The 227,369-nt window shown below is 72.5% G+C and carries 201 protein-coding genes, 4 tRNA genes, 1 other RNA gene, 1 pseudogene and 1 riboswitch (1 of these 208 only partly in view); of the genes and pseudogenes, 96 read left to right on the plus strand and 111 right to left on the minus strand.

All coding sequences use genetic code 11. The features are described 5' to 3' along the window. Positions 1-15: 15 nt before the first annotated feature. Complete coding sequence (locus CP980_RS22600) at positions 16-1,467, minus strand: MFS transporter (protein WP_189998966.1); 1,452 nt, start codon at positions 1,465-1,467, stop codon at positions 16-18. Positions 1,468-1,531: 64 nt separating this feature from the next. On the opposite strand from CP980_RS22600, the gene dusB reads away from it, so the two are divergent. From dusB to CP980_RS22625, 5 genes are all read left to right on the plus strand, one after another. Further along, positions 1,532-2,674: a tRNA dihydrouridine synthase DusB gene (dusB, locus tag CP980_RS22605; protein ID WP_132755353.1), complete on the plus strand. Its 1,143-nt coding sequence runs from the start codon at positions 1,532-1,534 to the stop codon at positions 2,672-2,674. A gap of 376 nt (positions 2,675-3,050) precedes the next feature. Next, on the plus strand, positions 3,051-5,759 hold the full coding sequence (gene ppdK / locus CP980_RS22610; RefSeq protein WP_150528945.1) for a pyruvate, phosphate dikinase: 2,709 nt from the start codon (positions 3,051-3,053) through the stop codon (positions 5,757-5,759). Positions 5,760-6,149: 390 nt separating this feature from the next. Continuing rightward, positions 6,150-7,202 (plus strand): ArsR/SmtB family transcription factor, encoded by a 1,053-nt coding sequence (locus CP980_RS22615; protein WP_150528946.1) that lies wholly within the window; start codon positions 6,150-6,152, stop codon positions 7,200-7,202. 160 nt (positions 7,203-7,362) lie between these two features. After that, positions 7,363-7,827 carry a group III truncated hemoglobin gene (locus CP980_RS22620; RefSeq protein ID WP_132755359.1) on the plus strand — a complete coding sequence of 155 codons (465 nt, stop codon included), beginning with the start codon at positions 7,363-7,365 and terminating at the stop codon, positions 7,825-7,827. A gap of 151 nt (positions 7,828-7,978) precedes the next feature. Beyond that, positions 7,979-8,383: a VOC family protein gene (locus CP980_RS22625; protein WP_132755361.1), complete on the plus strand. Its 405-nt coding sequence runs from the start codon at positions 7,979-7,981 to the stop codon at positions 8,381-8,383. A gap of 7 nt (positions 8,384-8,390) precedes the next feature. Here CP980_RS22625 and nirD read toward each other — a convergent pair whose 3' ends face one another. Genes nirD through CP980_RS22640 form a run of 3 tightly spaced genes read right to left on the minus strand, consistent with a single transcriptional unit; the run spans position 8,391 to position 11,508 of the window. Further along, entirely contained in the window at positions 8,391-8,735 is a 345-nt protein-coding gene (nirD, locus tag CP980_RS22630; protein ID WP_150528947.1) for a nitrite reductase small subunit NirD, read from the minus strand. Beyond that, positions 8,732-11,284, minus strand: coding sequence for a nitrite reductase large subunit NirB (gene nirB / locus CP980_RS22635; protein WP_150528948.1), 2,553 nt, complete (start codon positions 11,282-11,284; stop codon positions 8,732-8,734). The genes nirD and nirB overlap by 4 nt, the downstream gene beginning before the upstream one ends. Positions 11,285-11,286: 2 nt before the next feature. Beyond that, complete coding sequence (locus CP980_RS22640) at positions 11,287-11,508, minus strand: hypothetical protein (RefSeq protein WP_150528949.1); 222 nt, start codon at positions 11,506-11,508, stop codon at positions 11,287-11,289. A gap of 168 nt (positions 11,509-11,676) precedes the next feature. Here CP980_RS22640 and CP980_RS22645 point away from each other — a divergent pair, with 168 nt between their 5' ends. The 3 genes from CP980_RS22645 (at position 11,677) to CP980_RS22660 (ending at position 14,200) form a co-directional block, all read left to right on the plus strand. Next, complete coding sequence (locus CP980_RS22645) at positions 11,677-12,972, plus strand: ferredoxin reductase family protein (RefSeq protein ID WP_150528950.1); 1,296 nt, start codon at positions 11,677-11,679, stop codon at positions 12,970-12,972. 108 nt (positions 12,973-13,080) lie between these two features. Next, on the plus strand, positions 13,081-13,386 hold the full coding sequence (locus CP980_RS35235) for a hypothetical protein (protein ID WP_167535870.1): 306 nt from the start codon (positions 13,081-13,083) through the stop codon (positions 13,384-13,386). 37 nt (positions 13,387-13,423) lie between these two features. Next, entirely contained in the window at positions 13,424-14,200 is a 777-nt protein-coding gene (locus tag CP980_RS22660) for a sulfite exporter TauE/SafE family protein (RefSeq protein ID WP_132755373.1), read from the plus strand. Between the two features lie 28 nt (positions 14,201-14,228). Here CP980_RS22660 and CP980_RS22665 read toward each other — a convergent pair whose 3' ends face one another. The 4 genes from CP980_RS22665 to CP980_RS22680 form a co-directional block, all read right to left on the minus strand. Further along, positions 14,229-14,849 (minus strand): class F sortase, encoded by a 621-nt coding sequence (locus CP980_RS22665; protein WP_150528951.1) that lies wholly within the window; start codon positions 14,847-14,849, stop codon positions 14,229-14,231. Positions 14,850-15,060: 211 nt separating this feature from the next. Further along, the gene (locus tag CP980_RS22670) at positions 15,061-15,603 is read right to left on the minus strand and encodes a hypothetical protein (RefSeq protein ID WP_229907227.1); all 543 of its coding nucleotides are present in this window, start codon (positions 15,601-15,603) and stop codon (positions 15,061-15,063) included. Between the two features lie 240 nt (positions 15,604-15,843). Next, on the minus strand, positions 15,844-17,118 hold the full coding sequence (locus tag CP980_RS22675; RefSeq protein ID WP_150528952.1) for a sensor histidine kinase: 1,275 nt from the start codon (positions 17,116-17,118) through the stop codon (positions 15,844-15,846). Continuing rightward, a complete protein-coding gene (locus CP980_RS22680; protein ID WP_189998965.1) occupies positions 17,115-17,825 on the minus strand; it encodes a hypothetical protein in 711 nt (236 codons plus the stop codon). The genes CP980_RS22675 and CP980_RS22680 overlap by 4 nt, the downstream gene beginning before the upstream one ends. Positions 17,826-18,027: 202 nt before the next feature. On the opposite strand from CP980_RS22680, the gene CP980_RS22685 reads away from it, so the two are divergent. Further along, positions 18,028-18,447, plus strand: coding sequence for a gamma-glutamylcyclotransferase family protein (locus CP980_RS22685; RefSeq protein WP_150528953.1), 420 nt, complete (start codon positions 18,028-18,030; stop codon positions 18,445-18,447). A gap of 48 nt (positions 18,448-18,495) precedes the next feature. On the opposite strand, the gene dnaG is transcribed toward CP980_RS22685, so the two are convergent. From dnaG to CP980_RS22705, 4 genes are all read right to left on the minus strand, one after another. Next, positions 18,496-20,415, minus strand: coding sequence for a DNA primase (gene dnaG / locus CP980_RS22690; RefSeq protein WP_123514567.1), 1,920 nt, complete (start codon positions 20,413-20,415; stop codon positions 18,496-18,498). Positions 20,416-20,449: 34 nt separating this feature from the next. Beyond that, positions 20,450-21,724, minus strand: a complete 1,275-nt coding sequence (locus tag CP980_RS22695; protein ID WP_132755382.1) for an NAD(P)/FAD-dependent oxidoreductase — start codon at positions 21,722-21,724, stop codon at positions 20,450-20,452. A gap of 93 nt (positions 21,725-21,817) precedes the next feature. Then, a complete protein-coding gene (locus CP980_RS22700; RefSeq protein ID WP_373312943.1) occupies positions 21,818-23,167 on the minus strand; it encodes a deoxyguanosinetriphosphate triphosphohydrolase in 1,350 nt (449 codons plus the stop codon). A gap of 65 nt (positions 23,168-23,232) precedes the next feature. Next, positions 23,233-23,970, minus strand: coding sequence for a sirohydrochlorin chelatase (locus tag CP980_RS22705; RefSeq protein WP_150528954.1), 738 nt, complete (start codon positions 23,968-23,970; stop codon positions 23,233-23,235). A gap of 330 nt (positions 23,971-24,300) precedes the next feature. Here CP980_RS22705 and CP980_RS22710 point away from each other — a divergent pair, with 330 nt between their 5' ends. The 3 genes from CP980_RS22710 (at position 24,301) to CP980_RS22720 (ending at position 27,272) form a co-directional block, all read left to right on the plus strand. Further along, the gene (locus tag CP980_RS22710; RefSeq protein ID WP_150528955.1) at positions 24,301-25,002 is read left to right on the plus strand and encodes a SanA/YdcF family protein; all 702 of its coding nucleotides are present in this window, start codon (positions 24,301-24,303) and stop codon (positions 25,000-25,002) included. 32 nt (positions 25,003-25,034) lie between these two features. Further along, entirely contained in the window at positions 25,035-25,829 is a 795-nt protein-coding gene (locus CP980_RS22715) for a glucose 1-dehydrogenase (protein ID WP_132755388.1), read from the plus strand. A 297-nt stretch (positions 25,830-26,126) separates the two neighbouring features. Further along, entirely contained in the window at positions 26,127-27,272 is a 1,146-nt protein-coding gene (locus CP980_RS22720) for an RNA polymerase sigma factor (protein WP_229907226.1), read from the plus strand. 72 nt (positions 27,273-27,344) lie between these two features. Here CP980_RS22720 and CP980_RS22725 read toward each other — a convergent pair whose 3' ends face one another. From CP980_RS22725 to CP980_RS22740, 4 genes are all read right to left on the minus strand, one after another. After that, complete coding sequence (locus CP980_RS22725; RefSeq protein WP_132755390.1) at positions 27,345-29,267, minus strand: ABC transporter ATP-binding protein; 1,923 nt, start codon at positions 29,265-29,267, stop codon at positions 27,345-27,347. Then, positions 29,264-30,997 (minus strand): ABC transporter ATP-binding protein, encoded by a 1,734-nt coding sequence (locus tag CP980_RS22730; protein ID WP_099892558.1) that lies wholly within the window; start codon positions 30,995-30,997, stop codon positions 29,264-29,266. Before CP980_RS22730 ends, CP980_RS22725 begins: the two co-directional genes overlap by 4 nt. A 214-nt stretch (positions 30,998-31,211) precedes the next feature. Next, positions 31,212-32,666, minus strand: coding sequence for an FGGY family carbohydrate kinase (locus CP980_RS22735; RefSeq protein ID WP_132755392.1), 1,455 nt, complete (start codon positions 32,664-32,666; stop codon positions 31,212-31,214). A gap of 73 nt (positions 32,667-32,739) precedes the next feature. After that, entirely contained in the window at positions 32,740-33,042 is a 303-nt protein-coding gene (locus CP980_RS22740; RefSeq protein ID WP_132755394.1) for a YtxH domain-containing protein, read from the minus strand. Positions 33,043-33,188: 146 nt separating this feature from the next. On the opposite strand from CP980_RS22740, the gene CP980_RS22745 reads away from it, so the two are divergent. The 3 genes from CP980_RS22745 (at position 33,189) to CP980_RS22755 (ending at position 33,596) form a co-directional block, all read left to right on the plus strand. Then, positions 33,189-33,261, plus strand: a tRNA-Asn gene (locus CP980_RS22745). A 5-nt stretch (positions 33,262-33,266) separates the two neighbouring features. Beyond that, positions 33,267-33,339: transfer RNA gene (locus CP980_RS22750), tRNA-Asn, on the plus strand. Positions 33,340-33,522: 183 nt separating this feature from the next. Further along, positions 33,523-33,596 (plus strand) — tRNA-Ile (locus CP980_RS22755). Between the two features lie 627 nt (positions 33,597-34,223). Here CP980_RS22755 and CP980_RS22765 read toward each other — a convergent pair. After that, positions 34,224-34,496, minus strand: a complete 273-nt coding sequence (locus CP980_RS22765; RefSeq protein WP_167535871.1) for a tyrosine-type recombinase/integrase — start codon at positions 34,494-34,496, stop codon at positions 34,224-34,226. A 68-nt stretch (positions 34,497-34,564) separates the two neighbouring features. Beyond that, entirely contained in the window at positions 34,565-35,011 is a 447-nt protein-coding gene (locus tag CP980_RS22770; protein WP_150528957.1) for a tyrosine-type recombinase/integrase, read from the minus strand. Between the two features lie 8 nt (positions 35,012-35,019). Between CP980_RS22770 and CP980_RS22775 the strand changes: the two genes are divergently transcribed. Further along, positions 35,020-35,415 (plus strand): hypothetical protein, encoded by a 396-nt coding sequence (locus CP980_RS22775; RefSeq protein ID WP_229907232.1) that lies wholly within the window; start codon positions 35,020-35,022, stop codon positions 35,413-35,415. Between the two features lie 703 nt (positions 35,416-36,118). On the opposite strand, the gene CP980_RS22780 is transcribed toward CP980_RS22775, so the two are convergent. From CP980_RS22780 to CP980_RS22790, 3 genes are read right to left on the minus strand one after another with little or no spacing between them, the layout of a single operon-like run. After that, on the minus strand, positions 36,119-36,775 hold the full coding sequence (locus CP980_RS22780) for a contact-dependent growth inhibition system immunity protein (protein WP_150528958.1): 657 nt from the start codon (positions 36,773-36,775) through the stop codon (positions 36,119-36,121). A 22-nt stretch (positions 36,776-36,797) separates the two neighbouring features. Beyond that, positions 36,798-38,060 (minus strand): RNase A-like domain-containing protein, encoded by a 1,263-nt coding sequence (locus tag CP980_RS22785; RefSeq protein ID WP_150528959.1) that lies wholly within the window; start codon positions 38,058-38,060, stop codon positions 36,798-36,800. Next, positions 38,057-38,422, minus strand: coding sequence for a hypothetical protein (locus tag CP980_RS22790; protein ID WP_373312942.1), 366 nt, complete (start codon positions 38,420-38,422; stop codon positions 38,057-38,059). Before CP980_RS22790 ends, CP980_RS22785 begins: the two co-directional genes overlap by 4 nt. 1,007 nt (positions 38,423-39,429) lie before the next feature. On the opposite strand from CP980_RS22790, the gene CP980_RS22795 reads away from it, so the two are divergent. Next, positions 39,430-40,263 carry a class II glutamine amidotransferase gene (locus tag CP980_RS22795; RefSeq protein WP_150528960.1) on the plus strand — a complete coding sequence of 278 codons (834 nt, stop codon included), beginning with the start codon at positions 39,430-39,432 and terminating at the stop codon, positions 40,261-40,263. Between the two features lie 14 nt (positions 40,264-40,277). Here the strand turns inward: CP980_RS22795 and CP980_RS22800 are convergent, their stop codons facing one another. Both CP980_RS22800 and CP980_RS22805 read right to left on the minus strand, forming a co-directional pair. Then, the gene (locus tag CP980_RS22800) at positions 40,278-41,252 is read right to left on the minus strand and encodes a hypothetical protein (protein ID WP_150528961.1); all 975 of its coding nucleotides are present in this window, start codon (positions 41,250-41,252) and stop codon (positions 40,278-40,280) included. A gap of 248 nt (positions 41,253-41,500) precedes the next feature. Further along, the gene (locus tag CP980_RS22805) at positions 41,501-42,667 is read right to left on the minus strand and encodes a carboxylate-amine ligase (protein WP_132755512.1); all 1,167 of its coding nucleotides are present in this window, start codon (positions 42,665-42,667) and stop codon (positions 41,501-41,503) included. A 309-nt stretch (positions 42,668-42,976) separates the two neighbouring features. On the opposite strand from CP980_RS22805, the gene CP980_RS22810 reads away from it, so the two are divergent. Further along, a complete protein-coding gene (locus CP980_RS22810) occupies positions 42,977-44,251 on the plus strand; it encodes an MFS transporter (RefSeq protein WP_099892570.1) in 1,275 nt (424 codons plus the stop codon). Between the two features lie 292 nt (positions 44,252-44,543). On the opposite strand, the gene CP980_RS22815 is transcribed toward CP980_RS22810, so the two are convergent. After that, complete coding sequence (locus CP980_RS22815; RefSeq protein WP_229907225.1) at positions 44,544-45,887, minus strand: carboxyl transferase domain-containing protein; 1,344 nt, start codon at positions 45,885-45,887, stop codon at positions 44,544-44,546. Positions 45,888-45,981: 94 nt separating this feature from the next. Then, entirely contained in the window at positions 45,982-46,728 is a 747-nt protein-coding gene (locus CP980_RS22820) for a LysE family transporter (protein ID WP_150528962.1), read from the minus strand. A gap of 69 nt (positions 46,729-46,797) precedes the next feature. On the opposite strand from CP980_RS22820, the gene CP980_RS22825 reads away from it, so the two are divergent. Then, positions 46,798-47,241, plus strand: a complete 444-nt coding sequence (locus CP980_RS22825; RefSeq protein ID WP_150528963.1) for an Lrp/AsnC family transcriptional regulator — start codon at positions 46,798-46,800, stop codon at positions 47,239-47,241. On the opposite strand, the gene CP980_RS22830 is transcribed toward CP980_RS22825, so the two are convergent. Together CP980_RS22830 and CP980_RS22835 are read right to left on the minus strand one after the other, a co-directional pair. After that, on the minus strand, positions 47,231-48,808 hold the full coding sequence (locus CP980_RS22830; protein WP_132755520.1) for a sensor histidine kinase: 1,578 nt from the start codon (positions 48,806-48,808) through the stop codon (positions 47,231-47,233). The two genes, CP980_RS22825 and CP980_RS22830, sit on opposite strands and share 11 nt — an antisense overlap. After that, positions 48,805-49,842 carry a rod shape-determining protein gene (locus CP980_RS22835; RefSeq protein WP_053688444.1) on the minus strand — a complete coding sequence of 346 codons (1,038 nt, stop codon included), beginning with the start codon at positions 49,840-49,842 and terminating at the stop codon, positions 48,805-48,807. The genes CP980_RS22830 and CP980_RS22835 overlap by 4 nt, the downstream gene beginning before the upstream one ends. Positions 49,843-50,061: 219 nt before the next feature. Here CP980_RS22835 and CP980_RS22840 point away from each other — a divergent pair, with 219 nt between their 5' ends. After that, positions 50,062-50,748, plus strand: a complete 687-nt coding sequence (locus CP980_RS22840) for an esterase/lipase family protein (protein ID WP_150528964.1) — start codon at positions 50,062-50,064, stop codon at positions 50,746-50,748. Positions 50,749-50,769: 21 nt separating this feature from the next. Here the strand turns inward: CP980_RS22840 and CP980_RS22845 are convergent, their stop codons facing one another. Continuing rightward, positions 50,770-51,351 carry an RNA-binding protein gene (locus CP980_RS22845; protein WP_150528965.1) on the minus strand — a complete coding sequence of 194 codons (582 nt, stop codon included), beginning with the start codon at positions 51,349-51,351 and terminating at the stop codon, positions 50,770-50,772. Positions 51,352-51,429: 78 nt separating this feature from the next. Here CP980_RS22845 and CP980_RS22850 point away from each other — a divergent pair, with 78 nt between their 5' ends. Continuing rightward, positions 51,430-52,149 carry an SCO2400 family protein gene (locus CP980_RS22850; protein ID WP_150528966.1) on the plus strand — a complete coding sequence of 240 codons (720 nt, stop codon included), beginning with the start codon at positions 51,430-51,432 and terminating at the stop codon, positions 52,147-52,149. A gap of 61 nt (positions 52,150-52,210) precedes the next feature. On the opposite strand, the gene CP980_RS22855 is transcribed toward CP980_RS22850, so the two are convergent. Continuing rightward, positions 52,211-52,633, minus strand: a complete 423-nt coding sequence (locus CP980_RS22855) for a MarR family winged helix-turn-helix transcriptional regulator (protein WP_053688440.1) — start codon at positions 52,631-52,633, stop codon at positions 52,211-52,213. 99 nt (positions 52,634-52,732) lie between these two features. On the opposite strand from CP980_RS22855, the gene CP980_RS22860 reads away from it, so the two are divergent. From CP980_RS22860 to CP980_RS22870, 3 genes are all read left to right on the plus strand, one after another. Further along, positions 52,733-53,752, plus strand: coding sequence for an NADP-dependent oxidoreductase (locus tag CP980_RS22860; protein ID WP_132755528.1), 1,020 nt, complete (start codon positions 52,733-52,735; stop codon positions 53,750-53,752). 64 nt (positions 53,753-53,816) lie between these two features. Then, positions 53,817-54,239 (plus strand): organic hydroperoxide resistance protein, encoded by a 423-nt coding sequence (locus CP980_RS22865; protein ID WP_132755530.1) that lies wholly within the window; start codon positions 53,817-53,819, stop codon positions 54,237-54,239. Between the two features lie 74 nt (positions 54,240-54,313). After that, entirely contained in the window at positions 54,314-55,237 is a 924-nt protein-coding gene (locus CP980_RS22870) for an EI24 domain-containing protein (RefSeq protein WP_150528967.1), read from the plus strand. 3 nt (positions 55,238-55,240) lie between these two features. Here CP980_RS22870 and CP980_RS22875 read toward each other — a convergent pair whose 3' ends face one another. Next, positions 55,241-55,966 carry a hotdog fold domain-containing protein gene (locus tag CP980_RS22875; protein WP_150528968.1) on the minus strand — a complete coding sequence of 242 codons (726 nt, stop codon included), beginning with the start codon at positions 55,964-55,966 and terminating at the stop codon, positions 55,241-55,243. 133 nt (positions 55,967-56,099) lie between these two features. Between CP980_RS22875 and CP980_RS22880 the strand changes: the two genes are divergently transcribed. The 3 genes from CP980_RS22880 to CP980_RS22890 all read left to right on the plus strand — a co-directional run bounded on the left by CP980_RS22880 (position 56,100) and on the right by CP980_RS22890 (position 60,222). Continuing rightward, the gene (locus tag CP980_RS22880; protein ID WP_229907224.1) at positions 56,100-56,693 is read left to right on the plus strand and encodes a DUF1707 and DUF4190 domain-containing protein; all 594 of its coding nucleotides are present in this window, start codon (positions 56,100-56,102) and stop codon (positions 56,691-56,693) included. A 195-nt stretch (positions 56,694-56,888) separates the two neighbouring features. Then, positions 56,889-58,616 (plus strand): hypothetical protein, encoded by a 1,728-nt coding sequence (locus tag CP980_RS22885; RefSeq protein WP_150528969.1) that lies wholly within the window; start codon positions 56,889-56,891, stop codon positions 58,614-58,616. 13 nt (positions 58,617-58,629) lie between these two features. Continuing rightward, a complete protein-coding gene (locus CP980_RS22890; RefSeq protein ID WP_132755538.1) occupies positions 58,630-60,222 on the plus strand; it encodes a DUF2142 domain-containing protein in 1,593 nt (530 codons plus the stop codon). Here CP980_RS22890 and CP980_RS22895 read toward each other — a convergent pair. Then, positions 60,215-60,988 (minus strand): carbon-nitrogen hydrolase family protein, encoded by a 774-nt coding sequence (locus CP980_RS22895; RefSeq protein WP_150528970.1) that lies wholly within the window; start codon positions 60,986-60,988, stop codon positions 60,215-60,217. The two genes, CP980_RS22890 and CP980_RS22895, sit on opposite strands and share 8 nt — an antisense overlap. Positions 60,989-61,109: 121 nt before the next feature. On the opposite strand from CP980_RS22895, the gene CP980_RS22900 reads away from it, so the two are divergent. Continuing rightward, positions 61,110-61,760 (plus strand): hypothetical protein, encoded by a 651-nt coding sequence (locus tag CP980_RS22900; protein ID WP_132755542.1) that lies wholly within the window; start codon positions 61,110-61,112, stop codon positions 61,758-61,760. Positions 61,761-61,770: 10 nt separating this feature from the next. Here the strand turns inward: CP980_RS22900 and CP980_RS22905 are convergent, their stop codons facing one another. Further along, entirely contained in the window at positions 61,771-62,349 is a 579-nt protein-coding gene (locus tag CP980_RS22905; RefSeq protein WP_132755544.1) for a TetR/AcrR family transcriptional regulator, read from the minus strand. A 120-nt stretch (positions 62,350-62,469) separates the two neighbouring features. Between CP980_RS22905 and CP980_RS22910 the strand changes: the two genes are divergently transcribed. Continuing rightward, complete coding sequence (locus tag CP980_RS22910; protein WP_150528971.1) at positions 62,470-65,019, plus strand: beta-glucosidase family protein; 2,550 nt, start codon at positions 62,470-62,472, stop codon at positions 65,017-65,019. 78 nt (positions 65,020-65,097) lie between these two features. Here CP980_RS22910 and CP980_RS22915 read toward each other — a convergent pair whose 3' ends face one another. Next, positions 65,098-66,006, minus strand: coding sequence for an SGNH/GDSL hydrolase family protein (locus tag CP980_RS22915; protein WP_132755548.1), 909 nt, complete (start codon positions 66,004-66,006; stop codon positions 65,098-65,100). A 249-nt stretch (positions 66,007-66,255) separates the two neighbouring features. Here CP980_RS22915 and CP980_RS22920 point away from each other — a divergent pair, with 249 nt between their 5' ends. Further along, positions 66,256-66,750 (plus strand): DUF3145 domain-containing protein, encoded by a 495-nt coding sequence (locus CP980_RS22920; RefSeq protein ID WP_099892608.1) that lies wholly within the window; start codon positions 66,256-66,258, stop codon positions 66,748-66,750. Between the two features lie 73 nt (positions 66,751-66,823). Here CP980_RS22920 and CP980_RS22925 read toward each other — a convergent pair whose 3' ends face one another. The 5 genes from CP980_RS22925 to CP980_RS22945 all read right to left on the minus strand — a co-directional run bounded on the left by CP980_RS22925 (position 66,824) and on the right by CP980_RS22945 (position 71,711). Beyond that, positions 66,824-68,089, minus strand: a complete 1,266-nt coding sequence (locus tag CP980_RS22925; RefSeq protein ID WP_099892610.1) for a beta-ketoacyl-[acyl-carrier-protein] synthase family protein — start codon at positions 68,087-68,089, stop codon at positions 66,824-66,826. Between the two features lie 79 nt (positions 68,090-68,168). Continuing rightward, positions 68,169-68,417: an acyl carrier protein gene (locus CP980_RS22930; RefSeq protein ID WP_099892612.1), complete on the minus strand. Its 249-nt coding sequence runs from the start codon at positions 68,415-68,417 to the stop codon at positions 68,169-68,171. A 57-nt stretch (positions 68,418-68,474) separates the two neighbouring features. Further along, positions 68,475-69,479 (minus strand): ketoacyl-ACP synthase III, encoded by a 1,005-nt coding sequence (locus CP980_RS22935; RefSeq protein ID WP_053688426.1) that lies wholly within the window; start codon positions 69,477-69,479, stop codon positions 68,475-68,477. Positions 69,480-69,498: 19 nt separating this feature from the next. Then, positions 69,499-70,416 carry an ACP S-malonyltransferase gene (locus tag CP980_RS22940; RefSeq protein WP_150528972.1) on the minus strand — a complete coding sequence of 306 codons (918 nt, stop codon included), beginning with the start codon at positions 70,414-70,416 and terminating at the stop codon, positions 69,499-69,501. Between the two features lie 89 nt (positions 70,417-70,505). After that, positions 70,506-71,711, minus strand: a complete 1,206-nt coding sequence (locus CP980_RS22945) for a PucR family transcriptional regulator (protein WP_132755552.1) — start codon at positions 71,709-71,711, stop codon at positions 70,506-70,508. A gap of 81 nt (positions 71,712-71,792) precedes the next feature. Here CP980_RS22945 and CP980_RS22950 point away from each other — a divergent pair, with 81 nt between their 5' ends. Continuing rightward, entirely contained in the window at positions 71,793-72,446 is a 654-nt protein-coding gene (locus CP980_RS22950) for a pirin family protein (protein WP_132755554.1), read from the plus strand. 21 nt (positions 72,447-72,467) lie between these two features. On the opposite strand, the gene CP980_RS22955 is transcribed toward CP980_RS22950, so the two are convergent. After that, the gene (locus tag CP980_RS22955) at positions 72,468-73,286 is read right to left on the minus strand and encodes a serine hydrolase domain-containing protein (protein ID WP_150530323.1); all 819 of its coding nucleotides are present in this window, start codon (positions 73,284-73,286) and stop codon (positions 72,468-72,470) included. A 70-nt stretch (positions 73,287-73,356) separates the two neighbouring features. On the opposite strand from CP980_RS22955, the gene CP980_RS22960 reads away from it, so the two are divergent. Beyond that, complete coding sequence (locus CP980_RS22960) at positions 73,357-73,752, plus strand: MerR family transcriptional regulator (protein ID WP_229907222.1); 396 nt, start codon at positions 73,357-73,359, stop codon at positions 73,750-73,752. Beyond that, positions 73,749-74,768 carry an aldo/keto reductase gene (locus CP980_RS22965; protein WP_132755556.1) on the plus strand — a complete coding sequence of 340 codons (1,020 nt, stop codon included), beginning with the start codon at positions 73,749-73,751 and terminating at the stop codon, positions 74,766-74,768. Before CP980_RS22960 ends, CP980_RS22965 begins: the two co-directional genes overlap by 4 nt. A gap of 78 nt (positions 74,769-74,846) precedes the next feature. Here the strand turns inward: CP980_RS22965 and CP980_RS22970 are convergent, their stop codons facing one another. From CP980_RS22970 to CP980_RS22980, 3 genes are all read right to left on the minus strand, one after another. Beyond that, positions 74,847-75,698, minus strand: coding sequence for a DUF4429 domain-containing protein (locus CP980_RS22970; protein ID WP_132756089.1), 852 nt, complete (start codon positions 75,696-75,698; stop codon positions 74,847-74,849). A gap of 66 nt (positions 75,699-75,764) precedes the next feature. Next, complete coding sequence (locus CP980_RS22975; protein ID WP_150530324.1) at positions 75,765-76,916, minus strand: alpha/beta hydrolase; 1,152 nt, start codon at positions 76,914-76,916, stop codon at positions 75,765-75,767. Positions 76,917-77,085: 169 nt separating this feature from the next. After that, positions 77,086-77,736 (minus strand): TetR/AcrR family transcriptional regulator, encoded by a 651-nt coding sequence (locus CP980_RS22980; protein ID WP_132755558.1) that lies wholly within the window; start codon positions 77,734-77,736, stop codon positions 77,086-77,088. A gap of 141 nt (positions 77,737-77,877) precedes the next feature. Here CP980_RS22980 and CP980_RS22985 point away from each other — a divergent pair, with 141 nt between their 5' ends. Continuing rightward, on the plus strand, positions 77,878-79,470 hold the full coding sequence (locus CP980_RS22985; protein ID WP_099892628.1) for a DHA2 family efflux MFS transporter permease subunit: 1,593 nt from the start codon (positions 77,878-77,880) through the stop codon (positions 79,468-79,470). Positions 79,471-79,680: 210 nt separating this feature from the next. Continuing rightward, complete coding sequence (locus CP980_RS22990; protein WP_132755562.1) at positions 79,681-80,082, plus strand: peptidase inhibitor family I36 protein; 402 nt, start codon at positions 79,681-79,683, stop codon at positions 80,080-80,082. On the opposite strand, the gene CP980_RS22995 is transcribed toward CP980_RS22990, so the two are convergent. Together CP980_RS22995 and aceE are read right to left on the minus strand one after the other, a co-directional pair. Continuing rightward, positions 80,063-80,869 carry a potassium channel family protein gene (locus CP980_RS22995; protein WP_132755564.1) on the minus strand — a complete coding sequence of 269 codons (807 nt, stop codon included), beginning with the start codon at positions 80,867-80,869 and terminating at the stop codon, positions 80,063-80,065. The two genes, CP980_RS22990 and CP980_RS22995, sit on opposite strands and share 20 nt — an antisense overlap. A gap of 191 nt (positions 80,870-81,060) precedes the next feature. Further along, complete coding sequence (gene aceE, locus CP980_RS23000; protein WP_132755566.1) at positions 81,061-83,793, minus strand: pyruvate dehydrogenase (acetyl-transferring), homodimeric type; 2,733 nt, start codon at positions 83,791-83,793, stop codon at positions 81,061-81,063. 445 nt (positions 83,794-84,238) lie between these two features. Here aceE and CP980_RS23005 point away from each other — a divergent pair, with 445 nt between their 5' ends. The 6 genes from CP980_RS23005 to CP980_RS23030 all read left to right on the plus strand — a co-directional run bounded on the left by CP980_RS23005 (position 84,239) and on the right by CP980_RS23030 (position 88,797). Then, entirely contained in the window at positions 84,239-84,664 is a 426-nt protein-coding gene (locus tag CP980_RS23005) for a DUF3052 domain-containing protein (protein ID WP_030009300.1), read from the plus strand. A 149-nt stretch (positions 84,665-84,813) separates the two neighbouring features. Continuing rightward, positions 84,814-85,272, plus strand: coding sequence for a peroxiredoxin (locus CP980_RS23010; protein WP_053688415.1), 459 nt, complete (start codon positions 84,814-84,816; stop codon positions 85,270-85,272). A gap of 207 nt (positions 85,273-85,479) precedes the next feature. Next, positions 85,480-86,055, plus strand: coding sequence for a TerD family protein (locus CP980_RS23015; RefSeq protein ID WP_030160471.1), 576 nt, complete (start codon positions 85,480-85,482; stop codon positions 86,053-86,055). A gap of 157 nt (positions 86,056-86,212) precedes the next feature. Further along, positions 86,213-86,788 carry a TerD family protein gene (locus CP980_RS23020; RefSeq protein WP_030160469.1) on the plus strand — a complete coding sequence of 192 codons (576 nt, stop codon included), beginning with the start codon at positions 86,213-86,215 and terminating at the stop codon, positions 86,786-86,788. Between the two features lie 25 nt (positions 86,789-86,813). Beyond that, positions 86,814-87,929, plus strand: a complete 1,116-nt coding sequence (locus CP980_RS23025) for a DUF475 domain-containing protein (RefSeq protein WP_132755568.1) — start codon at positions 86,814-86,816, stop codon at positions 87,927-87,929. 118 nt (positions 87,930-88,047) lie between these two features. Then, positions 88,048-88,797, plus strand: coding sequence for a TerD family protein (locus tag CP980_RS23030; RefSeq protein WP_132755570.1), 750 nt, complete (start codon positions 88,048-88,050; stop codon positions 88,795-88,797). A 67-nt stretch (positions 88,798-88,864) separates the two neighbouring features. Here the strand turns inward: CP980_RS23030 and CP980_RS23035 are convergent, their stop codons facing one another. Continuing rightward, positions 88,865-89,647, minus strand: a complete 783-nt coding sequence (locus tag CP980_RS23035; protein ID WP_132755572.1) for a TerD family protein — start codon at positions 89,645-89,647, stop codon at positions 88,865-88,867. Between the two features lie 193 nt (positions 89,648-89,840). On the opposite strand from CP980_RS23035, the gene CP980_RS23040 reads away from it, so the two are divergent. The 4 genes from CP980_RS23040 to CP980_RS23055 are packed head-to-tail and all read left to right on the plus strand — an operon-like array spanning position 89,841 to position 95,190. Beyond that, positions 89,841-91,007 (plus strand): HpcH/HpaI aldolase/citrate lyase family protein, encoded by a 1,167-nt coding sequence (locus CP980_RS23040; protein WP_150528973.1) that lies wholly within the window; start codon positions 89,841-89,843, stop codon positions 91,005-91,007. Positions 91,008-91,054: 47 nt separating this feature from the next. Continuing rightward, complete coding sequence (locus CP980_RS23045) at positions 91,055-93,652, plus strand: phosphoribosyltransferase (RefSeq protein WP_373312941.1); 2,598 nt, start codon at positions 91,055-91,057, stop codon at positions 93,650-93,652. Then, on the plus strand, positions 93,649-94,473 hold the full coding sequence (locus CP980_RS23050) for an HAD family hydrolase (RefSeq protein ID WP_150528974.1): 825 nt from the start codon (positions 93,649-93,651) through the stop codon (positions 94,471-94,473). The genes CP980_RS23045 and CP980_RS23050 overlap by 4 nt, the downstream gene beginning before the upstream one ends. Positions 94,474-94,530: 57 nt before the next feature. After that, positions 94,531-95,190, plus strand: a complete 660-nt coding sequence (locus CP980_RS23055; RefSeq protein WP_150528975.1) for an O-methyltransferase — start codon at positions 94,531-94,533, stop codon at positions 95,188-95,190. 29 nt (positions 95,191-95,219) lie between these two features. On the opposite strand, the gene CP980_RS23060 is transcribed toward CP980_RS23055, so the two are convergent. The 3 genes from CP980_RS23060 to CP980_RS23070 form a co-directional block, all read right to left on the minus strand. Further along, positions 95,220-95,423 (minus strand): FmdB family zinc ribbon protein, encoded by a 204-nt coding sequence (locus CP980_RS23060; RefSeq protein WP_030160452.1) that lies wholly within the window; start codon positions 95,421-95,423, stop codon positions 95,220-95,222. Between the two features lie 32 nt (positions 95,424-95,455). After that, positions 95,456-96,220: a DUF4383 domain-containing protein gene (locus CP980_RS23065; protein ID WP_373312940.1), complete on the minus strand. Its 765-nt coding sequence runs from the start codon at positions 96,218-96,220 to the stop codon at positions 95,456-95,458. A gap of 120 nt (positions 96,221-96,340) precedes the next feature. After that, entirely contained in the window at positions 96,341-97,585 is a 1,245-nt protein-coding gene (locus tag CP980_RS23070; protein ID WP_229907221.1) for a hypothetical protein, read from the minus strand. Positions 97,586-97,690: 105 nt separating this feature from the next. Between CP980_RS23070 and CP980_RS23075 the strand changes: the two genes are divergently transcribed. The 3 genes from CP980_RS23075 (at position 97,691) to CP980_RS23085 (ending at position 98,811) form a co-directional block, all read left to right on the plus strand. Continuing rightward, positions 97,691-97,765, plus strand: a tRNA-Val gene (locus CP980_RS23075). Between the two features lie 161 nt (positions 97,766-97,926). Then, positions 97,927-98,559 (plus strand): TRADD-N-associated membrane domain-containing protein, encoded by a 633-nt coding sequence (locus CP980_RS23080; RefSeq protein WP_229907220.1) that lies wholly within the window; start codon positions 97,927-97,929, stop codon positions 98,557-98,559. A 15-nt stretch (positions 98,560-98,574) separates the two neighbouring features. Continuing rightward, complete coding sequence (locus tag CP980_RS23085) at positions 98,575-98,811, plus strand: DUF2277 domain-containing protein (RefSeq protein WP_150528976.1); 237 nt, start codon at positions 98,575-98,577, stop codon at positions 98,809-98,811. A gap of 9 nt (positions 98,812-98,820) precedes the next feature. On the opposite strand, the gene CP980_RS23090 is transcribed toward CP980_RS23085, so the two are convergent. The 4 genes from CP980_RS23090 to CP980_RS23105 all read right to left on the minus strand — a co-directional run bounded on the left by CP980_RS23090 (position 98,821) and on the right by CP980_RS23105 (position 102,876). Further along, entirely contained in the window at positions 98,821-99,336 is a 516-nt protein-coding gene (locus CP980_RS23090; RefSeq protein ID WP_150528977.1) for a hypothetical protein, read from the minus strand. Positions 99,337-99,504: 168 nt separating this feature from the next. Further along, positions 99,505-100,140: a DedA family protein gene (locus CP980_RS23095; RefSeq protein WP_150528978.1), complete on the minus strand. Its 636-nt coding sequence runs from the start codon at positions 100,138-100,140 to the stop codon at positions 99,505-99,507. A gap of 154 nt (positions 100,141-100,294) precedes the next feature. Then, the gene (locus CP980_RS23100; protein ID WP_150528979.1) at positions 100,295-102,019 is read right to left on the minus strand and encodes an alkaline phosphatase D family protein; all 1,725 of its coding nucleotides are present in this window, start codon (positions 102,017-102,019) and stop codon (positions 100,295-100,297) included. A 212-nt stretch (positions 102,020-102,231) separates the two neighbouring features. Then, positions 102,232-102,876, minus strand: a complete 645-nt coding sequence (locus CP980_RS23105) for an HNH endonuclease family protein (RefSeq protein WP_150530329.1) — start codon at positions 102,874-102,876, stop codon at positions 102,232-102,234. A 606-nt stretch (positions 102,877-103,482) separates the two neighbouring features. On the opposite strand from CP980_RS23105, the gene CP980_RS23110 reads away from it, so the two are divergent. Next, positions 103,483-104,076, plus strand: coding sequence for a TMEM165/GDT1 family protein (locus CP980_RS23110; RefSeq protein WP_099892692.1), 594 nt, complete (start codon positions 103,483-103,485; stop codon positions 104,074-104,076). 1,447 nt (positions 104,077-105,523) lie between these two features. Here the strand turns inward: CP980_RS23110 and CP980_RS23115 are convergent. Both CP980_RS23115 and CP980_RS23120 read right to left on the minus strand, forming a co-directional pair. Next, positions 105,524-106,243 (minus strand): HAD-IA family hydrolase, encoded by a 720-nt coding sequence (locus tag CP980_RS23115; RefSeq protein ID WP_150528980.1) that lies wholly within the window; start codon positions 106,241-106,243, stop codon positions 105,524-105,526. 146 nt (positions 106,244-106,389) lie between these two features. Further along, a complete protein-coding gene (locus tag CP980_RS23120) occupies positions 106,390-107,154 on the minus strand; it encodes a peptidoglycan-binding domain-containing protein (RefSeq protein ID WP_150528981.1) in 765 nt (254 codons plus the stop codon). A 286-nt stretch (positions 107,155-107,440) separates the two neighbouring features. On the opposite strand from CP980_RS23120, the gene CP980_RS23125 reads away from it, so the two are divergent. Further along, positions 107,441-109,513 carry an MDR family MFS transporter gene (locus CP980_RS23125; RefSeq protein ID WP_132755594.1) on the plus strand — a complete coding sequence of 691 codons (2,073 nt, stop codon included), beginning with the start codon at positions 107,441-107,443 and terminating at the stop codon, positions 109,511-109,513. A gap of 26 nt (positions 109,514-109,539) precedes the next feature. Here CP980_RS23125 and CP980_RS23130 read toward each other — a convergent pair whose 3' ends face one another. Continuing rightward, entirely contained in the window at positions 109,540-110,052 is a 513-nt protein-coding gene (locus tag CP980_RS23130; RefSeq protein ID WP_150530330.1) for a GNAT family N-acetyltransferase, read from the minus strand. A 121-nt stretch (positions 110,053-110,173) separates the two neighbouring features. Between CP980_RS23130 and CP980_RS23135 the strand changes: the two genes are divergently transcribed. Continuing rightward, complete coding sequence (locus tag CP980_RS23135; RefSeq protein WP_132755596.1) at positions 110,174-110,569, plus strand: nuclear transport factor 2 family protein; 396 nt, start codon at positions 110,174-110,176, stop codon at positions 110,567-110,569. A gap of 99 nt (positions 110,570-110,668) precedes the next feature. Here CP980_RS23135 and CP980_RS23140 read toward each other — a convergent pair whose 3' ends face one another. Next, entirely contained in the window at positions 110,669-111,007 is a 339-nt protein-coding gene (locus CP980_RS23140) for an antibiotic biosynthesis monooxygenase family protein (RefSeq protein ID WP_099895713.1), read from the minus strand. Between the two features lie 120 nt (positions 111,008-111,127). Here CP980_RS23140 and CP980_RS23145 point away from each other — a divergent pair, with 120 nt between their 5' ends. Continuing rightward, positions 111,128-113,146: a bifunctional glycosyltransferase 87/phosphatase PAP2 family protein gene (locus CP980_RS23145; protein ID WP_150528982.1), complete on the plus strand. Its 2,019-nt coding sequence runs from the start codon at positions 111,128-111,130 to the stop codon at positions 113,144-113,146. 175 nt (positions 113,147-113,321) lie between these two features. On the opposite strand, the gene CP980_RS23150 is transcribed toward CP980_RS23145, so the two are convergent. Both CP980_RS23150 and CP980_RS23155 read right to left on the minus strand, forming a co-directional pair. Further along, complete coding sequence (locus CP980_RS23150; RefSeq protein ID WP_150528983.1) at positions 113,322-113,738, minus strand: DUF6193 family natural product biosynthesis protein; 417 nt, start codon at positions 113,736-113,738, stop codon at positions 113,322-113,324. A gap of 145 nt (positions 113,739-113,883) precedes the next feature. Next, entirely contained in the window at positions 113,884-115,128 is a 1,245-nt protein-coding gene (locus CP980_RS23155) for a cytochrome P450 (protein ID WP_150528984.1), read from the minus strand. Positions 115,129-115,369: 241 nt separating this feature from the next. On the opposite strand from CP980_RS23155, the gene CP980_RS23160 reads away from it, so the two are divergent. Further along, entirely contained in the window at positions 115,370-116,539 is a 1,170-nt protein-coding gene (locus tag CP980_RS23160; protein WP_150528985.1) for a steroid 3-ketoacyl-CoA thiolase, read from the plus strand. Between the two features lie 118 nt (positions 116,540-116,657). Here the strand turns inward: CP980_RS23160 and CP980_RS23165 are convergent, their stop codons facing one another. From CP980_RS23165 to CP980_RS23195, 7 genes are all read right to left on the minus strand, one after another. Then, positions 116,658-117,062: an aggregation-promoting factor C-terminal-like domain-containing protein gene (locus tag CP980_RS23165; RefSeq protein ID WP_099888073.1), complete on the minus strand. Its 405-nt coding sequence runs from the start codon at positions 117,060-117,062 to the stop codon at positions 116,658-116,660. A 387-nt stretch (positions 117,063-117,449) separates the two neighbouring features. Next, positions 117,450-118,253 carry an ECF transporter S component gene (locus tag CP980_RS23170; protein WP_150528986.1) on the minus strand — a complete coding sequence of 268 codons (804 nt, stop codon included), beginning with the start codon at positions 118,251-118,253 and terminating at the stop codon, positions 117,450-117,452. Continuing rightward, the gene (locus CP980_RS23175) at positions 118,250-120,154 is read right to left on the minus strand and encodes an ABC transporter ATP-binding protein (RefSeq protein WP_150528987.1); all 1,905 of its coding nucleotides are present in this window, start codon (positions 120,152-120,154) and stop codon (positions 118,250-118,252) included. The genes CP980_RS23170 and CP980_RS23175 overlap by 4 nt, the downstream gene beginning before the upstream one ends. Continuing rightward, positions 120,151-121,419: an energy-coupling factor transporter transmembrane protein EcfT gene (locus CP980_RS23180; RefSeq protein WP_229907218.1), complete on the minus strand. Its 1,269-nt coding sequence runs from the start codon at positions 121,417-121,419 to the stop codon at positions 120,151-120,153. Before CP980_RS23180 ends, CP980_RS23175 begins: the two co-directional genes overlap by 4 nt. Beyond that, complete coding sequence (locus tag CP980_RS23185) at positions 121,416-122,105, minus strand: SCO2322 family protein (RefSeq protein ID WP_150528988.1); 690 nt, start codon at positions 122,103-122,105, stop codon at positions 121,416-121,418. The genes CP980_RS23180 and CP980_RS23185 overlap by 4 nt, the downstream gene beginning before the upstream one ends. Beyond that, positions 122,105-123,364 (minus strand): SCO2321 family membrane protein, encoded by a 1,260-nt coding sequence (locus CP980_RS23190; RefSeq protein ID WP_150528989.1) that lies wholly within the window; start codon positions 123,362-123,364, stop codon positions 122,105-122,107. Before CP980_RS23190 ends, CP980_RS23185 begins: the two co-directional genes overlap by 1 nt. Positions 123,365-123,504: 140 nt before the next feature. Beyond that, positions 123,505-123,572, minus strand: a riboswitch (cobalamin riboswitch). Between the two features lie 102 nt (positions 123,573-123,674). After that, the gene (locus CP980_RS23195) at positions 123,675-124,784 is read right to left on the minus strand and encodes a Strvi_7410 family MBL fold metallo-hydrolase (RefSeq protein ID WP_229907217.1); all 1,110 of its coding nucleotides are present in this window, start codon (positions 124,782-124,784) and stop codon (positions 123,675-123,677) included. 219 nt (positions 124,785-125,003) lie between these two features. Here CP980_RS23195 and CP980_RS23200 point away from each other — a divergent pair, with 219 nt between their 5' ends. Then, a complete protein-coding gene (locus tag CP980_RS23200) occupies positions 125,004-126,467 on the plus strand; it encodes an aldehyde dehydrogenase (RefSeq protein WP_150528990.1) in 1,464 nt (487 codons plus the stop codon). After that, the gene (locus tag CP980_RS23205; protein WP_099892728.1) at positions 126,467-126,700 is read left to right on the plus strand and encodes a ferredoxin; all 234 of its coding nucleotides are present in this window, start codon (positions 126,467-126,469) and stop codon (positions 126,698-126,700) included. The genes CP980_RS23200 and CP980_RS23205 overlap by 1 nt, the downstream gene beginning before the upstream one ends. 1,420 nt (positions 126,701-128,120) lie before the next feature. Here the strand turns inward: CP980_RS23205 and CP980_RS23210 are convergent. Then, positions 128,121-128,735, minus strand: coding sequence for a TetR family transcriptional regulator (locus tag CP980_RS23210; RefSeq protein ID WP_132755626.1), 615 nt, complete (start codon positions 128,733-128,735; stop codon positions 128,121-128,123). Between the two features lie 260 nt (positions 128,736-128,995). Here CP980_RS23210 and CP980_RS23215 point away from each other — a divergent pair, with 260 nt between their 5' ends. The 3 genes from CP980_RS23215 to CP980_RS23225 all read left to right on the plus strand — a co-directional run bounded on the left by CP980_RS23215 (position 128,996) and on the right by CP980_RS23225 (position 132,199). Continuing rightward, complete coding sequence (locus CP980_RS23215) at positions 128,996-130,309, plus strand: glycosyltransferase family 4 protein (RefSeq protein WP_150528991.1); 1,314 nt, start codon at positions 128,996-128,998, stop codon at positions 130,307-130,309. Positions 130,310-130,379: 70 nt separating this feature from the next. After that, the gene (locus CP980_RS23220; protein WP_099892734.1) at positions 130,380-131,114 is read left to right on the plus strand and encodes a class I SAM-dependent methyltransferase; all 735 of its coding nucleotides are present in this window, start codon (positions 130,380-130,382) and stop codon (positions 131,112-131,114) included. Continuing rightward, entirely contained in the window at positions 131,111-132,199 is a 1,089-nt protein-coding gene (locus tag CP980_RS23225; RefSeq protein WP_132755630.1) for a prenyltransferase/squalene oxidase repeat-containing protein, read from the plus strand. The genes CP980_RS23220 and CP980_RS23225 overlap by 4 nt, the downstream gene beginning before the upstream one ends. 55 nt (positions 132,200-132,254) lie before the next feature. On the opposite strand, the gene CP980_RS23230 is transcribed toward CP980_RS23225, so the two are convergent. Continuing rightward, positions 132,255-132,557, minus strand: coding sequence for a hypothetical protein (locus CP980_RS23230; protein ID WP_099892738.1), 303 nt, complete (start codon positions 132,555-132,557; stop codon positions 132,255-132,257). A 134-nt stretch (positions 132,558-132,691) separates the two neighbouring features. Between CP980_RS23230 and CP980_RS23235 the strand changes: the two genes are divergently transcribed. Both CP980_RS23235 and CP980_RS23240 read left to right on the plus strand, forming a co-directional pair. Beyond that, positions 132,692-133,378, plus strand: coding sequence for a hypothetical protein (locus CP980_RS23235; protein WP_373312944.1), 687 nt, complete (start codon positions 132,692-132,694; stop codon positions 133,376-133,378). 75 nt (positions 133,379-133,453) lie between these two features. Then, positions 133,454-133,870: a hypothetical protein gene (locus CP980_RS23240; protein WP_150528992.1), complete on the plus strand. Its 417-nt coding sequence runs from the start codon at positions 133,454-133,456 to the stop codon at positions 133,868-133,870. A gap of 47 nt (positions 133,871-133,917) precedes the next feature. Here the strand turns inward: CP980_RS23240 and CP980_RS23245 are convergent, their stop codons facing one another. The 4 genes from CP980_RS23245 to CP980_RS23260 form a co-directional block, all read right to left on the minus strand. Next, positions 133,918-134,928: an LLM class F420-dependent oxidoreductase gene (locus CP980_RS23245; RefSeq protein ID WP_132755634.1), complete on the minus strand. Its 1,011-nt coding sequence runs from the start codon at positions 134,926-134,928 to the stop codon at positions 133,918-133,920. Between the two features lie 106 nt (positions 134,929-135,034). Continuing rightward, entirely contained in the window at positions 135,035-135,850 is an 816-nt protein-coding gene (locus CP980_RS23250) for a DUF5336 domain-containing protein (protein WP_150528993.1), read from the minus strand. A 136-nt stretch (positions 135,851-135,986) separates the two neighbouring features. Next, a complete protein-coding gene (locus tag CP980_RS23255) occupies positions 135,987-136,919 on the minus strand; it encodes an N-acetylmuramoyl-L-alanine amidase (RefSeq protein WP_229907216.1) in 933 nt (310 codons plus the stop codon). Between the two features lie 136 nt (positions 136,920-137,055). Further along, positions 137,056-137,703: a class I SAM-dependent methyltransferase gene (locus CP980_RS23260; protein ID WP_150528994.1), complete on the minus strand. Its 648-nt coding sequence runs from the start codon at positions 137,701-137,703 to the stop codon at positions 137,056-137,058. A 220-nt stretch (positions 137,704-137,923) separates the two neighbouring features. Between CP980_RS23260 and CP980_RS23265 the strand changes: the two genes are divergently transcribed. Then, the gene (locus CP980_RS23265; protein ID WP_150528995.1) at positions 137,924-138,979 is read left to right on the plus strand and encodes a right-handed parallel beta-helix repeat-containing protein; all 1,056 of its coding nucleotides are present in this window, start codon (positions 137,924-137,926) and stop codon (positions 138,977-138,979) included. A gap of 6 nt (positions 138,980-138,985) precedes the next feature. On the opposite strand, the gene CP980_RS23270 is transcribed toward CP980_RS23265, so the two are convergent. Next, complete coding sequence (locus CP980_RS23270) at positions 138,986-140,020, minus strand: polyprenyl synthetase family protein (protein WP_150528996.1); 1,035 nt, start codon at positions 140,018-140,020, stop codon at positions 138,986-138,988. Positions 140,021-140,113: 93 nt separating this feature from the next. After that, on the minus strand, positions 140,114-140,473 hold the full coding sequence (locus CP980_RS23275) for an ATP-binding protein (RefSeq protein ID WP_150528997.1): 360 nt from the start codon (positions 140,471-140,473) through the stop codon (positions 140,114-140,116). Positions 140,474-140,608: 135 nt separating this feature from the next. Between CP980_RS23275 and CP980_RS23280 the strand changes: the two genes are divergently transcribed. From CP980_RS23280 to CP980_RS23295, 4 genes are all read left to right on the plus strand, one after another. Further along, complete coding sequence (locus tag CP980_RS23280; protein ID WP_150528998.1) at positions 140,609-141,457, plus strand: helix-turn-helix domain-containing protein; 849 nt, start codon at positions 140,609-140,611, stop codon at positions 141,455-141,457. Next, complete coding sequence (locus tag CP980_RS23285) at positions 141,417-141,677, plus strand: DUF397 domain-containing protein (RefSeq protein WP_150528999.1); 261 nt, start codon at positions 141,417-141,419, stop codon at positions 141,675-141,677. The genes CP980_RS23280 and CP980_RS23285 overlap by 41 nt, the downstream gene beginning before the upstream one ends. 134 nt (positions 141,678-141,811) lie before the next feature. Continuing rightward, positions 141,812-143,944: an acyl-CoA dehydrogenase family protein gene (locus tag CP980_RS23290; RefSeq protein WP_150529000.1), complete on the plus strand. Its 2,133-nt coding sequence runs from the start codon at positions 141,812-141,814 to the stop codon at positions 143,942-143,944. Positions 143,945-143,955: 11 nt separating this feature from the next. Beyond that, a complete protein-coding gene (locus CP980_RS23295; RefSeq protein WP_132755652.1) occupies positions 143,956-145,149 on the plus strand; it encodes a lipid-transfer protein in 1,194 nt (397 codons plus the stop codon). A gap of 94 nt (positions 145,150-145,243) precedes the next feature. On the opposite strand, the gene CP980_RS23300 is transcribed toward CP980_RS23295, so the two are convergent. After that, positions 145,244-149,347, minus strand: coding sequence for a ricin-type beta-trefoil lectin domain protein (locus tag CP980_RS23300; protein WP_150529001.1), 4,104 nt, complete (start codon positions 149,345-149,347; stop codon positions 145,244-145,246). Positions 149,348-150,187: 840 nt separating this feature from the next. Between CP980_RS23300 and CP980_RS23305 the strand changes: the two genes are divergently transcribed. After that, the gene (locus tag CP980_RS23305; protein WP_150529002.1) at positions 150,188-157,051 is read left to right on the plus strand and encodes an RHS repeat-associated core domain-containing protein; all 6,864 of its coding nucleotides are present in this window, start codon (positions 150,188-150,190) and stop codon (positions 157,049-157,051) included. Position 157,052: 1 nt separating this feature from the next. After that, positions 157,053-157,568, plus strand: coding sequence for a hypothetical protein (locus CP980_RS23310; RefSeq protein ID WP_150529003.1), 516 nt, complete (start codon positions 157,053-157,055; stop codon positions 157,566-157,568). 412 nt (positions 157,569-157,980) lie between these two features. Here the strand turns inward: CP980_RS23310 and CP980_RS23315 are convergent, their stop codons facing one another. After that, entirely contained in the window at positions 157,981-158,340 is a 360-nt protein-coding gene (locus CP980_RS23315; RefSeq protein ID WP_229907230.1) for a response regulator, read from the minus strand. 261 nt (positions 158,341-158,601) lie between these two features. On the opposite strand from CP980_RS23315, the gene CP980_RS23320 reads away from it, so the two are divergent. The 3 genes from CP980_RS23320 to CP980_RS23330 are packed head-to-tail and all read left to right on the plus strand — an operon-like array spanning position 158,602 to position 161,526. Further along, positions 158,602-159,456 (plus strand): MaoC/PaaZ C-terminal domain-containing protein, encoded by an 855-nt coding sequence (locus tag CP980_RS23320; RefSeq protein WP_132755656.1) that lies wholly within the window; start codon positions 158,602-158,604, stop codon positions 159,454-159,456. A 34-nt stretch (positions 159,457-159,490) separates the two neighbouring features. Next, entirely contained in the window at positions 159,491-160,570 is a 1,080-nt protein-coding gene (locus CP980_RS23325) for a Zn-dependent alcohol dehydrogenase (protein ID WP_123514709.1), read from the plus strand. A 14-nt stretch (positions 160,571-160,584) separates the two neighbouring features. Continuing rightward, positions 160,585-161,526: a 3-oxoacyl-ACP reductase gene (locus CP980_RS23330; protein WP_150529005.1), complete on the plus strand. Its 942-nt coding sequence runs from the start codon at positions 160,585-160,587 to the stop codon at positions 161,524-161,526. Positions 161,527-161,596: 70 nt separating this feature from the next. Here the strand turns inward: CP980_RS23330 and CP980_RS23335 are convergent, their stop codons facing one another. Both CP980_RS23335 and CP980_RS23340 read right to left on the minus strand, forming a co-directional pair. Further along, entirely contained in the window at positions 161,597-162,661 is a 1,065-nt protein-coding gene (locus CP980_RS23335; RefSeq protein WP_132755660.1) for a hypothetical protein, read from the minus strand. A 68-nt stretch (positions 162,662-162,729) separates the two neighbouring features. Then, positions 162,730-163,098 carry a hypothetical protein gene (locus tag CP980_RS23340; RefSeq protein ID WP_150529006.1) on the minus strand — a complete coding sequence of 123 codons (369 nt, stop codon included), beginning with the start codon at positions 163,096-163,098 and terminating at the stop codon, positions 162,730-162,732. Between the two features lie 109 nt (positions 163,099-163,207). Between CP980_RS23340 and CP980_RS23345 the strand changes: the two genes are divergently transcribed. From CP980_RS23345 to CP980_RS23355, 3 genes are read left to right on the plus strand one after another with little or no spacing between them, the layout of a single operon-like run. After that, positions 163,208-164,074 (plus strand): Nif3-like dinuclear metal center hexameric protein, encoded by an 867-nt coding sequence (locus CP980_RS23345; protein ID WP_123514716.1) that lies wholly within the window; start codon positions 163,208-163,210, stop codon positions 164,072-164,074. Beyond that, positions 164,071-164,814 (plus strand): zinc ribbon domain-containing protein, encoded by a 744-nt coding sequence (locus tag CP980_RS23350; protein ID WP_180291338.1) that lies wholly within the window; start codon positions 164,071-164,073, stop codon positions 164,812-164,814. Before CP980_RS23345 ends, CP980_RS23350 begins: the two co-directional genes overlap by 4 nt. Continuing rightward, a complete protein-coding gene (locus CP980_RS23355; RefSeq protein ID WP_150529007.1) occupies positions 164,814-166,145 on the plus strand; it encodes a bifunctional RNase H/acid phosphatase in 1,332 nt (443 codons plus the stop codon). Before CP980_RS23350 ends, CP980_RS23355 begins: the two co-directional genes overlap by 1 nt. A gap of 70 nt (positions 166,146-166,215) precedes the next feature. On the opposite strand, the gene rnpB is transcribed toward CP980_RS23355, so the two are convergent. Beyond that, positions 166,216-166,616: RNase P RNA component class A (gene rnpB / locus CP980_RS23360), an RNA gene on the minus strand. Positions 166,617-166,693: 77 nt separating this feature from the next. Between rnpB and CP980_RS23365 the strand changes: the two genes are divergently transcribed. Further along, a complete protein-coding gene (locus CP980_RS23365) occupies positions 166,694-167,443 on the plus strand; it encodes a MerR family transcriptional regulator (protein WP_167535873.1) in 750 nt (249 codons plus the stop codon). After that, complete coding sequence (locus CP980_RS23370; protein ID WP_150529009.1) at positions 167,440-168,069, plus strand: hypothetical protein; 630 nt, start codon at positions 167,440-167,442, stop codon at positions 168,067-168,069. The genes CP980_RS23365 and CP980_RS23370 overlap by 4 nt, the downstream gene beginning before the upstream one ends. Before the next feature lie 99 nt (positions 168,070-168,168). Here the strand turns inward: CP980_RS23370 and CP980_RS35960 are convergent. Both CP980_RS35960 and CP980_RS23380 read right to left on the minus strand, forming a co-directional pair. Then, positions 168,169-168,477, minus strand: a pseudogene (locus tag CP980_RS35960) (helix-turn-helix domain-containing protein); the annotation flags it as partial. A 207-nt stretch (positions 168,478-168,684) separates the two neighbouring features. Further along, positions 168,685-170,151, minus strand: coding sequence for an RNB domain-containing ribonuclease (locus CP980_RS23380; RefSeq protein WP_150529010.1), 1,467 nt, complete (start codon positions 170,149-170,151; stop codon positions 168,685-168,687). A 102-nt stretch (positions 170,152-170,253) separates the two neighbouring features. Here CP980_RS23380 and yaaA point away from each other — a divergent pair, with 102 nt between their 5' ends. Then, positions 170,254-171,054 (plus strand): peroxide stress protein YaaA, encoded by an 801-nt coding sequence (gene yaaA, locus CP980_RS23385; protein WP_150529011.1) that lies wholly within the window; start codon positions 170,254-170,256, stop codon positions 171,052-171,054. Between the two features lie 49 nt (positions 171,055-171,103). Here the strand turns inward: yaaA and CP980_RS23390 are convergent, their stop codons facing one another. Together CP980_RS23390 and CP980_RS23395 are read right to left on the minus strand one after the other, a co-directional pair. Beyond that, positions 171,104-171,850: a bifunctional DNA primase/polymerase gene (locus CP980_RS23390; RefSeq protein WP_132755674.1), complete on the minus strand. Its 747-nt coding sequence runs from the start codon at positions 171,848-171,850 to the stop codon at positions 171,104-171,106. A 185-nt stretch (positions 171,851-172,035) separates the two neighbouring features. Further along, positions 172,036-172,680, minus strand: coding sequence for a TetR/AcrR family transcriptional regulator (locus tag CP980_RS23395; RefSeq protein ID WP_132755676.1), 645 nt, complete (start codon positions 172,678-172,680; stop codon positions 172,036-172,038). 111 nt (positions 172,681-172,791) lie between these two features. Here CP980_RS23395 and ddaH point away from each other — a divergent pair, with 111 nt between their 5' ends. After that, positions 172,792-173,622: a dimethylargininase gene (gene ddaH, locus CP980_RS23400; RefSeq protein WP_341874197.1), complete on the plus strand. Its 831-nt coding sequence runs from the start codon at positions 172,792-172,794 to the stop codon at positions 173,620-173,622. A gap of 14 nt (positions 173,623-173,636) precedes the next feature. Here ddaH and CP980_RS23405 read toward each other — a convergent pair whose 3' ends face one another. Further along, entirely contained in the window at positions 173,637-174,662 is a 1,026-nt protein-coding gene (locus CP980_RS23405; protein WP_132755678.1) for a small ribosomal subunit Rsm22 family protein, read from the minus strand. Positions 174,663-174,724: 62 nt separating this feature from the next. After that, positions 174,725-176,026, minus strand: coding sequence for a Bcr/CflA family multidrug efflux MFS transporter (locus CP980_RS23410; protein ID WP_132755680.1), 1,302 nt, complete (start codon positions 176,024-176,026; stop codon positions 174,725-174,727). Positions 176,027-176,134: 108 nt separating this feature from the next. Between CP980_RS23410 and CP980_RS23415 the strand changes: the two genes are divergently transcribed. The 3 genes from CP980_RS23415 to CP980_RS23425 all read left to right on the plus strand — a co-directional run bounded on the left by CP980_RS23415 (position 176,135) and on the right by CP980_RS23425 (position 178,409). Next, complete coding sequence (locus CP980_RS23415; RefSeq protein ID WP_099892798.1) at positions 176,135-176,896, plus strand: SDR family oxidoreductase; 762 nt, start codon at positions 176,135-176,137, stop codon at positions 176,894-176,896. Between the two features lie 66 nt (positions 176,897-176,962). Further along, positions 176,963-177,820, plus strand: coding sequence for a PhzF family phenazine biosynthesis protein (locus CP980_RS23420; RefSeq protein ID WP_150529012.1), 858 nt, complete (start codon positions 176,963-176,965; stop codon positions 177,818-177,820). A 28-nt stretch (positions 177,821-177,848) separates the two neighbouring features. After that, positions 177,849-178,409 (plus strand): GNAT family N-acetyltransferase, encoded by a 561-nt coding sequence (locus tag CP980_RS23425; protein ID WP_229907215.1) that lies wholly within the window; start codon positions 177,849-177,851, stop codon positions 178,407-178,409. Positions 178,410-178,505: 96 nt separating this feature from the next. Here the strand turns inward: CP980_RS23425 and efeU are convergent, their stop codons facing one another. From efeU to efeO, 3 genes are read right to left on the minus strand one after another with little or no spacing between them, the layout of a single operon-like run. Next, positions 178,506-179,372, minus strand: coding sequence for an iron uptake transporter permease EfeU (gene efeU, locus CP980_RS23430; RefSeq protein ID WP_132755684.1), 867 nt, complete (start codon positions 179,370-179,372; stop codon positions 178,506-178,508). Between the two features lie 24 nt (positions 179,373-179,396). Then, the gene (gene efeB / locus CP980_RS23435) at positions 179,397-180,725 is read right to left on the minus strand and encodes an iron uptake transporter deferrochelatase/peroxidase subunit (protein ID WP_132755686.1); all 1,329 of its coding nucleotides are present in this window, start codon (positions 180,723-180,725) and stop codon (positions 179,397-179,399) included. Between the two features lie 22 nt (positions 180,726-180,747). Further along, on the minus strand, positions 180,748-181,896 hold the full coding sequence (gene efeO, locus CP980_RS23440) for an iron uptake system protein EfeO (protein WP_132755688.1): 1,149 nt from the start codon (positions 181,894-181,896) through the stop codon (positions 180,748-180,750). A gap of 342 nt (positions 181,897-182,238) precedes the next feature. Here efeO and CP980_RS23445 point away from each other — a divergent pair, with 342 nt between their 5' ends. Continuing rightward, on the plus strand, positions 182,239-182,910 hold the full coding sequence (locus tag CP980_RS23445; protein ID WP_132755690.1) for a PhzF family phenazine biosynthesis protein: 672 nt from the start codon (positions 182,239-182,241) through the stop codon (positions 182,908-182,910). A 136-nt stretch (positions 182,911-183,046) separates the two neighbouring features. Here CP980_RS23445 and CP980_RS23450 read toward each other — a convergent pair whose 3' ends face one another. Next, a complete protein-coding gene (locus CP980_RS23450) occupies positions 183,047-183,694 on the minus strand; it encodes a biliverdin-producing heme oxygenase (RefSeq protein WP_150529013.1) in 648 nt (215 codons plus the stop codon). 173 nt (positions 183,695-183,867) lie between these two features. Next, on the minus strand, positions 183,868-184,725 hold the full coding sequence (gene map, locus CP980_RS23455; protein WP_099892814.1) for a type I methionyl aminopeptidase: 858 nt from the start codon (positions 184,723-184,725) through the stop codon (positions 183,868-183,870). Between the two features lie 72 nt (positions 184,726-184,797). Between map and CP980_RS23460 the strand changes: the two genes are divergently transcribed. Further along, positions 184,798-185,037, plus strand: a complete 240-nt coding sequence (locus CP980_RS23460; RefSeq protein WP_132755694.1) for a hypothetical protein — start codon at positions 184,798-184,800, stop codon at positions 185,035-185,037. 79 nt (positions 185,038-185,116) lie between these two features. On the opposite strand, the gene CP980_RS23465 is transcribed toward CP980_RS23460, so the two are convergent. Further along, positions 185,117-185,722: a hypothetical protein gene (locus tag CP980_RS23465; RefSeq protein ID WP_132755696.1), complete on the minus strand. Its 606-nt coding sequence runs from the start codon at positions 185,720-185,722 to the stop codon at positions 185,117-185,119. 113 nt (positions 185,723-185,835) lie between these two features. Between CP980_RS23465 and npdG the strand changes: the two genes are divergently transcribed. Together npdG and CP980_RS23475 are read left to right on the plus strand one after the other, a co-directional pair. Further along, a complete protein-coding gene (gene npdG / locus CP980_RS23470) occupies positions 185,836-186,582 on the plus strand; it encodes an NADPH-dependent F420 reductase (protein ID WP_132755698.1) in 747 nt (248 codons plus the stop codon). A gap of 204 nt (positions 186,583-186,786) precedes the next feature. Next, a complete protein-coding gene (locus CP980_RS23475) occupies positions 186,787-186,975 on the plus strand; it encodes a hypothetical protein (RefSeq protein ID WP_132755700.1) in 189 nt (62 codons plus the stop codon). A gap of 81 nt (positions 186,976-187,056) precedes the next feature. Here CP980_RS23475 and CP980_RS23480 read toward each other — a convergent pair whose 3' ends face one another. Further along, complete coding sequence (locus CP980_RS23480) at positions 187,057-187,857, minus strand: site-2 protease family protein (protein ID WP_132755702.1); 801 nt, start codon at positions 187,855-187,857, stop codon at positions 187,057-187,059. Between the two features lie 73 nt (positions 187,858-187,930). Here CP980_RS23480 and CP980_RS23485 point away from each other — a divergent pair, with 73 nt between their 5' ends. Continuing rightward, positions 187,931-191,326 carry an AfsR/SARP family transcriptional regulator gene (locus tag CP980_RS23485; protein WP_150529014.1) on the plus strand — a complete coding sequence of 1,132 codons (3,396 nt, stop codon included), beginning with the start codon at positions 187,931-187,933 and terminating at the stop codon, positions 191,324-191,326. A 60-nt stretch (positions 191,327-191,386) separates the two neighbouring features. On the opposite strand, the gene CP980_RS23490 is transcribed toward CP980_RS23485, so the two are convergent. The 3 genes from CP980_RS23490 to panB form a co-directional block, all read right to left on the minus strand. Continuing rightward, entirely contained in the window at positions 191,387-192,238 is an 852-nt protein-coding gene (locus tag CP980_RS23490) for an ABC transporter permease (RefSeq protein WP_150529015.1), read from the minus strand. Continuing rightward, on the minus strand, positions 192,235-193,269 hold the full coding sequence (locus CP980_RS23495) for an ATP-binding cassette domain-containing protein (RefSeq protein WP_099892830.1): 1,035 nt from the start codon (positions 193,267-193,269) through the stop codon (positions 192,235-192,237). The genes CP980_RS23490 and CP980_RS23495 overlap by 4 nt, the downstream gene beginning before the upstream one ends. Before the next feature lie 157 nt (positions 193,270-193,426). Next, on the minus strand, positions 193,427-194,287 hold the full coding sequence (panB, locus tag CP980_RS23500; protein WP_099892832.1) for a 3-methyl-2-oxobutanoate hydroxymethyltransferase: 861 nt from the start codon (positions 194,285-194,287) through the stop codon (positions 193,427-193,429). A 362-nt stretch (positions 194,288-194,649) separates the two neighbouring features. Here panB and CP980_RS23505 point away from each other — a divergent pair, with 362 nt between their 5' ends. Further along, positions 194,650-195,678 (plus strand): endonuclease/exonuclease/phosphatase family protein, encoded by a 1,029-nt coding sequence (locus CP980_RS23505; protein WP_132755708.1) that lies wholly within the window; start codon positions 194,650-194,652, stop codon positions 195,676-195,678. A 54-nt stretch (positions 195,679-195,732) separates the two neighbouring features. Here CP980_RS23505 and CP980_RS23510 read toward each other — a convergent pair whose 3' ends face one another. From CP980_RS23510 to CP980_RS23525, 4 genes are all read right to left on the minus strand, one after another. After that, positions 195,733-197,487 (minus strand): NAD+ synthase, encoded by a 1,755-nt coding sequence (locus tag CP980_RS23510; RefSeq protein WP_132755710.1) that lies wholly within the window; start codon positions 197,485-197,487, stop codon positions 195,733-195,735. Between the two features lie 102 nt (positions 197,488-197,589). Beyond that, positions 197,590-198,792: a DUF4190 domain-containing protein gene (locus CP980_RS23515; RefSeq protein WP_150529016.1), complete on the minus strand. Its 1,203-nt coding sequence runs from the start codon at positions 198,790-198,792 to the stop codon at positions 197,590-197,592. Between the two features lie 154 nt (positions 198,793-198,946). After that, positions 198,947-200,638 (minus strand): multicopper oxidase family protein, encoded by a 1,692-nt coding sequence (locus CP980_RS23520; protein ID WP_150529017.1) that lies wholly within the window; start codon positions 200,636-200,638, stop codon positions 198,947-198,949. A gap of 100 nt (positions 200,639-200,738) precedes the next feature. After that, positions 200,739-201,257: a hypothetical protein gene (locus tag CP980_RS23525; protein WP_132755716.1), complete on the minus strand. Its 519-nt coding sequence runs from the start codon at positions 201,255-201,257 to the stop codon at positions 200,739-200,741. 71 nt (positions 201,258-201,328) lie between these two features. On the opposite strand from CP980_RS23525, the gene CP980_RS23530 reads away from it, so the two are divergent. Continuing rightward, positions 201,329-202,039: a DUF998 domain-containing protein gene (locus CP980_RS23530; RefSeq protein ID WP_150529018.1), complete on the plus strand. Its 711-nt coding sequence runs from the start codon at positions 201,329-201,331 to the stop codon at positions 202,037-202,039. Next, positions 202,036-202,908 carry an alpha/beta fold hydrolase gene (locus tag CP980_RS23535; RefSeq protein WP_150529019.1) on the plus strand — a complete coding sequence of 291 codons (873 nt, stop codon included), beginning with the start codon at positions 202,036-202,038 and terminating at the stop codon, positions 202,906-202,908. Before CP980_RS23530 ends, CP980_RS23535 begins: the two co-directional genes overlap by 4 nt. On the opposite strand, the gene CP980_RS23540 is transcribed toward CP980_RS23535, so the two are convergent. From CP980_RS23540 to CP980_RS23555, 4 genes are all read right to left on the minus strand, one after another. Beyond that, positions 202,893-203,312 (minus strand): CBS domain-containing protein, encoded by a 420-nt coding sequence (locus CP980_RS23540; RefSeq protein ID WP_099892846.1) that lies wholly within the window; start codon positions 203,310-203,312, stop codon positions 202,893-202,895. The genes CP980_RS23535 and CP980_RS23540 overlap by 16 nt on opposite strands. A gap of 132 nt (positions 203,313-203,444) precedes the next feature. Further along, on the minus strand, positions 203,445-204,185 hold the full coding sequence (locus CP980_RS23545) for a DUF305 domain-containing protein (protein ID WP_150529020.1): 741 nt from the start codon (positions 204,183-204,185) through the stop codon (positions 203,445-203,447). Then, positions 204,182-204,835, minus strand: a complete 654-nt coding sequence (locus CP980_RS23550; protein ID WP_150529021.1) for a DUF3105 domain-containing protein — start codon at positions 204,833-204,835, stop codon at positions 204,182-204,184. Before CP980_RS23550 ends, CP980_RS23545 begins: the two co-directional genes overlap by 4 nt. 73 nt (positions 204,836-204,908) lie before the next feature. Beyond that, positions 204,909-205,325, minus strand: coding sequence for a hypothetical protein (locus tag CP980_RS23555; RefSeq protein WP_150529022.1), 417 nt, complete (start codon positions 205,323-205,325; stop codon positions 204,909-204,911). A 173-nt stretch (positions 205,326-205,498) separates the two neighbouring features. Between CP980_RS23555 and CP980_RS23560 the strand changes: the two genes are divergently transcribed. Then, complete coding sequence (locus CP980_RS23560) at positions 205,499-206,860, plus strand: glutamine synthetase family protein (protein WP_030156261.1); 1,362 nt, start codon at positions 205,499-205,501, stop codon at positions 206,858-206,860. A gap of 70 nt (positions 206,861-206,930) precedes the next feature. On the opposite strand, the gene CP980_RS23565 is transcribed toward CP980_RS23560, so the two are convergent. The 3 genes from CP980_RS23565 to CP980_RS23575 all read right to left on the minus strand — a co-directional run bounded on the left by CP980_RS23565 (position 206,931) and on the right by CP980_RS23575 (position 211,888). Beyond that, on the minus strand, positions 206,931-207,158 hold the full coding sequence (locus CP980_RS23565; RefSeq protein WP_132755730.1) for a hypothetical protein: 228 nt from the start codon (positions 207,156-207,158) through the stop codon (positions 206,931-206,933). Between the two features lie 114 nt (positions 207,159-207,272). Beyond that, positions 207,273-209,369, minus strand: coding sequence for a PIG-L family deacetylase (locus tag CP980_RS23570; protein ID WP_150529023.1), 2,097 nt, complete (start codon positions 209,367-209,369; stop codon positions 207,273-207,275). 236 nt (positions 209,370-209,605) lie between these two features. Next, positions 209,606-211,888 (minus strand): PIG-L family deacetylase, encoded by a 2,283-nt coding sequence (locus CP980_RS23575; RefSeq protein ID WP_229907214.1) that lies wholly within the window; start codon positions 211,886-211,888, stop codon positions 209,606-209,608. Between the two features lie 193 nt (positions 211,889-212,081). Between CP980_RS23575 and CP980_RS23580 the strand changes: the two genes are divergently transcribed. From CP980_RS23580 to CP980_RS23590, 3 genes are all read left to right on the plus strand, one after another. Beyond that, positions 212,082-215,069, plus strand: a complete 2,988-nt coding sequence (locus CP980_RS23580) for a bifunctional [glutamine synthetase] adenylyltransferase/[glutamine synthetase]-adenylyl-L-tyrosine phosphorylase (protein WP_150529024.1) — start codon at positions 212,082-212,084, stop codon at positions 215,067-215,069. Positions 215,070-215,544: 475 nt separating this feature from the next. Next, positions 215,545-215,967 (plus strand): hypothetical protein, encoded by a 423-nt coding sequence (locus tag CP980_RS23585; protein WP_132755736.1) that lies wholly within the window; start codon positions 215,545-215,547, stop codon positions 215,965-215,967. 186 nt (positions 215,968-216,153) lie between these two features. After that, entirely contained in the window at positions 216,154-216,366 is a 213-nt protein-coding gene (locus tag CP980_RS23590) for a hypothetical protein (RefSeq protein ID WP_099892894.1), read from the plus strand. 387 nt (positions 216,367-216,753) lie between these two features. Here CP980_RS23590 and CP980_RS23595 read toward each other — a convergent pair whose 3' ends face one another. Then, on the minus strand, positions 216,754-217,170 hold the full coding sequence (locus CP980_RS23595) for a hypothetical protein (protein ID WP_150529025.1): 417 nt from the start codon (positions 217,168-217,170) through the stop codon (positions 216,754-216,756). Between the two features lie 199 nt (positions 217,171-217,369). On the opposite strand from CP980_RS23595, the gene CP980_RS36400 reads away from it, so the two are divergent. After that, positions 217,370-218,557 (plus strand): hypothetical protein, encoded by a 1,188-nt coding sequence (locus CP980_RS36400; protein WP_150529026.1) that lies wholly within the window; start codon positions 217,370-217,372, stop codon positions 218,555-218,557. Between the two features lie 81 nt (positions 218,558-218,638). Here CP980_RS36400 and CP980_RS23605 read toward each other — a convergent pair whose 3' ends face one another. Beyond that, positions 218,639-219,244 (minus strand): TetR/AcrR family transcriptional regulator, encoded by a 606-nt coding sequence (locus tag CP980_RS23605; RefSeq protein ID WP_132755742.1) that lies wholly within the window; start codon positions 219,242-219,244, stop codon positions 218,639-218,641. Between the two features lie 105 nt (positions 219,245-219,349). Here CP980_RS23605 and CP980_RS23610 point away from each other — a divergent pair, with 105 nt between their 5' ends. Together CP980_RS23610 and CP980_RS23615 are read left to right on the plus strand one after the other, a co-directional pair. Then, positions 219,350-220,897 carry an APC family permease gene (locus CP980_RS23610; RefSeq protein WP_150529027.1) on the plus strand — a complete coding sequence of 516 codons (1,548 nt, stop codon included), beginning with the start codon at positions 219,350-219,352 and terminating at the stop codon, positions 220,895-220,897. Then, positions 220,819-222,402, plus strand: a complete 1,584-nt coding sequence (locus tag CP980_RS23615; protein WP_150529028.1) for an amidohydrolase — start codon at positions 220,819-220,821, stop codon at positions 222,400-222,402. The genes CP980_RS23610 and CP980_RS23615 overlap by 79 nt, the downstream gene beginning before the upstream one ends. A 6-nt stretch (positions 222,403-222,408) precedes the next feature. Here CP980_RS23615 and CP980_RS23620 read toward each other — a convergent pair whose 3' ends face one another. From CP980_RS23620 to CP980_RS23635, 4 genes are all read right to left on the minus strand, one after another. Next, positions 222,409-223,308 (minus strand): immunity 49 family protein, encoded by a 900-nt coding sequence (locus CP980_RS23620; RefSeq protein WP_150529029.1) that lies wholly within the window; start codon positions 223,306-223,308, stop codon positions 222,409-222,411. 74 nt (positions 223,309-223,382) lie between these two features. Next, the gene (locus CP980_RS23625; RefSeq protein WP_132755748.1) at positions 223,383-224,273 is read right to left on the minus strand and encodes a phosphatase PAP2 family protein; all 891 of its coding nucleotides are present in this window, start codon (positions 224,271-224,273) and stop codon (positions 223,383-223,385) included. 94 nt (positions 224,274-224,367) lie between these two features. After that, a complete protein-coding gene (locus CP980_RS23630) occupies positions 224,368-225,417 on the minus strand; it encodes a LacI family DNA-binding transcriptional regulator (RefSeq protein WP_132755749.1) in 1,050 nt (349 codons plus the stop codon). A gap of 26 nt (positions 225,418-225,443) precedes the next feature. After that, a complete protein-coding gene (locus tag CP980_RS23635) occupies positions 225,444-227,069 on the minus strand; it encodes a glycoside hydrolase family 13 protein (protein ID WP_132755750.1) in 1,626 nt (541 codons plus the stop codon). 233 nt (positions 227,070-227,302) lie between these two features. Between CP980_RS23635 and CP980_RS23640 the strand changes: the two genes are divergently transcribed. Continuing rightward, positions 227,303-227,369 carry the 5' portion of an extracellular solute-binding protein gene (locus CP980_RS23640; RefSeq protein WP_150529030.1) on the plus strand. 1,205 nt of this gene lie beyond the right edge of the window, so 67 of the gene's 1,272 nt are visible here — the first part of the coding sequence; its start codon is at positions 227,303-227,305; its stop codon lies beyond the right edge, outside the window.

A 227,369-nucleotide genomic window follows, 5' to 3' on the forward strand; every position in this document is an offset into this window, starting at 1 on the left:
CCGCCCGCCCGGGCCTCAGCCCCGCGGCGGAGCCGCCGTTCGCGAGGGCGCCGCCGCCGTGCGCTCCAGGGCGCGCGCCGTCCGCTCCGCCGTCCCCATGGCCCATCGGCCGCTGGTCGCGGCGCCCACCACGAGCGCGAGCAGTCCGCAGCCCGTGATGATCCACCAGGCCGGCCGCGTCGCCTCGATGAAACCGGCCCCGCCCGCCGTCCCCGCCGCCAGCACCGCGCCGATCACGGCCACGCCCAGCGTGCCGCCGGTCTGCCTGCTGGTCGAGGCGACCGCGGCCGCCACCCCCGCCTGGGCCCGGGGCATCCCGGAGACCGCCGTGTTGGTGATGGGCGCGTTCACCATGCCGAACCCGAGCCCGAACAGCACGTACGCGGTGAACAGCAGCGGCGTCGAGGTCTCCGCCGAGAACGCGGCGAACAGCACCCCGCTCGCCGCCATCGCCGTCCCCGCGATCAGCAGCGACGGCCGCGGCCCCCGGTTGCCGACCAGCCGGCCCGACAGCGGCGCGCACAGGAAGGTCATCAAGGCCATCGGCAGCATGTAGAGCCCGGCGTCGAGTGCGCTGAGCCCCCGTACGTCCTGCAGGTACAGGGTGTTCAGGAAGAGGAACCCGGACAGCGCGGCGAAGGCGCCGATCGCGATCACCGTCGCGCCGCTGAGGGGGGCGCTCCGGAAGAACCGCGGGTCGATCAAAGGCTCCGCCCGCCGCGGCTCGTAGACCAGCAGGCCCGTGAGCGAGGCCACGGCGAGGGCCGCGCAGCCGAAGATGACCGGGGAGTCCCAGCCCGCGCTCGGCGCCTCGATGATCCCGTACGTCACGGAGCCGAGCAGGGCCATGACCAGGAGCTGGCCCACCGGGTCCGGGCGGCGCGGGTGCGCGGCCCGCGACTCGGGGACGAACCGCAGGGTCAGCGCCAGCGCAAGCAGCCCGACCGGGAGGTTGATCCAGAAGATGGAGCGCCAGCCGACGGATTCCACCAGCAGCCCGCCGATCAGCGGGCCCACGGCCATGGATATGCCCACCACCGCGCCCCAGGCGCCGATGGCGCGGGCCCGCTCGCGCGGATCGGTGAAGGTGTTGGTGATGATCGACATGGCGACCGGGTTGAGCATCGAGCCGCCCACGGCCTGGACCATCCGGAAGGCGATCAGCCATTCCAGGGTCGGCGCCAGCGAGCAGAGCAGTGAGCCCGCCGTGAAGAGCACCAGGCCGGCGGTGAAGACCCTGCGGCGCCCGATCCGGTCCGCGGTGGACCCCGCCAGCATCAGCAGCGAGGCCAGGACCAGCGTGTACGCGTCGATCGTCCACTGCATGCCGGAGACGGAGGCGTGCAGCTCGCGGCGCATCGAGGGCAGGGCGACGTTCAGGACGGTCACGTCGAGGCTGACGATGAGCAGGCTCATGCAGCAGATCGCCAGCACCAGCATCCGCCGTCGGCGGCTCAACTCCGGCATGGTTCCGATAGTACGCCTAACTAAAGAGATGCGTGCTCCGGTCCGGCTGGGCGACAATGGGGGGATGACCACGCTCCCTCCGCCGCTCGCGATCGGCCCGCACACCGTGCAGCCCCCCGTGGTGCTCGCCCCCATGGCCGGCATCACCAACGCCCCGTTCCGCACCCTCTGCCGGGAGTTCAGCGGCGGCAAGGGGTTGTTCGTGAGCGAGATGATCACGACACGCGCCCTGGTCGAGCGCAACGAGAAGACCATGCAGCTGATCCACTTCGACGAGACCGAGAAGCCGCGCTCGATCCAGCTGTACGGAGTCGACCCGGGGACGGTCGGCAAGGCGGTCCGCATGATCGTCGAAGAGGACCGCGCCGACCACATCGACCTCAACTTCGGCTGCCCCGTCCCCAAGGTGACCCGCAAGGGCGGCGGCTCCGCCCTCCCGTACAAGCGGAACCTGCTGCGCGCGATCCTGCGCGAGGCCGTCGCGGGCGCGGGCGACCTGCCGGTCACGATGAAGATGCGCAAGGGCATCAACGACGAGCACCTCACCTACCTGGACGCCGGCCGGATCGCCGTCGAGGAGGGCGTCACCGCCATCGCCCTGCACGGGCGCACCACCGCCCAGCACTACGGCGGCACCGCGGACTGGGAGGCCATCGCGCGGCTCAAGGAGCACGTGCCGGAGATCCCCGTGCTCGGAAACGGCGACATCTGGTGCGCCGAGGACGCGCTGCGGATGGTGCGCGAGACCGGCTGCGACGGCGTGGTCGTGGGGCGCGGCTGCCTGGGCCGCCCGTGGCTGTTCAACGACCTGGTCGCGGCCTTCGAGGGGCGGCCCGAGGACTTCCACAAGCCGACGCTGCGCGAGGTCGCCGCCACCATGCACCGGCACGCCCAGTTGCTGGGGGAGTGGATCGGCGACGAGACGCGCGGGGTGATCGACTTCCGTAAGCACGTGGCCTGGTACCTCAAGGGCTTCTCGGTCGGTTCCGAGATGCGGAAGAAGCTCGCGGTCACCTCGTCGCTGGCCGAGCTGAACGCTCATCTGAGCGAGCTGGACCTGGACCAGCCGTGGCCCGAGAGCGCGGACGGCCCGCGTGGCCGGACGTCCGGAAACAACCGGGTTGTCCTCCCGGATGGCTGGCTGAAGGATCCGTACGACTGTGCGGGCGTGAGTGAGGACGCGGAACTGGACACGTCCGGGGGCTGAGAATCAGCTGACAAAGTATGCCGCCGACGGCGTGACATACGCCACGCATGGGTGGGGTTGCGCTCACATGAGCGCGAAAATCACGGGTAAGACTTTCAAAGGGTGGCACTGGGTGCCACCCTTTGTTCGTTCAAGACTTGAACGCAAATGTATCGATGATCGCTCATCCGAGCGGAAACAGGCCTCAGGAGACCCTTCCCCCTTCGGGAGGTGAACGCTCTTCGGAGGTTCTGGCTACTCGTTGGTTACTTTCGATCTGGTGGCGCACGGGTGGTTACAGCCGCATGACGACCAAGTGGACGTACCCAGAAGCCTTCGATCTGGGTATGTTCCTGGCCGTCAGGGCAGCCACCGAGTCCTCGAGGAGTCGAGACCCGTGTCGGAAAACAAAGATCAGAAGTTCGTCTACGACTTCACCGAGGGAAACCGCGACCTCAAGGACCTTCTCGGCGGCAAGGGGGCCAACCTCGCCGAGATGACCAACCTGGGTCTGCCGGTCCCTCCCGGCTTCACCATCACCACCGAGGCCTGCAAGGTCTACCTCGCCAGCGGGGAGGCACCGGCCGCGCTGCGCGACGAGGTCAGCGCCCACCTGGCTGCGCTTGAGGCGAAGATGGGCAAGAAGCTCGGCCAGTCGGACGACCCGCTGCTGGTCTCCGTGCGTTCCGGCGCCAAGTTCTCCATGCCGGGCATGATGGACACGGTCCTCAACATCGGCCTCTCCGACGAGTCCGTCGCCGGCCTCGCCGCCCAGGCCGGCAACGAGCGCTTCGCGTGGGACTCGTACCGCCGCCTCATCCAGATGTTCGGCAAGACCGTCCTCGGCGTCGACGGCGAGCTCTTCGAAGAGGCCCTCGACGAGGCCAAGGCCGCCAAGAAGGTCGCCGTCGACACCGACCTCGACGCCGCCGACCTCAAGAAGCTGGTCACCCGCTTCAAGAAGATCGTCGCCAAGCAGGCCGGCCGCGAGTTCCCGCAGGAGGCCCGCGAGCAGCTCGACCTCGCCGTCGAGGCGGTCTTCAACTCCTGGAACACCGACCGCGCCAAGCTCTACCGCCGCCAGGAGCGCATCCCGAGCGACCTGGGCACCGCGGTCAACATCTGCTCCATGGTCTTCGGCAACCTCGGCCCCGACTCCGGCACCGGCGTCGCCTTCACCCGCGACCCGGCCAGCGGCCACGCGGGCGTCTACGGCGACTACCTGCAGAACGCCCAGGGCGAGGACGTCGTCGCGGGCATCCGCAACACCGTCCCGCTGGCGGACCTGGAGTCGATCGACAAGGCGTCGTACGACCAGCTCATGACGATCATGACCACGCTGGAGACCCACTACAAGGATCTCTGCGACATCGAGTTCACGATCGAGCGCGGCCAGCTGTGGATGCTGCAGACCCGAGTCGGCAAGCGCACCGCCGGCGCCGCCTTCCGCATCGCCACCCAGCTCGTGGACCAGGGCCTCATCGACGAGGCCGAGGCCCTCCAGCGCGTCAACGGCGCCCAGCTCGCGCAGCTGATGTTCCCGCGCTTCGACGAGGGCGCCAGCACCGAGCTGCTCGGCCGCGGCATCGCCGCCTCCCCGGGCGCGGCCGTCGGCAAGGCCGTCTTCGACTCGTACACGGCCGTCAAGTGGTCGCGCTCCGGCGAGAAGGTCATCCTGATCCGCCGCGAGACCAACCCGGACGACCTGGACGGCATGATCGCCGCCGAGGGCATCCTGACCTCGCGCGGCGGCAAGACCTCGCACGCCGCTGTCGTCGCCCGCGGCATGGGCAAGACCTGCGTCTGCGGTGCCGAGGACCTCGAAGTCGACACCAAGCGCCGCCGCATGACGGTCGGCGGCAAGGTGATCGAGGAGGGCGACGTCGTCTCCATCGACGGCTCCACCGGCAAGGTCTACCTCGGCGAGGTACCCGTCGTACCCTCCCCGGTCGTCGAGTACTTCGAGGGCCGCATGCACGCCGGCGCCGACGACGCCGACGAGCTCGTCCAGGCCGTCCACCGGATCATGGCCTACGCGGACCGCGTCCGCCGGCTGCGGGTGCGCGCCAACGCCGACAACGCCGAGGACGCGCTGCGCGCCCGCCGCTTCGGCGCCCAGGGCATCGGCCTGTGCCGCACCGAGCACATGTTCCTCGGCGAGCGCCGCGAGCTGGTGGAGCACCTGATCCTCGCGGACACCGACAAGGAGCGCGAGGAGGCACTGAGTGCCCTCCTGCCGCTCCAGAAGAAGGACTTCGTCGAGCTGTTCGAGGCGATGGACGGGCTGCCCGTCACCGTCCGCCTCCTCGACCCGCCGCTGCACGAGTTCCTGCCCGACATCACCGAGCTGTCGGTGCGCGTCGCCCTCGCCGAGGCCCGCAAGGACGCCAACGAGAACGACCTGCGCCTGCTCCAGGCCGTGCACAAGCTGCACGAGCAGAACCCGATGCTGGGTCTGCGCGGTGTCCGCCTCGGCCTGGTCATCCCCGGCCTGTTCGCCATGCAGGTCCGGGCGATCGCCGAGGCCGCGGCCGAGCGCAAGAACGCCAAGGGCGACCCGCGCGCCGAGATCATGGTCCCGCTCGTGGGCACCGTCCAGGAGCTGGAGATCGTCCGCGAGGAGGCCGACGCGGTCATCGCCGAGGTCGAGGCCGCCACCGGCACCAGCCTCAAGCTCTCCATCGGCACCATGATCGAGCTGCCCCGCGCCGCCCTCACGGCCGGGCAGATCGCCGAGGCCGCGCAGTTCTTCTCCTTCGGTACGAACGACCTGACCCAGACGGTGTGGGGCTTCTCCCGCGACGACGTCGAGGCCAGCTTCTTCACCGCGTACCTGGAGAAGGGCATCTTCGGGGTCTCGCCGTTCGAGACCATCGACAAGGACGGCGTCGGCGCGCTGGTCCGCAGCGCGGCCCAGGCCGGCCGGGAGACCCGCCCCGACCTCAAGCTCGGCGTCTGCGGCGAGCACGGCGGCGACCCCGAGTCCGTCCACTTCTTCCACGAGGTCGGCCTCGACTACGTCTCCTGCTCGCCGTTCCGGATCCCGGTGGCGCGCCTGGAGGCCGGCCGTGCCGCCGCCGAGTCGAAGGGCAGCGACAGCCGCTGAGCACCTCCTGGCCCTGACAGGGCCCGCTGACTGCGCGTCCGCCCCCGGGTTCCCTGACCCCCGAGGGCGGACGCGCATCTTTTTTGTTGTTCAACAAATCTTTACGCCAGCAGGCGGTGGACGGATCCCCACCCGTCCACCGCCTGCCGGCAATCTGCCAGGCACGTCGGCGCTTCCCGGTGCGACCGACCGCCAGGCCCCGCAAAGCCCCCCACGGCCTTCACGGAGCGTTTCGGTCGCATCGGAGTGTGCCTGGCGGAGTACAGGATTTCGGTTGTCACGCCCCTGCCGAAAGGGGTTTCAACTGTGGCTGAAAGGGCGTGGTGACGTCGTGTGACGGCATGCATACTCATGGGGCGGGGGGATTGCGGTTGCACAGGTGGGGGTTCGGTGCTGCGTATCCATTTCACTGGAGTGGACCTGGCACGCGTACGGATGGCAGGGCGTCCCGATGCGTTGTGGGAAACGATTCTGAGTTTTCACCGCTTAAGAGACCGGCGTGATGCGCGGCTCTTCGGTGAATGGCGTACGGAAACCCGGAGCAGGTTGAATAGTGAAACACGTTTGCTCGGTGCGCTCATACCGAGTCGTGGTTATTTTCCCGATTTCCTGACCCCTGTGGAGGGGCAGTACGGGTGGGACGTGGGACTCGACGCGTTGCGCGGGATCCGCCCCGAACGGATGCGGCGCGAGCTGGCGCTGCTGGGCGCGGGCACGGGCGTCGGGGCCGCGTTCGGCATGCCCTCGGCCGTCAGCGGGGGCGCCGACGCATCCGTCCCGCGGCGGCTGCGGGACTTCATGGAAGGCGGCACCAAACACCTCCCCAGGCTGCTCGGAGAGCTGCGCGGCTACCACCGGGCGGCCGTGGAGCCGTACTGGACGCACATCCAGGCCCAGATCGAGGCCGAGCGGGCCGCACGCGGCCGCGCCCTGCTCGACGGGGGCGCGGACGAGCTGCTGGCCTCGCTGCCGCCGATGCTGCGCTGGAGGGCGCCGGTCCTGGAGTGCGACTACCCGGTGGACCGCGACGTACGGCTGCGGGGGCGCGGGCTGCTGCTCCAGCCGTCGTTCTTCTGCCGGCGCACCGCCGTGACCCTGCACGACCCGGAGCTCCCGCCGGTGCTGGTGTACCCGGCCGCCGCGCAGCTGGCCTCGGCGTCGGCGACGGGTGAATCGATTCGGCCCCTGGAGGAGCAGCGCCAGCGCACGCTCGGCAAGCTCGTCGGGCACACCCGCTCGGTGGTGCTGCGGGCCATCGGCGACGGGGCCACCACCAGCGAGCTGGCCCGCCGGGCCGGGGTCTCGCTGGCCTCCGCGAGCCAGCACGCCTGCGTGATGCGCGAGGCGGGCCTGGTCACCACCCTGCGCCGGGGCAACGCCGTCCTGCACACGGTGACCCCGCTGGGGGCCGCGCTGCTCAAGGGCGGAGCGGTGGCCTCCTAGAGGGGGCCCGCCGGCTCCTGGCCGGACCGCCGCGCGCCCCGGACCCGGGATCACGGTCCGGGGCGCGCCGCCACCGGCCGCCCCGCGAACCGCACGAAGTGACGAACGGCGGGACTTTCCACCCTGGCACGCCCCCCGCGTGCGCCAAGATGGTGAAGCCATGAACCAGTTCGCCGCGGACAACGACATCTCCGGCCGCGCCGACCTCACCGTCGTGCTGCGCCGCTTCTACACCGCCGCCTTCGCCGACCGGCGGATCGGTCCGTTCTTCACCGAGATCGCCGGCACGGACCTGGAGGTCCACCTGCCGCGCATCACGGACTTCTGGGAGCGGGCCCTGTTCCGAACGGCCGGTTACGGACGCGACGCCTTCGGCCCGCACGCCGCCCTGCACGCGGCGCGCGCGATGACCGCCGAGGACTTCGGGCGCTGGGTGCAGCTGTGGAACGCCGCCGTCGACGGCCTGCACCGCGGGCCGAACGCGGAGCGTGCCAAGGCGACGGGCGAGCGGATCGCCCTGGCCCTGCACCAGCGCCTGGCCGGCGCCGACCCGGCGCTCCTGCTGCGCCCCGGCAGCCAGGGCTTCGTCCCGTTGGCCGCCCTGGAGCTCCGTACCACGGCCTGACCTGGTCGGATGGCCCGCCGGGCGGTGCGCGGAAAAATCTCCGCGGGAGCGATGAGTTTTTCCGGAGCCCCAGGTCTACCCCTCGAAAGCGCACACGAGACGCACACGCGACGCACATGCGAGAGAAGCATGTGAGAGAAGAGGGACCGAGATGGCCACCATGATCTTCGTCAACCTGCCGGTCAAGGACATCGAGGCCGCCAAGGCGTTCTGGGTCGAGCTCGGCTACTCCTTCAACCCCCAGTTCAGCGACGACAAGACCGGCTGCCTCGTCATCAGCGACACGATCTTCGCGATGCTCATGACCGAGGCCCGCTTCAGGGACTTCGCCACCAAGGAGGTCGCGGACGCCACCAAGACCACCGAGGTCATGCTGGCCCTGAGCGCGGACAGCCGGGACCAGGTCGACCAGGTGCTCGGCGCCGCCCTCGCCGCGGGCGCCACCGAACCCCGTCCGGCCCAGGACCTCGGCTTCATGTACGGCCGGGCCTTCGAGGACCTGGACGGCCACGTCTGGGAGTACGTCTGGATGGACCCGGCGGCCGTCCAGGGCTGATGCCCCGCTACACCACCGCCGCCGACGTCACGGCGGTCCGCACCGGGTAGGTCCGGACCGCCGCCCCCTCGTCGTCCAGGCAGCGCCCCGACAGGAGGTCGAAGCGCTGCTTGAGCAGCGGCGAGGCCACGAAGGGCCGGCCCCCGGCGCACCCGACCAGCCCCCGCGAGAGCACGGCCGCCCCGGTGAACGGATCCCGGTTGTCGATGGCGTACGTGCGCCCCGACCGGTCGACGAACACCGCCGCCTGGCCCCCGTCGGGCAGCAGGACCGCCACCCCGCGCCCGGGGGTCAGTTCGGACAGCTCGCACACCGTCAGCCAGCCCTCGGGCACGTGCAGTTCCACGGTCATCGGGTACCTCCCACGGCCTCCAGCGGCCGGATGTCGAGAAGGGTCAGGTCGGGCTTGACCTGGTCGCGTTCGGGCACGAACTTCACGGTCGGGTCGGGGGCTCCGGGCGCGTTCACGAAGGACACGAACCGGCGCAGCCGCTCCGGGTCCTGGAGGGTCTCGGCCCATTCGTCCCGGTAGTGGGCCACGTGGTCGGCCATCAGCGCCTCCAGCTCCGCGCACAGGCCGAGCGAGTCGTGCACGATCACGTCCCGCAGGTGGTCCAGGCCGCCCTCCAGCCGCTCCAGCCAGGTGGAGGTGCGCTCCAGGCGGCCCGCCGTGCGGATGTAGAACATCAGGAACCGGTCGATGAGCCGTACCAGTTCGGCGTCCGACAGGTCCTGTGCCAGCAGATCGGCGTGGCGCGGAGTGGCCCCGCCGTTCCCGCCGACGTACAGGTTCCAGCCGTGCGCCGTGGCGATCACCCCGAAGTCCTTGCTCTGTGCCTCCGCGCACTCGCGCGCGCAGCCCGAGACCGCCGACTTGAGCTTGTGCGGGGCGCGCAGGCCCCGGTAGCGCAGCTCCAGGTCGATGGCCATCCGTACGGAGTCCTGGACCCCGTACCGGCACCAGGTCTGCCCCACGCAGGACTTCACCGTGCGCAGCGCCTTCCCGTACGCGTGCCCGGACTCGAATCCGGCCTCCACGAGCCGGGCCCAGATCCGCGGGAGCTGGTCCACGCCGGCTCCGAAGAGGTCGATGCGCTGACCGCCGGTGATCTTCGTGTAGAGCCCGAAGTCGCGGGCCACCTCGCCGATCACGATGAGCTTGTCGGGGGTGATCTCGCCGCCGGGGATGCGCGGGACGACCGAGTAGGAGCCGTTGCGCTGGAGGTTCGCGAGGAAGTGGTCGTTGGTGTCCTGCAGGGCGGCCTGCGCCCCGTCGAGGACGTAGCCGCTCGCGCCGAGGGTGGGGGCGAGCGAGGCGATGATCGAGCCGACGGCCGGCTTGCAGACCTCGCAGCCGTCGCCGCCGCGCGCCGTTTCCCGGCCGTGTCCGTCGAGGAGCTGCTCGTACGAGGTCAGCCGGCGGGTCCGGACGATCTCGTAGAGCTCGGCCCGGGTGAAGGGGAAGCAGCCGCACAGCCCCGTGTCCGCGGCCGCGGGCAGCAGCCGGCCGATCGTCTTGAGGCAGCTGCCGCAGCCGGTGCCCGCCCTGGTGCACCGCTTGACCTCGGGGAGGGTCGCGCAGGCGGTGATCGCCTCCTTCGTGACGTTGTGGCAGGAGCAGATCACCGCCGAGTCGGGCAGTGCCGAGGGGCCGAGCGCGACGGGCGCGCCGAGACCGGCGGGCAGGACGAGCCGGTCGGGGCCGACCGGCGGGACGCTGCCGGTGAGCGGGCGCAGCAGGCCGTACGCCTCGGCGTCGCCGACCAGGACCCCGCCGAGGAGGACCCCGTCGGGGGAGACGACCAGCTTCTTGTAGATCCCGGAGCGGGAGTCGGAGTAGACGACGTCGAGGCTGCCGGGGGCCGTGCCGTGGGCGTCGCCGAAGGAGGCCACGTCCACACCGAGCAGCTTGAGCTTCGTGGACAGGTCGGCTCCGGTGAACTCCTTGGCCCGGCCCAGGAGGTCCTCGGCGGCCGTCTCGGCCATCTCGTAGCCGGGGCCGACCAGCCCGTACACCCGGCCGTCGACGGCCAGCGCGCACTCGCCGATCGCGTAGACGCGCGGGTCGGAGGTGCGGCACCGGGCGTCGACGCCGATGCCGCCGCGCTCGCCGACGGTCAGGCCCGAGGCGCGGGCGAGCTGGTCGCGGGGGCGGACCCCGGCGGAGAAGACGACGAGGTCGGTGTCGACGGTGGAGCCGTCGGAGAGCCGCATGCCGGTGACGGAGCCGTCCGCTCCGGTCAGCACCTCCTGGGTGCCGACGCCGGTGTGGACGGTCAGCCCCATCGACTCGACGGTGCGCAGCAGGGCCGCGCCGCCGCCCTCGTCGACCTGGACGGGCATCAGGCGCGGGGCGAACTCCACGACGCGGGTGTCGAGGCCGAGCCCCTTGAGGGCGCCGGCCGCCTCCAGCCCGAGGAGCCCGCCGCCCACGACGGCGCCGCTGGTACGGGTCCGGGCGTACTCCTCGATCGCGAGCAGGTCCTCGATGGTGCGGTAGACGAAGCAGCCGGGGGCGTCCCTGCCGGGAACGGGCGGCACGAAGGGGTGGCTGCCGGTCGCGAGGACCAGCACGTCGTACGGGAACACCCGCCCGGAGCGGGAGGTGACGGTACGGGCGTCGCGGTCGACGGTCTCGGCGGGGTCCGCGAGGTGCAGCTCGATCCCGTGCTGCTCCATGAAGCCGGCCGGGGTGAGGGAGAGGTCCTCGGGGGTGCTGCCGGAGAAGTACGAGGTGAGGTGGACGCGGTCGTACGCGGGCCGGGGCTCCTCGCAGAGCACGGTGATCCGGTGCGTGGCGGTGGCGCCGCGCTCGGCGAGGGCCTCCAGGTAGCGCTGGCCGACCATGCCGTGGCCGATGAGCACGATGGCGGGGGTGGGCGTGGGCGTGGCTGCGGCCATGATCAGGAGCCTCCGTCGTCGGTGAGCAGGTGGAACAGGTCGGTCAGGGTCTCGGCGTCCTGCCAGCTGCGGGCGGGGGCGCCCACGGTGGTGAGTTCGCCGAGGACGGTCACCTCCGTCTCCGTCTCCGTCTCCGCGGTGGTGTCCGCGCCCGGCCGCGCGGCGAGCAGCAGGGCCCGCGAGGCCGCCGCCGTCACCACCACGCGCTGCCGTTCCGAGGTCATGGCACGAGCGTGCGCGTCCGCTGTTTCCCCGCCGCATCGCCGCTGTTACCCGGACGGAACGCGCACCTCAGCGCCCGGGTTAAGGGTCGGTGAGGCGTCCCTCAAGGGCGGCTTAAGGAACGGTTCGGGCAGCTCGGAGGCGGTCGCGGCGCCCTTAGCGTGACCGGTGTGCGAGATGCGGCGATGCGGGTCAAGGGCGGGATGCTCGGCGGTGCGGGGCTGGTGGCGCTCGTGTGGGCGGCCCAGGTGCGGCCCTCCGCGCGGCTCGACGCGCTCTTCGCGACCGCCGCCCACCTGAGCGGGCTGCTCGCCGGGTACGGGGTGCTCGTCGTGCTCTTCCTGATGGCCCGGGTGCCCGCCGTCGAGCACGGCGTCGGCGCCGACCGGCTCGCCCGCTGGCACGCCCGCGGCGGGCGGCACGTGCTGCTGCTCTGTTTCGGGCACGCCCTCTTCGCCCTGTTCGGGTACGCCGTCCACCAGGGCGTCGACGTGGTCTCCGCCGTCCGGGACCTGTTCGGCTACCCCGCGCTGGCGGCCGCCTTCGCCGGGACGGCCCTGCTGGCCGCCGTCGGCGTGACCTCCGCCCGAGCCGTACGCGGCCGGGTCAGCCACGAAACCTGGCGGGCGGTCCACCTCCTGGTCTACCTCGCCGCCTCCTTGGCCTTCGGCCACCAGCTCGCCGGGCCCGATCTCGCCCCGGCCGGCTGGTTCTGGGCCCTCGCCCACGCCACCGTCGCCGTCCTGCTGGTCTGGTACCGGGCCGTGGTCCCCGTACGGCAGGCCCTGCGGCATGCGCTGCGGGTGGCCGAGGTGCGCATCGAGGGGCCCGGGGTGGTCTCCGTCGTCGTGTACGGGCAGCACCTGGCGGAACTGCGCGCCGAGCCGGGCCAGTTCCTGCGCTGGCGGTTCCTCCAACGCCGCCTGTGGCACACCGCCCTGCCGTTCTCGCTGTCCGCGCCTGTCCAGGGGCACACCCTGCGGATCACCGTGAAGGCGCTCGGCGGGCACTCCCGGCGCATCCGCCGGCTGCGCCCCGGGACCAGGGTGATCGCCACCGGTCCGTTCGGGGCGCTGACCGCCGCCCGGCGGACCCGCCCCAAGGTGCTGCTGATCGCGGGCGGGGTCGGCATCACGCCGATGCGGGCGCTGTTCGAGACGCTGCCCGGGGGGCCGGGGGAGATCACCCTCCTCTACCGGGCCGGGGCCGAGGAGCAGCTGGTGCTGCGCTCCGAGCTGGAGGCCATCGCCGCCGAGCGGCGGGCGGGGCTGCACTACCTGCTCGGGTCCTCCGACGCCGCCTACGATCCGCTGGCCCCGCAGGCGCTGCTCGCGCTCGTGCCGGACCTGACCGAGCACGACGTCTACCTGTGCGGGCCGCCGGGGATGGCCGAGGCGACGCGGAGTGCGCTGCTGCGGGCCGGGGTGCCGGCCGCGCGCGTCCATTGCGAGTGCTTCAGCTTCTGACCCCGCGTTCCGGCCCCCGCGTTCCGGCCCCGCGCCCCCGCCTGATTCCGCCCCGCCCCGCCCCGCCCTGCCCCGCTCCCGCCCCGTGATCCGAGAGGCCGCCGCGTCATGCGCCATCCGCTCCACGTCCCGCTGTCCGTACCGGTCGGGGCCCCCGCCGCCCCTGTCCCCGCCGCCCCCGCCACCGCGCCCGCGGCCCGGCACCGGGGGCACCGCCGGCCCTCCGTCCTGCGGACGGGCGTGGCCGCACTGGCCGCCGTACCGCCCGCCCGGCGCCTCGCCGCCGGGCTCGGGCTGGCCAGCGTGCTGGCCGCGACGGCGCTGACGGCGATGGTGAACCCGGCCGCCCCGGCGGCCCCGGACCGGGTGCCGGCCCGGCAAAGCTCAACCTTTGCGCAAGTTTCCGGGGATTGATGGGTGCTGCACCCATCGGCTCCATAGGGTCGTGGCCGTGCCTGACATATCAACGACGATGATCATCGTGCTCTGCGTGGCCGCCGCCGCGGCCGGCTGGATCGACGCCGTGGTGGGCGGCGGCGGACTGCTCCTCCTGCCCGCCTTGCTCCTCGGCCTGCCGAACGCCCAGCCGGCCGCCGTGCTCGGCACCAACAAGGCCGTGGCCATCGTCGGCACCGCGGGCGCGGCGGTGACGTACGTACGCAAGGCACCGGTGGACGTGAAGCTCGCCGTCCGGATCGGCATCGCGGCGCTCGCCGGCTCCATGGGCGGCGCCGCGCTGGCCGGCGGGATCAGCAAGGACACCATGCGCCCGCTCATCATGGGCGTACTCGTGGTCGTCGCGGGCATCGTGATCTTCAAGCCGGGCTTCGGCACCGCCCCCTCGACCGCGCCCGTCAGCCGGCAGCGGGTGCTGCTCGCCATCGGTCTCGCGGGCCTCGGCATCGGCTTCTACGACGGTCTCATCGGTCCCGGTACGGGGACCTTCCTGGTGCTCGCCCTCACCGCGCTGCTCCACCTCGATCTGGTGACCGCGTCCGCGACCGCCAAGATCGTCAACTGCTGCACGAACGCCGGGGCGCTCGCGATGTTCGCGTACCAGGGCATGGTGCTGTGGCAGCTGGCCGCGCTGATGGCGGCGTTCAACCTGGCGGGCGGCATGGTCGGCGCCCGGATGGCGCTGAAGAAGGGCAGCGGGTTCGTGCGCGCCGTGCTGCTGACCGTCGTCGGCGCCCTGGTGGTCAAGCTCGGTCTGGAGCAGTGGGGCTGACCGGCGGGACCGACCGGCGGGACACCCCTCAGTACGTGCCGGTGAGGTGGGCGAAGACGACCACGTTGCCCTGGTAGCCGGTCCGGGGCGAGAAGCCGCCGCCGCAGGTGATCACCCGGAGCTCGGCGCGCGGCGAGGGGCCGTACACGCGGGAGTCGGGGAAACGGTCGGCTTCGTACACCTCGACCGCGTGGACGGTGAACACGGCGGTACGTCCGTCCGCGCGCGTTATCTCGATCGCCGCCCCGCGGTGCAGCGCGCCCAGGTGGTAGAAGACGGCGGGGCCGGTCGAGTGGTCCACGTGGCCCACGACGACGGCGGTGCCGACCGCGCCGGGGGTGGTGCCGTCCCGGTACCAGCCCGCCAGGTCGCGGCGGGCGGGCGGCGGCACCTCGATGCTCCCGTCGGGGCCGAGTCCGAGACCGGTCAGCGGGGCGTCCACCCGGATGGAGGGGATCCGGATCCGGTTCGGCGGGGATCCGGGGAGCGGGTCGATGCTGCCGGGGTAGTGCGCCCGCGTGCCCAGCGCCTCGGCGGGGGAGGGCAGCGGGGGCCCGGTCGGGACGTCGGAGCCGCTGCCGACGAGCCAGATGCCGACGCAGGCGGCGAGCGCGACGAGCCCGACGCGGCCGGCCTGGCCTCTGCCCATGGGTGCCCCCTGGCGGTGTGTTCCGGTCCCTGCTCCGTGTGGCGGCCCTCGCGGTTCCGCGCGGCGGCCTCGCGTACGACGGCTCTGCGCGCGGCGGCGCGCGGTGTGACGGCAGGCCGTCGCCCGGCCCCGCGAACGGGGGGGACCTCACGGGGCGGGCGACGGGGGACGGTACCGGTCGGACCGCGGCAGCAGCCGCGGTGGGCGTCCGTCAGCTCCGCGTGCCGCTCGCCCGGCGACGCAGGAGCCAGGTACCGCCGACGGCGGCCGCGGCCAGCACGACCGCTCCCGCCGTGATCTTGGTGGGGTCGACGGTGGTGGTCGTCCCGCCACCCACCCCGGTACGGACATGGCCCTTGGGGCCGCGTTCGGTGACGACGAGATCGCCGGTGGCGTATTTGCCGTCGGCGCAGGTCGCGCCAATGCTGTATGTGCCCGGGCGAATGCCGCGGGCGATTTGGAACTGCCCGATGACCACCTCTTTATGGGTGCCGGGGATCAATTTGAAGCGGCCGCCGCCGACCGTGGTGGCGTCCCCGTCGGCGTGGCCGCCGACGCCGCAGGCGGTGGTGTTCACGGTGATGCTCGCCCCGGGAGCGGCGGTTTTCGGCCAGATTTCCAGCTTCGCGAAGTCGCCGGGCGCGAAGCCCGTCGTACCGAGCTCCGCGGCGGCGACCGCCCCGGCGACCGGGCCCGTGAAGGCTACGGCGGTCAGCGCGGTGGCGGTGAGCACGTGGGCGGTGCGTCGGCGCATGGGGGCTCCTGGAGACACGGGGTCGTGGTCCCGAGCAAACCCGGCCCGGTCGCCTCGCGCCTGCTGATGATCCGTCAGGTATCCCTGGGTGGCCGCCGTTTCCGCAGGTCATGGCCCTCGGTTCGGCCATCGGGGCGTATCACGCCGTACGGGTGAGGCCGGCCCGGACGACCCGGCGGGCGAACCCCGCGACCCCTGCCCGGCCCCCGCCCGGCCCCGCTCACCCCCGCCCGGCCCCGCTCACACCGCGGGCAGCGTCACCGTCGCCGCCGCGCCCGCCGGAGCCGGGTTCGACAGCGTCACCCGCGCCCCGATCACCTGCGCCTGGCCGAACGCGATCGTCAGGCCCAGCCCCGTCCCCTGGCCCCGCTCGGCGGCGCCCGTCAGGAACCGCTGAGGCCCGTCCCGCAGCAGCTTCACCGGGAAGCCCGGGCCGTGGTCCCGTACCGTCACCGCGTTCGCGCACACCGTCACCGTGACCGGCCCCCCGCCGTGGCGACCGGCGTTGACCAGCAGGTTCATCAGGATCCGCTCCAGCCGCCGGGCATCGGTGCGGACCATCTCGGCGTTGTCCGCGCCGACCACCTGCGCCGCCACTCCCGACCGCCGCGTGATCGTCGCCACCAGCGGACCCAGGGCGTGCGCCCCCAACTGCGCCTCCTCCCGGCGCGCGTCCAGCCGCGCCACCTCCAGCAGGTCCTCGGTGAGCGTGCGCAGCGCCGCGACCCGGTCCCGCACCAACTCCGTCGGCCGCCCGGCCGGCAGCAGCTCGGCCGCGGTGTGCAGCCCCGTCAGCGGGGTCCGCAGCTCGTGCGCCACGTCCGCCGTGAACCGCTGCTCCGCCTCCAGCCGCTGCTGGAGGCTGGCCGCCATCGTGTCGACCGCCGAGGACAGCTCGGCGACCTCGTTCCGGCTCCCCGGCACGCCCGACGTCCCGATCCGCGCGTCCAGTTCGCCCTCGCTGATCCGGCGGGCCGTCTCGGCCGCCGTCCGCAGCTCCTTGCTCAGCCGGCTCGCCATCAGCGCGCCGCCGATCGCCGCGAGCGTCACGACCCCGGCCCCGGAGGCCACCAGTTGCCGGTCCAGCTCGACCAGTTCGGCCTGCTCGCCGCCGAGCGGGCGCCGTACGGACAGCACGTGGTCGCCGCCGACCGGGCGCGCCGCCCACACCGCCGGATCCGGCCCGGTCAGGTCGAGGTAGGTGGTGCGCCGGCCCGCCAGCGCCGCCCGGCGCAGCGGCTCCGGCAGCCGCGGGCAGTCGATCCACGCGTCGGCCTCGCCGACCTTGTCGTCGTCCAGCCGCCCGGTGAGCTCGTACACCTGGCGCACGCGGATCAGCTGGGCCAGCGCGCTCTCCCGGGCCGCGTCGCCCACCTGCTGGGCCCGCGCCTGGTGGATCAGTACGCCGATGGTCACGGCGACCAGCGAGCAGCCGGCCGCGAGCAGGATCGAGATCTTCCAGCGCAGGCCGAGGGCCCGCAGGAGGTGTCGGCAGCGGATCAGGGCGGGCCTCATTCGCACACCCGGCCGTACCGGTCGGTGCGCTTCGGCTGCGGGCCGGCCTGCTCGCTGTCGCAGCCCGGGAGGGACTTGCTGTAGCGCCGCTCGTCGCTGACGACCCGCATCCGCTCGCCGTCCCAGTGGTAGCGGACGGCCTGTTCGGAGCCGTCGTCGGCGGCGGTGCGCAGCAGCAGGTCGCCGCCGATGGTCTCGGCGGCCAGCCTCCGGCCGACGGTGAAGAGGACGGGGACGATCCGGGTCCCCTCGGCGGTGTACACGGTCAGCGCGGTGCGCCCGGTCTCCGCGTCGGCGGCGACGATCAGGTCCTGGGCCCCGTCGCCCGTGAGGTCGCGGTAGAGGGGCGGGCGTATGCCGACCTTGCCGGGCGCGTCGATCCAGCCCTTCGCCAGGAACGGCTTCATCGACTTGTCGGCGCGTACGACGTCCCGCACGCTCACCGCGGGCAGCCCGCCCGCCCCCACCTCGGGTGCGTCCTTCAGTGGCTGTGGCCGGGGCTCCCGGGTGCCGACCGGTTTCCCGGGGCCGGAGACGGAGTGGTCGGTCCACAGCGGCCAGAGCGATTCGGGCCGCGGCTGGGCCGACACGGGCGGCGCGGGCTCCCCGACGCCCAGCCCTCCGGGCGCGGAGCAGCCGCCGACGGCGAGCGCGCAGATCAGGGCGCACAGGAGGGCGGCGGCGAGGGGGCGGGCGGGTCGCGTCATGAGGAGCCAAATGGGTGTGAGGAGGGACGAACCGACCGTAGCGGGCGACGATCACGGGCACCGGGAGGTTGTGTAACAGCGGTGCGTACGGTGGAGGGGCGCAGGCAGAATCGGGACCAAAGTCCTGGACCGCGTGCTGTCCGCCGTACCCGAGGGAGGGCCCCGTGACATCAGCCGATCGGTTCAACGGGCCGGTGACCGGATGACCGCCGAACTCCCCTTCTTCGTGTACGGGACCCTGCGCCCGGGGGAGGTCAACCACGACCTGTTCCTGCGGGGCCGCACGGCGGCCGAGGAGCCCGCCCGGCTCCCGGACGCGCTCCTGTACGACGGCCCCGGCTACCCGTACGCCGTCCCGCACCCCGGATCGGAGGTCGTCGGCGAGCTGGTCACCGCGGCCCCCGGCGCGTACGGGAGGCTGCTGGCCGAACTGGACCGGCTGGAGGAGTACCACGGCCCCGACCGGCCGTTGAACGTCTACGACCGGGTCCGCCGGGACGCGGTCCGCCCGGACGGCACCCGGACCGCCGCCTGGGTCTACCTGGCGGCCCCGCTGCTGGCCCGCAGGCTGCGCGAGTCCGGCACCGAGATACCGGGCGGCGACTGGTTCGGGCGGAGGTAGTCCCCTGCGCGGGCAGTCCGGCGTGGCCGGGCGTCCGGCGGTACCGGGCTACAGGCCCTCGGCGCCGCGGTTGCGCAGGCGCTGCCCGTACTGCTGGAGCACCCAGAGCTCCTCCTGGACCGCCGCCAGCTGCTCCGGCGGGGCCTGGGTGCCCAGGCGCGACATCGTGCCCTGGATCTCGTGGACCCGGCGGTCGACCGCGCGCAGCCGGACCTGGACCAGCTGGACCCCCGCGTACACCTCGTCCACCGTCTTGGCGTGGATGGCCTCGACCGCGAGCTCCGTGACCAGCGCGCGGACGGTGTCGTTCGGCGCCGCGTCGCGTACCCGGGCCAGGTAGTCGTCGGTGCCCAGGGAGGCACCGCCCGCGGCCTGGATGGCCTCGCGGACCGCCGCGTAGGGCGGGGCGGTGAACTCGTCGACCCCGTACGCGTCGAAGGCCGGCGAGACCAGCGCCGGGCGCTGGAGCGCCAGTTTGAGCAGCTCGCGCTCGGTGCGGTGCGCGGGGCTGCGCAGGTTCAGCGCCGGTCCGCCGCCGGTGGGGGCGCTCGGCGCCGGGGCCGCCTCGTACGGGGACGCCTGCGACGGCCGGCCGCGGCCCTGCTGCTGCCCGCCGCCCTGGCCGCCCCGTTCCCGCGCCCAGCGCGCCAGCTGCGCGACCCGCTTGACGACGAACTGCTCGTCGCGGATGCCGAGCATCCCGGCGAGCTGGACCGCCGACTCGTGCTGGATCGCGATGTTCTTGATGTTGGCGACGACCGGGGCCGCCTCGTCGAGCGCGGCCGCCCGGCCCGCCGGGTTCTCCAGGTTGTGCCGGGCCACGATGTGCCGCAGGGCGAACTCGAACAGCGGGGTACGGGCCTCCACCAGACCGGCCACGGCCGCGTCCCCCTGTGCCAGGCGCAGGTCGCAGGGGTCCATGCCGCCGGGGGCGATGGTGATGGAGGTTTCGGCGGCGAACTTCTGGTCGTCCTCGAAGGCGCGGAGCGCGGCCTTCTGGCCGGCCGCGTCCCCGTCGAAGGTGAAGATCACCTCGGCCGTCGCGTTGTCCATCAGCAGGCGGCGCAGGATCTTGATGTGGTCGCCGCCGAAGGCGGTGCCGCAGGTCGCGATCGCGGTGGTGACCCCGGCCATGTGGCAGGCCATCACGTCCGTGTAGCCCTCGACCACCACGGCCCGAGAGGTCTTCGCGATCTCCTTCTTCGCCAGGTCGATGCCGTACAGGACCTGGGACTTCTTGTAGATCGCCGTCTCGGGGGTGTTCAGGTACTTCGGCCCGTTGTCGTCGTCGCGCAGCTTGCGCGCGCCGAAGCCGACCACCTCGCCGCTGATGTCCCGGATCGGCCACATCAGGCGGCCGCGGAAGCGGTCGATGGGCTTGCCGCTGCGGCTGTCCTGGGCCAGGCCGGAGGTGATCAGCTCCTTGTCGCTGAAGCCCTTGCCGCGCAGGAAGCGGGTCAGGTGGTCCCAGCCGGCCGGGCTGTACCCGACGCTGAAGTGCTCGGCCGCGGCCTGGTCGAAGCCGCGCTCCGCGAGGAACCTGCGGCCGATCTCGGCCTCGGCGCCGCCCAGCTGCTCCACGTAGAACTGCGCGGCGGCCTTGTGGGCCTCGACCAGGCGGATGCGCTCGCCGCGGCCGCTGGTGCCGGCGGTGTAGCCGCCCTCCTCGTACCGCAGGGTGATGCCGGCCTGGCCCGCCAGGCGCTCGACCGCCTCCGAGAAGGAGAGGTGGTCGATCTTCATGATGAAGTCGAGGGTGTCCCCGCCCGCCTGGCAGCCGAAGCAGTGGTAGAGACCCTTGCTGGGGCTGACCTGGAAGGACGGGGACTTCTCGTCGTGGAAGGGGCAGAGGCCCTTGAGGTTGCCGCCGCCCGCGTTGCGCAGCTGGAGGTAGTCGGAGACCACGGCGTCGATCGGGACCGCGTCCCGTACCGCCTTCACATCGTCGTCGTTGATCCGTCCTGCCACCCGTGAAGTCTACGGCCGGGCACCGGCAAACCCGTCAGGCCCCCTCCGCCCCCACCAGGGAGTCCAGCGGAACCGACGGGTCCGCCAGGGCCTCGCGGTTGACCGGGGTCTTCGACCGGATCAGGGCCTGGATGTGCTCGGTGACATCCCACACATTCACGTTCATCCCGGCCAGCACCCGCCCCTCCGACAGCCAGAACGCGATGAACTCCCGCTTGGCCACGTCGCCGCGGATCAGCACCTGGTCGTAGCCGCCCGCCGGGGCGTACCCCGAGTACTCCAGGCCCACGTCGTACTGGTCGGAGAAGAAGTACGGCACCCGGTCGTACGACACCTCCTGGCCCAGCATCGCCCGCGCCGCGGCCGGGCCCCCGTTGAGGGCGTTCGCCCAGTGCTCGACCCGCAGCCGGGTCCCGAGCAGCGGGTGGTGCGCCGCGGCCACGTCGCCGACGGCGAACACGTTCGGATCACTGGTGCGCAGCGAGGCGTCCACGGCGATGCCGCCGCCGTGCTGCCGGTCGACCAGGGCCAGCCCGGAGGTCTCGGCGAGCGCCGTCCGGGGCGCCGCCCCGATCGCCGCGAGCACGGCGTGCGCCGGATGCTCCTCCCCGTCGTCGGTGCGGGCCGCGAGCACCATGCCGTCGTGCCCGACGATCTCGGTGAGCCGCGCCCCGAAGTGGAAGCGGACCCCGTGCTCCGCGTGCAGGTCGCCGAACAGCCGGCCGATCTCCGGCCCCAGCACCGCGTGCAGCGGGGTGGCCAGCGGCTCGACCACCGTGACCTCGGCCCCGTACCCCCGGGCCGCGGCGGCCACCTCCAGGCCGATCCACCCGGCGCCCGCGATCAGCAGGTGGCCGTTGTCCCGGCCGAGGGTGGCCAGGACGCCCTTCAGCCGCTCGGCGTGCGCGAGCCGGCGCAGGTGGTGCACCCCGACCAGTTCCGTGCCGGGGATGTCCAGGCGGCGCGGTTCGGCCCCGGTGGCCAGCAGCAGCTTGTCGTAGTGCAGCGCCGTGCCGTCACCGAGGACGATCTTGCCGGCCTCCCGGTCCAGCTGGACCGCGGGCTGGCCGAGGTGCAGCTCGATGTCGGCCTTCGCGTACCAGGACGGCTCGTGGACGAAGACGCTGTCGCGCTCCTCCTTGCCCTGCAGGTACCCCTTGGAGAGCGGGGGCCGTTCGTAGGGGTGGTCGCGCTCGTCGCCGACCAGGATCACCCGCCCCGTGAACCCCTCGGACCTCAGCGTCTCCGCCGCCTTGGCCCCGGCGAGCCCTGCGCCGACGATGACGAATGTCCGGTGTGCGTCGACCACCTGATGCCTCCTCATAACCTCTCCGCCACATGCGACCACATGCGAGCGTCCCGCACCGAGCCTGCCGCGTGAAGGGGGAATGGCCCGATCGGCTCACCCGACCGCACGGCGCGCGCGCCGTGCGAGCCGGGCGTGCAAGGAGCGCGCGGAGGCGTCCGTGAGCGCCGCGATCTGGTCGATGACCGCCCGTTTGCGGGCCCTGTCGTCGGGCGCGGCATCGAAGATCGCCCGGAACTGCGGGTCCAGCCCCTCGGGGGCGCGGGCGCTGAGGGCCTCGGCGAGTTCGGCCAGGACGATGCGCTGGTCGGCGCGGAGCCGCTCCTGCTCGTCCCGCTGCATCACGTAGAGGTCGGCCACCGCCTTGAGGACCGCGCACTCGTTGCGCGCCTCGCGCGGGACGACCAGCTCGGCCGCGTAGCGCGTCAGCCGGCCGGAGCCGTAGGCCTCGCGGGTGGCGCCCTCGGCGGCCAGGCAGAACCGGCCGATCAGCTGGCTGGTGGCGTCCTTGAGGCGGGCCTGGGCGACGGCCGACCCGTCGTACCCGTGGGGCCACCACTCCTGCTCCATCAGCCGGTCGAGGGCGGCCCGCAGCTCCTCGGGCTCGGTGTCGGCCGGCACGTACCGGCCGATCGCGACCCGCCAGATGGCGGTGCGCTCGGGCTCGGCGAAGAGGAGGTTGGGGTCGAGGTGCCCGGCGTGCAGCCCGTCCTCGAAGTCGTGGACGGAGTAGGCGACGTCGTCCGACCAGTCCATCACCTGGGCCTCGAAGCACTTGCGGTCGGCGGGCGCGCCGCGCCGCAGCCACTCGAAGACCGGCAGGTCGTCCTCGTACGCACCGAACTTGACCGAGTCGGGATCGGTGGGGTGACCGCCGCGGGCCCAGGGGTACTTGGTGGCGGCGTCCAGGCAGGCCCGGGTGAGGTTGAGGCCGACGCTGACGAGCTCGCCGGTGGCCGGGTCGGGCACGAACCGCTTCGGCTCCAGGCGGGTCAGCAGGCGCAGCGACTGGGCGTTGCCCTCGAAGCCGCCGCAGTCCTTGGCGAACTCGTTCAGCGCCTCCTCGCCGTTGTGGCCGAAGGGCGGGTGGCCCATGTCGTGCGAGAGGCAGGCGGCCTCGACGAGGTCGGGATCGCAGCCGAGGGCGGCGCCGAGCTCGCGGCCGACCTGGGCGCACTCCAGCGAGTGCGTCAGGCGGGTGCGGGGGCTGGCGTCCCAGTCGTACGAGCGGCTGCCGGGGGTGACCACCTGGGTCTTCCCGGCGAGGCGGCGCAGCGCGGCGGAGTGCAGCACGCGGGCCCGGTCGCGCTGGAAGGCGGTCCGGCCGGGCCGTTTGTCGGGCTCGGCGGCCCAGCGCTCGGTGTCGGACGCGTCGTACGGGGCGCCGGGGGCGTCCGGGTCGGGGTGGGGGGCGGGTGCGGTGCCGGTGCGTTCCATGCCTTCCATGCTCAGACGGTAACCGGGAACACCGACAATGCGACCAATCCGAGCAATCCGCGCGGGCGGGGTCTTTACGCGGTGGCCAGTTTCAGGGGTGCCCCGGCGGGCAGGGAGGTGCGCCACCGGGCCAGGGCCTCGTCGTAGCGGTGGAGTACGAGGCGGGCCAGGGCCGGGTGGTCGCCGAGCGGGGCGGCCGCGGGGCCGGGCGCGGCGGCGGCGCACTGGGCGGCGAAGCGGCCGGGGGCGGTGAAGTACGAGGCCACCGCGATCCGGTGGTGGCCTCGGGCGGCGAGGGCGCGGACGGCGTCGGGGACGGTGGGGGCGGCGGCGGAGGCGTAGGCCGCTACGACGGGTGCGCCGCCGAGGCGTTCGCGGAGCAGGGCGGCGGTGCGGCGGGTGTCGGCCGCCGCGTCGGGGTCGCGGGAGCCGGCGGCGGCGAGGACGACGGCGGAGCCCGCGCCGGGGGCCCAGCCGGCCTCCAGGAGCCGCTCGTACAGGGCCTCGACCAGCAGCGGGTGCGGGCCGAGCGGGGCGGCGACGCGGGTGTCCAGGTGGGCGGCGTGGGCGGCGGACGCGGGGAGGTCCCGCTTGACGTGGTGGCCGCGGCCGAGGAGCAGCGGGACGAGCACGGCCGCGCCGGCCGCGTCGCGGAGTGCCTCACCGAGCAACGGCCGGCTCAGCTCGACGTGGCCGAGGCGGACGTCGAGGCGGGGGCGGAGCTCGCGGATCCGGTCGAGGAGGGCCATCGCGGCGGGGAGGGCGCGGGGGTCGCGGCTGCCGTGGGCGACGGCGACGAGGGTGGGCTGCATGCGGGGGCTCCGTCGGGCCGGCCCGCCGCCGGGCGCCAGGGACGCAATCCGCTGAGCTGCGTGCCGAGTTGGCTGGTGATCCGGGTCAGCAGCTCCGTGGCGGTGGCGGGGGGAAAGGGGAGGGACAGGGACTCGGGAGGGTGCACCAGCTCCGTCATGGACCGATCCTGCGGGCCGCAGATGTCGTGGGCGTTGCGCAGGGATGACGGGTGTTTACCGGGAGCTCACCCGCTCATTCGTACGAGTGAAAGGCGTGGGGCGGGGAACTGGGGCGCGGGCGGAGATCGTCAATGTGTGCGAACGGGGTGTGGTGCGACGGGGGGATCGACCATGAAGCGCAATCCGAAGTGGAAGCCGAAGCCGTTGCCGGGCTGGACGCGCACGGTGGCGGGGCGGCGCCGGGCCGTCCAGGCTGTGGTGGCCGGGTGCGTGCTCTTCCTGCTGCCCTCGGCCTGGACGCACGCGGCGGCCGCGGACCGGCTGCGGAGCACGGCCGACGCGCCGGCCGCCGAGGTGGCGGTGGTGTTCGGGGCGGGGCTGTGGGACGGGCGGCCGACCCCGTATCTGGCCAGACGGCTCGACGCGGCGGTGGAGCTGTACCGCACGGGCAAGGTCAAGGTCGTGCTCGTCACCGGGGACAACAGCCGCACCGAGTACGACGAGCCCGACGCCATGCGGACCTACCTGACGGCCCACGGGGTGCCGGGGGACCGGGTCGTCAGCGACTACGCCGGGTTCGACACCTGGGACTCCTGCGTCCGGGCCAAGGAGATCTTCGGGGTGAAGCGGGCGGTGCTGATCAGCCAGGGCTTCCACATACGCCGGGCCGTCGCGCTGTGCGGTGCGGCGGGTCTGGACGCGTACGGGGTCGGGGTGGACGACCAGCACGACGCGACCTGGTACTACGGCGGCACGCGCGAGGTCTTCGCGGCCGGCAAGGCGGCGCTGGACGCGGCCTTCAAGCCGGAGCCGCGGTTCCTGGGACCGAAGGAGCAGGGGGTGTCGCGGGTTCTGGCGGCTCTGGCAGACTGACGCCCCGTCGGCCGGGTATGCCGATTAGTCATATGGCTTCGTCAGGGGTGTGCACCGTGGCTGTTGTGGATCTGACCGGAAAGACCGTCGTCATCACCGGGGGAGCGCGCGGGCTGGGCGCGGCGGCCGCGAGGGCCGTCGTGGACGGAGGCGGAAGCGTGCTGATCACGGACGTGCTGGAGGCGGAGGGCGCCTCGACGGCCGAGGAGCTGGGCGGCGCGGCGCGGTTCCTGCGGCACGACGTCACGAGCGAGGCCGACTGGCAGGCCGCCCTCGACCACGCGGTGGCCGAGTTCGGACGGATCGACGGCCTGGTGAACAACGCCGGCATAGCCACCGGGCAGCTCCTGGAGCACGAGAGCGTGGAGCACTTCCGGCGGGTCGTCGAGATCAACCTGGTCGGCACCTTCATCGGCATCAAGACGGCGATACCGCTGCTGCGGGCGAACGGCGGCGGCTCCGTCGTCAACATCTCCTCGGCGGCCGGGCTCATGGGCCTGGCACTCACCGCCGGGTACGGGGCCTCCAAGTGGGGCGTGCGCGGCCTGTCGAAGATCGGTGCGGTCGAGCTCGCCGAAGCGGGGATCCGCGTCAATTCGGTGCACCCGGGCATGACGCTGACCCCGATGACCGCCCCGATCGGGATCCAGCCCGGCGAGGGCCGCTTCCCCGGCGCCCCGCTGGGCCGCGTCGGCTCCCCGGAGGAGACGGCCGCGGCCGTCGCCTTCCTCCTCTCCGACGCCGCCGCGTACATGACCGGCGCCGAACTGGCCGTGGACGGCGGCTGGACGGCGGGCCCGCCGATACCGAACCCCGCGGGGCGGTAGTACCGGTCCGCCGCGGCTCCTGCACGGTCCCCACCGGGTGACGGCGCCCGCGCCAACACCCTCGTGTGCGCGGTCCGCGTCGAGCCGGCCTGACCGCAGGCCACCCCAGGCACCTCCGGTCGCCTCCGGTCGCCGTCCACCGGCGCGAGCGCCCCCGGCCCAGGGCCCCGGGGGCGTTTGCGCGGCATCGAACTCCTCGGACATGCGTCCGGTCCGCATCGGGGTTCCCGGCGGCGGGTAACCATCCGGTCACGCACCGGACTCAGAAAGTGCTCGCACGCCCCTCGTGGCAGCGATGTGTCGTACCCCACACTGAAGTGCGGTGCCCCCGTCCTCGGAGCCCTGGAGGTCGCCCCCGTGCAGACCCGGATCCTGACCGTCAACGTGAGCCCGCCCGTCCAAGACACCGAGGCCACAGTGGCTGATGAGCCCGAGGTCGAAGCCGTGGACGAGGAGCCCGAAGAGCCGGAGGTACTGGAGCTCATCGAGCAGGCGCCCGAGCCGCGCCGGCGCCCCGACACCGGCGGAGCCGGCCCTTCCGCCGACCTGTTCCGCCAGTACCTGCGCGAGATAGGCAGGATCCCGCTGCTCTCCGCCGCCGAGGAGGTCGAACTCGCGCGACGCGTCGAAGCCGGCCTGTTCGCCGAGGAGAAGCTGGGCAACACCCCCGACCTCGACCTGCGGCTCGCCCTCGACCTCGACAAGCTGGTCGTGATGGGCCGGATGGCCAAGAGGCGCCTCATCGAGTCGAACCTGAGGCTCGTCGTCTCCGTCGCCAAGCGCTACGTGGGCCGCGGGCTCACCATGCTCGACCTCGTCCAGGAGGGGAACCTCGGACTCATCCGCGCCGTCGAGAAGTTCGACTACGCCCGCGGCTACAAGTTCTCCACCTACGCCACCTGGTGGATCCGGCAGGCGATGTCGCGGGCCCTCGCCGACCAGGCCCGCACCATCCGCGTGCCCGTCCACGTCGTCGAACTGATCAACCGCGTCGTGCGCGTCCAGCGCCGCATGCTCCAGGAGCGCGGCTACGAGCCCACCGCCGAAGAGGTCGCCGTCCACCTGGAACTGACCCCCGAGCGGGTCCTGGAGGTGCTGCGCCTCGCCCAGGAGCCGGTCTCGCTCCACGCGCCGGTCGGCGAGGAGGACGACGTGGCCCTCGGCGACCTCATCGAGGACGGGGACGCCGCATCGCCCATGGAGTCCGCCGCCTTCTTCCTCCTGCGCGAGCACCTGGAAGCCGTGCTGTCCACCCTCGGCGAGCGCGAGCGCAAGGTCGTGCAGCTGCGCTACGGCCTGGCCGACGGCAGGCCCCGCACCCTGGAGGAGATCGGGCGGATCTTCGGCGTGACCCGCGAGCGGATCCGGCAGATCGAGTCCAAGACGCTCAACAAGCTCCGCGACCACGCCTTCGCCGACCAGCTACGCGGCTACCTGGACTGACTACGCAGACTGACACGGAGGAGGGGTGCCCCCCTCCGGAGGGCACCCCCACGCCAAGCCGAGACCTCGACGCTAGTCGACCTCGGCCACCGCCTGCGCGAACTGGGCCGCGTACAGGCGTGCGTACGCGCCCTGCGACTCCAGCAGCTCCTCGTGCGTGCCCTGCTCGACGATCGAGCCGTTCTCCATCACCAGGATCACGTCGGCGTCGCGGATCGTGGACAGCCGGTGCGCGATCACGAAGGACGTACGGCCGTGCGCCAGGCGCGCCATCGCCTTCTGGATCAGCACCTCGGTACGGGTGTCCACCGAGCTCGTCGCCTCGTCGAGGACCAGGATCACCGGATCCGAGAGGAACGCCCGGGCGATGGTGATCAGCTGCTTCTCTCCGGCGCTGACGCCCGCGCCCTCGTCGTCCAGCACGGTGTCGTAGCCGTCCGGCAGGGTGCGGATGAACCGGTCCGCGTGCGCGGCCCGGGCGGCTTCCTCGACCTCGGCGCGCGTGACCTCGCGGGCCGCGCCGTACGCGATGTTCTCCGCGATGGTCCCGCCGAACAGCCACGTGTCCTGGAGCACCATGCCGATGGCGCCGCGCAGTTCCTCGCGGGTCATCTTGGCGATGTCCACCCCGTCCAGGGCGATCTCGCCGCCGGTGACCTCGTAGAAGCGCATCAGCAGGTTCACCAGCGTGGTCTTGCCGGCGCCCGTCGGGCCGACGATCGCGACCGTGTGGCCGGGCTCGACCGTCAGCGACAGGTTCTCGATCAGCGGCTTGTCCGGCTCGTAGCGGAAGGCCACCTTGTCGAGGGTGACCTGGCCGCGGACCCGCTCCGGACGCTCCGGAACCTCGGCGTCCGGCTCCTGCTCCTGCGCGTCGAGCAGCTCGTACACCCGCTCCGCCGAGGCCACGCCGGACTGCACCAGGTTCGCCATCGACGCGACCTGCGTCAGCGGCATCGAGAACTGGCGCGAGTACTGGATGAAGGCCTGCACGTCACCGATCGACAGGCTGCCCGAGGCCACCCGCAGGCCGCCGACGACCGCCACCAGCACGTAGTTGATGTTCGAGATGAAGAACATCACCGGCTGCATGATGCCGCTGACCAGCTGCGCCTTGAACGAGGCCCGGTACAGCGCCTCGTTCTGCTCGGCGAAGACCGCCGCGGACTCCTTCTGCCGGCCGAAGACCTTGACCAGCGTGTGGCCCGAGTACATCTCCTCGATGTGCGCGTTGAGCGCGCCCGTCGACTTCCACTGCGCGACGAACTGCGGCTGCGACTTCTTGCCGATCTTCGCCGCGACGACCACCGACACCGGGATCGTCACCAGCGCGACCAGCGCCAGCAGCGGGGAGATCCAGAACATCATCGCCAGCACGCCGACGATCGTCAGCAGCGAGTTGAGCAGCTGCCCCATCGTCTGCTGGAGCGTCTGCCCGATGTTGTCTATGTCGTTCGTGGCCCGGCTCAGCACCTCACCGCGCTTCTGCCGGTCGAAGTACGACAGCGGAAGCCGCGAGAGCTTGCCCTGGAGCTCCTCGCGCAGCCGGTACACGGTGCCGTTCATGATGTGGTTCGACAGCCGCGTCGCGACCAGCATCAGCAGGCCGGCGAGGGTGAAGACCACCAGCGCCCAGATCGCCACGGCGCCGACGGCGCCGAAGTCGATGCCCTCGCCCGGGGTGAAGTCGGTGCCGGACAGCATGTCCGCCATCCCGCCCTCGCCCTTGGCGCGCAGCCCGTCCAGGGCCTGCTCCTTGGTGATCCCGGCCGGCATCTGCCGTCCGATGATCCCCGCGAACACGAGGTCGGTCGCCCGCCCCAGGATCTTCGGGCCGACGACCGAGCAGCCGACGCTGCCGACGACGGCGGCGACCATGCCCCACAGCTTGACCCGGTCCTGCGCGATCTGGCCCAGCAGCCGTTTGCCCGAGCCCTTGAAATCCATGGACCGCTCGGCCGGCCCCATCATCATCCGTCCTCCGGGCCCGCTCATGCGGCCTCCGCCTCCGTCAGCTGGGAGAGCACGATCTCCCGGTAGGTCTCGTTGTCGGCCATCAGCTCGTGATGGCGTCCCTCGCCCACGACCTGGCCCTCGTCCAGCACGATGATCCGGTCGGCGTCGCGGATCGTGGAGACCCGCTGCGCCACGATGACCACCGTCGCCTCCTCCGTCTCACGGGCGAGCGCCGCGCGCAGCGCCGCGTCCGTCGCGTAGTCGAGGGCGGAGAAGGAATCGTCGAAGAGGTAGATCTCCGGGCGCTGCACCAGGGTGCGGGCGATGGCCAGACGCTGGCGCTGGCCGCCGGAGACATTGGTTCCGCCCTGGGTGATGGGCGCGTCCAGGCCGCCCTCCAGCTCGGAGACGAACCCCCGGGCCTGCGCCACCTCCAGTGCGTGCCACAGCTCCTCGTCGGTGGCGTCGGGACGCCCGTACCGCAGGTTGGAGGCGACGGTTCCGGAGAAGAGGTACGGCTTCTGCGGCACCATGCCGACCGTCTTGGCCAGCAGCTCCGGGTCGAGACGGCGTACGTCCTCGCCGTCGACCAGCACATCGCCGCCGGTCGCGTCGAACAGCCGCGGGACCAGGCCCAGCAGCGTGGACTTGCCGCTGCCCGTGGAGCCGATGACCGCGGTGGTCTCGCCGGGGCGGGCCACCAGGTCCACCCCGCGCAGGACCGGCGCCTCGGCGCCCGGGTAGCGGAAGTCGGCGCCGCGCAGCTCCAGCTGACCGCGGGCCAGCAGCTTGCGTACGGGGTCCACGGGCGGGACCACGCTGGACTCGGTGTCCAGGACCTCCTGGACGCGCTCGGCGCAGACCTCGGCGCGCGGCACCATCATGAACATGAAGGTGGCCATCATCACGGACATGACGATCTGCATGAGGTAGGCGAGGAAGGCCGTCAGCTGGCCGATCTCCATGCCGCCGCTGTCGATGCGCATCGCGCCGAACCAGATGACGGCGACGCTGGAGATGTTCACGACCACTATGACGGTGGGGAACATCAGCGCGAGCAGCTTGCCGGCCGCCAGCGAGACGCCGGTGAGGTCGGCGTTGGCCTCCCGGAACCGGTCCTTCTCGTAGTCGTCGCGGACGAAGGCGCGGATGACGCGGTTGCCGGTGATCTGCTCGCGCAGCACCCGGTTCACGGTGTCCAGGCGGACCTGCATCTTCCGGAACAGCGGCCGCGTCCTGAAGACGATCGCGCCGACCGACAGGCCGAGGACGGGCACCACGGCCAGCAGCACGCCCGACAGCTTCACGTCCAGCGAGAGGGCCATGCCGATGCCGCCGATGCACATGATCGGGGCCGAGACCATCAGCGTGAAGGTCATCAGGACCAGCATCTGGATCTGCTGCACGTCGTTCGTCGTGCGCGTGATCAGCGAGGGCGCGCCGAACTGGCCGAGCTCGCGCGCGGAGAAGCTCTGCACCCGGTCGAAGACCGAGGCGCGGATGTCGCGACCGACGGCGGCCGCGGTACGGGCGCCGAAGTAGACGGCGCCGATGTTGCACACGAGCTGGACGAGGGAGACGCCGAGCATCAGGGCGCCGAAGCGCAGGATGTAGCCGGTGTCACCGCTGACGACACCGTTGTCGATGATGTCGGCGTTGAGCGTGGGCAGGTAGAGGCTCGCACTGGTCTGCAGCAGTTGCAGCAGGACCAGCAGGGCGATCGGTTTCCGGTACGGACCCAGATGGGTCCGCAGAAGTCGTATGAGCACGCGCAGGCTCCGGTCGGCAAGATCGAGGGGGTTCACTCCATCTTCGGCCACCGCGAGGCCGATCCCCACCGGTTTTCGCAAAGGCCGGTCAAAAGGAGTAGACCGGCCGCCGCGCCTACTCCAGCGGCAGTAGGCCGGTCGACCGAGCGACGCCTGAACGGTGCCCCGGCGGTGGCCGAACGGTGCCCCGGCGGTGCCCGGGCGGACCCGGGGCTCAGCCCTGGAAGGCCCCCGGGTGGATCTGCTCCCGCGTCGCGATGTACTGCTGGCGCACCGCCTGCCACGCCGGGTACTCCTCGCCCGGCTCGAAGACCTGCGCCGCCGGACCCGGCCACACCGGCGGGGTGTGCGCGGCCAGCGTGCCCTGCTGCACCCCGAGCGCCCACGCCGCCTGGCGCGCCGCGCCCAGCGCCGCGTAGTCGGCCGGCGCCGGTACGACGACCTGCGTCCCGAACAGCCCCGGAGCCGCGGCCTGTACGGCGGGCAGCTCGGCCGCCGCGCCCAGCAGGAACACCCGGCGGATCTCCACCCCGCGCGTGCGCAGCACGTCCAGCGCGTCGACCAGCCCGCACAGCATGCCCTCGAACGCGGCCCGCGCCAGGTGCTCCGGCTTCATCGAGTCCCGCCGCAGCCCGGACAGGGTCCCGGCGGTGTGCGGCAGGTTCGGCGTCCGCTCACCCTCCAGGTACGGCAGGAGTACGAGGCCGTGCGCACCCGGCGTCGACTTCAGCGCGAGCTCCGACAGCCCCTCCAGATCGGTGCCGAGCAGCTCGGCGGTGCCGCGCAGCGCCCGTACCGCGTTGGAGGTGTTCACCACCGGCAGGTGCATGCCGCTGGCGTCGGCCAGCGAGGTGATCAGCCCGCCCGGCTCCGACAGCGCCTCGTGGTGCACGGCCATCACCGAGCCGGAAGCACCCAGCGAGACCACCGCGTCGCCGGGGCCGAGGCCCAGCCCGAGCGCGGCGGCCATGGTCTCCCCGGTGCCCGCGGAGATCAGCAGCCCCTCCGGCGTCATCCCGGCGGCCTCGGCCGGCCCGAGCACCTCGGGCAGCAGCGCCATGTGCCCGAGCGCCAGTTCCACCAGATCGGGGCGGTACGAACCGGTGGCCGGCGACCAGTACCCGGTACCCGAGGCGCCGCCCCGGTCGGTGGTCCGCCGGGCCGGCCGGCCCAGCAGCTGCCACACCAGCCAGTCGTGCGCGGACATCAGCACGGCCACCCGGCGCGCCGCCTCCGGCTCGGTGCGGGCCAGCCAGGCCAGCTTCGCCACCGGCTGCGCGGAGTGCGGGACGGACCCGACGGCCTCGGCCCAGGCCTGCCGGCCGCCGAGCGCCTCGATCAGGTCGGCGGCGGCGACCTGGCCGCGCTTGTCGTTGCCGATCAGGGCCGGACGTACGAGGGCGCCCTGCTGGTCCAGCGGCAGCAGTCCGTGCTGCTGCGCGGAGACGCCGATGGCCTGGACGCCTTCGAGGAGCCCGCCGCCGGCGGCCTCGCCGAGGGAGAGCAGCCAGGCCTGCGGGTCGGTCTCGTGGGGGTGGAGGCTCTCGGGATCACCCGCGGGCTGCGGATGGGGGGCGTACCCCTGGCGCAGCACGGCACCCGTGTCGGTGTCACAGACGACGATGCGAGTGAAGGCGGAAGAGCTGTCCAGCCCGGCGACTATCCCCATGCGGAGAATTCTGCCGCACGCGGAGGCGGGATCCGCCGCCCGGAGGCGCCGGATCCCGCCCTGTTCCCGAGGCTCAGGTGTTGCTGGTGCCCCACTCGTCCTCGGCGCCGCCGCCGGCGCGGTCGCGCATGCCCCGTACCCGCCCGGCCAGGGAGGAGGGCATCGCGTCGCCCACCTTGTCGCTCACGGCGGCGAAGGCCTTCCCGGCGTACTCGCGCCCGGTGTGCCCGGCGCTCTCGGCGGCGTTGCGCACCGCCGGGTTCTGCGCGATCCCACGCGCGGACTTCTTCAGCTGCTCGTAACGCTCGCGCCCCGCGCGGGTTCCGAGGACGTACCCGAGGGCCAGTCCGACCACGAACGTGACCTTGTACCGCATGCCTGCCACCCTTCGTCGTGTGGTGCCCGGCCTGCTGGCGATACCGATTGGCGGAGCACCCCCCTGCTTGCGCTAATCTATGACTCGCAACGGGCGCTCGCCCCTCCGGCTAGGCCGGAGGTGGGCTGTTCGGTGCACCGCAGCAATCCCCTGTAGCTCAATTGGCAGAGCAGCCGGCTGTTAACCGGCAGGTTACTGGTTCGAGTCCAGTCGGGGGAGCGCAGTCCCCTGTAGCTCAATTGGCAGAGCAGCCGGCTGTTAACCGGCAGGTTACTGGTTCGAGTCCAGTCGGGGGAGCATCGAAGAAGAGGACCTCACGCGGGTCCTCTTTCTTTTTGCCCTGGTTCTGGAACCGGGCAGCCCTCAGAACGGTCTCCCTCAGCAGCGAAGCCGATCATGCGGGGCATCCGAGGCAGGAGATCGTATGAGCGGCTATGCTGCGGCAGACGGCGCGCACACATGTACGCGCCACGCCGTGAAGGGGCGGTAGCTCAGCCGGTTAGAGCAGCGGACTCATAATCCGTCGGCCGTGGGTTCGAGTCCCACCCGCCCCACTGCGAGCCGCAGGTGAAGAAACGATCTCACCTGCGGCTTTGGCGTTTTCAGGGGCTGCCGCGCCAGCAGGCGAGCTGAGCTCACGCCTTTGGCTGGGAACGACCCGGGACGAGAGTCCCCCGGATGGACCTGCTCGCGCCGCCGGCGCGGCACGGGGGAAGCCGCCCTCTCGGCCGCGTCGCGCCCCACCCCGCCCAGCAGGTGTGGGTACAGGTCTGTGGTGATCGTCACCGTGGAGTGCCCGAGGCGCTTCGACACGCTCGCCAAGTCGACCCCGGCGGCGAGCGTCAGCGAAGCCTGCCCGTCCCGCAGGTCGTGCAGCCCCACCCGTCGCGGCCGCCGGCCCTCCCCGTCGAGCAGGTGCGCGTCGTCCTCGAAGCGGGCGGCGTCGATCAGCCCACCGAAGAGCGTGGAGACGTGATCAGGGCGCAGGGCGTCGCCGTCCTCATGGGCGAACACGAGCCCGTGGTCCCGGTACGCCAACTTCCACTTGCGGCGCTCCTCCTCCTGCCGCAGCTTGTGACTCAGGAGCGCGCCGCCGGTCAGCTCGTCGAGGTCGATGATCCGATCCTCGTCGCTCGCCGTCTTGGGCCGGGAGAACATCAGACCGATGTGCCCCCTTGGCATTACGGACCCGCCACGGGAGCCATGTCCCGCTTCTTGAGCCCGGACACCTGCACGATCTGCTGCCGCACGACGATCACCCGCCGGGCGAAGTCGACGTCGTCCCATCGGAGCCCCCACGCCTCGCCGCGGCGCAGGCCCGTTCCGGCGATCACCTCGAAGAGGGCGCCGAGGCGGTGCGTGCCGATGCGGTCGAGGAAGGCGCCGAACTCGGCTGGCTCCCACGGGATGACCTTGGGGCGCTGAGAGGTCGGCAGCTCGACGTTCTTCGCCATGTTGAAGATGATGAGCTGCTCCTTCACCGCAGTCGTCAGGGCGCTGCGCAGCGTCGCGTGAATCTGGCCTACGGTCGCCGTCTCCGCCTCCCGTCGTTGACCTCGGCGAGCAGCTTGTCGACGTGCGAGGGCCGCAGGTCGCGCAGGCGTATGCGGCCGAGGTGTGGCACGAGGTAGTCGTCGATGTGGTGCCGGTACGAGCAGAGCGTCGTCGGGCGCCGGCCCGCCCGCTCCTTGAGCTCCATCCACTTCCTGAGCCACTGCTCGACGGTCTGCCCGTCGTCGTGGGTGTAGCTGCCCTCACTGATCCGGGCGAGGACCGTGCTCAGCTCGCGCTCGGCCTCGTCGGCCGTGGCGAACCCGCCCTTCTTGAGCTGCTGCCGCTTGCTGTCCTTCTCGATCCCGGAGTCTGCGGGGTAGTACCTGGAGTCCTGGGCCTTCTTGCAGTTCTTACGCCGGCCCTTGGCGTCGTGCCCCTGCCCGGTGGGGAGCGAGCGACATGCTCGTGAGCACATCTATGAGAATGGCTGGCGTGGACTACTTCACTGAGACGGGCTGGATGGCCTTCTTTTCTGGCACGGAAACCGAGGTGGGTCGGCAGCGTGGTGTCGAGGCATGGCACCCCACCACCGGCGCTGCTCTCATCGTGGACCCAGACCGAGGCGCGCTCAGGCCCGTAACGGACTTCGAGGACTTCTCTCATCTGGAGCGCGTCCACCGGATAGCGGGAGTGGTTCCCGGTGGTGGGTGGCGGGCGCATTGGGAGGACGAAGGCGGTGCTCCGCTCACTCAGCCGGTGTTGGCGTGGCTCATCAGCTCGCAGGGCGGCGCGACGCCGGTGACCGTGGAGCCGAACGGAGACACCGACTGCTCTGGGATCGCGGATCGACTACTTGCCCCGGGGCAAGAGCTTCGCTGACGGGGAGGCGCCCCGGCCGCCCTCCGATCCGGCCCTGCCTTACCTCTCGCGTAGTGCGCTGCTGGCTGAGGTCAGCCGTTGAGCGGGGAGCGCGAAGTGGTTCTCGGGGTTGCGGACGCTGTGCGAGCCGCCGCCGTCTGACCGTTCGCCAAGGCAAGCGCCTGTTCGTGAAGTGGGACGGCTTCGACTACGAGGCGCTCGGCGAGCGCAGTTGTAGCCACTTTGGGATCGCTCTGGACGGCCCCTGCGCGAGGCGTACGCCGAAAGCGTCACCTCCATCGAAGCCGGCCCGGGTGCGGACGAAGCCAAGCGGCTCCGCGGCTTCAGGATCCGCCAGAGCCGCTCGGCAATCCTGGTCACCGACACGGCACTGCGGCCCGAGGTCGCCAAGCTCCACGCCGCGTTCGGTCACGCCCGCCGCGGGGCGCTGGGCGCGACCACGGAGGAGGAGCCCACGGGGGCGATCGGCCGTCTGCGGGCCGAGCTGCTGGGTGGCTCCGCCTACGAGCCGATCCAGCGCCTCCAGCCGGAGGCGGCTGCTGCGCCTGATCCCTGATCCACATTTCCACACTCTCAGAGCAGGCCAGGTGCGGGAATCCTTCGCGCACCTGGCATGCAGGCGATGCCGGGAAGGCAAGGCCGGGAAGATCCTCCGGCCGGGCGAACCGGAATCGAGTGCCAAGCCGTACCGACTATCCGCCACTTATCCCTGTGGCTTGTGGAGAACAATCTCCCGCACATCCGCCAGCCATTGGCGCAGCCGCACGCCCTGTGGCGGGAGAATGGAAAGGCCAAGCGTCGCCGCCGAATTCTTGAGCAATTTGTCCGATTCGTTGAGGGCCAGGAATTCGTCAATCTCGTGCGCCACCTGCCGGAGGTCACTCTCTGAAGCGTCCGAAGCGTAGTCGTCCAGAGCCTCCCTGTGCGAGGAATACTCCAGTGAGAAATCTTGATGGAAGTAAGCTCCCAGCAGGTGTGAGAGTTCGGGAAAACGCTCTTTCCATTCCCATGCGGTTTGAGGAGGTGACTGGGAGGGGGTTTCCGGCTTCGCGAGGAACTGTCGGAGGTGCCCGCCGATCACGGCAAGACAGCTCTCCACCGTCTTCCCGTGGGGAGGGTGGATGTGGGGCAAGAGGTCGACGTCATCCGCGATGTAATCGTTGAACAGCCCGGTCTTGAGGAGGTCGTCGATTTCTGCTGCCGCCTCGGCTGCGCGGGCGGGATCGAGTGCGGCTTGCCTGAGGTAGGCGCTGAGTGCGGCTCCGCGACGGTCCTCAGTGTCATCGAAGGCGTAGCCGGTCACTTCATAAGAGCGCAGCAGCTGGCGCAGTTCACGAAAGCGATCGTTCGACGGTGTCACCTGTTCATGCCTTACTCTCGAGCTAGGGAATGGGATATGAAGTGAGGACTCGGTAGCCGCTCGCAGCGGATGGATCACGCTTCAGGACCACTTGTACTCCGTTCACCCATTGTGCAGCGGTTCCGCGTTTGAAGTTCTCCCGGGTCAGACTCATGCCGGTTGCCTCGTCGAAGTGCTCAGAGAAGTCCATCTTCTTTCTCTTGGGGTTGGCGAGCCATTCGCCGATCTCCTTCTGGTGTTTCAGCATTGCGGCATCAGTGAATCTCTGGGCCGAGGCCTCGTCTATGTATCTGGATGCCGCACCCATTCCGGGGGTGCTTCGGAGGCGCGCACGCAGGTCGCGCGTCGTCATCTCCACGTGTCGCTCGATGGTATGCGAGCCGTTGCTTCCTTCGTCGCCCGCGATATCGGCACGGTACTTGGGATTGACGGGTCCCTTGCGCTTGCTCCGAGGCCAGGCGTTCGGCTCTCCGTCGCGAAGGAGCATGCCGAGATCCCCCGCCTCGACCGCGAGCCCGCTGGGCAGCGCGAATTCCGGGGTGTAGCCCGGCAGACGGACACCTCCCAAGAGGCTGGTCCAGCCGCCGCCTTCCCTCGCGAGCTGGAACGCCTTCCCGGCTCCGCCGAAGGCTCCGCCGGTAAGGCCTCCGTAGACTCCGGCATCCTGTGCCTCGTCAAGGTTGAAGCCGGTCTGGAGTCCTGCGGCTATCTTGAGCGGTTGGGCGACGGCGAGGTCGATGGTGACGGACTCGATGCCCGCGATGGCCGCAGTCGCGAAGACGGTGCCGGCGATGGTGGCGACCTCGGTAGTGAGGGCCACGCCCACGGTTGTCGCCAGCTCGACGATGGTGGCGGTGGCCGCCGCTGCGGCGACCTCGGTGGCGCCGAGGGTGAAGAACGCCAGGGCCGTGCCGCCGACGATGACGGCGCCGGCGATCTCCAGTTCGCGGTCGAGCTTCTTCTTCGCGTCAGCCACGGCATCGGCGTACTGGTCGATCCCGGCCGCCAGGGAGCGGGGGCCGTCGACGAGGTCCTGGAGCCACCCCTTCTTGTCGTGGTAATAGCGGGCCCAGAAGGGATCGGCGAAGGCGGAGATGGCTTCGCCGGAGTTGTTGTGAATCAGTGTCTGAGCGGCTTTGTTGGCGGCTGCCGCGACGTCTTCCATGTCGTCGGCGAACGTCCGCCAGGCGTTCGCGATGTCGCGCAGCTTGCCGACGTTGGCGGCCGGCCACTCGATTCCGGTGACGTCGGTGACGACCTCCCGGACCTTGTCACCGGTGCTCACTGCTGGTGGTCTGGGGCGTCGGGACCCCCGTGGGGAGCAGGGGTGACCTTGCGGAACATGGCCCCGACCAGGGCATCGTTCTCTATGTGGCCGTCTGCCATGTCGGTCATCGCCGTGTGGATGCTCGCCAAACCGTCCTTGATGATGCCTGCGGACTTCTCGATCTGGGCGACGATCGGACCGTACTTGTCGTTGAACTCCTTGCCCGGGCCGTCGTCTCCCCAGGCCGCCCCCGCCTTCGCCAGCGACGCGGCAAGCGTGCCCAGGGCCTGGCCGAGTGCCACGCTCTGATCGTGGAACACCGGCGCTGTTGCCTTCAGATCGGCCGTCTTGATGTCGAGAATCTTGCCCTCGTCCCCCACCGGCATCCCCTCCCATTGCCCTTGCGGTCATATGACCCTAACTACGACCGATCGTTCGCAACTGCGGACAATGTAAAGGGTGAGCAAAGATCAACTTGCCCTGCTCAGGCGTCGATTCACGCCTGTGCCCATCTGCCCCTGATCTCGCGCGCCTGCACCCAGGGGGTCGTTGTGTAGGAGTGGCTGACTAGCTGGTCAGGGCGGGTTGAGGCGGGTTCAGGTTCACTTGTTCGGCCGTTGGCGGGTTGGCGTAGTGCTGCTCCTCGAACTCGAACGGGCTGAGGAAGTCGGGCCGTTTCTCGATGCGGCGGGGGCTGTAGATGCCGTCGATGTACTCGAAAGAGCACGGGCGGAGCCTCTTTGCTTTGGAGGGGGATCCGCTGTGCGAAAGCCTGGGGCTTGCCTTTGGTCACGCCGCCTACAGGGGCTGTCCAACGCGGACCGTCAGGAGACGTCCAGGGGGACGCAAGGACCGCCTGGGAGCGAGGGCCCTTGGTCGGACCTGCTTGCGCCGCTGCTGCGGCGAGAGGGGGCCGCCCTCCCGGCCGTGCACCGGCCCGTGGTGATCGTCACGGCGAGGCGCCCGAGGGTCTTCGAGAGCGGTGTCGTGCCCGCTGGCCCACCGCGCCGGGTGGGTGCGGGCAGCCGCCCCCGGAGGGGGCGGTGCAGAACAGGACACCGAGGAGCTTGCGGACGTGATCCGGGCACGGCGCGTCGGCATCCCTTCCACGGGCGGGCCAGGGCGCCGGGGCGGTGCGTCCCGATGGGGTGGACAAAAGACGTGAGCTGGGCCGATCGCGCCCGCGTGGCGATCACCGGGAGATGGACCGACCATGGGACTGCCGGTAGATCAGGGGTTCGGCGCAGTGGTGGCGGGCGGAGTGCGACAGGGGGCGGTCCTCCCCGAGGCGCGGTGAAGACCCGGTTTTCGCTCTTCGAACCGCTGGAGTCCGCCCCTCGACACCGTCGTCGGACCGCGCTGGAGAACAAGGAACAGGTGGTCGCCCATGTGCCGATGGCTCGCGTACTCAGGTTCGCCCCTTCTGCTCGACACCATCCTGTACAAGCCGGCGCACTCGCTGATCGATCAGAGCCTGCACTCCAGACTGGGTGTGGAGACGACGAACGGCGACGGCTTCGGCATCGGGTGGTACACGGATCACGCCGATACTCCCGCGGTCCTGCGGGACGTGGGGCCCGCCTGGAACAACCGCAACCTGCGGGAGATCGCCGACCACGTCGAGTCCCCGCTGTTCTTCGCCCACATCCGGGCCTCGACCGGAACGGCCGTGCAGCAGACGAACTGCCACCCCTTCCGGCACGGCCGCTGGCTGTGGATGCACAACGGGTCCATCGCCGGTTTCCACCTCATGCGCCGGGAGCTCTGCCTGCTCGTCGACCCCGCGCTGTTCTTCGACATCGAGGGGACGACGGACTCCGAGGTGATGTTCTACCTCGCCGTCACCCTCGGCCTGGACCAGGACCCGCCCGGCGCCGTGGCGCGGATGGCCGGAGTCGTCGAGCGCATCGGCCGCGAGCAGGGCGTGGAGTTCCCGCTGCAGATGACGGTGGCCGTGAGCGACGGCGAGAGTGTCTGGGCCTTCCGCTACTCCAGCCAGGGCAAGTCCAGGTCGCTGTTCTACAGCAGCCGTGTGGACAGCCTGCGCAAGCTGCACCCCGACATGGCGTTCCTCCAGGAGGTCTCGGACGAGACCCGCCTCGTCGTCTCCGAGCCCCTCGGTGATCTGCCCGGTGCCTGGAACGAGGTGCCGGAGAGCAGTTACGGCGTCGTACGGCCCGGCGCGGACGCGCTGTTCCCCTTCACCCCGCAGGCGGCCTGACCGTCACCGGAGCGTCACCGGCAGGCGGCGGCCGGGTCGTCGTGGACGAGGGCGCAGACCATCTGCGCGCCGCGCCCGTGACCGGGGTACGCCGCGAGCAGCTCGGCCTTGAAGTCGTTCCACTGGCGGGTGATTTCGGCGGTGGCTCCGGCGGTCGCCCGGCCGAAGTTGTCGCCGGTCCTCGCGCGCGGGGAGGCCGCGGTGTCCTTGTTCAGGGTGCGGTTGTGGGCGACGCGGCCGTCGCAGTCGGCGGGTTTGACTCCGGTGGAATCGAAGTCGGGGTAGCAGCCGGTCGCGAGGTCCTCGGGGATGTGCTCGCGCGCCTGCCGGGTCCAGTCGGCGTCCTTCATGGCGCTGTAGCGGCGGATGTCGAGGAACGGCGGATGGTCCGTACGCCCGAGGCCGGGCGGATTGCCGAGGCCGACGGGACCCGCGGCGGGCCGGTCGCTCCAGTTGGAGTGCGCGTAGAAGTCCTCGATCTGGTGCCAGCCGCGGCCGAGCTGTTCGAGGACGGCGCACTTGGCCGGGCCGGGCTTCTCGTCCCACGCGCAGGGGGTGGAGAGGTCGCTCTGGTCGGCCCGTACCCCGCCGTCGGCGTCGACCAGGCCGTCGGCGGCCCGGACCGCGCCGCGGAAGCGGGCGACGGACGTACGGATGCAGGCGAGGAGCTCCGTGTTCGCCTCGTCCCGGGTGCGGGGGTAGCCGGCGGAGTACCGGGGGGCGAGGTAGTCGGCGTTGTCGCAGTGCAGGGGGCCGACGTCGAAGTAGGGGCGGCGGTCGTTGGCGTTGACCGCCCCGGCCTGGGCGTCGGCCATCGCGGTCAGCGTGACCGGCTCCCAGGGCAGTGCCGCCCGGGTGATGTCCTCGTGGTTGGCGCCGGTGAAGGCGTGGGCGGCGCCGCCCGGCAGCAGGGCCATGGCGGCCGCCAGCCCGGCCGCGGCGGCCGCCGACGCGGCCCGTGATCTGCCGGGGAGCGGGAGGCGGGGCATGGGGGGCTCCAGGTGTACGAAGGCACGTCCGCCCGCCCCCGGCCGGCGTCGGCCGCGGTGATCGCCTCGGCCCCACCGCGAGAGGGGCCGCACCTCCATGCTGCGCGCCCGGACCGGGCCCCGCACGCCCTCGGTGCGGCCCGGCCTCCCCGGGCCGCAGGTGCGCATGTGCCCGCACCTGCGGCTTCGGCGGTTCAGGGGCGCCGGCGGGCCAGGGGGTGTCCGCGAAGTCCCGCCTGCCCCGCGGGCTAGAAGTTCTCCGTCTCGTCCGCCAAGTGGCGCAGTACGTCGTTCAGGTCCTGGCGGCGGGCGTAGGCCGCGCGTTGGCGGTGGGCGCCCGAGCCGTCGCGCAGGAGGCCTCCCAGGGTCTTGGCCGCGTGGTCGAGCTCGCCCGACGCCGCGAGTTCCGGGGCGACCAGGTCCAGCAGGGCCTCCGCCAGGTCCGCCGCCGGGATCTCGACCCCCGTGTACGGGTCGAGGCCGAAGCCCTCCAGTCCGTCGTGGGCCGCCCGCCAGCGCGCCAGGCGCAGTACGTCGTCCCGCAGCGCCGGCTCGGGACGCAGTTCCGCGATGTCCCGCAGCGCCGTCGCCACCAGGGCGCGGACCAGTTCCGCCTGGAGGATCGCCGTGTCGATGTCCGGGGACATGTCGGGCGCCCGGATTTCGAGCGTCGGCCAGTGCCCGGACGGGCGCAGGTCCCAATAGACCATCTTCGTGTCCAGGGCCGCTCCCGAGCCGAGCAGGGTCTGCACCGAGCGCCGGAAGTGGGCCGTGGACGTGAAGTGCGGGGGCAGCCCGGCCGAGGGCCAGCCCGCCCAGGCCATCGCCCGCCAGCTGGCGTGGCCCGTGTCACGGCCGCCCCAGAACGGCGAGTTGGCGGCCAGCGCGATCAGCGTGGGCAGCCATGGTCTGACCCTGTTCGACACCGCCACCGCCGTGTCCACGTCGAGGGTGCCGATGTGGATGTGGCGGCCGCAGCTGACGAGGGTGTCGGTCAGCGCGCCGAAGCGGCGGTGCTGCTCGCGCTGGCGCGGCTCGTCGTCGGTCAGGTGCAGCGGCCCCTCCACGGCGACGACCGGCGAGGGCGCGGCCAGCAGCCGGCAGCCGTGGGCCCGGGCCGCGCGGGACAGGGTGCGCCGCAGCGCGGCGAGCTCCGCGCGCAGTACGGGCGCCGAGTCGGCGACCGGGGTGGAGATCTCCACCTGGTAGCGGGTCCCCTCGGGGTGCACTTCGTGGGGCAGGCCCGCGGCGGTGGCCAGGACGAGCGGGGCGGCCGGGACCACCCGGAAGGTACGGGCGTCGACGAGGAGGAACTCCTCCTCGACACCCACGGTCAGCGGGGCCGTGAGAGGGGTCGCGTGGACTCCGTTGTCCGCGCTGCCGGTGCTCGTGGTGCTGTTGCCAGGTTCGATCACTACGCCTCCCTGGACATACGAGTCGTTTCATCATGAGCTGAACGGCGTGGGAGGAGCGCACGTCGATTCAGTCAAATGTCGTGTGATAGTGGCGAGTTACCGGTAAGGACCGGCCGGGTATGAGGCCGCGGATCCGGGTGGGGCGACTGGTGCGGGTGCGGGGAGTGCCGGGGCGCCGACCGGCATGCGGCCGGGCAGGCGGCCCGGTACGCGACCGGGGTACGCGGCCGCGTACGCGGCCCGGCCGGCGACGGGCTCCCGGCTCGTTAATGCCTGGGGCCGCCGAACGGCCGCTGGTTATCATCCGCTGTGACCGGTACGAGCACCCCCACGCCCACGCCCGCCCGCCGCGCGACGCGCATATTCGCCGACCTGACCCCGCTGCGCACGTCCGCCGACTACCGGCGGCTGTGGGTCGGCAGCACCATCTCCTGGATGGGCCAGGCGATGACCGCCCTCGCGATCTCGCTCCAGGTGTACGACATCACCGGCTCCAGCTTCTCCGTCGGGCTCGTCGGACTCTTCTCCCTCGTCCCGCTCGTCGCCTTCGGCCTCTACGGCGGGGCCATCGCCGACACCGTCGACCGGCGCAAGCTGGGCCTCTACAGCTCCCTCGGCCTGACGGCCCTGTCGATCGCCCTGGCCGGCGCCGCGCTCCTCGGCTACCACCGGGTCTGGTTGCTGTACTCGGTCGTCGCGCTCCAGGCGGTCTGCGGCGCCCTCAACGGACCCGCCCGCTCCGCGATGATCCCGCGACTGCTGCCGACCGAGCAGCTGCCCGCCGCCAACGCGCTGAACTCGGTGACGATGACCTCCGGAACGATGATCGGCCCGGTGCTCGGCGGGCTCATCGTGGGCTGGTGGGGCTACCAGGCCGCCTACCTGATCGACGCCGTCACCTTCTGCGCCGCGCTCTACGCGGTGTGGCGGCTGCCCGCGATGCTGCCCGAGCGGGAGGGCGGCAAGCGCGGCCGGGCCTCCGTACTCGACGGGCTGCGCTTCCTCGGCACCCGGCCGAACATCCGGATGACCTTCTTCTCCGACATGGCCGCCATGGTGCTCGCCCAGCCGAAGGCGCTGTTCCCGGCCATCGCGGTGCTCTGGTACGGCGGCGACGCCAAGACCGTCGGCCTGCTGGTGGCCGCGCCCGCCGTCGGGGCGCTGCTGGGCGGGCTGTTCTCCGGCTGGCAGGGCCGGATCCGCCGGCACGGGCTGGCGATCCTGATCTCCGTGGCGGCATGGGGGCTGGCCATCGCCGTGTTCGGGCTCACCCGGAACCTGTGGCTCGGGCTGTTCTTCCTGGCCCTGGCGGGCTGGGCGGACACCATCTCCATGGTGTTCCGCTCCACGATGATGCAGGCCGCCACCCCGGACGAGATGCGGGGGCGCCTGCAGGGCGTGTTCATCGTGGTCGTCGCGGGCGGGCCCCGGCTCGGGGACTTCCTCGCCGGCACCACCGCCGACCTGACCTCCCCGGCCGTGGCGATCACGGGCGGCGGGCTGGGCTGCGTACTGGTGCTGCTCCTGCTGGCCCTGCGCTGGCGCGGGTTCGCCCGGTACGACGCGAGGTCGCCGCAGGCGTGATCCACGGCCCGGGGCCGGCGGCCCGGTTCACGATCTCCTCCCGGGGCAGCGCCGCTGCGGGCGTGGCGCAGGCCGATGTCCTCGTAGTCGACCAGCAGGGCGAGGAGTTCGGCTCCGGTGGGGTCGCCCACCGGTGCGGCCGCGTGCTCGGGTGGCTCCTGCGGGGTGAGCCCGCGGGCCATCACCGCGCTGTACCCGCCGTAGGCGATCGACCGGGGCGCCGCCCGCCAGGTTGTTCCGTCCGTCAAGACGGACATTCTGGCCGCGGCCACTGACACTGCGGGGTGCCGGGTCAGGCGGTGCCGACCACGCCGCGCGCCACGCCCAGCGAGACCAGGTCCTGGGGGCGGATGCGGAGCTGGTCGGCCGTGGAGGGGGCCTCGGAGGCGGGGCGCTTGAGGATGGCCGCCGCCAGTTCGGGGGCGATCACGGAGAAGTAGCTGTCCGGGGTGACCCAGGTGTTTCCCGGCGCGGCCAGCGCGAGGGCGCCGCCCGAACCCCCCTCGCCGATCAGCAGGGTGGTCACCGGGACCGCGGCCGCCGCGAGCGCCGCGAACGTGTCCGCGATGGCCGCGCCCGCGCCGACGTGTTCGGCGTCGGCGTCGTTGGCCGCGCCGGGGGTGTCGACCAGGGTGAGTACGGGGATCCCGAGGCGGTCCGCGAGGCGGATCACGCGGGCCGCCGTACGGTAGCCGGCCGGGCGGGTGGCGGTGCCGCACTGGGCCGCGTACGCGACGGCCCGCCCCTCCCGCAGCCCGAACCCGCACAGCATCCCGGGGTCCGTGCCGCCCGCCCGGTCCCCGGAGAGGGGCAGGCGGAGCTCGAAGTACGCGTCCAGGTACGCCCCGGCGCGCGGCCGGCCGGGGTGGCGCGCCTGCCGTACGGCGTCCCAGCCGGTCTGCGGCGGCGGTACGTCCGCCAACGCGGCCGGGGGTTCGACCGGTTCTGCGGAGCGGGGCGCGGCCAGGACGCGCAGCCAGTCGGCGAGGGCCCCGGGCAGCCCGGAGGGCGGGACGACGGCGTCCACGTGCCCGGCGGCGTACTGGCCCTCGGCGGTGTACGCCGCCGGGTCCGCGTCCGCCGGCCGCACCCGGGAGCCCGCGAAGCCGACCTGCGCACCCGGGAGGGCGAGCACGACGTCCGCCCCGGCGCCGAGCGTGGCCCAGCCGCCGCCGGTGGTGGGATCGCGGAGCACGGCGATCTGCGGGAGCCCGGCGGCCCGCGTCAGTACGGACTGGCGGGCCACGCGCTGGAGTTGGGTCAACGCGAGCATGCCCTCCTGCATCCGGGAGCCGCCGGTGGCGATCAGCGAGACGAGGGGGAGGCGGTGTTCGCGAGCGTGCCCGTACGCGGCTTCGAGCCGGTCTCCGGTGCGTTCGCCGAGGGAGCCGCCGAGGAAGCCGAACTCGAAGGAGATCACGGCGGCTCGGCGGCCGCCGATCAGGGCGGTCCCGGTGACGACGGACTCCTGCTCGCCGGTCCGCGTGGCCGCGCGGGCACGGGAGTCGTCGTACCCGGCCCACGCCAGGGGGCCGTCGGGGGCGGAATCCCGGTGGGGGGCGGGAAGTTCGGCGAAGCTGCCGGGGTCGGTCACGGAGGCGATGGCCGCACGGGCCGAGAGGCGGGTCGTCGTCACGCGGCCACCCTATGGGGCCGGACTCGTGCCGCCCTAGGGGTGCCTTGCCGATCAGGCTGGCCTCGCGGGCCGTGCAGGACTGCGCGGAGGCGCCTCAGGGCAGCGGGAAGGCGAGCTTGAGGGCGTAGGCCGCGACGAGGCCGTAGCCGAGGCGGAAGGTCCAGGCGCGCACGGCGGGGGAGATGCGGCGGCCGGCGGCGGCGCCGATCGCGACGAGGGTCTGCTGCCAGAGGAGGGACGCGGTGGCCACGCCGGCCAGGAAGGCGGCGCCGGTGGCCGGGGTGGTGAGGGTGGAGGCCTGGGCGGTGGTGAGGGCGGCGAAGTAGAGGGCGGTGGTGGGGTTCACGGCGGTGAGCGCGACGTACCGGGCATAGGACTTGGCCGGCCCGCGGCCGGGTCCGGCCCCGACTCCAACCCCGGCCCCGGGTTCCGTGTCGGCGGGGTGTCCGGAGTCGGGCCCGGCAGGCGGCGCAGGCGGCGGTTCACCCGGACCCGTCCCGCCGGACGGGATCACGCGGCTCGGCACGCGCCCCGGCTCCGGCGCCGGGAGGGTGCGGCCGCGGTACAGGGCGCGGCCGGCGATCCACAGGAGGACGGCCGCCGACAGCAGGCGGATCCAGGCCTCGACGGGGGTGACGTGGGAGGCCACCCAGGGGCCCAGGGCCGTGGCGACGGCCGCGTAGGCGAGGTCCACCGTCGCGATGCCGGCCGCCGCGGCCATCGCCGTACGGCGGTGCCGCATCGCCTCCTGGAGCAGCAGCACGCTCATGGCCCCCATCGGCATCGCCACGCCCAGGCCCGCGACCGCTCCCGACAGCGCGGGGGAGATGAATTCGCTCATGGGGGGAGGGTGCGGGCCCGGGGAGCGGGTGCAGCGGCGGATATCGGCCCCGGCTGCGAGAATCGCGGTATGGACCGCCTCGACAGGGAGATCCTCGGCATCTTGCAGCAGGATGCGCGGATCTCGTACCGCGACCTCGGCGTGCGCGTCGGGCTCAGTGCCAACGCCACCGCCGACCGGGTGCGCCGGATGCGGCGGGACGGGGTGATCCGCGGGTTCACCGTCATCGTGGATCCGGCCGCCGACACCCGCGGCGGCCTCGTCGTCTTCATCGACCTGAGCCTGCGGCAGGACACCACGAACGAGGAGTTCGAGGAGAAGGTGGTGAGGCTGCCCGGGATCACCGAGGTCGTGCACGTGACCGGGGAGTACGACTACCTCGTACGGGCCCGGGCCGCCGATCCCGCCGCGCTCGACGCGCTGCTGCGCCGGCTCAAACGGGAGGCCGGCGTGGCGCAGTCCAGTACGCGGATCGCCCTCAAGGGCGCCCACGGGCCCGCCCCTAGGGAGTGAGCTCCGACTCCCAGGCCAGCGTCGTCCCCCGCGTCCCCGAATCCGTGCGGCCGTCGTCCGTGACGGTCAGGCGGACGCGGGCCGGGGTCGCGTCCACCTCGACCTCGATCGAGGTGACCTGCGCGCGGCGGTGGGCCGCGGCCAGGGCTCCGCGCAGGGCCGACAGCAGTTCGCCCGCCACCGGCTCCGGGAGCAGGGCGTCCACCGCGCCCGCGAAGTGGACCGAGGGCTGGAAGCCCAGCAGGACCGCCGCCCCTCCCGTCTCCCGCAGGATCCGGCCGCGGACCGTCGTCGGGGCGTCGGTCGGGGGCTGCTGGAGGGCGAAGATGGCGGTGCGGACCTCCTGGATGGTGGAGTCGAGCTCGTCCACGGCCCGGCCCAGTTCGTCACCGACCGTGTCCCCGGCCGGGGCGGACGCGGAGCGCTTCTTCGTGCTCTCCAGCATCATCTCCGTCGCGAACAGCCGCTGGACCACCAGGTCGTGCAGGTCCCGTGCGATCCGGTCGCGGTCCTCGTAGACGGCCAGCTGTTCGCGGTCGTGCTGCGCGTCCGCCAGGACGAGGGCCAGCGCGGCCTGGGAGGCGAACTGCGAGGCCAGCAGCCGGTCCACGGCGTCGTACGGGCGGCCGCCGCGGGCGCGCGGGAGGGCCAGGGTGCCGATCAGCTGGCCGCCGCTCTGGAGCGGCAGCATCATGCTCGGGCCGAAACGTTCCCGCACGTGCGTGGTCATCCGGGGGTCCGTCGCCGAGTCCTCTATGAAGACCGGCTCGCCGCCGAGGAGTTGTACCAGGACCGGTGAGCCGGGGGCGATCGCCGTCCCGACCAGGTCCCCGGGGTCCCCCTGCGTGGAGGCGGCCACGATCTCCATGCCGCCCTCGGGGGTCGGCTGGAGGACCACCCCGGCCGCCGCGTCCGCGAGCAGCCGGGCCCGTTCGGCCACGCACATCAGCGCGTCGGCGGCCGGGCGGCCGGCCAGCAGGGTCGTGGTGACCGCGGCGGCGCCCTCGATCCAGCGCTCCCGGCGGCGCGCCGTCTCGTACAGCCGGGCGTTGCCGATCGCTATCCCCGCCTGCGAGGCCAGGACCCGTACCAGCGCGAGGTCCTCGTCGGTGAACGTGCCGCCGCCCCGCTTCTCCGTCAGGTACAGGTTGCCGAAGACCTCCGTGTGGACGCGGATCGGGACGCCCAGGAAGCTGCGCATGGGGGGATGGCCGGGCGGGAGGCCCGACGAGCGCGGGTCCTTCGACAGGTCCTCCAGCACCAGCGGGCGCGGATCGGTGATCAGCGCGCCGATCACACCCGTACGCCCGTCGGGCAGCCGGGGGATCGCGGCGCGCTCCGCCTCGCTCAGGCCGGCCGTGTAGAGCTCGGTCAGCCGGACGCGCTCGGGGTCGATGACCCCGAGCGCTGCGTACCGGGCCGAGCAGAGCTCGATCGCCGAGTCCACGATGTGCTGGAGGGTGGCCCGCAGCTCCAGCTCGGAGCCGACGCTGAGCACCGCCTCCAGGAGTACGGGCAGGCCGGCCCCTGCCCCGGGATCGGCCGGCCCGGGCGCCTCGTTCGTCATTCGGCCAGCGGGTTGAGGACCATCGGGGCGATCTTCCCTTCGAGCATCATGCCGAGACCGAGCACGGCGCACACGTCCGGACGTTCGGCGATGGCGACGGGCATTCCGGTGGCGTCGCGCAGCATCTGGTCCAGGCCCGGCAGCAGGGCGCTGCCTCCCACCATCATGATCCCCCGGTCCGTCAGGTCGGCGACCAGGTCCGGAGGGCAGTCCCGCAGCACCTTGCCGATGCCGTCGAGGACGGCGGTCAGCGGGGTGTGGATGGCGTCGCGTACGGCGGCGGTGTCCACGTGGACGGAACGGGCGAGACCGGTGGCCACGTCTCGGCCGTGGATGAGGGTGGAGGCGGGGCCCCCGCCGGTGATGCCGTTGCCGTGCAGGGCCACCTGGAGCGGCCGGACGGCCTGGCTCGGGAGCATCAGCTCGTGCGCGTGGCGCAGGTGCTGGACGACGGCGTGGTCGATGGCCTCGCCGCCGACCGGGATCCGCTGGGCGGTGACGATCGAGCCGAGGGAGAGGACGGCGACCTGCGTGGCGGCGGCCCCGCACACCATGATCATCGTCGCGGTCGGCTGCTCCACGGGCAGGCCGCAGCCGACGGCCGCCGCGATCAGGGTGTCGACGAGCTCGACGCGCCGGGCCCCGAGCCCGACCATCGTCTCCACGGCGGCCCGCTGCGCGAGCGGGTCGGCGTCGTGCGGGGTGCAGGCGGCGGCCCGCAGCCGGGGCTTGCGGCGCAGGGCGCGGCGCAGCTTCTCGCCGAGCAGGTGGCGCAGCATCCGCTGGGCCATCTCGATGTCGACGACGGTGCCGCCGGAGACGGGGCGTACGACGCGGATGTAGTCGGGCGTGCGGCCCGTCATCCGTTCGGCGAAGGTACCGACCGCGATGAGCGCGCCGGTGCGGGTGTTGACGGCGGCCACGCTGGGCTCGTCGACGACCAGGCCGGCGCCCTTGACGTAGACGCGGGTCCTGGCCGCTCCCAGGTCGACGGCGACGTGGCAGCGGCGCAACTGCTCAAGACTGACGGTCACGGCAGATCCTCCCGAGAGCGCTGGCGCAAGACTCCGGCGGCTGCCGGTTGCATTTCATATCTTCTCGGGCGAACGGGTCATACCGCCCGTTGGGCTGCTCCGGCCGGGTGTGCCGCACGGGGCGCGAGGTGCTGCACGGGGGTGGATTTCTGTACCGACAGGCAGCACGATGCCGCCACTGACCGCGCTACTCGTGCGTAACAAGGTAAAGGCGGCCCCATGCTGACGCCCCGCCAGAAACTGCTCGCGCTCCTGACGCTCTGCCTGGCGCTCCTCGCGCCGCTCCCGGCCCACGCCGCCACCCCTGTGCGGCCGCACAACCCGGTCGTCTTCATCCACGGCTACAACGCCGATCCGGGAGTCTGGGGCGGCCTGCGCGAGGACATGCGCGCCGCCGGGTACGCGGACTCGGAGCTCTTCTCGTGGGGATACGACACGCACCAGTCGGTCAACGAGGTCGTGGCCGGTCAGCTCGGCGCGTACGTCGACCAGGTCCGCCGGCAGACCGGCGCCGCCAAGGTCGACATCGTGGCGCACTCCCTCGGCTCGCTGGTCGGCCGCTGGTACGTGAAGTTCGGCGGCGGCACCGCGACCGTGGACCACTGGGTCTCGCTGGCCGGCCCCAACCACGGCACCTCCACCGCGTGGGCCTGCGCCCTGTGGGACCAGGCCTGCCGGGACATGACCCCCGGTTCGTACGTCGTGAAGAACCTGAACGCGGGGGACGAGACCCCGGGCGCGGTGAAGTACGCGACGTTCTGGTCGAACTGCGACGAGGTGGTCAACCCCGACGACAGCGTCCCGCTGACCGGGGCGGCCAACACGCCGGTCGGCTGCCTCAAGCACAACGACCTGCTGGGGGACGACGCCACCTCGGCGGCCGTCCGCGCCTTCCTCGCCTCCTAGGGAGTGGCCCGCGGGCTCGGCTCAGAGCTCGACCCCGTCGACCGCGACGCGCTGGAGCAGGCCGTACGTGAACTCCGCCACGCACGGCCGCCCCTGCGCACCGAACGCCAGGCGCCACCGGGTCGGCGCGGTGCCCTCCAGTGGGCGCACCGGGGCGAACGCCCGCGCCACCTCGTCCACCGTGGCCGACCAGGGCAACAGGTCCTGCGGGGTCCGCAGTACGGGTCCCGGCGCCCCCGGGGCCCGGACCAGCCATTCGTTCCACACCGCCCCGTCCGGCGCCGCGAGCACCTCGAAGCGCAGGTCCGGCCAGAGCGGCACCGGCCACAGCAGGGCCTCGCACTCCAGATCGCCGATGGTGCGGGCGACCGTGGACTCCGGCGGCCCCAGCACCGAGCGGTAGCGGGCCAGCGCCCCGCGCGAGCGGGGTGAGCGCACCATCGCCTGCCAGCGCTTGTTCGCCTCCCGCTGCTCGGCGAGCGAGGCGCCGAGGCTCCGGCGCGCCTCGTCCGCGAGGTCCGGCCGGAAGTCCGCCATCCGACGCAGCAGCACCAGTTGGAAGGCGGCCGGGCCGAAGGATCCCGAGGACGAGGACGCAGTCATGGAGGCCACGATTCCACACAGGACCTCCACGAACCCGCGATACGGATGTTGCGCGGGACCACGTAGCGTGCGGTCGTCATGGACTACTGCCACGCGTGCCGGAGACACCTCAACGGCGCCCTGGCGTGCGCCGGCTGCGGTACCCCGATCGAGTACCTGCCGCCCGCCGCACCCGGGGCGTCCGCCGCCCCGTACGGCTCCGCGCGCGCCGAGGCAGACGATCCGCTCGCCGATCCGTTCGCCGACTCGCTCGTCGTCCTGTCCGGTGCGGACCGGGGCGGCCGGGCCGGATCGCGGCGCCGCGCCACGCACCGCAGGCGCCGCCGGACCCTGCTGACCCTCGCGGTGGGCCTGGCGCTCGCGGCCGGGGGCACGGTCGCGCTGGCCCGCATCGTCACCGAGGGGCAGAAGACCGACCGGGCCGCCGAGGTGGTGCTCACCGACGGGAACGGCCCGCAGGATCCGGGCCCGCTGCCGAGCGGTAAGGGGACCCCCGCCGTGCCCACGGCGCTGAAGCCGGTGAAGGCCTCCGGGTCCGCGAAGGCCACCGCGGGCGCCACGCAGCCGGCCGGGCCCGGGGCCTCCGCCGAGGGGTCCGCGCAGCCGGGTCCGACGGTGTCCGCCTCCGCCTCGGGCGGGACGAGGCCGACCAAGGGGGCCACCGGGCCGGGGCCGTCCGTAAAGCCGAGTCAGTCGGGGAAGCCGTCGCCGAGCGCTTCCGGGTCGGCGCAGCCGCCGTCGCCGAGCCCCAGCCCGTCGCCGACCAAGACCGGCTGCTGGTTCATCTTCTTCTGCTGAGGTCTGCCGAGGTCCGCCCAGGTCCGGCGAGGTCCGCCGGGTCCGGCCGGGCGGCCGGCGCTCAGCCCAGCATCCGCTTGAGCAGGTCCCGCAGGACCGCCCGCTCCGCCGTGGACAGTCCGGCGAGCGGCTCGCGCGCGAAGTCAAGCGACTCGCGCAGCCGGTCCGCGGTCTGCAGCCCCTCCTGCGTCGGCGCGGCCAGCTTCACCCGGCGGTCCGCCGGGTCCGGCCTGCGCTCGACGAGTCCGCGCGACTCCAGCCGGTCCACGATGCCGGTGATGTTCGAGGGCTCGCACTTGAGCTGCTGGGCGATCCTGCGCATCGGCATCGGCTCCAGCGACAGCAGGTTCAGCACCCGCGCCTGGGCGCCGGTGAGCTGGTGGCTGGCTGCCGCGTCCTCGTACTCCTCGTGGTAGCGGGCCACGACGGAGCCGATGAGCTCGACGACCTCAAGGGTCAGGGGATCTGCGCGACGACTGGGCATGGATCCAGAGTACCCATTTACTTGACAACATGAAATATCCAGGCGCATGGTTGTTTCACCTACTGAAGTATTCGTCGATTCCTCGATTCGGGAGCGCACATGTCTGAGATCCCTGCCGTCAGCCGCGAGTGGCACCTCGTCCGCCGCCCGCAGGGCTGGCCCGTCGCCGAGGACTTCGCCCTGCGCGAGGTCGAGGTCGCGGCCCCGGCCCCCGGCCGGATCCTGGTGCGCAACCTGCACATGTCCGTCGACCCGTACATGCGCGGCCGGATGAACGACGTGAAGTCCTACGTCCCGCCGTTCCAGCTGGACAAGCCGATGGACGGCGGCGCGGTCGGCGAGGTCGTCGCCTCCGCCGACGAGCGCTTCGCCGTCGGCGACCACGTCCTGCACGGCCTCGGCTGGCGCGAGTACGCCGACGTGGACGCCAAGCACGCCACCAAGGTCGACGCCGCGCTCGCCCCGCTCTCCGCCTACCTCGGCGTGCTCGGCATGCCCGGCCTGACCGCCTACGCGGGCCTCTTCGAGGTGGCCTCCTTCAAGGAGGGCGACACCGTCTTCGTCTCCGGCGCGGCCGGTGCGGTCGGCAGCCTCGTCGGCCAGTTCGCGAAGATCAAGGGCGCCGCACGGGTCATCGGCTCGGCCGGATCGGACGAGAAGGTGACGCTCCTCACGCAGAAGTACGGCTTCGACGCCGCCTTCAACTACAAGAACGGCCCCGTCGGCGAGCAGCTGAAGGAGGCCGCCCCCGAGGGCATCGACGTCTACTTCGACAATGTCGGCGGGGACCACCTGGAGGCCGCGATCTCCTCCCTGAACGTGCACGGCCGCGCCACCCTGTGCGGGGCGATCGCGCAGTACAACGCCACCGAGCCGACCCCCGGGCCGCGCAACCTGGCCCTGGTCATCGGCAAGCGCCTGCGCCTGCAGGGCGTGCTCGTCGGGGACCACGCCGGCCTCCAGCCGCAGTTCGTCCAGGACGTCGCCGGCTGGCTGCGCTCCGGTGAGCTCGTGGCCGACGAGACCGTCGTCGAGGGCGTGGAGAACGCGACCGGGGCCTTCCTGGGCATGCTGCGCGGCGAGAACACCGGAAAGATGATCGTTTCCTTCACCGGTTAGGCTCAGCCCACACCGTCGTGATCGTGGGCGCGAGTCACGGCGATTACCAGGAGGATCCCTTCACATGTCCATCCAGCAGTCCGACGTCCTGTACACCGCCGTCGCCACCGCCGAGAACGGCCGTGACGGCCGCGTCGCGACCCACGACGGCCAGCTCGACGTCGTCGTGAACCCGCCGAAGGAGATGGGCGGCAGCGGCGCCGGGACCAACCCGGAGCAGCTGTTCGCCGCCGGCTACAGCGCCTGCTTCCAGGGCGCGCTCGGCGTCGTCGCCCGCAACGAGAACGCGGACATCTCCGGTTCGACCGTCACCGCCGAGGTCGGCATCGGCAAGAACGACGACGGCTTCGGCCTGATCGTCAAGATCTCCGCCTCGATCCCGAACGTGGACGCCGTCACCGCCAAGGAGCTCATCGAGAAGGCCCACCAGGTCTGCCCGTACTCCAAGGCGACCCGCGGCAACATCACGGTCGAGCTCGCCGTCTGATCCGGCTCCCGCTCGGCTAACGCGAAGGCCGCACCCCGGTCACGGGGTGCGGCCTTCGCCGTAAGCTGTGCCCCATGCGTGATCTTGCGGGGGGATTCGGTCATCTGCTGGCCGGGCAGAGATGGGTGTTCCGTAACGGCCGGTGGCTGGGGTTCGGCCTGCTGCCCGGGCTGCTCGCGCTGGTGCTGTACGCCGGCGCGCTGATCGGGCTCGGCTACGGCGCCGACGACCTGACCGCCTGGGCCACCCCCTTCGCCGACGACTGGTCCGCGCCGTGGCTCGGGCTGTTGCGGGGGTTCCTGACCGCCCTCGTCTTCTGTCTCGGCCTCTTCGTCGCGGTGATCACCTTCACCGCCGTGACCCTGCTGATCGGGCAGCCCTTCTACGAGTCCCTCTCCGAGCAGGTCGACCGCAGCGTCGGCGGCGAGGCCCCCGAATCCGGGCTGCCGCTCGCCCGGGAGCTGTGGATCTCGGCCCGGGACAGCGTCAAGGTGCTCGTCCGGGTGCTGCTGTACGGGACCCTGCTCTTCGCGCTGGGCTTCGTCCCCGTCGTCGGACAGACCGTCATCCCGGCCATCGGGTTCTGCGTGTCCGGATTCTTCCTCACGGAAGAGCTCACCGCCGTCGCGCTCCAGCGCCGGGAGGTGGAGCTGAAGGACCGGCTGGCCCTGCTGCGCGGACGCCGGGCGATGGTGCTCGGCTTCGGGGTCCCGCTGGTCCTGGCGTTCCTGGTCCCGCTGGTCGCGGTCTTCCTGATGCCGGGCGCGGTGGCCGGGGCCACGCTCATGGTCCGGGAGCTGCGCGGTGAGGACGAGGAGCGGGCCGAGGGGGACGGGGCCGACGGGGGCGGGGCCGAGGGCCCGGCCGACGGGACGGCGCGGCAGGAGCGGCCGGGACAGCACGGAGACCCGGCCCCGCAGCAGCCGTCCCCGTACACCGGGCCGTACGCGGCCGGGCCCCGGTACCCGGCGCCGCAGCAGAACCCGTACGCGCAGTAACCGCTAGGACTGCGCCCGGGGCTCCACCCACAGGGCCTCGCCGAGCGCGCACAGGTCGCCGTCGGCGGTGGCCAGGGCCGTGCCCACGCGGTACTTTCGGCCCTCGCCGCCGAGCAGCCAGGCGTACGAGACGAGGCCCGCGCCGACCGGCACCGGGCGCAGCAGCCGCGCGGTCAGGGCCGCGGTGACGGCGCCGGCCCGCCGGCCGTCGAGCAGCCGCCCGGCCGCGTTGCCCGGGCAGTCCAGCGCCCCCCACACCAGTTCGGGCGGCAGCAGTCCGTCCCCACCGGCGAGTGCGGGGCCCGGGGTCCAGGCCGCCGCGACCAGCGGGGCGTCGGAGACCCGGCCGCAGTGCAGGCGCAGTCCGGTGTCGGGGGTGCGGTGCAGACCGCAGCCGAAGCAGTCGACCATCCCGTCCGGGGGCGCCGCCCGGTAGGCCTCGGCCGCCGCGGAGGCCAGCTCCCAGGACGGCGGCCCGGGGGCGTCCACGGGCGGCTCGGCGGGGCTCGCCGTCGCCAGCAGGAGCTCGCCGTCCACCAGCTCGACGCCGCCGTCGGCGGTCGGGGCGAGGCGTACCGGTGCCTCCGTGGGCACCGGCCGGCGGAAGTCCACCCGTACGGTCTTCGCGTCCGCCCGGGCGGCCAGCACCCCGGCCACGTAGCCGCCGAAGGCCACCCCGGGATATCCGCTGAGGTGGCCCGGAACCGTGATCGTCTCGAAGTCGGTCATGGCCGCCACCCCATCACACGCGTCGTCCGCGTCACAGACCCCGGCGCGGCGGCCCCGCAACTATCGCGGGCGCCCGTTCGTCCTCCATCCTTGAGGGACGCGCGCCGCGCGCAGGGGCTTCGGAGGTGGCCGGATGGCAGAACAGCCGTGGGGGCAGCCGTATCCGGTCCGCCCGCAGCAGGCGTACGGGCAGCCGTGGCAGCCCACGCCCGCCGCGCCGACCGCGCAGTCCGCGATGCGCGCGTCGAACACCGACCGGGACCGGACGGTGGACGTGCTCAAGGCGGCGTACGCCGAGGGCCGGCTCTCCCGCGACGAGTACGGGCAGCGCTTCGACGCCGCGTACAAGGCGCAGACGTACGGCCAGCTCGCGCAGCTGGTCGCGGACCTGCCCGCCGGGCCGATGCCGGGCCCGTTCGGTGCCGCGGCGGGGCTGCCCGCCGCGTACGGACCGGCGCCCATGCCGATGCCGCCACCGATGCCGATGCCCGCCCGCCGGGTCAACGGGATGGCGATCACCTCGCTCGCGCTCGGCGTGCTGAGCCTGCCGACCCTCGGGGCCGCAGGACTGGGCGCCGTGGCCACCGGGCACGTCGCCAAGGCGCAGATCCGGGCGCGGGGCGACGAGGGCACCGGGCTCGCGACGATCGGGCTGGTGCTCGGCTGGCTGTCCGTGGGCGGCTGGGTGCTGCTCTTCCTGCTCGCCGCACTCGGGGTCCTCGACTGACGTGAGCCGCCCGGGCCCGCGGACTCCGCCGTTCCGGGACCGGTGGCCGTCACCGGCGGCCCGATAGTATGCGTGGCGGCAAGCGCCGAGGCCGTCCCACACCGTCCTTGAGTGGGTCCGGAGCCGGGCAGTGGAGCGCCGAGAACGACGACCGGCCGTCGCGCCGAGCATCGACCAGCAGTAGGGACACCGTCAGTGACAGTCAGTACCGAGGGGTCGGCGGCCGTGCGCCCCGTTCCCCCGAGCGGACCGGCCGCGCACGCCCCCGGCAGCTCGAAGTCCTCGGACGCGGACCGGGCCCGGGCGCCGCGAGGAGGCCTGCGCTCCCGTGGTGGGCTCCTGCTGCTGGAAGCGGCCGTGGCGTTCGCCGCGGCGCTGCTCCTCCCGCTGCTGGCACGCGGGTTCAAGCTCGACCCGCTCAACCGGATCGCCCAGGTCAGCGGTCTGGCCGCGATCCAGCTGCGGTTCGCGCTGGTCGGGCTCCTGTTCATCGGCGCCGTGGTGCTGGCGATGCGGCTGCGCGGCGGCCGCCACTTCGACCTCGCCACGCGCCTGGCCGCCGCCGCTCTCGCCGGCCTGGCCAGCGGCTTCGTCGCGGCGGGCGCCGTCGTCGCGCTGCTGGGCACGCCGTGGCCGATGTTCGGCCTCAACGGGGACAGCGGCCGCATCGTCGAATGGGCCCACGCCGTCGCGAACGGACAGCCGTCGGGCTCGCCGGTCTACCCGCCGATGCCGCTCTACACCCTCGGCTACTACGCCGAGTGGTTCCACGGCGGCAACACCGCCTACGCCTTCAAGGACCTCCAGATCCTGGGCGCCGCCGCCTTCGGCCCGCTGGTCTACCTCGCCTGGCGGATGCTGCTGAGCCCGGTGCGGGCGCTGGCCTTCGGTGTCGTGCCCGCCTTCGCGCTGATCGACTCGTACAAGCCGTACAGCCAGACCGTGCTCGTCCTGCTGATCCCGGTGCTGGTGGCGATGGTCGTGGCACTGCGCCGCAGTGGTACCGAGGGCTGGCGCCCGCTGCTGCTCAAGGGCGCCGGGTTCGGCGCGGTGCTGGGCGTGCTCTTCCTCACGTACTCGGGCTGGTTCCTGTGGAGCGCGGCCGGCGTGCTGTTCGCCGCCCTGCTGTACTTCCCGTGGAAGACCGGCCGGCTCAAGGGCGCGGCCTTCATGGGCAGCGCGCTGGCGGCGTTCCTCGTGGTGGCCGGGCGCTACCTGATGGTCATGCTGAAGGAAGGGCAGACCACCAAGGACTACAACTTCCGCTTCGACAACTTCACGGACCCCGCCTACTACCTGATGTGGCGCACCGACATGCCCGGCAAGGTGGGCGACTGGCCGCCGCCGGGGGAGTTCGGCGGGGTGGGGCTGTTCGCCCTGGTGACCTTCGTGTGCCTGGGCGCCGCGATCTGGCTGGGCCTGCGCAAGCCGCTGGTCGTCACCATCGCCGCCATGTTCATCAGCGCGTGGGTCATGCGCATGTACATCGCCTCGCACATGTACGAGACGCAGACGGTCCAGCTGTACACGCGCACCAACAACCAGCTGCTCTACTGCGGGCTGATCCTGTGCGCGCTGGTGGCGCACCTGGTCTCGCTGAGGCTGGCCGAGCGGCGTACGGCGACGGCGGCCACTGCGCCGGAGGCCACCGTCCCGCAGAGCGCCGCGCCCGCCGCCGGCCGCAGCGGCTTCCCCGGCCGCGAGGGCGCCGTCATCGGAACCCTGTGCGCCCTCCTCCTGCTCCTCGGCACGGTCTCGTCCTCGATGTCGGACCGCTACATGCCGGCGCAGGACGGCACCTACCGGATCCTGCCCTGGGTCTCGCACACCATCCGCCAGCAGGACGGCAAGTGCCCGAAGTTCGCGCCGAAGGGCGAGTGCTCCAAGGACGGCGACCAGAGCTGGCTGAGCTACATCCGATGAGCAGAGGGAAGCGATGATCTCCGCACTGACGCGCCTGGCCGACTGGTCGGCCCGGACCCCGAAGCGGCTCTGGGCCATCGCCTTCGCGCTGTTCTTCACGCTCGCGGCCTCCTGGTCCGCCGCCACCCCGCTCGGCGGCTCCCCGGACGAGCACGCCCACTTCATCCGCGCGGCCGCCGTCGCCCGGGGCCAGATCGGCGGGCCCGAGGTGATGGTCCCGCACATGGTGGCGGGCATCGAGGGCAAGTTCGCCGAGACCGGGGTGCAGCTTCCCGAGTGGTACAAGCCGCTGCCCAAGCAGCACGAGTGCTACGCCTGGCACGAGGACCGGCCGGCCTCCTGCGCGCCCGCGATCGGGCATTCCGAGAAGACCGTCCAGGTCACGACGGCCGCCGGCCGGTACCACCCGGCGTACTACCTCGTGACCGGCTGGCCCAGCCTGCTGGTCGACGGCCCCAAGGGGCTGTACCTGATGCGGCTGATGTCGGCCGCGCTGTGCTCGGCCCTGCTGGCGAGCGCCGTGGTCACGGCCGCCGAGTGGCGGCGCAGGCGCTCGGTGGCGCTGCTCGGCGTGTTCACCGCGGCCACGCCGATGGCCCTGTACATGGCCGGCATGGTCAACCCGAGCGGCGGTGAGATCGCCGCCGGCGTCCTGGTGTGGACCGCCCTGCTGTCGATCCTGATGTCGCCCGATCCGCGGCTGCTGAACCGGCGGCTGGCCCGGGTCGGCATCGGCGGGCTCGTCCTGATCAACATCCGCCCGCTCGGGCTGATCTGGTTCGCCGGCGCCGTCTTCTTCGGCCTGCTCCTCGCCCGGCGGGGTGTCCTGCGCTCGGTGCTGCGCCGCAAGGCCCTGTGGCTGTGGACCGCCCTGCTCGGGCTGGCCACGGCCGGTGCGCTGCTCTGGGCCGGGGCGCACCCCGACAACTCGGTGATCAACACGCCCAAGACGCTGACCGCCAAGGAGGCGGCCCGCCAGACCTTCGGCAACACCGAGACGTACGTCCACCAGATGCTCGGCTACTTCGGCTGGCTGGACACCCCCGCGCCCGCCTTCACCTGGCTGGTCTGGCTGGGCGTGATCGCGGTCGTGACCGGGCTGGCGCTGGCGTACGGGCGGGGGCGCGAGGCGGTGGCCCTGGTCGGCATGCTCGTGGCCATCGTGGTGGTGCCGGTCGCGGCCCAGGCCTCCCAGGCGGAACAGCTCGGCATGGTCTGGCAGGGCCGCTACCTGCTGCCGTTCGCCGTGGGCCTGCCGCTGATGGCGGTGCTGATCTGCGCGAGCCGGGCGCCCGAGCAGGGGTTCCCGTGGCGCAGGCTCGTCGGTTTCGGCGTCGCCGGGCTGGCGCTGGCGAACGCGGCGGCGTTCTTCTGGGCGCTGCGGCGCTTCGCGGTCGGCGTCAACGGGCCGTGGGTGCCGTTCTCGGCGCACTGGGCACCGCCCGGCGGCTGGGTGCTGTGGACGGCGCTCTACACGGCGGCGGCGTTCGCGCTGGTGCTGCCGGCGCTGGTGCGGGACCGCGAGCCCGTCGCGGTGGACGATCCCGCCGGGCGGGACGCGCACACCCGCACCGGACGGCACTCCAAGGTGCCGGCGATCAGCTGACGGACGTCTCCGCGGGGGCCGTCTCCGCGGGGGCCGTGGCAGCGGCCGCGGGGGCTGGGGCCACCTCGGCCGTCACCACCGAGGCCGTACGGTCGTCCGCCTCGGCCAGCAGCGCGCCGCCCGGGGCCCAGATCGCGGAACGGCCGCAGCCGGTCCACGCGCCCGCCGGGCCGACGTGGTTGGCGAGGACGACGTACAGGCCGTGCTCCTCGGCGATCCCGGGGTACACGGTGGCCCGCTCCCGGATCCCGTCGCCCGTCCCGTACAGGGAGCTCGCCAGGTGGACCCGGCAGCCGTCCGCCGCGGCGCGGCCGGTGAGCCGGGGGAAGTGGTTGTCGTAGCAGACGCCGAGCGAGAACGGGATCCCGCCGAGCGTGAAGCGGCCCTGGCTCTCGCCGGCCGCGAACACGCCCTGCTCGTGCCCGTACAGGTGCTGCTTGGCGTACGTGGTCACATGGCTGCCGTCCGCCCCGTAGACCAGGGTCGCGAGGGCGGGCAGCGGGCCCGCGGTGCGCAGGGCGGCGTTGAACGCGACGGCGATGCCTGCGGAGCGCAGCGGATCCAGCCGGGGGTCGTCGGCGTCCGCCAGCCACAGCCCGGGGTCGGTGGCCAGGGCCTCCAACTCGTATCCGGTCAGGGCCAGCTCGGGGAACACGACGAGCTCGGCGCCCTGCGCCCGGGCCTCGGCGGCGAGTGCGACGCTCAGCTCCGTGTTGGCGGACGGGTCGGCCGGGACGCAGGTGAGCTGCGCTGCTGCGATCTTCACGGACCCAGCATGCCAGCCCGCGCCGCGCACCCGGCAGCCGGTACGGGGCTCGACGCGGCGGCGCGGCCGGGCGATGCTGTAACGGTCCGCTCGTGCACCGCAGTTGACGGAGGGCCGGCCGATGCCCGACTGGATCCACCCCCTCCTCGCCGCCGTCCTCCTGGTCCTGTCGTACCGTCTGGTCCGCACCAGCGGGGCGGGGTTGCGGGTGGCCGTGCTCCTGATGGCCCTGCTGAACGCGGGCGCGCTGTGGCTGCTCGCGGCCACCGGTCCGGCCTGGGCCGTGGTCGCCGTCGCCCTCGTGTCCCTGGTGGCCGCGGTCCACAGCCTGCTGGCGGCGACGCGGGCCCTGGCCGCCCGCATCCAGCGGGTCGACGCCGAGGCCTTCCGGGACCTGGTCCGGCAGGCGGCGAGCGCACCCGGGCCCCAGGTCGTGGGCGTCTGCGTGATGTTCAGCGGGGCGCTCGTCCTGACCGCCTTCGCCGACGACGCGCACCCGGAGGGCCGCCAGTTCCACCTCGTGCCCGGTACGCACTGCCCGTTCTGCCTGGTGGAGGACCAGATCCGGGAGTTCCTCGGTCCCGCGGACCCGCTGCTCGGCGCGTACCGCACCCACCTGGCGGAGGGCAGCAGCCGCCACCTCCTGGTCAAGCGGCGTTCGGAGCGGGAGCCCTGGACGGGACGCCTGCGCGATCGGGTCTACTACCGGGTCCCCGCCCCCGCCCTGCGCCCGCCCTGCGCCGTCCACGACCCGCTGCTGGGCCGCCCGTAGGGGCCGGCCGCTACGCCGCGTCCGAGCCGCGCAGCAGGGTCAGGAAGGAGCGGAAGGCGGCCGGCATGTCCACGGACTCCGGGGCGAGCAGCCACTGGTACTGGAGGCCGTCCATGACGGCGGTCAGCAGCGGGGCCGCCTGCTCCGGGGTGAGGCCCGACGGCAGCCGGTCGCCGAACTCGGCGCGCAGCACCGCCGCCATCTCCGAGCGCACCTGCGCGTAGCGCTCGGTGAAGAACTCCCGCGCCGGATGCCCGTCGGTGACGCTTTCACCCAGCAGCGCCGAGAAGGTCTGCACGATGCCGGGGCGCATGGCGTTGTACTCCACCAGCGAGGCCAGCAGGTCCAGGCGCCAGGTGCCGGCCGAGGCGCGCGAGCCTCCGCCGGTGTCCCAGCGGTCGCGCTCCTCCAGCACCGCGACCAGCAGCGCCTCCTTGGTCGGGAAGTAGTGCAGCAGCCCCTGCTGGGTCAGGCCGACCCGCTCGGCCACCGCGCCCAGCGACGCGCCGCGGTAGCCGCGCTCCGCGATCACCTCGACCGCCGCGCGGACGATGTCGCCGCGTCGCTCCTCGCTCCTCGCCCTGGCCATCGCCCGCTACCTCTTCCGCTCGCGCCGCGCCGTGCCGCCTGACGGCGGGACCGTACGTACGTTATCCGAATATCACGAACATGTTACGAACCCTACCGCTCTACCGGTATCAGGTCCACGATGGGGACACCCCACGGCACGCGCAACGCCATCACCCGCACGCACGCACGCACTCAACGAGGAGGCACGGCCGTGACCGATGCCGATCAGGTCCGCCACGACGCCGTAGAAGCGGCTCTCGGCAAGCTGGACCTCGACACCAAGGCCCGTCTGCTGGCCGGCCAGGACATGTGGTCCCTGCCCGCCGTTCCCGAGATCGGGCTGGAGTCCCTGGTCATGTCCGACGGCCCCATCGGGGTCCGCGGCGTGCGCTGGACCGCCGACGACCCGTCCATCGCCCTGCCCTCCCCGACCGCGCTGGCCGCCGCCTGGGACCCCGCGCTCGCCCGCCGCGCCGGCCGGCTCCTCGCCCAGGAGGCCCGCCGCAAGGGCGTCCACGTCCTCCTCGCCCCCACCGTCAACCTCCACCGCTCCCCGCTCGGCGGCCGCCACTTCGAGTGCTATTCCGAGGACCCGTACCTCACCGGCGCCATCGGCTCGGGCTACGTGAACGGCGTCCAGGACGGCGGCGTCGGCACCACCGTCAAGCACTTCGTCGGCAACGACGCCGAGACCGAACGGTTCACCGCCGACAGCGTCATCGCCCCGCGCCCGCTGCGGGAGCTGTACCTGGCGCCCTTCGAGGCGATCGTCGCGAACGCCCACCCCTGGGGCATCATGACGGCCTACAACCGGGTCAACGGCACGACGATGACCGAGAACCAGGACCTCGTGAACGAGGTCCTGCGCGCCGAATGGGGCTTCGACGGGTACAACGTCTCCGACTGGATGGCCGCCCGCTCCACCACCGGCGACATCCTCGGCGGCCTCGACGTGGCCATGCCCGGACCGCAGACCGTGTACGGGCCCGCCCTCGCCGAAGCCGTCCGGGCCGGCGAGGTCCCCGAGTCCGCCGTGGACGAGGCCGTGCGCAACGTCCTGCGCCTCGCCGCACGCGTCGGCGTCCTGCAGGGCGCCCCGGCCGTCGTCACCGAGGCCCCGGCGGCGATCGACGGACAGGCGCTGGCCCGCGAGCTCGCCGCCCGCGGCTTCGTCCTCGTACGCAACGAGAACGCGACCCTTCCGCTGGAGGCCGCCCCCGGCCGCACCGTCGCCCTGCTCGGCGCGGCCGCCCGCGACGCCCGCGTCCTCGGCGGCGGCTCGGCCACCGTCTTCCCCGAGCGGATCGTCTCCCCGCTGGACGGGCTGACCGCCGCCCTCCCGGACGGAGCCCTGACCTTCCGCGTGGGGGCCGACCCCTCCGACGAGCTCACCCCCGCCGACCAGGGCTTCGGACTCCGCGCGATCTGCCGCGACGGCTCCGGCGCCGTCCTCGGCGAGGGCAGCCTGCCCACCGGCCAGGTCCAGTGGATCGGCGACGACCTGCCCGCGGGCGCCTCGTACGAGACCATGGCGACCATCGAGGTCACCGGTACGTTCGTGCCGCGCGAGAGCGGCGAGCACGCCTTCGGCACCCGCGGGCTCGGCGCCTTCGCCCTCGCGGTCGGCGGCGAGACCCTATGGGAGGGCGTCCAGCCGATGGGCAACGAGGCCGACCCCTTCGAGGCCTTCTTCGGCGCCCCCAGCGAACGCGGCCGCGTCACCCTCACCGAGGGCCGGCCGGTCGAGGTCTCGCTGACCTTCCAGGTCCCCGACACGAGCACCCTGCCGCTCCGGGCGATCATGTTCTCGCTGCTCCACCTCGGCCCGCGGCGCGACGCCGACGAGCTGATCGCCGAGGCCGTGGAGGCAGCCCGCGCCGCCGACACCGCCGTGGTGGTCGTCGCGACCACCGAGCGCGTGGAGTCCGAGGGCTTCGACCGCAGCGACCTGCGCCTGCCGGGCCGCCAGGACGACCTCGTGCGCGCCGTCGCCGCCGCCAACCCGAACACCGTGGTCGTCGTCAACGCCGGCTCCCCGGTCGAGCTGCCGTGGCGGGACGAGGTGGCCGCCGTACTCCTGACCTGGTTCCCCGGCCAGGAGGGCGGGGCGGCGCTGGCCGACGTGCTGCTCGGGCTCGCCGAGCCGGGCGGGCGCCTGCCCACCACCTGGCCCGCACGGTTCTCCGACGCGCCGGTCACCGAGGTGACCCCGGCCGAGGGGCGCCTGGAGTACACCGAGGGCCTCTTCATCGGCTACCGGGCGTACGAGCGTCAGGGCATCGCCCCCGCCTACCCGTTCGGGCACGGCCTCGGCTACACCGACTGGGCGTACGAGTCCCTGGAGGTCACCGGCGCCACCGCCCGGGTCCGCGTCACCAACACCGGCACCCGGGCCGGGCGCGAGGTCGTCCAGCTCTACGTCGCTCCCGCGGGCGCGGCGTCCGGCGGCGCGGCCTCCGACGGGGGGCAGGGCGCGGCCGTGGAACGGCCGGCGAGCTGGCTGGCCGCGTTCGCGGGCGTCGAGGCGGGCCCCGGCGAGAGCGTCGAGGCCGAGATCGCCCTGCCCGCCCGGGCCTTCGAGGTCTGGGACGAGGAGACCGGCCGCTGGCGGCGGATCGGCGGCGCCTACGAGGTCCGCGCGAGCCACGCCCACGGCGACACCCGCCTGACGGCGACCCTGGAGGTCTAGGGGGTGTCCGGAAATCACCCATGAACCGGACCGGGGGCGGGCCCTGACACCCGCCCCCGGTCCCCATGCCCTCCCGCGTCAGCGCGGCGGCTCGGCCGCCGTCACCTGGCGGTGCGCCAGCTCCGCGAGCCGCGCCTGCCCGTCCTTGCCCGGGTGGAACCAGTCCCAGCGGCTCAACTGCTGCGCGGAGAAGGGGTACTGGAATACCGCGCCGCCGTCGTAGCGGCACAGCGCGTCCTTCGCGCAGACCTCGCGCAGCACTTCGTTGTACTCGACCACCCGCGCCCGCACCTGCTCGCGCCGGGCCGTCGCCCCGGTCGCCACCGACAGCGGGTCGGCGAGCATCGACTGACAGATCCCCAGCTTCCAGATCTGCCGCACCATCGGGGCGTCCTTGCCCTGCTCCCACAGCCGCTGGAGGTCCGGCACGCTGGAGACGTACACCTGGGAGGCGGGGGAGGCCGCGCGCAGGCCGGCGAGGGCCTTCTCGAACCCGGCCCGGAACTCCGCCACCGGCGTCATCGACGAAGCCGTCGGCCGACAGGCGTCGTTCGAGCCCACCATCACCGTGACCAGATCGGGCCTGTGCTCCGCGGCCGAGGCCAGCTGCCCCGCGAGGTCCGCCATCCGCGCGCCGGTCACGGCGTAGTTCCAACTGCGCGCCGGCACCTCGGCCTCCCCGAGCAGCCGGGCCGCGAGCGAGTGGACGGCCGGGTCGTTCCCGGTGGCCCAGGAGACCTCCGGGCAGTCCGCCAGCACCGAACAGGCGTCGAAACCCCGCGTGATGGAATCGCCGGCGGCGGCCACCGAGGCGGGCGCGGTGTTCCAGCGCGGCCCGGCGTGCGATCCGTGCTCACCCTCCGTGTCCGACCCGCCCGACTGACATCCGGTCAGCACCCCGGCCAGGAGCACCGTCGCCGCGCCCGCGCCCGCGAGGGTCCGGCGCCGGGTCGTGCGCGCGCGGCGTCGCATGGCGGTGGTGCCCATCGGGTGGTTCCCTCCTCGTCGCCCCAGGTCCTCCCGGGGCGTCCTGCTGAGTGAATGCTCTGTGTTCGGCGGCCTCGGACCGACCGTACGTCACACCATGACCCCCGGCGCACGGTAGCTTTTTCCCGTGGCGTTTCGGCCGCAGGTCCCATAGCGCATTGTCAAATAATTTCCGTTACATTACATCACGTCACATACTGTCCGTTTTCTGGAGTTTATTCCCGACCTCGTCCCACACTGGAGGTCCCGGTGACGACACGTGGAGTTCTGTACGTGCATTCCGCGCCGCGAGCGCTCTGCCCGCACGTGGAATGGGCTGTTGCGGGGGTGCTCGGGGTGCGGGTGAACCTCGACTGGATCAGGCAGCCCGCCTCCCCCGGTACCTGGAGAGCCGAGTTCTCCTGGCAGGCCGAAGCGGGTACCGCGTCGAAGCTGGCGTCCGCGCTGCGCGGCTGGCACCTGCTGCGCTTCGAGGTGACCGCCGAACCCTGCCCCACCGCCGAGGGCGAGCGCTACAGCTCCACCCCGGAGCTCGGCATCTTCCACGCCGTCACCGGCATGCACGGCGACATCCTGATCCCCGAGGACCGGCTGCGCGCCGCCCTCGCCCGGTCCGCGCGGGGCGAGAGCGAGCTGGAGGAGGAGATCGCCAAACTGCTCGGCAAGCCCTGGGACGACGAGCTGGAGCCCTTCCGCTACGCGGGCGAGGGCGCCCCGGTCCGCTGGCTGCACCAGGTGGTCTGAGGGTGCCGCGGATGCGGAAAGGGCCCGCCCGGCGAGTGCCGGGCGGGCCCTTTCGTACGTACTGTCTGGCGGACTAGACGGTCCGGAAGGCCAGGGTGACGTTGTGGCCGCCGAAGCCGAACGAGTTGTTGATCGCGGAGATCGGGCCGTCGGCCGGCAGCTTGCGCGGCTCGCCGACGACGATGTCCGCGTCGATGTCCTCGTCGAGCTCGTCGACGTTGATGGTCGCCGGGGCGATCCGGTGGTACAGCGCGAGCACGGTCGCGACGGTCTCGATACCGCCGGCGCCGCCGAGCAGGTGGCCGGTCATCGACTTGGTCGCGGAGATCGCGATGTGGTCGAGGTCGTCGCCCAGGACCTTGCGCAGGGCCTTCAGCTCGGCCGTGTCACCCTGCGGGGTCGACGTGGCGTGCGCGTTCAGGTGGACCAGCTCGGCCGGGTCCAGACCCGTGTTGTCCAGCAGGTTCTGCACCGCGGCCGCGACACCGCGGCCGGTCGGCTCCGGCTGCGCGATGTGGTGGCTGTCCGCGGACAGACCCTGGCCCAGCACCTCGCAGTAGACCCGGGCGCCGCGCGCGGCGGCGTGCTCGGCGGACTCCAGGATGACGACGCCCGCGCCCTCGCCGAGGACGAAGCCGTCGCGGGCCTTGTCGTACGGGCGGGAGGCCTGCTGCGGGTTCTCGTTGTTCTTGGACATCGCCATCATGTTGGCGAAGGCGGCGATGGGCAGCGGGTGGATCGCCGCCTCGGTGCCGCCCGCGACGACCACGTCGGCGCGGCCGGTACGGATCATCTCGACGGCGTAGCCGATGGCCTCGGCGCCCGAGGCACAGGCGCTGACCGGGGTGTGCACGCCCGCCTGGGCGTTCACCTCCAGGCCGACGTTGGCCGACGGGCCGTTCGGCATGAGCATGGGGACGGTGTGCGGGGAGACCCGGCGCACACCCTTCTCCTTCAGTACGTCGTACTGGTCGAGCAGGGTGGTGACGCCGCCGATACCGGAGGCGATCACGGTGCCCAGGCGTTCGGGCATGATGGCGGCGTCCTCGCCCGCCGGGGCGGTGTAGCCGGCATCGGCCCACGCCTCACGGGCGGCGATGACGGCGAACTGGGCCGAGCGGTCCAGCTTGCGGGCCATCGGGCGCGGCAGGACCTCACTGGGGTCCACGGCGGCCGGGGCGGCGATACGAACCGGGAGTTCGGCGAAGCGTTCGCCCTCAAGGGGCTTGACGCCGGAACGACCGGCGAGCAGACCTTCCCAGGTCGAAGCGCTGTCGCCACCCAGCGGAGTGGTTGCGCCGATACCGGTGACGACCACGGTGCGATTGGTCGGGCTCACAGGAATTCTTTCTCCACGTCTCAGAGGGTGCTGAATTGTCACGGCGCCACCGCCAGGTGGCGACAAACGCTCGTCAGGCTCAGGCCTGGTTGTTCAGGATGTAGTCCGCGGCGTCGCCGACCGTCTTGAGGTTCTTGACGTCCTCGTCCGGGATCTTGACGTCGAAGCGCTCTTCGGCGGCGACGACGACCTCGACCATGGAGAGCGAGTCGACGTCCAGGTCGTCGGTGAACGACTTCCCGGCCTCGACGTCCTCGACGGGGATGCCGGCGATCTCGTTGACGATCTCCGCGAGACCCTCGATGATCTCTTCCTGCGTGGCGGCCATGTGGCGCTCCTTCTATAGCTAACTGGGGTAAGCGGGGCGGGATGTGGATCCCGGGCCCTAGGGGAGGGTAACGACCGTCGCGGCGTAGACGAGCCCCGCCCCGAAGCCGATGACGAGCGCGGTGTCGCCGCTCTTCGCCGCTCCGGTCGCCAGGAGCCGCTCCATGGCGAGCGGGATCGAGGCGGCCGACGTGTTGCCGGTGGTCTCCACGTCACGGGCGACCGTGACGTGCTCCGGCAGCTTCAGAGTCTTCACCATCGAGTCGATGATCCGCATGTTTGCCTGGTGCGGGATGAAGACGTCCAGGTCCTCGGCGGTGATCCCGGCCGCGTCGAGCGCCTGCTGGGCCACCTTGGCCATCTCGAAGACGGCCCAGCGGAAGACCGCCTGACCCTCCTGCGTGATGGCCGGAAACTTCTGGTCGCTGTCCGTGCTGCGGTACTCGTCCCACGGCACGGTCTGCTTGATCGTCTCGGACTTGTCGCCCTCCGAACCCCACACCGTGGGGCCTATGGCGGGCTCGTCCGAGGGGCCGACGACCACGGCGCCGGCGCCGTCGCCGAACAGGAAGGCCGTCGCGCGGTCCTCCAGGTCGGTCAGGTCCGACAGCCGCTCCACGCCGATCACGAGGACGTACTGGGCCGAGCCCTCGATCACGAGGCCCTTGGCCAGCGTCAGGCCGTAGCCGAAGCCGGCGCAGCCCGCGGAGATGTCGAACGCGGCGGGCTTGACCGCGCCGATGCGGTGCGCGATCTCCGTCGCGACGGCCGGGGTCTGCTTGAAGTGCGAGACCGTCGAGACGATCACGGCGCCGATCTGCTCGGGCGAGACGCCCGCGTCGGCCAGCGCCTTGCCGGAGGCCTCCACCGACATCGCGGCGACGGTCTCCTGGGGCGAGGCCCAGTGCCGGGTCGCGATGCCCGAGCGGGAGCGGATCCACTCGTCGGACGAGTCGATCGTCTCCAGGATGACCTCGTTGGAGACCACACGGGTCGGGCGGTAGCCGCCGACGCCGAGAATGCGGGCGTACGGGGAGCCCTTGGCAGGCTTGATCTTCGACATGCTGAGTGGGCTCCTTCTCTCAGACCGCGTGCTCGGCGAGGAGCGCGGCGGCCTTTTCGAGATCGTCCGGGGTCTTCAGGGCCACGCTCGGCACGCCCTTGAGCGCGCGCTTGGCCAGACCCGTAAGAGTGCCACCCGGGCTGAGCTCGATGATCCCGGTGACGCCCAGCTCGCCGAACGTCTCCATGCACAGGTCCCAGCGGACCGGGTTCGCGACCTGGCCGACCAGGCGGGCGACGACGTCGGCGCCCGTGGTGACGACGTGGCCGTCCTTGTTCGAGACGTAATTCAGCTCCGGGTCGGCCGGGGCGAGGGCCTGCGCGGCCTTCTCCAGCGTGGCGACCGCGGGAGCCATGTGGTGCGTGTGGAAGGCGCCCGCGACCTTGAGGGCGACGACCTTCATGGAACCCTCGGGCTTCTCGGCCACCAGGGCGTCGATCTGCTCCATCGTTCCTGCGGCGACGATCTGGCCCGCGCCGTTGATGTTCGCCGGGGTCAGACCCAGCTTCTCCAGGTGCGCGACGACGACCGCCTGGTCGCCCCCGAGCACCGCGGCCATGCCCGTCTCGGTGACGGCGGCGGCCTCGGCCATCGCCAGACCGCGCGTCCGTACGAAGGACAGCGCGTCCGCGTCGGACAGCACACCGGCGTACGCGGCGGCGGTGATCTCGCCGACGCTGTGGCCCGCGACGGCGCCGAAGGCGCCGCGGGAACCGAGTGCGGAGGCGGACAGGAGACCGGCGGCCACCAGCAGCGGCTGGGCCACCGCCGTGTCGCGGATCTCGTCCGCGTCCGCCTTCGTGCCGTAGTGGGCAAGGTCGAGCCCGATGGCGTCCGACCAGGCGGCGACGCGGTCAGCGGCGCCGGGGAGGTCGAGCCAGGGAGTCAGGAAGCCGGGCGTCTGTGCGCCTTGGCCGGGAGCGACGAGTACGAGCACCCTCACACTCTCTCTTGTGGACGGTCCCCGCCGCCCGTGGGGACAGGGACGAAGAACCGTCGGGGTAATTGTTGATGTCCGACAAAAGTCTAGGACTGCGGATCGCCGTCGGCCAGACGCCCGAGGATCAAGGCGATCCGCAGCGTGAACGCAGATCGGACATCCGACGGCGACCAGCCGGTGACGTCGGTCACACGTCGCAGCCGGTAGCGCACCGTGTTGGGGTGCACGAACAACATCCGTGCCGCGCCCTCCAGACTGCTCGCCTGCTCCAGATACACGCTCAGCGTCTCCAGCAACGCGGAGCCCGCCTCTTCCAGCGGTCTGTAGATCTCCTCCACCAATTGCTCCCGGGCGGAGGGATCCGAGGCGATCGCGCGCTCGGGCAGGAGATCGTCCGCGAGCACCGGGCGCGGGGCGTCCTGCCAGGCCGTACAGGCCTTCAGCCCGGCCGCCGCCGCCTGCGCCGACTTGGTCGCGTTCAGCAGGTCCGCCACCACCGGACCGGCCACCACCGGACCCGCAGCGAACGGCCCGATCAGCGACTTCGCCACCTGGATCGGGTTGTCGCTGCCGCCCGCGATCACGACGAGGCGGTCCCCGAGCACGCCCGTCAGGACCTGGAGCTTGTGGTGGCGGGCCGCCCGCCGGATCGCCTCGACCGTCAGCTCGCTGTCGCCCTCCGGCGCGGTACCGAGCACCACGCACACGTGCTCCGGCGAATTCCAGCCAAGCGCGGCGGCCCGCGAGAGTGCGCCCTCGTCGGCCTCGCCGGACAGCACCGCGTTCACGACGAGGGACTCCAGCCGGGCGTCCCACGCCCCGCGCGCCTCGGCGGCCTGCGCGTACACCTGGGCCGTCGCGAACGCGATCTCCCGGGCGTACACCAGCAGCGCCTCGCGCAGGATCGACTCGTCGCCCGGGGCCGCGACCTCCTCGATCGCGGTCTCCATGACCTCGATCGTCGTGCGGACCATCTCCACGGTCTGGCGCAGGGTGATCGCCCGGGTCAGCTCGCGCGGAGCCGTCCCGAAGACGTCCGTCGAGATCGCCTGCGGAGTCTCCGGGTGCCGGAACCACTCGGTGAACGCGGCGATACCGGCTTGCGCGACCAGACCGATCCAGGACCGGTTCTCCGGGGGCATCGCCCGGTACCACGGCAGGGTCTCGTCCATGCGCGCGATCGCGTTCGCGGCGAGCCGGCCGGAGGACTTCTCCAGCCGGCGCAGCGTCGCGGCGTGCGGATGGGCGGGAGCGGGATGCGCGGGGGAATGCTCACGTTCGGGTTGGGACACGGGACAAGACTGCCTTATCGGGGCGGCGGCGCGGAGTCCGGTCCCACGGCGGCGCTCCACCGGGGGGCTACGGTGACTTCCATGATTGACGTACGCCGCGGGGCCGACCGGTACGCGGGCGGGGATCCGGACGCCGGGATCACCACCGCGCACGCCTTCTCCTTCGGCGCCCACTACGATCCGGACAACCTGCGCTTCGGCCCGGTCCTGGCCTGCAACGAGGAGGTGCTGGTCCCGGGCGCCGGCTTCGACGAGCACCCGCACAGCCACACCGAGATCGTGACCTGGGTCGTCGAGGGCGAGCTCACGCACAAGGGCAGCACCGGCGAGAGCACGGTGGTCCGGCCCGGTGACGTGCAGCACCTGGCCGCCGGATCCGGGGCCCGGCACATCGAGCGCAACGACGGCGCGGTACCGCTGCGCTTCGTGCAGACGTGGCTCGCGCCGCTGGCCGCCGGCGGGGAGCCCTCGTACGCGCTGGTCCGGCAGATCGCCGAAGGCGCCCCGTACGAGATCCCCGCGGCCGGCGCCGTCCTGCACGTGCGCAGGCCCGGGGCGGGCGAGCGGATCGCCGTACCGGCGGCGGAGCGGGTCTACCTGCACGTGGTACGCGGGGACCTGCGCCTGGACGGGGAGGAGCTCGGTCCCGGGGACTCGGCGCGGATCACCGGCGAAGCGGGTCTGGAGATCGTCGCCGGATCCCCGGGCGAGCTGCTGATCTGGGAGCTGCCGTAGCGCGTGCGGTGACGCGCCCGCTCAGCGGGCGGCGAGCTCGGCGAGGACCGCGTCGGTGAACGGGGGCCAGGCCTCCACGGCCCACGGGCCGAAGGCGCGGTCGGCCAGCGCCACGCACGCGGCGCGGGCGTCCGGGTCCACCCACAGGAAGGTGCCGGCCTGCCCGAAGTGCCCGAAGGTGCGCGGCGAGGAGGAGGCGCCCGTCCAGTGCGGGGACTTGCCGTCGCGGATCTCCACGCCGAGCCCCCAGTCGTTCGGGGACTGGATCCCGTACCCCGGGAGCACCCCCTTGAGCCCCGGGTGGACGACCGAGGTGGCCTCCGCGACCGTGCGCACGTCCAGCAGCCGCGGGGCCTGGAGCTCGGCGGCGAACCGGACGAGGTCGGAGACCGTCGAGACCCCGTCCTTGGCGGGCGAGCCCTCCAGCGTGGTCGACGCCATGCCGAGCGGCTCGAACACCGCCTGGTGCACGTACTCCGCGAACGGGATGCCCGTCGCCTTGGTGATGTGGTCGCCGAGCACCTCGAAACCGGCGTTCGAGTACAGCCGGCGCGTACCGGGCGCGGCCATCGCGCGGTGCTCGTCGAAGGCCAGCCCGCTGGTGTGCGCGAGCAGGTGACGGACCGTCGAGCCCTCGGGCCCGGCCGGCTCGTCCAGCTCGACGGCACCCTCCTCGTACGCGACGAGCGCGGCGTACGCGGCGAGCGGCTTGGTCACCGAAGCCAGCGCGAAGCGGTGGTCCAGGGGGCCGTGGGAGCCGGCCAGGCTCCCGTCGGCGCGCACGACGGCCGCCGCGGCGGTCGGTACCGGCCAGTTCTCGATGGTCCGCAGGCTCTGCAGGGTCTCCACGCTCTCCATGCGGCCGAGCCTACTTGCTTGGAGTGCACTCCAAGGTTTTAGCGTGGTCGCCATGAGCCTGACGCAGACGCGGTACACGATCAGCGAAGTCGAGGCCCGGACCGGTCTGACCCAGCACACGCTGCGCTGGTACGAGCGGATCGGCCTGATGCCGCATGTGGACCGCTCGCACTCGGGACAGCGCCGGTTCAGCGACAAGGACCTCCACTGGCTGGCCTTCGTGGGCAAGCTGCGCGCCACCGGGATGTCGGTGGCCGACATGGTCCGCTACGCCGAACTCGTGCGCGAGGGTGAGCACACCGTCGACCAGCGGCGCGAGCTGCTGGAGCAGACGCGGCGCGAGGTGCGTGCGCGCATCACGGAGCTGAACGACGCGCTCGCCGTACTGGATTTCAAGATCGACATGTATGCCAAGGGCACGACCGCGGGGAAGGCGACACGACCATGACGCAGAACACCACCATCGAGCAGGTCGAACTCGGCAAGGGGGGCCCGCTGGTGGGCGTCCAGGGCCTCGGCTGCATGGGCATGAGCGAGTTCTACGGGGAGACCGACGAGGCGCGGGCCCGCGACACCCTGGAGGCGGCCCTGGCCACCGGGGTCACCCTCTTCGACACCGCGGACAGTTACGGGCGCGGCGCCAACGAGAAGTTCATCGCGCCGTTCGTGGCCGAGCACCGGGACGAGATCACCCTCGCCACCAAGTTCGGCATCGAGCGCACCGACGACCCGCAGCACCGCGGCATCCGCAACGACCGCGCGTACATCCGCCAGGCCGTCGAGGACAGCCTGCGCCGGCTCGGTACCGATGTCATCGACCTCTACTACATGCACCGGCGCGACCCGGCCGTGCCGCTCGCGGAGTCGGTGGGCACGATGGCCGAACTGGTGCAGGAGGGCAAGGTGCGCCACCTGGGGCTCAGTGAGGTCACCGGCTCCGAACTGCGCGAGGCGTACGAGGTGCACCCGATCGCGGCGCTCCAGTCGGAGTGGTCGCTGTTCAGCCGGGACGTGGAGCGCACGGCGGTGGGCGCGGCGGCGGAGCTGGGCGTGGCCTTCGTGCCGTACTCCCCGCTCGGCCGCGGTTTCCTGACCGGCTCGTTCGCGGACGCGGCGGCCGACCTGTCGGCGGCGGACTTCCGCCGCTTCCAGCCCCGGTTCACCGGTGACAACGCCAAGGCCAACGCGGCGCTGCTGGCGCCGGTGCGGGAGATCGCGCAGGCGCACGGGGCGACCCCGGCGCAGATCGCGCTGGCCTGGGTGCAGCAGCGGGCGCAGGTGCACGGGCTGACGGTGGTCCCGATCCCGGGCACCCGCAAGACCAACCGCCTCGCGGAGAACACCGCCGCGACCCGGATCACCCTGACGCCGGCGGAGCTGGAGCTGCTGGAGCCGATCGCCGGGCAGGTCGCGGGCGACCGCTACCCCGACATGACCTGGACGTCCGCGGGCCGCGAGGGCTGATCCGCCCCGGCCGCGGCCACCGCCGGGGGCCTCCCGGCGGTGGCCGCGGCTCAGGCTTCGGCGGCGATTGGCCGCGGCTCAGGCTTCGGCGGCGAAGCGGTCGCGCAGTGCGCAGTACTCCGCGTCCGTCAGCAGGCCCGCGCCGTACAACTCGCCCAGATGGTGCAGCCGTTCGTCCGTACGGGCCGCCGGGACCGAGGCCACCGGGGTGCGGCCGCGCAGGGCGGCGAGGACGGCCGCCGCGAACGGCAGCGACTCGTGCACCGACCCGGCCCCGACGGCGAACACCGCGGTCGCCAGATCGTGGTCGGGCCGCGGATCGGCGGGCGCGTCCCGCAGCAGGAGCCGCAGGTGGCCGCCCGGGCGCTCCGGCGTGCTCCACTCGACGCCGGTCAGCGCGGTCAGCGGGTAACGCTGGTCGCCCGCCTTCCACTTGGAGCTCGTGGCCCCCGTGCGCGACCAGTGGAAGGTGACGGCAGAGCCGTCGAAGGCGAGCCGCGCGTCGTACGCCTTCAGCTGGAGCGGCGGCTCCGGCACCCGGACGAGGAACCGCTGCGCGGGCTCGTCGGCCTCCGGGCCCAGCCGGGCCCGTACGGCATCGGCGAACTCGGCCGCCTGCCCGCCCCGGTCGCCCGGCAGGACCAGCCGGTACGGATCGCAGACGTCCCGGAGCTGCCCGGCGGCGGCCTCCATCAGCGGATCGGCGCCCGTCCGCGGCACGGCACGCAGAACCACCGCGTCCCGTTTCCCCCCGGATCCGGCCGCGCTCACGGTCACCCCCGACAACGCCTCGAAAGGGATCCGCCGCGCCCCCAGAGCGTTCCAGAGACGTGGCGTTCGCAGCCCCCGTGCGAAGCGGATGAGCACCGAGTCCGAGTCGAACTCCCAGACGGCATGATTTCCGGCCAGTACGTCACCCATGCGGCACATGGTAAAGGGACGCACCCCCGTGCGTCCCCCTTGATGCGAAGCCCGTTTTCCAGGGCTCTACACGTGTCAGTCCCCGTCTGTCCCGGAAATTCCACGCCGGCAGGCATCGTCACCGGTCGCACAGGTAAGGGAACCGAACGCACCGGTTCCGATTTTGGCGAAGTTGTCCAGGGATCCGGTACCTGGCTCGAAGTAGCCGGTGTGGAGCTTGGCCCCGGCCGAGGACAGCAGCCGCGAACCGAAGTCCGGGGACACCGGGTCCGCCCCGTGGCCCACCCCGCCGACCTCCAGGTGCGGCACGTCCGCGATCCAGTCGCCGGAGTCCCGCGTGGCCCAGACCCGGGCCGAGGTGTGCAGGTCGGCCACCGAGCCCGCGCGCATGCCCGGGCTGCCGGCCACCACCACGTCCGTCACCGACCGCGGCAGCGCGTGCGCGGCGACCCCGCACACCACCGAGCCGTAGCTGTGGCAGAACAGCGCCACGCTCGCGTCCCCGGGCAGTCCCGCCGTCAGGGACTCCAGTCGTACGGCCCCGTCCACCGCCATCCGGCCGGTGGCCGCGTCCATGCCGACCCCGGTCGGCGCGGTGTAGCCGGCCCAGGCGATGACCGCGGTGCGGCTGCGCGGAGCCTGCGCGCGCTGGGCCTCGTACAGCGACTGCGCCATGCCGGCGGGGGCGATGAGGCGGCGCTGCGTGCGCTCGAAGGTGAGCACGTCGGTGTCGACGCCGGGGACGACCACCGAGATCCGGTCCGCCCGGTCGAGGTCGCCGAACACCTCGGCGACGCGGCCGCCGCCGGTCGGGTCGAAGGCGAGGATCTGCCGGCCCGGCTCGGCCAGGGACTCGAAGCGGTGGGCGCGCCGGCCGGCCGTGGCGCGGTCGGCCGGGGTCAGGCTGACGTCCCGGCTGCGGGCCTCCTCCGCCCGCTGCGCCAGTTCCAGGCCGCGCAGGTTGGCCCGGTAGCGCAGGGCGGCGGGCGCCCCGTCGAGGTTGCCGACGACCAGGGGGTACCCGTCGGTGAGCCGGGCCCGCTGGGCTCCGTCGAGGCCGGCGAAGAACCGGGCCACCGTCCGTACGGGGGCGTCGGCGGCCGGCACCGGGCGGCCGTCGATCCGGGCCGATGCCCAGGAGGCGAGGGCGGCGCTCCGCAGCGTGGTCCCGGCGTCGGGGCGGTGCACCGCGGTCCAGCCGGTGGTCGCCAGCATGAGGAAGACCACCGCCAGCGCGAGCAGGGTGCGCAGGGCGGCGGGGCGCGGGTCGGCGCCGAAGGCGGTGGAGGGGGCGAGGCCGGGCAGGTTCACTGGGACCAGCGTAGGAGACCGGATCCGGCCATGGCGCCCGGGGTGACCGGGTTCACGGCCGACCGTGCGCCCCTCGTACGGGTGTTCAGCGCCAGCGCGCGGCGAGCGCCGGGCCGATCTGGTCAAGGCAGGCCTCGGTCATCCGGCGGATCGAGGCCACGCTGGCGTCCTCGCCCTGCCCCCACAGCCGCCCCGTGACCCTCATCACCCCCGAGACCGCGGCGACCGCCACCCGGGGCCGCGGGTCGGCGTCCACGTCCAGCCCCTCACGCTCGGCGATCAGCCGGGCGATCCGCTCCTCCAGCTCCGTGGAGCGGCGCAGGTGCACGGCGAGCAGCGCCGGGGTCGACTCGATGAGCTGGTACGTACGCATGTAGAGGTCGACCGGCACCACGTCGGACAGGGCCTCGTCGAGGGTGTCCCAGGCGTCGAGCACCGCGCGGCGCAGGGCTTCGAGCGGGCCCTCGGAGGCCGGCCGGGCGCGCAGCGCGGCGACGAAGTGCGACTCGACCAGGTCCTGGACGGCGAAGGCGACCTCCTCCTTGTTGGCGAAGTACCGGAAGAAGGTGCGCTGGGAGACGTCCACGGCGTCGGTGATCTCGTCGACGGTGGTGTGCTCGTACCCCTGCGCGACGAAGAGGAGGAGGGCGGCGCGCAGCAGTGCGTCACGGGTGCGCCGCTTCTTGCGTTCGCGCAGTCCGGGCGCCGGTGCCGGAGCCGGCCGCTCGTCGGTCATCACCGAGGGGTGTCCTTTCCGCAGGCTCCGCCTGCTGAATCTGACGCTGAGTGAGCGGTCAGGGTACCTGTGACGGACCTGACAGCCACTGCCTCGTTAAGCCGTTTGTGAAGTGTCAGTCGCTGTCACTAGCCTGTTCGCATGACTAGTCAGATCACCCTCGCCAAGGAATCGGGTCCGGCTCCGGCCCGCACCGGTTTGCGCGGCCACCCCTGGCTGACCCTCTTCGCCGTGGCGATCGGCGTCATGATGGTCACGCTCGACGGCACGATCGTCGCCGTCGCCAACCCCGCGATCCAGAAGGACCTCGGCGCCTCGCTCGCGGACGTCCAGTGGATCACCAACGGCTACCTGCTGGCCCTCGCGGTCTCGCTGATCACCGCCGGCAAGCTCGGCGACCGCTTCGGCCACCGCCAGACCTTCCTCATAGGCATCGCCGGATTCGCCGCCGCCTCCGCGGCGATCGGCCTCTCGTCCGGCGTCCAGTACGTCATCGCCTTCCGTGTGGCACAGGGCCTGTTCGGGGCCCTGCTGATGCCCGCCGCGCTGGGCCTGCTGCGCGCCACGTTCCCCGCCGAGAAGCTCAACATGGCGATCGGCATCTGGGGCATGGTCATCGGCGCCTCGACCGCCGCCGGGCCCATCGTCGGCGGCCTGCTGGTGGAGAACGTCAGCTGGCAGTCCGTCTTCTTCATCAACGTGCCCGTCGGCGTCGTCGCGCTGGCCTTCGGCCTGTTCATCCTGGTCGACCACCGCGCCGAGAACGCCCCGAAGTCCTTCGACGTGGTCGGCATCCTGCTGCTGTCGGTCGCGATGTTCTCGCTGATCTGGGCGCTGATCAAGGCCTCGGAGTGGGGCTGGGGCGATACCCGGACCATGCTCTTCCTCATCGGCTCCGTCGTCTGCTTCGTGCTCTTCGCCGTCTGGGAGTCGAAGGTCTCCGAGCCGCTGATCCCGCTCGGCATGTTCCGCTCGCTGCCGCTGTCCGCCGGCACCGTGCTCATGGTGCTGATGGCCTTCGCCTTCATGGGCGGCCTGTTCTTCGTCACCTTCTACCTGCAGAACGTGCACGGCATGAGCCCGGTCGACAGCGGCCTGCACCTGCTGCCCCTGACCGGCATGATGATCATCGGCTCGCCGCTGGCCGGCGCCGCCATCACCGCCGTCGGCCCGCGCATCCCGCTGGTCACGGGCATGGTCGCGACCGCCGTCGCCTGCTTCGGGATGTCGGCGCTGACCCCCGGCACCGGCACCCTGCAGATGTCGCTCTGGTTCGCCCTCCTAGGTGTCGGCCTCGCCCCCGTCATGGTCGGCGCCACCGAGGTCATCGTCGGCAACGCCCCGCTGGAGCTCTCCGGCGTGGCGGGCGGGCTCCAGCAGGCCGCCATGCAGGTCGGCGGCAGCCTGGGCACCGCCGTCCTCGGCGCGGTCATGGCCACCACCGTCGGCAACTCGTTCGGGGACAACTGGGCGCGGGCGGAGCTGCCCGCGCTCACCCCGGAGCAGATGGACCTCGCCGAGAAGGGGGTCCAGGTCGGCATCGCCCCCGTCCAGCCGGGGACCCCGGAGCCGATCGCCTCGTCGATCGCCAAGGTCGCCCACGACACGTTCGTCGACGGCATGAGCACCGCCTTCACCGTCGCCGGCTGCGTCGCGGTGCTCGCCGCGATCGTCGCCTGCTTCACCAAGCGCGGCGAGAACGCCGCCGCGGGGGCCGGCGCGGCGCACATCTGAGCCGGGCCCGCTCCCGCGGCCCCGACTCCCTCGCGCGCGTCAACCGCGTACGCACGACAGCCCCGCCGACGTGTTCCGGCGGGGCTGTCGCCTATCCGGGTGGACCGGCCGAAGACCCCTTCCGCCCGGCCGTCCTCGCAGGTCAGCGTGGTTCCCGAAGCGCCCCGGAACCGGTCCGGGGTGGCGTCGTCCACAAGGAGTTGACCTGTCATGCGTACGAGTTCACCCGCACGGTCCACCACCGTCCTGGCCGCGACCGTCCTGGCCCTCGCCGCACTCATCCCGAGTACGGCGAGCGCCGCACACGCCGCCGGTCCGCCGCCGGGCAAGGCGCCCGCCTGCGCCACCGGGCAGCTGTGCCTGTGGGCGAAGCCCGAGTTCAAGGGCACCCGGCACGCCCACGAGCTGAGCACCCTGGACATCAACAGCTGTACGGCGCTGCCCGCCGGAACCAGCGCCCAGTCGCTGGTCAACCGCACCGGCCGGCCGGTGACCACCTACCAGTCGGCCGAGTGCCAGGAGACCGGAGAGTTCCAGACCTACCCCGGCGACGGGGTCTGGCTGCCCGAATCGCCCTACCTGGTCCGGGCCTTCAAGGTGTGGGAGCGCTAGCGGCCTCCGCCGGGGCCGCCTCGGGCACCGGGGCCGGTACGTCGGCCCCCGCGCCCGGGGCGGCCGCGCCGCCGAGCCGCCCGATCTCGGCGCGCAGCGCCCGTACCTCCGCGGCCAGTTCGGCGATCGCGGCGGTCTGCGCCCGCTCCACCCGGTCGTCCCGCTCGAACCGGGAGATGAACCAGGCCGCGATGTTCGCGGTCACCACACCGAGCAGGGCGATCCCCGACAGCATCAGCCCCACCGCGAGCACCCGGCCGAGCCCGGTGGTGGGGGAGTGGTCCCCGTACCCGACGGTCGTCATCGTGGTGAAGCTCCACCACACGGCGTCGCCCAGGTTCTTGATGTTCCCGTTCGGGGCGTCCCGCTCCACGCTCAGCACGGCGAGCGAGCCGAACATCAGCAGCCCGACCACCGCCCCCGCCACGTACGTGGTCAGCCGGATCTGCGGGGCCATCCGGGCCCGCCGGCCCACCAGCAGCAGCGTGGACACCAGCCGCAGCAGCCGCAGCGGCTGGAGCATCGGCAGCAGCACCGCGCCCAGGTCCAGCCAGTGCGTCCGTACGAACGCCTTCTTGGCCGTCGACAGCCCCAGCCGCATCAGGTAGTCGGCGGCGAAGGCCCCCCACACCACCCACTCGGTGACCGAGCACGCCCGGTGCACGGCCGCGTCCGCGTCGGGCACGACGATCGGCACGGCGTAGGCGACGGTGAAGGCCGCGGCGAGCACGAGCAGCGGGGTCTGGCTCCGCCGCTCCCACCGCAGCTGGCGGGAGGGTTCCTTCATACGGAGCATGTTAAGGAACAGGTAAAGCGGACGGGCCCGCGCACTGCTGCGACGGTCCGCGCACTGCTGCTGCGGCCCGCGCAGCGCTGCGGCGACCGGCGCAACGGCGGCGGGCCGGGGCGCACTCCCGCACGCCCCGGCCCGCCGCCGTCGGTCATCCGCCCCGCCCCGCCCCGCGCAGCGCCGCGGTGCTACGCGTCGCCGCCCGCGGCGCCCGGGTCGGCCGCCGACACGTCCAGGAGCCGGTAGCGGTCCACCGCCTGCTTCAGCGCGGAACGGTCGATCTTGCCCTCCTTGGCCAGCTCGGTCAGCACCGCCAGCACCACCGACTGCGCGTCGATGTGGAAGAAGCGCCGTGCCGCGCCGCGCGTGTCCGCGAAGCCGAAGCCGTCCGCGCCCAGCGAGGTGTACGCGCCGGGAACCCACCGCGAGATCTGGTCCGGGACGGAGCGCATCCAGTCCGAGACCGCCACGAACGGCCCCTCGGCACCCGACAGCTTCCGCGTCACGTACGGGACGCGCTGCTCCTCCTCCGGGTGGAGCAGGTTGTGCTCCTCCACCTCCACGGCCTCGCGGCGCAGCTCGTTCCAGGAGGTCGCCGACCAGACGTCCGCCCGTACGTTCCACTCCTCGGCGAGGATCCGCTGCGCCTCCAGCGCCCACGGCACCGCCACGCCCGAGGCCATGATCTGCGCCCCGATGGAGCCCGCCGAGCCCGCGGCCACCCGGTGGATGCCCTTGAGGATGCCGTCGACGTCGACGTCGGCCGGCTCGGCCGGGTGCTGGATCGGCTCGTTGTAGACGGTCAGGTAGTAGAAGACGTCCTCGGCCTCGGGCCCGTACATGCGGCGCAGGCCGTCCTGGACGATGTGGGCGATCTCGTACCCGTACGCCGGGTCGTAGGCCACGCAGCCCGGGTTGGTCGACGCCAGCAGCTGGGAGTGACCGTCGGCGTGCTGGAGGCCCTCACCCGTCAGGGTGGTCCGGCCCGCGGTCGCGCCCAGGACGAAACCGCGCGCCAGCTGGTCGGCCATCTGCCAGAACTGGTCACCCGTGCGCTGGAAACCGAACATCGAGTAGAAGACGTAGACCGGGATCAGCGGCTCGCCGTGCGTCGCGTACGCCGAACCCGCGGCGATCAGCGAGGCCGTGCAGCCCGCCTCCGAGATGCCGTCGTGCAGCATCTGGCCGGTCGGGGACTCCTTGTACGCGAGCAGCAGGTCGCGGTCGACCGCCTCGTACTGCTGGCCCAGCGGGTTGTAGATCTTGGCGCTCGGGAAGAAGGCGTCCATGCCGAACGTGCGGTACTCGTCCGGGGCGATCAGCACGAACCGCTTGCCGATCTCCTTGTCCCGCATCAGGTCCTTCAGGATGCGCACGAACGCCATCGTCGTGGCGATCGACTGCTGGCCCGAGCCCTTCTTGGCGGCCGCGTACGTCTTCTCGTCCGGCAGCTGCAGCGGCTTCGCGCGCACCACGCGGGTCGGCACGTAGCCGCCCAGCGAGCTGCGCCGGTCGTGCATGTACTGGATCTCCGGCGAGGACTTGCCCGGGTGGTAGTACGGCGGGGCGCCGTCCTCCAGCTGCGCGTCGGTGATCGGGATGTGCAGGCGGTCGCGGAAGCGCTTGAGGTCGTCGACCGTCAGCTTCTTCATCTGGTGCGTCGCGTTGCGGCCCTCGAAGTTCGGGCCGAGCGTCCAGCCCTTGACCGTCTGCGCCAGGATCACCGTCGGCTGGCCCTTGTGCGCCTTGGCCGCCGCGTACGCCGCGTAGATCTTCTTGTGGTCGTGGCCGCCGCGCCCCAGGTGCAGCAGCTGCTGGTCGCTCATGTTCTCGACCATCGCCCGCAGCCGCTGGTCGTCGCCGAAGAAGTGGTCGCGGATGTACGCGCCGGTCTCGGTCGCGTACGTCTGGAACTGCCCGTCCGGCGTCGAGTTCATCTTGTTGACCAGGATGCCGTCGCGGTCCTGGGCCAGCAGCGGGTCCCAGGAGCGGTCCCAGATGAGCTTGATGACGTTCCAGCCGGCGCCGCGGAACTGCGACTCCAGCTCCTGGATGATCTTGCCGTTGCCGCGCACCGGTCCGTCGAGCCGCTGCAGGTTGCAGTTCACGACGAAGGTCAGGTTGTCCAGGCCCTCGCGGGCGGCGATCGACAGCTGGCCGAGCGACTCCGGCTCGTCCATCTCGCCGTCTCCGAGATACGCCCAAACGTGTGACTTCGAGGTGTCGGCGATCCCGCGCGCCTCCATGTACCGGTTCATCCGGGCCTGGTAGATCGCGCCGAGCGGGCCGAGGCCCATCGAGACGGTCGGGAACTCCCAGAAGTCCGGCATCAGCCGCGGGTGCGGGTAGCTGGACAGGCCGTACGGGGCCTTCGACTTCTCCTGCCGGAACGCGTCGAGCTGCTGCTCGGAGAGCCGGTCCAGGAGGTAGGCGCGCGCGTAGATGCCGGGGGAGGCGTGGCCCTGGAAGAAGATCTGGTCGCCGCCGTCGCCCTCGTCCTTGCCCCGGAAGAAGTGGTTGAAGCCCACGTCGTAGAGCGAGGCGGAGGAGGCGAACGTGGCGATGTGGCCGCCGACGCCGATCCCCGGACGCTGGGCGCGCGAGACCATGACGGCCGCGTTCCACCGGGTGGCGTTCAGGACCTTGCGCTCGATCTCCTCGTTGCCGGGGAAGAACGGCTCGTCCTTGGTGGCGATCGTGTTGACGTAGTCCGAGCTGCGCATCTCGGGCACGGCCACGCGCTTCTCGCGGGCCCGCTCGATCAGCCGCAGCATCAGGTAGCGGGCGCGCTCACGGCCCCGCTCGTCGACGGCTGCGTCCAGGGAGTCGAGCCACTCCTGCGTCTCCTCCGGATCGAAGTCCGGGACCTGGCTCGGCAGGCCGCCAATGATGATCGGATTGCGATCGGATGCGGAAGCCACGCTGTTCCTTCGCTGTCAGGGGAGTCGTGCCATGGGGTTTCGCCGCCTCCCATCGTCTTACGCTCGGTCCGAATCGTCACCCGTACCACTGGGTAATCACTGGAGTCCGCGGAGATTCGGGCGCCGTGAGCGTCAGGTCCGGCCGATCGCCACCCTACGCCCCGGAAGATCAGCGGGCTCGCATGACCGTTCGTCCCTCAAACAGGTAGGAAAGCCGCCGAGCGGCGCCGATGATGCCGAATGAGCTGGAATGGTGTGGGATGAATCACCAGACGTCCCCACGGGAAGGCTGAAAGTTGCGGCGAGACGGCCGTAATCGTCACCGTTTCGACGGTCTCGACGGCCGGGTACTTGCGCGATCCGCCGCGCCCGTGTGGACTACGCCCAATGCTGCGCGTACGCGCGCCGCCGAAGACATTCACCGAACATGAGCAGGAGGCACCCCGTGAGCGCGACCGCGGACCACGCGGAGAGCCTGGCCGCCCGGCTGGGTTTCCAGTCCGAACAGGTGGTCCAGGAGATCGGCTACGACGACGACGTCGATCAGGAATTCCGTGACGCCGTCGAGAAGCTCGTCAGCGAGCTCGCCGACGAGGACTACGACGACGTCGCCGACGCGGTGCTGTTGTGGTTCCGCGACGAAGACGGCGATCTGACGGACGCCCTGGTCGATGCGACCGAGCTGGTCGAGGACGGCGCACTGATCCTGCTGCTGACGCCCAAGACGGGCCGTGACGGCTACGTCGAGGCCAGCGACATCAGCGAGGCAGCCGAAACGGCCGGCCTCTCCCTCGCCAAGGGCCTGCCCGTCGGCAAGGAGTGGACCTCCACCAAGCTGGTGACGCCGAAGGCCGCCAAGGCCAAGCGCTGAGCCGCGCCCCGCAGCCAAGCGGACACGCACCCCGCCCGCCGGATTCCCTCCGGTCGGCGGGGTGCGTGCGTTCCAAGGGCCTCGTCGGCCTAGGCTGGACCCACCCGAACAGCCCAACGCAGGGATGCGGGAACGAAGGGATGCGAGAGATGGCGATCGAGGTCGGCAGCAAGGCCCCGGACTTCGAGCTCAAGGACAACCACGGCGCCACGGTGCGGCTCTCCGACTTCCGCGGCGAGAAGGCCGTGGTGCTGCTCTTCTACCCGTTCGCCTTCACCGGCGTGTGCACCGGCGAGCTGTGCGAGCTGCGCGACCAGCTGCCGCGGTTCCAGAACGACGACGTCCAGCTCCTCGCGGTCTCGAACGACTCCGTCCCGACCCTGCGCGTCTTCGGCGAGCAGGAGAACCTCGACTACCCGCTCCTCTCGGACTTCTGGCCGCACGGCGAGACCTCCCGCGCGTACGGCGTCTTCGACGAGCAGAAGGGCTGCGCGGTCCGCGGCACCTTCATCATCGACAAGGACGGCATCGTGCGCTGGACCGTCGTCAACGGCCTGCCCGACGCGCGTGACCTGAACGAGTACATCAAGGCCCTCGACAGCCTCTGAGGAGTCCTCGCGACACCCCGGAGAGACCCCGGCAGCCCCGGAATCCCTCGTACCGCGGCACAATCGCCGCACTTCGGGCGGGTTCCGGGAACTGTTCACCGGGAAAGACGCCGAGAGGCGGGAACCCGTCACTAGGATCGAAGCGTTGATCCCGGTAGAAACCGCACGACGGGGCACCGCCCCACACATGAACCCAATGGAGGACCCGTGGGAGTCAGCCTCAGCAAGGGCGGAAACGTCTCGCTGACCAAGGCCGCGCCGAATCTGACGGCGGTCATCGTCGGTCTGGGCTGGGACGCTCGCACCACCACCGGTGTCGACTTCGACCTCGACGCCAGCGCGATCCTGACCAACGACCAGGGCAAGGTCGCCAACGACTCGAACTTCGTGTTCTTCAACAACCTGAAGAGCCCGGACGGCTCGGTCGAGCACACCGGTGACAACACCACCGGTGAGGGCGAGGGCGACGACGAGGCGATCAAGGTGAACCTGGCCGGCGTCCCGGCCGATGTCGCCAAGATCGTCTTCCCGGTCTCGATCTACGAGGCCGAGAGCCGCCAGCAGAGCTTCGGCCAGGTCCGCAACGCGTACATCCGCGTCGTGAACCAGGCCGACAACAGCGAGCTCGCCCGCTACGACCTCTCCGAGGACGCCTCGACCGAGACCGCCATGGTCTTCGGCGAGCTGTACCGCAACGGAGCGGAGTGGAAGTTCCGCGCCATCGGCCAGGGCTACGCCTCCGGCCTGCGCGGCATCGCCCAGGACTTCGGCGTCAACGTCTGAGCCTGCCAGCAGTCACCCGTCCGGCGCCGTGCACTGTGTGTACGGCGCCGGACGTGCTTTGCGGAGGTGCGCCCCGGGGGTGCACCGCCGAGCTCCACCGGCGGCCCGCCACGCGGGGCGCGCCGCGATCACCACGTCGTCCGGGGAGGACCACAACATGGGCGTCACACTCGCCAAGGGGGGCAACGTCTCCCTCTCCAAGGCCGCACCGAACCTCACCCGGGTCCTGGTCGGTCTCGGATGGGACGCGCGCTCGACCACGGGGGCCGATTTCGACCTCGACGCCAGCGCGCTGCTCTGCCGCGACGGCCGGGTCCTGGGGGACGCGTACTTCGTCTTCTACAACAACCTGAAGAGCCCCGAGGGCTCCGTCGAACACACGGGGGACAACCTCACCGGCGAGGGTGAGGGCGACGACGAATCGATCATCATCGACCTGACCAAGGTGCCGGTCGAGGTCGACAAGATCGTCTTCCCGGTCTCGATCCACGAGGCGGAGGCCCGCCGGCAGAGCTTCGGCCAGGTCAGCAACGCCTTCATCCGCGTGGTCAACGACTCGGACGGCCAGGAACTGGCCCGCTACGACCTCACCGAGGACGCCTCCAGCGAGACCGCGATGATCTTCGGCGAGGTCTACCGGTACGGCGGCGAATGGAAGTTCCGGGCGGTGGGACAGGGGTACGCGTCGGGGCTCCGGGGCATCGCTCTAGACTTCGGGGTCAACGTTTCGTAAAGCCGTACAAGACGATGGGGTGCCAGTGGTTCTCAAAACCTTCGGCTGGTCGTTCGCAGTCACTGCGCTCGGTCTGGTCGCAGCGGGGTTCTACGGGGGAATGACCGGACTGGGGATCGTCGCGATCCTGTCCATCCTTGAGATCTCGCTGTCCTTCGACAACGCGGTGGTCAACGCCGGAATCCTGAAGAAGATGAATGCCTTCTGGCAGAAGATCTTCCTCACCGTCGGCGTGCTCATCGCCGTTTTCGGCATGCGCCTGGTCTTCCCCGTCGTGATCGTCGCCGTCACCGCCGGCATCGGGCCCGTCGAGGCCGTCGATCTGGCGCTCAACGACAAGGACATGTACCAGCAGCTGGTCACGGACGCCCACCCGGCGATCGCGGCCTTCGGCGGCATGTTCCTTCTGATGATCTTCCTCGACTTCATCTTCGAGGACCGGGACATCAAGTGGCTCGCATGGCTGGAGCGGCCGCTCGCCAAGCTCGGCAAGATCGACATGCTGTCGGCGTGCATCGCGCTGATCGTCCTGCTGATCACCTCCGCGACCTTCGCCGCCAACGCCCACCAGCACGGCGGCGCCCACGTGGACAAGGCACAGACCGTCCTGGTCTCCGGCATCGCCGGCCTGATCACGTACATGATCGTCGGCGGTCTCTCGGGCTACTTCGAGAACCGACTCGAAGAGGAGGAAGAGGCCGAGCACGAAGCCGAGGAAGCGGCCAAGAAGAGCGGCAAGCCCGTCTCGGCCGTCGCCATGGCGGGCAAGGCCGCCTTCTTCATGTTCCTCTACCTCGAAGTCCTCGACGCCTCCTTCTCCTTCGACGGGGTCATCGGCGCCTTCGCCATCACCAACGACATCGTGCTGATGGCCCTCGGCCTCGGTATCGGCGCCATGTACGTCCGGTCGCTCACGGTCTACCTGGTCCGCCAGGGCACCCTCGACGACTACGTCTACCTGGAGCACGGCGCGCACTACGCCATCGGCGCGCTCGCCGTCATCCTGCTCGTCACCATCCAGTACGAGATCAACGAGGTCATCACCGGCCTCGTCGGCGTGATCCTCATCGCCTGGTCGTTCTGGTCCTCGGTGCGCCGCAACAAGCGGTTGGAACTGGAGGGTTCCACCGCCGAGGCATGATCACGGCGCTAATGCGGAACGCTCCAACTGCGGGGCGGCCGGGCGGGTCTGCGGACTGCCGGGCCGCCCCGTCCGCGTAGGCCGCCCCGCCTACACCACATGAGGGGGGACAGGGGAGATGGGACTCTTCGAAGGATTCTTCGACGGGATCAGGGGCAGCCGCGCCCTGCAGTTCGACTCGGGCAGCGCCTCGGCCGCGATCGAGCTGACCAAGCGGCATCCGACGGTGTCGCTCAGCAAACAGGGGGCCGTCCACGGGAACCTGCGGGTCAACCTGTCCTGGCGGATGCGCAGCTCGGACATAGGGGGCCGCGGCGGCGAGGGCAGCCGGCTCCTGCGCCACCCGTTCAAGCTGTTCAAGCCCGACATGGTGCAGGCGCACACCCAGGGCATGGTCAACGTCGACCTCGACCTCGGGTGCCTCTACGAGCTGTCCGACGGGACCCGTGGCGTCGTCCAGCCGCTGGGCAACCTGCACGGGGACATCAACAGCCCGCCGTACGTGAAGCTCAGCGGCGACGACCGGTTCGGGGCGCCGTCGGGGGAGACGGTCTTCGTCAACCTCGACCACGCGGACGAGATCAAGCGCCTGCTGGTGTTCGTCTACATCTACGACCAGACCCCGGCCTTCGACCGGACGCACGCGATGGTCACCCTCTACCCGATCACCGGGCCCCGGATCGAGATCCCGCTGGAGGAGCGGCAGCCGCAGGCCCGCTCCTGCGCGGTGCTCTCGATGGAGCACGTCAGGGGCGAGCTGATCGTGCGGCGCGAGGTGAAGTTCGTGTACGGGTTCCAGGCCGAGCTGGACCGGCTGTACGGGTGGGGCCTGCAGTGGGGGCGGGGCTACAAGAGCACCAAGGCCTGACGGGACCCGTGGCCTGAACCGGGGCCCGGTCCCGTCAGCGGGCCCGGCCCCGGGAGCAGCAGCCCCGTCAGCGGCGCAGGAACTGCGGGCCCTGTACGGGCAGCCGGAACGCCGGGTCGCCGCCCGGGACCGGCACCGGGGCCGGGGAGACCGGCTGCGGGTACCCGTACGCGGGCTGCGCGGCGGGCGGGGCCTGTGTCAGCGGTGCCGGCGGGGCCTGCTGCGGGACCGGCGGGGCCATCAGGGCCGTCTGCTCGTCGCCCGCCCCGGCGGCGGGGGCGGCCCCCGACGCGTCCTCGGCGGCGTTCTCGTCCACGGAGATCCCGTGGTCGGTCGCCAGCCCGACGAGGCCGTTCGAGTACCCCTCGCCCAGCGCGCGGAACTTCCACCCGTCGCCGCGGCGGTACAGCTCCCCGCAGATCAGGGCCGTCTCGGCGCCGGTCTCGGGCCGCACGTCGAAGAAGGCCAGCGGCTCGGAGCCGCCGGTCGCCGTGGCGTCGTACAGCAGGATCCGCAGATCCCTGACCTGCTGGAACGGCACGTCCTCGGCGGAGGCGACCACCAGGATCCGGTCCACCACCGGGGGCACCGCCCGCAGGTCCGCCTGCACGGCGTCGGTGATCCCCTCGCCCAGCTGCTTCTTGCCGAGCCGCCAGACGGCCCCCGAGGGGTGGCGGGGCTGGTTGTAGAACACGAAGTCCTCGTCCGAGCGCACGCGCCCGTCCGGGCCCACGAGCAGCGCCGAGGCGTCGACGTCCGGCACCTCGGGGCCGCCGGTCCAGCGCAGCACCGCCCGGACCGCCACGGCGGTCACCGGGATGTTCGAGCCCTTCTGCATCGCGTGCGTCATGCCCGTCATCCTGCCCTCCCGGGGCGGCGCGGAACAACGCGGCCCCCCGCAGGGCCTTGTCCCGGACGAGAGACCTGGGCATCGTGCAAGAGGGTTACCTGAACTTCATGTGCTTGAGGAACTCTTGACTCAGGTTCGTACGTACTATTACCGGCCACGCCACTGGGGCGCCGAGGCAGTACGAGGGAAGCGCATGCGTCACTTCGGGCACATATCACCCACCGTCCGCAAGGACCTCTTCCACCAGGAGCCGGCCGAATTCACCGCCGACTCTCCCGCCCGCATTCTCGCCGCAGCCCTCGGCGCCACCCTCTACAGCCCCGCCACCCGCCCCCACCTCTCGGCCGACGTCCACAAGCAGGCCGCCCGCGGAGTCGTCTCCATGGTCCTCTGCCTGGAGGATTCGATCAGCGACGCCGAGGTCGCCGACGCCGAGGAGAACCTCGTCCGGCAGTTCGCGACCCTCGACGCGGACGGCGGGGAGCTCCCGCTCCTCTTCATCCGGGTCCGTACCCCCGAGCAGATACCCGACCTCGTGCACCGCCTCGGCGGCTCCGCGCGCAGACTGGCCGGATTCGTACTCCCCAAGTTCACCGAGAGTCGCGGAACCGCCTTCCTCGACGCCGTCGCCCAGGCCGAGGCGGCCGGCGCAGGGCAGCCGCTGTACGCGATGCCCGTCCTGGAGACCCCCGACCTCCTCCACCTCGAAACCCGCGTCGAAGCCCTCGCCGGCATCTCCCGCACCGTGAACCGGTACCGCGAGCGGGTCCTGGCGCTGCGCCTGGGCGTCACCGACTTCTGCTCGGTCTACGGACTGCGCCGCACCCCCGACATGACCGCCTACGACGTGCAGATCGTCGCCGGGGTCATCGCCGACGTGGTGAACGTGCTCAGCCGCGCCGACGGCACCGGCTTCACCGTCACCGGACCCGTCTGGGAGTACTTCCGCCACCAGCAGAGGCTCTTCAAGCCCCAGCTGCGCCGCAGCCCCTTCCTCCAGGAAGGCGCGGAGGAACTGCGCACCGCCCTCATCGAGCACGACCTCGACGGGCTGCTGCGCGAGGTCGAGCTCGACCGGGCCAACGGGCTCCTGGGCAAGACCTGCATCCACCCCGCCCACGTCACGCCCGTCCACGCGCTGTCGGTGGTCTCCCACGAGGAGTTCAGCGACGCCCAGGACATCCTGCGCCCCGAGCGCGGCGGCGGCGGGGTCATGCGCTCCGCCTACACGAACAAGATGAACGAGGTGAAGCCCCACCGGGCCTGGGCCGAGCGCACCATGCTGCGCGCCGAGGTCTTCGGTGTGGCCAAGGAGGAGGTCGGCTTCGTCGACCTGCTCACGGCCGGGCTCCAGCTGTGAGCTCGCCCTCGACCGCCGCGAGCGGACCTGCGACGGAGATGACGGCGATGACGACGGCGATGACGGCGGAGATGACGACGGTGACGACGGAGAAGGGCGAGACGATCGACGCGGTGTGGTCGGGAACCTGGGTGGCGAAGCGGCTGGGCGTACGCCTGGAGGAGGCCGGCGACCCGGGATCGCCGAGGCTGGACGAACTGCTCGGGCTCGCCCTGCGGCGCAATCCGAAGCGGGCCCACCTGCTGGTCTCGCAGGTGCTGGGCAAGCACGTCCCGCAGTCCCCGCAGGCCGTCTACGCGGCCGGGCACGGGCTCGGCGAGCGGGTGCGGGCCCTGCTGGGCGAGGAGGCCGCCGCCACGGCGGTGGTCCTCGGGTACGCCGAGACGGCGACCGGGCTCGGGCACTGTGTGGCCGACGGGCTCGGCGCCGCCCCCTATCTGCACTCCACCCGCCGCCCCGTGCCCGGTGTCGAGCCGGCCGGCGGGTTCGAGGAGGCCCACTCGCACGCCACCTCGCACCTGCTGCTGCCGCAGGACCCGAAGCTGCTGGCCGGGGACGGGCCGCTGGTCCTCGTCGACGACGAGTTCTCCACCGGCAACACGGTCCTGAACACCATCCGCGACCTGCACGCCCGCCACCCCCGCGGCCACTACGTGGTCGTCGCCCTCGTCGACATGCGCTCCCCGGCCGACCGCGAGCGCCTGACCGCCTTCGCCGCCGAGATCGGCGCGCGCGTCGACCTGATCGCGCTCGCCTCCGGGACGGTGCACCTCCCCGAGGGGGTCCTGGCCAAGGGACAGGCTCTGGTCGAGGAGTACGAGCGCGAGAGCGCGGGAGGTCCGGCCGGGTCGGGTCCGGCCGGGTTCCGTGAGCCCGGGTCCGGCGCCGCCGGGTCCCCGGCCGCCGTCGTGCGCGTCGAGCTGGACTGGCCCGCCGGGCTCCCGGACGGGGGCCGGCACGGGTTCACCCCCGAGCACCGCGCCCGGCTCGAAGCCGCCCTGCCCGCCCTGACCCGGCAGCTCGCCGACGCGATCGGAGCCGGGCCCGGGCGGGTCCTCGTACTCGGCAACGAAGAGCTGATGTACGCGCCGCTGCGCCTCGCGCGGGCCCTGGAGGAGTCCGGGGCAGCCGCCGAGGTGCGGTTCTCGACCACCACCCGCTCCCCGGTGCTCGCCGTCGACGACCCCGGCTACGCCATCCGCTCCCGGCTCGTCTTCCCCGCGCACGACGCTCCCCCGGCTACCTCTGGGGGCACCCCCACCGCCGAGGGGCCCGGCGACCGGTACGCCTACAACGTCGCGGGCGCCGGCTTCGACACCGTCGTCGCCGTCGTCGACAGCCACGGGGACACCGCCGCGCTGCACGCCCCCGACGGGCTCCTCGCGCGCCTGGCCCCGCACGCCGGCCGGGTCCTGCTCGCGCTGGTCCCCTCGTACACGCCCCCCGCGTCCTCCGACCGGCAGGAGCCGATCATGCCCGAGCCCTCGCTCCTGCCCGAGCCGCTGCGCGGACCCGCCTTCTCCTCGTACGCCCCCGAGGACTGCGGCTGGCTCCTCCAGGACCTCTCCGACGTGGCGCTGGAGGCCCCGACCGAGGAGCGCGAGGAGGCCATCCAGGCGGGCGGCGCGCACTACGCCGAGTCGCTGCCCGTCGAGTACCAGCCCTCCCCGCAGTACCAGGAGCTCTACCGGAGCGCGCTGACCGCTTCGGCCGCCCGCATCGCCCGGGCCGTCGGCACGGTCACCGAGACCGTCCTCGCCGAGCGGTCCCCCTCCCCGGTCCTCGTCTCGCTGGCCCGCGCCGGCACCCCCGTCGGCGTCCTCATGCGCCGCTGGGCCCGGGCCCGGCACGGCCTGGACCTGCCGCACTACGCCGTCTCCATCGTGCGCGGCCGCGGCATCGACCCCAACGCGCTGCGCTGGCTGGCGGCCCACCACGACCCCGCCGACATCGTCTTCGTGGACGGCTGGACGGGCAAGGGGGCCATCACGCGCGAGCTGGCCGCCGCGCTGGAAGCCCAGCAGGAGGCGGGGGGCCCGGCCTTCGACCCGGAGATCGTCGTCCTCGCCGACCCCGGCTCCTGCGTGTCCACGTACGGCACCCGCGAGGACTTCCTGATCCCCTCCGCCTGCCTCAACTCCACCGTTTCCGGACTGATCTCGCGTACGGTCCTCAGGTCCGACCTGGTCGGACCCGCCGACTTCCACGGCGCGAAGTTCTACCGCGAGCTCGCCGGAGCCGACGTCTCCACCGGCTTCATCGACACCGTCGCCGCCCGCTTCGACGAGGTGGCCGAGGCCGTCGACGCCGAGGTCAAGGAGCTCCTCGCCGCAGACCGGACCCCCACCTGGGAGGGCTGGGCGGCCGTCGAGCGGATCAGCGAGGAGTACGGCATCCACGACGTGAACCTGGTCAAGCCCGGAGTCGGCGAGACGACGCGGGTGCTGCTGCGGCGCGTGCCGTGGAAGATCCTCGCGCAGCGCGGCGCCGGGGCGGACCTGGACCACGTACGGCTGCTCGCCGAGCAGCGGGGCGTGCCGGTCGAAGAGGTCGACGGGCTGCCGTACACCTGCGTAGGACTCATCCACCCCCGCTTCACGCGTGGCGCGACCGGCGCCGACGGAAAGGCCGTGACCTCCAAGTGACTGTCCTGGTAGCCAGTGATCTCGACCGCACGCTCATCTACTCGGCGGCCGCGCTCGGCCTGACCATGCCCGATCCGGTGGCCCCGCGGCTGCTGTGCGTGGAGGTGCACGAGAGCAAGCCGCTGTCGTACATGACGGAGACGGCGGCGGCGCTGCTGACCGGGCTGGCGGCCGATCCCGCGGTGGTCTTCGTCCCGACGACGACCCGTACGCGCAAGCAGTACCAGCGCATCCGCTTCCCGGGGCGGCCGGCGCCGTACGCGATCTGCGCCAACGGCGGGCAGTTGCTGGTGGACGGGGTCCCGGACCGGGACTGGCGGCGTCAGGTCGCGGCGCGGCTGGCGCGGGAGTGCGCCCCCCTGGAGGAGGTGCACGCGCACCTGCTGGAGACGGCGGACGCGGCGTGGCTGCGCAAGGCGCGGATCGCGGAGGACCTGTTCACGTACCTGGTCGTCGAGCGCGCCCTGGTCCCGGACGAGTGGGTCAAGGCGCTGACGGAGTGGGCCGAGGGCCGGGGCTGGACCGTCTCCCTCCAGGGCCGCAAGATCTACGCCGTGCCGCGGCCGCTGACCAAGAGCGCGGCGATGCGCGAGGTGGCCCGCCGTACGGGCGCGACCACGACCCTCGCCGCGGGCGACTCCCTGCTGGACGCGGACCTGCTGCTGGCGGCGGACGCCGCCTGGCGGCCGGGGCACGGGGAGCTGGCCGACGCGGGCTGGACGGCGCCGAACGTCACCGCCCTGGCGGCGGCGGGCGTCGTGGCGGGCGAGGAGATCGTGCGGGCCTTCGCGACGGCGGTGACCCGGGAGTCGGGCCGGTAGGGCGGGCGGTGGCCGGCCCATGGGCCTTCCGGCGGGCGGAGTCGGCACACTGGGCGCATGACCAAGGGCAACAGCACAAAGATCACCGACGAGTTGTACCGCTACGTGCTCGACCACAACCCCCCTCTGGACGAGGTCCAGCGGGGGCTGGTGGCGACGACGTACGAGAAGTTCCCGGACGTCGCCGGCATGCAGTCGGCGGAGGAGCAGGGGCCGCTGCTGGCCTTCCTGGTCCGGCTGACCGGCGCCCGCCACATCGTCGAGATCGGCACCTTCACCGGATTCTCGACCCTGTCGATGGCGCAGGCGCTGCCGGCGGACGGCCGGATCGTCGCCTGCGACGTCTCGCGGGAGTGGACGGCGTACGGGCGTGAGGCCTGGGAGGCGGCGGGCGTCGCCGACCGCATCGACCTGCGGATCGCCCCGGCGCTAGAGACGCTGCGCGCCATGCCGCTGGAGCCGCACGTCGACATGGCCTACGTGGACGCCGACAAGGAGAGCCAGATCGCGTACTGGGAAGAGCTCGTTCCGCGACTGCGCCCGGGCGGGCTGATCGTCACGGACAACACCCTCTTCCACGGCACGGTCCTGGACGAGGCCGCGACGGGCTCGGCGGCGGGAGTCCGCGCGTACAACGAGCACGTCGCGGCGGACACCCGCATGGAGTCGGTCCTGCTGGCGATCTCGGACGGCCTCACCCTGTCGCGCAAGCGCTAGCGCCGTCGCGCGTCGCCGTCGGACACGGCCTAGCAGCAGCCTCCGCCACCGCAGCAGCCCCCGCCGGACGGGGCGGGGGCGCTGCTGGTCCCGCCCACGGCGACGGCGGAGAGCAGCTTCACGGTGTCGGCGTGGCCGGCCGGGCAGTCGGCCGGAGCGGAGGACTCCGCCATGGGCCGGCTGACTTCGAACGTGTCTTCGCAGGTCCGGCAGCGGAATTCGTAACGAGGCATGGCCCCAGGCTACCCACGGACGGTGGGACGTCCTAGACGCCGTGACCCTGGACGCCGCGACCGAGCCGGGCGGCGGCCTGCGCGGCGGCCCGGTCCTCGCGGGCGGCCTGCTCGGGGTTGCGGGCCCGCCAGTACGGATTGTCGTGCGGCAGGGCGCTGCCCACCCGCCCGTACATCCCGAACCACATCAGCATCACGCCGACGACGAAACTGAACAGCACGTTCTGGATCTTGAACGCCAGGAAGTTCATACCGGTGTCCAGCAGGGCCAGGTTCACGAACCCGCTGACGATGAAGGCGATCCCCAGCACGATGTTGAGGGTGGAGGCGAAGTTCCCGCCGATCGCCATCCCGGCGAGGAGCAGCAGACCGATGCAGATCGACAGCACGCTCAGCGCGCCGTTGGTGTTCAGCGCGAGCACCGTGGCACCGCCGGTGTCGAAGAACCCGATCCGGTCGATCAGCCCGAGGATCCCGAAGACGATCAGCAGCAGCCCCATCAGCCCCGCGCCCACCCGGTAGACCTGGATGAGCTTGTGGTCGGTGGGCAGGTGCTCGTCGAGCCGGGCGTTGACGGGACGCGCGACGCGCCGCACCAGGTACGGCACGTGCGGTGCGGGCAGCTCGATCGGCCCGTGGGACACGTACGGCGCGTAGTGCTCGTGGGGCTCGTGGCACCCGTAGGCCGCGTGCGGCGCGTTCACGGGGGGTGCGGTCGTGCGGGGCGCCGTCGTGCGGGTTGTGGTCGTGCGCGGTGCGCCGGGCGCACGAGAGGTGTGCGAAACATGGGCAGCCATCACGCCCTCCTCTTCCAGCCACCTCCAAGCATCCGCCCGGGGCCCCGCTGCGACAAACGCGGGTGCGACAAACGCGGGCCTCGCCGGCCGCCCTCGCCCGCCCGCGCGACGGGCGCGGACTCAGCCGCTCCCGCGCCCGCCGCGGATGTCGGAGACGACCCGGCCCACGTCCTGCCGCACCTGCTCCATCTCCTGGAGGAAGTGCCAGTAGTCCGGGTGCCGCTCCTCCAGCCCGGCGAGCGCCCGCTCCATCCGGGCCACCGACTCGTCCAGCGGCCGCGCGTGCCGCGGATCGGGCACACTGCGCCCCTCCATCGCCAGCCGCTGCGCGTCCCGGATCGCGAACCGGGTCCGCTGCACCTCCGCCTGCGGGTCCCGCGCCACGGCCTCCAGCCGCGACAGCCGGTCCTGCGCCGCCGACACCGCCTCGTCGGTGGCGTCCAGCGCACCCCGGACCGCCTCGACCAGCGCCGAGACGTCCGCCCAGCGCTGCTCCTCGCGGGCCCGCGCGGCCTCCTTCAGCTGCTCCTCGGCCCGCGCCACGTCCCGTACGGCCTGCTCCGGCACGTGCTGGAGGTCCTGCCAGCACGCGGCACTGAAACGCCGGCGCAGCTCGCTCAGGACCGGATCCACCCGGTCCGCCCGATTGCGCAGCGCCTGCGCCCGCGTCCGCAGGCTCACCAGGCGCCGGTCGATCTCCGCGGCCCGCTCGGGGAGCCGCTCCACCTCGGCCCGTATCGCCTCCGCGTCCCGCAGGATCCGGTCCGCGCGCTGGACGGTCTCCTGTACGCCGTGCTGCGCGGCGCCCTGGTTCAGCAAGGTCAGCTCGGGCCCGAGCGCGGCCAGCCGCGCCGCGAACTCGTCGGCCCGCATCCCCTTGCCGCGCACCTCGTCCAGCGCCGTGCTCGCCGCGAGCAGCGCGGCCCGGGCCCGCTCCCGGGCGGGCGCCACCCGCGCCAACTGCGTCTCGGCCTTGTCCAGCAGCGGCTGCAGCCCCTGCGCGAACCGGTCCAGCTCGCCCTTGACCCGTACGAGCTCCTCGCGCGCCCGCGTCAGCTGCTCCCGCGCCCGCGCGGCGACGGACCCCTCCAGGTCGACGCGGTCGAGGTCGTGCGCGTCCACGGCCTCGATGTACACGTGGCTGACCTGGTCGATGCGCTGCCCGAGCGCGGCGAAGCCCTCCCCGGCCTGCCGGGCCGCCGGCGACCCGTCGGCGGCCGCGATGGTCTCCATGGAGATCCGCAGATCCCGCTGCGCGGTGTCCAGCTCGTAGAAAGCGGCCGCGGCGGCATCCTTCGCCGCCTGCGCATCCGCCCGCCGACTCTCGTCCCGCCCGCCGAACCACCGCCGGGATGCCGTCGTCACAATCCCTCTCCCGTACCGCCTCCGCCATGCCCCGGTCCATTCTCTCCCACGGATGCGGGTTTGCGTGGGGGGTGCGCCTGCCATGTAGGCTGTCCACTCATCCACGGGTGTGTAGCTCAGGGGTAGAGCGCTGCTCTTACAAAGCAGATGTCGGCGGTTCGAAACCGTCCACGCCCACCATGGAGATACGTGCACGGCCCCCCGACTGATCCTGGTCGGGGGGCCGTTCCGTTTTCCGGGGTGTGGTGATCCGCAGGCGCGGCAACTCGCGGGTGTGAGCGGGGAGTTCGGCGGGGTTGGGGGGTTGACGGGGGGTTTGGGGGGCGTGGGATCGTCGGGGGATGGGTGAGTGGGTGGCGGGGGGTGCCGGGCTGCTGGCCGTCGTGGGCGCCGGCGTGGCGTACGTACTGCTGGACCGGGTGGCCCGGGAGGGGTTCGAGCGGCGGCGGGATGCCGAGCGGGTGCGGTTGCTGGCGCAGGTGGCCGAGCCCCCGGCGGACACGGGGGACCCGAAGTACGCCGATGTCGGGGGGCTGCCGGCTCCGCGGCGGGACGGGCACGGGGACGCCGAGTTCACGTCCGTGCTGGTCGAGTACTACGCCTACGGGCTGACGCAGGCGCGCAGCAGCTTCGTCACCAGCCAGCGGTTCGCCGGGGTGGGGGCCGCCATCCTGCTGCTCGGGGTGGCGCTCGCCGTGTGGAAGGCCGAGAGCAGCGGCGAGCTGTACCTCGGGGTGGTCACGAGCTCGGTGGGGCTGGTGATCACGCTCGTCGGGCAGCTGTTCCACCGGCGGGCCGATGCGGCGCTCCGGCACATGGCCGCCCAGACGGCCTCCCTGCGCGAGGACCGGCGGGCCGCCGCGTCGATGCAGCGGGCCGTCGAGCTGCTGGAGGAGGTCGCCGACCCGGTGCTGCGGGCGCGCTTGCAGGCGGGTCTGATCATGAAGTTGTCCGGCGCCGAGCTGCCCCAGTAGCGCGATAGTGGGTGTATGTGCCGTTCCATTAAGACCCTGCGCCCGCCCGCCCTCCCCGAGAAGGCCACGGAGGAGGAGATCCGCGCCGCCGCCCTGCAGTACGTACGGAAGGTGTCCGGCTTCCGGGCGCCCGCCGCCCACAACCAGGAGGTCTTCGAGGCCGCCGTGGAGGCGATCGCCGAGGCGACGCGGGACCTGCTGGAGGGTTTGCAGGTCAGGGGCGCTGCCGCCACTGCCACCGCCACCGCCTAGACGTGTGGGTCAGGTGAGGCGGGAGCGGCGGCGGAGGAGCCAGACGCCGGTGCCCAGGGCGCCTGCGGCCAGGGTGGCGCCGAGGGCGATCTGGCCGGGGCTCATCGCGCCGACGCTGCCGCCCAGCCCGCCGCGGGCCGCGCCGGAGGTGACCTGGAGGGAGGCGGTGGCGCGCTGACCGCCGGAGCCGCCGCACTCGAACGTCACCGTGTACGTTCCGGTGGCGGTGTTGGTGGAGACGGTGGCGCTGCCGAAGAGGTTGGTGGCTTCGAGATTGCCCGGGGTCAGCCGTACGTTCCCGAAGGCGCTGGACGAGGCCGTCCCGGTCTTGGTCCCGCAGCCCGTGACGTTCAGGCTGACGCGGCCCCCCGGGGCGACGGCCGTGGGGGAGACGCTGCCGGACGGGGAGGCGCCACCGGCATGGGCGACCGTGGCGGGCGTGGCCGCGGCGAGGAGGAGGGCCGCGGCCGCGACCCCCTTCAGGAGGCGGCGGTTCGGCGGCTGGGCGAGCGGAGTGGCGGGCATGGAGAGAACTCCTCGGGCTCCTCGAAACGGCGCGGCCAGGGCACGGATGTGACGCGGATTCGGTTGCGCGCCGTGCAGTGGACGTTAGGAGCCCGGGCCCGGGGCGGCGATCGGGGCCGGGTGAACGGGTGAGCCGCTGCTCCGCCCGGGGGAACGGGCGGCCGGTCGCTAGGCTGCCGGGGCCGCCGTAGGGACGGGGCGGCGGATGACGAAGGCCGCCAGGGCGCCCGCGGCGAAGAGGGCGATCACGGAGACCGCCGTGCCGAGCCAGGTGGCGCCGAGCCACTGGGTGCCGAAGTAGCCGAGGGCCACGCTGTACCCGGCCCACGCCATGCCCGCCAGCACCGACCAGGGCAGGAACTCCATGACCTTGCGGTGGGTCTTGCCCGCGCCGAGGGACACCACCGAGCGGCCGGCCGGGGCGAAGCGGGCGATCACCACCAGGGCACCGCCGCCACGGGCCAGGGCCGTGCCCAGGCGTTCGTGGGCGCGGGTCAGCCGACGGGACCGGGCGATCGCACGGTCCAGCCGGGCCCCGCCGCGCCGGGCCAGCCGGAATGCGGCCATGTCACCCAGTACCGACGAGGTCGTGGCGATCACCAGCAGCGCGAGGATGTCCGGCACCTGCGCCGGAACCGCCACGGGCACCGGACCCGCCGCACCGGCGGCCGCGGCGGCCGCCGCGGCGGTGATCACCAGAACCCCGCTGGGCAGCACCGGCAGGAAGACGTCGAGCACGATGGACACCGCCACCACGGCGTAGATCCACGGGCTCGCGGTCAGCGACCCCAGCGTCTCAAACAAGGCGGGACTCCCCAGTCCGGTTGACGTGCTGCGGCATGAAGCGCCGCGACGTCGCGGGGAGCGGCAGGAGCGGCAGGAGCTGCTTGACAGCCATACAGCGTACGCCGGGCGTTGGTGCGCCGTATGCCCGGGGGCTGCCCGGGTGCACAGTGTGTCAGCTCGGGCCGTAGGCACCCTCCGTGCCGCCGCCCGGCCCCGCCGCCGACGCCGTCGCTGCCGTCGACGTCAGCTCCCGGTCCAGCACCGTCACCAGCCGGGCGGTCCGCTGCCCCTTCCGGGCCTTGTGCGCCTGGTCCAGCCGGAGCCGGGCCGAACGGCCCGCCAGCGCCAGCGTCATCAGCTGGTTCCCGAACCACGGCCCGCCCGTACGCCGCCAGCTCAGCGGAGGCCTGCCCGTCCGCCCGTGCCGCGAGAACCCGCGCCCCAGCCATCGGCCCGTCCGCGACCAGCCCAGCCGGAAGCCCCACTTCACCGCCGCGTGGATCGAGTTGTGCACCGGGGAGCACGTCAACTGGAAAACCCGCGCCGTGCTGGGTATGCGCGGCTCGGCCACATACGCGTGATGCACGTCCCCCGACAGCACGCACACCGTCGCCGGTGCCCGCGGCCCCGTCCCCACCTCCTCGATCAGATCGCTCAGCGCCGCGAAGGAGGCCGGGAACGCCGCCCAGTGCTCCAGATCGCTGCGCCGCCGCAGATCCTCCCCGATCCGCGCCCACCGCGGCCCCCGCTCGCCGCGGCACAACGCGGCGTTCCACGTCTCCGCGTCATGGATCAGCGGGGGCATCAGCCACGGCAGCGACGACCCGATGAGGAGGTGGTCGTAACCGCCGTGCCCGGCGAGGGCGTTGTCACGGAGCCACTGCTGCTCCGCGGGGTCGAGCATCGCCCGCCCGCCCTCGGCCAGCACCCGCGCCGCCCGCGTGTCCACCATCAGCAGCCGCGAGCGGCCGAAGTCCCGCCGGTAGCTCCAGCGCACCGAGCTCGGATCGGCATCGGCCGCGGCGGCGAAGGCCCGCAGGGCGTCGGTACCGTCCGGGGCCGCCCGTACGGCTTCGTACAGCGGATCGGCCGCGAGCTCGGCCGGCGAGAGGTTCCCCAGGTGCTGGTACACCCAGTACGACATCAGCCCGCTGAGCACCCGCTCCGGCCACCAGGGCGTCGCCCGCATCTCCGCCAGCCAGGCCGCGCTCGTGTTCCAGTCGTCCACGACGTCGTGGTCGTCGAATATCTGCAGGCTGGGGACGGTGGACAGCAGCCAGCGAATCTCCGGGTCGAGCCAGGACTCGTAATACAGCCGCGTGTACTCCTCGTAGTCCGCGACCTGGGCGCCGGGAGGCTCGCGCAGGTCCCGCCTCGCCGCGAGCCACCGTCTGGTCTCCTGCGACAGCTGGTCCGCATACACCTGGTCGCCCAGCAGGAGGAGCACATCCGGCCGCACCTCGTCCGGATCGGCCGCCAGGCGCGCGGCGAGCGTATCGAGGGCGTCCGGACCGTGCGGCCCGTGCCGGCCGGCCGGCGGCGCGGCCTGCCGGCACGAGCCGAAGGTCAGCCGCAGCCCCGGGGCCGGCCGCCCGGCAGCGGCGACGGCGGGCGTGGTGATCGTGCTCGGCGGGAAGGCCGTGCCCGGCAGGGGCCAGACGCGCACGCCGTCGAGCAGCACCTCGTACGCCGTGGTGCTCCCCGGGGCCAAGCCGGTCACGGGCACCAGGGCGTAGTGGTGCCCGGCGATCTGGAAGGTGCGCACGCTGCCGCCGGCCCCGTCGGCGCACCGCACCTCGGCCTGACAGGGGCGGTCGGCCTCGATCCATATCGTGGCCGAACCGCCTGTGTCCCAGTCGACGTAGCGAAGCAGTGGCCCCAGACGCAACCCGGCCATGCAACTCCCCCTCCTCCGTAGCCCCTTCGATCACGGTACGACGGAGGAGGGGGGCGTGACCTCCCCCTGGCGGGGGAGAGGGCGGGTGAATGGGCGGTGGGTGGGCGTGGGCGTGGGGTGTGGAGCGGGGGTGGGTGGAGCGTGGGTGGGGGGCGTGGGGCGTGGGTCGGTGGGGTGTTGTGGGTGGTTCGGGTGCCGTTTCAGCCGCCGTTTCAGCAGCCGTTGAGGATGCCCACCAGGGCCGACTTCTCGCCGGAGTCCATGCTCAGGCCCCAGTACTGCTTCACCTCGACCCACATCCGGGCGTAGGTGCAGCGGTAGGCGGTCCGCGACGGCAGCCACTTGCCCGGGTCTTGGTCGCCCTTGGCCTGGTTGACGTTGTCCGTCACCGCGATGAGCTGCGGGCGGGTGAGGTCGTTGGCGAACTGCTGGCGCTTGGAGGTGGTCCAGGAAGCGGCGCCGGAGCGCCAGGCCTCGGCGAGCGGGACGACGTGGTCGATGTCGAGGTCGGCGGCGTTGGTCCAGGTGGCGCCGTCGTACTCGGAGTACCAGCTGCCGCTCACGGCGGCGCAGGCGGAGTCGGTGACGACGCCGACGCCGTCGCGCTTGAGGACGGTCTCGCGGGTGTTGCAGGTGCCGGAGACGGTGCTCCAGTGCGGGAACAGGCTGCGGCTGTATCCGCTGAGGGACCCTTCCGTCTTCGGCGTGACCGTGGCGAGGTAGGAGCGGGCGGCCGCGGCGCTGATGGGGGCGGGCGGGGCGGCCTGGGCGGCGGGCGCGCTCACGAGGGAGGTGAGGGCGGCGAGCGTGGCGGCTGACGCGAGCACGCCAATTCGACGCGCGTAGACGCGGGGTATGAAGGTCTTGAGGGCCATGAGGGGGGCTCCCTGGATGCGGGGGTTTGTGGCCGGTCAGCCCCGAAGGGGCGCGGCCATGGTGGCGGCGCCGGATTGCGTGGCGGCGGGCGCAAGGTTACAGGTTTGCGACATGCGCACGTCACGTCTGGGGCGGACAACTTCCGAGGGGGAAACGGAAGTTGGGCTTCCAGGGGGAGGGGTGGGGAGGGATGGGGCGGGAGCGGAGGGGTGAGGGGGTGGTCGGCTCGGCGGGGGCCCGGGCTGCGTCGGCGGGTCGTCGGCGGGTGGGTGCGGCTGCCTCGGGACCAACGGCCTATTTCGGGCCGGGGAGGGCGTCGCGTATCCTGTGGAGTGCAGAAGGGGAGTAGCTCTTCGCCGGACCGTCGACATACTGCTGGGTCACCCCAGCCGGCGCCCGGAGGCAGGCCGCGTTCAGCGGTCGGCCAGCGAGACCTTCGGCCGCAGTGTCCTGTTCTTGTTCATCTGCACCCGTCCATGCCGGGTGCGTGGACGCAGTCAGGGCGCCGCCGAGCCGAAGCGACCCCTGAAACACCCTGGTCTCTCGGTATCGATGGCGTCCTGCCCGACCGATTGAGGTTCCGCCCCGTGTTCAGCAGTACCTTCAGCATCACTGTCACGGCGATCGCCTTCGGAGTCGTCTTCCTCGCGGAGCTCCCCGACAAGACGGCCCTCGCCGGACTGATGCTCGGCACCCGCTACCGCGCCTCGTACGTCTTCGCAGGTGTCGCCGCCGCCTTCGCCGTGCACGTCGCACTCGCCATCGCCGCGGGCAGCGTGCTCACCCTTCTCCCGCACCGGCTCGTCCAGGCCGTCGTCGGCGTCCTCTTCCTCGCGGGCGCGGCCATGCTGCTCCTGAAGAAGAGCGACGGGGACGAGGAGGTCAAGGCACCCGCCGACCAGTCCTTCTGGAAGGTTTCGGGGGCCGGATTCATGCTGATCCTGGTGGCCGAGTTCGGTGACCTGACCCAGATCATGACCGCGAACCTCGCCGCGCGGTACGACAACCCCGTCTCGGTCGGCCTCGGCGCCGTCCTGGCGCTGTGGGCGGTCGCGGGCATCGGCATCCTGGGTGGCAAGACCCTGATGAAGTACGTGCCGCTGCGCCTGATCACGAAGGTCGCGGCGGGTGTCATGGCGGCGCTGGCCGCGTTCTCGCTGTATGAGGCGATTGCGGGCTGACGGGTCGGGGGGTGGGTCGGGATCTGGTGGGGCGGGGTCGGGTTGGCTGGCGGGGCTTCGGGGGGCGGGATCCCCGACTCGGGATCAGAGAGGGTCCGGGGGCGTCCCGTCAGTCCACTGTCCTTCCGTGTCGGGTCGGTCCGTCAAGGGCGCTCACTTCGTTCGCGTCGCTTCGCGATGGCCTTCGGCCACCCTTGACCGACCGCCCCGCCCCGGAATGCCATAAGACTGCCGGGAAGCCCCCGAAGGAATGGCCGGGAGGTCAAGCGAGGGATGAGGCCCCTTGAGATGCCGATCGGGATCTCCCGTTCATCCGTGCCCCATTTCCCGGCACCACCAGGCCCGGCCATGACGGGGGGCGCGTCAGATCGCTACGCGCTTCTCACGTCTCGGCGACTGACGACCGCCTGTGGCTGGACATAGGCCGCCCAGACGGAGTCCGTGGATGGCCATGTCGGCGTCTGCGGCCTGTTCCTGGGCGTAGAGCGGGCCGGCCTTGGGTGCAGAAGGAGACCAGCGGGATGGACAAGAGGTCGAACGGGACGGGTACGGGGTCGAAGGGGATGGTCACGAGGTCTAGCGGGGTGGTCAAGAGGCCCAGCGGGGCGGGCATGAGGCCGAACGGGACGGATGAGGGGCTCGGCGGGGCAGGCGAGCGGCCTGGCGGGGGCGGAATGGGGCCCATGCGGGTGGACAAGCGGCCTGGCGGGGGCGGAATGAGGCCCATGGGGGCGGACAAGCGCCCGGCAGGGGCGGAATGAGGCCCATCGGGACGGAATGGGGCGGTGAGGGGGTGAGTGGGAGCCTGATGCCGGACTTTCCAACCTCTCGGTCAGGCAAGGCCCCTTGCAGGCCTCGACCGGCCACCAAAAGGGACAAACAACCCGCTGTCGCAGGCCGGGAGACATCCGGATCCGTCGTGGGCGGCTTATGTCCGGCCACAGGCGGTCGTCGGACGCTATGCCGAGAGGAGCGCGTAGCGATCTGCCGCGTCACCCCGCGCTCCACGCGCATCTCATCGCTGCCGGGTGCAGGGAGGGGGCTGCCAGGGCGGGGGATCGGCGTCCCTGACGCGGGCATGTGGATGACTGTCCCCCTGACCGTTCCTTCGGGGGCTTCCCGGCAGTCTTATGGCATTCCGGGGCGGGCCGGGCAGTCAAGGGTGGCCGAAGGCCATCGCGAAGCGACGCGAACGAAGTGAGCGCCCTTGACGGCCCGGACCGACACGGAAGGACAGTGGACTGCCGGGAAACCCCCGAACCCTCCACAACCCCGAGCCGGGGATCCCGCCCCCCATACCGCCCCGCCGTCCCGACCCCGCTCGTCGGGGTACCGCCCCCCACCCCGCCCCGCCGTCCCGACCCCGCCCCGGGGGTACCGCCCCCCGTACCGCCCCGCCGTCCCGACCCCGTCCGGCCCGAGGCCCGCCCCGGTGGCCCGGTCCGCCTTACGGCCTCGGCGCCGGCGCCGGTGCCGGCGTCGCCGGCGGCGTCAGCGTCAGTTCGATCCGGCCGCCCTCGGTCGTGGTCACCCTGATCGACGTGAGGTCGTGGACGTGCGCCGTCGGGGCGTGGGCCGCGGCCCGGGGGCCTATGCCGATCACGCGCATGCCCGCCGCCAGGCCGGCGGCGATGCCTGCCGCCGAGTCCTCGAACACGATGCAGTCGGCGGGGTCGACGCCCAGCTCGGCCGCGCCCATGAGGAAGCCCTCGGGGTCGGGCTTGCTGGCCTTGACGGACTCGGCCGTGACCCGTACCTCGGGCATGCGCAGGCCGGCGGCGGTCATCCGGGCCGTGGCCAGGGCCGCGTCGGCCGAGGTGACCAGGGCGTGCGGCAGCCCGTCGATCGCCGCCATGAACTCCGCCGCTCCGCCGATCGGGACCACGCCGTCGGTGTCGGCGGTCTCGCGGGCGAGCATCACGGTGTTCTCGGCGTAATTGAGCTCCATCGGGCGCTCCGGCAGGAGGATGGCCATCGTGGCGTAGCCCTGCCGGCCGTGGACGACCTTCAGGGCTTCCTCCGGGTCCAGCCCGTGGGCGACCGCCCAGTCCCGCCAGCAGCGTTCGACCACCGCGTCCGAGTTGACGAGGGTGCCGTCCATGTCCAGGAGCAGGGCCTTGGCGGTGAGGACGGCGGGGGCGGTGGTCGTGGTGGTGCTGGCCGACATCGGCGGTGCTCCAGACGGGGCGGGAAAGAGAACAAGCGGTTCCGCCCACCGGTCAGGGGTTGCGGGCGGAACCACTTTGTTCCTACACGATACAAAACCGGGGGCGGTCTGCGCCACTCCGCGTCACCGGCCCCCTCCGCGAGCGATCAGCCCGTGCCCTCCAAGGCCCGCCGGGTTTCCGGTCCGTAGACGCCCCAGTCGTCGTCGATGCCGTTCTGCGACTGGAAATCCGAGACGGCGTTCTCCGTACGGCTGTCGAACCGGCCGTTGATCTTCCCGCGGTAGTAGCCCCGCCCCGCCAGCAGCCGCTGCATCTTCTCCACCTCCGCGCCCGAGTCCCCGTACCGCAGCGTCGGAGCCTTCGGCGGGGCGGAGCTCGGTGCGCGGCTCGGGCTCGTCGACGGGGTCGCGGACGGGGATGCCGAGCTGCGGGAGGCCGAGGGCGAGGCGGAGGGGGAAGCGGACTTCGAGGCGCTCGGCGACGCGGAGGCCGAAGCCGACGCCGACGGCGAGGCGGAGCGGGAGGGGCCGCGCGTGGCGCCCGGCTGCGTCGGACCGACCGGGGCCGCGCTCGCGGCGGGTGCCGACGGCTTGGCGTCCAGCAGGACCGTGTCGCCGTCACCGGAGCGGGGGAGCATGCCCAGCGCCAGGGCCGCGGTGCCCACGGCGACCACGGTGCCCGCGCCGGCCAGGACCGTCGGGAGCCGCCGTCGGCGGCCGGGGCGGGGTCGTCTCTCGGGACCCCCGCCCCCGGCCCCCGCCGGGTCGGCCGCCCGCAGGCGGACCGTCTGCGCCGGCCAGCCCGTCTGCGGCGGGGAGTCCGGCCAGGCCACGGGTATGCCGTACGCCGGAGTGTCCTCGCCCGGCGGCGCCTGCGCGCCACCGGCGTACCCGCCCGAAGGGCCGGCCATCACCCCTCGCACCGGCTGAGGGGGCGGCGGGGCGTCGGACGGGCGCGGCTCGGGGAACGTCACGTACGGACGGACGCGCAGTGGCTCGAAACCGGCCCCCGGCGCGCACCCGCAGTCGGCGCCCACGGCGTCGCATTCTGGACAGCGCTCAGCGCTCACTGGAATCCCTCCCTGGCCATTGCCTGCGATTATGCAGACCCTCCGGGGCCCGCCCAACCTGTCCGAGAGGCCATATCCGGCCACACCGCTCAGGATGGACATGTTGATCCGGCCCGAGGAGGAACGGATGGCTCAGGATGTGACCACGGACCCCGCGGAACCCGACCCGGTTCCCGACCCGCAACGGTCCGGCCCGGCCGCCGAACACGCTTCGCGCGAGGTCCTCGTCTCCATCGGGGCCCTGCTGCTCGGCCTGCTGATCGCCGCCCTCGACCAGACCATCGTCTCCACGGCGCTGCCCACGATCGTCAGCGAGCTGGGCGGGATGGAGCACCTGTCCTGGGTCGTCACCGCGTACATGCTGGCCGCCACCGCCGCCACGCCGCTGTGGGGCAAGCTCGGCGACCAGTACGGACGCAAGAAGCTGTTCCAGGGCGCCATCGTGCTCTTCCTCATCGGATCGGCGCTGTGCGGGCTCGCCCAGGACATGCCGCAGCTCATCGGGTTCCGCGCCCTGCAGGGCCTGGGCGGCGGCGGGCTGATCGTGCTGTCGATGGCGATCGTCGGCGACATCGTCCCGCCGCGCGAGCGCGGCAAGTACCAGGGCCTCTTCGGCGCCGTCTTCGGCGCGACCAGTGTCCTCGGGCCGCTGCTGGGCGGTCTGTTCGTCGACAACCTGTCCTGGCGCTGGGTCTTCTACATCAACCTGCCCATCGGCCTCGTCGCCCTCGTCGTCATCGCCGCGGTCCTGCACATCCCCGTGCGGCGGTTGAAGCACACCATCGACTACCTCGGCACGTTCCTCATCGCCTGCGTCGCCACCTGCCTCGTGCTCGTCGCCTCCCTCGGCGGGACCTGGGGCTGGGGCTCGACCCAGATCATCGGACTGGCCGTCCTCGGCGCCGTACTGCTCGCCGTCTTCCTCTTCGTGGAGCGGCGGGCCGTCGAACCCGTCCTGCCCCTGGGACTGTTCCGGATCCGCACCTTCACCCTCTGCTCGGTGATCAGCTTCATCATCGGGTTCGCGATGTTCGGCGCGATGGTCTACCTGCCGACCTTCCTCCAGGTCGTCCAGGGCGTCTCGCCCACCCTGTCCGGCGTCCACATGCTGCCGATGGTGCTGGGCATGCTCATCGCCTCCACCGCCTCCGGCCAGATCGTCAGCCGCACCGGACGCTGGAAGGTCTTCCCGATCGCGGGTACGGGCGTGACGGCGATCGGGCTGCTCCTGCTGCACCAGCTGGAGCGCACCAGCGGCACCTGGGAGATGAGCATCTACTTCTTCGTCTTCGGCACCGGACTGGGTCTGGTCATGCAGGTGCTGGTCCTGGTCGTGCAGAACTCCGTCAGTTACGCCGACCTCGGCGTCGCCACCTCCGGCGCCACCTTCTTCCGTTCCATCGGCGCCTCCTTCGGCGTCGCGATCTTCGGCACGATCTTCACGAACCGGCTCGACGGCAAGCTGGCCACCGCCTTCGCCGGGCTTCCGGTGCCGCCCGGTACGGCCGCGCTGGTCGAGGCCGATCCGCGGGCCATCGGGCGGCTGCCCGTCGAGCTGCGGCCGCGCGTGCTCGACGCGTACGCCTCCTCCATCACCGACGTCTTCCTCTACGCCGTGCCCGTCGTCCTCCTCGCCTTCGTCATCGCCTGGTTCCTCAAGGAGGACGTGTTGCGCGCTTCGGTCACCGCGCCCGACGTCACCGAGACCCTCGCCTCCAACCCCGTCCACCGTTCCTCGCGCGAGGAGGTCGCCCGCGCACTGACCGTCCTCGGCACCCGCGAGGGCCGCCGCCACGTCTACGAGAAGATCACCGAGAAGGCCGGCCTCGACCTGCTGCCCGCCGCGAGCTGGCTGCTGCTGCGGATCAAGAAGTACGGCTCCGCCGATCCCGCGATGCTGGCGGAGCGGACCACCGTGCCGCTGAAGGTGATCACCGACGCCGCGCGACAGCTCGAAGAACGCGGGCTGGCCGTACGGGAGGGGCTGCCGCTGGTCATGACCGAGCGCGGCCGCGAGGAGGCGGAGAAGCTGGCCGACGCCCGCGAGGAGTCGCTCGCCGAACTGCTCGGCGACTGGTGGGGCCCGGACCGGCCGACGGACCTGGTCAAGCTGGTCAAGGAGATCAACGCGGAGCTCTGCGGGTCCGACGCGGAGGAGCCCTACGACTCCGCGGCCCGCCGCGACCACGCCGCGCCCTGACCGAATTCGGATGCCCGCACCACGGATCAGATCAGGGGCTTCTCGAACCAGTGCTCCGCGTACGGGCCCGCGTTGTACGCGGGTATCTCCGCGTAGCCCTCGCGCGCGTACAACGCTCGGGCCTCCACCAGGTCCGAGCGGGTGTCGAGGCGGACCCGCTCGGCGCCCAGGGCGCGGGCGGACGCCTCCAGGGCCGTGAGGAGCGCCGCCCCGCCGCCCGTACCGCGGGCGCGCGGGTCCACGTACACCCTCGTGAGCTCGGCGGTGACGGGGTCGAGCAGCCGTATGCCGCCGCAGGCCCGGGGCGTTCCGGCGAGGCGGCCGACCACGAACCGGCCCGTAGGCGGGGCGAGGCCGTCGGCCGGATCGTCCCGCAGCCCCTCGTCGATCTCGGCCTCCGTGACGGACCGCTTCCAGTACCGGCCGGCGACCTCCGCGTAGTACGCGCGGCGCAGCGCGGTGGCCTCGGGCGTGGCGAAGTGCTCGGCGGAGACGGTCCAGTTGCCGGCCGTCGCGAGGAGGGTGGATCCGGCGCTCATGCTCTCGATGTCCATGGCGCCATTGTGGAGTCCGCGCACTTCCCGCCGCGTGGAATATCCACAGGCACGGACCGATGATAGGAAAAGACGCATATCTCCCACACGGAGGGCGGGAACCGCCATGTCCGAGCACCCTGACGCTGCCCTGATCCGCCGCGGCTACGAGGCCTTCGGCAAGGGCGACATGGAGATGATGGGCACGCTGATGACGGCCGACGTCATCCACCACGTCCCGGGCAGCAATCCCCTCTCCGGCCACCACAAGGGCCGGGAAGCCGTCCTCGACCTGTACCGGAGGCTCGGCGAGGAGACCAACGGCACCTTCCAGGTCGATCTGCACGCGGTGCTGGTCGACGGCCGGGGTCACGTCATGGCCTTCCACACGGCCCGGGGCGACCGCGGGGACCACGGGATCGAGATCCAGGGAGGCCTCTTCTTCACGATCGTCGGCGGGAAGATCACCGACATCGACGAGTGCACGCAGGACATCGACGAGGAGGACCGCTTCTGGGGCTGAGCTCCAGGCCCCGCCCCGCCGGCCGACCTGCTGGGCCGACCCGGCGGCCTACCTGCTGAGCCCAGCCCCGCCGGCCGACCTCCTCGCCGCGCCCCGGTCTCAGCCCTGCGGCTTCGGCGCCGCCTGCTGCACGACCTCGAACGACCACACCGCCGACCCCGAGGCCGCCGGCTTCGGGCGCTCGCCGCCGCCCGCGCCACCGCCCCCACCCTGGTGCGCCGCCTTCATGGGCCCTTCCATCCACGCCTGGAAGTCCTCCTCCGACCGCCACCGCGTGTACACCAGGTACTGGTCCGTGCCCTCGACGGGACGAAGCAGCTCGAACCACTCGAACCCGTCCGAACCCTCCACGGCCCCCGCCCGCGAGGCGAACCGCTGCTCCAGGACTTCCCGCTGCTCAGCGGGGACGGTCAGTGCGTTGATCTTCACGATGCTCATGCACGCCATCCTAGGGATCCCATGCGGGATATCGTCGTCCCAGGTAATGAAGTGGTGCATGAAACGCGGCAGCCAGGCGAAGTCAAGGTTGCGGTCAACAGGGCGGGAGGCCGGCGAGGCGTGGCTAACGCGGCAGAGCACAGCGGTGCGAACGGACATGCCGGGGTCATAGGCGGTAGCGGCAGGCTGGGGGCGGCACGGCTCCTCCTGTGGGCTCTGGCCGGTGTCCTCGCCGTCAGACAGGCGGCCGCGGTGCTGCGCGTGCCACCGGGCGAGTGGCTCAGCGAGTTCCGGCTCCCCAGCGCCTTCCCCGGCTCCCTCTACGACGGCGGCCAGTTCACCGCGACCCCCTTCGCCGGGCTGGTCCTCAAGCCGTTCCTCGGTCTCGCGGCGCCCTCCCTGGAGGTGGCCTGGACCAGCGTGACGCTGCTGTTCGTCGCCGCCATCGGGCTGGTCGCCGCGCGCGGCCTGCCCGACCCCGTGCCCCGGCGCACCGCGCTGCTCGCCGCGCCCGTCCTGGTCGCCCTGATGATGGTGTCCCTGCCGGTCCGCGCGGCCGCCTCGCCGGGCCAGACCGCCGTCCTGCCCGTGCTGCTGGTGCTGCTGGCCGTGTTCCGGGTGCCCGGCGAGCGCCCGGCCGGGTTCCTCGTCGGCCTCGCCGCCGCGCTCCAGCCGGCCCTGCTGCTCTTCGCGCCGCTGCTGTGGGTCACCGGCCGCCGCCCCACCGCCAGGGCCGCCGCCGTGACCTTCGCCGCGGCCACGGCCCTGTCCTGGGCGGCCCTGCCGCGCGACTCCTGGACGTACTGGGTCCACCACCTCGCCGGCACCGGCCTCGGCGGCGCCCCCGACAGCCTCGCCAACCAGTCCGTGCACGGCGCCCTGCTGCGGCTCGGCCTGACCGGCCCCGTCGAGATCCTGCTGTACGTGGCCCTCGCGGGCGTGATCGGCTGGGTCGGCCTGCGCCGCGCCGCCCGCTACGCCCGCGACGGCCAGTTGCTCCTCGCCGTGGCCGTCACCGGCTGCGTCGCCGTCGCCGTGGCGCCGACCGGCTGGCGCCACCAGCTGCTGTGGGTGCTCCTCGCGGTGGCCGGCAAGGTCGGCAAGCGGGCGGCCGACCGGCCCGTGTGGCCGGTGGCCGTGGTGCTCGCCATGACCCTGCCCGCCGACGTGCTGCTGCCCAACCTGGCCGCGCTGGCCCCCGTACGGGACAACGTCCTGCTGCTCGCCGCGCTGGCGGCGGCCTGCGCCGTGCCGTTCCTGCCGCGCTCCTCGCCGTACTGGCGCGAGCCCGTCCCGACCGCGTACGGCCGGCCCGCCGCCGCCCGGTGGTCGCGGGTGCCGCTGATGCCGTTCTGGCGGCGCGTGCTCTCGCGCCCCAACCTGTTGCTGGAGCTGCTCCTGATACGGGTGGGGTACTCCCTGTACTCGCACATCCGGGCCGCCGCACCCAGCAGCCGCAGCCTCGCCGAGGGGCACGGCAGCCAGATCCACGCCGTCGAGCAGGCGCTGGGCATCGACATCGAGCGGGCCGTCAACCACGCCGTGGTGAACACGCCCTGGCTGGAGAAGTTCTTCAACTTCTACTACACGTCGTTCCACTTCGTGGTGCCGCTGACGATCCTGGCGGTCCTGTACTGGCGCAGGCCGGGCGACTACCGCTGGGCCCGCGCCTCGCTGGGGCTGGCCACCGTCCTCGCGCTCATCGGCTTCTGGCTGTACCCGCTGGCGCCCCCGCGGCTGATGCCGGGGCTCGGCTTCATCGACACCGTGCACGGACCGCAGGATCTGGCCAATCCGCAGTACGGGGCCATGACCGCGATCTCCAACCAGTACGCGGCGATGCCTTCGCTGCACTTCGGCTGGTCGCTGTGGTGCGGGATCGTGATCATCATGCTCGCGCCGAAGGGCTGGCAGAAGCTGCTGGGGGCGCTGCACCCGCTGATCACGGTGTGCGCGATCGTCGCCACCGCCAACCACTGGGTGCTCGACGCGGTCGGCGGAGCGGCCGTCGTGAGCGCCGGGTTCGGGCTGGTCTACGTTCTGTCGGGGCCGCGCGGGGCCGTCCTGCCGGCCGGGCTGAGCGTGCCGCGGCCGCGCGAGCCGGAGCGGGTGGGCGCCGTATCCCGTACGCGGGCGTAGGGAACGGCGCGCGGGGGAACCGGTCGCGGGAGGACGGCTCGCGGGTCATCGGGCCCCCGGGCGAGGGCCGCGCGGCCCGATGACCCCGGCAGGGCGACGGGCCGCGGGGACGACGAAGGGGTGCCGGGCGGGTCTCGTACCCGTCCCGGCACCCCTTCGGTGGATCGCCGCGTCCTCAGGATCCGCCGGGTGCGGCCGGTGCGCCACTCGGGCCCGGGGCCCCGGCCAGTCCCGCCACGACGAGGGCGACCGCCGCCTGCGCGGTGTCGGCCTCGCCGATCACGAGCTTCTGGGTCGGGCTCAGGACGCGGAACCGGCCGCCCGGCAGCGGCTCGACCGCCGGCGCCGCCACCTCGAAGGGGTGGCTGGTGCGGGCGCTGAACCACAGGGTGAACCGGGTGGTGAACGGGTAGAGCCGGCGCAGTGACGGTTCTGCGGAAGCGGCCTCGATGAGCGCGAGCACGCCCCGGCTCAAGGCCTGCGAGCTCAAGGCCTGCGAGCCGTCCCGTTCGTGCATCAGCCGCCATGTCGTCGGCAGGCGCTGCCAGCGCGCTTCCACGCAGTCGGCCGCCCCACTTGCCTGAAGATTCATCCGCGCAGTCTGACGGCAGGCAGGCCCCTGGACAATGCCCCGGACGGGAACGGGCCCCGACGGAAACGGAATCGTCCATACCGCGGACGGCAGGGGCCGGGCGTGGGAGGAGCGGCCCCTGCCGCCGTGGACCACGGGCCGGCCGTCAACCGCGGCTGACCCGGAGCTCCTTGATGCCGTTGAGCCAGGCGGCCCGCAGTCGCCGCGGCTCGGGCCCGGCCAGCCGCAGGTCGGGCAGCGCATCGGCGAGCGCGTTGAAGATCAGGTCGATCTCCATGATGGCCAGCGACTTGCCGAGGCAGAAGTGCGGTCCGCCGCCGCCGAAGCCCAGGTGCGGGTTCGGGTCGCGGGTGATGTCGAAGCGGTCGGGGTCGGTGAACACCTCGGGGTCGTGGTTGGCCGAGGAGTAGAAGAGCCCCACCCGGTCGCCCGCCTTGATCTTCTGCCCGCCGATCTCGGTGTCCCGGGTGGCGGTGCGCTGGAAGGACACCACGGGGGTGGCCCAGCGGACGATCTCCTCGGCGGCCGTGGCCGGCCGGCTCTCCTTGTACAGCTCCCACTGCTCGGGGTGGGTCAGGAAGGCGTGCATGCCGTGGCTGATGGCGTTGCGCGTGGTCTCGTTGCCCGCGACCGCGAGCAGCAGCACGAAGAAGCCGAACTCGTCGGAGCCCAGGTTGCCCTGACCCTCGGCGGCGACCAGCTGCGTGACGATGTCCTTGGCCGGGCACTCCTTGCGGGCCGCGGACAGGTTCATGGCGTAGCCGATGAGCTCCATCGCCGCGTTGGAGCCGACTTCCTCGGTGATCGCGTACTCGGGGTCGTCGTACGCGATCATCTTGTTCGACCAGTCGAAGATGCGCAGCCGGTCCTCCTGCGGTACGCCGATCAGCTCCGCGATGGCCTGGAGGGGGAGCTCGCACGCGACCTGGGTGACGAAGTCGAAGCTGCCGTCGGCCGAGGCGGCGAGCGCCTCCGCGACGATCTTCCGGGCCCGGTCGCGCAGGGCGTCCTCCAGGCCGCGGATGGCCCGGGGGGTGAAGCCGCGCTGCACGATCTGCCGTACGCGGGTGTGTTCCGGCGGGTCCATGTTCAGCATGATCAGGCGCTGGGCATCTATCTGCTCGCGCTGGATGTGCTCGTTGAAGCGGATGATCGCCGTATTGGTGGTCGAGGAGAACAACTCGGGGTGCGTGGAGACGTACTTGACGTCCGCGTGCCGGGTCACGACCCAGTAGCCGTCGTCGTCGAAGCCGGTGACGCCCCGCCGCTGGGGGCACCACCACACGGGGGCGGTCTGCCGCAGCCGGGCGAACTCGGGGAAGGGGACGCGGTCCTGGAGCAGGTCGGGATCGGTGGCGTCGAAGCCTTCGGGCAGCGCGGGACACGACATCGGGCGACTCCAAGGTCTGACGGCCCATCAGAAGTTGGCTTGAAGGTAGTAACGAGTTCTAGAAGTGACAAGGGTCCTCGCGCCAACTGTTGCGTGTGGAATCCGTGTAAGGCGCGTGCAAGACCCTTGCGTGCGGGGGTTACAGGTCATAAGACTGCGGGGAGAACTAGAACGCGTACTAGTTCGGGCGGGGCGCCGGGACGGCCCGCCGCGCCGGCACAGTGCAGGAGAGGACGAGCTCATGGCCGCGGAACCCGTCATCGTCGAAGCCGTACGCACTCCCATCGGCAAGCGCGGGGGCGCGCTCGCCAACCTCCATCCCGCCTACCTGCTCGGTGAGACGTACCGCGAACTCCTGGCCCGTACCGGAATCCAGCCCGACTGCGTCGAGCAGATCGTCGGAGGCACCGTCACCCACGCCGGCGAGCAGTCCATGAACCCGGCGCGCAACGCCTGGCTCGCCATGGGCCTGCCGTACGAGACCGCCGCGACGACCGTGGACTGCCAGTGCGGCAGCTCCCAGCAGGCCAACCACATGGTGGCCAACATGATCTCCGGCGGGGTCATGGACATCGGCATCGCCTGCGGGGTCGAGGCCATGAGCCGGGTGCCGCTGGGCTCGGGCTCCAAGCACGGCCCGGGCAAGCCCTTCCCGGACGAGTGGAACGTCGACCTCCCCAACCAGTTCGAGGCCGCCGAGCGGATCGCCCGCCACCGGGGCCTGACCCGCGAGGACGTCGACCGGCTCGGGCTGCTCTCGCAGGAGCGGGCCGCTGCCGCGTGGGCCGAGGAGCGGTTCAAGCGGGAGACCTTCGCCGTCCAGGTCCCGACGACGGAGGAGGAGCAGGCGGCCGGTCAGGGCATGTGGCGGCTGGTCGACCGCGACGAGGGCTTGCGCGACACGAGCATGGAGGCGCTGGCCCGGCTCAAGCCGGTCATGCCGACCGCCGTGCACACCGCCGGGAACTCCTCGCAGATATCGGACGGGGCCGCCGCCGTGATGTGGGCCTCGCGCAAGATGGCCCGCGCGCTCAAGCTGAGGCCGCGCGCCCGGATCGTCGCCCAGGCGCTGGTGGGCGCGGACCCGCACTACCACCTGGACGGGCCGATCGACGCGACGCGGGCCGTGCTGGGCAAGGCCGGGATGTCGCTGAAGGACATCGACCTGGTCGAGATCAACGAGGCGTTCGCCTCGGTCGTGCTGAGCTGGGCCCAGGTCTTCGAGCAGGACCTGGAGAAGGTCAACGTCAACGGCGGCGGCATCGCGCTCGGCCACCCCGTGGGCGCCACCGGGGCCCGGCTGATCACGACCGCGCTGCACGAGCTGGAGCGCCGGGACAAGGAGTTCGCGCTGATCACCATGTGCGCGGGCGGCGCGCTGGCGACCGGGACGATCATCCAGCGGCTCTAGGCCGCGCATGGACCCTGGGATGGGAAACAGAAGGCCCCGGTGGCCGGACCTGGGGAGGTCCGGCCACCGGGGCCTTCGCACTTCTCGCCGCTCGCGCCGTCAGGCGGTCACTGGTGGCTTAGTACCAGTGGTGGGTCTGCCAGAAGTTCCAGGCGCCCACGGGGCTGCCGTAGCGGGAGTTCATGTAGTCCAGGCCCCACTTGATCTGGGTGGCCGGGTTGGTCTTCCAGTCGGCACCGGCGGAGGCCATCTTCGAGGCCGGCAGGGCCTGGACCAGGCCGTAGGCGCCCGAGGAGGCGTTCGTCGCGGTGTGGTTCCAGCCGCTCTCGCGGGAAACGATGTTGTTGAACGCCGCGAACTGCGCCGGGTCCTTGATCATCTGCTGGGCGATCGCCTTGGCGCTCGTCGGAGCCGCCTGGGCGGGAACCGTGGCGAGCATGGTGCCGGCGACGCCCAGGGCGACGATCGAACCGGCCAGGGCCTTCTTGGAAGCGGCGATGCTGCGAATGACGGACTTCGACACGGAGGGAACCTTCCGACGGGGACAAGGGCGGTCGCCGCACGCCAGGGGCATGCGTGAGCCACTCACGCGGTGGAGAGGGGTTCGTCGGGCGGGGGGCGAAGGCCCCGCCGCCGTGGCGACATCACCAGTTAGCCAGGTCCCGGGCGCCGTGGCAAAGGCCGTTGTTACTAGCCGTCCTCGCAGAGCGGTGTCCTTCGGCCCGGGTGGGGACGGTGGGTGTCGGTGCAGGTGGGGGCCGGGTTCCGGGGTGGGGGTCGGGGGTGGTGGGGGCTACTAGCGTGGGTCGTATGTGACGTGGGTCCTGTGGGGCGGGTCACCGCCACGGGGCCGGAATGTCGCGTTCTGTGGCGGTTCGTTACACGGATTGGTGTGTGCGCCGGGCCACTTTCAACGCGAACCGAAGGAAACGGGTGCCTCGAACGCCGCTTTCCGCACCGCCCGCCGCAGCGCCTTCAGCAGCGTGCCCCCGATCGTGAGGGTCAGTACGACGGTCAGCACGGCCCGCCCCAGGTCCCACCCCAGCGAGGTCGCCACGCAGTACGCGGCGAAGCGCGCCAGGTTGGCGGGGACCGGATCCCCCGGCTGGAACGAGATCCCCTGGCCCATGCCCTGCAGGAGCACCCAGCCCTGGAGGTTCATGATCGTGCCGTACGCGAACGAGCCGGCGAACCCGTACGCCGACAGCATCAGCAGCTCCGCCCGGCCGCGCAGTCGCTCCGCCCCGGGCAGCAGCCCGGCCCCCAGGGAGAACCAGCCCATCGCGAGCATCTGGAACGGCATCCACGGCCCGACCCCGCCCGTGAGCAGGGCGGAGGCGAACATCGTCACCGAGCCGAGGACGAAGCCGAAGCCGGGCCCGAGGACGCGCCCGCTGAGCACCATCAGGAAGAACATCGGCTCCAGGCCGGCCGTGCCGGCGCCCAGCGGGCGCAGGGCCGCCCCGACGGCGGCGAGCACGCCGAGCATCGCCACCGCCTTGGCGTCCATGCCCTGGTCGGCGATGGTCGCGACGACGACGGCGACGAGGAGCGGGAGCAGCCCCGCGAAGAGCCAGGGGGCGTCCTGGGAGTGGGCGAGACCGGACTGGCGGTCGGCGAGGAGGGGCCAGCCGAAGGCCGCGACGCCGATGAGGGTGACGAGGAGCAGCGCGGCGGCGGCGCGGGGGCCGATGCGCAGGGGGCGGCCGCTCATGGGGTGGCCCCGGTTCCGTCGGCCAGGGCCTTGGCGACCTGGGGCACCGTGAGCCAGTGGGCCGGGGCCAGGACCTTGGCCACCTGGGGTGCGAAGGCGGGGGACGAGACGACGACCTCGGCGGTCGGGCCGTCCGCGACGATCTCGCCGCCGGCCAGGATCACGACCCGGTGGGCCAGCTCGGCGGCGAGCTCCACGTCGTGGGTGGCGAGGACGATGGCGTGCCCGTCGGAGGCGAGGCCGCGCAGGACCTCGATCAGGCGGGCCTTGGCCGCGTAGTCCAGACCGCGGGTCGGCTCGTCGAGCAGGAGCAGGGAGGGCCGGCCGGTGAGTACGAGCGCCAGGGCCAGGGCCAGACGCTGGCCCTCGGACAGGTCCCGGGGGTGGGTGTCGTCGGGGACGTCGGGGAGCAGCGCGCGGACGAGGTCCCGGCAGGTGCCGGGGGCCGCGCCGGCGTCGGAGTCGGCGGCCTCGCACTCGGCGGCCACGGTGTCGGCGTAGAGGAGGTCGCGGGGCTCCTGCGGCACGAGGCCGACGTGGCGGACCATCTCCTGCGGGGCCGTGCGGTGGGGGGTGCGGCCGCGGACGGTGACGGTGCCGGTGGTGGGGGCGAGCGTGCCGACGAGGGTGGCGAGGAGGGTGGACTTGCCGGCGCCGTTGCGGCCCATGAGGGCGATGGTCTCGCCGGGGGCGACGCGGAGGTCGATGCCGTGGAGGACCTCGGCGCGGCCGCGGCGGAGGGAGAGGGCGTCGATCCGGGCCACGGGCTCGGGGGCGGCGCCGGAACGGCCGGTGCCGGTGCCGGTGTCCGTGCCCGTGCGGTCGGCGGGGCCGGGGGTGGGCCCGCCCCCGCGGAGCAGGCGGGCCATGAGGCCGGGGCGGGGTGCGGGGCCGCCGCGCCGGGCCTTCTCCCCGCCGAGCCCCTTCCCGGAACCGCGGGCTGCGGCCCCGGACCCCGGCTCCCCGGCAGCCGACGGCGCCGGGGCGGGCGCGGGGGAAGCGGAAGTCGGCCGCGCAGGCCGGGCCGGGCCTGCGGGCACGGGGGCCGGCTGGGCCGGGGTCGCGGCGGGTGACGGGGGCGGCGTCACGGGAAGGCGGGTCAGGAGCGAGGGGGCGAGGCGGCGGGCGTCGCGGACCGACAGGGGGAGCGGGGTCCAGCCCGCCAGGCGGCCCAGGGCCACCACCGGCGGGTGGACCGGGGAGACGGCCATGATCGAGGACGGGCTGCCGAGGACCGCGGGCGCGCCCGGGGACGGGAGGAGGAGGACCTGGTCCGCGTACTGGACCACCCGCTCCAGGCGGTGTTCCGCCAGCAGGACCGTCGTGCCCAGGTCGTGCACCAGGCGCTGGAGCACCGCGAGCACCTCCTCGGCGGCCGCCGGGTCCAGCGCCGAGGTGGGCTCGTCCAGGACCAGGACCTTCGGGTGCGGGGTCAGGACGGAGCCGATCGCGACCCGCTGCTGCTGGCCGCCGGAGAGGGTGGCCAGCGGGCGGTCGCGCAGCTCGTTGAGGCCGAGCAGGTCCAGGGTCTCCTCGACCCGGCGGCGCATGACCGCCGGAGCCAGGCCCAGCGACTCCATCCCGTACGCGAGCTCGTCCTCGACCACGTCCGTCACGAAATGCGCCAGCGGGTCCTGGCCGACCGTGCCCACCACGTCGGCGAGCTCGCGCGGCTTGTGGGTACGGGTGTCGCGGCCCGCGACCGTGACGCGGCCCCGCAGCGTCCCCCCGGTGAAGTGCGGGACCAGCCCGCAGACGGCGCCGAGGAGGGTGGACTTGCCGACCCCCGAAGGGCCGACCAGCAGGGTGAGCTCGCCCTCCGGGACCACCAGGTCCACGTCGCGGAGGGTGGGCCGCGCCGCGCCGTCGTACGTGACCGACACCTGCTCGAAGCGGATCACTGCGATGCCTCCTTCGGAGGTACGGGGGCCACGAACGCCGGGACCAGGCCGATCAGGATCGCCGCCGCCGGCCACAGCGGCAGCGTCGGCGCCACCAGCGGGACGACGCCGGGCTGGAGGGCGGCCGGGTCCACCGTCCCGGCGCGGATCAGGGCGGCGGCCACGAGCACACCCGAACCGGCGACCACCCACGCCCGCCAGCCCCACCGGTCCGGCCGGTAACGGGTACGGATGCTGCGCCGCCCGCCGAGGCGCAGCCCGGCCAGCGCCAGGCCGAGGCCGAGCACGAGGACGGGCAGGCCGTACGCGGCGCCCTCGGCCGCGAGCAGCCCGTACGTCCCGGCGCACATGCCGAGCAGGCCGCCGAGGGTGAGGGCGTTGGTGGTGTGCCGGACGGCGGGCGGGACCTGCGCCGTACGCCCGTAGCCGCGCGCGTCCATCGAGGCGGCGACGGCGACGGAACGCTCCAGGGCGCCCTCCAGGACGGGCAGGCCGATCTGGAGGACGGCCTTGACGCCGCCGGTCGGGCGCCCGCGCAGACGGCGCGCGGTCCGCAGGCGCGCCACGTCGGCGACCATGTTCGGCGCGAAGGTCATCGCGACGACGACGGCGACCCCGGCCTCGTACAGGGCGGCCGGGAGGGACTTCAGCAGCCGCGCCGGATTGGCGAGGGCGTTGGCGGCGCCGACGCACACGAGGAGGGTGGCCAGCTTGGCGCCGTCGTAGAAGGCGAAGACGAGCTGCTCGGCGGTGACGCGCCCGCCGAGGCGGATCCCCTGGGCCGCCCAGTCGGGCAGCGGCACCTCGGGGAGGGTGAAGAGGACGTGCGCGCCGGGGATCGGGGAGCCGAGGAGTACGGAGAACAGGAGCCGCAGCCCGATGACGAACAGGCCCAGCTTGAGGAAGGCACCGTAGGAGCGGGCCCAGGGGGCGGCGGTCCGGCGGGCGGCCACGACGTAGCCGGCCACGCCGATGATCAGCCCGAGGAGCAGCGGATGGGTGGTCCGCGAGGCGGCGGTGGCGAGCCCGAGGGCCCACAGCCACCACGCCCCCGCGTGCAGGGCGTTGCCGCGCCGGGCGCGCGGCGCCACGATTTTTTCGTACGAGAGGCGGAACCCGGGACCACCCGCCCCGGCCCCGCCGGGCCCGGCCGGGGTCAGGTCGTCGGGTGCGGGACGGCGGGTACGGGCCGTACCCGCACCAGCCGTGCGGGCGGCCCCGGTGGCCCGGAGCACCGGGCCGTCGGGGGCGCTCGGGGAGGTCATCGGCGGCGGCGGGACTGCCAGACCGCGGCCGCCGCCAGGGCGGCCACCGCCGCCAGGCCGACCAGCAGGGACGTCGAGGGGCCACCGCCGGTGGCCTCCGGCTCCGCCGAAGGCTTCGGACCCGCGCTCGCGTCCGGGTTCGGATGCGGCTTCTGCCCGGCGTCCGCGATCGGTTCGCCGCAGCCCTGCTTCGGGTAGCCGGACACCGCGCACAGCAGCGCCGCGCTGTTGTAGCGGAGCGGCTTGGCGGCCGCCGCCAGGGCCTCGGCCGCCGTGGCGTCCGGGGCGACCTGGGCGCAGGCCGTGCGCGGGGTGTCCTGCGGCGGGGCGTCGCCGGCCGGGGCGTCCGCCGGGACGCCGAAGTCGACGACCACCGCGATCCGCTTGCGGCCCTCCGCCGCCTCGGTGCCCGCGCAGACCGCCGCGAAATCGGCCGCCGCGCGCGGCTTCGCCGCCTCGGCCGCCGCGTCCTGGCTCACCGAGAAGCGGAAGCCCAGGGTCGCGCCGTCCGCCGGGCGCGCCGTCGAGGGGCCCTGCGTGGCGTACTGCCACTGACCGCCCGAGGCCTCCCAGAACGACCAGTAGCGGTAGCCCGCCGCCAGTGCCGGGGAGGAGCCCAGGAGGGTGAGGAGGACGCCGAACGCGAGGACCAGCGGGCCCAGCGGGGTCGGGCTGCGGCGGGGCATCAGAGCTGGTTCTTCTTCCGGCGGCCGCTCAGCAGGACGCCGATGCCCATGCCGGCGGCCAGGCCCGCGCCCACGATCCACCAGACGTTCGAACCCGAGTCGTCCGACTTCTCCGACTTCTCCGACTCCTCGGCCTTGTCCGCCTTGGTCTCCGCCGTCTTCGACGCCGGGCCCGTCGCGTTCAGGGCCGTCACCAGGTCGGTGCCGCCGAACGCCTTCGGGTCGGTGCCGGTCGCGTGCGCGGCCAGGACCAGCGTGCCGAGCGCCGCCGGGCTGTCCTTGGCCCACTCCGCCGAGTTCGTCTTCAGCCACTCCAGCGCGCCCGCCGCCGACTGCTTGTGCCCGGCCGCGGCCAGGGCGATCACCGCGTCGGCGGTGTTGCCGGTGTCCGCGGTCGGCTGGTCGGCGCCCGGGGTGACGGCCATGAGGTGGCCGTCCTTCTTCAGCGTCTCGGCCAGGTAGCCGGCCGCGCCCTGGGCCGCGCCCGCCGGGTCGGCGGAGCCCGTCGCCGGGCAGGTCAGAGCCGCCGCGGGGGTGTCCGCGGCGGCGGGGGAGACGACCGCGCCCCGGCCCAGGCCGGCCAGGACCGCGGCGGCCGTGGCATCGGCGTTGGCCGGGAGCTTTCCGTCCGGCCCCGGCTGGTACCCGAAGGCGCCCCGGTCGGCCGCCGGTTCGGCGGCGCAGCCCAGCTGGAAGGCGAGCAGGCCCTCGTACGCGGACTTGCCCGCCTTCGACTTCACGTCGGCGGGCTTCTCGCCCGCCACCGCCAGTGCGCTGATCACGAGGGAGGTGGAGTTGCCCTCGCTCGGGGTGCCGGGGACGAAGGCCCAGCCGCCGTCCTCGTTCTGGACGGACTTCAGCCAGTCCACGCCCTTCTTCACCGCCGCGTCCTGCCCGCCCAGCGCCTTCAGCGCCTGCACGGCCATCGCGGTGGCGTTCGTGTCGAACATCGTCTTGTCGTCGCAGGCAGCGCCGGCGTCCGCGCGGAAGGAGGCGAAGCCGCCGCCCGCGCACTGCTGGCCGACCAGCCAGTCGACGGCCTCCTTGGCGGGCTGCACGCCGACCGTGTGCTGGGCCAGCAGCGCGAAGGACTGCCGCCACACGCCGTCGTACGTCGGGTCCTTCTTGCCGAACAGCCCGGACGGGATCACCGGGGCCGGCGGAGCGGAGGGGGAGGGAGCGGCGAGGGCTGCGGGGGCGGCGCCCACGCAGAGCACGGCGGAGGCGGCGAGCGCGGCGGCGCTGCGTCGGACGTTCATGGGGGGCGGGTGCCTCTCGTGCCGGGGAGCGGGAGGCAGGCCCGTACAGGGCACCGGGCTCCGGCTCCGTTTACCTCGACGGTGCCGGCCGCCGGGGGCTCCGGCGGCGCGAGCCGCGCACCTCGCGTACGGGGCGGTCCGGCTCCCCGCCCGGCAGGGCCTGGGCGGGTCACGGTTGCGGGTCAGCGCCGGAATCGCACCGGCTTCCCCCCGTACGGAAGGGTGGACGACGGGTCAACTGTACCGGCCCGTAGCAGCCCGGAAGGGGGGCGTCCGCCCGTAGCGCCCCTTACTGCGCGGCCCGCCGCCGTCACAGCGCGCGGTACGTGACCGGGTCGCTGCCCGGGACCGCCTCCGCCCGGCCCTGCTTCACCAGCCGTCGCAGATGGGCTTCCGCTTCCGAGACGGCGATGTTGCGGGAGCCGTACGGGATCTGCTCCCAGGGCCGGTTCCACTCCATGCGCTCCGCCAGCCCCCACGGGGTCAGCGGCTCGGCGAGCAGCTCCCACAGCCCGCTCAGCCGCTCCTCGTGGTGCTCCAGCAGCTCGCGCACCCGGGCCGGGGCGTCGGTGAAGGCGTGCTGGTGGGCCGGGAGCACCTCGGCCGGGTCGAGGCGGCCGATGCGTTCGAGGGAGTCGAGGTAGTCGCCGAGGGGGTCGGTGACCCGGGTGTCCTCCGGGTCCTCGTACAGGCCGATGTGCGGGGAGATGCCGGGCAGCAGGTGGTCCCCGGAGAAGAGGCGGCCGTTGCCGGGGAGGTTCGCCGGGTGCCGCTCCTCCAGGTGCAGGCAGACGTGGCCGGGAGTGTGCCCGGGGGTCCAGATGGCGCGCAGCCGGCGGCCGGCGAGGGGGAGCAGCTCGCCGGGGGCGATCTCGCGGTCGGGGACGGCGGCCCGCAAGCCGGGCAGGGTGCGCAGGCGGCCGCTCGCACGGGCGGCCCGCAACGGGGCGATGTGCTCCTCGGGGGCTCCGGCGGTGGCCAGCTTCTCGCTCATGTAGTCGAACCAGGTGCCGGGCTCTGCGGAGCGGGTCCGTACGACGACCTCGGTGTCGGCGGCGTGCATGGCGATCCAGGCCCCGGAGGCCTCCCGGACCCGGCCGGACAGGCCGTGGTGGTCGGGGTGGTGGTGGGTGATGACCACGCCGTGGACGTCGGCGACGGCGATGCCGAGGGCGCCGAGGCCGGCGGTGAGGGTGTCCCAGGACTCCGGGTCGTCCCAGCCGGTGTCGATGAGGACGGGCCCGCGGTCGGTGTCGAGGACGTGGACCAGGGTGTGGCCGAGCGGGTTGTCGGGGATCGGGACCTTGATGCCGCGGACGCCGCCGCCGTGGTCGGTGACGTGCGGGGGCGGCGTGGCCCCGGGGCCGGTGGGCGGTGCGGCCCGGGGCGGCGTGTCCTGCGGCGGCGTGTCCTGCGGCATGAGGGCTCCCTGTCTGCGCTGCGCCCGGCCGCGTCTGCGCCGCCCGGCTCACTCTCACGAGAACGTGTTGCAGTAGTCGCCCAAGTCGACCATCTGAGGGCGCATCTGACTAGTCGTGACCCCCGGTTGGATCTTCCCGGCTGTTCCGTCCTGGCCGTGGACTCCTGGAACTAGAACTGGTATCAGTTCGGGAACGCCAAGCCGCAGGAGGCATCAGCCATGACCGAGCTCGTGGAACACGGACACCTGTTCATCGGCGGTGAGTGGACGGATCCGCTGGGCACCGACACGATCGAGATCGTCTCCCCCCACACCGAGCAGGTCATCGGCAGCGTCCCGCACGCCTCCCGCGCGGACGTGGACCGCGCCGTCGCGGTCGCCCGCAAGGCCTTCGACGAGGGGCCCTGGCCCCGGATGTCCCTGGACGAGCGGATAGCCGTCGTCACCCGGATCAAGGACGCGATCGCCGTCCGGCACGAGGAGATCGCCCGCTCGATCAGCTCGCAGAACGGGTCCCCGTACTCCTGGAGCGTCCTCGCGCAGGCGCTCGGCCCGATGATGGTCTACGACGCCGCGATCCAGGTCGCGCGCGCCTACCCGTACGAGGAGCACCGCCAGGGCGCGCTCGGGCCGATCCTGGTGCGCCGGGAGCCGGTGGGCGTGGTCGCCGCCGTCATCCCGTGGAACGTGCCGCAGTTCGTGGCCGCGGCGAAGCTGGCGCCGGCGCTGCTCACGGGGTCGACGGTGATCCTCAAGCCTTCCCCGGAGTCGCCGCTCGACTCGTACATCCTCGCCGACATCGCGCGGGAGGCCGGGCTGCCGGAGGGCGTGCTGTCGATCCTGCCCGCGGACCGGGAGGTCAGCGAGTACCTCGTCGGCCACCCCGGCGTCGACAAGGTGGCCTTCACCGGCTCGGTCGCGGCCGGCAAGCGCGTGATGGAGGTCGCCGCCCGCAACCTGACGCGGGTCACGCTCGAACTCGGCGGCAAGTCCGCCGCCGTGATCCTGCCGGACGCCGATCTGGATTCCACGATCGCCGGGATCGTCCCGGCGGCCTGGATGAACAACGGGCAGGCCTGCGTGGCCCAGACCCGCGTGCTCGCACCGCGCAGCCGGTACGAGGAGGTCGCGGAGGAGCTCGCGGCGGCGGCCGGCGCGCTGGTGGTGGGCGACCCGCTGGACCCGGCGACGCAGCTCGGGCCGCTGGTGGCCAGGCGGCAGCAGCAGCGGTCGCTGGACTACATCCGGATCGGCCAGGAGGAGGGCGCGAAGGTCCTGGCGGGCGGCGGCCGTCCGGCGGGCCTGGAGCAGGGCTGGTACGTGGAGCCGACGCTCTTCGGGGACGTGGACAACTCGATGCGGATCGCCCGCGAGGAGATCTTCGGACCGGTCGTGTGCCTGATCCCGTACGGGGACGAGGCGGAGGCGGTACGGGTCGCCAACGACTCGGAGTTCGGTCTGAGCGGCAGTGTCTGGACGGGGGACGTGGAGCACGGCATCGACTTCGCCCGCCAGGTGCGGACGGGCACCTTCAACGTGAACACCTTCAGCCTGGACATGCTGGGGCCGTTCGGCGGCTACAAGAACAGCGGCGTGGGCCGGGAATTCGGGCCCGAGGGGCTGAGCGAGTACCTGGAGCACAAGATGATCCACCTGCCGGCGGGCTACGCGGCGGGTGCCTGATGGGCGACCGCTGGGTGGTGGAGGTGGACCGGGGGGTCTGCATCGGCTCCGGGATGTGCGTGAACCACGCGCCGGAGGGCTTCGAGCTGGACTCGGCGCGCCAGTCGCACCCCCGCGACCCCGAGACGGACGCGAACGAGCCGGTCCTGACGGCGGCGGAGGGCTGCCCGGTGGAGGCGATCCTGATCACCCTGGCGGGCACGGGCGAGGCGGTGTTCCCACCGGAGGAGTAGGGGGGCGGGGCGGGGCGGGGCGGGGCGGGGCGGGGGCTTCGGGGGGGCGGGGGCCGGTCGGGCGGGGTGGGGGTTGTTGGGCGGGGTGTTGGGGGGCGGGATCCCCGACTCGGGGTCGGAGCGGCCGGGGGGGGCTTCGGGGCGGGATCCCCGACTCGGGGTCGGGGAGGGTTCGGGGGCGTCCCGTCAGTCCACTGTCCTTCCGTGTCGGGTCGGTCCGTCAAGGGCGCTCCCTGCGGTCGCGTCGCTTCGCGATGTCGCTGCGCTCCACCCTTGACTGACCGCCCCGCCCCGGAATGCCATAAGACTGCCGGGAAGCCCCCGAAGGAATGGCCGGGAGGTTAGGCGAGGGATGAGGCCCCTTGAGATGCCGATCAGGACTCCCGTTCAGCCACTCCCCATTTCCCGGCACCATCCAGGCCCGGCCATGCCGGGGGCGCGTCCGATCGCTACGCGCTCCTCTCGGCATAGCGTCCGACGACCGCCCGTGGCCGGACATAAGCCGCCCATGACGGATCCGGATGTCTCCCGGCCTGCGACAGCGGGTTGTTTGTCCCTTTTGGTGGCCGGTCGAGGCCTGCAAGGGGCCGTGCCTGACTGAGAGGTTGGAAAGTCCGGCATCAGGCTCCGACTCGCCCTCCTCACTGCCCCATTCCGTCCCGATGGGCCTCATTCCGGCCCTGCCGGGCGCTTGTCCGCCCCCATGGGCCTCATTCCGCCCCCGCCAGGCCGCTGGCCTGCCCCGCCGAGCCCCTCATCCGTCCCGTTCAGCCGCTCGCCTGCCCCGCCGGGCCCCCCGTCCGCCCCGCTGAGCGCCTCGTCCGTCCCGCTGGGCCTTTTGACCGTCCCGGTCGACCCCGTACCCGTCCCGTTCGACCTCTTGTCCATCCCCCTGGTCTCCTTCTGCACCCAAGGCCGGCCCGCTCTTCAGCCAGGAACGGGCCGCAGACGCCGGCATGGCCGTCCATGGACTCCGTCTGGGCGGCTTATGTCCGGCCACAGGCGGTCGTCAGTCGCTGAGACGTGAGAAGCGCGTAGCGATCGACCGCGCCCCCCGTCATGGCCGGGGCTGGTGGTGCCGGGAAATGGGGCACGGATGAACGGAAGATCCCGATCGGCATCTCAAGGGGCCTTCATCCGTCGCCTAACCTCCCGGCCATTCCTTCGGGGGCTTCCCGGCAGTCTTATGGCATTCCGGGGCGGGGCGGGCAGTCAAGGGTGGCCGAAGGCCATCGCGAAGCGACGCGAACGAAGTGAGCGCCCTTGACGGACCGACCCGACACGGAAGGACAGTGGACTGACGGGACGCCCCCGGACCCTCCCTGATCCCGAGTCGGGGATCCCGCCCCCGAAGCTCCCGCCAGCCGCTCCGACCCCGCCCCCGGGCCCCCGACCCCGCCCGTCCCGTTTCCGGACTTTTTCAGGGTGCCGTCAGGGTGATCAGGCGGCAGACCGTTTCGATGTCGATCTTGACCTGGGCGATCGAGGCGCGGCCCGAGAGCCAGGTGATCAGCGCCGAGTGCCAGGTGTGCTCGATGACCCGGACCGCCGAGAGCTGCTCCGCCGTCGGCGGGGCGTCCAGGCCCATCGCGTCCAGGATGATCGCCGTGGTCAGCCGGGACACCGTGTCCACCTCGGGGCTCACGCTGCGGTCCGCGAACGTCAGTGCGCGGACCATCGCGTCCGCGAGGTGCGGCTCCCGCTGGAGGGCGCGGAAGGCGCGCATCAGGGTCTCCGCGACCCGGGCCGCCGGGTCGTCGCCCGCCGGGGGGCGCTTGCGGAGTGTCGTGTGCATGTGCTGGAGCTGGTCCTGCATCGTGGCCACCAGCAGGTGCACCTTCGACGGAAAGTACCGGTACAGGGTGCCCAGCGCGACCCCGGCCGCCTCGGCCACCTCCCGCATCTGGACGGCGTCGAAGCCGCCCCGGCTGGCCAGCTGCGCGCTGGCGTGCAGGATCCGGCGGCGGCGCGCCTCCTGGCGCTCCGTCAGGGGAGGGGACGCCGTCGTGGCGACGGCTTTCGCGTCCGCTGTCATCTGTCCCGTTCCATGGCGTTCCGTGTCGTTGCGGTGCTGACTTCCGGGCTGTTCGCGTCGTGTTCGGCGGGTGGCCGGCCGGTGATCGGCAGCCAGCATCTCAGGCGTCCGAGCCGTGGCGCGAATCACCTGCTCCGCCTCTTACGGTGTGGTTTCCGGCCGGTAGATTCAATGGTCTTCGACGGATCAAGTCTGAAACTTGTTCTACATTATGCGAGCGGTTACGCTCCGGCGAAAGTGCAGGGAGAAGGGGGCCGAGAGTGACCGCTGAGGCCATGGTGACGAGCCCTTTCGCGGGTTCCGCCACCGACGGCGACCGCCCGTTGCGCATCGCGCTCCTCACCTATAAGGGGAACCCGTTCTGCGGCGGCCAGGGCGTCTACGTCCGGCACCTCTCGCGGGAGCTCGTGAAGCTCGGCCACAGCGTCGAAGTCATCGGCGCGCAGCCGTACCCGGTCCTCGACACCGGCGCCACGCTCACCGAGCTGCCGAGCCTCGACCTCTACCGGTCCCCCGACCCGTTCCGCACGCCGAAGCGCGAGGAGTACCGGGACTGGATCGACGCCGTCGAGGTCGCCACCATGTGGACCGGCGGATTCCCCGAGCCGCTGACCTTCTCGCTGCGGGCCCGGCGCCACCTCGCAGCCCGCGCGGGTGAGTTCGACGTCATCCACGACAACCAGACGCTCGGCTACGGCCTCCTCGCCGACCTCGGCGCCCCGCTCGTCACCACCATCCACCACCCCATCACCGTCGACCGCGAGCTGGACCTGGCCGCCGCCAAGAGCCGCCTCAAGCGGGCCTCCGTACGGCGCTGGTACGGCTTCACGCGGATGCAGGCGCGCGTCGCCCGCCGGCTGCCCTCCGTGCTGACCGTCTCCGGCTCCTCCAAGCAGGAGATCGCCGAGCACCTGGGCGTGCGCGACGAGCGCATCCACGTCGTCCACATCGGCGCCGACACCGACCTGTGGTCGCCCGACGCGTCCGTCGCCGAGGTGCCGGGGCGGATCGTCACCACCTCCAGCGCCGACGTCCCGCTCAAGGGCCTCGTCCACCTCGTCGAGGCGCTCGCGAAGCTGCGCACCGAACGGCCCGAGGCGCACCTCGTCGTCGTCGGCAAGCGCGCCGAGCAGGGGCCGGTGGCCCGCGCGATCGAAACGTACGGGCTCCAGGACGCGGTCCGCTTCGTCAAGGGCATCACCGACGCCGAACTCGTCGACCTGGTGCGCAGCGCGCAGATCGCCTGCGTGCCCTCGCTGTACGAGGGCTTCTCGCTGCCCGCGGCCGAGGCCATGGCCACCGGCACCCCGCTGGTCGCCACCACCGGCGGCGCGATCCCCGAGGTCGCGGGCCCGGACGGCGAGACCTGCCTCGCGGTGCCGCCCGGCGACGCGGGAGCGCTGGCCGCCGCGCTGGGCCGGCTGCTGGGCGACGCGCAGCTGCGCTCCCGCCTCGGCGCCGCCGGGCGCGAGCGCGTGCTGGCCCGGTTCACGTGGGCCAGAGCCGCCGAGGGCACCGCCGCGCACTACCGGGCCGCCATCGAGCAGGCAGCCCGCAGCCGCCGCGCGCGGTGACCTCCCGCCCCTCCGCCTTTTCGACACCACCCACCCCCGTACACCCCCGCGACCGCGAAGGCAGGACCCCGTGCTGACCGTCGATTTCTCCCGGTTCCCGCTCGCCGCAGGCGACCGCGTGCTCGATCTGGGCTGCGGCGCCGGCCGGCACGCCTTCGAGTGCTACCGGCGCGGCGCCCAGGTGGTCGCAGTCGACCGCAACGGCGAGGAGATCCGCGAGGTCGCCAAGTGGTTCGCCGCCATGAAGGAGGCCGGTGAGGCCCCGGCCGGCGCCACCGCCACCGCCATGGAGGGCGACGCGCTGGCCCTGCCGTTCCCCGACGAGTCCTTCGACGTCGTCATCATCTCCGAGGTGATGGAGCACATCCCCGACGACAAGGGCGTGCTCGCCGAGATGGTGCGCGTGCTCAAGCCCGGCGGCCGCATCGCCGTCACCGTCCCGCGCTACGGCCCGGAGAAGATCTGCTGGGCGCTGAGCGACGCGTACCACGAGGTCGAGGGCGGGCACATCCGCATCTACAAGGCCGACGAGCTGCTCGGGAAGATGGAGGCCGCCGGCCTCAAGCCGTACGGCACCCACCACGCCCACGGGCTGCACTCCCCGTACTGGTGGCTCAAGTGCGCGTTCGGCGTGGACAACGACAAGGCGCTGCCGGTGAAGGCGTACCACAAGCTCCTGGTCTGGGACATCATGAAGAAGCCGCTGGCCACGCGCCTCGCGGAGCAGGCGCTCAACCCGGTGATCGGCAAGAGCTTCGTGGCGTACGCGACGAAGCCGCACCTTCCCGTCGGCGCAGCGAAGTGAGCTCGCCCGGGCGCACCGAACGCCTCGTCCTGGACGGGGTGCTGACCGCCGAGGAGGCCGCCGCGACGGTGGCCGGGATCCTCGCCGCGCAGCGCTCCGACGGGGCCATCCCGTGGTTCCGCGGCCACCACCTGGACCCGTGGGACCACACCGAGGCCGCGATGGCCCTCGACGCCGCCGGCGAACACGAGGCCGCGGAGCGGGCGTACGACTGGCTGGCGCGGCACCAGAACGCCGACGGCTCCTGGTACGCGGCGTACGCGGACCGGCCGGACGGGGTGGACACCGCCCGGCCCCAGGACGCGAGCCGGGAGTCGAACTTCGTCGCGTACATAGCCGTCGGGGTCTGGCACCACTACCTGGCCACCGGCGACGATCCATTCCTGGACCGCATGTGGCCGGTCGTCTTCGCGGCGACCGAGTTCGTCCTCGGGCTCCAGCAGCCGGGCGGGGAGATCGGCTGGAAGCGGGAGGCGGACGGCGGCGCCGTCACGGACGCCCTGCTCACCGGCTCCTCCTCGATCCACCAGGCGCTGCGCTGCGCGCTGGCGATCGCCGAGCACCGCGAGGAGCCGCAGCCCGACTGGGAGCTGGCGGCGGGGGCCCTCGGGCACGCGATCCGGCGCCACCCGGAACGGTTCCTGGACAAGTCCCGGTACTCGATGGACTGGTACTACCCGGTGCTGGGCGGTGCGCTCGGCGGCGCGGAGGCGAAGGCGCGGATCGAGGAGCGCTGGAACGAGTTCGTGGTGCCCGGGCTCGGCGTGCGCTGCGTCCTGCCGAACCCGTGGGTGACGGGCGGGGAGTCCTGCGAACTCGCGCTGGCTCTGTGGGCGATGGGCGAGTCGGACCGGGCGCTGGACGTCCTGCGCTCGATCACGCACCTGCGCGCGGACAACGGCATGTACTGGACGGGCTACGTCTTCGAGGACAAGGCCGTGTGGCCGGTCGAGCAGACGACCTGGACGGCCGGGTCGCTGCTGCTCGCCGTGGCTGCGCTGGGCGGGGACGAGGCCACGGGGGCCGTGTTCGGGGGGCTGGAGCTGCCGTCCGGACTGGAGCCCGACTGCTGCCTGCAGGGCTGAGCACACGGAGGGGCAGGCCGCCGCGGGCGGGGCCTGCCCCTACGGGAAACCGCGGTCAGCGCCGGTAGAGCCGGCCCGCGATGAAGTGGCCGATGACGAGGTAGGCCACGGCCGCCACGCCGTAACCGACCACGACCTGGACCCACTCACGGTCGAAGGTGAACAGGTCGTAGGACCAGCCGGCCAGCCAGGTGGCGGCGTCGTGGATGAACTCCACGAGTCCGTTGCCCCGGTTGGCGTCGAGGAAATAGAGAAGGACCCACAAGCCGATCGTGAAGGCCATGACGTCCGCCACCGCGGCGACGACCCGGCCGGCTTGAACGCCTCCTCGGGCGTGTACTCCGGTGTGTGTGCGCATGCACCGCGTCTTGCCCCGTCCGGGTGAAGCAAACCCGAACGGGTCAGCCAAGTGGCGCAGCACGGGGGCCCGGGTGACGCTGCGGGAGACACCTCACTCCCCGGAGGTCCACCGTGTCGAAACCCAGCGAGTCCATACCCGTCAGCACCCGATTCCGCCGTGCCTGCACCGCCCTGCTCGTGTCCGGCGCGCTGCTCGCCGGAGCCACCGCCTGCGGCGGCGGCTCCGCCAGCGGGTCCGGCGGCGGTGAGCCCGCGCGCTCCGACATCGCGATGTCCGTGGCCGCGCAGCAGGAGGCGGCCGCCGAGGCGCTGACCGTGCAGGCGCTGACCGCGCAGGCGGCCGTCTGGCAGGAGACCGCCGACGAGGCGGCCGCCGCGGCCACGCCCGCGCCCACCACTTCCGCGGAGAAGCAGAAGTTCGCGAAGACCCGGTTCGTCGCCAACGCGGGGCTTGCGGCCGGGGCCACGTACCAGTGGATCATCAAGCCGTACCGTGCGGGCAAGTTCAAGAAGGGCGCCAGCGGTCGTACGTTCGCCCTGATCAAGGCGGGCCTCGCGGGTGCGTTCGCCTACAACCGGCTCAAGGCGGCCGCGGACAACGCCAAGGGCGACCCGCTGCTGTCGAAGGCGCTGGCCCCGCTGACGGCGAGCATCGAGTCCCTCAAGGGGCTCGGCTCCAAGCTGCGCAAGGGCGACGCGAGCGACGCCGACGTGACCTCCCTCCAGAACGTCATCAACGGAGTCAAGGGTGCGGGTGCGGGCGCCGGCGCCCCCGTGACCGACAAGGTCCCGAGCCTGTCCCAGCTGAGCGGCGGCTAGCCTCCGCCCCGCATACGCCGAGGGCCGGCCGGCCAGCGTCGCCCGGTCGGCCCGTCGGCCTGTTTCAATGGACGGGTGATCGAATTCCTGGTGGGTGCGGCCGCCGCCTGCGGCGTGGGGTGGCTCATACGGCGCAAGCAGCGGCAGCGGCTCGCGGCCGGCAGCCCGGACGGGATCCCGTGCATGGCGCGCCATCCGGCCGGAGCGGGCCGCTGGCGCATGGGCCGGGTGTTCACCGGCCCGGGTGGGGCGCGCTGGGTGCCCCGGCGCGGTGAGCCCGTAGCGCTGACCGGCGGCCGGGCGACCGGGGTACGGGCGCCCTCCGTGAAGGAGGGCATGGCCATCAACCCCGGATCGCGGATCGTGGCCTGCGCCTACGGGAGCGGTGAGCCCGGCGGGACCATCGAGATCGCCGTCATGCCGTTGGACTTGGCCGAACTCCTGGCGGCCGTCCCCCAGGCCGGCCCGGACACGGACGCCCCCGCCCCCTGACACGCCGGGGGCCGGCGTCCCGGTTGGGTGGCCGCCGCGGCGGCCGTTCAGCTGTTGAGCTCCGCCAGGACGCGCAGGGTGTGCGGGTCCGGGGCCGTCACGAGCAGGTCGGTGACCGGGCCCTTGCGCCACAGGTCGAGGCGTTCGGCGATGCGCTCGCGCGGGCCGATGAGCGAGATCTCGTCGGCGAACGCGTCCGGGACGGCGAGGACCGCCTCCTCCCGGCGCCCGGCCAGGAACAGCTCCTGGATGCGGCGGGCCTCCTCCTCGTAGCCCATGCGCGCCATCAGGTCCGCGTGGAAGTTGCGGGCCGCGTGGCCCATTCCGCCGATGTAGAAGCCGAGCATCGCCTTGACCGGCAGCAGGCCTTCGGCGACGTCGTCGCAGACCTTCGCCCGGGCCATCGGGGCGATCATGAACCCTTCGGGGAGTTCGGCCAGCGAGGCCTGGTACACGTCGGTGCGGGTCGGCGACCAGTAGAGGGGCAGCCAGCCGTCCGCGATGCGGGTGGTCTGGGCGATGTTCTTCGGGCCCTCCGCGCCGAGCAGGAGCGGCAGGTCCGCGCGCAGCGGGTGGGTGATGGGCTTGAGCGCTTTGCCGATGCCGGTGCCGTCAGCCCCGCGGTACGGGTGCTGGTGGAAGCGGCCGTCGAGGGCGACGGGCCCCTCGCGGCGCAGCACCTGGCGGATGACGTCGACGTACTCGCGGGTGGCGGTGAGCGGGCTCGCGGGGAAGGGGCGCCCGTACCAGCCCTCGACCACCTGGGGGCCGGACAGGCCCAGGCCCAGCATCATCCGGCCGCCCGAGAGGTGGTCCAGGGTCAGGGCGTGCATGGCGGTGGCGGTGGGGGTGCGGGCGGCCATCTGGGCGATCGCGGTGCCGAGGCGGATCCGCGAGGTGTGCGCGGCGATCCAGGTGAGCGGGGTGAAGGCGTCCGAGCCCCAGGCCTCGGCGGTCCACACCGAGTCGTAGCCGAGGTTCTCGGCTTCGGTGGCGAGGTCGAGGTGGGACCGGTCGGGGCCGCGGCCCCAGTAGCCGAGTGCGAGTCCGAGGCGCATGTACGTCGTCCCCTCCAGCCATATCTGACGATGCGTCAGGTGACTGTAGGGCAACGGCCCCCCGCCCGGAAGGGCGGGGGGCCGTCGGCCGTACGGACGGGGCGCGTCAGCCGCGCTGGATGCCCGAGGTGTCGTTGAGGACGCCGCGGCGGCCGTCCTGGGTCTGGGCGATCAGCGTGGCCGGGCCGCGCTGGTCCACGGCCAGGTACCAGGTGCCCGGCGCGAGCTCGGCGATCGGGGTGGGGGAACCGTCCTCCGGGAAGAGGGGGCGGGCCACCGGGACCGCGAACCAGAACGGGGTGAAGTCCGCCGCCGGAGCGGGCGCCGCGTCCTGCTGGCCCGGGCCCGGGGTCGGCGTCGGGTTCGGGGTGCCGCCGTACGGGGGGACCGGCTGCGGGGTGGAGCCGTACGGCTGGCCCTGCTGGGCGCCCGGGTAGCCGTACCCGGTGCCGGGCTGGGGCTGGCCGCCGTACGGCGCGGCCGCGACGGGCTTCGGCTCGGGCACCAGGCCGCCGGCCAGCGCCGGGATCTTCGCGCCCGCGACGGCCACGCCGGCCAGCACGAGGGTGGCGAGGAAGGCGATGATGCAGCCCGCGCCGAGGTCGGCGCCGCTCGGGCTGGTGATCAGGGACCAGAGGGAGGACCAGGCGGCGGCGACCGCGAGCACCGTCCCCCACGCGGCCAGCGGGAGGCCCGCCAGCTTGCGGGTCTCCGGCTGGAAGCGGGCGGCGATGAGCAGACCGGCCGCGATGAAGCCGAGCAGGAAGATGCTGGGGAGCGCCAGACGGTAGACGTCGGTGTCCCACACGCTCGGCAGGTCGAGGCCGGTCGCGGAGTAGAAGTCGAGGAACGAGGCGATGAACAGCAGCGCCGCTGCTCCGATCACCACGCCGTCGCCTCGAGTGAGGGAGCGGATGTTCACGTCTTAGGTGTCCTTCTCGGTCTCGGTCGTCTCGTGGTGCCGCGGTCGCGCACGTGCAGGAGCGGGGCGGGCGGGACCATGGTACGGAGGTTCCCGGCAACCGAGAGGATCGGGGCGGCAGGCTGTCCTGGGGGGACTACCCGCCCAAGAAGCCGACGATGCCGTCCGCGATGCCCTGGGCAGCCTTCTGCCGCCACTCCGGACTCGTCAGCAGCGCCGCGTCCTTGGCGTCACGCATGTTGCCGCATTCGATGAACACCTTGGGCCGGGTCGAGAGATTGAGTCCGCCCAGATCGTCGCGGACGACCAAGCCGGTGCCGCTGCCGAGGTAGTTGGCGGGGGCGGAGCCGGTGGTCCGGGCGAAGTTCGAGCCGATCCGCTCGCCGAGGTCCCGCGAGGGGCCGACGATCTTGGCCGTGTCCGCGGCACCGCCCTTGACCTTGGCCGGAAGGATGATGTGGTAGCCGCGGTTGCCCGAGGAGACCCCGTCCGCGTGGACCGAGACCACGGCGTCGGCGGCGGCCTCGTTGCCGATGCGGGCGCGCTCGTCGATGCAGGGGCCCCAGGCGCGGTCGGCCTCGTGGGTGAGGACCACCTTGAGGCCCTTGGCCTCCAGGACGGTCCGCAGCCGGCGGGACACGTCGAGGGTGAACTCGGCCTCCATGTAACCGGCGTTGGTGGTGGTGCCGGTGGTGTCGCACTCCTTGAGGTTGGTTCCGATGTCGACCTTCTTGTCGATCTCGGAGGTGTGCTTGAAGTTGCCGGTGTTGTGGCCGGGGTCGATGACCACGGTCTTTCCGGAGAGCGGGCCCTTGGCCTGTGGGGCGGCCGAGGAAGGGGAGGAGGTCGGGGTGGGCGAGGGGGCGGCGGCCGGCATCACGATCCGGGGCGGGCGGGCGTCGTCCGCCCCCGCTCCGGTGGTCAGCTGGACGAGGACCCATCCCGCCAGGAGGGTCGGGGCGAGTACGGCGGCCCCGACGGCGAGCCCGGAGCGGCGCGTGAACCACCGCCGGTCCGGGCTGACCGAGGAGTCGGACTCGGGGGAGGGGGGACTGTCGTCGTAGCGCACGCCGCGATGCTAGACCGGCGGTCCGCCGCCGGCGCGGACCGTGGGCCATATGGGGGCGTGGTGCGCTTATCCGCTTATACGTGCGCCGTGTGGGTCCGCCGCCGGCGGGCTGTACGCGTGCCGCGGACCCCGTGCCTCAGATGCCCGGCGCGGTACGGCGCAGGATGCGCAGGGAGTCGGTCACCGAGACCTCCTCGAAGGCGCCGGAAGTCAGGGCGCGCAGGTAGATCCGGTACGGGGCCTGGCCGCCGTCGGCCGGGTCGGGGAACACGTCGTGGATGGCGAGCGTCCCGCCCTCGGCGACGCGCGGGGCCCAGCCCTCGTAGTCGCCGCAGGCGTGCTCGTCGGTGTGGCCGCCGTCGATGAAGACGAAGCCCAGCCTGCCGCCCCAGGCCGCGGCGACCTGCGGGGAGCGGCCCACGATCGCGATGACGTGGTCTTCGAGGCCCGCCGCGTGGAGCGTGCGGCGGAAGGCCGGCAGGGTGTCCATCAGCCCGACCTCCGGGTCCACCACGGTCGGGTCGTGGTACTCCCAGCCCGGCTGCTGCTCCTCGCTGCCGCGGTGGTGGTCGACGGTGATCGCGGCCACCCCGGCCTCGCGGGCGGCGTCGGCCAGCAGGATGGTGGAGCGGCCGCAGTACGTCCCGACTTCGAGGAGGGGCAGCCCGAGCGCGGCGGCCCCGGCGGCCGCCTCGTACAGGGCGAGGCCCTCGCGTACGGGCATGAACCCCTTGGCGGCCTCGAAGGCGGCCAGGATCTCCGGCTTGGGGGTGGCGGGGGCCATGGGGTTCCTCCGGCTGTGCTCTCGGGTGGCTGTGCTCTTGGGTGGCTGGGCGCCCATGGTGCCTTACCGGCCGGTAGCGCACCATGCCGGGGCGGTGCGCGGCCGCGGGGGCGGGCCCCGCCCGAGTGGCGGGCGGGGCTCCCTCCTCGGAGGGACCGGCTGCGGCGCGCCCTCCTCCCGTACTGCGGTCCTTTTGTCTTACATGCGTACTTTGGCCGTCATGTTCCGACTCGGAGTCTCCGCCGCCACGGCGGCCGCCCTCGCGACCGTGGCCGTCCTGCCCGCCGCCGAGGCCCACGCGCAGCAGTTCGTGCCGTGCACCGCCGCCGCGCTGAGGAGCGCCATCACCACGGCCAACGACATCGCCGGCCCCGCGCACCTCTTCCTCGCGCCCGGCTGCACGTACACCCTCACGGCCCCCGACAACCCGGGCAACGGGCTGCCGCAGGTGACCGGCGAGATCACCGTCGTGGGCAACGGCAGCACCATCCGCCGTCAGTCGGCGACCGGGTTCCGGATCTTCGAGGTGGCCGCCCCGGGCGGCAGGCTCACCCTGAACAACCTGACCGTCCGCGGCGGCCGGTCGGAGAGCGGCGGCGGGGGCGGCGGCGGCATCGCCAACGCGGGCGTGCTCACCCTCGACTCCGTCACGGTCACCGGTAACGTCTCGGCGATCTCCGGAGCCGGCGGCGGCATCGGCAGTTCCGGCACGCTCAACCTCCGCAACAGCACCGTGAGCCACAACGTATCCACGAACAACGGCGGCGGCGTCGCCAGCTCCGGCACCGCGAACATCTCGAACACCACCATCACCGGCAACACCGCCAAGGACACCGGCGGAGGTCTCGACGCACGCGGCAGCCTGACCCTCACCGGCAGCCGGGTGACCGACAACGCCGCCCGGCTCGACGGCGGGGGCATCAGCGCCTTCATGCTCACGGGGACGGTCACGGACACCCTCGTCCAGGGCAACGACACGGCCGAGGACAACGACGGCGGCGGCGGGATCCTCAACCGCCGGTCGACCCTGACCCTGGAGCGGACCACCGTCTTCGCCAACCGGGTCATCGAGACCGGGGCGACGGGCGGCGGAATCTCCAACATCGCCGGCGCTTCCCTCGCCCTGCGGAACAGCTCGGTGACGAACAACTACGCCGGCGGCGCCCCGGGCGGCATCTTCAACCACGAGAGCACCGTCTCGCTGACGGCCACCACCGTGGCCGACAACTTTCCGACCAACTGCGCCCCCGGCGTCTTCGCCGGCTGCACCGACTGACCCGTCCTACACCGCGGCCGGGGCCGGGGCGAGGCGCGCCCGCAGCAGCATCCGCGCCGAGTGGTCCACGAGATGACGCATGACCGGCACGTGGCGCTCGTCGCCGCCGAGCACGGTCAGCAGCCGGTGGGCCTCGACGCGGAAGGCGTCGAGGTCCGCGGCGAACCGGGCGAGCACGTCCGGGGCCAGGAGACGGCCGCTGAGCTCCTCGCGCGCCTGCGGGCACCGGCGGGCGGCGGCGCAGAGGCCCAGGACGTCCTCCCGGGCCCGGGCCGCGGGGGCGTCGGGGGCGTCGGGGGCGTCGTCGAGGGCGCACGTGAGCAGGTAGGTGACCGTCCCGTTGAGGAGGTCCTCATTGCGGCCGGACAGTATGTCCTCCTGGTCGTTGAACAGCTGCCACAGAATGCCGAATATGTATCCGAACTCCCGCCACAGTTCTACTCTTTCGTCACTCGCGCCCGCCAATAGCGCCGCCATCGCCGTAATCATCGAGTAGGGGCCGCCGGATTTCCCGCGGTAGGTCTCGATCACCGAGTTCCGGGTGGCGCACTCGGCATCGGCGTCGATATCGGTCAGCTGTCCCTCGGCGCCCACCGCCCAGCCGGTGGCGATCTCGGCCGTGAGCGCGACCTGGAGCGCGGCCGGCACCGGGAGCGAGCGGACGATCCGGACCGGCAGAACCGTTCCGCTGAGCGTCGAGGCCAGCAGGGCCTCGTCCCGGCCGATGATGTCGGACGAGGTCGTACCGTGCCCGTCGGCGAGGTCGTCGAGGTAGCAGGCCGAGGTCCACCAGAGCACGTGCACGGCGGCCAGCGGGGCGGCCGGTCCGGGCTGCCCCGTCTCGATGGCGTGCACCATCATCGGCAGCACGGAGAGGGGATGCCGCATTTTTTGATGCCTGAGGAGTCTGCTCACGGCGCTCCTGGCGGCGCCCGCACCCGAAGCGGGAGTGAGGGTCGAGACGGCCGCCTCTAATTCCGCCTGGATGTCCGGGGCGACGTGCCGGTGGAGGTCCACATAAGTGATGCAATTCACGACCATTTCCTTCCTGAAATGAATTCGGCTCGGCGTCAACGCCCCAGATTCGGTCATTTGGCGCGGAGGGATCTAGAGCGATTTCCGGACATGACCGGTTCATGTCCTGTCGCACTCGAACCACACCGTCTTGCCGGCGGCCGTCGGCTCCGCGCCCCAGCGGTCGGTCAGGGCCTCGACCAGGAGCAGCCCCCGCCCGCCGTCGGCGAGCCCCTCGCCGCGGGCAGGGCGGGCCGGCCCCGGGCAGTCGTCCGCCACCTCGACCCGCAGCCCCTCCGGCCCGCACAGGATGAGCACCGAACAGGTCCGGCCGGGGACGTGCCGCACGACGTTGGAGACCAGCTCGGTCAGGGCCAGTTCGGCGGCGTGGGTCACCCCGGCCAGGCCCCAGCTGGCCAGGTAGATCCGCAGGATGCGCCGCATGTGGCGGGCCGAGTGCTCACTGACGGTGAAGGTCATGCGGTAGCTCTCGCCAAGTGCGGCTGCTGAATGCTCAGTTGCGTGATTCACGTCACCAGACTGCGGTGGCGTGGTTACGCTCGGCTACAGACCGAAACGAACGCCGCAGGGCGTGTACTTGGGGGTGACCGCCTCATGGTCAACATCCGCGATCTCGATCCCAGCGCCTCCCCGCTGGACTACTACGGCGCGGAGCTGCGCCGCCTGCGGGAGGAGGCGCGGATGAAACAGGGCCAGCTCGGAGGCGTCGTGTTCTGCACGGCCTCGCTGATCGGGCAGATCGAAACGGCGAGGAAGGTCCCGACCCGGGACTTCTCCGAGCGGGTGGACGCGGCGCTGGGGACGGACGGGCTGTTCTCCCGACTGGTGGGGCTGGTGCTCCGGAGTCAGCTGCCGACGTGGTTCCAGCCGTATGCGGAGATGGAGGCGCGGGCTGCGTATGTCTCCTCATTCCAGGCGCAGCTGGTCTATGGGCTGCTGCAGACGGAGGAGTACGCGAGGGCGGTGCTGGGGGTGCGGACCGAGGGGGACCTCGACGCGAAGGTGGCCGCCCGAATGGAGCGGCAGCGGATACTCGACCGTGAGAACCCGCCATTGATGTGGGTGGTCATGAGCGAGGCCGTGCTGCACCAGGAGATCGGCGGCCGGGAGGTCATGCGGAACCAACTCGCCCATTTGTTGGCTCTGCGGAGGCGGGAGTGGGTCCAGGTGCAGATCCTGCCCTTTGAGGCGGGCGCCCATGCCGGGCTGATGGGAGAGTTCAGCCTCCTGAGGTTCGATGACGACCCGGACCTCGTCTATACCGAGGACTTCATCCAGGGCCACATGACGGCCAATCCGCAGGCTCTCAGGGAGGGTTCGCTCCGTTACGATCATTTGCAGGCCGCCGCGCTCTCCGTGGAGGACTCGGCGGCGCGGATCGCCCGCGTAATGGAGGAGCGTTATGGGCACCAACCAGAACCTGACGGGCGCAAGGTGGCGTAAGTCCTCGTTCAGCGGTGATACGGGCGGGAACTGTGTCGAGTGCGCCCCCCTCGGCGCCGCCGCCTGGCGGAAGGCTTCGTACAGCGGTGACACGGGCGGCGATTGCGTCGAGGTCGCCGCTCAGCCCTGCCGGATCGCCGTACGGGACTCCAAGGATCCCGAAGGCCCCGCCTTCACCGTGAGCCCCGCGGCCTTCGCCGCGTTCGTCGGCGCCCTCTAGGAGCAGAGCAGCAGACCGCAGCCCCGCGCACGAGACACCGCCCCGACGCCGTCGGGGCGGTTTTGTCTTGCCCCGGCGCACCCACTCCGCATCTGACCTTCCGTCAGAATGGAACGTGTTCTAGTCTGCCGCGCATGGGCATCGGAATCACGCAAGAACAGCGGGAGTTGGCCGCAGCCGTACGCGGCTGGGCGGCGCGCGCCGTGCCGCCCGAAGAGGTGCGCAAGCTGCTCGACACCCCGCCGCAGACCGGGGTGCGGCCCGCGTACTGGGACGCGATGGCCGCGCAGGGGCTGCTGGAGCCGCACCTGGAGGGCGGCACCCTGCTCGACCTGGCCGTCGTCGTCGAGGAGGCCGCCCGGGCGGCGCTGCCCGGGGCGTTCCTGCCGAGCGCGCTGGCCTCCGTACTGCTCGACCGGGCCGGGGCCGAGCCCCTCGCGGGGCGGGTCGGCGCCGTCGCCCTCGGGCCCGGGAGCCTGACCGCCGTCGCCGTCGAGGGCGGCGGGTACGTACTCGACGGCGAGGCTCCGCCGGTGCTGGGCGCCGGCGAGGCCGATCTGGTCCTGCTCGCCGCCGAAGCCGCGCACGGGACGTGCTGGTTCGCCGTGGACGCGGCCGCGCTGGACGTCCGTACGCACGACAGCGCCGACCCGACCCGGCCCACCGCCGAGGTGCGGGCCCGCGGGGTCACCGCCACCGCCGACCGCGCCCTCGATCTCGACACGGCCCTCGTGCGGGACCTGGCCTGCGCGCTGTTCGCCGCCGACGCCTGCGGCACCGCCGCCTGGGCGCTGCACACCGCCGCCGAGTACGCCAAGGTGCGCGAGCAGTTCGGGCGCCCGATCGGGCGGTTCCAGGGCGTCAAGCACCTGTGCGCCGACATGCTGGTACGCCTCGAACAGGCCCGGGCCCTCGCCTGGGACGCCGCCCAGGCGGCGGAGGAGCCCGCCGAGGTGCGCTCCCTCGTGGCCGCCCTCGCCGCCGGGACCGCTCTCGACGCCGCGTACTCCTGCGCCAAGGACTGCATCCAGGTACTCGGCGGGATCGGCTTCACCTGGGAGCACGACGCCCACATCCACCTGCGGCGCGCGATCGTCGCCCGCCAGCTGCTCGGCGCCGGGGACGGGCACCGGATACGGGCGGTGCGGCTCGCGGCCGGCGGCGCCCGCCGGGAGCTGCGCCTGGAACTGCCCGCGCGGGCCGAGGAGTACCGGGAACGGGCGCGGGCCGCCATCGGGCCGGCGCGCGGCCTCGACCCGGCCGCCGCCCGCCGGATCCTGGCGCCCACCGGCTACGCGGCCCCCTACCTGCCGCCCCCGTACGGACTCGGCGCCGGGCCCGTCGAACAGCTCGTCGTCCAGCAGGAGCTGGCCGCGGCCGGGGTCTCCGTCGCCGACCTGGGGATCGCCACCTGGGTCGTGCCCTCGCTGCTCGCGTACGGGACGCAGGCGCAGCGGGAGGCGTACGTCGCGCCCACGCTGCGCGGAGAGCTCACCTGGTGCCAGCTCTTCTCCGAGCCGGGGGCGGGCTCGGACCTGGCCTCGCTGCGGACCAGGGCGGAGCGCATGGCGGACGGATCCTGGAAGGTCAACGGTCAGAAGGTGTGGACGAGTTCCGCGCACAGCGCCGACTTCGGGATCCTGCTGGCCCGGACCGATCCGGACGCCCCCAAGCACAAGGGACTCGGCTACTTCGTGGTCGACATGCGGCGCACCCCCGGGATCGACGTGCGCCCGCTCAAGGAGATCACCGGCGAGGCCCTGTTCAACGAGGTCTGGTTCGACGACGTGCCGCTGCCCGCGGACGCCCTGGTCGGGGAGGCCGACGGGGGATGGAAGGTCGCCCGCAACACCCTCGGCAACGAGCGGGTCCACATGGCCGACCAGATGACCTTCGATACCGGGCTCGAAGCGCTGATCGCCCGCTCCGGCGAGCTCGACGGCGCGTACCGGGCGCGGATCGGGGCGCTCACCGCCGAGGCGCACGCCCTGGCCTGCATCGGGCTGCGCACCACGCTCCAGCAGGTGTCGGGGCTGGAGCCGGGCGCCGGTGCTTCCGTACGCAAACTCGTCCAGACCCCGCACCAGCAGCGGACCGCCGAGCTCGCGCTCGAACTGCTGGGTCCGGCGGGCGCGGTGCGGGAGGGGGCGGGGGAGCGGGCGGTGCACGGGATGCTCATGTCCCGCTGCCTGACCATCGCCGGCGGTACCACGCAGGTCCAGCTCAACGTCGTCGCCGAGCGGATCCTCGGCCTCCCCAGGGACTGAAGGGCACAGTGATGAAGTCGTACATCGTGGGCGTCGGCATGACGAAGTTCGAGAAGCCGGAGTCGCGGGACTGGCAGTACTGGGACATGGCCAAGGAGGCCGGGACGGCGGCGCTGGCGGATGCGGGGATCGGGTACGAGCAGGTGGAACAGGTGCCCGTGGGCTACTGCTTCCAGGCCTCCACGGCCGGCCAGCGGGCCGCGTACGAGCTGGGGCTGACCGGGGTGCCGGTCTACAACGTGAACAACAACTGCGCCACGGGTTCGACGGCGCTGATGATGGCGCGGCAGTTCGTGGAGGGCGGCATCAGCGACTGCGTGCTCGCGCTGGGCTTCGAGAAGATGAAGAGGGGCGCGCTGGGCGGCGGCGCGGACGCGGGCTCCGACTTCAAGACCTCGCCGGTGGCCCGGCACTACGGGATCATGGCCGCCGGGCACGGCTTCGAGATGTCCCCGCCGACCGCGCAGATCTTCGGGAACGCGGCGCGCGAGCACATGGAGCGGTACGGGACCACGGCCGCGCAGCTGGCGGCGGTCGGGGCGAAGAACCACCGGCACTCGGCGAACAACCCGAACGCGCAGTTCCAGGACGTGTACACGGTCGAGGAGATCCTGGCGGCGAAGCCGATCCACGAGCCGCTGACGAAGCTCCAGTGCTCACCGACCTCGGACGGGGCCGCGGCGGCGGTCGTCGTCTCGGAGCGGTTCGTGGTCGCGCACGGGCTGCACGACAAGGCGGTGGAGATCGTCGCGCAGGCGATGACGACGGACACGGAGGACTCGTTCGCCTCCGGCTCGTGCATCGACGTGGTCGGCAAGCCGATGACGCGGGCGGCGGGGCGGCAGGTGTTCTCGGCGTCCGGGCTCGGGATCGAGGACGTGGACGTGATCGAGCTGCACGACTGCTTCTCCGTCAACGAGCTGCTGACGTACGAGGCGCTGGGCATGTGCGACGAGGGCGCCGGCGGGAAGCTGGTGGAGTCGGGCGCGACCACGTACGGCGGGCGGTGGGTGGTGAACCCCTCCGGGGGCCTCATCTCGAAGGGGCACCCGCTGGGCGCGACGGGGCTGGCGCAGGCGGCGGAACTGGTCTGGCAGCTGCGCGGCCAGGCCGGCCCCCGCCAGGTCGCCGGCGCCCGCGTGGGCCTGGCGCACAACATAGGCCTGGGCGGCGCGGCGGTGGTGACGATGCTGCGGCGGGGCTGACCGTAGCTGGTTTCAGACCGCGTACATGACGATGACGGTCTGCCGCTGTCCCGTTGGGGATAGCGGCAGACCGTCATTTCGTACGGCGGTATTGCTACGGCGTCGGGACGGGCAGGGACGTCGTGGTCAGGGCTGGAACGCTCCAACGCTGAGCGTCAGAGAGGTTGCAGTCGTACAGCCAGAGTGGGGTACCTGGAGTGGTGTTCAAATTCCCCAGGTCGATGCAGCGGCCGGAGACCGGGTTGTAGAACGAGCTGTCGGCTCGGGGTACGAACTGCTGGTTCGGGCGGCCATGGCAGGTATAGAGCATGAGCAGGGTGGTGTTTGCCGTCGCCTCGTTGCTGGCGTCGAGGCACTTGCCTTGAATGCGGAGCGTTCCGTCGCCCCGCACCTCGAAATTCTGAGCCGGGGTGCCGTTGCAGCGGGCGATCTGGATCTTGTTGCCGTCGTCGGGCCTGGCGTTGTCATTGTCCATGCAGTTGGCGGGGGAACCGGTCAGCGCGATCGGCCCAGCCGCCCCGGGAGCAGTGGGGGTTGCCGCGTAGGAGTAGACGGCGAAGTTGCTGATCCCGCCCGTCAGGCTGTCCTGCGGCTTCCCGTCGGCTTTGAACCGGCCGAATACGAGCGGGCCGGACGAAGTAGGGCTGGTCGACGCCTGATGCTGTCCGCTGCTGGCCAGGACGCCGTTGACGTAGAGGCTCATGAGGCCGCTCTGGGCGTTGTAGACGGCAGTGAGGCGTGTCCACGCACCGGGAGTGAAGCGCGCGGCGTCATTGGCCGCGTAGGTGTAGTCGAACGGCCATCCATCGGTGTCGCCGTTGGCCAGAGCGAAATGCCACTGGGACGAATTGGCGTCCGCGTAGAGGATGAATGAACTGGTGCGAGTCAAGTCCTGACTGGCGATGATGCTGGTGGCGGATCCGGGCTTGGCCCAGGTACTGATGGTGAAGCTCTTCTGAGTGTCGACGACGGGGCCGTTGGCCGTGATGGTCGACTGGGCTCCCTTGAATTCCGCGTAGTCGGTCGGCCTGCCGCCGATAGCGCCAGACGACCACGTTACGCCGGACACCGTCGCCGGGTACTTTCCATCGGTACTCGGCGTTGTGTTGCCACTCTGTCCTGTCAGCTTCCACTGGGCTGCCGGCACGTTGAGATTGCCGAGTGAGACGGCGGACGGCGAGAACCCGGTGACGGTTCCGTTGAAGGCCAGAAGTTGCTGGCCGGTGTTGATCGCCCACAGGTCGGCAAGACCGTCGCCGTTCAGATCCCCGTAGGAGCCGACCTGCGGGTACACCGCCGCGTCGAGCGTTGCGATCGCTGCCGAGGGCGCCTGAGTCGAAGGAGGCGCCAGCAGCGCGGTGGGAACGCCGTTGGCATCGAACTTCAGCGCGTAGCTGTAGATGCGGCCGGTGGCGTCGTCGCGGGCCCAGAGCGTCGGTGTGTTTCCGATCTTGCCCGGCGCGATGAGGGTGGTACGGGACCAGTCGCCGGAGCCGAGCAGCATGCCCTGGTCAAGGTGCAGGCCGCCGGAGGAGGCACCGGGGTAGTACCAGAGACGGTTGTCCTCGACGGTGATCAGGTCTGCGAGCCCCAGCGTGTTGTCGAAGCTGCCTGGGGCAAGAATCTGAGAGACCTTGGACCAGTCCGCCACGTAGCCGGTGCACTGCGCTGCCGCATTACAGGCCGGCTTGCTCGAAATGTGCATGACCTGCTGGGTGAGGCTGAAGTGTCCCGGCGTCCCGTTGGCGGACGCGTCGTTTCCGTACGCGTACAGCTGATGCGTGTTCCTGTTGTAGGCGAAGATGTCGTCCACACCCGACTGGCTGAGGCTGCCGCGGTGCGTGACGAGGTAGTTGTCCCAGGCGGTGTTGTCGGGGCTCTGGGCCGATGTCGAGGCGGTGATGGCGGTGGCGGACGCGTCGGTGTTGCCCGGGATGAGGAGGAGGCTTCCGCTGCCGCTCCGGTCCGGCCTCAGCGTGTCCGGTATCCCGTCGCCCGTGACGTCTCCGGCGGTGACCGGCGTTGCCGGGTTCCACGGAGCGTAGAAACTGTATCCGGCGGGCCGCGCGTTGTTGGCCCCGTCCACCGCCTGGACGTAAAGGGTGTGGGTGCCCCACTGCTGGGCGGTGAGGTTGATCGGGATATTGGCGGTGGCAGCGCCGTTCGCGTCGGGAGTGACGGCGATCGACTGTGCGCCGGTCGTGGGGATGGGCGTGTCGAGGGAGTATTCGAATCGCCGGATGTCGCTCCTGATGCAGGCCGAGAGATCACATCCGGCGGGGGTGGTGTCCTTGCTGGACACGGCGATGGTGATTCCGGAGTCGCCGGCGTGTGCGGTGGGCGTGCGGCCGCTGGCGAGCGGCGGGAACGCCTTCGAATCGGCGAAGGCGACAGCGGTGGGGGGAGTCAGGTCGACCTTGAAGCCGCAGTACGAGGTCCAGGGGCCTTCCAGGGTGCCGTCGAAGGCTTTCACGCTCCAGCCGTACGCATGGCCGTCGGCGAGGGCGAGACCCACGTTGGTACGCGCCGTGGTTCCGGGCGCGACGTAGCTGCTCCTGGGCTGAGACACGGTGGCGGGAGCGCCGCTGCCGTTGTTCTTCATGTCGTCCCAGACCTGATAGACGGCCTGGAGGTTCACGCCCTCCATCGGAGTCGTCAGGCGGGCGTTGAGCGTGAGGTTGGTAGTCGCGTAGCTGACGGCCGTCCTACCGATCCAGCCCCGAGACCCGTTGTTGCAGGCCGGGCCGCCGGGGTTCGCGGAGTCGGGAGTGGTGCTCGGGGAGTCCGGAGCGTAGGGCGGGATGTCGAAGACCGTGACCAGGTACGGGTTGGTGCTGAACCGCATGAATCCGAGGTTCGACACCGTCTTTCGGCTGTCGCCGTAGAGGCCGAAGGTCCAGGTGTCGGCATCCTGCGATGCCCCTTGCCTGATGCGGTCGGTGACGTCGAAGTTCGCGCTCTTGTAGCCGCAGTCGTTGGCCGGGCTGGCGCTGGAGATCTGCTGGGTCCCGATCGTGGCGATCGCACTGGGCCGCTTGTTCCAGTTGGTTCCGCTGCTGATGCCGTTGGTGTGCTTCAGGGTGAGTGGCCACGTGTTGGAGCAGCCGTGGTCCGCGCCGTAGGTCTCGGTGAGGTACAGAGTCGACTTCTGGATCACCATCTGCGGTGTCAGAGCACTCGTGTTGATCTCGAAGAACGATTCCTGCATTCCGAAGCAGTTGGAGGTGTACTGCTGGTAGCCGACCCCTTCCCCCCAGTCCTGCGCGGTGTCGTAGGTGTTCGCCCCCGGGCACCCTTCCTGGGCCACCACGTAGTGGCCGGTCCCGGAGGTGACGGGGTTGACGACAGGGTCGATGAAGACGGGGTAGGAGGTCGTCGGGCCGGTCAGCAGATCCAGGTCGGGGGTCAAGGTCACGGCCTCGGCCTGCGCCGAGATACCGATCGGCCTGACCTGGGCGCCTTCCCCGGGGCGTGTTGCCGACGACCGTGCCGGAGTCTCGGCTGGGGGCGCTGGAGGAGTACCGGTGCCCTCGGCGGCCACGGTTGTTCGGCCGGCGACGAAGCTCTTGCTCGGAAGGCCCTTGGGGGCGGCAGAGGTGGTGGAGTCCCACATGAGGGGGGTGGCACTGGTGAATGCCGGAGCCCCTTCAGGTGTGGTGACCTGAAGGTTGCCGGCGTCGTCGCTGCCCATGGTGAGGCCGTCGGCCTTCGCGGCCAGCCGAAGGCTGCGCAGTGCGGGGTTCGCCGCCGCCTCGGCATTGCGGACGATCAGCACCTCGCTGAACGCGCCCTGATCACTGACGGATGCCTGGAGGTCCACCCCGGGGAAGACGTCCGCGTACAGCGCGCTGCTGCCGTTGACTCGGGGCGTCGGCAGCGAGACGGGGAAGGACAGGCCGAGGCGCTTGCCTGCGCCATTCGTCAGTGTGGCCAGTGGGCCGGTACCGCCGCCGGAGAGCGAGACGCCGGCAGGTGTGGCGAGCGGGCTGTACGTGCCGTCCGCGTTGTGCTGCAGGGTGGCATCGAGGGGATTCCACTTCCCCGACTTCAGTACGCGAACAGGCTTGATGTAGGACGTGGTGCTGAGGGTGCCGTCCGGGTTCGCGAGGGTTTCCGTGGTCGCGGTGGTCATCGTGGTGACCGGGACCGGCTTCCGCTCGGCCTTGGCCTGCTGGAGGGCCTTCGGCAGTGCGCCCACGGGGGGCGGGGTCTCCGTGGCGGATTGCGTGACGCGCGATGGGTCCGGCGTGGCCGCAAGTGCGGCCGCGGGTGCGGCAAGCACGAGCCCCAGAGATGTGACCAATCCGACAGTGCGTCTGGTGTGTTGATGCTGATGGCGGCGCATGAGCGCTGTTTCCCCCCAAAGTGTGGCGTACTGAAGGCTCCACCCCCGCGCCCCCGTGCGCCGAACTCGTCGGCTTCATGGGCGAGTACCGCCCGGGCGAGAGAGGATTCGCGGGAAGGGTATTGCGTTTGCATGTACACGGCAATACTGTTCCGCTGATCTTGTGGGGCCTGTCGTGGCCCCTTCTATTTTTCGGCCCTCTTGGGCCGCGCACTTGGGGTGGGGACTGTCGAGGTGCGTACATCGATACGCTGGCCTGCGCATATGGCCGGAAAAAGCCTGCGGAGACGGGTAGTTGCTGTCGTGGCCATGACTGCCGCGATGTCGCTCGTCGTACCGCTGGCCAATGCAGAGACCGTTGGCGGATACCGTTACACGGGCAAATCCTGGGAGGATGGTGAACTGCCGGACCTGCCCGTGGTCAAGGGGCACCCGGTAGGCCAGGCACCCAAGCAGGCGGCACCCCGCGTACCTCAGGGTGCGCGTGAGATGCGCGTGCACACGCCCAAGACGCCCAAGTGGCCCGCCGCACGGACGGAAACCGTCACGGTTGCCCACCCGTCGCAGCGGGTTCGAAACATGGGCAAGTCCGCGGACAGCGGTATGGCTCCGGCAGGGGCGCCCGTGCAGGCGGGCTCGTCGCCCGTCTGGATCGCGCCGGCTGCATCTGAGGCGACCGCCCGCTCCCGCTCGATGCCCGGGGCGGCAAACGTTCCCGCTCCCGACAGCCGCCCGACCACGGTCCGGGTGGAGACGGCCGGCCGGAAGCAGGCCGCCTCGGCCAACGTGAACGGAATGCTGGTCGGTCTCACGCCTGCCGACGGAGCTTCCTCCAGCGGCAAGGTTTCCGTGGGGCTCGACTACAGCGCACTGGCAGACGCCTACGGTGGCGGTTGGGCCTCGCGACTGCACCTCGTGTCCATGCCGGGCTGTGCACTCACCACTCCCGACGTCGCGGCGTGCCGCGTCCAGCAGCCACTGAAGACGGTCAACGATCCGAAGGGCCAGCGCCTCACTGCCGATGTGAATCTCGGCTCCGGCGCGGCTTCCTTCAGGGATGCGGTGCTGTCCGCTCAGCAGCGGACGATGGCATCGGCTGCGGGCACTCAAGCCGTGGCCGTGGCCGCCGTGTCGGGCACGGCCGGATCGCAGGGCGACTTCGGGGCGACTTCCCTCTCGGCCTCGGGCTCGTGGGCGCAGTCGGCTTCTGGTGCATTCACGTACAGCTACCCGGTGGCGGTACCGCCGTCCTTGGGCGGAACTGCGCCGTCCGTGGCTCTCACCTACAACTCACAGTCCGTCGATGGAAAGACGTCGGCCCGCAACTCGCAGTCCTCATGGATCGGCGACGGCTGGTCCTACACCCCCGGGTTCATCGAGCGCTCGTACAAGCCCTGCAAGTACTCGGGCATCGAGGACTCCGGGGACATGTGCTGGGCGGGCTACAACGCCACCCTGTCGCTCGGCGCCCACACCGGACAGCTCGTGCGCGGCAGTGACGGCGTCTACCGGCTGGAGTCCGACGACGGCACCAAGATCGAGCGGCTGACCGGCGCGACGAACAACCTCTGGGACGGCGAGTACTTCAAGGTCACCACGACCGACGGCACCGCCTACTACCTCGGACTCAACCACGCGCCCGGCACGTCCGGGGACACCGCGACCAACAGCGCCTGGGGCGTTCCGGTCTACCACCCCAAGTCGGGCGACCCGTGCTACAGCTCGTCCAAGGGCAACGCCTCGCAATGTGACAAGCAGCTCGGCTACCGCTTCAATCTGGACTTCGTCGTCGACCCTCAGGGCAACGTCCAGCGGTACGACTACGCGACCGAGTCGAACTACTACAACATGGGTTACGGCCAGGTCGCCAAGGACGGCAAGGGCGGCACCCTCACCCAGTACACGCGCTCGGGGAACCTGACCCGCATCTCGTACGGCTACAAGCTCGCCGACGCCGTCGCAGGCAAGGACCCGGCGGCACGGGTCAACTTCGGTACCAAGCAGCGGTGCACCACATCGGACACGGTGTGCGCGGACGGCAACCTGTCCAAGGACACGGCCAAGAACTGGCCCGACGTCCCGTATGACATCAATTGCCCGTCCGACTACGAGACCGAGGGCGAGGGCGACGACGTCTGCCGGTTCGGCTCGCCCACCTTCTGGTCCACGTACCGGCTCAAGGACATCACCACCCAGGTCAAGCTCGGCACCGCCTGGCAGGACGTCGACGCCTACACGCTGACCCACGTCTTCTCGGACGCGGGCGGAGTCATGGACCCCGTCACGGGAAAGACCGGCAAGACGGAGAGCGCCGGCATGCTCCAGTCGGTGATGTGGCTGTCCTCGATCCAGCACACCGGTCGTGACACCACGGCCGGGAGCAGCACGCCCTTGACCCTCGACCCGGTCACGTTCACCGGTATCGAGATGGACAACCGCGTCGACGGCCTGGAGCCGGCGGCTCCGCCGCTGTACCGCCCCCGTATCTCCAGCGTCCGGACCGAGTCCGGCGAATCCTCGGCGGTCACCTACCGCGACCCCGAGTGCTCCCGCACCAAGAACACGATGCCGGCTTCGGCCGATACCAACACGATGGCTTGCTACCCGGTCAACTGGTACCCGTCGGGTGCGGCCGAGCCGGTAGCCGACTGGTTCGTCAAGACCCTGGTCACCCGGGTGGTCAACAGCGACCTCACCAAGGCCGGCTCGCCGGCCAAGGTCACGAGCTACGCCTACGACGGAGGCGCGGCCTGGCACCGCGACGACTCCGAGCTCACCGACGACCAGTACCGGACCTGGAACGACTTCCGCGGGTACCGCAGCGTCACCACGACCTCAGGCGAGGCTCCGGACCCGATCACCCAGACCGTCTCCACGTACTTGCAAGGTATGGACGGCGACTACAAGCAGGACGGCACCAAGCGCTCCGTCTCGCTGACGAACTCGCTGGGGGAGTCCTTCCCCGACAGTGACTGGCTGGCAGGCGCCACCCTGGAGTCTCAGACCTTCACCGCCGCCGGCGGCACGGTCACGGCGAAGACCCTCAACGGGCCGCTCACCACGGTGGACACCGGCTCCAGTGCGCGGACGGCCTGGACCTCGAAGGAGCCGGCCCCGGCCAGCCTCTCGACGCTGCCCGACCTCGTGTCCCGGCGTTCGACGGAGGTGACCAACCGGTCGATGGGGCTGCTGTCCGGCGGCACCTGGCGGACCTCCAAGAAGGTCACGACGTACGACGATCTCGGCCGGGCCCACCAGGTCGACGACAAGGGTGACGTCACCGCTCCCGAGCAGGAGACCTGCACCACCACCAACTATGCATCGGCACCCTCGGACAACCCGATGATGCTGATGTACCCGAGCGAGACCATCTCGGTCTCCGGCCCCTGCAGCACCGCGCCCGGCAAAGACACGACCCTCAGCCACAAGCGGATCTTCTACGACGGTGACGGCTCCGTGACCAGCCCCGGCACCTACGGGAAGCTGGGCCAGGCCTGGGCATCGGACGGGAAGACCCACTCGGTCGGCCAGATGACGGCCGTGCAGGTCGCCACCAAGTACGACGGCGCGGGCGCGCCGGTGTTCCAGACGAACAGCGGTGTGGTCTACGACGACTACGGCCGCATCACCAAGCAGACCGATGCGGCCTCACAGGCCACCACCACCGCGTTCTCCCCGGCCACGGGCACACTGCCCACACAGGTCACCACGACCTACCCGCAGCCGTACAACTGGACCACCACGACGGAGCTGTCCCCGACGCGCGGCCTCAACAAGCGGTCGGTCGACATCAACGGGCGTGTCACCAGCAGTACCTACGACACTCTGGGGCGGCGCACCGCGGTCTGGACGCCGGGCCGTGACCAGGCCACGCAGACCCCGGACCGCAAGTTCACCTACTCCGTCAACGGAGCGGGCGACAGCCCGAACCCGTCGGCCGTCACCACCGAGACCCTCCGCGAGGACGGGAGCTACGGCAAGTCCGTCACGATCTACGACGGACTGCTGCGGGTCCGCCAGCAGCAGTCGACGACGGCGGACAACTCCGAGGGCCGACTCATCTCGTCGACCTCGTACGACAGCCACGGCTGGACGGCCTCCAGCATCGCGACCTACGCGGACCCCACCACGGCTCCCGGTACCACGATGTGGGTGGAGACCGAGAACACGGTCCCGAACCAGACCCGCCAGGTCTACGACGGACAGGGCCGGGTCACGGCCAGCCAGCAGTGGTCGAAGGGAGCCAAGCTCTGGGAGGCCACCACGGCCTACCCGGGCGTCGAAAAGACGGTCAGCACGCCGCCCAAGGGTGGTCAGGCATCCGTCAGTTACACCAATGCCATCGGCCAGACGACGGCCACCCAGACCCTCGACACCACGGCGGACCGCAAGCTGACTGCCGGCACCGTCATCCAGTCGGGCACGAGCTTCTCGTCGAAGAGCGTCCGGCTCGACATGCAGGCGGACGGCAACCTCGTCCTGACGGGCATCGCCAACGGAAAGGCGCTGTGGTCTTCGGGCACCGGCGGCAACCCGGGCGCGAGCGCGACGGTCCGCGCCGACGGCAACCTGGTCGTCACCAGCACCACCGGAACGGCTCTGTGGACTTCCGGCACCGGTACCGCCGGAGCCACCGGTGGATACGCCTACGTCAAGGGCGACGGCAACTTCCGCATGTACAACGCCGCGGGAACGGCCATCTGGTCGTCGGGCACCGCGGGCAAGGCCGCTGCCGCAGACACCAAGACCTCGTACACGTACACGCCCGCCGGCAACGTCAAGTCCATCAGCGACACCGCCGGCAACAAGTGGACCTACACCTACGATCTCCTCGGTCAGAAGACCTCGCAGACGGACCCGGACACGGGCCTCTCGACGTACGGCTACGACCTCTTCGGCCGGCAGATCCTGAGCACCGACGCGCTGGGTAAGAGCATCTCGACGACCTACGACTCGCTCGGTCGCCCGACCGGGGAATACGAGGGCACCAGCACCACCGACCAGTCCAAGAAGCTGGCCGAGTGGACGTACGACACCCTCCTCAAGGGGCGTCAGACCTCCTCGACCCGCTTCGTGGGTGGTGCGGGTGGCAAGGCCTACACGAAGAAGATCAACGGCTACAACACTGCCTACCAGCCCACCGGCTCGACCGTGGTCATCCCCGCGGGTGAGGGCAAGCTCGCCGGTACTTACACGGCGAGTGCCGAGTACACGCCCAACGTGGGACTGCTGCAGTCCTCCACCTTCGGCGCCGATGGAGGGCTGCCGGCCGAGACGGTCGGCTACGGCTACAACCTCCAGGGACTTGAGACGGAGTTCGGCTCCCGCACCACCGCGTACCTCAACAAGACCCTCTACACGCCGCTCGGCCAGGTAATCCAGTCCACGTACGGCCTCTACGGGAAGCAGTTCCGCACGGCCCAGACGTACGACCAGGCGACGAGCCGGCTGGCCACCAACACGGTGAGCCTGCAGACCAGCAGCAACAGCCCGATCGACGCCACCACCTACGCCTATGACGAGGCCGGCAACCTCACCGGCACGTCGACGGTGCAGTCGACCGCCGGTGCGGTCACCGGTACCGACACGCAGTGCTTCCTCTACGACGGGCAGAACCGCCTGGCGCAGGCGTGGACGGACACCAAGGGCCTCGCAGCCGCGAAGCCCGGCCAGATATCCAAGTGCAACACCGCACTGCCGGCGGCAGCCACGCTCGGCGGGCCCAACCCGTACTGGCAGACCTACACGTACAACCTGCTCGGTGACCGCACCCAGCAAGTCAAGCACGACACCTCGGGCAACCCGCTCAAGAACGTCACGCAGAACATCACCTACCCGGGCAACGGCACCACGCCCGCCACCCAGCCCAACACGGCGACCACCATCACCACCACGGGGCCGGACGGCACGACCACTCTCACCCCGCACTACGACGCCGTGGGCAACACCACCAGCCGGGACACCAAGGTCGGCACGGCGGCGGCCACGACCCAGACGTTCACCTACAACGCCAAGGGCCGTACCGACACCGTCGTCACCCCCAAGCCCGCTGGTGGGACGCAGACCTCCAACTACCTGTACGACGCCGACGGCGACCTGTTGATCCAGCGCGGGTCGGACGGTGACACGCTCTACCTCTTCGGTGGCGCAGAACAGCTCAACCTGAACAAGACGTCGAACACCGTCGCAGGCCTGCGCAACTACAAGGGCCCGGACGGCACCAAGATCACCCGCTCCTCCACCGGCGCGGTCGTCTACCAGGCCACCAACCCCCAGAACACGTCCACGCTCCAGGTCGACGCGGCGACGCTGAACGTCACCCGCAGGGCTTTCGACCCGTACGGAGCTCAGCGGGGCCCGGCCCCGCCGAGCTGGGCCGACAACCGCGGATATCTGGGCCAGCCCACGGACACGGCCACCGGCCTGAGTCTTCTCGGCGCCCGCAACTACGACCCGGTCATAGGCCGGTTCCTCACGTGCGACCCGGTCTTCGAGGCCGGTGACCCGAACCAGATGGGCGGCTACGCCTATGCGGGTAACGACCCCATCAATGCCAGCGACCCTTCGGGCCTATTCAGCCTCGGCGACATCGCCGACTTCCTCGTCGGTGGTGTCGACGGAGTCTTCGGCGGTTTCAACGATATTTGGATGAACCCGGTCGGCTGGGCCCTCGACAACTGCGTCGACACCTGGAACGGCGACAACGAGACCTTCAACGACTGGACGGGCTGGGAAGGCAGCGACTACGAGGTCCCCAATCTCTGGGGCGACGCGCCGATGGCCGACCTCACCGGCACCGACACGAGCTCAGAGAAGTACCATGAGGGCTTCTGGACTGGCGTCATCGGCTCGGTGGTCGCCGATGGCGTAGGAGCGGTCAAGGCATACAAGGCATTCCGTGCCGCCAGGGCAGCGGCAAAGGCCGCGGAAGGTAGTGCCGCTCCTCTGAAGAAGCTCGTCGACGACGACGTCCCCACCCCGTCGGCGAAGGAAGCCCCACACGAAAACGCCCCGGACACCACGGCCCCGAGCGATCCAGCATCCGGGACTCCGGCCGCGCCGTCAGCTGCGGCGAGCCCTGCCCCACAGGGTCCGCGAGGCGTTACAGACCGAGGGGTTGCCGGCAAGAAGGTTCCCCAGCCGTACCGATACACCGAACCGGCACCCGCCGACTGGAGCCCTGAGGGGCAGCTTGCACGAGGCGAAGAACTGGCGCGGGCCGCAGCGGTCTCAGAGGCGCAAACCGCTCCGAAGCGAAGGACATACGTATCTGGTTACCACGTTGAAACCGGTGAATTGGCGGTCGCCGGGTCCGGTGCTCACCCAGTCAACTGCACCCGGAGTTACTGCGCAGAAGGCAACGTCGTAGCGCTCCTGGGGGGTGACTGGACGAAGGTTGTGTTCGGAAGGGCTTTTCACAACACGGGGAGCTTCAGAGCTCCAGATGTCCAGGTGAAGCGTGTGTGCGAGAAGTGTCAGTTGGATTACCCGAGGAGTTCCTTTGCTCCCAACGTGACACCGGAGCCGGGCGGCCGTTGGTCCGAGGTAGACGACTAGAATGGCGCGATGGGTAGATATTTTTTCTGCGGGAGTAGATGTGGGTAGCTTCACACGTAGTGAAATCGCGCGACACGACTGGGGCGGCATGGAGTGCGGATGTGAGCGGACCGCCGAGCACCTGTCTCAGGTGCTGCAATCGGTGGCGGACGGTCAGCCGGACATCGTCAGGGCGCTGGATAATCATGCCTTCATCCAGTCGAATCTCATGGAGCCGGCCCCTGCGGTGGCGGCGGTCGCCATGGCAATGTTCGTCGACGGCTCGTCCGGGGGTTCCCTGTCCGACGCCGTATGGATTCTCTGGTGTATTGCGGAGTGCGAAGGTGACGTCGACCCGGATGAGCCGACCCTCTTCTCGGAGTCAGTCGTGCAGATTCAGCAGGGGATCTGGTCCCTTTACGGGGAGCTGATGCGGTCGCAGGATGAATTGATCGTGGATAGATTGCTGGACATCTTGAGGGTGGTGGAACCGCATCCGGAAAGGCTGCGGAGCTATCGGGAACTCCTTGGTTTGTGATCGACCCTAGCGCTTGCGCCCAGCGGGCTCGGCGCGTGTTGGGGATGGATGACGGAACGCCTGGTAGGCGACTCCTGGCCTGATCGCCGGGAGCCGCCTCACGGCTGTGTTCGTCGTCGATTGAGTTGTCCGGCCAGGGCCGGTAGGTCCTGCTCGGACCTTTGGCGCGCGTGGGTGGGTGAGGTCTGGACCGGAGCCCGCGGACGTCGCTCGTCAGCTTTTGTGCCGGTCGGCCGCGGTCTGGTGGCGTGGCTCATAGCTGAAACGCGAGGGTTCGGCGCCGGCGTCCTGAGTGCCACCGATGTAATGCGCGGCCCGTCGCGATTGCACTGTCTCGTGACTCCGGGCTAGCTGGCCGCGCGCTCGCCTCACGCTTCGGAGCTGCCGATCATGCCACGCGGCCATCAGGCGGTCACGGCGTATCCAGAACCGGGTCTACGACCGTTTCGCCGCGGGAGGCGGCGCGGAGGGATTCCGCCAGGTCCTCCAGGGGGCCGTCGCGCAGGACCAGGCCCGCCGCGCCCGCCGCCAGGGCCGCGTCCCGCAGCCCCGGATGCGCCGAGCCGGTCAGCACCAGGACCCGGCACTCCGGGTCCTCCGCCAGCAGCGCCGTCACCGACGCGAGCTCCTCCACCAGGGCCACGGCCGGCCGCGCCAGCGCCGAGGCCACCACCTCGATATCCGGCTGAAGCCCCAGCCGTAGCGCCAGCGCCGGGTCCGGAGGGAATAGCAGCACCCGCAGGGACCTGGCGGGGCGGTGGTTCACCGGCATCTCGTCCACCCGGCCAGCCTAGGGCGGCGCGCCTCGCGCACGCGGCAACACGCCTTGGCCAAGCTAGTTCTGACGTGGAGTCAGGAGTCTTCCCAACTGCTGGGGCGTGCGTTATACATTCCTCACCGCTCGATCCTAGAACGCGTTCTAGAACCGAACCGGTCCCGCAAACGACCTCGGTGCGGCCGACGGTGCGGACGGCCGCACCGAGGTCTTCCACGCAATGGGAACCGAAGAACCGAACAAGGAGCAGCATCCTCAATGCCGATCGATGCCGCCAGGGCCCTCGCCGCAGAACCCCGCCAGGGGACCATCGCCTGGGACCACAAGGACATCCAGCTCTATCACCTCGGCCTCGGAGCCGGCCGCCCCGCCACCGACCCCGACGAACTGCGCTACACCCTGGAGTCCAAGCTCCACGTACTGCCCAGCTTCGCGACCGTCGCCGGCGCCGGCATGGCCATGATGGGCGGCCTCGCCGCCCCCGGCATCGAGGTCAACCTCGCCCACGTCCTGCACGGCGGCCAGACCATCGAGCTGCACCGGCCCATCCCGGTCAAGGGCAGCGCCACCTCCTCCGCCAAGGTCGCCGCCCTCTACGACAAGGGCAAGGCCGCCGTGATCGTGCTGCGCACGGAGGTGGCCGACGCCGACGGGCCGCTGTGGACCAGCGACGCGCAGATCTTCGTACGGGGCGAGGGCGGCTTCGGCGGCGACCGCGGCCCCTCCGTCTCCTCCGAGCTGCCCGAGCGGGAGCCCGACCGGGTCGAGGAGCGGCACATCCGCGAGGAGCAGGCGCTCCTGTACCGGCTGTCCGGCGACTGGAACCCCCTGCACGCCGACCCCGAATTCGCCAAGCTGGCCGGCTTCGACCGGCCGATCCTGCACGGCCTGTGCTCGTACGGGATGACCCTCAAGGCCGTCGTCGACACGGCGCTCGGCGGGGACGTCTCGCGGGTCCGCGCCTACCGGACGCGCTTCGCCGGGATCGTCTTCCCGGGCGAGACCCTGCGGATCCGGATGTGGGAGGAGCCCGGGCAGGTCCGGGTCGCGGTGACCGCCGTCGAACGGGACGACGCGCCGGTCCTCGCCGACACCGTCGTCGAACACGCGTAACGCCCGACCTTCGCGACACACAAGGAGCCGCACCGTGCGCGCAGCACTGCAGAGCGAGATAGGCCAGGACAAGCTCGAAGTCGTCGACGACATGGAGACCGCGGGCTTCGGCCCCGGCAAGGTCAAGATCCGCATCAGGGCCACCGGCCTGTGCCACTCGGACCTCTCCGCGATGAGCGGCGTGCTGCCGCAGCCCGCCCCCTTCATACCCGGCCACGAGGGCGCGGGCGAGATCGTCGACGTCGGCGACGGGGTCGCCACGCACGCCATCGGCGACCGGGTCCTCGTCTGCTGGCTGCCGCCGTGCGGACACTGCCCCGCCTGCAAGCGCGGCCAGGGACACCTGTGCCTGGAGTCCTTCGCCAACGTGGCCACGCCCAACTTCCGCCGTACGGGCGGCGGAGACGTCTTCGGCTTCGCCGGTACCGGCACCTTCTCCGAGGAGATGGTGGTGCCCGCCTCCTGCGCCGTACCGATCCCCGACGACCTGCCGTACGACATCGCCGCGCTGATCGGCTGCGGGGTGACCACCGGCCTCGGCGCCGCCATCAACACCGCCAAGGTGGAGGCCGGGTCCTCGGTCGCCGTCATCGGCTGCGGCGGCGTCGGCATCTCCGTCATCCAGGGCGCCAAGGTGCAGGGCGCGGCGCAGATCATCGCCGTCGACCCGGTGGCCTCCCGGCGCGAGGCGGCGCTGCGCTTCGGCGCCACCGAGGCGGTCGCGCCGGAGGCCTTCGCCGACGCCAAGAACCGGATCACGGCCGGGGAGGGCTTCGACTACGTCTTCGAGGTCGTCGGCAAGTCCGCCACCACGCGGACCGCGTACGAGATGACCCGGCGCGGCGGCTCCGTCGTCGTGGTCGGCGCGGGCGCGCTCGACGACAACTACTCGGTCAACATGTTCTCGCTGTTCTTCGACGAGAAGAAGATCCTGCCCTCCATGTACGGGGGCGGGGACGTGCTCCGCTCGTACGAGCGCACCATCGCGCTGTGGCGGGCCGGCCGGGTGGACCTGGAGAGCCTGATCACGCACCGCGTGCACCTCGCCGAGATCAACGACGCCCTCGACCAGATGCGCACCGGCGTGGCCCTGCGCACCTGCATCGAACTCTGAGAGGAATCCGGTAGATGTCACTCCCACTTGAGGGACTGTCCGCCATCGTGACCGGCGCCGGCCGCGGGCTCGGCCGGGCCGAGGCGATCGAGCTCGCGCGGCTCGGCGCGAGCGTGGTCGTCAACGACTTCGGCCAGAGCGGGCGCGACGGCTCCGGAGAGGCCTCGGCCGCTCCGGCGGAGGAGGTGGCCGAAGAGATCCGCGCCGCGGGCGGGCAGGCGGTGGCGCACCTCGGTGACGTGGCCGACTTCGAGCAGGCGCGCGAGCTGGTCGGCCTGGCGGTGTCCAGCTTCGGCAAGCTGGACGTCCTGGTCAACAACGCGGGCATCCTGCGCGACCGGATGGTCTTCTCCATGTCGGAGGAGGAGTGGGACTCGGTGATCCGGGTCCACCTCAAGGGCCACTTCAACACCACCCACTTCGCCTCCGAGCACTGGCGCGAGCGCTCGAAGGCGGCGGGCGGCCCGGTGTACGGCCGGATCGTCAACACCTCCTCCGAGGCCTTCCTCGGCGGCTCGGCCGGCCAGCCGAACTACGCCGCGGCCAAGGGCGGCATCGTGGGCCTGACCACCTCGACCGCCCTGGCCCTGGCCAAGTACGGGGTGACGGCCAACGCCATCTGCCCGCGCGCCCGGACCCGGATGACGGAGGACGTGTTCGCCGGCTTCCAGCTCCCGGAGGACGGCAAGCTGGACCCGCTGGCCCCGGAGCACGTCGCCCCGCTCGTCGGCTACCTGGCCTCGCCGGCCTCGGCGAAGGCCAACGGGCAGCTGTTCGTGGTCCACGGCGGGATCGTGGTCGTGATGGAACGCCCCAAGGTGGCCGCGAAGTTCGACACCTCCAAGGAGGCCTTCTCCTTCGAGGAGCTGGACGAACTCCTCACCCCGCACTACGACTCCCGCCCGGCGGGCGAAACCTTCGCGGCGGCGGAAGTCCTGGGCCTCAAGCACGGCTAGGAGTACCAGGTGCCGGCCGTCGCGCCCGGCCTCGTCCAGGGCGGCCGTCGCGGTGGAACCCGGGCCCCCGCTACAGCGGAGCCTGTTGCAGGGGTACGGGGCGGGGCGCGGCCGGGGGCGGGGGGTCCAGGCGGACCGGGGGCGGCGGGGCCGCCGGCAGGGTCAGCCCCGCGATCCCGCAGGGGGTCTCGGGGGTGGCGTACGGCAGGTGCAGGCGGCCCTGCGGGCTCCACAGCCCGGTCCCGAGCCAGCCCTCGGGCGCGGCGAGCCGGAACACGTGCCGGTCGGCGGGGCGCCACAGGCCAATGCCACCCTCTTCCAGCCGCAGCGCGACCCCGCAGGTCTCCGGCATCAGCGCCTGGCCCGGCTGCACCGCGAACGGGGTCCCCGCCTCCCCGCGCAGGCACTCCGGGAAGCGCACCGGCCGCGAGCTGCCCAGCACCCCCCAGCCCAGGCGCGGTTCGCCCGGGGCGTCCGAGCGGATCAGCAGCAGCCCGCTGTCGGGGTCGGCCAGCAGCAGCCGGTCGTCGCTGCCCTCCGCGATCTGGAGCAGCGGGGAGACCTCGCCGCCGCGGCCCAGGTCCACCGCGACGGCCTTGGTGGTGCCGTCCAGCTCGCGGTCCAGGGCCAGCAGCCGGCCGGCCCGGTCCAGCCAGACGCCGCCCGAGCACCGCCCCGGGATCCGGGCGACCGGCCCGAAGGGGCCCCCGGCCACCCGCCAGACCGTGGTCCCGGCGGCCGAGGCGGCCAGGGCGAAGGCCCCGCATCCGTCCGGGGACGGGGGCAGCAGGCAGATCCGTACCCCCTCCTCCCCGGGCTCCACCGCGCCGAGCGGGAGCTCCCCGGTCCGCGGCCCGTCCGCGGCCCCGCCCGTCGGGTACAGCAGCGCGAAGGCGTGCCGCCGCTCGACCCGGCGGTGGATCAGCACCCGCCCGTCGGCCAGTGCCAGCACCTCGCTGTCGGCCTCCTCGGGCTGCGCCAGCGGCAGCGGCACCGCGTACGGCTCGGGCCCGGCCAGCGTCCAGCGCTCGGGGTACCGGGCCTCCCCGTCCCCGGCCAGCCGGGCCGCGTACGACCCGTCCGCGGCGATGGTGAACGGGGCCGTCGTCGTGATCTCGATGGCACAGACAGTCATCCGTGCGTCACCTCCGGGGAGGAAGCTAGTTTTCGCTCTTCGGCCCGAACAACACGACCTTCCCCGCTTCACACGTACGGGTGGCCGCCCGGCGGTTCGCGCCTGCCGGCGGAGACGGTTGTGCTGTGCGGGAGCGGGGCGTCCGGGGTGAGCCAGGCCGGCCCGAGGCCGCGCGCAAGGCCGCTGCCTTCGGGGCCACTGCCCCGGCCGGCCGCCGGTTCCCGCGCACCCCCACCCACGCCATGGGCAGCACCGAGATCAAGGCCGCGCCCCTGCGCGTCGTCGTCCTCGACGTCGCCGACCGTCACGAGGACCTGGAGGCCGTGCGGCAGGGCCGCGCCGAGGACGTACCCGACGAGACCTTGTACCCGGGCCCCGGGCCTCGGCGTGACCGCCGCCGACCAGGTCCTCGACGACCTGCGCACCTTCCTCGTCACGCAGCCGGCCGGGCACCTGGCGCCCGTACGGGGTCCCGCCCGGCCGGGGCCCGGACGCCGTCACCCCGCGGGGACGGACCCGCTCCCGTGCGGACGGTAGCCTTGGCCTGTGCCCCGTCTCTCCGAAGTCATCGCCGCGCTGGACGCCCTCTGGCCCCCCTCGCGGGCCGAGCAGTGGGACGCCGTCGGAACCGTCTGCGGCGATCCCGACGCCGAGGTCTCCCGCGTCCTGTTCGCCGTGGACCCCGTACAGGACGTCGTCGACGAGGCCGTGAAGCTGGGCGCCGACCTCGTCGTCACCCACCACCCCCTCTATCTGCGCGGCACCACGACCGTCGAGGCCGGCACCTTCAAGGGCCGCGTCGTGCACACGCTGATCAAGAACGACATCGCGCTGCACGTCGCCCACACCAACGCCGACACCGCCGACCCCGGCGTCTCCGACGCCCTCGCCGGCGCCCTCGACCTGCGCATCACCGGCCCGCTGGTGCCCGACGCGAGCGACCCCGAGGGCCGCAGGGGCCTCGGCCGGATCTGCGAGCTGGACCGCCCCGAGACCCTGCGGGAGTTCGCCGCGCGCGCCGCCGCCCGGCTGCCGCGGACCGCCCAGGGCATCCGCGTCGCCGGCGACCCGGACGCGCTCGTGCGCACCGTCGCCGTCAGCGGCGGCTCCGGCGACAGCCTCTTCGACCAGGTCCGGGCCGCCGGCGTGGACGTGTTCCTCACCGCAGACCTGCGCCACCACCCCGTGTCCGAAGCCCGCGAGCGCAGCCCGCTCGCGCTCGTCGACGCCGCGCACTGGGCCACCGAGTGGCCCTGGTGCGAGCAGGCGGCGGCGCAGCTCGACGCGATCTCCGAGCGCCACGGCTGGGGTCTGCGCACCCACGTCTCGCGCACGGTCACCGACCCGTGGACGGCGCACGCGCCGTCCGACGTTCCTTCATCTCCCTCTTCTATCTCAGGAGCCCCCAACTGAACGCCGAGCCCGCCGACCAGATCCGACTCCTCGACGTCCAGGCCCTGGACGTCCGGCTGTCTCAGCTCGCCCACAAGCGCAAGTCGCTGCCGGAGCACACCGAGGTCGAGTCCCTGACCAAGGACCTGACGCAGCAGCGCGACCTGCTCGTGGCGGCCCAGACGCAGGCGAGCGACGCCGCCCGCGAGCAGACCAAGGCGGAGCAGGACGTCGACCAGGTGCGCCAGCGCGCGGCCCGCGACCAGCAGCGGCTCGACTCCGGCGCGGGCATCTCCGCCCGCGACCTGGCGAACCTGCAGAGCGAGGTCGTCTCCCTCGCCAAGCGCCAGGCCGACCTGGAGGACGTGGTCCTGGAGGTCATGGAGCGCCTGGAGGGCGCCCAGGAGCGGGTCACCGAGCTGACCGAGCGGGTCTCCGCCCTCGAAGCCAAGCTGACGGACGCCACCGCCCGCCGCGACGCGGCCACCGGCGAGCTCGACGCCGAGGCCGCGAAGGTCACCAAGGACCGCGAGGTCATCGTGGCCTCGATGCCGGCCGACCTGATGGCCCTGTACGAGAAGATCCGCGTCAAGCAGGGCGGCGTCGGCGCCGCGCGCCTGTACCAGCGCCGCTGCGAGGGCTGCCGCCTGGAGCTCGACATGGCCGAGGTCAACGAGATCAAGGCCGCCGCCCGCGACCAGGTCGTACGCCACGAGAACTGCGGCCGCATCCTGGTCCGTACGGCCGACTCGGGCATCTGATGCAGAGGCCCCTCCGGTTCGTCGTGGAGGCGGACGGCGGCTCCCGGGGCAATCCGGGGCCCGCCGGCTACGGCGCGGTCGTCCTCGACCCGGCGACGGGCGAGACGCTGGCCGAGCGCGCGGAGTACATCGGCGTCGCGACGAACAACGTGGCCGAGTACAAGGGCCTGATCGCCGGTCTGAAGGCGGCCCGCGAGCTGTCCGCCGACGCCGTGGTGCAGGTCCGCATGGACTCCAAGCTGGTCGTCGAGCAGATGTCGGGCCGCTGGAAGATCAAGCACCCGGACATGAAGCCCCTCGCGGCGGAGGCGGCGAAGATCCTGCCGCGCGCGCAGGTCACGTACGAATGGATCCCGCGCGAGCGCAACAAGCACGCGGACCGGCTCGCCAACGAGGCGATGGACGCGGGCAAGCGCGGCGGGCAGTGGGAGCCGTCGGCCTCTTCGGCGGCCCTGGACGCCTCGGCGGCGCGCGCCCTGGCCGCCCCGCCGGCGGGCCCCCCGGGGGACGCCGCGAAGGGGGCCGCCGCCGTACGGGCCGCCCTCGCCACGGCTTCCGGTACGTCGGCCACCGCACCGGCACGCGCGGAGGCAGGGGCCGGCACCCTGTTCGCGGAGCACGACGCCACCGCGGCGGGCCTCGTCCCCGCCCCGGCGCCGGGCCCGGCCAGGGCCCCGTCCGCCACGCCGGGCTGGGGCCCCGACATGGGGACCCCGGCGACCTTCGTGCTGCTGCGCCACGGGGAGACGGCCCTCACCCCGCAGAAGCGCTTCTCCGGCAGCGGCGGCACCGACCCGGAGCTGTCCGAGGCCGGCCGCCGCCAGGCATCGGCGGTCGCCGAGGCCCTGGCCGCGCGCGGCACCGTCCAGGCGATCGTCAGCTCCCCGCTGCGCCGCTGCCGGGAGACCGCGCAGGCCGTGGCGGACCGCCTCGGCCTCGCGGTGACCGTCGAGGAGGGCCTGCGCGAGGTGGACTTCGGGGCCTGGGAGGGCCTGACCTTCGGCGAGGTGCGCGAGCGCTTCCCGGACGACCTCCAGGCCTGGCTGGACTCCCCGAAGGCGGCCCCGACGGGAGGCGGGGAGAGCTTCACGGCCGCCACCCGCCGCATCTCGGCGACCCGGGACCGGCTGCTGGCCGCGCACGCGGGCCGTACGGTGCTGCTGGTCACGCACGTGACCCCGGTCAAGATCCTGGTCCGCCTGGCCCTGGGCGCCCCGCCGGAGGCGCTCTTCAAGATGGAGCTCTCCGCGGCCTCCCTCTCGGCGGTGGCCTACTACGCCGACGGCAACGCCTCGGTGCGCCTGCTGAACGACACCTCGCACCTGCGCTAGCGGGGCGGCGGCGAACACGCCGAAGGGCCCGCCCCCTGACGGGGACGGGCCCTTCGGCTTCGTCGGGTGCAGAACAACCGGAGCTGTACGCCGGGTTCTGTCGCCCGGCGACCTCGCGGTCGCCGGGGAGACGGCCATCCATCTAGGACCGGCGTTGCCGCCGGCCTCCTGCGGTCTACCCGCGAACTCGGGCGGGCAGCCCTCGAACGTTCGCGCAGAGCCGTCCGAAGACGGCTCCTCTTGACCTTGCTCCGGGTGGGGTTTACCTAGCCGCCTGGGTCACCCCAGGCGCTGGTGGTCTCTTACACCACCGTTTCACCCTTACCGAGGGCCGAAGCCCCGGCGGTCTGTTTTCTGTGGCACTGTCCCGCGGGTCACCCCGGGTGGCCGTTAGCCACCACCCTGCCCTGTGGAGCCCGGACGTTCCTCGGCGGGATCCGGGGATCCCGACGCGGCCGCCCGCTCCGGTTGTTCTGCGAGTGACCATGCTACCCGCGCCGGGCGCCGCGCTTGACCTTGACGCAGCGGCAGGGTTTCTACTGGAGGGCATGCGGATCGGAGAGATCGCCGCGCTGGTCGGGGTCACCACCCGGGCCATCCGGCACTACCACCATGTCGGCCTGCTTCCGGAGCCGGAGCGCAGGTCCAACGGGTATCGCGCGTACAGCGTGCGCGACGCCGTCCTGCTGGCGCGGGTGCGCCGGCTCGCCGAGCTCGGGCTGAGCCTCGACGAGGTCCGGGACGTGCTCGCGGACGACGCGGGGCGCGAGCTGGCCGACGTACTCGAAGAGCTCGACGCCGACCTGGCCCGGCAGGAGGCCGCGATCGGGGAGCGCCGCCGGCGGCTCGCCGCGCTGCGGGCCGCGCCGCCCGGGGAGGACGGGCCGCTCTCGCCGGCCCTGGCCGCGTTGCTCGCCAAGGCGCCCGAGACGGACTCGCCGAGCGCCGCGATGGACCGCGAGCACCTGACGCTGCTGGATTCGGCGGGAGAGGTCGGCGCCGAACTGTACGCGGCGCTCGGCGCGGTGGCCGCCGATCCGGCCGTCCTCGCCCTGTACGAGCGGCTCGACGAGCTCGCCGACGCCGCCGTGGACGACCCGCGCATCCCACCGCTCGCCGCCGCGATGGTGGCGTCCGTGCCCGAGGGGGTCTTCGAGGCGATCCCGGCCGGCGGCGGGGCGGCGGGCGGGGGGTTCGGCGAGGGGTTCAAGGAGGCGCTGCTCGCGGAGTTCGCCCCGGCGCAGGCGGAGGTCGTCCGCCGGGTCATGGAGACGTTCGTGGAGAGGGTGCGGGGATGAGGCAGATCGTCGGGGCATGGGCCGGGGTGCCGCTGCCCGTGCGGAGGCTGCTGGCGCACGAACTGCGCTCGGCGGCCTCGCTGGGGCGGTGGGTGCTGCGCAGGCCGCCGCACGGGGTGGGCGCGGGCGAGCTCGCCGCCGCGTACACCGGACCGCAGACGGCCATGATGTACGGGCTGGTGTTCGTAGCGCTGATCGAGACCGTCGCGCTGTCCCTGCTGATCCCCTGGCCGTCCGTCCACCGCGTGGTGCTCGTCCTCGACGTGTACGGGGTGCTGCTGATGCTGGCGATGCACGCCGCCTGCGTGACCCGGCCGCACGTGGTCCGCCGGGACGGCTCCCTGCGGATCCGGTACGGGGCACTGTTCGACCTGACCGTCCCCGCGGACGCGGTGGCTTCGGCCCGGGTGGACCGGCGCTATCCGCAGGGGCGGCTCGTCAGCCTCTCCGAGGACGGGGTGCTCGACCTGATCGTCGGGAGCCAGACCACGGTGACCGTGGAGCTGAACCGGCCGCTCCCCTTCACCCGGCCCCTCGGCTCCCGGGCCGAGGCCCGCACCCTCCGCTTCCACGCCGACGACCCGCGTGCGCTGGTGGCCGCACTGCGGCAACCCGCACCCCCGTGACGGGCTGCCGCACTGCGTCGGGACCCTCCGGGGGGATGAGGAGTCGTGCGCCGAGCCCGGCGGCAGCCCGCCGCGCAGGGCCGCGATCCGGGAGGGCGACAGTCCGGTCAGGGCCTTCACGTCCCGGCCGAAGTGGGCCTGGTCGTGGTAGCCGCAGGCCGCCGCGACCCGGGCCGGGGCCACCCCGGCCGCCAGCAGCCGCAGGGCGTGCTGGAGCCGGAACACCCGGGCGACGCCCTTGGGGGAGAGCCCGACCTGTTCGCGGAAGCGGGCGCGCAGGGTGCGGGCGCTCCAGCCGGTCCCGGCCGCGGCCAGGGCCGGCGAGCCGCTGTCGGCCCACAGCCGGGCAAGCGCCCCGCGCACCTCGGGCGCGGCGGCCGGCCCCCGCTCCAGGCGGCCGGTGAACACCGCGTCGAGCAGGTCGAAGCGCGGTGGGGGCGCAGTGCGCGGTGGGTCGGCGGCGGTGCGTGTCCGGAGTGCCGGCCGGCGGGGCTGCGGCCGGTGCGGCCGGGCGTACGGACATGTCGACGGAACCCATCGCCGGCCTCCCCGCCTGCTGCGCAGATGATGACAGGCGACGGGCGCCCTGGCCAGAGCCGGCCGGGGGCCATCCGCTCAGGCGGGCGCGAACAGCACCTTCGCCCGGCCCGGGTCGGCCTGTGTCAGCCGGACCCGGATGCGGTCGCCCAGCGGCAGCCGCGCGGAGGGGGATTCGACCCGGCCGACCACCGCCGGCTCCTCCAGGTGGACCGTGCCCACCTGCGGCTCGTGGTCCTTGACGTCGATCACGGTCGCCTCGAAGGTCTCCCCGACGTGGTCCTTCAGCAGGGCCGCCTCGACGAGGTCCACGCACTCCCGTTCCGCCGTGTTGGCCAGCCTGCTGCCCTCCGCCATCCGCTGCGGGAGCGCGTCCAGCGCCTCCAGCGCCCACGCCGGGGGCGCGGCCCCCGCCACCGCCGCCACGCACAGCTCGCCCGCGTACCGGTCGACGAGCCGGCGCAGCGGCGCGGTGCAGTGCGCGTACGGGGCCGCCACCGCGGCGTGCAGGAGGGGGCCGGGGGCCCGGCCGCCGGTGAACACCGTGTACCCCGCGCCGCGCAGCAGGGCCGTGCACTCCTGGAGGAAGGCGGCGTGGGCGGGCAGGTGCGGGTCGAGGGTGCGCACCAGCTCGGCGTACGGCACGTGGTGCGGCCAGTCGATGCGCAGGGCGGCGGCGGTGCGCCGGAGCCGGCCGACCGCTCCGTCGGGGGCGCTGGGGAGGGTGCGCAGGATCCCGGTGCCCGTGGCGAGCATCAGCTCGGCGGCGGCCATGCCGGCCATGAGGGAGATCTGGGCGTTCCAGCCGTCGGCGGGGAGGGGGGCCCGGTAGGCGAGGGTGTACGAGCCGTCCCGGGCGACGATCTCCTGCTCGGGCACGTTCAGCGAGATCCCGCCGCGCTCCTGCTCCAGGGTCTCGCGCAGCCGCCCGATCTCCCGCAGCAGGGCGAGGGGCTCTTCGGCGGTGCCGGAGTCGATCGCCCGCTGGACCCCGGCGTAGTCCAGCCTGGCCCGGCTGCGGACCAGCGCCCGGCGGACGTCGGTGGTCTCGACGCGGCCGGCGGAGTCCAGGTCGAAGCGCCACAGCAGGACCGGACAGGTCTGGCCGGGCAGCAGGCTGGCCGCGCCCTCGGAGAGGACGGCGGGATGGAGGGGGACCTTGCCGTCGGGGAAGTAGAGGGTGGTGACGCGCCGCTGGACCTCGGCGTCGAGGGCGCCGCCGGGAGTGACGAAGGCGGCGACGTCGGCGATGGCGTAGTGCACGCGGTAGCCGGCGCCGCTGTTGCCGTTGCCGCTGCCGGTCGGGCGCCTGGCCAGGTGCATGGCCTGGTCCAGGTCGCGGGAGGTGGGTGGGTCGATGGTGAACAGGGGCAGGTCGGTGGCGTCCAGGTCCGGCAGCCGTGGGGCGCGCGCCGCCTGCTCGGCCTCGGCGAGCACCGCGGCCGGGAACTCCCCGGGCACGCCCAGCTCCGTCCGCAGTTCACGCAGCGCGGCCCGCAGGGCGGCCCCGTCGGTGCCGGTCATGTGCATGGGACGGCGTGGCATGGGTCGAGCGTATTGCGGGTGGCGCCGGGGGGCGCGGCGAGAGCCTTACCCTGGCTCGGGGGCCGCACCCCCTGCGCCGCGTCGTACTGAAGGAGAACCACCGTGCTCGTGCTGCTGCCGCCGTCCGAGGGAAAGGCCGCCGGCGGGTCCGGCGCGCCCCTGGAGCCGCAGGCGCTGTCGCTGCCGGGACTGGCCGAGGCACGGGCGGCCGTGCTGGAGGAACTCGTCGAGCTGTGCGCGGGTGACGAGCTGAAGGCCCGCGAGGTGCTCGGCCTGAGCGAGGGGCTGCGCGGCGAGGTGGCGAAGAACGCCGGGCTGCGCTCCGCGGTGGCCCGGCCTGCGGGGGAGATCTACACCGGCGTCCTGTACGACGCGCTGGACCTGGCCGGCCTGCCGGCGGCGGCGCGGGCGGCGGCGGAGCGCTCGCTCCTCGTGTTCTCGGGCCTGTGGGGCGCGGTCCGGGTGACCGACCGGATCCCTTCGTACCGCTGCTCGATGGGCGTGAAGCTGCCGGGGCTGGGCGCGCTCGGGGCGTACTGGCGCGAGCCGATGGCGGCGGTGATGCCGGAGGCGGCGGGGGAGGGGCTGGTGCTGGACCTGCGGTCCTCGGCGTACGCGTCGGCGTGGAAGCCGAAGGGCGAGGTGGCGGGGCGCACGGCCACGGTGCGGGTGCTGCACTCGCAGATCGTGGACGGGGTGGAGAAGCGGTCGGTGGTGAGCCACTTCAACAAGGCGACGAAGGGGCGGCTGGTACGGGACCTGCTCGTCGCCGGGGCCGCGCCGCAGGGCCCGGCGGCGCTGGTCACCGCGCTGCGCGACCTGGGCTACACCGTCGAGGCCGAGGCCCCGGCGAAGCCCGGCAAGGCCTGGTCCCTCGACGTGGTCGTCACCCAGATCCACTGACCGCCGCCGGTCCGCTGCGCGGGGCTCCCGTCCCGCGCAGCGGGTGCCGTCAGCGCGACAGGGGCCAGGCCGCCGAGGGGGACCGGTCGGCCGCGACCGCGTACGCGGCGCAGGCGTCCGTCAGGGTCTCCAGGAGGGTGAGGGGGTCCGGGAGGGGGTGCTCCGTGCCGCGGATCCAGGTCACCGCCAGGTCACCGGGGAGGGCGGCCGGGGGGACCAGGACGTAGCTGCCGCGGCAGTGCCACCGCAGGCCCGGGTGCTCGTCCATCGTCTCCGGGTGGCAGTCCAGCTCGCACGGCCACCACTCGTCCTCGTCCTCGGGGGTGCCGCGCGTCGCGGTGAAGAAGAGCATCCGGGCCTGGTCGCCCGTACCGCCCGATTCCGCGACCGGGCCGACCTCGACGCCCGCCGCCAGCAGGCGGTCCAGCGCGCTCGCGCCGGCTTCGAGGGGGACGTCCAGCACGTCGTGGACCATGCCGGTCGCGGTGATGAAGTTCGCCTGCGGCTGGTTGCGCGCCCAGCGTTCGATCTGCGCGCGGTCGGTCGTCGACTGCGTCTGCCAGGCGAAGGAAAGGGGGTGGCGTGCGGGGGTGGGACAGCCGATCCGGTCGCACGAACACCGGTAGCCGGCGGGATGGGCGGCGGGGGCGAGCGGCAGGCCCGCGGCGGCCGCCGACAGCAGAAGGGCCTCGCGTGCGCGCTCGGGATCTTCGGGGGAGGGTTTGGGCCGCCGGCGCAGCCACTGGGAAATCCTGCTCTGCTCGCCGCGTTTGACGCGGCCGGACTCAGACCCCATCTATCCCCTCACCTCACCGTTTCCCCGGCAGACCCTCACATGGTCCCACCATCCTGCGGTCCGGATGACCGCACCGCCCCACCGGGGGGTGGGGCACAGGTGCACGGAGAGCGCACAACAGCAGGCCGAATACCGCCACATACTGGTGAAATTCGGCCAATTGTTCCCGGCCGGCCCCCGGCCCTTCAGGCCTCGGTGACCTTCGACACCCCGGCGACCCCGCCCAGCACCCGGTCCACCAGCTCGTCCGCGAACGCGTGCGTCAGCGGGGCCGTCCCCATCAGCCAGCGGTACGTCAGCGGCCCCACCAGCATCTCCACCGTCAGGCCCAGATCCACGTCGGCCGCGAGTCCGCCGGCCTCCCGCGCCGCCCGCAACCGCTCCTCGTACAGGGCCAGCTGCGGCCTCAGCAGCTGCTCGGTGAAACGGGCGCTCAGCTCGGGGTCGGTCGCCCCGGCCGCGGTCAGGGCGCGCATGGGCGCCTCGTACTTCTCGTCGTTGAACTGGTCCACCGTCGCCCGCAGCACCAGTTTGAGGTCCGCCGCGAGGTCCCCGGTGTCCGGGATGCCGGTCCAGTCGCCCTCCACCTCCTCCTTCGCGTCGTCGGCGAGCGCGAGCGAGGCGTCCAGCAGGACCGCCGCCTTCGACGGCCACCAGCGGTAGATGGTCTGCTTGCCGACGCCCGCGCGGGCGGCGATGGCCTCGATCGTCAGCTTGTTGTAGCCGACCTCCGAGACCAGTGAGAGCGCCGCGTCGAGGATGGCCCGCCGGGAGCGGTCGCTGCGGCGGGCGGGGTCGGGGGCCTTCGCGTCAGGTGATCTGCTGCTCATTCGGACAAATTATCAACGCGAGACGTCTCGTCTTTGTGTCATTCCGTAAACCACCCAATCAGTTCACTGCGCGGTTTCCCTTGAGGAGAGACGATTCTCTCGACATCTCTCGTGAGCCGTGAGGAGCCTTCTTTGCGCAGAGTCGCCACACCCCGGCGCTACTTGATGTGCCCACCCGCACACTTCAAGGTCACGTACTCCATCAATCCGTGGATGGACCCCACGAAACCGGTGGACCTGCCCCTCGCACAGGCACAGTGGGAAGACCTCCGGGACCGCTACCGCTCGCTCGGCCACACCGTCGAGACGCTCGTACCGGACCCGGAGCTTCCCGACATGGTCTTCGCCGCGAACGGCGCCCTCGTCGTCGACGGCCGGGTGCTCGGCGCCCGGTTCGCCTACCCCGAGCGCGCCGCCGAGGCGGAGATCCACCTCGACTGGTTCCGGTCGCACGGCTTCGAGCACGTCCACGAGCCGTCCCACGTCAACGAGGGCGAGGGCGACTTCGCCGTCACCGCCACCTACATCCTGGCCGGCCGGGGCTTCCGCTCCAGCCCGCTCTCGCACGACGAGGCCCAGGAGTTCTTCGGCCGCCCGGTCATCGGCCTCGACCTGGTGGACCCGCGCTACTACCACCTGGACACCGCGCTCTGCGTGCTCGACGGGGACGAGGTCATGTACTACCCGCCCGCGTTCTCGCCCGGCAGCCGCGCCGTCCTGGAGCGGCTCTTCCCGGACGCGCTGATCGCGGGTGACGAGGACGCGGCGGCCCTCGGCCTGAACGCGGTCTCGGACGGCCTGAACGTGCTGCTCCCCCAGGCGGCGACCGGTCTCTTCCAGCCCCTGCGCGAGCGGGGCTTCGAGCCGGTGCCGATGGACCTGGGCGAGCTGCTCAAGGGCGGGGGCAGCGTGAAGTGCTGCACCCAGGAGCTGCGCATGTAGCGCGGCGGGTCGGGTTACGGGGTGGCCGCCGGCGGCCACTCCTGGCCCCAGTCGGCGTCCCGCGCCGCCTTGTACAGGTCGCCGTGGCGCTTGGTCACGTTGACCCGGGTCAGTCCCGACGACTCACCGTCCTGCGGGCCGCACAGGTCCAGCTGGACGAGCCCCTTCCGGATCTGCGGCCTCCGCGTGATCCGGGAGGGGGCCGGCTCCACCGGGAAGCGGGTCGCGGCCACGTAGCTGAACTTCTCGTCCTCGTACGGGAGGGACCCGCCCTTGACCTGCCGGTGCAGGGAGGAGCGGCTGACCCGCGCCGAGAAGTGGCACCAGTCCTTGCCGACCTCGATCGGGCAGGTGCCGTCGTGCGGGCACGGGGCCGCGACCTTCAGCCCCGCCTCGATCAGCTGGTCGCGGGCCTCGCGGATGCGCAGGTACCCCTCCGGAGTGCCCGGCTCGATCAGCACCACGGCCTGTCCGGCGCGGGCCGCCTCGGCGACCACGGCCCGGCGGGCCTCCGGCGTCAGTTCGCCCAGTACGTACGAGACCGTCACGAGGTCCGCCCCGGGCAGGGCCAGCCCCGCCCCGATGACGGCCCGCCGCCACTCGGCCGCGCGCAGCACCTGCGAGCCGGAGGACGCCGCGAGCTCCTTGCCGAGGGCCAGCGCCGGCTCCGCCCAGTCCAGGACCACGGTGTCGCGCGGCCCGTCCCAGACGGCGTCCACCGCCCAGGTCGCCGCTCCCGTACCGCCGCCCACGTCCACGTGGGAGCCCGGGGACCAGCGCGGGGCGGCCTCGCCGAGGGCGTCGAGGGCCGACCGTACGGCCTCGAAGGTGGCGGGCATCCGGTACGCCGCGTACGCCGCCACGTCCGAGCGGTCGCGCAGGACGGGAGCGTCGGTCGGGGTCCGGCCGCGGTAGTTGGCGATGAGCCGGTCGACGGCGGCCGTGGCCTGCTTCGGCGGGAGCCCGCCGAGCAGCCCGCCCAGCGCGGTGCGCAGGGTCTCGGCGGTGGTGGGCACGGAGGCGGAAGCGGAGGCGTTCACCAGCGAAGTTTACGGCGCCCGCCGGGTCCGGGACGCCCCAGGGGGTGTCCCGCGGGCCCGGCTCAGACGGCGGAGTCGCGGTTCTGCCAGGGCCGGCACATGCCGGTGAAGCAGGCCACCGCCAGCAACGAGCAGACCAGCTGGACCAGCGCCATCGGCACCGCCGTGTCCTCGCCCGCGATCCCGACCAGCGGCGAGGCGATCGCCCCGACCAGGAAGGAGGAGGTGCCCAGCAGGGCCGAGGCCGAGCCGGCCGCGTGCGGGGTGCGCATCAGGGCCAGCGCGTTGGTGTTCGGCAGGACCAGGCCCATCGCCGACATCAGCACGAACAGCGCCGACGCGATCGGGACCAGCCCGACCTCCCCGAACACCCCGGTGGACATCAGCAGCAGCGAGACGGAGGCCGCCGTGATCACGGCGAGCCCGAGACCCAGCACCTTGTCCAGCCGGACCCGGCCGACCAGGAGCTTGCCGTTGATCTGGCCGGCGGCGATCAGGCCCACGGAGTTGAGGCCGAACAGCAGGCTGAAGGCCTGCGGCGAGGCCCCGTAGATCTCCTGCACCACGAACGGCGAGGCCGAGATGTACGAGAACAGCGTGGCGAAGGCGAAGCCGCCGGCCAGCGTGTACCCGGCGAAGACGCGGTCGGCGAGCAGCCCGCGCATGGTCCGCAGCGCGGAGCCCACGCCGCCGGTCTGCCGCTGCTCGGGCGGCAGCGTCTCGCCGAGGCTGCGCCACACGACGAGCGTGAGCACGGCGCCGACGCCGGTGAGGACGACGAACACCCCGCGCCAGTCGGCGAAGCGCAGGATCTGGCCGCCGATGAGCGGGGCGATGATCGGGGCGACGCCGGAGATCAGCATCAGGGTGGAGAAGAACCGGGCCATCTCGACCCCGTCGTACAGGTCGCGCACGACGGCCCGCGCGATGACGATCGCGGCCGATCCGGCCAGGCCCTGGAGCAGCCGGAACCCGATCAGCAGTTCGGCGCTCGGCGCGAGGGCGCAGATGGCGGTGGCGAGGACGTAGACCACCATGCCGGTCAGCAGGGGCCTGCGGCGGCCCCACTTGTCGCTCATGGGCCCGATGACGAGCTGGCCCAGCGCCATGCCGGCGAGGCAGGCGGTGAGGGTGAGCTGGATCGTGGCGGCCGGGCTGTGCAGAGCGCCGGTGACCTGCGGCAGGGCCGGCAGGTACATGTCCATGGACAGCGGGGGGAGGGCGCTGAGTCCTCCGAGTATGAAAGTGACGAGCAGTCCGGTACGGCGGGCCGCCTTGAGCGGGGCGGACGGGGCTTGCGGTGCGGAGGGCGTTTCGGGCGGCGGCTCGTGCGAGGGGGCCGTCGCGGGGCCTCTCTCCGACATGCGGAACTCCAGTCTTTTCGTCGTCTTTTCACACCCCCGGCCGACCCATGCTCTCAGCTATCGGAACGTCCGTGGACCGCTGCGTCATGTGACGTACCCTGCGGCCCCATGAGCGCAAGTGGGAAGAAGATCGCCGTCGTGACCGGCGCGGGCTCGGGCATCGGCCGCTCCGTGGCCCTCACCCTGGCCGCCGCCGGCTGGTCGGTGGCCGTGGCCGGCCGCCGGACCGAACCGCTGGAGGAGACGGCGAAGGCGGCCGGAGCCGGCGCGGACGTGCTGTGCGTACGGGCGGACGTGAGCGATCCGGACGACGTGGCCGCGCTGTTCGCCGCGGTACGGGAGCGCCACGGGCGGCTCGACCTCCTCTTCAACAACGCCGGGACCTTCGGCCCGGGCGGGGTCGCGCTGGAGGACATCTCGTACGAGGCCTGGCGCCAGGTGGTCGACGTCAACCTCACCGGGGCCTTCCTGTGCGCGCAGGCCGCCTTCCGGCAGATGAAGGCGCAGGACCCGCGGGGCGGCCGGATCATCAACAACGGCTCGATCTCCGCTCACGTGCCCCGGCCGAACTCGATCGCCTACACCGCCACCAAGCACGCGATGACCGGCCTGACGAAGTCCCTCTCGCTGGACGGGCGACCGCACCGGATCGCCTGCGGGCAGATCGACATCGGCAACGCGGCCACCGAGATGACCGAACGCATGCAGACCGGGATCCTTCAGGCGAACGGGCAGCTGGCGGTGGAGCCGGTGATGGACGCGGCGGACGTGGCGCGCACGGTGCTGCACATGGCGGAGCTGCCGCTGGAGGCGAACGTGCAGTTCGCGACGGTGATGGCGACGACGATGCCGTACATCGGGCGCGGCTGATCCCCCGACGGGGGCCGGGAGGCGGCGGCGGGGAATGCGGCTGCCCGGCCGGGGGTTGGGGCGATCATGACTGAAGTGCTGCGTTACACCGCCTTCTCCGCCGACCCGGCCGGCGGCAACCCCGCCGGGGTCGTGCTCGACGCGAGCGGTCTGGACGAGGCCGGCATGCTCCGGATCGCCGCCGGCCTGGGCTACAGCGAGACGGCCTTCCTGACGCCGCCCCCCGAGGGCCTCGGCGGTGCGCCGGGCCGGGCGTTCACCGTGCGGTACTTCAGCCCGAAGGCGGAGGTCCCGTTCTGCGGGCACGCCACCGTGGCCACCGCCGTGGCGCTGGCGGAGCGGACCGGACCCGGCGAGCTGGTGTTCGCGACCCCGGCCGGAACGGTGCCCGTCTCGGTCACCGCCGCGGACGAGGGTCTGCGGGCCGTGCTGACCAGCGTCGAGCCGTACGTGGAGGAGGTCGGTCAGGCCGACCTCGCGGAGGCGCTGGCCGCGCTGGACTGGCCGGAGTCGGACCTGGACCCGGGCATCCCGCCGAGGATCGCCTACGCCGGAGCCCGCCACCTGGTGCTCGGCGCGGCCACCCGGGCCCGGCTCGCGGACCTCGCGTACGACTTCCCCCGGCTGGAGGCGCTGATGCGGCGCCTCGACCTGACCACGGTCCAGCTGGTGCACCGGACGGGCCCGGCGCTGTTCGACGTACGGGACCCCTTCCCGGTCGGCGGCGTCGTCGAGGACCCCGCGACCGGGGCCGCCGCGGCCGCCTTCGGCGCGTACGCGCGCGAGCTCGGCCTGGTCCCGGCGGAGGCGGTGCTCACCCTGCGCCAGGGCGAGGACATGGGCCGCCCGGGGGTGCTCACGGTGGAACTGAGGGCGGGAGACACCCGGGTGCGGGTGGGCGGCAGCGCGGTCCGCATCGCATGAGCCGCCGGCGCGAGGGTGAGGTCCGGGCGTGACGACGGTGGTGACGTACGCGCAGGCGGAGCTGCCGGCGCGGTACGCGGCGCAGGTCGCGGCCCTGGAGGCGCAGGCCTGGCCCGGGGCCACCGCCGGCCATGACCCGGGCCTCGCCCCCGAGGTGATGCTGCTGCTGGACGACGAGGGGAGCGTCCTCGTCTCGCTGGCGCTGCTCCACAAGGAGATCCGGCACGCCGGGCGGACGTACCGGGCCGCCGGGCTCAGCGCGGTCGTCACCCGGGACACCGCGCGGGGGCGCGGCCACGGCGGGCGCCTGGTGGCGGCGGCCCGGGCGGCGCTGGCCGCCGATCCGGCCGTGGACCTCGTGCTGTTCAGCTGCGACCGCCCGCTCGTCCCCTTCTACGAGGCGGCCGGATTCACCCGGCTCCCCGGCACGGTGCTGGTCGGCGGGACGCCCGAGCGGCCGCTGGCCACGGACGCGCCCGGGTTCGCCAAGGAGGTGCTGGCCGACTTCCCCGGAGCGGACAGCGGGGCCGAGGCCTTCACGGGTGCGCGGATCGCCCTGTATCCGGGGCTCGTCGACCGGCTGTGGTGACCGGCCGGGGTGACCGGCCGGGGTGACCGGGACGTGCGGAAGGGGCCCGGATCGCGATGATCCGGGCCCCTTCCGCATGCCGTGCGGGACGCGGCCCTACGAGCCGCTCCTGGCCTCCGAGGAGGAGGCGGCGGCGGACGCGGGCGCCGGCGCCGGGGCCGTCGTCCGGGCGAAGACCCCGAAGAACAGCAGCAGCGTGGGGACCAGGTAGGCCAGCCACACGCCCGCCTGGAGCCAGGTCGGGTCCGGCTGGAAGTTGAACGTGCCCTTCAGCAGGGTCCCGTACCAGCTGTCCGGCGGGACGGCCGCGGTGACGTCGAAGGCCTTGTTCATCAGACCGGGGAGGAACTCGGCCTCCTGGAGGTCGTGCACCCCGTACGCGAGCACGCCCGCCGCGACCACGACCAGCATCCCGCCGGTCCACGTGAAGAACTTGGACAGGTTGATCTTCAGGGCGCCGCGGTAGAACAGCCAGCCCAGCAGGATCGACGAGCCGATGCCGAGCAGCACCCCCACCAGCGGACCCGCGCCGTCACCGGCCGCGTGCACCGAGCGCCACACGAACAGCGAGGTCTCCAGGCCCTCCCGGCCGACGGCCAGGAACGCCGTCGTCACCAGGGCGCCCGTGCCCATCGCGAGGGCCGTGTCGAGCTTGTCCTGGAGCTCCGCCTTCATGTGCCGCGCGGTGCGCTTCATCCAGAAGACCATCCACGTCACCAGGCCCACCGAGACGATCGACAGGCTGCCGCCGATCGCCTCCTGCGCCTGGAACGTCAGCTCGGAGGTGCCGAATTCGAGGCCCGCGCCGAAGGCCAGGCTGAGCGCGGCCGCGAGGCCGACGCCGAGCCACAGCGGGCCCAGCTTGTCCTTGTTCCCGGTCTTCACCAGGTACGCGATGAGGATGCAGACGACCAGGCTGGCCTCCAGCCCCTCGCGCAGGCCGATCAGATAGTTGCTGAACACGTCGGTTCCTTTCGTTTCGCGGAACTACGCGAACAGCGCCCGGCCCCACCAGTCGTCCTTGTCGCGGACGCCCGGCGGGATGGCGAAGAGGGCCGAGCTCACGTGCTGGATGTACTCGTTGAGCCCGTCGTTCTTGGACAGGTTGCGCTGGATCGGGACGAAGCCCTTGCGGACGTCGCGCTGGTAGGCGAGGAAGAACAGGCCCGCGTCGAGGCGGCCCAGGCCGTCCGATCCGTCGGTGAAGGAGTAGCCGCGGCGAAGGATCGTGGCACCGCTGTTGGTGTCCGGGTGCGCGAGGCGCACGTGCGCCTGCGGCTTCATCGCCTTCAGGAACGGCTCGTCGCGCTCCTTCGACTTGCCGACGGGCGCGCCCTCGCCCTTGTCCCGGCCGAAGATGTCCTCCTGCTCCTGGAGCGGGGTGCGGTCCCAGGTCTCGATGTGCATGCGGATGCGGCGGGCGACCAGGTACGAGCCGCCGGCCATCCACGCCGAGCCGTCCTTGGCCTCGTCCCCGACCCAGACGAACTTGTCGAGGGCGGCCCGGTCGGTGCCCGCGATGTTCCGGGTGCCGTCCTTGAAGCCCATCATGTTGCGCGGGGTCTGCTCGTCCGGGGTGGTGGACGAGGTCTTGCCGAAGCCGAGCTGAGACCAGCGGACCGCCACCTTGCCGAAGCCGATGCGGGCGAGCTGGCGTATGGCGTGCACCGCGACCTGCGGGTCGTCCGCGCAGGCCTGCACGCAGAGGTCGCCGCCGCTCTTGGCGGGGTCGAGGTTGTCGCCCGGGAACTGCTCCAGGTCGACCAGGGCCTCGGGGCGCCTGCCCTCCAGGCCGAAACGGTCCTTGGCGAAGAGCGAGGCGCCGAAGCCCACGGTCAGCGTCAGCCGGGACGGCTTGAGCCCGAGGGCCTCGCCGGTGTCGTCCGGCGGGGCCTCGGGGAGGCCGCCGACGGCGCCCTCGCCGACGGGCAGCCCGGCGGTCATCCGCTCGGCGGCCCGCGTCCAGTCCTTGAGGAGCTGGACGAGTTCGGCGCGGTCCTTCGTCTTCACGTCGAACGCGGCGAAGTGCAGCCGGTCCTGGACGGCGGAGGCGATGCCGGCCTGGTGCTCGCCGTGGAAGGGCACCGAGGAGCCGCTGAGCGCGGCCGGAACCGGGTCGCCGTCGCCGCTGAGCGCGGCGACGGTACCGCCGGCCGCGGCGGCGCCGAGCGCGAGCCCGGCACCGCCCCAGCCGAGTACGGACCGGCGCGACGGCCCGCCGGAGACGGAGGCGGAGGCGGCGGAGGAGGCGGCGGCGGAATCGGCCGGCTCGGCGGCCTCGGCGGCCGAGCCGGTGGTGCTGGTGTCGTCAGACATGGTCCGTACCCCTGATCACGCGTTACTTGGCGACGGCCGCGGCGAGCTTGGACAGCGGCTCGCCGAGGGCGCTGACGGCGTCCGAGAGCTCCTTGCGCTGGTCCTGGCCGACCGTGTCGTACGCCGTGAAGTCGTAGCCGTTCTTGTCGGCGCGGTACTTGTCGAGCAGCGTGTTCATCGCGGCGAACTGCTTGTCCAGCTCCGCGGACAGGGCCGCGTCGTTCTTCGCGGCGACCGGCTTGAGCAGCTCGTACGCCTTCTGCGCGCCCTCGACGTTGGCCTTGAAGTCGACCAGGTCGGTGTGGCTGTAGCGCTCTTCCTCACCGGTGACCTTGCCGCTGGCGACCTCGTCCAGCAGCTCCTTGGCACCGTTGGCCATCGAGGTGGGGGTGATCTCCGCCTGGCCGACCTTCTTCTGCCAGTCGGTGAGGTCGGTCATCAGCTGGTCGGCGAGCTTCTTCTCCTCGTCGCCGATCTTCTTGTCGGCGAACAGGGCCTTCTCCAGGCGGTGCCAGCCGGTCCAGTCCTTGGCCGGGTCCTGGCCGGCCTCCAGGCCGTCCTCGCGGACGTCGACCTTCGGGTCGATGTCGCCGAAGGACTCGGCGACCGGCTCGGTGCGCTCCCAGCCGATGCGGGACGTGGCGTACGCCTTCTGGGCGGCCGCCAGGTCGCCGGCCTTGACCGCGTCCGCGAAGGCCTGCGCCTTGGGGAGGGTCTCGTCGGCCTGCGCCTGCACGTACTTGCGGTACTCGGCGACCGCGGCGTCCAGCTCGGGGCTGCGCTTCGTGGCGGCGCCGCCGCCCGTGGCCTTGACCTTCTGGCGGATGCCGTCGCCCTTCATACCGGGCTTGCAGGCGATCTCGTAGTCGCCGGCCTTGATCTCGGCGGTGATGGAGGCCTTGGTGCCGGGGCCGATGTTCTCGCGCTCGGCGACGATGCGGTCGTCCGGGAAGAGGACGTAGACCTCGGTGACCTTGGAGCCCTTGTTCTCGACCTCAAGGGTGAGCTTGCCGGCCGGGAACTCCGTCTTGGACACCTCGCACGCGCTGTCGGAGGCGGCGACCTTGAGGGCCCCGTCGCCGCTGCCGCTCTTCTCGGCGCAGCCGGTGACGGCGGTGAGCGCGGCCACGGCGGCGACCGCGGTGAGGAGGTTGAGGCGGGCGGGACGCATGCGGGCTCCTGGCTGTCTGGCGTTCGGCAGACGGCCGTCCCGATCAGGAGGGACGGCCGGTGAGGCGGACCTAACTTAACCGAGGCTTACCTGACCCATGGCCGCACGTCCAGTGATTCGGCCCACACGCCGGACCGCCGGACACGGAGCCGTCACGGGCCCTCCAGGGCCAACCCATGGAAAGGTCAAGCGCAGGTCAAGCCGGCCTCCCCGTTCCGCAGGACGGAACGGCCGCCTCCCGACGGCGCGTCCCGCGTACGTCCCGCGCGTACGTCACCGGCGCCGTCTTCCTCGCCCGCCGACGGCGGGCGGCCCAGATCTGAACCGTGTTTCAATTTCCGCGTGAACGATCTCGATGTGCTCAAGGTCTTCTGCGCGGGAGACGGACGGCACGGCAACCTGCTCGGTGTGGTCCGGGACGGCCGGACCTGCCCCGACGACGCGTCGCGGCAGGCCCTCGCCGCCGAACTCGGCTACAGCGAGACGGTGTTCGTCGACGACCCCGAGCGCGGGGTCGTCGACATCCGCACCCCCGGCACCCGGATGTCCTTCGCGGGCCATCCGCTGGTCGGGGTCGCCTGGCTGCTCGACATCGAGGAGCTCCAGCCGCCGGCCGGCTCCGTATGGGCGCGTGACGACGGGGAGTTCACCTGGATCACCGCGTTCCCGGAGTGGGTCGAGGGCAAGCGCACCGAGCAGTACGCCAGCCCCGCCGAGGTCGACGCGCTGCCCGCGCCGCCGCCCGGCGAGGGCTGGCTGTACGCCTGGGCCTGGGAGGACGAGACCGCCGGCCGCGTCCGGGCCCGCGGCTTCCCGCGCCGCCCCGACGGGGTCATCGCCGAGGACGAGGCCACCGGATCGGCCGCGATCCTGCTGACCGCCGAGCTGAACCGGGCGCTGAACATCACCCAGGGCGCGGGCTCCCAGATCCTCACGGCGCCCGGTCCGGACGGCACCGTCGAGATCGGCGGCCGCGTCCGCTTCGCGAAGCTGCCCCCGCCGCGAACCGAGTAGGTGCGCGGACGCGCTTGAGTGCGTTCACGCTGAGGGCGGGATGCCGTGCTCTTCTTCGCCGGCCTGGCGCTCTGGCTGGTCCACGGCGATTGACGGCATCCGGCGGAGGATCCGCGTACGCCCGTACGGGGGACGGTCAGGCGCTCAGCGGGAACTCCGCGCCCAGCTCCCGGAAGACCGCGCCGTTGTAGTCGAAGGCGCGCTTGCACTCGTCGATGATGCGCTGCTTCTCCAGGTCGTCCGCGGCGATCGCGTCCAGCAGCTCGCGGTAGTTCCGCTTGAAGGCGGCGGGGTTGGAGATGTCCGCGAAGACGTAGAACCGCACGCCGTCGCCCTTGCGGGTGAAGCCCCAGGTCCGCTCCGCCTTGTCGCGGATGATCTGGCCGCCCGAGAGGTCGCCCAGGTAGCGGGTGTAGTGGTGGGCGACGTATCCGCCGGGCCAGCCGGCCGCGCACTCGGCCACACGGGCCGCGTAGGCCTCGGTCGCGGGCAGCGCGACCACCGTCTCGCGCCACGACGGGCCGCGCAGGTGCGCCAGGTCGCGCTCGATCTCGGCGACGCGCATCAGCTCGGGCCGTATGAACGGCCCCGCCACCGGATCGTCCTTCAGGGACTCGGCTGCGTCCTCCAGGGCCCGGTACACGAACCACAGCTGCTCGGTGTAGCGCGTGTACGCGTCCACTCCGAGCCGGCCGCCGAGCAGGTCGCTCATGAACGTCGAGGTCTCGGCCTCGGTGTGCTGCTCGTGCGACGCGACACGGATGACCGTAGAGAAGGCGTCCAAGACAATCCTCCGAAAACGGGACGGGGAACGACGGCGCCCGGCGGGCGTGACGGCACGGCACGGCCGCCACGCCCGATCCTCGCGCTTAGGGTTACCTAAGTCAATGTGTTCCCGACGTCCTGTCGGTAAAACTCCTCCGGAGGTCTTTTGGGGAGAGCTTTTACGGTGAGCCGCTACGGAAGGGTGAGGATCTCGGCGCCCGTGTCCGTCACCACCAGTGTGTGCTCGAACTGCGCGGTGCGCTTGCGGTCCTTCGTGACGACCGTCCAGCCGTCCGCCCACATGTCGTACTCGTGCGTGCCCAGGGTCAGCATCGGCTCGATGGTGAAGGTCATCCCGGGCTCGATGACCGTCGTGGCGTGCGGGCTGTCGTAGTGCGGGATGATCAGCCCGGAGTGGAAGGACGAGTTGATGCCGTGCCCGGTGAAGTCCCGGACGACGCCGTAGCCGAAACGCTTCGCGTACGACTCGATGACCCGGCCGATCACGTTGATCTGGCGGCCCGGCTTGACGGCCTTGATGGCCCGGTTCAGGGCCTCGCGGGTGCGCTCCACCAGCAGGCGCGACTCCTCGTCCACCTCCCCGCACAGGTACGTGGCGTTGTTGTCGCCGTGCACGCCGCCGATGAACGCGGTGACGTCGAGGTTCACGATGTCGCCGTCGCGCAGGACGGTGGAGTCGGGGATGCCGTGGCAGATGACCTCGTTCACCGAGGAGCACAGGGACTTCGGGAAGCCCCGGTAGCCCAGCGTCGACGGGTAGGCGCCGTGGTCGCACATGTACTCGTGCGCGACCCGGTCCAGCTCGTCGGTGGTCACCCCCGGGGCGATCAGCTTGGCGGCCTCTTCCATCGCCTGGGCGGCGATCCGGCCGGCGATGCGCATGGCCTCGATGGTCGCGGCGGACTGCACCTCCGGTCCGGTGTACGGAGTGGGCGCGGGCTTGCCCACGTACTCGGGCCGGCGGATGTTTCCGGGAACGGAACGGGCGGGAGAGAGCTCGCCTGGTACGAGCAGCGACTGGCCAGACATGCAAGCGAGTGTATCCAGCGGGTATGGGGCAGCATGGCGACAGAGAGCGGTATCGAGAGGAGCCCGAGGACGATGGCCCTGTTCAAGAAGCGTCAGGTGGGCAAACCCGGCGAGTGGTACTACTGCCTGGTCCACCACAAGGTGGAGGAGGGCCCGGAGTGCCCGGCGAAGGACCGCTTCGGCCCGTACTCCTCGCCCGAGGAGGCGAACCACGCCATGGAGACGGCGCAGGAGCGCAACCTCGAATGGCAGAACGATCCCAAGTGGAACGACAAGTCCCGCGAAGAGGACGAGGGTACGAGCGCGCCCTAGGGCCGGGGCAGGGGAGGGCCGGGCCGGGGCAGGGCCGTAGGGCCGTGGTGCCGTAGGGGCCCGGGGTGGGCCGCGCGGTCTACCAGCGGCTGGGCGGCGGCGCGGTCAGCTGATCGGCCAGCCGCGCGAGCCGGTCCCGCAGCCGCCGGGGCCCGCGCTGCACCGGCAGGCTGTTCTCCCCGGCCGCCGCGCCGACCAGGTGCTGCAGGGTGTCCAGGTCCAGCTCGCCGGCCTCCTCCCGGACGGACAGCGCGTCGTGCGCGAGTGCGGCGAGATCCGGATCCCCGCAGTGCAGCGACAGTACGGTCGCCCCCGCGCGCCGGGCGTCGTGCACCCGCTCCAGCAGCCCCGCCCCCGGCTGGTCGGGGGCCACCACCAGCAGCGTGTGCCCGCGCCGGGCCGCCGACAGCCGGCCCAGCCCCACCGACAGGTGCGGCGGCCGCCCCGGCCGTACCCGGTGCCGTACGAGGGTGGGGGCCAGCTCCGGCAGCCCGGACCAGGCGGCCTCGTCCACCAGATGCGCCGCCATGTGCCAGGGCTCGTACTGCTCGGTCCCCACCAGCAGCAGGTTCCCGCCGGCCGGAACCACGCAGTGGCGCAGCGATCCGGCGAAGCGGCGCGCGGCGCCGGGCCATTGCGTACCGGCGAGCACTTCGCGCAGCAGCGCGACCCTCACGGCGTCCATATCGGCATCCTGCCGTATGAAAGGGACCTACGGGAGCACTTCGCCCCTCTTCGCCCGGCTGGGCGGGCGCATGAGCGTTCGCCTCTCGCGATCACGGCATTACCCTCGCCCCCATGACCTCCACAGACAGCACTCAGAACCCGCCCGCCGAGGCCGCGGCCACGCCGAAGGCGCCGGCGAAGGCGCCGGCCAAGGACCCGTGGGACCTGCCGGACGTCTCCGGCCTCGTCGTCGGCGTCCTCGGCGGCACCGGCGACCAGGGCCGGGGCCTGGCCTACCGGCTCGCCCGGGCCGGCCAGAAGGTGATCATCGGCTCCCGCGCCGCCGACCGTGCGCAGAGCGCCGCCGACGAGCTGGGCCTCGGCGTGGAGGGCGCGGACAACGCCGAGTGCGCGCGCCGCAGCGACATCGTGATCATCGCGGTGCCGTGGGAGGGCCACGCCAAGACCCTCGAAGCCCTGCGCGAGGACCTCGCGGGCAAGCTGGTGGTGGACTGCGTCAACCCGCTCGGCTTCGACAAGCAGGGTGCGTACGCCCTCCGGGTCGAAGAGGGCAGCGCGGCCCAGCAGGCCGCGGCCCTGCTCCCCGACTCCCGGGTGACGGCGGCCTTCCACCACCTCTCGGCCGTCCTGCTCCAAGACGAGTCGGTCGAGGAGATCGACACCGACGTGATGGTCCTCGGCGAGGTCCGCGCCGACACCGACATCGTCCAGGCCCTGGCCGCCCGCATTCCGGGCATGCGCGGAGTCTTCGCGGGCCGCCTGCGCAACGCCCACCAGGTCGAGTCCCTGGTGGCCAACCTCATCTCCACCAACCGCCGCTACAAGGCCCACTCGGGCCTGCGCGTCACGGACGTCTGAGCCCACCACCCCTGCGCCCGGCCCGGCCGGGCGCAGGGGACCGGATCCCGTTCCCGCCCCGGCGGCCGGTGATCGGGGAACGCCGAAAAAGGGGCGGAAGCGGAACGAAGGGTCCGGGGGGGGTGGCTTTACGGGAGCACTGCGGGGCATGGGGGAGACTGGTGGGGTTCGACCCCGTTCCGTGTCGCCGAGGAGCTGTTCCCCATGCCCCGCCTTGCCGTGTTCGCCATCGTCGTCTGCGTCCTGTCCGTGGCCGCGGCCGTGGTCGCCTTCGTGGAGGGCAGCTTCCTGGGCATCGTGTGGGTACTGCTCGCCGGTCTCACGTCCAACATGGCCTGGTTCTACCTCCGCAAGGCGAAGGCTCAGAAGGCCGCCTCCGCGCGCCCCTCGTAGCAGCCCGCCCGCCGCCCTCGCGGCCCCGCCCGCCGCCCTCGCGGCCCCGCCCGCCGCCCTCGCGGCCCCGGACCGCCGCGCTCAGCCCTGCGGGATCTCGCAGTAGCCGTTCGCGTCCTGCCAGAAGCGGTAGAGGTCGCGCCCGCAGTAGGTCTCCAGGTCGGACACGCCCAGGGCGTCCAGCAGGTTGCGCACCACGTCGAAGAAGAACCCGTTGACCTCCGGGATCCACAGCAGCGCGAAGACCGCGATCAGCCCGAACGGCGCCAGCGGCGCCACTTCGCGGCGGATCCGGTACGAGAGCCAGGGCTCGATGATCCCGTAGCCGTCCAGGCCCGGGACCGGCAGGAAGTTCAAGATCGCCGCCGAGACCTGGAGCAGCGCGAGGAACGCGAGCGCGAAGCGGAACGCCATCGGGACCCCGTCGAGGGCGTTCAGCCAGAACGGCGCCGTGCAGACGACCGCGAAGGCCACGTTGGTCAGCGGGCCCGCCGCCGAGATGAGGCTGTGCTTCCAGCGGCCCTGGATCCGGTCCCGCTCGATGTACACCGCGCCGCCGGGCAGGCCCAGCCCGCCCATGATCACGAAGATCACCGGCAGGACGATGCTGAGCAGCGCGTGCGTGTACTTCAGCGGATTCAGGGTCAGGTAGCCCTTGGCCCCGACCGAGAGGTCGCCGCTGTGCAGGGCCGTACGGGCGTGCGCGTACTCGTGCAGGCAGAGCGAGACGACCCAGGCCGAGGTCACGAAGAGGAACACGGCCAGCCCGGTGCTCGTCGAGTACCCCGTCCACACGGCCCAGCCGGTGACCGCCATGACGGCGAAGATGCCGAGGAAAACGGAACTGATCTGCCGCTCGCTGCGGCTGCCCTGATGACCCATGCGGCGAAACCTACCTCGCGCACGGGGCCAAAAGGAGTACGGGGACCGGCCCCGGGCCAGCGACAATGGGCCGGTGCGTTACGCGATTCTCGGCACTGCCCAGGCCAGCCGCGACGACGGGAGCCCCGTCGCCGTCGGCGGAGCACGCCTGCGGGCCCTGCTCACCGCGCTCGCGCTGCGCCCGGGGCGGGCCGTGCCCGCGCACCTGCTGGTGGAGCAGGTGTGGGACGGCGACCGGCCCGCGGACGCCCCGGCCGCGCTCCAGGCGCTGGTGGGCCGGCTGCGCAGGGCGCTGGGGCACGGGGCGGTCCGCTCGGTGGAGGGCGGGTACCTGCTCGCAGCGGCGGGGGAGGACGTCGACCTGTACCGCTTCGAGCGCCTGGCCCGGGCCGGCGCCGCGACCCGGGACCCGGCCGAGGCGGCCGCCCTGTACGAGGAGGCCCTGGCGCTGTGGCGCGGACCGGCGCTGGCCGACCTGCCGGACGCGGTGGCCGAGTCCGCCCGCTGGGAGGCCGTACGTCTGGACGCGCGGCGGGGCCGGCTCGCCGCGGCCCTGGCGCTGGGCGAGGCCGAGCGTGCCCTGCCGGAGCTGACCGCCCTGTGCGGGGAGCGCCCGCTGGACGAACCGCTCCAGGCCCTGCGGATCCGGGCCCTGCGGGACACGGGCCGCCCTGCGGAGGCACTGGCCGCCTACGAGAGCGTCCGGCGCGACCTGGCCGCCCGCCTGGGGACCGACCCGGGCCCGGTCCTGCGCGCCCTCCACCAGGAACTCCTGGCCCCGCCGCCCGCCCCGGCGCACCCCGCCCCCGCCGGCCCCGCTCCCGCGGTCGCGGCCGAAGCGGCGCCCCCGGGACCGGCCGCGGCCCCGGGCTCCGCCCCGGCGGGCGGGGGCGCACTTCCCCGGCCGGGGAACCTGCGCGCCCGGGTGACCAGCTTCGTGGGGCGCGAGGGGGACATCCGGGTCATCGGGGAGGACCTCGGGCGGGCACGGCTCGTCACCCTGCTCGGGCCCGGCGGCGCGGGCAAGACCCGCCTGTCCCAGGAGGCCGCCGAGCAGGCCGCCCAGGCCTGGCCCGACGGGGTGTGGTTCGTGGAGCTGGCCCCCATCGACGGACCCGACGACCCCGAGGACGTGGCCGAGGCCGCCCTCACCGCACTCGGCGCCCGCGAGACCAAGCTGCGCGGCGCCGGCGCCGAGGAGCTGCGGGCGCTGACCGACCGCGCCGGGGACCACCCCCTCGCCCGGCTCGCGGAACACTGCGCCCGGCGCCGGATGCTGCTGATCCTCGACAACTGCGAGCACGTCATCGACGCCGCCGCCCAGCTGGCCGAGGAGCTCCTCGCGCACTGCCCCGGCGTCCGGATCCTGGCCACCAGCCGCGAACCCCTCGGCGTGCCCGGGGAGTTCCTGCGCCCGGTGGAGCCGCTGCCCGACCCGGTCGCGCTGCGGCTCCTGGGCGACCGCGGGGCCGCCGCCCGGCCGGGCTTCCGTACCGAGGACGACTCCGAGGCCGCCGCCGAGATCTGCCGCCGCCTCGACGGGCTGCCGCTCGCCATCGAGCTCGCCGCGGCCCGGCTGCGGCTGCTCACCCCGCGCCAGATCGCCGACCGCCTGGACGACCGCTTCCGGCTGCTGACCGGCGGCGCCCGTACCGTACTGCCCCGCCAGCAGACCCTGCGCGCCGTCGTCGACTGGTCCTGGGACCTCCTCGACGAGAAGGAGCGCACCGTCCTGCGCCGGCTCTCCGTCTTCGCCGGCGGCTGCGACGTGGCCGCCGCCGAAGCGGTCTGCGCCGACCCCGGCACCCCCGGGACCCCCGGCAGCCCCGGGACGCTCGGCACCCCCGACGTCCTGGACCTCCTCGGCTCCCTCGTCGACAAGTCCCTCGTCGTCGCGGCCCCCGGCCCCGACGGCGCCGGCATGCGCTACCGCCTCCTGGAGACCGTCGCCGAGTACGCCGCCGAGCGGCTCGCCGAGGCCGCCGGGGACCGCGCCGCCACCGAGCGCCGCCACCTCACGTACTACCGCGAACTCGCCCGCACCACCGACCCCCTGCTGCGCAGCGGCCGCCAGCGCGAGGCCAGGCAGCGGTTCGCCACCGAGTACGAGAACCTGCGCAGCGCGCTGCGCCGCGCCGTCGCCGCCCGGGACGTCGGCGAGGTGCTCTGCCTGGTCCACGCCCTCAGCTGGTACTGGCAGATCCACGAACTGCGCGTCGAATCCCGGCACTGGGCGGGCGCCGCCGCCGAGCTGGGCCCGGACCCCTTCGCCGCGCCCGTGGTCCCGGCCGAGCCGGTCTACGAACCGCTCCTGGACGCGCCCCCGCCCTACACGGGGGAACAGCTCACCGAGGCCTGGCGCGGCGTCCGGCTGATCCTGATCGCCTCCCGCGACCAGACGAACGACAGCTGGACCTCGCCGGAGATCCGCGGCCAGATCGAGGGGGTCCTGGCCGCCTACCGGCCCGGCCTGCCGCAGACCTGCCGGACCCCCGCCGGCCTGTGGATCTACGCGGTGATGATCTCCGGAGACGCCGGTCTGCTCCGCAAGGCCCTCGACGCCACCGTCGAGACCGCCCGGGAGCTGGACTACCGCTGGGAGTTGGCCGGCGCCCTCCAGGTGCGGGCCAACGTGCTGGCCAACCGGGCCGACTGGTCCGGTGACGCAGCCCGCGACGCCGACGAGAGCCTCGCCCTCTTCGAGGCGCTGGGCGACGACTGGGGCTGCGCGGAGGCCCTCTCGGCCCGCGCCGAATCCCGCGAGAAGCGGGGCGAGTACGCGTCGGCCGCCGAGGACTTCCGGGCCGCGATCGCGCACGCCGAGCGGCTCGGCGCCGCCTCCCAGGTCGCCGTCCTGCGCGTACGGATGGCCGGGGTCCTCATCGAAGGCGGCGAGATGGCCGAGGCCGAGGAACTGCTCGCCGAGGTCACGGCGGGCTCCGGCTCGTACGGCAACGAGGCCATGCCGGCCGCCCGGATGTTCCTCGCGTCGATCTACGGCCGGACCGGCCGCGTCCCCGCGGCCCACGAGCAGCTCCGGCTGCTGCGCGACGAGTTCGCGTTCGGCGCGTTCGCCGTCTTCGACGGGTTCCTGCTCGGCACGATGGCCTGGCTGGAGAACCAGCAGGGCCGGTACGGGGAGGCGCTCGACCTGCTGCGGCGGGCCATGACCACCGCCCAGGACCCCCTCGCGCTGATGGTCGCCCCGCAGATGCCCGCCGTCTACCTGCTGACGGCGGCCGTCTCCCGGGCCGGACTCGGCGGTCCCGGAAACGCCCGCGACGCCGCCCGGCTCGTCGGCGCCCACCGGGCCCTGATGCCCCCGCTGCACTTCCCGGTCACGATGGAACGCGAGGACGCCGCCCGCGCCGAGGAGCTGGCGCGGGCGGCGCTCGGGGACGCCGGGTACGAGGCGGCGTACGCCGAAGGCGGCGGCCTCACCCTGGAGGAGGCCACCGCCCTCATCTGACCCGGTCCCCCGTGCGGGGCCCGTCCGGGACGCGATCCGGAACGGACCGACCGTCCCGGATCAGGTCTTCTGGCGGAACTTGCGGACCGCGAGCGGCATCGTGACCGCCGTGATGGCGATGGACCAGATCAGCGTCACCGTCACCGGGTGGGCGACCGCACCGCCGTTGATCAGGCCGCGGGCCGCGTCGGCCAGGTTGGACAGCGGGTTGTAGTCCGTGAAGGTCTGCAGCCAGCCGGGCATGGTCGACGGCGGGGCGAAGATCGAGCTGCCGAACTGCAGCGGCATCAGGACCAGCATCGCCATGCCCTGCACGGCCTGCGCGGTCTTCATGGTGAGACCGAGCAGGATGAAGATCCACATCAGCGAGGCGCCGAAGACCGCCGACAGGCCGATGGACAGCAGCAGGTCGAACACCGAGGTCTTGATCGACAGGCCGAGCATGAAGCCCACGGTCAGCAGGATCGCGATGGCGACCATCATCCGGCCGAGCTCGACGACGATCTTGGCGATGAGGACGGACGACCGGGCGATCGGCATGGACCGGAACCGGTCCATCACGCCCTTCTTGAAGTCGTCGTTGACGCCGGTGCCGACACCCATGGCGATGTTCATGCCCATCATCGCCATCAGACCCGGGACGACGTAGTTGACGTACGCCTCCTGCTGGCCCTTGCCGGAGATCGCGCCGCCGAAGACGAACACGAACAGCAGCGTGAAGATGATCGGCATGAACAGGACGTCGAACATCGACTCGGGGTCCTGCTTGATCTGCAGGGCGTTGCGGCGCACCAGGGCGCCGATGTGCCGCAGATTGGCCCGCAGGCCGATCCGGCCCTCGCCGGAGGCCACCGTGGCCGGCGCCGGAGCGGCCGGGGCGGGAGCGTGCTTCGTCGTGGTTACGGTGCTCATGCCGCGACCTCCTCGGTCATCTCGGTGGGAACGGAGTCCTCGGCGGAGGAGGGCCGCTGGCCCGTGATGGCCAGGAACACCTCGTCGAGGCTGGGCAGGTAGGTGCCGAGGTCGGCGATCGCGTACCCGCGGGCGGCCAGCAGGCCCACCACGGCGGTCAGCTGCTCGTCGCTCAGGATCGGGACCAGCAGGACGCCCTCGTCCGGGACGGCCTGCGAGCCGGCGACCCCGTCGAGCCCGGCCTCGGCCAGCGAACGGGCCATGCCCGGCAGGTCGGAGGCGTCGACGGGGCGGATCCTCAGGGTCCGGCCGCCGACGCGGGCCTTCAGCTCGTCGACCTTGCCGTTGGCGATGACCTTGCCCTTGTCGATGACCGTCAGCTCGTTCGCGAGCTGCTCGGCCTCCTCCATGTACTGGGTGGTGAGCAGGACGGTGGCCCCCTCGGCGACCATCCGCTGCACCTCGTCCCACACCTCGTTGCGGGTGCGGGGGTCGAGGCCGGTGGTCGGCTCGTCCAGGTAGAGCACGGCCGGCCGGCCGATCATCGAGGCGGCCAGGTCGAGCCGGCGGCGCATGCCGCCGGAGTAGTTCATCGCGGCCTTCTTGGCGGCTTCGGTCAGCGAGAACCGCTCCAGCAGCTCGTCGGCGCGCGAGCGGGCGTCCTTGCGGGACAGGTCCAGCAGCCGGCCGATCATGTAGAGGTTCTCCCAGCCGGAGAGCTTCTCGTCGACCGAGGCGTACTGCCCCGTGAGGCCTATGGTGCGGCGCAGCTGCCGCGGCTGGCGGACCACGTCGTAGCCGGCGACGGTGGCGGTCCCGGAGTCCGGGACGATCAGGGTGGACAGGCAGCGTACGAGGGTGGTCTTGCCGGCGCCGTTCGGCCCGAGGACACCGAGGACCGTGCCCTCGCGGACGTCCAGGTCGACCCCGTCCAGGGCTTTCGTCTCGCCGTAGTGCTTGACCAGGCCCCGTACTTCAACGGCGTGCGAGCCGCTCACGGGATTCTTGTCGTTTCGCGTCATGTCCACCATGGGACCATCCGCCACCGACAACGCACCGACAGCGGACCGACAGACGACCGACAGGCAGCTGTCCGGCAGCCGTCCGGAAGTCGTCCGCAGGCCGCCCGGACGCCGGAAGCCCGCCGACGGACGCGTCGCGGCGGGCTTCCGGTACGGGACTACCGGGTCAGTGGAAGCTGTGCTCGGCCTGAGGGAACGTTCCGCCGACCACGTCCTCGGCGAAGGCCTTCGCCGCGTCGCCCATGGTCGCGCGCAGGTTCGCGTACTGCTTCACGAACTTCGGCATCTTCCCGCCGGTCAGGCCCATCATGTCGGTCCACACCAGCACCTGCGCGTCGCACTCCGCGCCGGCCCCGATGCCGACCGTCGGGATGTGCAGGGACCGGGTGACCTCGGCGGCCAGCTCGGCCGGGACCAGCTCCAGCACCACCGCGAACGCGCCCGCGTCCTGCGCCGCCTTGGCGTCGCGCAGCAGCTGGTGCGCGGCCTCGTCGCCGCGGCCCTGCACCCGGTAGCCCATGGCGTTCACGGACTGCGGGGTCAGGCCCAGGTGGGACATGACCGGGATGCCGGACTGCACGATCAGCTCGGTCTGCTGCAGCGAGCGCTCTCCGCCCTCCAGCTTCACGGCTCCGACACCGGCCTCCTTCACGAGGCGGGTGGCGCTGCGCAGCGCCTGCACGGCGCCTTCCTGGTACGAGCCGAACGGCAGGTCGCCGACGACCATGGCCCGGCTGGTGCCCCGTACGACCGCGGCCGAGAGCATGGTCATCTCGTCCATCGTCACCGGGACGGTGGTCTCGTAGCCGAGGTGGCAGTTGCCCATGGAGTCGCCGACGAGGATGACCGGGATGCCGGCCTCGTCGAAGACGGAGGCGGTCATCGCGTCGTAGGCCGTGAGCATCGGCCACTTCTCGCCGCGCTCCTTGGCGAGGGTGAGGTCGCGGACGGTGGTCCGCCGGTTGCGCTTGCCCCCGTACAGGGTGGGGGCGGCGGCTTCGCGGGCAGGCGAAACGGCATGCGTCATTGCAACTGCTCCTTGATGTCATCTCGAGGCGCCCTCACGGCGTCCCCGGACTCACCCACCATGGTGGCACCTGCCGGGCCCGTGGCGAAAGTGGTGAGGGGACCGGTACGTCACACTCCGGCCGGACGCGAGGGGCACTCCCTGCACCCTCATGGCCCCCTCTTGGCCCTCTCATGGTCCCCTTCCCGGCGGTTCGGCGCGCGCGGAAGGCAATGTGCGCGTTTCGTGACAAGCGGAACCTCGGCCACACGGCCGTTCGTCCTCCCGGACGTACGGCCGGAACAACGGCACGAAAGGCTCCGTCGATCGCCTAGGGTCAAGGTGCGGGGACGGAGCGCAAGCACGGCAGCGAGGGCAGTGGCATGGCACAGGCGTACATGACGGAGACGGGGAACGGCGGCTCGGAGCCCGAGCCCTCCGGATCCCGCCTCCGGCGCCGACTGGCCGGGCTGCGCCGGGACCGGGGCATCTGGCGGCGCGGGATCGTGATCGCGGCCCTGGCCGCCCTGATCTCACTGGTCATGATCTTCCACGCCGAGCTGCCGAACGACGTGGGCAACCTCGGCAGCCTCACCGAGACCTTCCTGCCCTGGCTGGGCCTGGCCGTGCCGCTCCTGTTCGCCGCCGCCGTCGTGCGCAAGTCCGCGACCGCCCTGATCGCGATACTGCTGACGGCCGGCGTCTGGGTGAACCTCTTCGGCAGCCTGGTCCTCGACAAGTCCGGCTCCGGCGGAAACCTGATGGTCGCGACCCACAACGTCGACGCCGACAACCCCGACCCGCGGGGCACCGCCGCCCAGATCGCCAGGTCGGGCGCCGACGTGCTGGCCCTGACCGAGCTCAAGGGCAGCGCCGTCCCCGTCTACGAGGAGGCCCTGGCGGGCGCGTACAAGTACCACTCCGTCGAGGGCACGGTCGGCGTGTGGAGCAAGTACCCGCTGAGCTCCAGCGCGCCCGTCGACATCAAGATGGGCTGGACCCGGGCCATGCGCACCACCGTGGACAGCCCGTACGGCCGGATCGCCGTCTTCGCCGCCCACCTGCCCTCCGTCCGGGTCAAGCTGAACGCCGGCTTCACCGCCAACCAGCGCGACAACAGCGCCGGCGCCCTCGGCAACGCGCTCGCCGCCGAGCCGCTGAAGAAGGTCATCCTGCTCGGCGACCTCAACGGCACCATGAACGACCGGTCCCTGTCCGACGTCACCTCGCAGATGCGCTCCACGCAGGGCGCGGCGGGCGACGGCTTCGGCTTCAGCTGGCCCGCCCAGTTCCCGATGGCCCGGATCGACCAGATCATGGTCCGCGGGATCAAGCCGGAAGCCTCCTGGACCCTGCCGCGCACCGGCAGCGACCACCTGCCGGTCGCCGCGCGGGTGACCGTGAAGCCGTAGCCGTAGCCGTAGCCGTAGCCGTAGCCGTAGCCCGTACGCCCGTACGGGTGAGGGCTACGCGTGCTCGCGCCAGCCGTTCGTGATGGGCAGGCGGCGGTCCTTCCCGAAGCCCTTCGCGGAGATCTTCGTGCCCGGCGGGTACTGGCGGCGCTTGTACTCGGCGGTGTCCACCATCCGCAGGATCTTCGCCACCAGCGCGCGGTCGAAACCGGCCCCGACGATCGCGTCGATGCCCTGGTCGCGGTCCACGTAGAGCGCCAGGACCGCGTCGAGCACCGGGTAGTCCGGCAGCGAGTCCGTGTCCACCTGGCCCGGGCGCAGTTCGGCGCTGGGCGGCTTCACGATGGAGTTCTCCGGGATCGGCGGGGTCTCGCCGCGCTCGGCGGCGGCCCGGTTGCGGTAGCGCGCGAGCCGGAAGACGTCCGTCTTGTAGACGTCCTTGATCGGGCCGTAGGCGCCCACCGAGTCGCCGTACAGGGTGGAGTAGCCGACGGCCAGCTCCGACTTGTTGCCCGGCGCCAGCACGATGTGGCCCTCCTGGTTGGAGACCGCCATCAGCATCGTGCCGCGCAGCCGGGACTGGAGGTTCTCCTCCGCCAGGCCGGTCAGACCCAGCGAGCCCATGTAGGCGTCGAACATCGGCTCGATCGGCACGGTCCGGAAGTTCAGTCCGGTGCGGTCGGCGAGGTCGGCGGCGTCGCTCCTGGAGTGCTCCGAGGAGTACTTCGAGGGCATCGACATGCCGTACACGTTCTGCGCGCCGATCGCGTCGCAGGCGATGGCGGCGACGAGCGCGGAGTCGATGCCGCCGGAGAGCCCGATCAGGACGGAACGGAATCCGTTCTTCCTGACGTACGCGCGCAGGCCCACGACCAGCGCGTCGTAGACCTCCTCGTCGTCGTCCAGGCGGTCGGCGTAACCGCCGGGGACCACGGGCTCGTACGGTTCCACCGGCTCCTCGGAGAGGATCACCCGGTCGATGCGCAGCCCGTCGTCGACGAGGCCCACGGGGGCGTCCGCGCGGGCGGCGGGCAGGTCGAGGTCGACGAGCACGCAGCCCTCGGAGAACTGCGGGGCGCGGGCGATCACCTCGCCGTCGGCGCCGACGACGATCGAGTCCCCGTCGAAGACCAGCTCGTCCTGGCCGCCGATCATCGCCAGGTAGGCGAGGGTGCAGCCGGCCTCCTCGGCGCGCTTGCGCACCAGTTCGAGGCGCTGGTCGTCCTTGTTGCGCTCGTACGGGGAGGCGTTGACGGAGATCAGCAGCCCGGCCCCGGCGGAGCGGGTGGCCGGGACGCGGCCGCCCTCCTGCCAGAGGTCCTCGCAGATGGCCAGGGCCACGTCGACGCCGCGCACCCGGATCACCGGCTGCGTGTCGCCCGGCACGAAGTACCGGAACTCGTCGAACACGCCGTAGTTGGGGAGGTGGTGCTTGGCGAAGCGGAGGGCGACCTTCCCGCCGTACAGCACCGCGGCCGCGTTCTCCGGGGAGCCGGCGGGGCGGCCGAGCCGCGGCGCGGCCTGCTCCGTACGGTCGAGGTAGCCGACGACGACCGGCAGCCCGCCGAAGCCCTCGGCGGCCAGCCGCTCCGCGAGTTCGCGCAGCGCCGTACGGGAGGCCTCGACGAAGGAGGCGCGCAGGGCGAGGTCCTCGACGGGGTACCCGGTCAGCATCATCTCCGGGAACGCCACCAGGTGGGCGCCCTGCTCGGCGGAGTGCCGGGTCCAGTGGACGACCGAGTCGGCGTTGGCGGCGATGTTGCCGACCTGCGAGTCGATCTGATTCAGAGCGAGGCGAAGTTGAGGCACGGGCCCAGTGTAATCGTCTTTCTGACGCGATGTCCTGGGGCCGCGCCTCCTGCCGTGTCGTACGGGTGCGGGATGCGGGGTACGGGGCGCGGGGTGCCCGGGTCAGCCGAGCGAGCCGCTGAACTTCGCGCTGGGCAGGCCGACGCCGGGGGAGATGTCCGCGACGAAGCGCTCGGTGCCCTCGGGGACCTCGTAGGCCAGGATCCCGCTGGCGGACTCGCCCGGGAGGATGTCGCCCCGGATCAGCTTCGGGACGTCGCCGCCGTCGAAGGCCAGCTTGGCGGTCATGCCCTTGTCGTCGCGGACGTTGGGCACCGCGTAGATGACGTTGTGGGTCTCGGTGGAGTCGTTGGTGATGGTGAGCGTGAACTCCACCGCGTTCTCGACCGTCGAGTACTTGTTCTTCGTGACGTACTTCTTCGGCTTCGAGAGGGTCACCTTGATGCCGTTCGGGTACGTGTACGTCTCGCCGAACGCCAGCGGGGAATCGATGCCGGGGACCTGCTTGGGCGAAGGGGCCGTCGTGGGCGAGGGCGCCGGGTACGCGGGCGCGTCGCTGTCGAGGTCGGACGGGACCTCCCAGCCCTCGCGGAGCTCCCTGTCGGCCACGTTCGTGACGACGTAGCCCGTGAGGAAGAGGCCTCCGGCCGAGGCGCCGATGCCGAGCACGGCCAAGACCGTGCCGGTGACGGCCATCGCCTTGCGGCCGGCGCCCTTCGAGGCGCGGACGAGGGCGCCGATGCCGATGCCGATGCCGACCACGGCGAGGATGCCGCCCGCCCAGAAGAGGAACGGGATGACGCCGATGACCACCGCCGCGATGCCGAGCGTGAGGGCGGCGACGGCCAGGCCGTTGGTGGTGCTCGGGGCGGGAGCGCCCCACGGGTTGCCGGGGGTGGCGCCGGGGGCGTGGGCGCCCCAGTTGCCGGCCGGCGGTACGGGCGGCACGGGCGCGCCGAACGCCGGGGCCGGGGGCATGGGAGCGGGCGGCGCGAAGCCCCCCGGCGCAGGCGGCGCGAAGGCCCCCGGCGCGGGCGGCGCGAAGGGGTCGGCGCGCACGGGCTGCGGACCGGGTGCCGGGGCCTCGGCGGGCTCCGGCTCGGGGGTCGGGGCGGACTCCGGGGCGGGCTCCGGGGCCTCGGCGGGCTGTGGCTCGGGTGCCGGTTCCGGCTGGGGGTCCGGCTGCGGGGTCTTCTGGAGGGAGAGCGGCTGAGCCGGCTCGGCGGCCGGCTCCGGTATGGGCGTGCCCGCGGGCTCGGCCGGCGTACCGGACGGGGTGCTGGGCTGGTTCGGGGGCGTGCTCATACCTGGCAGGAGTCCTCACGGTGGCGGTGTGCGCGGTGCGCGCAGTGATCGCCAAGCCTGCCATGCGCCTCTGACGGCTCCAAGGGTGATCCGGCCCCGGCCCGCACCCGGGCGGACCGGGGCCGGATCGGGGTCCGGACCCCGGTGCCGGGGGCTACCGCTGGTAGCCGAGCACCGTCATCATCCCCGCCTCCGCGTGGTAGACGTTGTGGCAATGCACCATCCACAGCCCGGGGTTGTCGGCGTCGAAGTCCACCGTCAGCTTCCGGCCCGGGATGACCAGCGCGGTGTCCTTGCGCGCGCCGCCCGCGCCCCCGCCGAGGGCGAAGGTGTGCCCGTGCAGGTGCAGCGGGTGCCACATCGTTGTGGAGTTGTTGAACTCCAGCCGGACCCGCTCGCCCGCCTTCACCGGGTGCCGCTGGTCCGGGGTGTACGGCTTGCCGTCGAAGGCCCAGTCGTACGCGGCCATCGAGCCGGTCAGCTCGATCCGGACGGTGCGGTCCGGCGTGCGCGCCGCCGGTACGGCGGATTCCGCCGCGCGCAGCGCGTCCGCCGTGAGCGGCTTCCCGGCCAGCTCGGCGGGCCGGGTCGCGGCCGTCGGCGCCGTACCGGACCCGGTGCGCAGCAGGGCGAGGGCCGACGCCGAGCCGCCCTTGCCCTCGGCGAGCGCGGTCAGCGGGAACACCCCGTCCCGCGCGGTGACCAGTACGTCGTACCGCTCGCCCATGCCGAGCAGCAGGGAGCCGGTCCTCGCGTGCTCGACGGGATAGCCGTCGGTGTGGGTGACCGTCAGTTCGTGGTCGCCGAGGGCGACGCGGAAGGCGGTGTCCCCGCCCGCGTTGACGATCCGCAGCCGGATCCGGTCGCCCGGCTTCGCGGTGAAGACCGAAGGGTCCTGCGCCGTCCTGCCGTTGACCAGGTAGTACGGGTACGCCACGTCGCCCGGATCCTTGCCGAGGACGTCGCTCTCGCCGCCCATGAGCAGCCGCGAGGGCGCGCCGCCCGAGCCCGGGGCCGGGGTCTGCGCGGCGCCGCCGTGGCCCTCGTGGCCGCCGCCCGTCCTCATGTCCATGCCCTTGCGGAGTTCGGCGAGGACGGCGTCAGGGGTGGAGCCGTCCACCCCGTCCAGCCAGTCGTCGAGGACCACCACCCATTCCCTGTCGTACGCCAGGGGCTCCTTAGGGTCCTCGACGATGAGCGGCGCATACAGGCCGCGGTCCTGCTGGACGCCCGAGTGCGGATGGAACCAGTACGTCCCCGGGTGCGGGACGGCGAAGCGGTACGCGAAGGAAGCGCCCGGCGCGATGTCCCGCTGGGTCAGGCCGGGCACGCCGTCCATGTCGTTGCGCAGGGCGAGGCCGTGCCAGTGCAGGGAGGTGGCCTCCGGGAGGTTGTTGGCCAGGGTCAGGGCGAGGGTGCCGCCCGCGGTGACCCGTACCTCCTGGCCGGGCAGCCGGTCCCCGTACGCCCAGGAGCGGACGGTGAGCCCGCCGCCGAGGTCGAGCGGGGTCGCGGTGGCGGTCAGCTTCACCTCGGAGACCGGTCCGGTGGCCTTGCGGGCGGCCTCGGCGGCCTGGACCTCGGGCCCGGCGGGGTCGACGTAGCCGCCCGGCGAGGCGGCGGGGGAGGGGCCGCCGTGGTGCATGGAGCCGTGGCCCGCGCCATGGCCGTCGGAGCTGCCGGGGCCACCGCCGGAGCAGGCGGCGAGCAGCCCCGAACCGGCGAGGGCGGCGGTGGCGCCGAGGACGGCGCGGCGGGTGGGGTGGCCGGTGTTGCCGTGGTGGCCGGTGGGGTCAGTGGGGCCGGTGTGGCCGGTGTGGCCGGTGTGGCTGGGAAGAGAGCGCATGGGAGCACCTCGTGGTGTCTCGTACGAGTGGATGGGCGCCGTCTGCTGCCGCCGCCGGGGCCCTTCGCGCGGGCATGCGGGGGCGGCAGCGGGCCCGTCGCTATACGCGAAGTACCGCCAGCCGGGTGAGGAGTTCGCGGGGCGAGGGCGGGTCGGGTCCGCCGGACCGGCCCGGCGCGCGGGCCGCGCCCCCGAGCGGCGCGGCATCGCGGGGGCCGGCCGGTCCGGCGCCCAGGATCAGCAGGGTGAGCCCGCCGAGCACGGCCAGGCACACCGACATGGGGTCCATGCCGGTGCCGGCCGGCGGAGCCTCGGCGGCCGGGGCCCGGTCGCCCGGAGTGCCGACCGCCGTGTGGCCCGAGGGGCCGGTGTGGCCGGTGTGGCCGCCGGTGTGGGCCGGGGCGCGCTCGTCGGTGTGGGCCGGAGCGGGGCCGGTGTGGCCGGCCGCACGCCCGGCCGAGGCAACGGGGGCGACCGCGGTCGCGTCTTCCGTGGCGTGGGACCCACTCGGATGGCCCAGGGTGTGCATGGTGACGATGCCCAGGAGCAGCGCAGCGAGCAGCAGCAGCCGGGGCCACCGGATGGCTCGCTGCGCGGTGCGCTGGACAGGGCGCGTCATGGCGGGAACCCTACCCCGGGTGGGTATCTGATCGTAGGACCGGATCCGCCGTGTTGAGGAAGATGCGCAGTATGTCCACACGTCCTGAAAAGGGTCCGCTCACCGAGAATCCGTGGCCGGTCGCCCTCCTCATCGGCCTGGGCGCCGCCGCGTACACCGCCTGGGTGCTCGAAGTCGTGCTGTCCACGGGCCTGAACCCCATCGAGACGTACGTCAGCGAGCTGGCCGCCCAGGACCGGCCGCTCGGCGGGCTGTTCCGGGCCACCGACTTCACCGCCGGCCTGCTCGCCTTCGCGGGCGGCCTGCTCGGCCTCGTCTGGCAGCTGCGCGGCGGCGGATCCCGGCGCCCCTGGTCGGTGGTCGGCTGGGCCGGCGTCACCCTCTTCGGCGCGGCCACCGCCGCCGATGCCTGGCTCCCGCTCAGCTGCACGCCCACCGCGGACCCCGTGTGCGCCGCCCGGGAGACGGCCGGTCTGGTCCCGGCCACCCACCAGGCGCACGCCGTCAGCAGCAGCCTCGCCATGACCGGCGCCCTCGTCGGGATAGTCGCCCTCACCTTCGCCGCCCGCCGCTACCGCCGGCTCGCCCCGCTCGCGCGCTACGGACCCGCCCTCGTCGTACTGGAGCTGCTGGCCACCGCCTGGACCCTGACCGCCATCGCGCTGTTCACCGCCGGGCGCGGGACCTGGGCGCTCGGCGCCGGGCAGCGGACGCAGGTACTGCTCGTGGCGCTCTGGCTGGGCCTGCTCGCGTACTCCGTCCACAAGGAGCGGCGCACATGACGACGACCGGCCGGTTCGTACGGGTGGACGGGGTACCCCTGCACGTCGTCGTCGAGGGGAGCGGGCCTCCCGTGGTGCTGAGCGCCGGGCTCGCGATGGCCTGGTTCGACTGGGATCCCGTGGCCGCGCTCCTCGTCGCGCAGGGCCGTACGGTGGTCCGCTTCGACCGTCCCGGGCACGGGCTGAGCGCCCCCGCCACCGCCCCGCCGACCGCCGCCGGGGAGGCCCGCCGCATCGCCGGACTGCTCGAAGCGCTCGGCCTGAACGGCCCCGTCACCGGCCCCGTCACCGTCGCCGGGCACTCGATCGCCGGGTTCCACGCCGAAGCCTTCGCCCGGCTGTACCCCGAGCGCACCGCCGCCCTGGTCCTGGTCGACACCAGCATCGAGGAGGACCCCCGTACGGTGTGGCCCGCCGGGGTGCGCACCGGCGCCGCGCGCGTGCTCGGCCGGGCGCTGACCGCCGCGGGGCTGCCCGCCGCACTGGGTCCGCCCGCGCGGCGCGCCACCGTACGGGCCTCCCGCACCGGCGGCCCCGACCCGGCCGCGCGGGACCTCGTACGCCGCGTCTACCGCACCGGACGGGTCTGGCGGGGCGCCCTGCTGGAGAACGCCCGCTATCCCGACACCGCCGCCGAGGTGCTCGCGCTGCGGACCGGGCGGCCCCTGGCCGCGCCCGTCACCGTCCTCGCGGGGTACGACGGCTCCTCGGGGCGCGGGGCCCTGCGCTGGCTCGCCCGCCAGGCGGAGCTGGCCGCCCGGCTCGGCGCCCGCTTCGAGGTGGCCGAGCCGGCGGGACACCTGGTCATGCTGGACCGGCCGGGCCTGGTGGCGCGGACGGTCCTGGAGGCGGATCAGCGGCGGGCGTAGACCTTCTCCACGAAGCCCGCCAGCTGCTCCTCGGAGAGGTGCTGGGCCAGGTCGGCCTCGCTGATCATGCCGACCAGCTTCTTGTTCCTGATCACCGGCAGCCGCTTGATCTGGTGGCTTTCCATCTCCTCCAGCACGTCGGTGACGTCCGCGCCCGCGTCGATCCAGCGCGGCGTGCCCTGGGCCATGTCACCGCAGGTGACCTTCGCCGGGTCGTGCCCCTTGGCCACGCAGTTCACGACGATGTCGCGGTCGGTGAGGATGCCGCACAGCCGCTCGTCGGCGTCACTGATGGGCAGGGCGCCCACATGGAGGCGGGCCATCAGCTGCGCGGCCCGGTCGAGGGTCTCGGTGGCGGGGATCCACTGGGCCCCGGGATGCATGATGTCTGCGGCGGTCGTCATCGCTGAACCTCCTGGGCGAACACGCCGTACCCGGCCGGCCGCGGTCGCGCCCGGCCGCGGCGTCCCCGTGCGGCGGAGCACACGCCCGTACGGGTGAGGGGACGCCTCCCCCCACCGTACGAGCGTGTCCCGTCACCCGCGCGGTGCGGCCCCGCGCTGTTTCAGCATGTCCGCCATGAGGGTGAGCTCCGACTGCTGCGCCTCGACCATGCCCTGGGCCAGCGCCCGCTCGGCGGGGGTCTCGCACTGCTGCGCGCAGCCCTGGGCCATCGCGACCCCGCCCTTGTGGTGGTCGGTCATCAGCTGGAGGTAGAGCACCTCCGCGTCCCGGCCCTCGGCGGCGCCGAGCTGTGCGAGCTCCTCCTTGGTGGCCATGCCGGGCATGAGCGCGCCGGGCTTGGCGGCGGCCCCGCCCATGTCGTGTCCGGCCATGTCGTGGCCGCTCATGTCGTGACCGGCCACGTCGTGGCCGCCCGCGCCGTGCCCGCCGTGCTGGCCGGACGTCCCCATCCAGGACATCGGCGGCTCGTCGGCCACCACCTTCGGCAGCCCCCACAGGTCCAGCCAGCCCAGCAGCATGCCCCGCTGGTTGGCCTGGGTGTTGGCGATGTCGTACGCGAGGCCGCGCACCGGCTCGTCCTTGGTGCGGTCCCGCACGATGAACGACATCTCCACCGCCTGCTGGTGGTGCACGGCCATGTCCCGGGCGAAGCCCGCGTCCGGGGAGTAGAGGCCCGGCGCTCGGGCCGGCGTACGGGAGCCGTCGCCTTCGCCGCCGCTCGCGGAGGCGACCGTGGCCGCCACCGCGAACAGCAGCGCGAGCAGGACGGCCGTCCCGGCCGCCCAGTACGTACGGTTCGACGTACGGGTCACTTCTCGGCCAGCCCGTTGGTGCAGGCCGCGCCCGGCTCGGGGGTCTGCGGGCCCTGCACGTACTTGGTGAAGAACTGCGCGACCCGGGGGTCGTCCGCCTTGTCCACCGTCAGCTGCTTGCCCCAGGCGCTCAGCATGATCGGCCCGGCCTGCTCCTTGTCCGGGCTCATCAGCGTGTACGGGGTCTTGGCCACCTTCCCGGCGAGCGCGTCGACGTCGCCCTTGGCGGCCTTCTCGTTGTACGTCACCCAGACCGCGCCGTGCTCCAGCGAGTGGACGGCGTTGACCTCGGGGATCGCGTTCTTGTAGACGTCGCCGTTGCAGTTCATCCAGCGCGGGCTGTGGTCGCCGCCGACCGGCGGGTTCATCGGGTACTTCACCGGGGTCTCGACGTGGTTGCGGCCCAGCGTCTTCGCGTCCCAGGTCTGCTCGCCGTTGACCGGGGCCTTGGCGGCCGCCGCCGCGGCGTCCTTCTCCTCCTTCTTGTCGATCATCACCCACGCGCCGAAACCGACGAGCGCGGCGACGACGGCCACGGAGGCGGTGATCGCGAGGGCCTTGTTGCGCCGGTCGCGGGACTGCTCGGCGCGGCGCATCTCGGCTATGCGCGCCTGGCGGGAGTTGTTGTCGGGAGATGTGCTGCTGGCCATGTGCCCTGAATCCTTCTGCTGAGGGGGGTGGAGGGATGGATCCGGTGGAGCGCGGTACGGCGCCCGGACCCAGTCAGGTCCGCAGCACTTGGAGGGCGTGGAGGTCGGGGGCGCGCGCGAGCGTCCCGTGCGGCCGGGCTTCCCCGCCGCCCGCGACACGCGCGACGGGATCCGGCGCGGAACCCGGCACGGTCTGGGCGGGCGGCGGGGCGGGCAGTACGCCGGGGGCCACGTGCGAGAAGGGGGAGCAGCCCGGCGGGTCGTCGGGGGCGACGCAGACGGCGCGCACCCCGGTGCCGGCGGCCGGTGCGGCCGCACCGGCGGGCGTGGCGACCGCGGCAGCCGCGGCGGCCGTGGAGGCGTGCGGCTCGCCCGGCCGTACGCACAGGAACAGCGCTCCGAACAGCACCGACAGGGCGACCACGATGACGGCACGCCGACGTGTGTGGCGTCCGATACGCCCGCGCCGTATGTGCTCCCAGCCCCCCATGGGCGCAGATGGTAATGCTCATGACGGCCCCGAGGTCAGTGCGGGGGTGCCGCGAGCTGTCAGGGATGCGTAATGTGGCGGAAACCGCGGCTGGCGATACTGGGCCCGCCCGACTGTGCCCCCACCACTCGGGGGAGTGGTGCACAGGCCGTCTGAACTGCGAGGATGAAGGCATGGACAAGCAGCAGGAATTCGTCCTCCGGACGCTCGAGGAGCGCGACATCCGCTTCGTGCGCCTGTGGTTCACCGACGTACTGGGCTTCCTGAAGTCCGTCGCGGTCGCCCCCGCCGAGCTGGAGCAGGCCTTCGACGAGGGCATCGGCTTCGACGGCTCGGCCATCGAGGGCTTCGCCCGGGTCTACGAGTCCGACATGATCGCCAAGCCGGATCCCAGCACGTTCCAGATACTGCCGTGGCGCGCCGAGGCCCCCGGGACCGCCCGGATGTTCTGCGACATCCTGATGCCGGACGGATCCCCCTCCTTCGCGGACCCGCGCTTCGTCCTCAAGCGCATCCTGAACAAGACCTCCGACCTGGGCTTCACCTTCTACACCCACCCGGAGATCGAGTTCTTCCTGCTGAAGGACAAGCCGCTGGACGGGACCCGCCCGGTTCCGGCGGACAACTCCGGCTACTTCGACCACACTCCGCAGAACGTCGGCATGGACTTCCGCCGCCAGGCGATCACGATGCTCGAATCCATGGGCATCTCGGTCGAGTTCAGCCACCACGAGGGCGCCCCGGGCCAGCAGGAGATCGACCTCCGCTACGCGGACGCCCTCTCCACGGCCGACAACATCATGACGTTCCGCCTGGTGATGAAGCAGGTGGCCCTGGAGCAGGGCGTCCAGGCGACCTTCATGCCGAAGCCGTTCTCCGAATACCCCGGTTCGGGCATGCACACCCACCTCTCGCTCTTCGAGGGGGACCGCAACGCCTTCTACGAGTCGGGCGCCGAGTACCAGCTCTCGAAGGTGGGCCGCTCCTTCATCGCGGGCCTGCTGCGCCACGCCGCGGAGACGGCGGCGGTCACCAACCAGTGGGTGAACTCCTACAAGCGCATCTGGGGCGGTTCCTCCCGCACCGCAGGCTCCGGCGGCGAGGCGCCCTCGTACATCTGCTGGGGCCACAACAACCGCTCGGCCCTGATCCGCGTCCCGATGTACAAGCCGGGCAAGACGGGCTCCTCGCGCGTCGAGGTCCGCTCGATCGACTCGGGCGCCAACCCGTACCTGACGTACGCGGTCCTCCTGGCGGCCGGCCTCAAGGGCATCGAGGAGGGCTACGAACTCCCGGCGGGCGCCGACGACGACGTCTGGGCCCTCTCCGACGCCGAACGCCGCGCGATGGGCATCGAACCCCTCCCCCAGAACCTCGGCGAGGCCATCTCCCTGATGGAACGCAGCGAACTGGTGGCGGAAACCCTCGGCGAACACGTCTTCGACTTCTTCCTGCGCAACAAGAAGCAGGAGTGGGAGGAGTACCGCTCGGAGGTCACGGCCTTCGAACTCCGCAAGAACCTCCCGGTCCTGTAAGCGCAGGTCAGGCGGGCAGAACGCGCCGGGCCGGTGGTCGACGACCACCGGCCCGGAGTCGTCCCGGCGGTCAGGCGGTCGGGTGGGGGCCGGGGGTCTTTCGCGTCTTCACGCCCGTGACGACGAGCGCCAGGCCTGCGACGGCTATGCCGAGGTAGGCGGCCGAGGGGAGGTCGACGACCTTGTGCAGCCAGCCCCACTCCGTGCCGAAGAAGGTCTGCGAAGCGAAGCTGACCAGCCCCTGGGCTCCTACGACGTAGCCGATGCTTTCGAGGGTGTATCCGATGGTTGTTCGCACGGGTCAACCCTCTCGCGGGGGCGCCGCAAGATCGTCCACCGTGCGGCCGAGGACGCGGTAGGCCGAAGGATGCAGTCGCCGAAGGGCGCAGTCGTCCGTCGGCGGGGCGCCCCGTCACTTCGGGGGGACCGCCCTGTGCCACGGGGTGCGGGGGGTGGGGGTGGTGGGCAGGGTCGTCGTGATGTGGAGTTCCGCGTCGAGGCCGAGGACCGCCGTCGTCGTGGAGCCCGCCGGTTCGAGGACGCCGGCCGGGGCGCCCGCGTACAGCATCTGCGACTCCGTCCACGCCGGCGGGCCGCCCAGTCCCGTCGTGCCCACCGTGCCCGTGTCCGCGCGGCCCGACAGGAGGCGGCCCGCGACGCCGACCGCGCCGTAGCCCGCCCGGCCGCCGGCCTCCGCGACGCTGGAGACCTGCGGCTTGTCGGAGCCCGCCGTGACCAGGGCCGTACGGACGACCCCCGAGTCGGGGCGCCGGAAGTAGAGGCGGACGCCCGCGCCCTCCGGAGCCGCCGACAGCGGGACCGTGGTGGCCGGCAGGCCCGTCGGGAACGGCCCCTGGAGGGGGGCGCCCGGGGCGGGCTGGGCCCAGGCCAGGACCGACTTGGTGGTGGTGGCGTACACCTGACGGCGCCCCGACGCGTCGACCGCCGTCACCGGGTCGCTCTGCAGGTCCTCGCCGCCCAGGCGCTGCCAGGGCCCGAACACGCCGTCCGGTTGCTGTTCGCGGGCGCGCAGGGTGCGGCGGGAGTCGCGGACGTAGACGGTCAGCCGGCCGTCGGCGGTGACGGCCGCCGCGGGCGCGCTGATCGCGGAGGTGCCCTCCTCGTCGGCGCCCTCGGGGGTGCCGAGCGACTGCCAGGGCCCGAACGGGCCGTCGGGCGCGGTCTGGACGGCGTACACGATCTCGCGCCGGTAGTCCGCCGGCGCCGGACCGAGCGCGGTACGGGTGGCGAGGACCGCGACGCGGCCGTCCGGGAACCGGGCCGTGCTCGCGCCCGGGTCGATCCCGGTGCCGGGGAGGAGGGTCGGGCCGGTCCAGGCCGCGGGCGCCGCACCGTTCGCGCCCGGCCGCGTCCAGAGGGCCATCTGCCCGTCCAGGGCGGCGAAGGCGTAGAGCCGGCCGCCGGTCCCCGGCGCCAGCCAGGAGGTGGTGTCGGCGCGGGCGTAGCGCAGCGACTGGGCCCAGTTGCGGCCGGTGGGACTGCTCGCCACCTTGCGGTCCCCGCAACCCGAGGGGCTGCCGCAGTAGTCCTGGTGGTCGAGCCAGGCGTACGTCTTGAGGAAGCCTATCTTCGTCTCGGCCGTATCCGGGTCCAGCGCGTGCGGCAGGGTCCCGTTGTGGTAGCCGAGGTAGTTCTGCACCGAGAACCGCGGCCGGTCGGTGACCTGGGCGGCGTACGCGGCGGTGGCGGCCTGCACGAAGCGCGCGCCGTACATGTGGTCCTGGTGGTCGGTGTACTTGCCGGTGTCGTGGTACCGGCCCGGGGTCGGGTCCTGCATCCGTATCGTCGTCGGCTTGTACAGCGCGAGCAGCCCGGCTATCGACTGGACCACCTGGTCCTTGGTGTACGAGTACTGCTGCTTGACGGGGCTGCCGGAGGTCAACTGGGCGCCGAGCGCCGGTATCTTGCCGTTCCACAGGCCGCGCAGGCTGTCCGGGTTCTCGGCGGTGGGGTTGCGGGCCTCGCGCATCTGCAGCCAGACCAGGTTGACCTGCGGCCGGGCTATGAGGACGTCGAGCTCGGCCCGGCCGCCGCCCGCGGTGGGTATGGCCGTGCGCTTCCAGGCGCTGGTGCGGTCGCCGGTGGCCATCTGGGCGTAGGCGCTGCGGATGCCGTTCTGCCGGGCCTCCGCGTAGTGGGCGCGGTCGGCGGGCTGCTCCGGGTCCTTGAGGCCGGACCCGTTGGCCTCGTTGCGGCCGTCGGCCTCGCCGGAGGTCAGGTAGACGGTGGTGAGCTGGAGGCCGGCGGTCAGCGAGCGGCTGAGGTCCGGGTTCATGAAGAACAGGTCGTCGTCGGGGTGGGCGACGACCTGGACGACCGATCCGGAGGTGGTGCTCGCGACGACCGCGGCGTCCGCGTTCCGCTCCTGGGTGTCGGTGGCCTCGGCGGACGTCTGCTGGCCGGTCGCGACGGCGAGCACGCCCGTGGCGCCGACGGTGAGGACGGGAAGGAGGGCAGCGAGGAGGAAGCGGCGACGGGCAATCGGCATCGGTCACGCCTTGGGTCGTTCCGGGCGGGAAGAACGGCAGTTCAGTCAGTTCGGCTCAAGCAGCTCAGTCAGTGAGAGGCCAAATCGGGGGACTTGGTTCACCGATGTGCTCGATGACTCCTGCTTTCCGGAAACGACCGGATGTGATTGTGCCGTGTGCTTTTCGGATCCGTGCACGTGCCCGGGATGTGGACGCGCTCAGCGGCCCGCGCAACGCCGCTCGCTCAGCGAGCCGCTCAGCGAGCGGCGTTGCGCGGGCCCACCGGCACCCACGGCGCGAGGTGCGCGTCCGCGTCGTCCGCCGACGAGGTCACGTACAGGCGCGCGTCGAGCCCCACCACCGCCAGGCTGACCAGGTTCCTGCCGGTCGCCGTGGACGACGGCGCCCCGACGAACATCAGCGGCGAGCGCTCCCACGGCCGCCCCTCCCCGAGGCCCGAGCCCAGCAGCCCGCCGGCCGAGCGGCCGGCCAGCACGTGCCCGCTCGCCGTCACCGAGCCGAAGCCCTGGAGCCCGCCGAGGTCGGTGAGGTGGTTGACCTTCAGCCCGCCGTCGCCCGTGACCAGGGCGGTACGGACATTGCCCGAGCCGGGCTTGCGGAACCACAGCCGCACCCCGCCCTCGCGCCCCTGCGCGGTCAGCGGCAGCGTCGTGTCCGGCAGCCCCGTGGGGGTGGCCGGCCCGAGCGGGGCGCCGGGCTTGGGCTGCGTCCAGCCCACCACCGACTTGGTGGTCGCCGCGAACACCATGCGCCGCCCGGCGCCGTCGGTGGCGGTGACCGGGGTGCCGTGCAGGCCGGAGCCGCCGTACGAGGCCCACGGCCCCCAGCCGCCGTTCGCGAGCTGCACCCGGCCGCGCAGGGAGCCCGCGCCGTCGCGGACGTACGCCGCCAACTGCCCCGTGCCGTCGACCGCGACGGCGGGGGCGCTGATGTCGGAGGTCCAGTTCTCATCGGCGGTCTCGGGCGTGCCGAGCGACTGCCAGTCCCCGAACTCCTCCGTGCCGGGGGCCTTCTGGACGGTGTACACGACCTCGCGCCGGTACTCCGCGGGCCGCGCGCCGAAGGACGTACGGGTGCCGAAGGCGGCGATCCTCCCGTCCGGGAGGGTGACGGTGGCCACGCCCGGGTCCATGCCGGTGCCGGGCAGCAGGCGCGGACCGCTCCAGGCGCCGATGGGGCCGGAGCGGTGCCAGAGGGCGACCTGGCCGTCGAGCACCTTGAAGGCCCACAGGCCGTGGTCCTTGTCGGAGGTCAGCCAGGAGGTGCCGGTGCCGCGGGCGTAGTTGACGGTGGAGGTCCAGCCGTTGCCGGCGGGGTGGTCGGCGACCTTGAGGTCGCCGCAGCCGGCGTCGCTGCCGCAGTGGTTCTGCTTGTCGAGCCAGGCGTACGTGTCCAGGATGTCCAGCTTCTCCTTGGCCTCGTCGGGGTCCAGGGCGCTGGGCAGGGAGCCGTTGAAGTAGCCGACGTAGTTCTGCACCGCGAAGTGCGGGCGGTCCTTGGCGTCGACGTCCTTCGCGTACGCGGCGAGGGCGGCCTGCACGAAGCGGGCGCCGTAGAAGTGGTCCTGGTGGTCGGTGTACTTCTTGGTGTCGGGGAACCGGCCGGGGGTGGGGTCCTGGGCGCGGACGGTGGTCGGCCCGTACTGCTCCAGGACGCCGACGAGGGTGCGGACGACCTGGTCCTTGGAGTACGAGAAGCGCTGCTTGACCGGGCTGCCGGAGGCGAGCTGGGCGCCGAGCGCCGGTATCTTGCCGTCCCACAGGCCGTGCAGGCTGTCGGGGGCGCTGTCGTAGACGGTGCCGGCCTCGCGCAGCTGCAGCCAGACGAGGTTGACCTCGGGCTTGGCGACGAGGACGTCGACCTCGGCGTGGCCGCCGCCCTTGGTGGGGACGGCCGTGCGCTTCCAGGCGCTGGTGCGGTCGCCGGTGGCCATCTTGGCGTAGGCGGCGCGGATGCCGTTCTGGCGGGCTTCGGCGTAGGCGGGCTTGTTGGGCGCGGTGGTGCTCTGTTTGCCTTCGGTGGCGTTGACGCCGTCCGCCTCGCCGGCGGTGAGGTAGACGGTGGTGACGGGGTGGCCGGCGGCTATGGAGTACCGCAGGTCGGGGTTCATGAAGTACAGGTCGTCGTCGGGGTGGGCGACGATCTGGAGCACCCGGCCGGGGTCGGGCGCGTCGACGGCGGTGGCCGGGGCGGGACCGCGCCGGTCGCCGCCGATGCCGGCGAGGGCCTCGCCGCCGCGGAGCAGGAGCATGCAGCCCGCCGCGACGGCGGCAACGGCGCAGACCGCCTTGACGATCCGGCTCCGTGCGCGTGCGCTCCGGTGGCCCGCGGCCTCGGCGGCCCGTGCCCGCCGCGCGGCACGCCGGCCGCCGCGTGCGGCCGCCGGGGCCGGGCCGCCGGGCGCCGGGGCCGGGGTCGGGGCCGGGCCGCCGGGCGCCGGGGCCGGGTCGTCGAAGGGGCTCCCGCCCGGTCCGCCCGGCCAGGGAGTGTGGCCCTGGAAGGGGGGTCGTTCGGGCATGGAGGTCCTTTTGCGGTGGCGCGGAGCGGAGGAAAAGCGTCCGTATTTATACAGATAATCCGATAATAGGGATCATGGTACGTGCCCGGTCGGGCCGGTGGTCGAACGCCTGCTCCGGCTAGGCTCCACTCAGGCACGCTCGGGGCCCGCACGGCCAGTGGCGGCGAAGGCGACGTACGCGGGAGGCGGCGGGATGACAGTCCCGGGACGCAGGAGCAGTACCTTCATGAGGCTGCTGCGCAGCGGCTTCACCGACCCCTCGGCCGCCGCCCGGCTGCTCGACTCCGACGCGCTGGCCTCCGTACGCACCGATCCGGTGCTCCTCGACGCCCTCGGGGCCACCGCCGATCCCGACCTGGCCCTCCTCGGGCTCGTCCGGCTCGCCGAGGCGCAGAGCGCGGACGAGCGGCCCGCGCTCCTGGACACCCTCGTCAGCGCCAAGCCGCTGCGCGACCGCCTCCTCGGCGTGCTCGGCGCCTCCGAGGCGCTCGGCGACCACCTCGCCCGGCACCCCCGCGACTGGCACGCGCTCGTCACCTACGAGGCCGCCGACCTGCACCCGGGGCTCGCCGAGTTCGAGCAGGGACTCGCCCAGGCCCACGACCCCGTCGCCCTGCGCGTCGCCTACCGCCGCTGCCTGCTCTCCATCGCCGCCCGCGACGTCTGCGGCACCATCGACGTGGCCCAGACCGCCGCCGAGCTCGCCGACCTCGCCACCGCCACCCTGCGCGCAGCCCTGCGGATCGCGTCCGCCGCCGCCCCGGACGACGCCGCCGCCTGCCGGCTCGCCGTCATCGCCATGGGCAAGTGCGGGGGCAACGAGCTCAATTACGTCTCCGACGTCGACGTCATCTTCGTCGGGGAGACCGCCCCCGGCACCGACGAGGGCAAGGGCATCCAGGCCGCCACCCGCCTCGCCTCCCACCTCATGCGGATCTGCTCCGAGACCACCATCGAGGGCACCATCTGGCCCGTCGACGCCAACCTGCGCCCCGAGGGCCGCAACGGCCCCCTCGTCCGCACCCTCGCCTCCCACCTCGCCTACTACCAGCGCTGGGCCAAGACCTGGGAGTTCCAGGCCCTCCTCAAGGCCCGCGCCGTCGCCGGCGACGCGGACCTGGGAGCCCAGTACATCGACGCCATAACGCCGTTGGTCTGGCACGCCGCCGAACGCGAGAACTTCGTCGCCGACGTCCAGAAGATGCGCCGCCGCGTCGTCGACAACATCCCCGCGGCCCAGGTCGACCGCGAGCTCAAGCTCGGTCCCGGCGGCCTGCGCGACGTCGAGTTCGCCGTCCAGCTCCTCCAGCTCGTCCACGGCCGCAGCGACGCCGGCCTGCACTCCGGCTCCACCCTCGACGCCCTGCACGCCCTCGCCGCCGGCGGATACGTGGGCCGCACCGACGCCGCCCAGCTGAACGACGCGTACCGCTTCCTGCGCGCCATGGAGCACCGCATCCAGCTGTACCGGCTGCGCCGCACCCACCTCGTCCCCGAGGACGAGGCCGACCTGCGCCGCCTGGGCCGCTCGCTGGGGCTGCGCACCGAACCCGTCGCCGAACTCAACAAGGCCTGGCGCCGCCACGCCTCCGTGGTCCGGCGCCTGCACGAGAAGCTCTTCTACCGGCCGCTGCTCGACGCCGTCGCCCAGCTCGCCCCCGGCGAGGCCCGGCTCTCCCCCCGCGCCGCCGGCCAGCGCCTCGAAGCCCTCGGCTACGCCGACCCCGCCTCGGCCCTGCGCCACCTCGAAGCCCTCGCCTCCGGCGTCACCCGCAAGGCCGCCATCCAGCGCACCCTGCTCCCGGTCATGCTCGGCTGGTTCGCCGACTCCGCCGACCCGGACGCCGGCCTGCTGAACTTCCGCAAGGTCTCCGACGCCCTGGGCAAGACCCCCTGGTACCTGCGGCTCCTGCGCGACGAGGGCGCCGCCGCCGAGAACCTGGCCCGCGTGCTGTCCGCCGGCCGGCTCGCCCCCGACCTGCTGATGCGCGCCCCCGAGGCCGTCGCCCTGCTCGGCGACCCGGGCGGGCTCGCCCCCCGTACGCACGAGGCGCTGGAGCAGGAGGTGCTCGCCGCCGTCGGCCGCGCCGACAGCGCCGAGGCCGGCGTCGCGGCCGCCCGCGGGGTCCGCCGCCGCGAGCTGTTCCGTACGGCCGCAGCCGACATCATCCGCTCGTACGGTACGGAGGAGCGCCCGGCCGAGGAGGACGCCGGAGCCCTCGTGGACCGCGTCGGCGGCGCCGTCTCCGACCTCACCGCGGCGACCGTCGCCGGAGCCCTGCGCGCCGCCGTCCGCCACCACTGGGGCGAAACCCTGCCCACCCGCTTCGCGATCATCGGCGTCGGCCGCTTCGGCGGCCACGAACTGGCCTACGGATCCGACGCCGACGTCCTGTTCGTCCACGAACCCCGCGAGGGCGTCGACGAACAGGAGGCCGCCAAGGCCGCCCAGACCGTCATCGCCGAAATGCGCAGGCTGCTCCAACTCCCCACCGCCGACCCGCCGCTGCTCATCGACGCCGACCTGCGCCCGGAAGGCCGCTCCGGCCCCCTGGTCCGTACGCTGTCCTCGTACGCCGCCTACTACCGGCGCTGGTCCCTGACCTGGGAGAGCCAGGCCCTGCTGCGCGCCGAACCGGTCGCGGGCGACATGGAGCTCGGCGCCCGCTTCATCGAGCTGATCGACCCGCTGCGCTACCCGGTGGAGGGCCTCGGCGAGGACGCCGTACGCGAGATCCGCCGCCTGAAGGCGCGGATGGAGTCCGAACGCCTCCCGCGCGGCGCCGACCCCACGCTCCACACCAAGCTGGGCCGCGGCGGCCTCAGCGACGTCGAGTGGACCGTCCAGCTGATCCAGATGCAGCACGCCTGGTCGGAACCGGGCCTGCGCACCACCCGGACCCGCGAGGCCCTGGCCGCCGCGCACGCGGCCGGGCTGATCCCGACCGAGGAGGCGCAGATCCTGGACGAGGCCTGGGTACTGGCCACCCGTGTCCGCAACGCCGTGATGCTGGTCCGCGGCCGCGCCGGGGACACCTTCCCCTCGGAGGCCCGCGAACTGGGGGCGGTCGGCCGCTACCTCGGCTACGCGGAGGGCACGGTCGGCGAACTGCTCGACGACTACCGCCGCATCACCCGCCGCGCCCGCGCCGTCGTCGACGACCTGTTCTACGGGGCGTAGTCCGTCCGGGCCCGGGCCGTTCCGGCAGGAGCGGTCCGTGAGTCGTCACGGGATCGGGACTGCGCGAGCAAAATTCGTTCCTGCCAACGGCGGACACGCCGACGCTCATGCGATTCGAGCCTTCTGTCGATCCATTCGCGAGTTGTGAGCGGCGTGCACTCCCAGAGGATCGTCGCAGCCGGGGGCGCTGCCGAGGCACTGGAGAAAGCACTTCCGGAAGCAGAACGGATGACCGAAATGCGGCTGGTGCTCCGCATCGCGCCGGGAAGTCCTTGGGCAAGATCGGGTAGCTGTATTACGTTCGTGAATGTGCACCGGTTGAACCTGACCAGTCCAACCAGCTGCGCACACATGGCAATTCGCACGGGGGAGCGGAGCCAGGGCCGGTTCGGGCCGAAAGTGTCCAAGCCGACGGCTCCACGAACAGGCACCTGATCTCCGCACCCCTTTGTGCATGACGCAAAGGGAAGACTACGTGAATCGCAACACCATGCGCATCGGGGGCGTCGCCATACTTGCGGCACTGGCCCTGGGCCTCGGCGGTACTGCGGCGCAGGCGAGCACCGCACCGGCTGCCCCGACCGTCACCGCGGCAACGCAGGAGCAGCAGCAGGTGGTCCGATCGATGGCCACCGCACTGCTGAACTCCCCCATCGAATACAGCGCGGCCGAACGTGCCGAGCTGGTCGAGGTGGCGAACGGCGAGAGCGCTGCCGCAGGCAAGTTCGACGGCATCGTCAAGCTGTTCAAGAAGATCCCCGGCTTCGCCAAGGCCGTCGCCGGCACGTACAGCGAATTCAAGGCCTGGTACGACGGCCTGGCCTGGTATTGGAAGGCTCCTCTGACTGCCGCCGGCCTGGGCGGTGACCTGCTCACGATCTGGCAGCTCTTCCACTGATGAGCACTGAGCACTGAGCTCTGATCGAAAGGGGGCGTGTCGCAGCCATGGTTGCGGCACGCCCCGCAGCCCTGCCTGCGTGAACCCGAGAGGACACAAGACGTGGACACTCCCTCAGTTCCACCGCGTACCGCCGAAGAACAGCGCAAACCCGGATGGTTTCCGACTGCTCTCCTCTTCGGCGCGGTGTGCGCGGTTCTCCGCTTTGCCGACTCCTGGTCCTGGTGGGCCCTGCTGTGGGCGCCGTTGCTGGTCCTCGCCCTCGGCGCGACGGTGTACGAGTGGCAGCTCTTGGCACGTAGTCGATGGCGCATGGCCCCGGTGGAATGGGGGCTGCTCGCCGTCTCCCACCTCGGCCTCGCCGCCGCCCTTGCAGCCGTCTGGCTCGGCGCGCACTGAATGCCAGGTGTTACGCCGCCCGCGCGTCCGGGGGCAGGGGAGCGGAAGGCGCGGTCGCAGCCGTCGCACGTTCGGAGGGGATCGACCTCGCGGTCGGGCGCCACGGGGCGCGCCGCACCGGAGTCCGGCAGCCGGGGCGGGAGCAGCTCCCCGCAGGCGGTGGGCGAGGAGTCGGCTTCGGCTCGGCCCCGGTGGGCTCGGCGCGGCGTTCGCGAGCCGCTGCCGCCATCGCGGGCGGGTTGTTGTACGAGACCGTGCAGGTCACGATCCGGCCGGTGGGGAGCCGCTCGTGGTAACGGGCCAGGTAGCCGTTGCGCCGGCCGGGAGGGACTTGATGTGCGTGGCCAGACCGATCCCGCCCATGCTCAACCGACGAGGCGCGCGAGGTCAGTGCACGGGCGGGTAGTAAGGCTCGGGCTGCGGGCGGTTCTGGCAGTTGGCGTTGTTCCATTCGCGCTGGTAGGCCCTGTCGTACCCGATCTTGAAGCTGCGCTGCTTGGCGCTCGTCACCTCGTTGGGGTTGGGCACCCACAGCGGGTAGTTCTTCGGGCGGCACTGCCGGCCGTCGTCCGCCCCGCGGGCTTCGCCCTGCCTCAGCCCCTCGCAGGAGGCACGGGCCTTCTGGTCCGTGGAGACATGCCCCGTGGAGTAGTCCCAGACCGTGCCGTCCAGTCTGCAGAGGGTCGCGGCCGGTGCGATGGAGACCTGGCCGGACGAGGGCTGCGCCGCCAGGGCGACCGGTCCGAGGGTGAGCGACGCCGAGAGCGCGAGGCCCGTCAGCGCGAGCAGGTGTGAGCGACGCATGACTCTCCTCCGTCACGTCTTTTCACGTACCTCCCCTTCCAGTTCACTCCCGTGGGCAGGGCCCCGCCACTCGGCCACGCGCTGTGGCAAGATCCGGGGAAGGCTCTGACGCCTCGTGATCCGCCGACGTCCGTCGAGAAGCCACCGGGGGAGACATGCGCATCAGGCCGCCGGCCGCGGGCCCCTCCTGCGGCGCCGCGTGAGGACCGCGGGTTCGGCCGTCAAGGCCGTGGTCCGGTACCGGCGGCCGGGTCCCGAGTGCTGGGACGCCGTCGTCACGGCCGCCTGCGAGGAGACGCGCCACAGCTGGGACGCCGCCAGGGCGCTGGCCCAGGCCGGGCCCGCCGTCTCCGCGCACGCCGACCGGATCGCCAGGGCCCTCGACGAGCGGCGCGGCCGGGGGGACGAACTCGCCTGCGCCCTGGCCGGGCTGGGCGACCTCCGGGCGCTGCCCGCGCTGCGGCGCCTCGCGAGGGACGGCCACTTCCCGACCCACCGCATGCACGTCCGCGTCCTGGCCGCGCTGCCCGCCGCGGAGCTCCTCCCGGCGATGCGGGCGGTGCTGCGCCAGGACCCGCCGAAGTACCACGCGAGCACCTCCGTCCTCGAACTCCTCGCGCAGTGGGGCCCGGCCTCCGCGCCCGCCCTGCCCGAGGTGCTCCCGTACCTGGACGGCCCGTACGCCTACGACGCGCTGCGCGTCCTGGGCCGGACGGGCCCGGCCGCGGCCGGCGCCGCCGACCGGCTGGCCGGCTTCGCCACCGGCCGCGCCCCGCAGGCCCGGCGTCACCACCCGCGGCTGGCCGCCTGGGCGCACTGGAGGGCCACCGGGGATCCCGCGCTGGCCCTCGCCGTGTGCGGCGCGGCCGTGGGTTCCGGCAGCGCGAGCCACGGGCTGCCCTTCCTGGCCGATCTGGGGCCGCTGGCCGCCGCCCACGCGGACACCGTGCGCGCCCTGGTGGAATCGCCCGGGGCATGGACCCGCGTCGCCGCGGCCCACGCGTACTGGCGGATCACCGGGGACCCGGAACCCGCCGTGCCGGTGCTGCTGGCGGAGGTGGACCCCGAGTGGACGGGCCTGCCGGCCCTGCCGAGGCGGGAAGCGGTGCGCCACCTCGGCGAGATCGGCGCCCCGGCCGCAGCGGCGGCGCCCCTGCTGCGCCGGATCCTGGCGGCGGAGGAACGTCTCAGCCACCCCTACGACAGCGTGCGGATCCTCGCCGACGAGGCCTACGTCCGCACCCTCACCGAGGCGTTGGCGCGGATCGGCGCGAGCGCGGACGGCGGCCCGGCGGCGGCCCCGATGCCCGCGCCGGCGCCCTCGCCCGGGCTCCGGCGCGGGGTGCTGGTGCGATGGCTGGGCCCGCGCGGAGCGCGCACCCGCTGACCGCTCCCGTACGCGCCCCGCAGGGTGCGGGCGTACGCCGCGCAGGCGGCACCCACCCCCGCCGGCCTCGCGCCGCAGCCCTCAGGCCGTACCCCCCAGCAGGGAGCGGGCGTACGTCAGGAACGCGGCCAGGCCCAGGTCGAAGGCGGCGTCCGCGCGGCCCGGGCCTACGGCCGCCAGGGCGTCCGCGAGCAGCGGGGTCTCGGGGGAGGGCTCCCACATGGCCTCGGGGGCGGCCAGGTCCAGGGCCGAGCCGAGCACCAGGTTCTCCAGCGCCGTCAACAGCGGCATGACCCGGTCACGGGTGAACCCCGCCGCCAGCAGCATGCCGACCGCCCGCTCGTACTGGGCCAGCACCCGGGGGGCCCGCACCGGCGTGGTCATCAGCAGCGGGATGGCCCGCGGCGAGGCGGCGAAGGCGGCCCGGTACGAGCGCGCCCAGGCCTCCAGGGCCCGGTCCCACGGCTCCAGGTCCAGCGTTTCGCCGGCGATCCGATCGCATACGAGCTCCCGCACCAGCTCCACCACCCCCGCCCGGCCGTCCACGTGGTGGTACACCGACCCGGTCTGCACGCCCAGCGCCCGCGCGATCTGCGGGACGCTGAACTCGCCCTGCTCCGCGACCAGTTGCAGGGCGGTCGCGGCGATCCGCTCCCGGTCGAGGAGGGGGGTGCGCGGCCGTGCCATCGGTTTCTCCCGCCGTGAGGTCTTCCCGTACGCCAAAACCGGAGGCTACATTGCCGCGAACCTAAAGCCTTTAGGTTTTGGTCTCCCCGAAGGGTGTACCCCCGCATGCCCGCAACACCGGAACCGCCGACCGACAGACCACCCGCCCTGCGCCGCGCGGCGCTCGGCACCGCCGACATCTCCTTCTTCGTCGTCTCCGCCGCCGCCCCGCTCACCGTCATGGCCGGCGTCGCCCCCGTGGCGATCCTGCTCGGCGGCATCGGCGCCCCCGCCGGGTACCTCCTCGCGGGCCTCACCCTCGCCGTCTTCGCCGTCGGGTTCACCACCATGAGCCGCCACGTCCGCAGCAGCGGCGGCGCCTTCTACGCGTACGTCGCCCGCGGCCTCGGCAAGCGCGTCGGCATCGGCGCCGCCCTGCTCGCCCTCGTCGGCTACAACGGCATGGAGATCGGCGTCTACGGCCTGCTCGGCACCACCACCGCCGACACCGCCCACGCCCTCGCCGGCCTCGACGTCCCCTGGCTGCCCGTCTCCCTCGCCGGCCTCGCCCTCATCTGGTACGGCGGCTTCCGCTCCATCGACTTCGGAGCCAAGGTGCTCGGCGTCCTGCTCGTCGCCGAGACCGGGATACTCGTCCTGCTCGCGGGAGGCGTCCTCCTGAAGGGCGGCGCCCACGGACTCTCGGCCGGCTCCTTCGCCCCCGGCGCGGTCCTCGTCCCCGGCACCGCCGCCGTCCTGGCCTTCGCCTTCGCCGCGTTCACCGGCTTCGAGTCCACCGTCATCTACCGGCGCGAGGCCCGTGACCCCGACCGGACCATCCCGCGCGCCACCTACATCGCCGTCGCCTTCCTCGGCCTCTTCTACGCCTTCATCGTCTGGACCGTCATCCAGGCCTTCGGAGCGGAGGAGGTCGTGGCGGCCGCCGCCGAGGACCCCGGCGGCCTCTTCTTCGCCGCGATCACCACGTACGTCGGCCCCTGGGCGGCCGACCTCATGCACCTGTTCATCGTCACCAGCGTCATCGCCTCCCTCCTCGCCTTCCACAACGCCATCAACCGCTACGCGCTCGCCCTCGCCGAGGAGGGCGTACTGCCCGCCGCCCTCGGCCGGGTCCACCCGCGCCACCGCTCCCCGTACTTCGCCGGGCTCGTCCAGACCGCCCTCGGCGCAGTGATCGTCCTCGCCTTCGCGCTCGCCGGGGCCGATCCGTACCAGCAGCTGCTGCTCTGGGTGAACACGCCGGGCATGATCGGGCTCATGGCGCTGATGCTCCTCGCCGCGATCGCCGTACCCGTCTACTTCCGGCGCACCGCGCACACCGAGGGCCCCTGGCGGACCGTGGTCGCGCCGATCGCCGCCGCCCTGCTGCTGGCCGTCGCGATCTGCCTCGTCGTCTCCAAGGTGGGCCTGTTCACCATGGCCTCCACCACCGTCAACACCGTCCTCGTCGCCCTCGTCCCCGCCGTGTTCCTGGCCGGGCTCGGCCTCGCGCACCGCCTGGAGACCCGCCGCCCCGAGACCTACGCCCGCTTCGCCGCCGAGCCCGCGACCGACGTACCCGAAGGAGAACAGCCGTGCCCGCTGCCGACACCGTCCTCACCGGAGCCCGCGTCCGTACCCTCGACCCGGCCCGCCCCGAGGCCCGCGCGGTAGCCGTCCTCGGCGGCGAGATCCTCGCCGTCGGCGACGAGGCCGACGTACGCGACTGGCGCGGCCCCGCCACCGAGGTGCTCGACCTCGGCGGCGCCACCCTCACCCCCGGCCTGGCCGACGCCCACAGCCACCCCGTCTGGGGCATCGAGATGGCCACCGGCGCCGACCTCTCGGCCGTCCGCGACCTCGACCAGCTGCGGACCGCCCTGCGCACCGCGCCCCGCCTCGGAGGCTGGGTCCTCGGCCACGGCCTCGACCACAACGCCTTCGGCGGACGCCCCGTCGACAAGGCCCTGATCGAGGAGGCCCTGGCCGGCGCCCCCGCCTTCCTGCGCCTGTACGACGGCCACTCGGCCCTCGCCTCCGGCGCGGCCCTGGACGCCGCGGGCATCACCGGCCCGCGTACGTTCGACCAGCGCTCGGAGATCGTCTGCGATCCGGACGGCCGCCCCACCGGGCACCTCGTCGAGCACGCCGCGATGGCCCTGGTCGGCGCCCTCGCCCCCAAGCCCTCGGCCGCCGAGCGGCGCGCCCGGCTCACCGCCCTGCTCGGCGAGATGGCCGCCACCGGCCTCACCGGGGCCCATGTGATGGACCTCGGCGACGGCGACGTACCGGCCCTGCTCGCGGGCGTCGAGTACGACGGCGACCTGCCGCTGCGGCTGAACCTGGCGCCCTGGTGCATGCCGGGCGCCACCCCCGGGGACCTGGCGGAGCTGATCGAACTCCAGGGGCTGCGCGGCCGCCACTGGCAGGTCGGCGGGGTCAAGTTCTTCATGGACGGCACCGTCGAGGGCGGCACCGCCTGGCTGGAGCACGCCGACTGCCACGGCCGGGGCACGGAGGCCTTCTGGCCCGATCCCGAGGCCTACTCGGCGGCCGTACGGACCCTCGACGCGGCCGGGGTGCGCACCGCGACGCACGCCATCGGCGACGCGGCCGTCCGCCACGTCCTGGACACGGTGGCCTCGCTGGGCGCCCGCGCCCGGATGCGGCACCGGATCGAGCACATCGAGACCGTCCCGGACGACCAGCTGAAGCGGTTCGCGGAGCTCGGCGTGATCGCCTCGATGCAGCCGCCGCACACCGCGTACACCCGGGCCGACCACAGCGACGAGTGGTCGAAGCGGCTGGGCGCGGACCGGGCGGGGAGGGCCTGGCGCTGCCGGGACCTGCGCGAGGCGGGGGCCGTGCTGGCCCTGGGCTCCGACTGGCCGATCGCCCACCACGACGCCCGCCGGGTCCTGGCCGTCGCCCGCAGCCCCCTGGGCGCGGCCGTCGCCGGACCCGCCCTGACCGGGCTGATGGCCCTGGAGGGCATGACCTCGCACGCGGCGATCGCGGCGGGGGAGCAGCGGGTGGCGGGCCGGATCGCGGCCGGCTTCCGGGCGGACCTGACGGCCTTCGCGCTCGACCCCGTGGAGACCGCCCCGGACGAGCTGGCACAGGCCCCGATCCGGCTCACGATGTCGGGCGGCCGGATCACGTACCGCGAGGAGGCGTGACGACGGTCAGGCGTGCAGGAGGCTCTGCGGCAGGTAGGCGGAGGTGACGCCGAGCCGCCAGCCGTGGACCTGGACGGCCAGCGCGGCCAAGGCGATGGTGGCGACTGGGAGGAGGGAGCGGGCGGGCGCGTCCTCGGCCGCGCCCTCGCGGAAACCGGCGAGTATCCCGGCCAGGGCGCGCTCGAAGGCGGCCTGGTCGTCGTCCAGCAGGACGCGCAGCAGCCGCTGGTCCGCAGTGAGCACCTCGAAGCCGTCCAGCCGCCGGGCGGCCTCGGCGCGCTCGGCGGCCTCGGGCTTGCGGAGGGTCGTGTCCGGCCGGTCCCGCGGCAGGTGTCCGGCCGCCGGCGTCAGGTAGAGGCACAGCGCGTCCATCTCGGCGAGCTCGGCCGGGTCGGAGTGCGAGTCGAGCGGCGAGTACGGCACGCCGTCGCGCAGGGCCGGTGCGTAGTCGTTCCGCAGCAGCAGGCCGATCACCCGGTCCCGCTCCCGGACCAACCCGCAGGCCACGCACAGCGCGAAGGCGTCCAGCCAGGTCCGGGCCGTGGGCGCCCGGTCGACGGCGTCGCCGCCGAAGGAGAGGTCCATGCTGCTGAGCTCCTCGTGGAGGAGCGGGAACGGCACTTCGAAGTCGCCGTTCGGGAAACAGCCGAGGGAGAGCTCCCCCAACGCGCATTCGGCCGCCGTCAGCAGCGCGCGGCGTGCGACGGCCCCGGTCAGCCCCGGGTCCGCCTGCGTCCGCGCGCCGACGTGGTCGAGGAGGTCCCGACGGGTCTCGTGGAGCCCCTTCAGGGACAGCCCGCCGCCGTACCGCAGCCGGTACCAGTGGTCGTAGGCCCGTCCCGGGACATCTTCCAGGGCCTCGGTCATCCGGTGCTCGCCGACCTCGTGCCGCTCCACGTCCTGCACACCGCCTCCTTGATCGTTCCTGCTGGCGAGGCGCACGCTCACAACACCCACTGACATCGCCCGACCAGGGCGGCTCAGGCCCCGCGGAACCGGTTCAGCAGGGCCGACGTGGCGGGATGCGGTCCCGTCTCCTCCGGCTCGCGCGGCAGCCGGTGCGGCAGCGAGCCGTACCAGGCGCGCGAGACGGTGTAGCCGAACGCGAGGCAGAGCATGCCGCCCACGGCGTCCAGCCAGAAGTGGTTGGCGGTGGCCACGATGACCAGGAGGGTGGCCACCGGGTAGAGCAGGCCCAGGATCCGGGCCCACGGGGCGGAGGCGACCGCGAAGATCGTCAGTCCGCACCAGAGCGACCACCCTATGTGCATGGAGGGCATGGCCGCGTACTGGTTCGACATGTGCTTGAGGTTGCCGGAGGCCATCGAGCCCCAGGTGTGGTGGACCAGCACGGTGTCGACGAAGTGCCCGCCGTTCATCAGCCGCGGCGGCGCGAGCGGGAAGAAGTAGTAGCCGAGCAGGGCCACGCCCGTGGTGGCGAAGAGGACCATGCGGGTGGCCGCGTAACGCCCCGGATGGAAGCGGTAGATCCACACCAGGACGCCGATGGTCACGATGAAGTGGAGGGTGGCGTAGTAGTAGTTCATGCCGACGATCAGCCACGTCACCGAGTTCACGGCGTGGTTGACCGACTGCTCCACCGCGATGCCGAGGGTGCGTTCGAGGTCCCACAGCCAGTCGGCGTTCGCGAGGGCGTCCGCCTTCTGCTCGGGCACCGCGTTGCGGATGAGCGAGTACGTCCAGTAGCTGACCCCGATGAGCAGGATCTCGAACCAGATCCGCGGCCGGCGCGGGGCGCGCAGCCGGGGCAGGAGAGCGCGCTGAGCAACCGGACGGGCCTCATCGCCGACCACGCGGGATGACGGCACTTCCGTCCGGGTTTCCAGTGTCTTCACGCTCGATTCACCCATGGGGAAAGAGTCTGCCAGATGCGCTCTCGCCTTCGATCATCCCTCGGGACGGTCTGGGGCGCAGCACGCTCACCCCTGGGGAGTAGACGGTCCCCTACTCTCCCGGCCTCCGGCCGGGAGGTGCCCCCAGCTGCGGGCCGGAGGCGGTGGATCCGCGGACCACCAGCTCGGGGAGGAAGACGAACTCGCTGTGCGGGGCCGGCGTACCGCCGATCTCCTCCAGGAGCGTACGGACCGCCGCCTGCCCCATGGCCTGCACCGGCTGCCGGATGGTGGTCAGCGGCGGATCGGTGAACGCTATGAGGGGGGAGTCGTCGAAGCCGACGACCGAGACGTCCTGCGGCACCCGCAGCCCCTGCTGCCGGGCCGCACGGATCGCCCCGAGCGCCATCATGTCGCTCGCGCACACGACGGCGGTGCAGCCGCGCGCGATGAGCGCGGTCGCCGCGGCCTGCCCGCCCTCCAGGGTGTACAGGGAGTGCTGGATCAGCTCCTCGACCTCGGCCTCGTCGAGACCGAGCCGCTCCTTCATCCCGAGCCGGAAGCCCTCGATCTTGCGCAGGACGGGCACGAACCGCTTGGGCCCGACCGCCAGCCCGATCCGGGTGTGGCCGAGCGCGGTCAGGTGGGTCACGGCGAGCTGCATGGCGGCGCGGTCGTCGGGGGAGACGAAGGGGGCCTGCACCCTGTCGGAGAACCCGTTGATCAGGACGTACGGGACGCCCTGCCCGCGGAGTTGGTCGTAGCGGCCCATGTCGGCGGTGGTGTCGGCGTGCAGCCCGGAGACGAAGATGATGCCGGAGACCCCGCGGTCGACCAGCATCTCGGTGAGCTCGTCCTCGGTGGACCCGCCGGGCGTCTGGGTGGCCAGCACCGGGGTGTACCCCTGCCGGGTCAGCGCCTGGCCGATGACCTGCGCGAGCGCCGGGAAGATGGGGTTGTCCAGCTCGGGGGTTATGAGGCCGACGAGCCCCGCGCTGCGCTGGCGCAGCTTGACCGGGCGCTCGTAGCCGAGCACGTCGAGCGCGGCCAGCACCGATTCACGGGTGCCGGCGGCCACACCGGGCTTGCCGTTGAGCACGCGGCTGACTGTGGCTTCGCTGACCCCCGCCTGGGCTGCGATGTCGGCTAGCCGTGCGGTCACGGGATTGGACTGTACCGGTCCCCGGCTCACAACGCCCACCACGTGCACGAATCCGGCGGCAGCAGCACGGTCCGGCCGTCGGTCTCCACCGGCGCGCTGGAGAGTACGGGGCGCCCCGGCGCGGGGAGTTCGAGCGGCTCGGAGCGGCTGTTGAGGGTGCAGGCGAACCCGGGCCGAGTGAAGAGGAGCATGCCCTCGGGCGCCGGCAGCCAGGTCAGCGGGCCGGCGTCGGGGGAGCCGAGGCCGGGCAGCGCGCGGCGCAGCTCCAGGGCGGCGCGGTACAGCTCCAGCGTGGAGTGGGGGTCGCCGGTCTGGGCGGCGACGCTGAGCGGGGCCCAGTCGGCGGGCTGCGGCAGCCAGCTGCCGGCCGGCCCGAACCCGTACGGGGGCCGCTCGCCGGACCAGGGCAGCGGGATGCGGCAGCCGTCACGCAGCCCGTCCTGCCCGGCCGAGCGCAGGAAGGCGGGGTCCTGGCGCACGGCGTCGGGGAGGTCGGCGACCTCGGGCAGGCCGAGCTCCTCGCCCTGGTAGAGGTAGGCCGACCCGGGCAGGGCGAGCATCAGCAGCGCGGCGGCCCGGGCGCGGGCCAGGCCCCGGGCGCCGCCCCCGTACCGCGTGACGTGGCGTACGACGTCGTGGTTGGACAGCACCCAGGTGGTGGTGGCGCCGACGGAGGCGGTGGCGGCCAGGGACTCGTCGATGACGGTCCGCATCGCCCCGGTCTCCCAGGGACAGTTCAGGAAGCGGAAATTGAAGGCCTGGTGCAGTTCGTCGGGCCGTACGTACAGGGCGAGCCGCTCGGACGTCGGCGCCCAGGCCTCCGCGACGCCGATGCGCGGGCCCTCGTAGGAGTCGAGCAGCCGCCGCCAGGAGCGGTGGATCTCGTGGACGCCGTCCTGGTCGAAGAAGGGGAGCGGCTCGGTGCCGATCAAGGTGGCCTGGGCGCCGCGCCCGATGTCGGGCATACCGGGCGCCTTGACCATGCCGTGGGCCACGTCGATGCGGAACCCGTCCACGCCGAGGTCGAGCCAGAAACGCAGGACGGAGGAGAACTCCTGCGCCACCTCGGGGTGCTCCCAGTTCAGGTCGGGCTGCTCGGGGGCGAAGAGGTGCAGGTACCAGGCCCCGTCGGGGGTGCGGGTCCAGGCGGGGCCGCCGAAGACGGACTCCCAGTCGTTGGGCGGGAGCTCCCCGCCGGGTCCGCGGCCGGGGCGGAAGTGGTAGCGGGCCCGGGCCTCGCCCCCGGGGTCGGCGAGGGCCTCCCGGAACCAGGCGTGCCGGTCGGAGGTGTGGTTGGGCACCACGTCCACGATGACCCGCAGGCCCAGTGCGTGGGCGGCCCGGACGAGCTCGTCGGCGTCGGAGAGGTCCCCGAAGAGGGGGTCGACGGCCCGGTAGTCGGCGACGTCGTAGCCGCCGTCCGCCTGCGGGGAGACGTAGAAGGGGGTGAGCCACACGGCGTCGACCCCGAGCCGGGCCAGGTGGGGCAGGCGGGTGCGCACCCCCTGGAGGTCGCCGATGCCGTCGCCGTCGCTGTCCGCGAAGGAGCGTACGTACACCTGGTAGATGACGGCATCGCGCCACCAGCCGCCGCTTCCGGTGGCGTTGCTGGAAGCGCTTGCAAGCCGGGCGGCGGTCAGCTCATGGGTCATATCGGGGTCAACGCGTCTACATGCCCCCTGGTTGCGGGCTGGTCGCGGGCCTGCGCACCCGAAGGACGTTCGATCCGACAGCAAGTTGCGGCAACCGTCCGGACACACGGATGTAACGATCAGCGTCTCTTGCAGAAAATTGCCGCAAGCTCTTTCGGTCGGCTTTCAGGCTTGTTACGTTCCCTGCAACTCGGGACCGCGAGGGCGCGGCCGGGATCATCGAAGGAGTTCATATGCGGCGTGGCATAGCGGCCACCGCGCTGGTCGCGACCCTGGCGCTCGCGGCGACGGCTTGCGGCG

This window comes from Streptomyces vinaceus, assembly GCF_008704935.1.
GTDB classification, from domain to species: Bacteria; Actinomycetota; Actinomycetes; order Streptomycetales; family Streptomycetaceae; genus Streptomyces; species Streptomyces vinaceus.

Excerpts from the sequence above, each read along its gene's own strand:
- CP980_RS23200 (WP_150528990.1), top strand. The coding sequence starts at position 125,004 with ATGACCGAGCTCGTGGAACACGGACACCTGTTCATCGGCGGTGAGTGG.
- CP980_RS23575 (WP_229907214.1), bottom strand. The coding sequence starts at position 211,888 with ATGCCCGAACGACCCCCCTTCCAGGGCCACACTCCCTGGCCGGGCGGA.
- CP980_RS22665 (WP_150528951.1), bottom strand. The coding sequence starts at position 14,849 with ATGGGCAGAGGCCAGGCCGGCCGCGTCGGGCTCGTCGCGCTCGCCGCC.
- CP980_RS23100 (WP_150528979.1), bottom strand. The coding sequence starts at position 102,019 with ATGGCCGGGTTGCGTCTGGGGCCACTGCTTCGCTACGTCGACTGGGAC.
- CP980_RS23380 (WP_150529010.1), bottom strand. The coding sequence starts at position 170,151 with ATGCCACGCCGTCCCATGCACATGACCGGCACCGACGGGGCCGCCCTG.
- panB (WP_099892832.1), bottom strand. The coding sequence starts at position 194,287 with ATGACGCATGCCGTTTCGCCTGCCCGCGAAGCCGCCGCCCCCACCCTG.
- CP980_RS23535 (WP_150529019.1), top strand. The coding sequence starts at position 202,036 with ATGACGACGACCGGCCGGTTCGTACGGGTGGACGGGGTACCCCTGCAC.
- CP980_RS23605 (WP_132755742.1), bottom strand. The coding sequence starts at position 219,244 with ATGGCACGGCCGCGCACCCCCCTCCTCGACCGGGAGCGGATCGCCGCG.
- CP980_RS22740 (WP_132755394.1), bottom strand. The coding sequence starts at position 33,042 with ATGCGGTACAAGGTCACGTTCGTGGTCGGACTGGCCCTCGGGTACGTC.
- CP980_RS23195 (WP_229907217.1), bottom strand. The coding sequence starts at position 124,784 with ATGCCGCAGGACACGCCGCCGCAGGACACGCCGCCCCGGGCCGCACCG.
- CP980_RS23290 (WP_150529000.1), top strand. The coding sequence starts at position 141,812 with ATGGGCATCGGAATCACGCAAGAACAGCGGGAGTTGGCCGCAGCCGTA.
- CP980_RS23320 (WP_132755656.1), top strand. The coding sequence starts at position 158,602 with ATGCCGATCGATGCCGCCAGGGCCCTCGCCGCAGAACCCCGCCAGGGG.
- CP980_RS23150 (WP_150528983.1), bottom strand. The coding sequence starts at position 113,738 with ATGAATCTTCAGGCAAGTGGGGCGGCCGACTGCGTGGAAGCGCGCTGG.
- CP980_RS23180 (WP_229907218.1), bottom strand. The coding sequence starts at position 121,419 with ATGACCTCCCCGAGCGCCCCCGACGGCCCGGTGCTCCGGGCCACCGGG.
- CP980_RS22995 (WP_132755564.1), bottom strand. The coding sequence starts at position 80,869 with ATGAAGGAACCCTCCCGCCAGCTGCGGTGGGAGCGGCGGAGCCAGACC.
- CP980_RS23555 (WP_150529022.1), bottom strand. The coding sequence starts at position 205,325 with ATGGGGGGCTGGGAGCACATACGGCGCGGGCGTATCGGACGCCACACA.
- CP980_RS23595 (WP_150529025.1), bottom strand. The coding sequence starts at position 217,170 with ATGCGTCGCTCACACCTGCTCGCGCTGACGGGCCTCGCGCTCTCGGCG.
- CP980_RS23365 (WP_167535873.1), top strand. The coding sequence starts at position 166,694 with ATGCGGATCGGAGAGATCGCCGCGCTGGTCGGGGTCACCACCCGGGCC.
- CP980_RS23020 (WP_030160469.1), top strand. The coding sequence starts at position 86,213 with ATGGGCGTCACACTCGCCAAGGGGGGCAACGTCTCCCTCTCCAAGGCC.
- CP980_RS22710 (WP_150528955.1), top strand. The coding sequence starts at position 24,301 with ATGAAGCGCAATCCGAAGTGGAAGCCGAAGCCGTTGCCGGGCTGGACG.
- CP980_RS22625 (WP_132755361.1), top strand. The coding sequence starts at position 7,979 with ATGGCCACCATGATCTTCGTCAACCTGCCGGTCAAGGACATCGAGGCC.
- CP980_RS22770 (WP_150528957.1), bottom strand. The coding sequence starts at position 35,011 with ATGTGCTCACGAGCATGTCGCTCGCTCCCCACCGGGCAGGGGCACGAC.
- CP980_RS23395 (WP_132755676.1), bottom strand. The coding sequence starts at position 172,680 with ATGAGCAGCAGATCACCTGACGCGAAGGCCCCCGACCCCGCCCGCCGC.
- CP980_RS23635 (WP_132755750.1), bottom strand. The coding sequence starts at position 227,069 with ATGACCCATGAGCTGACCGCCGCCCGGCTTGCAAGCGCTTCCAGCAAC.
- CP980_RS22600 (WP_189998966.1), bottom strand. The coding sequence starts at position 1,467 with ATGCCGGAGTTGAGCCGCCGACGGCGGATGCTGGTGCTGGCGATCTGC.
- CP980_RS22830 (WP_132755520.1), bottom strand. The coding sequence starts at position 48,808 with ATGACGAACGAGGCGCCCGGGCCGGCCGATCCCGGGGCAGGGGCCGGC.
- CP980_RS22910 (WP_150528971.1), top strand. The coding sequence starts at position 62,470 with ATGGGGACACCCCACGGCACGCGCAACGCCATCACCCGCACGCACGCA.
- CP980_RS23090 (WP_150528977.1), bottom strand. The coding sequence starts at position 99,336 with ATGCCCGCCACTCCGCTCGCCCAGCCGCCGAACCGCCGCCTCCTGAAG.
- CP980_RS22950 (WP_132755554.1), top strand. The coding sequence starts at position 71,793 with ATGATTGACGTACGCCGCGGGGCCGACCGGTACGCGGGCGGGGATCCG.
- CP980_RS23135 (WP_132755596.1), top strand. The coding sequence starts at position 110,174 with ATGTCCGAGCACCCTGACGCTGCCCTGATCCGCCGCGGCTACGAGGCC.
- CP980_RS22855 (WP_053688440.1), bottom strand. The coding sequence starts at position 52,633 with ATGCCCAGTCGTCGCGCAGATCCCCTGACCCTTGAGGTCGTCGAGCTC.
- CP980_RS23415 (WP_099892798.1), top strand. The coding sequence starts at position 176,135 with ATGAGCGCAAGTGGGAAGAAGATCGCCGTCGTGACCGGCGCGGGCTCG.
- CP980_RS22705 (WP_150528954.1), bottom strand. The coding sequence starts at position 23,970 with ATGCAGCCCACCCTCGTCGCCGTCGCCCACGGCAGCCGCGACCCCCGC.
- CP980_RS22715 (WP_132755388.1), top strand. The coding sequence starts at position 25,035 with ATGGCTTCGTCAGGGGTGTGCACCGTGGCTGTTGTGGATCTGACCGGA.
- CP980_RS22980 (WP_132755558.1), bottom strand. The coding sequence starts at position 77,736 with ATGACCGACGAGCGGCCGGCTCCGGCACCGGCGCCCGGACTGCGCGAA.
- CP980_RS23260 (WP_150528994.1), bottom strand. The coding sequence starts at position 137,703 with ATGGCCCCCGCCACCCCCAAGCCGGAGATCCTGGCCGCCTTCGAGGCC.
- CP980_RS22970 (WP_132756089.1), bottom strand. The coding sequence starts at position 75,698 with ATGTGCCGCATGGGTGACGTACTGGCCGGAAATCATGCCGTCTGGGAG.
- CP980_RS22905 (WP_132755544.1), bottom strand. The coding sequence starts at position 62,349 with ATGGCCAGGGCGAGGAGCGAGGAGCGACGCGGCGACATCGTCCGCGCG.
- CP980_RS22965 (WP_132755556.1), top strand. The coding sequence starts at position 73,749 with ATGACGCAGAACACCACCATCGAGCAGGTCGAACTCGGCAAGGGGGGC.
- CP980_RS23420 (WP_150529012.1), top strand. The coding sequence starts at position 176,963 with ATGACTGAAGTGCTGCGTTACACCGCCTTCTCCGCCGACCCGGCCGGC.
- CP980_RS22620 (WP_132755359.1), top strand. The coding sequence starts at position 7,363 with ATGAACCAGTTCGCCGCGGACAACGACATCTCCGGCCGCGCCGACCTC.
- CP980_RS23115 (WP_150528980.1), bottom strand. The coding sequence starts at position 106,243 with ATGTCGGCCAGCACCACCACGACCACCGCCCCCGCCGTCCTCACCGCC.
- CP980_RS23495 (WP_099892830.1), bottom strand. The coding sequence starts at position 193,269 with ATGGTGGACATGACGCGAAACGACAAGAATCCCGTGAGCGGCTCGCAC.
- CP980_RS23335 (WP_132755660.1), bottom strand. The coding sequence starts at position 162,661 with ATGACTGTCTGTGCCATCGAGATCACGACGACGGCCCCGTTCACCATC.
- map (WP_099892814.1), bottom strand. The coding sequence starts at position 184,725 with ATGTCTGGCCAGTCGCTGCTCGTACCAGGCGAGCTCTCTCCCGCCCGT.
- CP980_RS22935 (WP_053688426.1), bottom strand. The coding sequence starts at position 69,479 with ATGTCGAAGATCAAGCCTGCCAAGGGCTCCCCGTACGCCCGCATTCTC.
- CP980_RS23230 (WP_099892738.1), bottom strand. The coding sequence starts at position 132,557 with ATGCGCACACACACCGGAGTACACGCCCGAGGAGGCGTTCAAGCCGGC.
- CP980_RS23185 (WP_150528988.1), bottom strand. The coding sequence starts at position 122,105 with ATGCCCCGCCGCAGCCCGACCCCGCTGGGCCCGCTGGTCCTCGCGTTC.
- CP980_RS22840 (WP_150528964.1), top strand. The coding sequence starts at position 50,062 with ATGCTGACGCCCCGCCAGAAACTGCTCGCGCTCCTGACGCTCTGCCTG.
- CP980_RS22900 (WP_132755542.1), top strand. The coding sequence starts at position 61,110 with ATGCCCGACTGGATCCACCCCCTCCTCGCCGCCGTCCTCCTGGTCCTG.
- CP980_RS22685 (WP_150528953.1), top strand. The coding sequence starts at position 18,028 with ATGACCGCCGAACTCCCCTTCTTCGTGTACGGGACCCTGCGCCCGGGG.
- CP980_RS22875 (WP_150528968.1), bottom strand. The coding sequence starts at position 55,966 with ATGACCGACTTCGAGACGATCACGGTTCCGGGCCACCTCAGCGGATAT.
- CP980_RS23065 (WP_373312940.1), bottom strand. The coding sequence starts at position 96,220 with ATGGCTGCCCATGTTTCGCACACCTCTCGTGCGCCCGGCGCACCGCGC.
- CP980_RS23390 (WP_132755674.1), bottom strand. The coding sequence starts at position 171,850 with ATGGGGTCTGAGTCCGGCCGCGTCAAACGCGGCGAGCAGAGCAGGATT.
- CP980_RS22800 (WP_150528961.1), bottom strand. The coding sequence starts at position 41,252 with ATGCCCCGCCTCCCGCTCCCCGGCAGATCACGGGCCGCGTCGGCGGCC.
- CP980_RS23275 (WP_150528997.1), bottom strand. The coding sequence starts at position 140,473 with ATGACCTTCACCGTCAGTGAGCACTCGGCCCGCCACATGCGGCGCATC.
- dusB (WP_132755353.1), top strand. The coding sequence starts at position 1,532 with ATGACCACGCTCCCTCCGCCGCTCGCGATCGGCCCGCACACCGTGCAG.
- CP980_RS22725 (WP_132755390.1), bottom strand. The coding sequence starts at position 29,267 with ATGAGCGGGCCCGGAGGACGGATGATGATGGGGCCGGCCGAGCGGTCC.
- CP980_RS22680 (WP_189998965.1), bottom strand. The coding sequence starts at position 17,825 with ATGACGCGACCCGCCCGCCCCCTCGCCGCCGCCCTCCTGTGCGCCCTG.
- efeB (WP_132755686.1), bottom strand. The coding sequence starts at position 180,725 with ATGTCTGACGACACCAGCACCACCGGCTCGGCCGCCGAGGCCGCCGAG.
- CP980_RS23245 (WP_132755634.1), bottom strand. The coding sequence starts at position 134,928 with ATGCGCCTCGGACTCGCACTCGGCTACTGGGGCCGCGGCCCCGACCGG.
- CP980_RS23080 (WP_229907220.1), top strand. The coding sequence starts at position 97,927 with ATGGGTGAGTGGGTGGCGGGGGGTGCCGGGCTGCTGGCCGTCGTGGGC.
- CP980_RS23130 (WP_150530330.1), bottom strand. The coding sequence starts at position 110,052 with ATGAGCGCCGGATCCACCCTCCTCGCGACGGCCGGCAACTGGACCGTC.
- CP980_RS23280 (WP_150528998.1), top strand. The coding sequence starts at position 140,609 with ATGGTCAACATCCGCGATCTCGATCCCAGCGCCTCCCCGCTGGACTAC.
- CP980_RS23570 (WP_150529023.1), bottom strand. The coding sequence starts at position 209,369 with ATGCCGATTGCCCGTCGCCGCTTCCTCCTCGCTGCCCTCCTTCCCGTC.
- CP980_RS23210 (WP_132755626.1), bottom strand. The coding sequence starts at position 128,735 with ATGACAGCGGACGCGAAAGCCGTCGCCACGACGGCGTCCCCTCCCCTG.
- CP980_RS23625 (WP_132755748.1), bottom strand. The coding sequence starts at position 224,273 with ATGGGTGAATCGAGCGTGAAGACACTGGAAACCCGGACGGAAGTGCCG.
- CP980_RS23060 (WP_030160452.1), bottom strand. The coding sequence starts at position 95,423 with ATGCCTCGTTACGAATTCCGCTGCCGGACCTGCGAAGACACGTTCGAA.
- CP980_RS23265 (WP_150528995.1), top strand. The coding sequence starts at position 137,924 with ATGTTCCGACTCGGAGTCTCCGCCGCCACGGCGGCCGCCCTCGCGACC.
- CP980_RS23580 (WP_150529024.1), top strand. The coding sequence starts at position 212,082 with ATGACAGTCCCGGGACGCAGGAGCAGTACCTTCATGAGGCTGCTGCGC.
- CP980_RS23140 (WP_099895713.1), bottom strand. The coding sequence starts at position 111,007 with ATGAGCATCGTGAAGATCAACGCACTGACCGTCCCCGCTGAGCAGCGG.
- CP980_RS23285 (WP_150528999.1), top strand. The coding sequence starts at position 141,417 with ATGGGCACCAACCAGAACCTGACGGGCGCAAGGTGGCGTAAGTCCTCG.
- CP980_RS23310 (WP_150529003.1), top strand. The coding sequence starts at position 157,053 with ATGGCGCGATGGGTAGATATTTTTTCTGCGGGAGTAGATGTGGGTAGC.
- CP980_RS23035 (WP_132755572.1), bottom strand. The coding sequence starts at position 89,647 with ATGACGCACGCGATGCAGAAGGGCTCGAACATCCCGGTGACCGCCGTG.
- CP980_RS35235 (WP_167535870.1), top strand. The coding sequence starts at position 13,081 with ATGCGCCATCCGCTCCACGTCCCGCTGTCCGTACCGGTCGGGGCCCCC.
- CP980_RS23120 (WP_150528981.1), bottom strand. The coding sequence starts at position 107,154 with ATGGCCGGCCCTTCGGGCGGGTACGCCGGTGGCGCGCAGGCGCCGCCG.
- CP980_RS23370 (WP_150529009.1), top strand. The coding sequence starts at position 167,440 with ATGAGGCAGATCGTCGGGGCATGGGCCGGGGTGCCGCTGCCCGTGCGG.
- CP980_RS23055 (WP_150528975.1), top strand. The coding sequence starts at position 94,531 with ATGACCAAGGGCAACAGCACAAAGATCACCGACGAGTTGTACCGCTAC.
- CP980_RS22820 (WP_150528962.1), bottom strand. The coding sequence starts at position 46,728 with ATGAGCGAATTCATCTCCCCCGCGCTGTCGGGAGCGGTCGCGGGCCTG.
- CP980_RS23125 (WP_132755594.1), top strand. The coding sequence starts at position 107,441 with ATGGCTCAGGATGTGACCACGGACCCCGCGGAACCCGACCCGGTTCCC.
- CP980_RS23410 (WP_132755680.1), bottom strand. The coding sequence starts at position 176,026 with ATGTCGGAGAGAGGCCCCGCGACGGCCCCCTCGCACGAGCCGCCGCCC.
- CP980_RS23550 (WP_150529021.1), bottom strand. The coding sequence starts at position 204,835 with ATGGCCAGCAGCACATCTCCCGACAACAACTCCCGCCAGGCGCGCATA.
- CP980_RS22985 (WP_099892628.1), top strand. The coding sequence starts at position 77,878 with ATGACTAGTCAGATCACCCTCGCCAAGGAATCGGGTCCGGCTCCGGCC.
- CP980_RS22825 (WP_150528963.1), top strand. The coding sequence starts at position 46,798 with ATGGACCGCCTCGACAGGGAGATCCTCGGCATCTTGCAGCAGGATGCG.
- CP980_RS23520 (WP_150529017.1), bottom strand. The coding sequence starts at position 200,638 with ATGCGCTCTCTTCCCAGCCACACCGGCCACACCGGCCACACCGGCCCC.
- CP980_RS22880 (WP_229907224.1), top strand. The coding sequence starts at position 56,100 with ATGGCAGAACAGCCGTGGGGGCAGCCGTATCCGGTCCGCCCGCAGCAG.
- CP980_RS23270 (WP_150528996.1), bottom strand. The coding sequence starts at position 140,020 with ATGGTCGTGAATTGCATCACTTATGTGGACCTCCACCGGCACGTCGCC.
- CP980_RS23460 (WP_132755694.1), top strand. The coding sequence starts at position 184,798 with ATGGCCCTGTTCAAGAAGCGTCAGGTGGGCAAACCCGGCGAGTGGTAC.
- CP980_RS23530 (WP_150529018.1), top strand. The coding sequence starts at position 201,329 with ATGTCCACACGTCCTGAAAAGGGTCCGCTCACCGAGAATCCGTGGCCG.
- nirD (WP_150528947.1), bottom strand. The coding sequence starts at position 8,735 with ATGACCGTGGAACTGCACGTGCCCGAGGGCTGGCTGACGGTGTGCGAG.
- CP980_RS22765 (WP_167535871.1), bottom strand. The coding sequence starts at position 34,496 with ATGGCGAAGAACGTCGAGCTGCCGACCTCTCAGCGCCCCAAGGTCATC.
- CP980_RS22640 (WP_150528949.1), bottom strand. The coding sequence starts at position 11,508 with ATGACCTCGGAACGGCAGCGCGTGGTGGTGACGGCGGCGGCCTCGCGG.
- CP980_RS22890 (WP_132755538.1), top strand. The coding sequence starts at position 58,630 with ATGATCTCCGCACTGACGCGCCTGGCCGACTGGTCGGCCCGGACCCCG.
- CP980_RS22960 (WP_229907222.1), top strand. The coding sequence starts at position 73,357 with ATGAGCCTGACGCAGACGCGGTACACGATCAGCGAAGTCGAGGCCCGG.
- CP980_RS22990 (WP_132755562.1), top strand. The coding sequence starts at position 79,681 with ATGCGTACGAGTTCACCCGCACGGTCCACCACCGTCCTGGCCGCGACC.
- CP980_RS23030 (WP_132755570.1), top strand. The coding sequence starts at position 88,048 with ATGGGACTCTTCGAAGGATTCTTCGACGGGATCAGGGGCAGCCGCGCC.
- npdG (WP_132755698.1), top strand. The coding sequence starts at position 185,836 with ATGACCTCCACAGACAGCACTCAGAACCCGCCCGCCGAGGCCGCGGCC.
- CP980_RS22775 (WP_229907232.1), top strand. The coding sequence starts at position 35,020 with ATGGCTGGCGTGGACTACTTCACTGAGACGGGCTGGATGGCCTTCTTT.
- nirB (WP_150528948.1), bottom strand. The coding sequence starts at position 11,284 with ATGGCCGCAGCCACGCCCACGCCCACCCCCGCCATCGTGCTCATCGGC.
- CP980_RS22675 (WP_150528952.1), bottom strand. The coding sequence starts at position 17,118 with ATGAGGCCCGCCCTGATCCGCTGCCGACACCTCCTGCGGGCCCTCGGC.
- CP980_RS23355 (WP_150529007.1), top strand. The coding sequence starts at position 164,814 with ATGCAGAGGCCCCTCCGGTTCGTCGTGGAGGCGGACGGCGGCTCCCGG.
- CP980_RS23475 (WP_132755700.1), top strand. The coding sequence starts at position 186,787 with ATGCCCCGCCTTGCCGTGTTCGCCATCGTCGTCTGCGTCCTGTCCGTG.
- CP980_RS23315 (WP_229907230.1), bottom strand. The coding sequence starts at position 158,340 with ATGCCGGTGAACCACCGCCCCGCCAGGTCCCTGCGGGTGCTGCTATTC.
- CP980_RS23190 (WP_150528989.1), bottom strand. The coding sequence starts at position 123,364 with ATGAACGTCCGACGCAGCGCCGCCGCGCTCGCCGCCTCCGCCGTGCTC.
- CP980_RS22865 (WP_132755530.1), top strand. The coding sequence starts at position 53,817 with ATGTCCATCCAGCAGTCCGACGTCCTGTACACCGCCGTCGCCACCGCC.
- CP980_RS23160 (WP_150528985.1), top strand. The coding sequence starts at position 115,370 with ATGGCCGCGGAACCCGTCATCGTCGAAGCCGTACGCACTCCCATCGGC.
- CP980_RS22670 (WP_229907227.1), bottom strand. The coding sequence starts at position 15,603 with ATGCGCCGACGCACCGCCCACGTGCTCACCGCCACCGCGCTGACCGCC.
- CP980_RS23515 (WP_150529016.1), bottom strand. The coding sequence starts at position 198,792 with ATGAGCACGCCCCCGAACCAGCCCAGCACCCCGTCCGGTACGCCGGCC.
- CP980_RS23540 (WP_099892846.1), bottom strand. The coding sequence starts at position 203,312 with ATGACGACCGCCGCAGACATCATGCATCCCGGGGCCCAGTGGATCCCC.
- CP980_RS22915 (WP_132755548.1), bottom strand. The coding sequence starts at position 66,006 with ATGGGCACCACCGCCATGCGACGCCGCGCGCGCACGACCCGGCGCCGG.
- CP980_RS23170 (WP_150528986.1), bottom strand. The coding sequence starts at position 118,253 with ATGAGCGGCCGCCCCCTGCGCATCGGCCCCCGCGCCGCCGCCGCGCTG.
- CP980_RS23155 (WP_150528984.1), bottom strand. The coding sequence starts at position 115,128 with ATGTCGTGTCCCGCGCTGCCCGAAGGCTTCGACGCCACCGATCCCGAC.
- CP980_RS23525 (WP_132755716.1), bottom strand. The coding sequence starts at position 201,257 with ATGACGCGCCCTGTCCAGCGCACCGCGCAGCGAGCCATCCGGTGGCCC.
- CP980_RS23295 (WP_132755652.1), top strand. The coding sequence starts at position 143,956 with ATGAAGTCGTACATCGTGGGCGTCGGCATGACGAAGTTCGAGAAGCCG.
- CP980_RS22850 (WP_150528966.1), top strand. The coding sequence starts at position 51,430 with ATGGACTACTGCCACGCGTGCCGGAGACACCTCAACGGCGCCCTGGCG.
- CP980_RS23465 (WP_132755696.1), bottom strand. The coding sequence starts at position 185,722 with ATGGACGCCGTGAGGGTCGCGCTGCTGCGCGAAGTGCTCGCCGGTACG.
- CP980_RS23560 (WP_030156261.1), top strand. The coding sequence starts at position 205,499 with ATGGACAAGCAGCAGGAATTCGTCCTCCGGACGCTCGAGGAGCGCGAC.
- CP980_RS22930 (WP_099892612.1), bottom strand. The coding sequence starts at position 68,417 with ATGGCCGCCACGCAGGAAGAGATCATCGAGGGTCTCGCGGAGATCGTC.
- CP980_RS23010 (WP_053688415.1), top strand. The coding sequence starts at position 84,814 with ATGGCGATCGAGGTCGGCAGCAAGGCCCCGGACTTCGAGCTCAAGGAC.
- CP980_RS23305 (WP_150529002.1), top strand. The coding sequence starts at position 150,188 with ATGCCCGGGGCGGCAAACGTTCCCGCTCCCGACAGCCGCCCGACCACG.
- CP980_RS23045 (WP_373312941.1), top strand. The coding sequence starts at position 91,055 with ATGACGACGGCGATGACGGCGGAGATGACGACGGTGACGACGGAGAAG.
- CP980_RS23085 (WP_150528976.1), top strand. The coding sequence starts at position 98,575 with ATGTGCCGTTCCATTAAGACCCTGCGCCCGCCCGCCCTCCCCGAGAAG.
- CP980_RS22860 (WP_132755528.1), top strand. The coding sequence starts at position 52,733 with ATGTCTGAGATCCCTGCCGTCAGCCGCGAGTGGCACCTCGTCCGCCGC.
- CP980_RS22870 (WP_150528967.1), top strand. The coding sequence starts at position 54,314 with ATGCGTGATCTTGCGGGGGGATTCGGTCATCTGCTGGCCGGGCAGAGA.
- CP980_RS22795 (WP_150528960.1), top strand. The coding sequence starts at position 39,430 with ATGTGCCGATGGCTCGCGTACTCAGGTTCGCCCCTTCTGCTCGACACC.
- CP980_RS23610 (WP_150529027.1), top strand. The coding sequence starts at position 219,350 with ATGCCCGCAACACCGGAACCGCCGACCGACAGACCACCCGCCCTGCGC.
- CP980_RS23205 (WP_099892728.1), top strand. The coding sequence starts at position 126,467 with ATGGGCGACCGCTGGGTGGTGGAGGTGGACCGGGGGGTCTGCATCGGC.
- CP980_RS23480 (WP_132755702.1), bottom strand. The coding sequence starts at position 187,857 with ATGGGTCATCAGGGCAGCCGCAGCGAGCGGCAGATCAGTTCCGTTTTC.
- CP980_RS23505 (WP_132755708.1), top strand. The coding sequence starts at position 194,650 with ATGGCACAGGCGTACATGACGGAGACGGGGAACGGCGGCTCGGAGCCC.
- CP980_RS23330 (WP_150529005.1), top strand. The coding sequence starts at position 160,585 with ATGTCACTCCCACTTGAGGGACTGTCCGCCATCGTGACCGGCGCCGGC.
- CP980_RS22735 (WP_132755392.1), bottom strand. The coding sequence starts at position 32,666 with ATGGGGATAGTCGCCGGGCTGGACAGCTCTTCCGCCTTCACTCGCATC.
- CP980_RS23490 (WP_150529015.1), bottom strand. The coding sequence starts at position 192,238 with ATGAGCACCGTAACCACGACGAAGCACGCTCCCGCCCCGGCCGCTCCG.
- CP980_RS23040 (WP_150528973.1), top strand. The coding sequence starts at position 89,841 with ATGCGTCACTTCGGGCACATATCACCCACCGTCCGCAAGGACCTCTTC.
- CP980_RS22845 (WP_150528965.1), bottom strand. The coding sequence starts at position 51,351 with ATGACTGCGTCCTCGTCCTCGGGATCCTTCGGCCCGGCCGCCTTCCAA.
- efeO (WP_132755688.1), bottom strand. The coding sequence starts at position 181,896 with ATGCGTCCCGCCCGCCTCAACCTCCTCACCGCGGTCGCCGCCGTGGCC.
- CP980_RS22700 (WP_373312943.1), bottom strand. The coding sequence starts at position 23,167 with ATGGAAGGCATGGAACGCACCGGCACCGCACCCGCCCCCCACCCCGAC.